The organism is Mesorhizobium sp. M1328 (assembly GCF_040318075.1).
Classification (GTDB): Bacteria; Pseudomonadota; Alphaproteobacteria; order Rhizobiales; family Rhizobiaceae; genus Mesorhizobium.
In genome coordinates this window covers 450,037-670,687 of record NZ_JAMYLO010000001.1, presented here as the reverse complement: position 1 = coordinate 670,687, position 220,651 = coordinate 450,037, and the positions used below count along the sequence as shown (strand labels likewise).

At 63.4% G+C, this 220,651-nt stretch carries 226 protein-coding genes, 2 tRNA genes and 4 pseudogenes (1 of these 232 cut by a window edge); 114 read left to right on the top strand and 118 right to left on the bottom strand.

The features are described from left to right. Positions 1-12: 12 nt before the first annotated feature. From NKH23_RS03355 to rplS, 4 genes are all read right to left on the bottom strand, one after another. Positions 13-648, bottom strand: a complete 636-nt coding sequence (locus NKH23_RS03355; RefSeq protein WP_352977048.1) for a class I SAM-dependent DNA methyltransferase — start codon at positions 646-648, stop codon at positions 13-15. 52 nt (positions 649-700) lie between these two features. Further along, on the bottom strand, positions 701-1,516 hold the full coding sequence (locus NKH23_RS03350; RefSeq protein ID WP_352977047.1) for an amino acid ABC transporter permease: 816 nt from the start codon (positions 1,514-1,516) through the stop codon (positions 701-703). 269 nt (positions 1,517-1,785) lie between these two features. Continuing rightward, entirely contained in the window at positions 1,786-2,583 is a 798-nt protein-coding gene (locus tag NKH23_RS03345) for a transporter substrate-binding domain-containing protein (RefSeq protein WP_352468079.1), read from the bottom strand. A gap of 265 nt (positions 2,584-2,848) precedes the next feature. Further along, positions 2,849-3,388, bottom strand: a complete 540-nt coding sequence (rplS, locus tag NKH23_RS03340) for a 50S ribosomal protein L19 (RefSeq protein ID WP_352977046.1) — start codon at positions 3,386-3,388, stop codon at positions 2,849-2,851. A gap of 368 nt (positions 3,389-3,756) precedes the next feature. On the opposite strand from rplS, the gene NKH23_RS03335 reads away from it, so the two are divergent. Beyond that, positions 3,757-4,509: a sulfite exporter TauE/SafE family protein gene (locus tag NKH23_RS03335; protein ID WP_352493212.1), complete on the top strand. Its 753-nt coding sequence runs from the start codon at positions 3,757-3,759 to the stop codon at positions 4,507-4,509. Positions 4,510-4,514: 5 nt separating this feature from the next. On the opposite strand, the gene NKH23_RS03330 is transcribed toward NKH23_RS03335, so the two are convergent. The 3 genes from NKH23_RS03330 to rimM are packed head-to-tail and all read right to left on the bottom strand — an operon-like array spanning position 4,515 to position 6,239. After that, positions 4,515-4,955, bottom strand: coding sequence for a DUF4279 domain-containing protein (locus tag NKH23_RS03330; RefSeq protein WP_352719345.1), 441 nt, complete (start codon positions 4,953-4,955; stop codon positions 4,515-4,517). Next, positions 4,948-5,643 (bottom strand): tRNA (guanosine(37)-N1)-methyltransferase TrmD, encoded by a 696-nt coding sequence (gene trmD, locus NKH23_RS03325; protein WP_352977045.1) that lies wholly within the window; start codon positions 5,641-5,643, stop codon positions 4,948-4,950. The genes NKH23_RS03330 and trmD overlap by 8 nt, the downstream gene beginning before the upstream one ends. Beyond that, the gene (gene rimM / locus NKH23_RS03320; protein WP_352719347.1) at positions 5,640-6,239 is read right to left on the bottom strand and encodes a ribosome maturation factor RimM; all 600 of its coding nucleotides are present in this window, start codon (positions 6,237-6,239) and stop codon (positions 5,640-5,642) included. The genes trmD and rimM overlap by 4 nt, the downstream gene beginning before the upstream one ends. A gap of 116 nt (positions 6,240-6,355) precedes the next feature. On the opposite strand from rimM, the gene NKH23_RS03315 reads away from it, so the two are divergent. Both NKH23_RS03315 and NKH23_RS03310 read left to right on the top strand, forming a co-directional pair. Then, positions 6,356-7,294 carry a tyrosine recombinase XerC gene (locus NKH23_RS03315; RefSeq protein ID WP_352719348.1) on the top strand — a complete coding sequence of 313 codons (939 nt, stop codon included), beginning with the start codon at positions 6,356-6,358 and terminating at the stop codon, positions 7,292-7,294. 85 nt (positions 7,295-7,379) lie between these two features. Next, a complete protein-coding gene (locus NKH23_RS03310) occupies positions 7,380-8,447 on the top strand; it encodes a TraB/GumN family protein (protein WP_352977044.1) in 1,068 nt (355 codons plus the stop codon). Positions 8,448-9,256: 809 nt separating this feature from the next. On the opposite strand, the gene lpdA (NKH23_RS03305) is transcribed toward NKH23_RS03310, so the two are convergent. The 10 genes from lpdA (NKH23_RS03305) to mdh all read right to left on the bottom strand — a co-directional run bounded on the left by lpdA (NKH23_RS03305) (position 9,257) and on the right by mdh (position 20,699). After that, complete coding sequence (lpdA, locus tag NKH23_RS03305) at positions 9,257-10,663, bottom strand: dihydrolipoyl dehydrogenase (protein WP_352912995.1); 1,407 nt, start codon at positions 10,661-10,663, stop codon at positions 9,257-9,259. 18 nt (positions 10,664-10,681) lie between these two features. After that, entirely contained in the window at positions 10,682-11,437 is a 756-nt protein-coding gene (locus tag NKH23_RS03300; RefSeq protein WP_352912996.1) for an SDR family oxidoreductase, read from the bottom strand. Further along, complete coding sequence (locus tag NKH23_RS03295) at positions 11,434-11,940, bottom strand: hypothetical protein (protein WP_352912997.1); 507 nt, start codon at positions 11,938-11,940, stop codon at positions 11,434-11,436. The genes NKH23_RS03300 and NKH23_RS03295 overlap by 4 nt, the downstream gene beginning before the upstream one ends. 9 nt (positions 11,941-11,949) lie before the next feature. Further along, positions 11,950-12,654, bottom strand: a complete 705-nt coding sequence (locus tag NKH23_RS03290) for a DUF4241 domain-containing protein (RefSeq protein WP_502908309.1) — start codon at positions 12,652-12,654, stop codon at positions 11,950-11,952. Between the two features lie 68 nt (positions 12,655-12,722). Then, entirely contained in the window at positions 12,723-14,024 is a 1,302-nt protein-coding gene (gene odhB / locus NKH23_RS03285; protein WP_352719354.1) for a 2-oxoglutarate dehydrogenase complex dihydrolipoyllysine-residue succinyltransferase, read from the bottom strand. Between the two features lie 30 nt (positions 14,025-14,054). Next, positions 14,055-17,042, bottom strand: coding sequence for a 2-oxoglutarate dehydrogenase E1 component (locus tag NKH23_RS03280; protein ID WP_352912998.1), 2,988 nt, complete (start codon positions 17,040-17,042; stop codon positions 14,055-14,057). A 125-nt stretch (positions 17,043-17,167) separates the two neighbouring features. Continuing rightward, entirely contained in the window at positions 17,168-18,070 is a 903-nt protein-coding gene (sucD, locus tag NKH23_RS03275) for a succinate--CoA ligase subunit alpha (protein ID WP_352719356.1), read from the bottom strand. Between the two features lie 49 nt (positions 18,071-18,119). Next, on the bottom strand, positions 18,120-18,491 hold the full coding sequence (locus NKH23_RS03270; RefSeq protein WP_352912999.1) for a cupin domain-containing protein: 372 nt from the start codon (positions 18,489-18,491) through the stop codon (positions 18,120-18,122). 4 nt (positions 18,492-18,495) lie between these two features. Beyond that, positions 18,496-19,689: an ADP-forming succinate--CoA ligase subunit beta gene (sucC, locus tag NKH23_RS03265; protein WP_352913000.1), complete on the bottom strand. Its 1,194-nt coding sequence runs from the start codon at positions 19,687-19,689 to the stop codon at positions 18,496-18,498. Positions 19,690-19,730: 41 nt separating this feature from the next. Further along, positions 19,731-20,699: a malate dehydrogenase gene (gene mdh, locus NKH23_RS03260; RefSeq protein WP_352913001.1), complete on the bottom strand. Its 969-nt coding sequence runs from the start codon at positions 20,697-20,699 to the stop codon at positions 19,731-19,733. 232 nt (positions 20,700-20,931) lie between these two features. On the opposite strand from mdh, the gene NKH23_RS03255 reads away from it, so the two are divergent. Next, on the top strand, positions 20,932-21,360 hold the full coding sequence (locus NKH23_RS03255; RefSeq protein WP_352913002.1) for a GNAT family N-acetyltransferase: 429 nt from the start codon (positions 20,932-20,934) through the stop codon (positions 21,358-21,360). A gap of 33 nt (positions 21,361-21,393) precedes the next feature. Here NKH23_RS03255 and zapE read toward each other — a convergent pair whose 3' ends face one another. Both zapE and NKH23_RS03245 read right to left on the bottom strand, forming a co-directional pair. Beyond that, positions 21,394-22,596, bottom strand: a complete 1,203-nt coding sequence (gene zapE, locus NKH23_RS03250) for a cell division protein ZapE (RefSeq protein ID WP_352913003.1) — start codon at positions 22,594-22,596, stop codon at positions 21,394-21,396. A gap of 143 nt (positions 22,597-22,739) precedes the next feature. Beyond that, entirely contained in the window at positions 22,740-23,279 is a 540-nt protein-coding gene (locus NKH23_RS03245) for a protease inhibitor Inh/omp19 family protein (RefSeq protein WP_292660650.1), read from the bottom strand. 303 nt (positions 23,280-23,582) lie between these two features. On the opposite strand from NKH23_RS03245, the gene NKH23_RS03240 reads away from it, so the two are divergent. The 8 genes from NKH23_RS03240 to NKH23_RS03205 all read left to right on the top strand — a co-directional run bounded on the left by NKH23_RS03240 (position 23,583) and on the right by NKH23_RS03205 (position 30,840). Continuing rightward, positions 23,583-24,593 (top strand): MBL fold metallo-hydrolase, encoded by a 1,011-nt coding sequence (locus NKH23_RS03240; protein WP_352913004.1) that lies wholly within the window; start codon positions 23,583-23,585, stop codon positions 24,591-24,593. A 68-nt stretch (positions 24,594-24,661) separates the two neighbouring features. Further along, entirely contained in the window at positions 24,662-24,823 is a 162-nt protein-coding gene (locus NKH23_RS03235) for a DUF1328 domain-containing protein (RefSeq protein ID WP_352719361.1), read from the top strand. Positions 24,824-24,897: 74 nt separating this feature from the next. Further along, on the top strand, positions 24,898-25,782 hold the full coding sequence (dapF, locus tag NKH23_RS03230) for a diaminopimelate epimerase (protein WP_352913005.1): 885 nt from the start codon (positions 24,898-24,900) through the stop codon (positions 25,780-25,782). Then, entirely contained in the window at positions 25,782-27,083 is a 1,302-nt protein-coding gene (mtaB, locus tag NKH23_RS03225; protein WP_352913006.1) for a tRNA (N(6)-L-threonylcarbamoyladenosine(37)-C(2))-methylthiotransferase MtaB, read from the top strand. Before dapF ends, mtaB begins: the two co-directional genes overlap by 1 nt. A gap of 11 nt (positions 27,084-27,094) precedes the next feature. Beyond that, complete coding sequence (gene ftsY / locus NKH23_RS03220; RefSeq protein WP_352977043.1) at positions 27,095-28,852, top strand: signal recognition particle-docking protein FtsY; 1,758 nt, start codon at positions 27,095-27,097, stop codon at positions 28,850-28,852. 60 nt (positions 28,853-28,912) lie between these two features. Continuing rightward, positions 28,913-29,578: a septation protein A gene (locus NKH23_RS03215; RefSeq protein ID WP_352468104.1), complete on the top strand. Its 666-nt coding sequence runs from the start codon at positions 28,913-28,915 to the stop codon at positions 29,576-29,578. Positions 29,579-29,645: 67 nt separating this feature from the next. Then, positions 29,646-30,266, top strand: coding sequence for a pyridoxamine 5'-phosphate oxidase family protein (locus NKH23_RS03210; protein WP_352719366.1), 621 nt, complete (start codon positions 29,646-29,648; stop codon positions 30,264-30,266). A gap of 40 nt (positions 30,267-30,306) precedes the next feature. Continuing rightward, complete coding sequence (locus tag NKH23_RS03205; RefSeq protein ID WP_352913181.1) at positions 30,307-30,840, top strand: NADPH-dependent FMN reductase; 534 nt, start codon at positions 30,307-30,309, stop codon at positions 30,838-30,840. Between the two features lie 263 nt (positions 30,841-31,103). On the opposite strand, the gene NKH23_RS03200 is transcribed toward NKH23_RS03205, so the two are convergent. Together NKH23_RS03200 and NKH23_RS03195 are read right to left on the bottom strand one after the other, a co-directional pair. Beyond that, positions 31,104-31,313: a tautomerase family protein gene (locus NKH23_RS03200; protein WP_352913008.1), complete on the bottom strand. Its 210-nt coding sequence runs from the start codon at positions 31,311-31,313 to the stop codon at positions 31,104-31,106. 32 nt (positions 31,314-31,345) lie between these two features. After that, on the bottom strand, positions 31,346-32,263 hold the full coding sequence (locus NKH23_RS03195) for an SMP-30/gluconolactonase/LRE family protein (RefSeq protein ID WP_352913009.1): 918 nt from the start codon (positions 32,261-32,263) through the stop codon (positions 31,346-31,348). 261 nt (positions 32,264-32,524) lie between these two features. Here NKH23_RS03195 and NKH23_RS03190 point away from each other — a divergent pair, with 261 nt between their 5' ends. Beyond that, entirely contained in the window at positions 32,525-32,692 is a 168-nt protein-coding gene (locus tag NKH23_RS03190; RefSeq protein ID WP_023721879.1) for a hypothetical protein, read from the top strand. A gap of 186 nt (positions 32,693-32,878) precedes the next feature. Here NKH23_RS03190 and NKH23_RS03185 read toward each other — a convergent pair whose 3' ends face one another. From NKH23_RS03185 to ccmA, 4 genes are all read right to left on the bottom strand, one after another. Next, positions 32,879-33,451 (bottom strand): DsbE family thiol:disulfide interchange protein, encoded by a 573-nt coding sequence (locus NKH23_RS03185; RefSeq protein WP_352913010.1) that lies wholly within the window; start codon positions 33,449-33,451, stop codon positions 32,879-32,881. Further along, on the bottom strand, positions 33,448-33,615 hold the full coding sequence (ccmD, locus tag NKH23_RS03180; RefSeq protein ID WP_352913011.1) for a heme exporter protein CcmD: 168 nt from the start codon (positions 33,613-33,615) through the stop codon (positions 33,448-33,450). Before ccmD ends, NKH23_RS03185 begins: the two co-directional genes overlap by 4 nt. 126 nt (positions 33,616-33,741) lie before the next feature. Further along, positions 33,742-34,407, bottom strand: a complete 666-nt coding sequence (gene ccmB / locus NKH23_RS03175) for a heme exporter protein CcmB (RefSeq protein ID WP_352913012.1) — start codon at positions 34,405-34,407, stop codon at positions 33,742-33,744. 70 nt (positions 34,408-34,477) lie between these two features. Beyond that, complete coding sequence (gene ccmA / locus NKH23_RS03170) at positions 34,478-35,086, bottom strand: heme ABC exporter ATP-binding protein CcmA (RefSeq protein WP_352913013.1); 609 nt, start codon at positions 35,084-35,086, stop codon at positions 34,478-34,480. Between the two features lie 281 nt (positions 35,087-35,367). Between ccmA and acnA the strand changes: the two genes are divergently transcribed. Then, positions 35,368-38,058, top strand: coding sequence for an aconitate hydratase AcnA (gene acnA, locus NKH23_RS03165; RefSeq protein ID WP_352913014.1), 2,691 nt, complete (start codon positions 35,368-35,370; stop codon positions 38,056-38,058). 66 nt (positions 38,059-38,124) lie between these two features. Here the strand turns inward: acnA and NKH23_RS03160 are convergent, their stop codons facing one another. Together NKH23_RS03160 and NKH23_RS03155 are read right to left on the bottom strand one after the other, a co-directional pair. Continuing rightward, the gene (locus tag NKH23_RS03160; RefSeq protein WP_352977042.1) at positions 38,125-38,805 is read right to left on the bottom strand and encodes a ceramidase domain-containing protein; all 681 of its coding nucleotides are present in this window, start codon (positions 38,803-38,805) and stop codon (positions 38,125-38,127) included. A gap of 45 nt (positions 38,806-38,850) precedes the next feature. Next, entirely contained in the window at positions 38,851-38,982 is a 132-nt protein-coding gene (locus NKH23_RS03155; protein WP_352913016.1) for a hypothetical protein, read from the bottom strand. Between NKH23_RS03155 and NKH23_RS03150 the strand changes: the two genes are divergently transcribed. Further along, positions 38,981-39,730: a DUF1223 domain-containing protein gene (locus NKH23_RS03150; protein WP_352913017.1), complete on the top strand. Its 750-nt coding sequence runs from the start codon at positions 38,981-38,983 to the stop codon at positions 39,728-39,730. The genes NKH23_RS03155 and NKH23_RS03150 overlap by 2 nt on opposite strands. Positions 39,731-40,384: 654 nt before the next feature. Then, entirely contained in the window at positions 40,385-40,771 is a 387-nt protein-coding gene (locus NKH23_RS03145) for a DUF2794 domain-containing protein (RefSeq protein ID WP_031212724.1), read from the top strand. 4 nt (positions 40,772-40,775) lie between these two features. Here the strand turns inward: NKH23_RS03145 and NKH23_RS03140 are convergent, their stop codons facing one another. From NKH23_RS03140 to NKH23_RS03125, 4 genes are all read right to left on the bottom strand, one after another. Continuing rightward, positions 40,776-41,345, bottom strand: coding sequence for a GNAT family N-acetyltransferase (locus NKH23_RS03140; RefSeq protein ID WP_352913018.1), 570 nt, complete (start codon positions 41,343-41,345; stop codon positions 40,776-40,778). Between the two features lie 167 nt (positions 41,346-41,512). Beyond that, positions 41,513-42,292 carry a Bax inhibitor-1/YccA family protein gene (locus NKH23_RS03135; RefSeq protein ID WP_254817871.1) on the bottom strand — a complete coding sequence of 260 codons (780 nt, stop codon included), beginning with the start codon at positions 42,290-42,292 and terminating at the stop codon, positions 41,513-41,515. Positions 42,293-42,511: 219 nt separating this feature from the next. Beyond that, positions 42,512-45,061 carry an ABC transporter permease gene (locus NKH23_RS03130; RefSeq protein ID WP_352913019.1) on the bottom strand — a complete coding sequence of 850 codons (2,550 nt, stop codon included), beginning with the start codon at positions 45,059-45,061 and terminating at the stop codon, positions 42,512-42,514. Then, positions 45,061-45,771 (bottom strand): ABC transporter ATP-binding protein, encoded by a 711-nt coding sequence (locus tag NKH23_RS03125; RefSeq protein ID WP_352913020.1) that lies wholly within the window; start codon positions 45,769-45,771, stop codon positions 45,061-45,063. Before NKH23_RS03125 ends, NKH23_RS03130 begins: the two co-directional genes overlap by 1 nt. A 107-nt stretch (positions 45,772-45,878) precedes the next feature. Between NKH23_RS03125 and NKH23_RS03120 the strand changes: the two genes are divergently transcribed. The 4 genes from NKH23_RS03120 (at position 45,879) to NKH23_RS03105 (ending at position 48,014) form a co-directional block, all read left to right on the top strand. After that, positions 45,879-46,523, top strand: a complete 645-nt coding sequence (locus NKH23_RS03120) for an arylesterase (RefSeq protein ID WP_353034210.1) — start codon at positions 45,879-45,881, stop codon at positions 46,521-46,523. Positions 46,524-46,659: 136 nt separating this feature from the next. Then, complete coding sequence (gene thpR, locus NKH23_RS03115; RefSeq protein WP_352466496.1) at positions 46,660-47,256, top strand: RNA 2',3'-cyclic phosphodiesterase; 597 nt, start codon at positions 46,660-46,662, stop codon at positions 47,254-47,256. 6 nt (positions 47,257-47,262) lie between these two features. After that, the gene (locus tag NKH23_RS03110; protein ID WP_292665165.1) at positions 47,263-47,559 is read left to right on the top strand and encodes a 4a-hydroxytetrahydrobiopterin dehydratase; all 297 of its coding nucleotides are present in this window, start codon (positions 47,263-47,265) and stop codon (positions 47,557-47,559) included. Positions 47,560-47,651: 92 nt separating this feature from the next. Beyond that, positions 47,652-48,014, top strand: a complete 363-nt coding sequence (locus NKH23_RS03105; protein ID WP_352719380.1) for a YkvA family protein — start codon at positions 47,652-47,654, stop codon at positions 48,012-48,014. A gap of 45 nt (positions 48,015-48,059) precedes the next feature. Here NKH23_RS03105 and NKH23_RS03100 read toward each other — a convergent pair whose 3' ends face one another. Next, entirely contained in the window at positions 48,060-48,668 is a 609-nt protein-coding gene (locus NKH23_RS03100) for a methyltransferase family protein (RefSeq protein ID WP_352719381.1), read from the bottom strand. Positions 48,669-49,029: 361 nt separating this feature from the next. Here NKH23_RS03100 and NKH23_RS03095 point away from each other — a divergent pair, with 361 nt between their 5' ends. The 3 genes from NKH23_RS03095 (at position 49,030) to NKH23_RS03085 (ending at position 51,437) form a co-directional block, all read left to right on the top strand. After that, on the top strand, positions 49,030-49,536 hold the full coding sequence (locus NKH23_RS03095; protein WP_352977041.1) for an invasion associated locus B family protein: 507 nt from the start codon (positions 49,030-49,032) through the stop codon (positions 49,534-49,536). A 192-nt stretch (positions 49,537-49,728) separates the two neighbouring features. Continuing rightward, entirely contained in the window at positions 49,729-50,961 is a 1,233-nt protein-coding gene (gene rlmN, locus NKH23_RS03090) for a dual-specificity RNA methyltransferase RlmN (RefSeq protein WP_352913023.1), read from the top strand. Then, positions 50,958-51,437, top strand: coding sequence for a hypothetical protein (locus tag NKH23_RS03085; RefSeq protein ID WP_352913025.1), 480 nt, complete (start codon positions 50,958-50,960; stop codon positions 51,435-51,437). The genes rlmN and NKH23_RS03085 overlap by 4 nt, the downstream gene beginning before the upstream one ends. On the opposite strand, the pseudogene NKH23_RS03080 reads toward NKH23_RS03085, so the two are convergent. After that, positions 51,409-52,051: pseudogene (locus NKH23_RS03080) on the bottom strand (LysE family translocator). The gene NKH23_RS03085 and the pseudogene NKH23_RS03080 overlap by 29 nt on opposite strands. 169 nt (positions 52,052-52,220) lie before the next feature. On the opposite strand from NKH23_RS03080, the gene NKH23_RS03075 reads away from it, so the two are divergent. Beyond that, entirely contained in the window at positions 52,221-53,444 is a 1,224-nt protein-coding gene (locus NKH23_RS03075) for an argininosuccinate synthase (RefSeq protein WP_352913027.1), read from the top strand. 799 nt (positions 53,445-54,243) lie between these two features. Next, positions 54,244-54,624, top strand: a complete 381-nt coding sequence (locus NKH23_RS03070) for a hypothetical protein (RefSeq protein ID WP_352913028.1) — start codon at positions 54,244-54,246, stop codon at positions 54,622-54,624. 105 nt (positions 54,625-54,729) lie between these two features. On the opposite strand, the gene NKH23_RS03065 is transcribed toward NKH23_RS03070, so the two are convergent. Next, positions 54,730-55,530 (bottom strand): lytic murein transglycosylase, encoded by an 801-nt coding sequence (locus NKH23_RS03065; RefSeq protein ID WP_352466610.1) that lies wholly within the window; start codon positions 55,528-55,530, stop codon positions 54,730-54,732. Between the two features lie 185 nt (positions 55,531-55,715). Here NKH23_RS03065 and NKH23_RS03060 point away from each other — a divergent pair, with 185 nt between their 5' ends. From NKH23_RS03060 to rpsP, 7 genes are all read left to right on the top strand, one after another. Next, a complete protein-coding gene (locus NKH23_RS03060; protein WP_352913030.1) occupies positions 55,716-56,963 on the top strand; it encodes a flavin monoamine oxidase family protein in 1,248 nt (415 codons plus the stop codon). 90 nt (positions 56,964-57,053) lie between these two features. After that, entirely contained in the window at positions 57,054-58,148 is a 1,095-nt protein-coding gene (locus tag NKH23_RS03055) for a zinc-binding metallopeptidase family protein (RefSeq protein WP_352977040.1), read from the top strand. A 63-nt stretch (positions 58,149-58,211) separates the two neighbouring features. Then, the gene (locus tag NKH23_RS03050) at positions 58,212-58,814 is read left to right on the top strand and encodes a DUF1236 domain-containing protein (protein WP_352913034.1); all 603 of its coding nucleotides are present in this window, start codon (positions 58,212-58,214) and stop codon (positions 58,812-58,814) included. A 147-nt stretch (positions 58,815-58,961) separates the two neighbouring features. Then, the gene (locus tag NKH23_RS03045; RefSeq protein ID WP_352913036.1) at positions 58,962-59,924 is read left to right on the top strand and encodes a CPBP family intramembrane glutamic endopeptidase; all 963 of its coding nucleotides are present in this window, start codon (positions 58,962-58,964) and stop codon (positions 59,922-59,924) included. 410 nt (positions 59,925-60,334) lie between these two features. Next, on the top strand, positions 60,335-61,936 hold the full coding sequence (gene ffh, locus NKH23_RS03040) for a signal recognition particle protein (protein ID WP_352719391.1): 1,602 nt from the start codon (positions 60,335-60,337) through the stop codon (positions 61,934-61,936). Positions 61,937-61,943: 7 nt separating this feature from the next. Then, a complete protein-coding gene (locus NKH23_RS03035) occupies positions 61,944-62,270 on the top strand; it encodes a chorismate mutase (protein WP_352913038.1) in 327 nt (108 codons plus the stop codon). A gap of 50 nt (positions 62,271-62,320) precedes the next feature. Continuing rightward, positions 62,321-62,722, top strand: coding sequence for a 30S ribosomal protein S16 (gene rpsP, locus NKH23_RS03030; RefSeq protein ID WP_352913040.1), 402 nt, complete (start codon positions 62,321-62,323; stop codon positions 62,720-62,722). Positions 62,723-62,794: 72 nt separating this feature from the next. On the opposite strand, the gene NKH23_RS03025 is transcribed toward rpsP, so the two are convergent. Continuing rightward, positions 62,795-63,058: a YMGG-like glycine zipper-containing protein gene (locus NKH23_RS03025; protein WP_352466510.1), complete on the bottom strand. Its 264-nt coding sequence runs from the start codon at positions 63,056-63,058 to the stop codon at positions 62,795-62,797. Between the two features lie 184 nt (positions 63,059-63,242). Continuing rightward, the gene (locus NKH23_RS03020; RefSeq protein WP_352913042.1) at positions 63,243-63,653 is read right to left on the bottom strand and encodes a DoxX family protein; all 411 of its coding nucleotides are present in this window, start codon (positions 63,651-63,653) and stop codon (positions 63,243-63,245) included. 257 nt (positions 63,654-63,910) lie between these two features. On the opposite strand from NKH23_RS03020, the gene NKH23_RS03015 reads away from it, so the two are divergent. Continuing rightward, entirely contained in the window at positions 63,911-64,321 is a 411-nt protein-coding gene (locus tag NKH23_RS03015; protein WP_352913044.1) for an ACT domain-containing protein, read from the top strand. 134 nt (positions 64,322-64,455) lie between these two features. Here NKH23_RS03015 and NKH23_RS03010 read toward each other — a convergent pair whose 3' ends face one another. The 3 genes from NKH23_RS03010 to NKH23_RS03000 all read right to left on the bottom strand — a co-directional run bounded on the left by NKH23_RS03010 (position 64,456) and on the right by NKH23_RS03000 (position 66,935). Further along, a complete protein-coding gene (locus NKH23_RS03010) occupies positions 64,456-65,133 on the bottom strand; it encodes a hypothetical protein (RefSeq protein WP_352913046.1) in 678 nt (225 codons plus the stop codon). Between the two features lie 517 nt (positions 65,134-65,650). Continuing rightward, positions 65,651-66,685, bottom strand: a complete 1,035-nt coding sequence (locus tag NKH23_RS03005; protein WP_023680535.1) for an aspartate-semialdehyde dehydrogenase — start codon at positions 66,683-66,685, stop codon at positions 65,651-65,653. Positions 66,686-66,791: 106 nt separating this feature from the next. Next, positions 66,792-66,935, bottom strand: a complete 144-nt coding sequence (locus NKH23_RS03000) for a hypothetical protein (RefSeq protein WP_352719394.1) — start codon at positions 66,933-66,935, stop codon at positions 66,792-66,794. A gap of 201 nt (positions 66,936-67,136) precedes the next feature. Here NKH23_RS03000 and NKH23_RS02995 point away from each other — a divergent pair, with 201 nt between their 5' ends. The 3 genes from NKH23_RS02995 to NKH23_RS02985 all read left to right on the top strand — a co-directional run bounded on the left by NKH23_RS02995 (position 67,137) and on the right by NKH23_RS02985 (position 70,499). After that, positions 67,137-68,969, top strand: a complete 1,833-nt coding sequence (locus NKH23_RS02995; RefSeq protein WP_352719395.1) for a DEAD/DEAH box helicase — start codon at positions 67,137-67,139, stop codon at positions 68,967-68,969. 83 nt (positions 68,970-69,052) lie between these two features. Then, positions 69,053-69,766 carry a DUF805 domain-containing protein gene (locus NKH23_RS02990; RefSeq protein ID WP_352719396.1) on the top strand — a complete coding sequence of 238 codons (714 nt, stop codon included), beginning with the start codon at positions 69,053-69,055 and terminating at the stop codon, positions 69,764-69,766. A 70-nt stretch (positions 69,767-69,836) separates the two neighbouring features. Beyond that, a complete protein-coding gene (locus NKH23_RS02985; protein ID WP_352913049.1) occupies positions 69,837-70,499 on the top strand; it encodes a DUF805 domain-containing protein in 663 nt (220 codons plus the stop codon). Here NKH23_RS02985 and NKH23_RS02980 read toward each other — a convergent pair. From NKH23_RS02980 to leuD, 6 genes are all read right to left on the bottom strand, one after another. Further along, on the bottom strand, positions 70,489-70,974 hold the full coding sequence (locus NKH23_RS02980) for a GNAT family N-acetyltransferase (RefSeq protein ID WP_352719398.1): 486 nt from the start codon (positions 70,972-70,974) through the stop codon (positions 70,489-70,491). The two genes, NKH23_RS02985 and NKH23_RS02980, sit on opposite strands and share 11 nt — an antisense overlap. Positions 70,975-70,978: 4 nt before the next feature. After that, positions 70,979-72,082, bottom strand: coding sequence for a 3-isopropylmalate dehydrogenase (leuB, locus tag NKH23_RS02975; protein ID WP_352719399.1), 1,104 nt, complete (start codon positions 72,080-72,082; stop codon positions 70,979-70,981). 136 nt (positions 72,083-72,218) lie between these two features. After that, positions 72,219-72,569 carry a VOC family protein gene (locus tag NKH23_RS02970; RefSeq protein WP_352977076.1) on the bottom strand — a complete coding sequence of 117 codons (351 nt, stop codon included), beginning with the start codon at positions 72,567-72,569 and terminating at the stop codon, positions 72,219-72,221. Between the two features lie 51 nt (positions 72,570-72,620). After that, the gene (locus tag NKH23_RS02965; protein WP_352719400.1) at positions 72,621-73,004 is read right to left on the bottom strand and encodes a RidA family protein; all 384 of its coding nucleotides are present in this window, start codon (positions 73,002-73,004) and stop codon (positions 72,621-72,623) included. 124 nt (positions 73,005-73,128) lie between these two features. After that, positions 73,129-74,040 carry an Ivy family c-type lysozyme inhibitor gene (locus tag NKH23_RS02960; RefSeq protein WP_352719401.1) on the bottom strand — a complete coding sequence of 304 codons (912 nt, stop codon included), beginning with the start codon at positions 74,038-74,040 and terminating at the stop codon, positions 73,129-73,131. Positions 74,041-74,095: 55 nt separating this feature from the next. Beyond that, positions 74,096-74,701: a 3-isopropylmalate dehydratase small subunit gene (leuD, locus tag NKH23_RS02955; protein ID WP_292663076.1), complete on the bottom strand. Its 606-nt coding sequence runs from the start codon at positions 74,699-74,701 to the stop codon at positions 74,096-74,098. Between the two features lie 167 nt (positions 74,702-74,868). On the opposite strand from leuD, the gene NKH23_RS02950 reads away from it, so the two are divergent. From NKH23_RS02950 to NKH23_RS02935, 4 genes are all read left to right on the top strand, one after another. Then, positions 74,869-75,294 (top strand): GNAT family N-acetyltransferase, encoded by a 426-nt coding sequence (locus NKH23_RS02950; RefSeq protein WP_352466522.1) that lies wholly within the window; start codon positions 74,869-74,871, stop codon positions 75,292-75,294. 92 nt (positions 75,295-75,386) lie between these two features. Continuing rightward, positions 75,387-75,698, top strand: a complete 312-nt coding sequence (locus NKH23_RS02945) for an ArsR/SmtB family transcription factor (RefSeq protein WP_352491684.1) — start codon at positions 75,387-75,389, stop codon at positions 75,696-75,698. Then, positions 75,698-76,144, top strand: a complete 447-nt coding sequence (locus tag NKH23_RS02940; protein ID WP_352470856.1) for an SRPBCC family protein — start codon at positions 75,698-75,700, stop codon at positions 76,142-76,144. The genes NKH23_RS02945 and NKH23_RS02940 overlap by 1 nt, the downstream gene beginning before the upstream one ends. Before the next feature lie 38 nt (positions 76,145-76,182). Beyond that, complete coding sequence (locus tag NKH23_RS02935) at positions 76,183-76,671, top strand: SRPBCC family protein (protein WP_352913054.1); 489 nt, start codon at positions 76,183-76,185, stop codon at positions 76,669-76,671. A gap of 23 nt (positions 76,672-76,694) precedes the next feature. Here NKH23_RS02935 and NKH23_RS02930 read toward each other — a convergent pair whose 3' ends face one another. Genes NKH23_RS02930 through NKH23_RS02915 form a run of 4 tightly spaced genes read right to left on the bottom strand, consistent with a single transcriptional unit; the run spans position 76,695 to position 81,693 of the window. Beyond that, positions 76,695-77,861, bottom strand: coding sequence for an NAD(P)/FAD-dependent oxidoreductase (locus tag NKH23_RS02930; protein ID WP_352913056.1), 1,167 nt, complete (start codon positions 77,859-77,861; stop codon positions 76,695-76,697). 31 nt (positions 77,862-77,892) lie between these two features. Next, a complete protein-coding gene (locus NKH23_RS02925; protein WP_352913057.1) occupies positions 77,893-79,464 on the bottom strand; it encodes an ATP-binding protein in 1,572 nt (523 codons plus the stop codon). After that, positions 79,452-80,144, bottom strand: coding sequence for a response regulator (locus tag NKH23_RS02920; RefSeq protein WP_352913059.1), 693 nt, complete (start codon positions 80,142-80,144; stop codon positions 79,452-79,454). The genes NKH23_RS02925 and NKH23_RS02920 overlap by 13 nt, the downstream gene beginning before the upstream one ends. A gap of 4 nt (positions 80,145-80,148) precedes the next feature. Then, a complete protein-coding gene (locus tag NKH23_RS02915; RefSeq protein WP_352719405.1) occupies positions 80,149-81,693 on the bottom strand; it encodes a DUF4153 domain-containing protein in 1,545 nt (514 codons plus the stop codon). Positions 81,694-81,971: 278 nt separating this feature from the next. Between NKH23_RS02915 and NKH23_RS02910 the strand changes: the two genes are divergently transcribed. Together NKH23_RS02910 and NKH23_RS02905 are read left to right on the top strand one after the other, a co-directional pair. Then, positions 81,972-82,853, top strand: a complete 882-nt coding sequence (locus NKH23_RS02910) for an HpcH/HpaI aldolase/citrate lyase family protein (RefSeq protein WP_352913063.1) — start codon at positions 81,972-81,974, stop codon at positions 82,851-82,853. A gap of 27 nt (positions 82,854-82,880) precedes the next feature. Next, a complete protein-coding gene (locus NKH23_RS02905) occupies positions 82,881-83,087 on the top strand; it encodes a DUF1737 domain-containing protein (protein ID WP_352913065.1) in 207 nt (68 codons plus the stop codon). Between the two features lie 263 nt (positions 83,088-83,350). Here the strand turns inward: NKH23_RS02905 and NKH23_RS02900 are convergent, their stop codons facing one another. After that, positions 83,351-83,773: a metallopeptidase family protein gene (locus NKH23_RS02900; RefSeq protein ID WP_023721935.1), complete on the bottom strand. Its 423-nt coding sequence runs from the start codon at positions 83,771-83,773 to the stop codon at positions 83,351-83,353. Between the two features lie 184 nt (positions 83,774-83,957). Here NKH23_RS02900 and NKH23_RS02895 point away from each other — a divergent pair, with 184 nt between their 5' ends. From NKH23_RS02895 to NKH23_RS02885, 3 genes are read left to right on the top strand one after another with little or no spacing between them, the layout of a single operon-like run. Further along, complete coding sequence (locus NKH23_RS02895) at positions 83,958-85,031, top strand: ImuA family protein (RefSeq protein WP_352913067.1); 1,074 nt, start codon at positions 83,958-83,960, stop codon at positions 85,029-85,031. Next, positions 84,973-86,451 (top strand): DUF6504 family protein, encoded by a 1,479-nt coding sequence (locus NKH23_RS02890; protein ID WP_352913068.1) that lies wholly within the window; start codon positions 84,973-84,975, stop codon positions 86,449-86,451. Before NKH23_RS02895 ends, NKH23_RS02890 begins: the two co-directional genes overlap by 59 nt. After that, positions 86,448-89,756: an error-prone DNA polymerase gene (locus NKH23_RS02885; RefSeq protein WP_352913070.1), complete on the top strand. Its 3,309-nt coding sequence runs from the start codon at positions 86,448-86,450 to the stop codon at positions 89,754-89,756. The genes NKH23_RS02890 and NKH23_RS02885 overlap by 4 nt, the downstream gene beginning before the upstream one ends. 89 nt (positions 89,757-89,845) lie before the next feature. Here the strand turns inward: NKH23_RS02885 and NKH23_RS02880 are convergent, their stop codons facing one another. The 4 genes from NKH23_RS02880 to NKH23_RS02865 form a co-directional block, all read right to left on the bottom strand. Continuing rightward, the gene (locus NKH23_RS02880; protein WP_292665009.1) at positions 89,846-90,085 is read right to left on the bottom strand and encodes a Trm112 family protein; all 240 of its coding nucleotides are present in this window, start codon (positions 90,083-90,085) and stop codon (positions 89,846-89,848) included. Positions 90,086-90,167: 82 nt separating this feature from the next. Continuing rightward, positions 90,168-90,839: an LON peptidase substrate-binding domain-containing protein gene (locus tag NKH23_RS02875; RefSeq protein ID WP_352913071.1), complete on the bottom strand. Its 672-nt coding sequence runs from the start codon at positions 90,837-90,839 to the stop codon at positions 90,168-90,170. A gap of 163 nt (positions 90,840-91,002) precedes the next feature. Further along, a complete protein-coding gene (gene trxA / locus NKH23_RS02870) occupies positions 91,003-91,995 on the bottom strand; it encodes a thioredoxin (RefSeq protein WP_352913073.1) in 993 nt (330 codons plus the stop codon). 85 nt (positions 91,996-92,080) lie between these two features. Next, complete coding sequence (locus NKH23_RS02865; RefSeq protein ID WP_352913075.1) at positions 92,081-92,578, bottom strand: prolyl-tRNA synthetase associated domain-containing protein; 498 nt, start codon at positions 92,576-92,578, stop codon at positions 92,081-92,083. A 232-nt stretch (positions 92,579-92,810) separates the two neighbouring features. On the opposite strand from NKH23_RS02865, the gene NKH23_RS02860 reads away from it, so the two are divergent. From NKH23_RS02860 to NKH23_RS02850, 3 genes are all read left to right on the top strand, one after another. Next, positions 92,811-92,885, top strand: a tRNA-Gly gene (locus tag NKH23_RS02860). Positions 92,886-93,269: 384 nt separating this feature from the next. Then, positions 93,270-93,608: a hypothetical protein gene (locus NKH23_RS02855; RefSeq protein ID WP_292665306.1), complete on the top strand. Its 339-nt coding sequence runs from the start codon at positions 93,270-93,272 to the stop codon at positions 93,606-93,608. Between the two features lie 191 nt (positions 93,609-93,799). Then, on the top strand, positions 93,800-95,038 hold the full coding sequence (locus tag NKH23_RS02850) for a M24 family metallopeptidase (RefSeq protein WP_352977034.1): 1,239 nt from the start codon (positions 93,800-93,802) through the stop codon (positions 95,036-95,038). A gap of 9 nt (positions 95,039-95,047) precedes the next feature. On the opposite strand, the gene NKH23_RS02845 is transcribed toward NKH23_RS02850, so the two are convergent. Next, positions 95,048-95,920, bottom strand: coding sequence for a helix-turn-helix domain-containing protein (locus NKH23_RS02845; protein ID WP_352913077.1), 873 nt, complete (start codon positions 95,918-95,920; stop codon positions 95,048-95,050). 106 nt (positions 95,921-96,026) lie between these two features. On the opposite strand from NKH23_RS02845, the gene NKH23_RS02840 reads away from it, so the two are divergent. The 6 genes from NKH23_RS02840 to NKH23_RS02815 all read left to right on the top strand — a co-directional run bounded on the left by NKH23_RS02840 (position 96,027) and on the right by NKH23_RS02815 (position 104,362). Further along, positions 96,027-97,298, top strand: coding sequence for an extracellular solute-binding protein (locus NKH23_RS02840; protein WP_023675947.1), 1,272 nt, complete (start codon positions 96,027-96,029; stop codon positions 97,296-97,298). A 207-nt stretch (positions 97,299-97,505) separates the two neighbouring features. Beyond that, positions 97,506-98,366 (top strand): carbohydrate ABC transporter permease, encoded by an 861-nt coding sequence (locus NKH23_RS02835; protein ID WP_023720572.1) that lies wholly within the window; start codon positions 97,506-97,508, stop codon positions 98,364-98,366. Then, entirely contained in the window at positions 98,363-99,229 is an 867-nt protein-coding gene (locus NKH23_RS02830; protein WP_352913079.1) for a carbohydrate ABC transporter permease, read from the top strand. The genes NKH23_RS02835 and NKH23_RS02830 overlap by 4 nt, the downstream gene beginning before the upstream one ends. Before the next feature lie 8 nt (positions 99,230-99,237). Then, positions 99,238-100,335, top strand: coding sequence for an ABC transporter ATP-binding protein (locus NKH23_RS02825; RefSeq protein WP_352913081.1), 1,098 nt, complete (start codon positions 99,238-99,240; stop codon positions 100,333-100,335). A 56-nt stretch (positions 100,336-100,391) separates the two neighbouring features. Further along, complete coding sequence (locus NKH23_RS02820; RefSeq protein ID WP_352977033.1) at positions 100,392-102,425, top strand: aldo/keto reductase; 2,034 nt, start codon at positions 100,392-100,394, stop codon at positions 102,423-102,425. A gap of 137 nt (positions 102,426-102,562) precedes the next feature. After that, positions 102,563-104,362 carry an NAD(P)-binding domain-containing protein gene (locus NKH23_RS02815; RefSeq protein ID WP_352977032.1) on the top strand — a complete coding sequence of 600 codons (1,800 nt, stop codon included), beginning with the start codon at positions 102,563-102,565 and terminating at the stop codon, positions 104,360-104,362. Positions 104,363-104,496: 134 nt separating this feature from the next. Here NKH23_RS02815 and NKH23_RS02810 read toward each other — a convergent pair whose 3' ends face one another. The 3 genes from NKH23_RS02810 to NKH23_RS02800 form a co-directional block, all read right to left on the bottom strand. Beyond that, positions 104,497-105,726, bottom strand: coding sequence for an amidohydrolase/deacetylase family metallohydrolase (locus NKH23_RS02810; protein ID WP_352913084.1), 1,230 nt, complete (start codon positions 105,724-105,726; stop codon positions 104,497-104,499). A 22-nt stretch (positions 105,727-105,748) separates the two neighbouring features. Beyond that, entirely contained in the window at positions 105,749-106,114 is a 366-nt protein-coding gene (locus NKH23_RS02805; protein ID WP_352466543.1) for a RidA family protein, read from the bottom strand. Between the two features lie 193 nt (positions 106,115-106,307). Next, positions 106,308-106,736 (bottom strand): Lrp/AsnC family transcriptional regulator, encoded by a 429-nt coding sequence (locus NKH23_RS02800; RefSeq protein ID WP_352913086.1) that lies wholly within the window; start codon positions 106,734-106,736, stop codon positions 106,308-106,310. Between the two features lie 123 nt (positions 106,737-106,859). On the opposite strand from NKH23_RS02800, the gene NKH23_RS02795 reads away from it, so the two are divergent. Beyond that, entirely contained in the window at positions 106,860-107,963 is a 1,104-nt protein-coding gene (locus tag NKH23_RS02795) for a saccharopine dehydrogenase family protein (protein WP_352913088.1), read from the top strand. 166 nt (positions 107,964-108,129) lie between these two features. Here NKH23_RS02795 and lpdA (NKH23_RS02790) read toward each other — a convergent pair whose 3' ends face one another. The 4 genes from lpdA (NKH23_RS02790) to NKH23_RS02775 all read right to left on the bottom strand — a co-directional run bounded on the left by lpdA (NKH23_RS02790) (position 108,130) and on the right by NKH23_RS02775 (position 113,391). Next, positions 108,130-109,524, bottom strand: a complete 1,395-nt coding sequence (gene lpdA / locus NKH23_RS02790; protein WP_352977075.1) for a dihydrolipoyl dehydrogenase — start codon at positions 109,522-109,524, stop codon at positions 108,130-108,132. Positions 109,525-109,763: 239 nt separating this feature from the next. Further along, the gene (locus tag NKH23_RS02785; RefSeq protein WP_352977030.1) at positions 109,764-111,131 is read right to left on the bottom strand and encodes a dihydrolipoamide acetyltransferase family protein; all 1,368 of its coding nucleotides are present in this window, start codon (positions 111,129-111,131) and stop codon (positions 109,764-109,766) included. Positions 111,132-111,142: 11 nt separating this feature from the next. Further along, on the bottom strand, positions 111,143-112,156 hold the full coding sequence (locus tag NKH23_RS02780) for an alpha-ketoacid dehydrogenase subunit beta (protein WP_292665092.1): 1,014 nt from the start codon (positions 112,154-112,156) through the stop codon (positions 111,143-111,145). Between the two features lie 2 nt (positions 112,157-112,158). Next, positions 112,159-113,391, bottom strand: a complete 1,233-nt coding sequence (locus tag NKH23_RS02775) for a 3-methyl-2-oxobutanoate dehydrogenase (2-methylpropanoyl-transferring) subunit alpha (protein ID WP_352466549.1) — start codon at positions 113,389-113,391, stop codon at positions 112,159-112,161. A 149-nt stretch (positions 113,392-113,540) separates the two neighbouring features. On the opposite strand from NKH23_RS02775, the gene NKH23_RS02770 reads away from it, so the two are divergent. The 3 genes from NKH23_RS02770 to holA are packed head-to-tail and all read left to right on the top strand — an operon-like array spanning position 113,541 to position 115,733. Continuing rightward, positions 113,541-114,356: a hypothetical protein gene (locus NKH23_RS02770; protein WP_353034205.1), complete on the top strand. Its 816-nt coding sequence runs from the start codon at positions 113,541-113,543 to the stop codon at positions 114,354-114,356. Beyond that, positions 114,353-114,634: a hypothetical protein gene (locus NKH23_RS02765; RefSeq protein WP_353034203.1), complete on the top strand. Its 282-nt coding sequence runs from the start codon at positions 114,353-114,355 to the stop codon at positions 114,632-114,634. The genes NKH23_RS02770 and NKH23_RS02765 overlap by 4 nt, the downstream gene beginning before the upstream one ends. Positions 114,635-114,686: 52 nt before the next feature. Next, entirely contained in the window at positions 114,687-115,733 is a 1,047-nt protein-coding gene (gene holA / locus NKH23_RS02760; protein ID WP_352913093.1) for a DNA polymerase III subunit delta, read from the top strand. A 238-nt stretch (positions 115,734-115,971) separates the two neighbouring features. Here holA and NKH23_RS02755 read toward each other — a convergent pair whose 3' ends face one another. The 5 genes from NKH23_RS02755 to mnmE all read right to left on the bottom strand — a co-directional run bounded on the left by NKH23_RS02755 (position 115,972) and on the right by mnmE (position 121,924). Continuing rightward, positions 115,972-116,853: a ParB/RepB/Spo0J family partition protein gene (locus tag NKH23_RS02755; RefSeq protein WP_352913094.1), complete on the bottom strand. Its 882-nt coding sequence runs from the start codon at positions 116,851-116,853 to the stop codon at positions 115,972-115,974. 41 nt (positions 116,854-116,894) lie between these two features. After that, positions 116,895-117,695, bottom strand: coding sequence for a ParA family protein (locus NKH23_RS02750; RefSeq protein WP_352913096.1), 801 nt, complete (start codon positions 117,693-117,695; stop codon positions 116,895-116,897). 33 nt (positions 117,696-117,728) lie between these two features. Next, positions 117,729-118,370: a 16S rRNA (guanine(527)-N(7))-methyltransferase RsmG gene (gene rsmG, locus NKH23_RS02745; RefSeq protein WP_352913098.1), complete on the bottom strand. Its 642-nt coding sequence runs from the start codon at positions 118,368-118,370 to the stop codon at positions 117,729-117,731. Further along, the gene (gene mnmG / locus NKH23_RS02740; protein ID WP_353034201.1) at positions 118,367-120,256 is read right to left on the bottom strand and encodes a tRNA uridine-5-carboxymethylaminomethyl(34) synthesis enzyme MnmG; all 1,890 of its coding nucleotides are present in this window, start codon (positions 120,254-120,256) and stop codon (positions 118,367-118,369) included. Before mnmG ends, rsmG begins: the two co-directional genes overlap by 4 nt. Positions 120,257-120,595: 339 nt before the next feature. Further along, positions 120,596-121,924, bottom strand: coding sequence for a tRNA uridine-5-carboxymethylaminomethyl(34) synthesis GTPase MnmE (gene mnmE / locus NKH23_RS02735; protein WP_353034199.1), 1,329 nt, complete (start codon positions 121,922-121,924; stop codon positions 120,596-120,598). Positions 121,925-121,984: 60 nt separating this feature from the next. Here mnmE and NKH23_RS02730 point away from each other — a divergent pair, with 60 nt between their 5' ends. Then, positions 121,985-124,003 (top strand): thioredoxin domain-containing protein, encoded by a 2,019-nt coding sequence (locus NKH23_RS02730; protein ID WP_352913103.1) that lies wholly within the window; start codon positions 121,985-121,987, stop codon positions 124,001-124,003. Positions 124,004-124,186: 183 nt separating this feature from the next. On the opposite strand, the gene rho is transcribed toward NKH23_RS02730, so the two are convergent. From rho to hemE, 3 genes are all read right to left on the bottom strand, one after another. Next, a complete protein-coding gene (rho, locus tag NKH23_RS02725) occupies positions 124,187-125,452 on the bottom strand; it encodes a transcription termination factor Rho (RefSeq protein WP_023675925.1) in 1,266 nt (421 codons plus the stop codon). A gap of 166 nt (positions 125,453-125,618) precedes the next feature. Next, positions 125,619-126,164 (bottom strand): protoporphyrinogen oxidase HemJ, encoded by a 546-nt coding sequence (gene hemJ, locus NKH23_RS02720; protein WP_502908313.1) that lies wholly within the window; start codon positions 126,162-126,164, stop codon positions 125,619-125,621. Between the two features lie 2 nt (positions 126,165-126,166). Next, positions 126,167-127,195: a uroporphyrinogen decarboxylase gene (gene hemE, locus NKH23_RS02715; protein ID WP_352913105.1), complete on the bottom strand. Its 1,029-nt coding sequence runs from the start codon at positions 127,193-127,195 to the stop codon at positions 126,167-126,169. Positions 127,196-127,596: 401 nt separating this feature from the next. Between hemE and NKH23_RS02710 the strand changes: the two genes are divergently transcribed. From NKH23_RS02710 to dnaQ, 5 genes are all read left to right on the top strand, one after another. Beyond that, positions 127,597-128,415 (top strand): pyruvate, water dikinase regulatory protein, encoded by an 819-nt coding sequence (locus tag NKH23_RS02710; RefSeq protein ID WP_292659665.1) that lies wholly within the window; start codon positions 127,597-127,599, stop codon positions 128,413-128,415. A gap of 171 nt (positions 128,416-128,586) precedes the next feature. Continuing rightward, positions 128,587-129,186: a Maf-like protein gene (locus tag NKH23_RS02705; protein ID WP_352715887.1), complete on the top strand. Its 600-nt coding sequence runs from the start codon at positions 128,587-128,589 to the stop codon at positions 129,184-129,186. Continuing rightward, a complete protein-coding gene (locus NKH23_RS02700; RefSeq protein WP_352977026.1) occupies positions 129,179-130,021 on the top strand; it encodes a shikimate dehydrogenase in 843 nt (280 codons plus the stop codon). Before NKH23_RS02705 ends, NKH23_RS02700 begins: the two co-directional genes overlap by 8 nt. Next, the gene (gene coaE, locus NKH23_RS02695) at positions 130,018-130,620 is read left to right on the top strand and encodes a dephospho-CoA kinase (RefSeq protein WP_352715893.1); all 603 of its coding nucleotides are present in this window, start codon (positions 130,018-130,020) and stop codon (positions 130,618-130,620) included. The genes NKH23_RS02700 and coaE overlap by 4 nt, the downstream gene beginning before the upstream one ends. 85 nt (positions 130,621-130,705) lie before the next feature. Then, the gene (gene dnaQ, locus NKH23_RS02690; RefSeq protein WP_352977025.1) at positions 130,706-131,425 is read left to right on the top strand and encodes a DNA polymerase III subunit epsilon; all 720 of its coding nucleotides are present in this window, start codon (positions 130,706-130,708) and stop codon (positions 131,423-131,425) included. A gap of 258 nt (positions 131,426-131,683) precedes the next feature. Here dnaQ and secB read toward each other — a convergent pair whose 3' ends face one another. Together secB and NKH23_RS02680 are read right to left on the bottom strand one after the other, a co-directional pair. Beyond that, the gene (gene secB / locus NKH23_RS02685; protein ID WP_292659655.1) at positions 131,684-132,187 is read right to left on the bottom strand and encodes a protein-export chaperone SecB; all 504 of its coding nucleotides are present in this window, start codon (positions 132,185-132,187) and stop codon (positions 131,684-131,686) included. 113 nt (positions 132,188-132,300) lie between these two features. Next, positions 132,301-132,792, bottom strand: a complete 492-nt coding sequence (locus NKH23_RS02680) for an FxsA family protein (protein ID WP_352913112.1) — start codon at positions 132,790-132,792, stop codon at positions 132,301-132,303. 197 nt (positions 132,793-132,989) lie between these two features. Here NKH23_RS02680 and NKH23_RS02675 point away from each other — a divergent pair, with 197 nt between their 5' ends. The 4 genes from NKH23_RS02675 to NKH23_RS02660 are packed head-to-tail and all read left to right on the top strand — an operon-like array spanning position 132,990 to position 135,750. Then, positions 132,990-133,697, top strand: coding sequence for a Tim44/TimA family putative adaptor protein (locus tag NKH23_RS02675; RefSeq protein ID WP_292659652.1), 708 nt, complete (start codon positions 132,990-132,992; stop codon positions 133,695-133,697). A gap of 23 nt (positions 133,698-133,720) precedes the next feature. Then, the gene (gene mltA, locus NKH23_RS02670; RefSeq protein WP_352913114.1) at positions 133,721-134,827 is read left to right on the top strand and encodes a murein transglycosylase A; all 1,107 of its coding nucleotides are present in this window, start codon (positions 133,721-133,723) and stop codon (positions 134,825-134,827) included. Then, positions 134,824-135,357: a Smr/MutS family protein gene (locus NKH23_RS02665; protein WP_352466565.1), complete on the top strand. Its 534-nt coding sequence runs from the start codon at positions 134,824-134,826 to the stop codon at positions 135,355-135,357. The genes mltA and NKH23_RS02665 overlap by 4 nt, the downstream gene beginning before the upstream one ends. A gap of 24 nt (positions 135,358-135,381) precedes the next feature. Further along, positions 135,382-135,750 carry a helix-turn-helix domain-containing protein gene (locus NKH23_RS02660; RefSeq protein WP_292659646.1) on the top strand — a complete coding sequence of 123 codons (369 nt, stop codon included), beginning with the start codon at positions 135,382-135,384 and terminating at the stop codon, positions 135,748-135,750. 9 nt (positions 135,751-135,759) lie between these two features. On the opposite strand, the gene NKH23_RS02655 is transcribed toward NKH23_RS02660, so the two are convergent. From NKH23_RS02655 to NKH23_RS02645, 3 genes are all read right to left on the bottom strand, one after another. Continuing rightward, positions 135,760-136,377 carry a transglutaminase-like cysteine peptidase gene (locus NKH23_RS02655; RefSeq protein ID WP_292659644.1) on the bottom strand — a complete coding sequence of 206 codons (618 nt, stop codon included), beginning with the start codon at positions 136,375-136,377 and terminating at the stop codon, positions 135,760-135,762. Positions 136,378-136,587: 210 nt separating this feature from the next. Beyond that, entirely contained in the window at positions 136,588-137,865 is a 1,278-nt protein-coding gene (locus tag NKH23_RS02650) for a polyhydroxyalkanoate depolymerase (protein ID WP_352913116.1), read from the bottom strand. A gap of 245 nt (positions 137,866-138,110) precedes the next feature. After that, on the bottom strand, positions 138,111-138,470 hold the full coding sequence (locus NKH23_RS02645) for a septal ring lytic transglycosylase RlpA family protein (RefSeq protein ID WP_352529976.1): 360 nt from the start codon (positions 138,468-138,470) through the stop codon (positions 138,111-138,113). A gap of 305 nt (positions 138,471-138,775) precedes the next feature. Between NKH23_RS02645 and NKH23_RS02640 the strand changes: the two genes are divergently transcribed. Continuing rightward, entirely contained in the window at positions 138,776-138,961 is a 186-nt protein-coding gene (locus NKH23_RS02640; RefSeq protein ID WP_352715913.1) for a hypothetical protein, read from the top strand. A gap of 58 nt (positions 138,962-139,019) precedes the next feature. Here the strand turns inward: NKH23_RS02640 and NKH23_RS02635 are convergent, their stop codons facing one another. The 4 genes from NKH23_RS02635 to tauA all read right to left on the bottom strand — a co-directional run bounded on the left by NKH23_RS02635 (position 139,020) and on the right by tauA (position 141,977). Continuing rightward, positions 139,020-139,208: a hypothetical protein gene (locus NKH23_RS02635; protein ID WP_352715916.1), complete on the bottom strand. Its 189-nt coding sequence runs from the start codon at positions 139,206-139,208 to the stop codon at positions 139,020-139,022. 6 nt (positions 139,209-139,214) lie between these two features. Next, on the bottom strand, positions 139,215-140,081 hold the full coding sequence (locus tag NKH23_RS02630) for an ABC transporter permease subunit (RefSeq protein ID WP_352913119.1): 867 nt from the start codon (positions 140,079-140,081) through the stop codon (positions 139,215-139,217). Further along, a complete protein-coding gene (locus NKH23_RS02625; RefSeq protein WP_352977023.1) occupies positions 140,078-140,851 on the bottom strand; it encodes a taurine ABC transporter ATP-binding protein in 774 nt (257 codons plus the stop codon). Before NKH23_RS02625 ends, NKH23_RS02630 begins: the two co-directional genes overlap by 4 nt. Before the next feature lie 112 nt (positions 140,852-140,963). Beyond that, positions 140,964-141,977: a taurine ABC transporter substrate-binding protein gene (gene tauA / locus NKH23_RS02620; protein WP_352913122.1), complete on the bottom strand. Its 1,014-nt coding sequence runs from the start codon at positions 141,975-141,977 to the stop codon at positions 140,964-140,966. A gap of 339 nt (positions 141,978-142,316) precedes the next feature. Here tauA and NKH23_RS02615 point away from each other — a divergent pair, with 339 nt between their 5' ends. From NKH23_RS02615 to NKH23_RS02600, 4 genes are all read left to right on the top strand, one after another. After that, entirely contained in the window at positions 142,317-142,508 is a 192-nt protein-coding gene (locus NKH23_RS02615) for a hypothetical protein (protein ID WP_352913124.1), read from the top strand. A gap of 147 nt (positions 142,509-142,655) precedes the next feature. Continuing rightward, entirely contained in the window at positions 142,656-143,108 is a 453-nt protein-coding gene (locus tag NKH23_RS02610) for an RrF2 family transcriptional regulator (protein ID WP_352665233.1), read from the top strand. Positions 143,109-143,157: 49 nt separating this feature from the next. Further along, positions 143,158-144,504, top strand: coding sequence for an FAD/NAD(P)-binding protein (locus NKH23_RS02605; RefSeq protein ID WP_352913126.1), 1,347 nt, complete (start codon positions 143,158-143,160; stop codon positions 144,502-144,504). 339 nt (positions 144,505-144,843) lie between these two features. Next, positions 144,844-145,197 carry a winged helix-turn-helix transcriptional regulator gene (locus tag NKH23_RS02600; protein ID WP_352869700.1) on the top strand — a complete coding sequence of 118 codons (354 nt, stop codon included), beginning with the start codon at positions 144,844-144,846 and terminating at the stop codon, positions 145,195-145,197. Positions 145,198-145,319: 122 nt separating this feature from the next. On the opposite strand, the gene NKH23_RS02595 is transcribed toward NKH23_RS02600, so the two are convergent. Together NKH23_RS02595 and NKH23_RS02590 are read right to left on the bottom strand one after the other, a co-directional pair. Then, positions 145,320-145,967 (bottom strand): cysteine hydrolase family protein, encoded by a 648-nt coding sequence (locus NKH23_RS02595; protein ID WP_352977022.1) that lies wholly within the window; start codon positions 145,965-145,967, stop codon positions 145,320-145,322. Next, entirely contained in the window at positions 145,964-146,293 is a 330-nt protein-coding gene (locus NKH23_RS02590) for a hypothetical protein (RefSeq protein WP_023675896.1), read from the bottom strand. Before NKH23_RS02590 ends, NKH23_RS02595 begins: the two co-directional genes overlap by 4 nt. A 176-nt stretch (positions 146,294-146,469) precedes the next feature. Between NKH23_RS02590 and NKH23_RS02585 the strand changes: the two genes are divergently transcribed. The 8 genes and pseudogenes from NKH23_RS02585 (at position 146,470) to NKH23_RS02550 (ending at position 156,556) form a co-directional block, all read left to right on the top strand. Continuing rightward, positions 146,470-146,868 (top strand): RidA family protein, encoded by a 399-nt coding sequence (locus NKH23_RS02585; RefSeq protein WP_352913131.1) that lies wholly within the window; start codon positions 146,470-146,472, stop codon positions 146,866-146,868. 186 nt (positions 146,869-147,054) lie between these two features. After that, positions 147,055-148,479, top strand: coding sequence for a pyridoxal-phosphate dependent enzyme (locus tag NKH23_RS02580; protein WP_352715942.1), 1,425 nt, complete (start codon positions 147,055-147,057; stop codon positions 148,477-148,479). Then, on the top strand, positions 148,476-149,657 hold the full coding sequence (locus tag NKH23_RS02575; protein WP_352913133.1) for a cystathionine gamma-synthase: 1,182 nt from the start codon (positions 148,476-148,478) through the stop codon (positions 149,655-149,657). The genes NKH23_RS02580 and NKH23_RS02575 overlap by 4 nt, the downstream gene beginning before the upstream one ends. 291 nt (positions 149,658-149,948) lie before the next feature. Beyond that, a complete protein-coding gene (locus tag NKH23_RS02570) occupies positions 149,949-150,926 on the top strand; it encodes a GlxA family transcriptional regulator (RefSeq protein WP_352913190.1) in 978 nt (325 codons plus the stop codon). A 534-nt stretch (positions 150,927-151,460) separates the two neighbouring features. Beyond that, positions 151,461-152,765 (top strand): M24 family metallopeptidase, encoded by a 1,305-nt coding sequence (locus NKH23_RS02565; RefSeq protein WP_353034196.1) that lies wholly within the window; start codon positions 151,461-151,463, stop codon positions 152,763-152,765. Between the two features lie 307 nt (positions 152,766-153,072). After that, a complete protein-coding gene (locus NKH23_RS02560) occupies positions 153,073-153,750 on the top strand; it encodes an isochorismatase family protein (RefSeq protein ID WP_352913134.1) in 678 nt (225 codons plus the stop codon). Between the two features lie 16 nt (positions 153,751-153,766). Continuing rightward, positions 153,767-154,767, top strand: a pseudogene (locus NKH23_RS02555) (alpha/beta hydrolase). Between the two features lie 148 nt (positions 154,768-154,915). Next, positions 154,916-156,556, top strand: a complete 1,641-nt coding sequence (locus NKH23_RS02550; protein ID WP_353034194.1) for an ABC transporter substrate-binding protein — start codon at positions 154,916-154,918, stop codon at positions 156,554-156,556. An 87-nt stretch (positions 156,557-156,643) separates the two neighbouring features. Here the strand turns inward: NKH23_RS02550 and NKH23_RS02545 are convergent, their stop codons facing one another. Next, the gene (locus tag NKH23_RS02545; RefSeq protein WP_352977020.1) at positions 156,644-158,131 is read right to left on the bottom strand and encodes a pyridoxal phosphate-dependent decarboxylase family protein; all 1,488 of its coding nucleotides are present in this window, start codon (positions 158,129-158,131) and stop codon (positions 156,644-156,646) included. 25 nt (positions 158,132-158,156) lie between these two features. Further along, on the bottom strand, positions 158,157-159,242 hold the full coding sequence (locus tag NKH23_RS02540; RefSeq protein WP_352913140.1) for a PLP-dependent cysteine synthase family protein: 1,086 nt from the start codon (positions 159,240-159,242) through the stop codon (positions 158,157-158,159). A 247-nt stretch (positions 159,243-159,489) separates the two neighbouring features. Between NKH23_RS02540 and NKH23_RS02535 the strand changes: the two genes are divergently transcribed. Next, complete coding sequence (locus NKH23_RS02535; RefSeq protein WP_352913191.1) at positions 159,490-161,487, top strand: transcriptional regulator; 1,998 nt, start codon at positions 159,490-159,492, stop codon at positions 161,485-161,487. A gap of 119 nt (positions 161,488-161,606) precedes the next feature. Here NKH23_RS02535 and NKH23_RS02530 read toward each other — a convergent pair whose 3' ends face one another. Together NKH23_RS02530 and NKH23_RS02525 are read right to left on the bottom strand one after the other, a co-directional pair. Continuing rightward, positions 161,607-161,825: a hypothetical protein gene (locus tag NKH23_RS02530; RefSeq protein WP_352913142.1), complete on the bottom strand. Its 219-nt coding sequence runs from the start codon at positions 161,823-161,825 to the stop codon at positions 161,607-161,609. A 135-nt stretch (positions 161,826-161,960) separates the two neighbouring features. Then, positions 161,961-162,599: pseudogene (locus NKH23_RS02525) on the bottom strand (L,D-transpeptidase). 858 nt (positions 162,600-163,457) lie between these two features. Here NKH23_RS02525 and NKH23_RS02520 point away from each other — a divergent pair. From NKH23_RS02520 to NKH23_RS02490, 7 genes are all read left to right on the top strand, one after another. Further along, a complete protein-coding gene (locus tag NKH23_RS02520; RefSeq protein ID WP_352913144.1) occupies positions 163,458-163,847 on the top strand; it encodes a hypothetical protein in 390 nt (129 codons plus the stop codon). Positions 163,848-163,926: 79 nt separating this feature from the next. After that, positions 163,927-164,316, top strand: a complete 390-nt coding sequence (locus NKH23_RS02515; protein WP_352977073.1) for a hypothetical protein — start codon at positions 163,927-163,929, stop codon at positions 164,314-164,316. A 118-nt stretch (positions 164,317-164,434) separates the two neighbouring features. After that, positions 164,435-165,433, top strand: coding sequence for a PDZ domain-containing protein (locus NKH23_RS02510; RefSeq protein WP_352913148.1), 999 nt, complete (start codon positions 164,435-164,437; stop codon positions 165,431-165,433). 90 nt (positions 165,434-165,523) lie between these two features. After that, complete coding sequence (locus NKH23_RS02505) at positions 165,524-165,937, top strand: lysozyme inhibitor LprI family protein (protein ID WP_352913150.1); 414 nt, start codon at positions 165,524-165,526, stop codon at positions 165,935-165,937. A gap of 15 nt (positions 165,938-165,952) precedes the next feature. Further along, a complete protein-coding gene (locus NKH23_RS02500; RefSeq protein WP_352913151.1) occupies positions 165,953-167,824 on the top strand; it encodes a M60 family metallopeptidase in 1,872 nt (623 codons plus the stop codon). A gap of 174 nt (positions 167,825-167,998) precedes the next feature. Further along, positions 167,999-168,412, top strand: a complete 414-nt coding sequence (locus NKH23_RS02495; RefSeq protein ID WP_352913153.1) for a hypothetical protein — start codon at positions 167,999-168,001, stop codon at positions 168,410-168,412. Between the two features lie 90 nt (positions 168,413-168,502). Beyond that, positions 168,503-168,874, top strand: coding sequence for a DUF4087 domain-containing protein (locus tag NKH23_RS02490; RefSeq protein ID WP_352913155.1), 372 nt, complete (start codon positions 168,503-168,505; stop codon positions 168,872-168,874). Between the two features lie 130 nt (positions 168,875-169,004). Here the strand turns inward: NKH23_RS02490 and NKH23_RS02485 are convergent. From NKH23_RS02485 to NKH23_RS02445, 9 genes are all read right to left on the bottom strand, one after another. Beyond that, positions 169,005-169,089, bottom strand: a tRNA-Leu gene (locus tag NKH23_RS02485). Between the two features lie 73 nt (positions 169,090-169,162). Then, positions 169,163-169,783: a 2,3-bisphosphoglycerate-dependent phosphoglycerate mutase gene (locus tag NKH23_RS02480; protein ID WP_352913157.1), complete on the bottom strand. Its 621-nt coding sequence runs from the start codon at positions 169,781-169,783 to the stop codon at positions 169,163-169,165. A gap of 59 nt (positions 169,784-169,842) precedes the next feature. Further along, positions 169,843-170,676 (bottom strand): 4-hydroxy-tetrahydrodipicolinate reductase, encoded by an 834-nt coding sequence (dapB, locus tag NKH23_RS02475; RefSeq protein ID WP_352913159.1) that lies wholly within the window; start codon positions 170,674-170,676, stop codon positions 169,843-169,845. After that, positions 170,673-172,532 (bottom strand): ABC transporter ATP-binding protein, encoded by a 1,860-nt coding sequence (locus NKH23_RS02470; RefSeq protein ID WP_352913161.1) that lies wholly within the window; start codon positions 172,530-172,532, stop codon positions 170,673-170,675. Before NKH23_RS02470 ends, dapB begins: the two co-directional genes overlap by 4 nt. 119 nt (positions 172,533-172,651) lie before the next feature. Continuing rightward, a complete protein-coding gene (locus NKH23_RS02465) occupies positions 172,652-173,677 on the bottom strand; it encodes a glucokinase (RefSeq protein ID WP_352466604.1) in 1,026 nt (341 codons plus the stop codon). Positions 173,678-173,798: 121 nt separating this feature from the next. Beyond that, positions 173,799-174,893, bottom strand: coding sequence for a penicillin-insensitive murein endopeptidase (mepA, locus tag NKH23_RS02460; RefSeq protein ID WP_352715994.1), 1,095 nt, complete (start codon positions 174,891-174,893; stop codon positions 173,799-173,801). A gap of 56 nt (positions 174,894-174,949) precedes the next feature. Beyond that, positions 174,950-175,858 (bottom strand): SDR family oxidoreductase, encoded by a 909-nt coding sequence (locus NKH23_RS02455; protein WP_352715997.1) that lies wholly within the window; start codon positions 175,856-175,858, stop codon positions 174,950-174,952. Continuing rightward, on the bottom strand, positions 175,855-177,015 hold the full coding sequence (queG, locus tag NKH23_RS02450) for a tRNA epoxyqueuosine(34) reductase QueG (RefSeq protein WP_352977017.1): 1,161 nt from the start codon (positions 177,013-177,015) through the stop codon (positions 175,855-175,857). Before queG ends, NKH23_RS02455 begins: the two co-directional genes overlap by 4 nt. After that, positions 176,996-177,688 carry a glutathione S-transferase family protein gene (locus NKH23_RS02445; RefSeq protein WP_352476844.1) on the bottom strand — a complete coding sequence of 231 codons (693 nt, stop codon included), beginning with the start codon at positions 177,686-177,688 and terminating at the stop codon, positions 176,996-176,998. The genes queG and NKH23_RS02445 overlap by 20 nt, the downstream gene beginning before the upstream one ends. 160 nt (positions 177,689-177,848) lie before the next feature. On the opposite strand from NKH23_RS02445, the gene NKH23_RS02440 reads away from it, so the two are divergent. After that, positions 177,849-178,655 carry an undecaprenyl-diphosphate phosphatase gene (locus tag NKH23_RS02440; RefSeq protein ID WP_352716003.1) on the top strand — a complete coding sequence of 269 codons (807 nt, stop codon included), beginning with the start codon at positions 177,849-177,851 and terminating at the stop codon, positions 178,653-178,655. Positions 178,656-178,749: 94 nt separating this feature from the next. Next, positions 178,750-180,000 (top strand): flavin-containing monooxygenase, encoded by a 1,251-nt coding sequence (locus NKH23_RS02435; protein ID WP_352977016.1) that lies wholly within the window; start codon positions 178,750-178,752, stop codon positions 179,998-180,000. Positions 180,001-180,067: 67 nt separating this feature from the next. Here NKH23_RS02435 and NKH23_RS34530 read toward each other — a convergent pair. The 5 genes and pseudogenes from NKH23_RS34530 to rsmI form a co-directional block, all read right to left on the bottom strand. Beyond that, positions 180,068-180,214 (bottom strand): annotated as a pseudogene (locus NKH23_RS34530) (PDDEXK family nuclease); the annotation flags it as partial. Between the two features lie 94 nt (positions 180,215-180,308). Continuing rightward, positions 180,309-180,545 (bottom strand): metallothionein, encoded by a 237-nt coding sequence (locus tag NKH23_RS02430; protein ID WP_352913167.1) that lies wholly within the window; start codon positions 180,543-180,545, stop codon positions 180,309-180,311. An 83-nt stretch (positions 180,546-180,628) separates the two neighbouring features. After that, on the bottom strand, positions 180,629-181,978 hold the full coding sequence (locus tag NKH23_RS02425; RefSeq protein WP_353024794.1) for a complex I NDUFA9 subunit family protein: 1,350 nt from the start codon (positions 181,976-181,978) through the stop codon (positions 180,629-180,631). Next, on the bottom strand, positions 181,930-182,307 hold the full coding sequence (locus NKH23_RS02420) for a YraN family protein (protein ID WP_353034191.1): 378 nt from the start codon (positions 182,305-182,307) through the stop codon (positions 181,930-181,932). Before NKH23_RS02420 ends, NKH23_RS02425 begins: the two co-directional genes overlap by 49 nt. Continuing rightward, positions 182,300-183,208 (bottom strand): 16S rRNA (cytidine(1402)-2'-O)-methyltransferase, encoded by a 909-nt coding sequence (rsmI, locus tag NKH23_RS02415; protein WP_352977014.1) that lies wholly within the window; start codon positions 183,206-183,208, stop codon positions 182,300-182,302. Before rsmI ends, NKH23_RS02420 begins: the two co-directional genes overlap by 8 nt. A 297-nt stretch (positions 183,209-183,505) precedes the next feature. Between rsmI and NKH23_RS02405 the strand changes: the two genes are divergently transcribed. Continuing rightward, a complete protein-coding gene (locus NKH23_RS02405; protein WP_352912225.1) occupies positions 183,506-183,763 on the top strand; it encodes a hypothetical protein in 258 nt (85 codons plus the stop codon). A 72-nt stretch (positions 183,764-183,835) separates the two neighbouring features. Here NKH23_RS02405 and NKH23_RS02400 read toward each other — a convergent pair whose 3' ends face one another. The 5 genes from NKH23_RS02400 to rph are packed head-to-tail and all read right to left on the bottom strand — an operon-like array spanning position 183,836 to position 187,146. After that, positions 183,836-184,159 (bottom strand): low molecular weight protein tyrosine phosphatase family protein, encoded by a 324-nt coding sequence (locus NKH23_RS02400; protein ID WP_352912196.1) that lies wholly within the window; start codon positions 184,157-184,159, stop codon positions 183,836-183,838. 4 nt (positions 184,160-184,163) lie between these two features. Further along, positions 184,164-185,327, bottom strand: coding sequence for a radical SAM family heme chaperone HemW (gene hemW, locus NKH23_RS02395; protein WP_352912194.1), 1,164 nt, complete (start codon positions 185,325-185,327; stop codon positions 184,164-184,166). Beyond that, positions 185,324-185,986: an RdgB/HAM1 family non-canonical purine NTP pyrophosphatase gene (gene rdgB, locus NKH23_RS02390; RefSeq protein ID WP_352912192.1), complete on the bottom strand. Its 663-nt coding sequence runs from the start codon at positions 185,984-185,986 to the stop codon at positions 185,324-185,326. Before rdgB ends, hemW begins: the two co-directional genes overlap by 4 nt. Beyond that, positions 185,986-186,396: a VOC family protein gene (locus NKH23_RS02385; RefSeq protein WP_352469079.1), complete on the bottom strand. Its 411-nt coding sequence runs from the start codon at positions 186,394-186,396 to the stop codon at positions 185,986-185,988. Before NKH23_RS02385 ends, rdgB begins: the two co-directional genes overlap by 1 nt. Before the next feature lie 33 nt (positions 186,397-186,429). After that, a complete protein-coding gene (gene rph, locus NKH23_RS02380) occupies positions 186,430-187,146 on the bottom strand; it encodes a ribonuclease PH (RefSeq protein ID WP_292658263.1) in 717 nt (238 codons plus the stop codon). A 132-nt stretch (positions 187,147-187,278) separates the two neighbouring features. On the opposite strand from rph, the gene hrcA reads away from it, so the two are divergent. The 6 genes from hrcA to NKH23_RS02350 all read left to right on the top strand — a co-directional run bounded on the left by hrcA (position 187,279) and on the right by NKH23_RS02350 (position 192,984). Next, the gene (gene hrcA / locus NKH23_RS02375) at positions 187,279-188,391 is read left to right on the top strand and encodes a heat-inducible transcriptional repressor HrcA (RefSeq protein WP_352469078.1); all 1,113 of its coding nucleotides are present in this window, start codon (positions 187,279-187,281) and stop codon (positions 188,389-188,391) included. Between the two features lie 33 nt (positions 188,392-188,424). Further along, the gene (locus NKH23_RS02370; protein WP_254818005.1) at positions 188,425-188,622 is read left to right on the top strand and encodes a hypothetical protein; all 198 of its coding nucleotides are present in this window, start codon (positions 188,425-188,427) and stop codon (positions 188,620-188,622) included. A gap of 99 nt (positions 188,623-188,721) precedes the next feature. Next, positions 188,722-190,077 carry a PQQ-dependent sugar dehydrogenase gene (locus NKH23_RS02365; RefSeq protein ID WP_352912190.1) on the top strand — a complete coding sequence of 452 codons (1,356 nt, stop codon included), beginning with the start codon at positions 188,722-188,724 and terminating at the stop codon, positions 190,075-190,077. A gap of 87 nt (positions 190,078-190,164) precedes the next feature. Continuing rightward, positions 190,165-190,782, top strand: a complete 618-nt coding sequence (locus NKH23_RS02360; RefSeq protein WP_352912189.1) for a LysE family translocator — start codon at positions 190,165-190,167, stop codon at positions 190,780-190,782. 151 nt (positions 190,783-190,933) lie between these two features. Next, entirely contained in the window at positions 190,934-191,914 is a 981-nt protein-coding gene (gene cysK, locus NKH23_RS02355; RefSeq protein WP_023718844.1) for a cysteine synthase A, read from the top strand. A gap of 446 nt (positions 191,915-192,360) precedes the next feature. After that, entirely contained in the window at positions 192,361-192,984 is a 624-nt protein-coding gene (locus NKH23_RS02350) for a glutathione S-transferase family protein (protein ID WP_352912187.1), read from the top strand. A 15-nt stretch (positions 192,985-192,999) separates the two neighbouring features. Here NKH23_RS02350 and NKH23_RS02345 read toward each other — a convergent pair whose 3' ends face one another. Together NKH23_RS02345 and NKH23_RS02340 are read right to left on the bottom strand one after the other, a co-directional pair. Next, positions 193,000-194,256, bottom strand: coding sequence for an RNA polymerase sigma factor (locus tag NKH23_RS02345; RefSeq protein WP_352912185.1), 1,257 nt, complete (start codon positions 194,254-194,256; stop codon positions 193,000-193,002). Next, positions 194,256-194,609 carry a YciI family protein gene (locus tag NKH23_RS02340; RefSeq protein ID WP_023718846.1) on the bottom strand — a complete coding sequence of 118 codons (354 nt, stop codon included), beginning with the start codon at positions 194,607-194,609 and terminating at the stop codon, positions 194,256-194,258. Before NKH23_RS02340 ends, NKH23_RS02345 begins: the two co-directional genes overlap by 1 nt. A gap of 255 nt (positions 194,610-194,864) precedes the next feature. Here NKH23_RS02340 and NKH23_RS02335 point away from each other — a divergent pair, with 255 nt between their 5' ends. From NKH23_RS02335 to NKH23_RS02325, 3 genes are all read left to right on the top strand, one after another. Continuing rightward, a complete protein-coding gene (locus NKH23_RS02335; protein WP_352912183.1) occupies positions 194,865-195,824 on the top strand; it encodes a TAXI family TRAP transporter solute-binding subunit in 960 nt (319 codons plus the stop codon). A gap of 181 nt (positions 195,825-196,005) precedes the next feature. Further along, entirely contained in the window at positions 196,006-198,102 is a 2,097-nt protein-coding gene (locus NKH23_RS02330) for a TRAP transporter permease (RefSeq protein WP_352977012.1), read from the top strand. Next, positions 198,099-198,482 (top strand): DUF1850 domain-containing protein, encoded by a 384-nt coding sequence (locus NKH23_RS02325; protein ID WP_352912179.1) that lies wholly within the window; start codon positions 198,099-198,101, stop codon positions 198,480-198,482. The genes NKH23_RS02330 and NKH23_RS02325 overlap by 4 nt, the downstream gene beginning before the upstream one ends. Here NKH23_RS02325 and NKH23_RS02320 read toward each other — a convergent pair. From NKH23_RS02320 to NKH23_RS02310, 3 genes are all read right to left on the bottom strand, one after another. After that, positions 198,371-200,122 (bottom strand): saccharopine dehydrogenase family protein, encoded by a 1,752-nt coding sequence (locus NKH23_RS02320; RefSeq protein WP_353016111.1) that lies wholly within the window; start codon positions 200,120-200,122, stop codon positions 198,371-198,373. The two genes, NKH23_RS02325 and NKH23_RS02320, sit on opposite strands and share 112 nt — an antisense overlap. A 49-nt stretch (positions 200,123-200,171) precedes the next feature. Next, on the bottom strand, positions 200,172-200,552 hold the full coding sequence (locus tag NKH23_RS02315; protein WP_352912221.1) for a thiol-disulfide oxidoreductase DCC family protein: 381 nt from the start codon (positions 200,550-200,552) through the stop codon (positions 200,172-200,174). Between the two features lie 257 nt (positions 200,553-200,809). Further along, positions 200,810-200,956: a hypothetical protein gene (locus tag NKH23_RS02310; protein ID WP_023718851.1), complete on the bottom strand. Its 147-nt coding sequence runs from the start codon at positions 200,954-200,956 to the stop codon at positions 200,810-200,812. A gap of 408 nt (positions 200,957-201,364) precedes the next feature. On the opposite strand from NKH23_RS02310, the gene NKH23_RS02305 reads away from it, so the two are divergent. From NKH23_RS02305 to ligD, 3 genes are all read left to right on the top strand, one after another. Then, positions 201,365-201,871, top strand: a complete 507-nt coding sequence (locus tag NKH23_RS02305) for a YciE/YciF ferroxidase family protein (RefSeq protein ID WP_352469066.1) — start codon at positions 201,365-201,367, stop codon at positions 201,869-201,871. A 126-nt stretch (positions 201,872-201,997) separates the two neighbouring features. Next, the gene (ku, locus tag NKH23_RS02300; RefSeq protein ID WP_352716044.1) at positions 201,998-202,849 is read left to right on the top strand and encodes a non-homologous end joining protein Ku; all 852 of its coding nucleotides are present in this window, start codon (positions 201,998-202,000) and stop codon (positions 202,847-202,849) included. A 9-nt stretch (positions 202,850-202,858) separates the two neighbouring features. Then, complete coding sequence (ligD, locus tag NKH23_RS02295) at positions 202,859-205,357, top strand: DNA ligase D (protein WP_352977010.1); 2,499 nt, start codon at positions 202,859-202,861, stop codon at positions 205,355-205,357. 225 nt (positions 205,358-205,582) lie between these two features. Here the strand turns inward: ligD and NKH23_RS02290 are convergent, their stop codons facing one another. Then, on the bottom strand, positions 205,583-206,257 hold the full coding sequence (locus NKH23_RS02290) for an ArsR/SmtB family transcription factor (protein ID WP_353024793.1): 675 nt from the start codon (positions 206,255-206,257) through the stop codon (positions 205,583-205,585). A gap of 68 nt (positions 206,258-206,325) precedes the next feature. Here NKH23_RS02290 and NKH23_RS02285 point away from each other — a divergent pair, with 68 nt between their 5' ends. The 3 genes from NKH23_RS02285 to NKH23_RS02275 all read left to right on the top strand — a co-directional run bounded on the left by NKH23_RS02285 (position 206,326) and on the right by NKH23_RS02275 (position 207,312). Beyond that, a complete protein-coding gene (locus tag NKH23_RS02285) occupies positions 206,326-206,541 on the top strand; it encodes a DUF1127 domain-containing protein (protein ID WP_352977008.1) in 216 nt (71 codons plus the stop codon). 97 nt (positions 206,542-206,638) lie between these two features. Next, positions 206,639-206,971 (top strand): NIPSNAP family protein, encoded by a 333-nt coding sequence (locus NKH23_RS02280; RefSeq protein ID WP_023679000.1) that lies wholly within the window; start codon positions 206,639-206,641, stop codon positions 206,969-206,971. Beyond that, complete coding sequence (locus NKH23_RS02275) at positions 206,968-207,312, top strand: antibiotic biosynthesis monooxygenase family protein (RefSeq protein WP_352716056.1); 345 nt, start codon at positions 206,968-206,970, stop codon at positions 207,310-207,312. Before NKH23_RS02280 ends, NKH23_RS02275 begins: the two co-directional genes overlap by 4 nt. Positions 207,313-207,318: 6 nt before the next feature. On the opposite strand, the gene mbfA is transcribed toward NKH23_RS02275, so the two are convergent. Continuing rightward, on the bottom strand, positions 207,319-208,302 hold the full coding sequence (gene mbfA / locus NKH23_RS02270) for an iron exporter MbfA (RefSeq protein WP_352468633.1): 984 nt from the start codon (positions 208,300-208,302) through the stop codon (positions 207,319-207,321). A gap of 181 nt (positions 208,303-208,483) precedes the next feature. Between mbfA and NKH23_RS02265 the strand changes: the two genes are divergently transcribed. The 3 genes from NKH23_RS02265 (at position 208,484) to NKH23_RS02255 (ending at position 210,714) form a co-directional block, all read left to right on the top strand. After that, positions 208,484-208,801 carry a hypothetical protein gene (locus NKH23_RS02265; protein ID WP_023718860.1) on the top strand — a complete coding sequence of 106 codons (318 nt, stop codon included), beginning with the start codon at positions 208,484-208,486 and terminating at the stop codon, positions 208,799-208,801. Between the two features lie 204 nt (positions 208,802-209,005). Then, complete coding sequence (locus NKH23_RS02260) at positions 209,006-209,983, top strand: threonine/serine dehydratase family protein (protein ID WP_353034188.1); 978 nt, start codon at positions 209,006-209,008, stop codon at positions 209,981-209,983. Positions 209,984-210,075: 92 nt separating this feature from the next. Further along, entirely contained in the window at positions 210,076-210,714 is a 639-nt protein-coding gene (locus tag NKH23_RS02255; RefSeq protein ID WP_352977006.1) for a glutathione S-transferase family protein, read from the top strand. A 32-nt stretch (positions 210,715-210,746) separates the two neighbouring features. Here NKH23_RS02255 and NKH23_RS02250 read toward each other — a convergent pair whose 3' ends face one another. Genes NKH23_RS02250 through NKH23_RS02235 form a run of 4 tightly spaced genes read right to left on the bottom strand, consistent with a single transcriptional unit; the run spans position 210,747 to position 214,475 of the window. Then, complete coding sequence (locus tag NKH23_RS02250; RefSeq protein ID WP_292656995.1) at positions 210,747-211,883, bottom strand: ABC transporter permease; 1,137 nt, start codon at positions 211,881-211,883, stop codon at positions 210,747-210,749. A gap of 8 nt (positions 211,884-211,891) precedes the next feature. Beyond that, entirely contained in the window at positions 211,892-212,812 is a 921-nt protein-coding gene (locus NKH23_RS02245; protein WP_352912169.1) for an ABC transporter ATP-binding protein, read from the bottom strand. Beyond that, a complete protein-coding gene (locus tag NKH23_RS02240; protein ID WP_292656945.1) occupies positions 212,809-213,762 on the bottom strand; it encodes an HlyD family secretion protein in 954 nt (317 codons plus the stop codon). Before NKH23_RS02240 ends, NKH23_RS02245 begins: the two co-directional genes overlap by 4 nt. Further along, entirely contained in the window at positions 213,759-214,475 is a 717-nt protein-coding gene (locus tag NKH23_RS02235; protein WP_352716070.1) for a CerR family C-terminal domain-containing protein, read from the bottom strand. Before NKH23_RS02235 ends, NKH23_RS02240 begins: the two co-directional genes overlap by 4 nt. Positions 214,476-214,563: 88 nt before the next feature. On the opposite strand from NKH23_RS02235, the gene NKH23_RS02230 reads away from it, so the two are divergent. From NKH23_RS02230 to NKH23_RS02220, 3 genes are read left to right on the top strand one after another with little or no spacing between them, the layout of a single operon-like run. Further along, positions 214,564-215,037: a CYTH domain-containing protein gene (locus NKH23_RS02230; RefSeq protein ID WP_352716072.1), complete on the top strand. Its 474-nt coding sequence runs from the start codon at positions 214,564-214,566 to the stop codon at positions 215,035-215,037. Then, positions 215,034-215,981, top strand: a complete 948-nt coding sequence (locus tag NKH23_RS02225) for a CHAD domain-containing protein (protein WP_352912166.1) — start codon at positions 215,034-215,036, stop codon at positions 215,979-215,981. Before NKH23_RS02230 ends, NKH23_RS02225 begins: the two co-directional genes overlap by 4 nt. A 41-nt stretch (positions 215,982-216,022) precedes the next feature. Then, entirely contained in the window at positions 216,023-216,823 is an 801-nt protein-coding gene (locus NKH23_RS02220; protein WP_352912164.1) for a C40 family peptidase, read from the top strand. A gap of 132 nt (positions 216,824-216,955) precedes the next feature. On the opposite strand, the gene NKH23_RS02215 is transcribed toward NKH23_RS02220, so the two are convergent. Beyond that, positions 216,956-217,759 (bottom strand): helix-turn-helix domain-containing protein, encoded by an 804-nt coding sequence (locus tag NKH23_RS02215; protein ID WP_352977005.1) that lies wholly within the window; start codon positions 217,757-217,759, stop codon positions 216,956-216,958. A 115-nt stretch (positions 217,760-217,874) separates the two neighbouring features. Between NKH23_RS02215 and NKH23_RS02210 the strand changes: the two genes are divergently transcribed. After that, the gene (locus NKH23_RS02210; RefSeq protein WP_352977004.1) at positions 217,875-218,735 is read left to right on the top strand and encodes an SMP-30/gluconolactonase/LRE family protein; all 861 of its coding nucleotides are present in this window, start codon (positions 217,875-217,877) and stop codon (positions 218,733-218,735) included. A gap of 16 nt (positions 218,736-218,751) precedes the next feature. Here NKH23_RS02210 and NKH23_RS02205 read toward each other — a convergent pair whose 3' ends face one another. Together NKH23_RS02205 and NKH23_RS02200 are read right to left on the bottom strand one after the other, a co-directional pair. Then, complete coding sequence (locus NKH23_RS02205; protein WP_352716082.1) at positions 218,752-220,464, bottom strand: SulP family inorganic anion transporter; 1,713 nt, start codon at positions 220,462-220,464, stop codon at positions 218,752-218,754. Between the two features lie 181 nt (positions 220,465-220,645). After that, positions 220,646-220,651, bottom strand: the 3' end of a protein-coding gene (locus NKH23_RS02200) for a helix-turn-helix domain-containing protein (protein WP_292656925.1). It continues 264 nt past the right edge of the window; only the last 6 of its 270 coding nucleotides appear in the window; the start codon falls outside the window, past its right edge; it ends in the stop codon at positions 220,646-220,648.

Sequence of the window (220,651 nt, the reverse complement as noted above, 5' to 3'; positions counted from 1 at the left end):
GCAACCGCCTACTCAAATCACCTCGAACACAAACGTCTTCACCAGCGCGTCGGGCTCGGCGATTGCGTAGCAGCGGAACCACGGGCTCTCCTCGATCGGCCGCCATTTTTTCGCCTGCTCCAGTTCGCCAAGCACAGCCTTGAACCCGCCGCTTTCAAAAACCTGGTCGCGAACTGTGAAGATGGCGTGGCCGCCCGTCCTGGTGATGCGTACCAGTTCATGCAGGCCCGACGCCGGCGCGTGGCTGATGGTGAACACGCCGGTCGAGAAGAAGGCGCGGAAATACCCGTCCGGCCAGGGCAATGGCCCGCCGAGCATCGCCTGTTTCAGCTCGCTGTAGGCCTGCCGGCTGCCGGCGATTTTCAGCATGTCCTGCGACAGGTCGAGCCCGGCTATATCGTGGTAGCCGAGCGCCTTGAGCGACGGCCCCGACAGGCCGGTGCCGCAGCCGGCGTCGAGTAGCGGCCCTTCGCCCGGCGGCACGTGGCGCGCCACCCAGGCGGTGATCAGGAACGGCAGGAGATAGCCGAGCGCCGCGGTTTCGCCGTCATAGGTCGCGGCCCATTCCGCATAGGCCTTGGCCAGCGCCTCAGGCGTGTCGGCCGTATAGACGGCTTCCAGCGCCGCATTGGCCTTGTCGATGATCATGGGTCCTCCCCGGTCGCGTCCGCTCGATGGTATCGCCGTTTTCGCCTGCCTTCTATTCCTCATGCTGGTGGCGCAGCCGCTTCTCCAGCGCCCGCAAGGCCAGCGACAGGCCGACGGTCAGCATGAGATAGATATAGGCGACGATCGAATAGGTTTCGAAGAAGCGGAACGAGCCGGCGGCGTAGATCTTGCCCATCTGGGTGATGTCGGCGACGCCGAGCACCGAGACCAGCGAGGAATCCTTGACCATGGCGACGAAATCATTGCCGAGCGGCGGCAGGATGGTGCGGATCGCCTGCGGAAAGACGACCAGCCGGAAGCGCTGCGTGCGCGTCAGCCCGAGCGCCTTCGCCGCCTCGATCTGGCCCTTCTCGACCGCCTGGATACCGGCGCGGAACACCTCCGAGATGAAGGCGGAATAGCCGATGGTCAGCGCCATGACGGCGCGCCATAAAAGCGAGACGTCGCGTACCAGCAGCTCACCGAAGAGGCCGGCGCTTTGCAGCGGCGCCGTCAGCGCGTTCCACGCCGCGACGAAGGCCGGTGCGCCGGCAAAGGCGATCCAGAACAACAGCACCAGCATCGGCACGCCGCGGATGATCTCGACGTAGAAGCGGCCGATCTGGCTGAGCCAGCGTGAGCCCGACAGGCCCATCAGCGCGACGCCGAGCCCGATCGCGCAAGCCAGCGCGAAGGCGACTACAGTGACGAAGATGGTGACGCCGATGCCCTTGGCGACGGTCGCGAACACCTGGGCATAGAGGTCGCTGGAAGCGATGAAGATGGCGGCGGCCAAGGCGATCGCCACGGCCACGGCAAGCCACCAGGGGAAGTCGGATTTGGCGGTGGGAGCTGGGGGCGTTGCCATCAGGCGTTGCTGGCGCCGGAAGAGTTGCGAAAGCTGCGTTCTGTCACACCCCCCTCTGTCCTGCCGGCCATCTCCCCCTCAAGGGGGGAGATCGGCAGCTTTGACCTCGCCGCCCGTTCTGCAACACTGAAAATTGGCGAAAACCGATGCGAAATCCGATCTCCCCCCTTGAGGGGGAGATGGCCGGTAGGCCAGAGGGGGGTGTACGAGCGCAGAGTCAGCGCGAGTTCCCGCGCACAATCGTCATGAAATGCGCGCAACAAGCAGGCCTACTGCCCCATCTTGTAGTCGAGGAACCACTTCTTGTTGAGCGCGTCGAGCGTGCCATCGGCCTTGAGCGCGGCGATTGCCGCGTTGACCGGCTTCACCAGGTCGGAGCCCTTGGGGAAGATGAAGCCGAAATCCTCGGTGCCGAGCGGCCCGCCGATCAGCTTAAGGCCACCATTGGACGCATCGACATAGCCCTTGCCGGCAGTGCCGTCGGTGAGCACGACGTCGACGTCGCCGGCCTTCAGCGCCTGCACCGTCGCGCCGAATGTCTCAAACAGCTTGATGCGCGGGTTCTGCTCATTGCCGTCGAGCACGCTGTAGACGGCGGTGTAGAAGGGCGTGGTGCCGGCCTGCGCGCCGATCAGCCCGTCCTTGAAGGCGGCAAACGTCTTGGCATCGCTGAAGCGCTTCTCGTCGCCGCGCACCAGCATGAACTGTTCCGAGCGCATATAGGGGTCAGAGAAGTCGACCTTCTGCTTGCGGTCGTCCTTGATGGTGATGCCGGTCATACCGATGTTGTACTGATTGTCGGAAACCGCTTGGATCATCGCGTCCCAGGAGGTATTCTGGTACTCAACCTTGAAGTTCAGCCGCTTGGCGATCTCGTTCATCGCGTCATACTCCCAGCCGATCTGCTTGCCGGTCTTGGCATCGATGAACTGCAGCGGCGGATAGGCATTTTCGGTCACCACCACCACCTTCTTGCCGCCGAGGTCGGGCAGCGCCTGCGCCAGAGCCGCGACGGGCACGAGAAGGCAAGCTAGCAGGCCGGCCAGCAGCAGTTTCGAATTGATCATGACTATGCTCCCCAGGAACTGAACCGCCTCGATCGACCGAGGCATGCAGGAAATCCGGCGCCGACTTTAGCTTTCCGCAGGCGCCTTGCAAGCCGCTCCGATGCGGCGTTCGGCACGAAAATGGATTCCAATGCTTTCAAGGAAGGGATTACGGAACGATCCGTTTCGATAGCGGACCTACGTGGCCCGGCAAAATCGACTCCACCTCGCGAAACAAAAAGGCGGCCGAAGCCGCCTTTCCGAAAACATGGGTTTTGAAGACGCCTTATTCGGCGGCAGCTGCTTCCGCGGCCTTGGCGGCCTCGTCGGCGGCCTTCTTCTCGGCGGCGTCCTGCGCCGCCTTCTCGGCGGCCAGCGCCTGGGCGGCGGCCACTTTCTCGGCCTCGATACGCGCCTTCTCGGCGTTCAGCGCATCGCGCTCTTCGTCGTTCAGCTTGCGGGCGCGCACGCCGGTGTTTTCCGAAATGCGGGCCGACTTGCCGCGACGGTCACGCAAATAGTACAGCTTGGCGCGACGCACCTTGCCGCGGCGCACGATCTCGACGCCCTCGACCATTGGCGAATAGACCGGGAACACACGCTCCACGCCTTCGCCGTAGGAGATCTTGCGGACGGTGAAGCTCTCCTGGAAACCGGCGCCGGCGCGGGCGATGACGACGCCCTCGTAGGCCTGGACGCGGGTGCGGGTGCCTTCGGTCACGCGGACCTGGACGCGCACGGTGTCGCCGGGCTGGAATTCGGGGAGCTTGCGCTTGGCTTCGATCTTGGCGGCCTGCTCGGCCTCGATCTGACGGAGGATGTCCATCTCATAGATCCACTTCTTGTTCTTCCGACAGTCAGAGCGTCCGACACTCGCCTTGCAGTCGCATCGACCGCTCGGCTATGCCCTTCGTTCGAGAACATCTGTTCGAGAACATCGGGCAGGGGCGACTACACCGTCATTGTTGACGGGCCAGAAGATCGCTCTTGGCAAATTTTCTTCCGGTTCGGCGCGCACATACAGCTATTTCGGCGCTTTGTCACGCCTTCGCTGTTTCTTTTTTGGCGCTGCTTCTTTTTGGCTGGCGCCCGCTGTGGCAATCCCATGATCGCTTGTGGTCCAGGGGGTTGCGCCCACGCGTCAAGCTTTCTAAGCCGGAAGATAAGCATTTTCCTCCAGCGACGACACCCCTCATGCCAATCTTGGACGCGGTCCTGCTCTTTCTCGCCGGCTTTCTATCAGGCGCGGTCAACGCCGTTGCCGGCGGCGGCACGTTCATTACCTTTGGCGCCATGACCCTGGCCGGCCTGCCGCCGATCGTCGCCAATGCGACATCATCGGTGACGCAATTTCCTGGCTACATCACCTCGACGCTCGCCTATTGGCACGACATCAAGCATTTCTGGCGCGGCGCACTGCTGCTCAGCCTCATTTCGGCTCTTGGTGCGCTGTCTGGCGCGCTCATCCTCCTAGGGCTCGACAACCCGGCGTTCCGCGCCTTGGTGCCCTGGCTGCTGCTGGCGGCAACCGCGTTGTTCGCTGCCGGGCCATGGCTGAAGCCGGCGCCCAAGCCGGAGCATGAGGCCGCGGTGGGTTCGCTGGTCGGGTCGCTGGCGCAGTTCGCCACCGCCGTCTATGGCGGCTTCTTCGGCGCCGGCATGGGCGTCATGATGCTGGCGACGCTCGGTCTCACCCAGTCCGGCGACTATCATCGGCTGAACGCACTGAAGAACATGCTGGCCGTGGTCATCGCTGCGGTCGCCATCCTGGTCTTCGTCTCGGGCGGCGTCATCGCCTGGCTGCAGGCGATCATCATGATCCCGGGTGGCGCGCTCGGCGGCTATGCCGGCGTCTGGATCGCCAGGCGCGTGCCGCAGAACGCGGTGCGCGGCTTCGTCATCGCCGTCGGCCTGTTCCTGGCTTTTTACTATTTCGACAAGGGCTAAGAAGGTCACTCCGACTCCGGACCATCATCGGCCTCGGGTGGTTCGTAGTAGATGTCCAGATTGAGCTCTATGCCACGATCGCCCAGCATTTGCAGTGTACCCGGAGCCAATCCCAGGCCTTGATTCTCCTCGTCAAGCCAAACGCCGCAGAACATGTCGACCTTGAACCGCCGGGCGAGATCGGCCCAGACCGCAAGGTCCAACGTGAGCGCTTTTAGGATATCGACGATCTGACGATCGAGTTGATCGCCTTTGTCGTATTCCGACGACAGCCTCCAGGAACCGGTCCGCGCAATCCGAGGTGGTCGATTTGGGGGATAGGTATGAAGATCCCCTTTCTTGATTGCATAGGTTGGTTTTCCGCCTAGCAATCTGGAGAGCTCAACGGGATCTAGGTCGTCGCCAAAGAGCCTCAGACCTGCCGAGCTTTGGGCGATCTCAGCCATTGTTGCCACTTTCCAACAAATCCGGCCTCCGCTCCTTCGTCAGCTTCTCGGACTCCCCGCGCCGCCACGCCGCGATCTTCTTGTGATTGCCCGAAATCAGCACTTCGGGAATCGGCCGGCCCTCGAACTCCTGCGGCCGCGTATAATGCGGATGCTCGAGCAGGCCGTTTTCAAAGCTCTCTTCCTCGCCCGATACCGCATTGCCCATGACGCCGGGCAGCAGGCGCACCACGGCATCGAGCAGCACGAGTGCCGCCGGCTCGCCGCCGGACAGGATGAAGTCGCCGATCGAAACTTCCTCGAGGCCGCGCGCCTCGATGACCCGCTGGTCGACGCCTTCGAAGCGGCCGCAGACGATCACCGCACCCGGCCCGGCGGCGAGCTCGCGCACACGGCGCTGCGTCAGCGGCTTGCCGCGCGGGCTCATCAGCAGGCGCGGACGTGGATCGCCTGTCGGCGAGGCACGGTCGATGGCGCTGGCCAGCACGTCTGCCCGCATCACCATGCCGGCGCCGCCGCCGGCCGGTGTGTCATCGACGGTACGGTGACGATCGCTGGCAAAGTCGCGGATCTGGATTGTTTCGAGCGACCAAATGCCGGTCTCGAGCGCGCGTCCGGCCAGCGACAGGCCGAGCGCGCCGGGAAACATCTCGGGATAGAGCGTCAGCACCGAAGCCGAAAAACTCACCGGTTGCCTCCGGCGTCCCTCGGCCCGCGCGGCCTGCCCTTCGGGTCGAAACCGTCGTCACCGGCAGGCTCGCCGTCCTCGTCCTCGACCAACCCTGCGGCGGCTGGATCAACGCGGACAAAGCCGCCGGCGATCGACACTTCCGGAACGGCGGCCTGCGTGAACGGGATGAGCACGCCTTTGCGCCCGGCAAGCGTCACGTCGAGAATGTCGCCGCCGCCGAAATTATGCACGGCGACGACCTTGCCGATGACCGCACCGGTATCGTCCTTGACCTCCAGCCCGACGAGGTCGGCATGGTAGAATTCGTCCTCTTCGCCCTCATCGGGCAACACCGAACGATCGACGAACAATTCGGTGCCGGCGAGCGCCTCGGCGGCATTGCGGTCGTTGACGCCTTTGAACCGCACCACCACCACGGTGTTGGCGGGCCTGATATCGACGATCTGGAAGGCGCGGCCATCCCCGGCGTAGAGCGGACCGTAATCGGCCAGCGCCAGCGGGTCGCCGGTAAAGCTCTTGACGCGCAATTCGCCCTTGATGCCATGCGCGGCACCGATCACGGCCATCTGGACGGGGTTTTGCGGCTTGCTCATCTGCGGAAAATCCTTTGCCTTGCTCTAACCCCAGCCCGTCGTCATTTCAATGATGCCGCTCTTCACCGCTTCCTAACCCGCGTGCCGGAAGATGGCGGGGAATTGGAAGAGCGCAAATGCAGGAATTCCTCATACCGGCAAAACCCGACCTGCAGGCGGCGCGCGAGGCCTGGCTGAAGATGCTGGCGCGCGAACGCCGGCTGTCGCCCGAAACCGTCGAGGCCTATGAGCGCGACACACGCCAGTTCCTGCATTTTCTGACCGGCCATCGCAGCGGCTCGCCCGGCATTTCCGACATCGCCGATCTGCGCCCCGCTGATTTGCGCGGCTTTCTCGCTGCCCGCCGTGCCGAGGGCGCCGGCGCCCGCACGCTCGGACGCGGGCTGGCTGGCATCCGCTCGCTGCTGCGTTTCCTGGAACGGCGCGGCCTCGCCAATGCGGCGGGTGCGGCAGCCTTGCGCGCGCCGCGACAGCCGAAATCGCTGCCCAAGCCGCTGACCGCAAGCGATGCAAAACACGTTGTCTCGGTAGAAGGCCAGCTGGCGGAGGAGCCGTGGATCGCCGCCCGCAACGCCGCCGTGCTGACCCTGCTCTATGGGTCGGGTCTGCGCATTTCCGAGGCACTCGGGCTGTCGGGCGCCGATCTGTCCTCGCCTGGTGAGACCGTGCTGCGCGTCACCGGCAAGGGCGGCAAGACGCGGCTGGTGCCGGTGCTGCCGGTGGCGCTGCGCGCGATTGCCGAATACCGCCGCTTGTGTCCCTACCATCTCGATCCCAAGGGCTTGCTGTTTCGGGGTGCCCGCGGCGGCCCGCTCAACCCGGCGATCGTCCAGCGCGACATGGCCAAGCTGCGCTCGGCGCTCAACCTGCCCGACACGGCGACGCCGCATGCACTGCGCCATTCCTTTGCCACGCATCTGCTTGGGCGCGGCGGCGACCTACGCACCATCCAGGAGTTGCTCGGCCACGCCAGCCTGTCGACAACCCAGATATACACCGGCGTCGACACCGCGAGGCTGCTCGAGATTTACGAAGCAGCTCATCCTCGCGCGTGATGGATGCTTGAATCGGTGGCCATCTCGCAACAATTTTGATGCGCCGATTAACCGTTTTGCCGCTTTTTGCGCCTAGAACCGCAGCATGAAACGCCTCATCGCCATCGCCGACCGCGCGACCCATATGTCGCTGAAGCTGCTTGTCGCGCTCAACGCCCTGTTTTTCCTCTCCTTCCTCATCATCGCGCTGCTCGCCGCGGGCAAGGCACGCGCCGAGACTTCGGCCTGCGCCGGTACCGACATGCTGAGCGCGCTGCAAAAGGACGACCCGGCTGCCTACCGCAAGATCGAGGCAGACGCGGCAGCGACGCCGAACGGCAAGGGCCTGCTGTGGAAGCTCGAAAAATCGGGCGAAAAACCGTCCTTCCTGTTCGGCACCATGCACGTTACCGACCCGCGCGTCACCACGCTGCCACCCGCCGCGCAGAAGGCATTCGATGCGGCTGGCACTGTCATCATCGAGACCACCGAAGTGCTCGACAAGCAGAAGATGATGGCAGTACTGCTGAAAGAGCCGGATCTGATGATGTTCACCGACAAGACGACGCTTTCGTCGCTGCTGTCGCCGGACGATGCGGCGGTGGTCAACAAGGCGCTCGATGCGCGTGGCATCCCGCCAGCGACCGTCGCCAAGATGAAGCCCTGGTTGCTGTCGGCGATGGTGGCGCTGCCTGCATGCGAAGTCGCCCGCCAGGCTGGCGGTGCGCCGGTGCTCGACGTCAAGCTTGCCAAGGACGCCGAGGCTGCGGGCAAATCAGTCGAGGGGCTGGAGACAATCGCCGACCAGCTGCGCGCCATGGCTTCGCTGCCGATCGCCTTTCACCTGAAGGGGCTGGTCGATACGCTGAAGCTTGGCGACAAGGTGAACGACGTCAACGAAACCATGATCGTGCTTTACCGGCGTGGCGACACTGGCATGTACGTACCGCTGTTTCGGACCGTCATTCCCGAACAGGTCGACGACCAATCGGGTTACGCCGAATTCGAGCAGACCATGATCACCAGCCGCAACAAGGTGATGGTCGATCGTGCCGCGCCGATCCTCGCCCACGGCAACGTCTTCATGGCGGTCGGCGCCATGCACCTTCCCGGAGCGCAAGGCTTGGTCGAGGGTTTCCGCAAGGCCGGCTATACTGTGACCGCCGTCAACTGAACAACACTGCGGAGTTGCACACCGAATCATTGCCAAGGCGGGGTCAGTCCTTACTCGTGGCGCGACGGCGGACCAGCTGCGCTTCGTGCCAAGAAACTGAAAAAGGTTCGGTTTGGCTCGATCGAACCCATTTTGCGGTGGAAATGCATGCCTGCAAGCGATTCCGGATCAGAATTGCCCTGTTTTCGGCGTTTTCAACGCCTAATGTGAAACCGATTCAACGATTGTACGTTGATGGCTATTACTTGATGTTTTTCATCCACGGAGGACACTTTTATGGCGAACACACCCAATCCGAACGACCCATTCACCTCACCGGGTACCGCACGGCCACGCGGCGGCGGCAGTGGCTGGCTGATTGCCCTGGTCGTCGTTATCCTGGCAATTGTCGCCTATTATGTTTTTGGAAGACGTAGCGAGGCACCTGCGCCTGCCGAACCGCCCGCAGCCAGCACACCGGCTCCGGCTCCAGCACCTGCCGAGCCGATGAAGCCAGCCGAACCGGCTCCTGCGCCAGCTCCGGCGACACCCGCTCCGGCTCCCGCACCGGCAGAACCTGCACCCGCTCCGGCCCCTGCGCCAGCCCCGGCCCCGGCCCCGGCACCAGCACCGGCCCCTCAGTGATCAGACTGCCGACTTAATATATGAACGGCCCGCTGAAAGGCGGGCCGTTTTGTTTTTGGGAGCAGCCGTCGATGGCTTCGCCATCCCAGGGTCTCCGCGACGTCGCTTCGCTCCTGCTCCGCCCTGGGATGACGAAGCGCGGATGTTTCAGCCAATCTCTAAGGTTTGCGATTCACCGCGTTTGCTCAGATATGGATCGGCTTGAAGAACGTCGCCAATGCCGCCTCCTTTACCGCCTCCGACATTGTCGGATGGGCGTGACAGGTGCGGGCTAGGTCTTCCGACGAGCCGCCAAATTCCATCAGCACGGCCGCCTCGTGGATCATCTCGCCGGCGCCGAAGCCGACGATGTGGACGCCGAGCACACGGTCGCTGGCCTTGTCGGCCAGGATTTTCACAAAGCCGTCGGTGTGCAGCATGGCGCGCGCGCGGCCATTGGCGCTGAACGGAAATTTTCCGGCCTTGTAGTCGATGCCGGCCTTCTTCAATTCTTCTTCGGTCTTGCCGACCGAGGCGATTTCCGGCGTGGTGTAGACGACGCTCGGAATCACCTCATAGTTCACATGACCGACCTGGCCGGCGATGGTTTCGGCCACCGCCACGCCCTCGTCTTCGGCCTTGTGGGCAAGCATCGGCCCGGCGATGACATCGCCGATGGCGTAGATGCCGGGCACATTGGTTCTGAGATGACCGTCGGTCTTGACCCGGCCGCGCTCATCGACGTCGACGCCGGCATCCTTCAGCCCGAGAGCGTCCGAATAGGCCCGTCGTCCCGTCGCAATCAGCACCGCGTCCGCCTCGATCGTCTCGGCCGCACCGCCTTTGACCGGTTCGAAGGTGACCGTCGCCCCCTTCTTGGCCTTGGCGACGCCGGTCACCTTGGCGCCCAGCCTGAACTCAAAGCCCTGCTTCGACAGCAGGCGCTGGAATTGCTTGGCGATCTCGCCGTCCATGCCGCCCAGGATGGTGTCGAGGAACTCGACCACGGTGACCTTGGCGCCGAGCCGCGCCCATACCGAGCCGAGCTCCAGACCGATGACACCGCCGCCGACCACCACCAGATGGCCCGGCACCTTGTCCAGCGACAGCGCGCCGGTCGACGAGATGATCACCTTCTCGTCGAAATCGACCTTGACGCCGGGAATGCCGGCGACGTCGGAGCCGGTGGCGATGACGATGTTCTTGGTCTCGATCTCCTCGACCTTGCCGTCATCGGAGGTCACCGACACCTTGCCGGCCGCAACCACCTTGCCGGTGCCACGAAAACTGTCGATCTTGTTCTTCTTGAACAGGAAGGCCACGCCATTGACGTTGGCCGTCACTGTCGCATCCTTGTGCGCCATCATCTTCCCAAGGTTGAGCTTGGGCGCGCCGATCTCGACGCCAAGCGCATCGAAGGAATGGCCGGCCTCGGCGAACACCTCGGACGCATGCAGCAGCGCCTTTGACGGGATGCAGCCGATGTTGAGGCAGGTACCGCCGAAAGTCGGGTTCTTTTCGACCACCGCCGTCTTCAGGCCGAGCTGCGCCGCCTTGATGGCGCAGACATAGCCGCCTGGTCCCGATCCGATGATAACGACATCATAGGCCATAATACTGTCCCTTTTGCTTTAGCGGCCGCCGCCGATTTCCAGATTGGCGCCTGTTGTGTAGGACGCCTCGTCCGACAGCAGCCAGAGAATTGCGGCCGCGACTTCCTCGGCGGTGCCGACGCGCTGCATGGGCACCACCTTGCGCATTCTCTCGACGCGATCCGGCTGCCCGCCGGAGGCATGAATTTCGGTGTCGATGATGCCCGGGCTGACGGCGTTGACACGAATGCCTTCGCCGGCCACTTCGCGGGCAAGCCCGATGGTGAAGGAATCGACCGCGCCCTTCGAGGCGGCGTAATCGACATATTGACCCGGCCCACCAAGCCTTGCCGCGATCGAAGAAACATTGACGATCGCGCCACCCTTGCCGCCATGCCTGGTCGACATGCGCTTCACCGCCTCGCGGGCGCAAAGCATCGGCGCGATCACATTGATGCGCATCATGCGCTCCAGCCTTGCAGCGCTCAGCTCGTCGACGCGCGCGCTCTGGTCGACCACGCCGGCATTGTTGACGAGCGCGTCGAGCCGACCGAAACGGGCATCGACAGCCTCGAACATGGCCAACACGTCGGTCTCGCTGCCGACATCGGCCTTGACTGCGAAGGCTTCTCCGCCAGCGGCCTCGATGTCGGCGACCACCGTTTCGGCTGCTTTTGCATTCGACGCGTAATTGACCGCAATGCGGTAGCCGCCCTTGGCGGCAAGCCTGCATGTAGCGGCGCCAATGCCGCGGCTGCCGCCGGTCACCAGCAGGATTTTTCCGCTCGCGCTCATTCCTGACATCCCTTCAGGGCAAAGACGTCCCAGGGCACCTTGGAAAAGCCGTTGGCGCCATAGGCCGCCGACATCTGCAACGACGCTCCCAAGTCGGGAAGGATCAGCTTCTTCGGCGCATCCTTTCCTTCGCCCGGCAGCAGCGCGATATTGCCCTGGTCGTCGGCAGTGTAGATGACGCCCTCCCACACGGTGCAAGCGGCGAGCTCGTCGCCGGTGACGTCGCCGGCCGGGCATTTATACATCAGCGAGCCATGCGGCCGCGCCACGCCCTCCGTCCACATGACGATGCCGTCGAGCACGACGCCGTTGTCGAGCACCATCTTGAAGGTGTTGGTGACGGCAGCAGACTCGCCGGTCGGCCTGAAATCGATCTCGGCGGCGTTCTCAGGATCGCCATAGACGGCGAGCTCGATGGGACAGGCGGCGTGAGAGGTAGAACTCGCAAACAAAACGGCCAATAGCCCAGCTAAAGATCCTATGATGGGCGAGATGCTTTGCATCGGGGCGGCTTACTCGCTCTCGCGGCCATCGGCGTTTTCCAGAACGCCGAAATCGGTCATCAAGAGCAGCGGTTCGCCCGCCGCGTCTAGTCCCCAGAACGATGGATAAAGCCCGTCGCCCCAGCCGCTCCAGAAAATCGCAATATTGAGCGGGTTGCCGGCAACCGGGCGATGCAACGCGAACCTGTCCTGATTGGAAGCGAACTCGGCGACCAGCACCTCACCGTAGTAGTCGCCGTATTCCAGCTTGTCCTGCCGCTCGTCCAACAGCGCCATGGCTGTCTTGTCCATGAAAGAGCCAAGGCCGGCGTCGACGGGATAACCGAATATCTCGTCATCCTTCAATGTCGCGACATCCTGGTCGGGCAAAGTGGCGAGTTCCCAACGAACCGGCATGCCGGGCCTGAAACGCAGCACAGCGACGGCCACACGGCCTCGCGCCTCGAACAGCGAAACGGGGTAGTGCCCGGGTCTGACGTTGCGGCTCAAAGCCGGCCAGTCGGTTCCGGTGGTCAGCGGATCGCAGGCGATGATCTCGCCCGTCGGCAGTTCGAGGTCACCGATCGAGGTGACGGTGATCTTCCGCTCGGCCATTTGCGCCTCGCTCAGGGCGAAAAGGCCGAGATTGCTGCTCGCCTGCGTCGGATCCCATTCAGTCGATGTCGCCGGCGAAGAGATAGCGGTCGAGGCAGTAGGCCGAGAAATTCGTAGCATGCGACCCGCTGCCCGACCCAGCTTGAATCCTAAATGCTCCAGCCAGCCGCTCACGGCGCGCTCGGCCGTCACAAATCCAGCACCAGCCGCTCAGGATCCTCCAGGCTTTCCTTGACCCGCACCAGGAACGTCACCGCTTCCTTGCCGTCGACGATGCGGTGGTCGTAGGACAGCGCCAGATACATCATCGGCCGGATGACGATCTGGCCGCCGACCACCATCGGCCGCTCCTGGATCTTGTGCATGCCCAAAATGCCCGACTGCGGCGCATTGAGGATCGGCGTCGACATCAGCGACCCGTAAACGCCACCGTTGGAAATCGTGAACGTGCCGCCTTGCATATCCGCAACCGACAGCTTGCCGTCGCGCGCCGCAAGCCCCAGCCTGCCGATGTCCTTCTCGATTTCGGCGATGGACATCTGGTCGGCATTGCGCACGACCGGCACGACGAGGCCTTTCTCTGTACCGACGGCAACGCCGATATGAGCGTAGTTCTTGAAGATGATGTCGGTGCCGTCGATCTCGGCATTGACCGACGGTATCTCCTTCAGCGCATGGGTGACCGCCTTGGTGAAGAAGCCCATGAAGCCTAGCTTCACGCCGTGCTTCTTCTCGAACACGTCCTTGTATTTGCTCCTCAGCGCCATCACCGCGCTCATGTCGACCTCGTTGAAGGTGGTCAGCATGGCGGCGGTCGATTGCGCTTCCTTGAGGCGGCGCGCGATGGTCTGGCGCAGCTTGGTCATGCGCACGCGCTCCTCGCGCGACGCATCGTCGGCCGAGGACGGCGCACGCGCTGCGGCAGGTGCCGGAACAGGCGCTGCCTTCGGCATTTCTGCCGGCTGCGACGGCGCGCCCCTGGCGATCAGGTCGAGCACGTCGCCTTTCAGCACCTGGCCGCGCTTGCCCGAGCCCGACACCTGGTCGACTGCGAGATTGTGCTCGGCCAGCAGCTTTGCTGCCGACGGTGCCGGCGGCATTGTGCGCGTCTCGATTGCGCCGGCGTCGCCGGCGATCTTGGCCGTCTCAGCCGCGGCCTGCTTGACGCTCGAGGCCGCAGTCGGAGCCGAGGCCTGCGACACCGCCTCCTGCTTCGTTGCCGGAGCGGCGGCGGCATTGGCTGCCGCGCCGGCGCCTGCCGAAATCGTGCCGAGCAGCGCGCCGACGCCGACCGTCTCGCCTTCCTTGACGGCGATCTCGGCGAGCGTGCCCGCGGCGGCGGCCGGCACTTCCACCGTCACCTTGTCGGTTTCGAGTTCGACCAGCGGCTCATCGGCGGCGATCGCGTCGCCGACCTTCTTGAACCATTTGCCGATGGTCGCCTCGGTGACGGATTCACCAAGTGTCGGGACGCGGATTTCGGTTGCCATTGTGCCTGTCCGTTTCTTTTCGGTTCTGTTCTATTCACCAAGCGCGTCGTCGAGCAAGGCTGCAAGCTGGGCGAGATGCTTCGACATCAATCCGGTCGCCGGCGAAGCGGCAGCCGGCCGGCCGGTATAGCGCACCCGCTGATGCTTGGCGTCGATATGCGCCAGCACCCATTCGAGATACGGATCGATGAACGACCAGGCGCCCATGTTCTTGGGCTCCTCCTGGCACCAGACCATCTCGGCATTGCGGAAGCGCGACAGTTCGGTGATCAGCGCCTTGGCCGGGAACGGATAGAGCTGCTCGACGCGCAGCAAATAGATGTCGTTGATGCCGCGCTTCTCGCGCTCCTCGTAGAGGTCGTAATAGACCTTGCCCGAACAGAGCACGACACGGCGGATCTTCGAATCCTTGGTGAGCTTGATGGCCTGGCCCGACAGCAGCTGGGCGTCGTCCCACAACAGCCGGTGAAAGGCGCTTTCGCCCGACATCTCCGGCAGCGTCGACACGGCCCGCTTGTGGCGCAGCAGCGACTTTGGCGTCATCAGGATCAGCGGCTTGCGGAAGTCCCGCTTCAATTGCCGGCGCAAGATATGGAAGTAGTTGGCCGGCGTCGTAACGTTGGCGACCTGCATGTTGTCTTCGGCGCAAAGCTGCAGGAAGCGCTCGAGCCGGGCCGACGAATGCTCAGGCCCCTGGCCTTCATAGCCGTGCGGCAGCAGGCAGACGAGGCCCGACATTCTGAGCCATTTGCGCTCGCCCGACGAGATGAACTGGTCGAACACCACCTGGGCGCCGTTGGCGAAGTCGCCGAACTGCGCTTCCCACAGCGTCAGCGCCTTCGGCTCGGCCAGCGAGTAGCCATATTCGAAGCCGAGCACGGCCTCTTCCGACAGCATCGAGTTGATGACCTCGAAACCGGCCTGCGCCGCCGACAGATTGTTGAGCGGGATATAGCGTGTCTCGTCGCGCTGGTCGTAGAGCACGGAATGGCGCTGCGAGAAGGTGCCGCGCTCCGAATCCTGTCCGGACAGCCGGATCGGATTGCCGTCGAGCAGAATAGCGCCAAAGGCCAGCGCCTCGGCCGTCGACCAGTCGATGCCTTCGCCGGACTCGATCGCCTGGCGGCGGTTGTCGAGGAAGCGGATGATCGTCCTGTGCGCCTCGAAATCCTTCGGCACCTCGGTCAGTTTCTTGCCGATCTCTTTCAGCGTCTTGACCGAAACGGCGGTCTTGCCGCGCCGCTGCTCGTCCTGGTTGTCGGCCGAGCGCAGGCCGGACCAGGCGCCGTCCAGCCAGTCGGCCTTGTTTGGCTTGTAATGCTGGCCGACCTCGAATTCCTGCTCGAGATGCGCCCGCCAATCGGCCTTCATCTTTTCGAACTCGGTCTGGGTGATGTGGCCTTCGGAAATCAGCCGGTCGGCATAGATCTGCACCGTCGTCTTCTGGTTGCGGATCTTGCGATACATGATCGGCTGGGTGAAGGCGGGCTCGTCGCCCTCATTGTGGCCGAATCGCCGATAGCAGAACATGTCCACCACGACAGGCTTGTGGAACTTCATGCGGAATTCGATCGCCACCTTGGTCGCATGGACCACAGCTTCCGGATCGTCGCCATTGACGTGGAAGATCGGCGCCTCGATCATCTTGGCCACATCGGACGGATAGGGCGACGAGCGCGAAAAGCGCGGGTTGGTGGTGAAGCCGATCTGGTTGTTGATGATGAAATGCAGCGTGCCGGCGACGCGGTGACCGCGCAGGCCCGACAGGCCGAGGATTTCGGCAATCACGCCCTGGCCGGCAAAGGCGGCGTCGCCATGCAACAGCAGCGGCAGCACCTTGGCGCGCTCTTCCAGCGGCACGATCTCCTCGCGGCTGCGGCCGAACAAATAGTCCTGCTTGGCGCGCGCCTTGCCCATCACCACCGGGTCGACGATTTCCAAATGCGAGGGATTGGCGGTCAGCGACAGATGCACCTTGTTGCCGTCGAACTCGCGATCCGACGAGGCACCGAGATGGTACTTCACGTCGCCCGAGCCTTCGACCTCGTCGGGCGCGGCCGAGCCGCCCTTGAACTCGTGGAAAATGGCGCGGTGCGGCTTGGCCATCACCTGCGACAGCACGTTCAGCCGGCCGCGATGCGCCATCCCGAGCACGATCTCCTTCATGCCGAGCTGGCCGCCGCGCTTGATGATCTGCTCCAGCGCCGGGATCAGCGACTCGCCGCCATCGAGGCCGAAGCGCTTGGTGCCCTTGTACTTGACGTCGATGAACTGCTCGAAGCCTTCCGCCTCGACCAGCTTCTGCAGGATCGCCTTCTTGCCGGCTGCAGTGAAGGAGATCTCCTTGTCGGTGCCCTCGATGCGCGCCTGGATCCAGGCCTTCTCCTCGGGATCGGAAATATGCATGAATTCGACGCCGAGCGTCGAGCAATAGGTCCGGGTCAGGATGTCGAGCATCTGCCGGATGGTGCCGAATTCCAGCCCGAGCACATTGTCGAGGAAGATCGGCCGGTCGTAATCGGCTTCGGTGAATCCGTAATTCTCCGGCGACAGCTCGTTATAATCCTCGAGCGGCTTGGCAATGCCGAGCGGATCGAGATTGGCGTGCAGGTGGCCGCGCATGCGGAAGGCGCGGATCATCATGATGGCGCGGACGGAATCGCGCGTCGCCTGATGTACGTCGGCGTCGGAAAGCGCTGCGCCGTTGCCGACCGCCCTGTCCTTGACCTTCTTTTCGATGTGCTTTTCGACCAGGCCCCAATTGCCGTCCAGCGCCGAGACAAGCTCGCCATTGGCCTGCATCGGCCAGGAGGGCTTGGCCCATGACGCGCCCTTGGCATTCTTGCGCACGTCGCCGGCGTCGTCCTTCAGTGCCGCGAAGAAGTCCTGCCATTCGGGATCGACCGACGCGGGATCGTCCTCATAGGCGGCATAGAGCGCGTCGATATAATCGGCATTGCCGCCATAGAGGAAAGAGGTAAGCGAAAACTGGTCGTTGGCCTGATCTTGTCTTGCCATGTCACTGTCGAAGCCTTTGCTTCGTCTCCTTTGTTGGAGGGGAGTACGGGAATAGGGGAGTAAGGGAGTAGGGCAAATGCCCTCGTCTTGTTCCCTACTCCCTATTCCCGTACTCCCTTACTCCCCTAACCTTTGATCGCTTCGACCAGGGTCGTGCCCAGCCGTGCCGGCGATGGCGAAACCTTGATGCCGGCCGATTCCATCGCCGCGATCTTGTCTTCCGCGCCGCCCTTGCCGCCGGAGATGACCGCGCCCGCATGGCCCATGGTGCGGCCCGCCGGCGCGGTGCGGCCGGCGATGAAGCCGGCCATCGGCTTGCTGCGGCCGCGCTTTGCCTCGTCCTTGAGGAACTGCGCGGCGTCTTCCTCGGCCGAACCGCCGATCTCACCGATCATGATGATCGACTTGGTCTCGTCGTCGGCGAGGAACATCTCCAGCACGTCGATGAACTCCGTGCCTTTGACCGGGTCGCCGCCGATGCCGACGGCGGTGGTCTGGCCGAGGCCGACATTGGTGGTCTGGAACACCGCCTCATAGGTAAGCGTTCCCGAGCGCGAAACAACGCCGACCGAACCCTTGCGGAAGATGTTGCCGGGCATGATGCCGATCTTGCATTGGTCGGGGGTCAGCACGCCGGGGCAGTTCGGTCCGATCAGCCGCGATTTCGAGCGGTCGAGCCTCGCCTTGACCTTGATCATGTCCATCACCGGTATGCCCTCAGTGATGCAGACGATCAGCGGGATCTCGGCCTCGATCGCTTCCAGAATCGCTTCTGCAGCACCCGCCGGCGGCACGTAGACGACCGAAGCGTTGGCGCCGGTTTTGGCCTTGCCTTCGGCTACGGTGGCGAAGATCGGCAGTGCCTCGCCCTTGGCGCCGGTCCAGGTCTCGCCGCCTTTCTTGGGGTGGATGCCGCCGACCATTTTTGTGCCGTGATAGGCCAGCGCCTGTTCGGTATGGAACGTGCCGGTCTTGCCGGTCAGGCCCTGCACCAGCACCTTGGTGTTCTTGTCGACGAGAATGGACATGATGGTCCTTTTCAAAAACCGTTGATCGGGGAAGGCCGCGCGCTCATGGTCACAACCGCTTCAGATCCGCGACGGTGAGGTCGCTGTTGGCATTGCCGGTGTTGAGCGTCGTCGCCGGCTCGAACATCAGCACCACCGGCTCCTCGCTCAGCGAGCGCGGCCGGTGTTCGACGGCGCGCGGCACGACGATGAACTCGCCGCTGGAAAGCTCCACCGTGCCGTCGCGGAAATCGATGGCGATGCGGCCGCGCAGCACAAGGAAGGCCTCGTCTTCATTGTCGTGCGCATGCCAGTCGAAGACGTCGCCGAACTTGGCGATCTTGACCTGGGAATCGTTGACGTCGCCGGCAATATGCGGATCGAAGACCTTCTTGATCTTCGTATCCGCCGCCTCGACGAGGTTTATCTTGTGCGGAGGCACAGGCTCAGCCCTTCACCGCCGCCACGATCTTCTTGGCTGCGTCATCGAGGTCATCGGCCGACACGACGTTCAGCCCGCTGTCGTTGATGATCCTCTTGCCGAGTTCGGCATTGGTGCCTTCCAGCCGCACCACCAGCGGCACTTGCAGGCCGACCTCCTTGACCGCGGCGATGACGCCCTCGGCGATGATGTCGCACTTCATGATGCCGCCGAAGATGTTGATCAGAATGCCTTTGACCGCCGGATCCTTGGTGATGATCTTGAACGCCGCCGTCACTTTTTCCTTGGACGCGCCGCCGCCGACGTCGAGGAAGTTGGCCGGTTCGGCGCCGTAGAGCTTGATGATATCCATCGTCGCCATGGCGAGGCCGGCGCCGTTGACCATGCAGCCGATATTGCCGTCGAGCGCGACATAGGCGAGGTCGTATTTCGACGCCTCGATCTCCTTCTCGTCCTCTTCGGAGGTGTCGCGCAATTCGAGCACGTCCGGGTGACGGAACAGCGCGTTGTTGTCGAACGACACTTTTGCGTCGAGCACGCGCAGCCGGCCGCTCTTCATGACGATCAGCGGATTGACCTCGAGCAGGCTCATGTCCTTCTCGACAAACGCCTTGTAGAGGATCGGAAACAGCATGGCGCCATCCTTGGCCGCGTCGCCGTCGAGCCTCAGTGCGGCGTTGAGCTTCTTCACATCGTCGGCCGTCACGCCCTTTTCCGGGTCGATGGCGACGGTGATTATCTTTTCCGGCGTGTCGTGGGCGACCGCCTCGATGTCCATGCCGCCCTCCGTCGAGACGACGAAGGCGACGCGCCCGACCGAGCGGTCGACCAGGATCGACAGATAGAGCTCGCGCTCGATGTCGGCGCCGTCCTCGATATAGAGCCGGTTGACCTGCTTGCCGGCCGGGCCGGTCTGCTTGGTGACCAGCGTGTGGCCGAGCATCTCCTTGGCGTTGGCGACGACCTCGGCCACCGACTTCGCCAGCCTGACACCGCCCTTGGCATCGGGCCCGAGTTCCCTGAACTTGCCCTTGCCGCGGCCGCCGGCATGGATCTGGCTCTTGACCACATAGAGCGGGCCGGGCAGCGCTTTGGCGGCGGCTTCCGCCTCGCTCGCCTTGAACACCGGCACGCCCTCGGCCACTGGTGCGCCAAAGCCTTTCAGCAGCGCCTTGCCCTGATATTCATGGATGTTCATGCGCTATGTCTCCAGCTTGCTTGGCGGGCTTGGTTGCCGGCTTACTTGGCCGCGAGATGCGGAGCGATCTTGACGCAGGCGTCGCACAGGCCCTGCACCGCCGCGACCGAATTATCGAACATCTTCTGCTCGCTCTTCGCGAGCTCGATCTCGATGATCCGCTCGACGCCGCCGGCGCCGATCACCACGGGAACGCCGACATAGGTGTTCTTGACGCCATATTGGCCGGAGAGGTACGCCGCACAGGGCAGCACCCGGTTCTTGTCCTTGAGATAGGCTTCGGCCATGGCGATGGCCGAGGCGGCCGGCGCATAAAAGGCAGAGCCGGTCTTGAGCAGGCCGACGATCTCGGCGCCGCCGTCGCGGGTGCGCTGCACGATCTGGTCGAGCCGCTCCTTCGAGGTCCAGCCCATCTTGATGAGGTCGGGCAACGGGATGCCGGCAACCGTCGAATAGCGGATCATCGGCACCATGGAATCACCGTGGCCGCCGAGCACGAAGGCGGTGACGTCCTCGACCGAGACCTTGAATTCCTCGGCCAGGAAATAGCGGAAGCGCGAACTGTCGAGCACGCCGGCCATGCCGACGACATGGCTCTTCGGCAGGCCGGAAAACTTCTGCAGCGCCCAGACCATGGCGTCGAGCGGATTGGTGATGCAGATGACGAAGGCTTTCGGCGCGTATTTCTTGAGGCCGGCGCCGACCTGCTCCATCACCTTCAGATTGATGCCCAGAAGATCGTCGCGGCTCATGCCGGGCTTGCGCGGCACGCCGGCGGTGACGATGCAGACGTCGGCGCCCTCGATGCCGGCATAGTCGTTGACGCCGGTCAGCCTGGAGTCGAACCCATCGACCGGCGACGACTGCGCGATGTCCAGCCCCTTGCCTTGCGGGATGCCTTCGGCGATATCGAACAGCACGACGTCGCCGAGATCCTTGAGGCCGACCATGTGGGCGAGGGTGCCGCCGATCATGCCCGAGCCGATGAGCGCTATCTTGTTGCGTGCCATGTCAGGATGTTTTCCCTTTGACTATGACGGCGCCCAAATCCTTGACGATTTGATGACGGCGTCGGAGGAAGAGGCCGGAATGCTGCGGAACCGCGAAATTCGCCGCACGCAATAGCCCCGGTCGCACAAAAATTCAAACGATTATTTTGGAGTGAGTAATTTCAATCGGTTAGAAACAATGGGAATTACGTAAACGTCAAAATTCTGAAGCCGACTTGAGGAATTCTACACAATGGCACTGGAAATCAGAAGGCTGTTTCCTGGCGATGACGCCCTTGTGATGCGGGTTGCCGACGAAGTCTTCGACGAGTCGGTCAGGCCGGATCGGCTCTCCGCCTATCTCGCGGAGCCCGGTCATTTCATGGTCGTAGCCCTCGCCGACGGCATCGTCGTTGGCCAATGCGCAGCCGTCATCCACCGCCACCCGGACAAGGTGAGCGAACTCTACATAGACGAGGTCGGCGTGGCGCCGGCCCTTCAACGCCAGGGCATTGCGACGAGGATGCTCGGCGCCATGTTCGCACTCGGTCGCGAGCATGGCTGTGAGGAGGCGTGGGTCGGCACCGAGCCGGACAATGTTGCTGCTCGCGCACTTTACGCGTCGCGAAAAGAGCCGCATGGGCCGGCGGAGGGGTTCGTCATGTATGTCTATCGGTTATAGGCGCCGGCGGCAGCGCCCCTTCTGTACTATCCTTCACGCCTGAGCCTGCCGTGCCTCCGTCGATGATCCCTGCGCCCTCTGCCTCTCCGCCCAGTCCTCCAGCCAGTCGTGGCTCTGCATCTCGATCAGCCGCGATGCGGTGCGCTCGAACTCGAAGACTTCGTTGCCGCGCTTGGCCGTATAGAGCTGCGCCGGCGGTGCCGCGGCGCTCATCACCAGCCGTACATGATGATCGTAGAGCGTATCGACCAGCAGGATGAAGCGCTTGACTTCGTTGCGCTTGCCTTCGCCGAGCACCGGCACATGGTCGATGAAGATGGTCGAGAAACGGCTGGCAATGGCAAGATAGTCGCGGGCGCCGAGCGGCCTCTCGCAGAGATCGGCGAAGGAAAACCGCGCCGCCTCGCCGGCAGCACGCGGCACTACGACGTGCCGGCCCTTAACCGTCAGCATCGTCTCGGCCGTCGGCCTGCCATGCGTCATCACAGCCCACGCGTCGTCGAGCGCATGGTCAGCGGCGGCATCGGCGGGGGTGATGTAGACCAGCATGTGGCTGAGCTTGTCGAGGCGGTAATCCTTGTCGGCGTCAAGCGCCAGCACCTGCGCGTGGCGCTCCAGCATAGCGACAAACGGCAAAAACAGCTGACGGTTCAGGCCGTCGCGGTAGAGATCCTGCGGCGCGACATTGGAGGTGGCGACCAGCACCACGCCATTGGCAAACAACGCCGAAAACAACCTGGACAGGATCATCGCATCGGCGATGTCGGTGACGGAGAACTCGTCGAAGCACAGCACCCAGGCTTGCTCGGCCAGCGCGCGCGCCACCGGCGGGATCGGGTCGTCCTCCTTGGCCGTGCCCTCTTTACGCGCCTGCCGGTGCTTCTGGATGCGGTCCTGCACGTCGGCCATGAAGTCGTTGAAATGCACCCGGCGCTTGCGCCGCGCCGGCAGCAGCTCGAAGAACATGTCCATCAGCATGGTCTTGCCGCGGCCGACGCCGCCATGGATATAGAGGCCCTTGACCGCCTCGTGCACTTCGCGCTTGCGGGCGAACAGCCACCCCAGCGCGCTTGATTTATGCGCCAGCCGCTTGGCCGATATTTCGTCGATCAGCCGGTCGAGCGCAGCGGCGATCCGCTCCTGCGCCGGGTCGCGCCCGATGGCGCCCGTCTCGACCAGATGGTCGTAGCGCTGCTTGACGGTCGCATGGGTCTGGAGGCCGTCACGCAGATGCATCGGTCACGTCGTCCGGAGCAATTCCAAGAAAAGTGTGTAGCGGTTTTCTGTCCGGAATTGCGTAAAAAACAAAAGAGAGCAATTCCAGGAAAAGTGTGTAACGGTTTTCCGTCCGGATTTGCGTAATAATGGGGGCCGTTCTCTTACCTTGTAAGCGAGATCGGCAGGCCGTTGGAAGTCTGGCCGTCGAATTTCTCGCCGCCCGAGGAATAGAGCCGTGCCAGCGTGCCGCCGTTCTCGTCAAAGAGCGTCAGCTGTTTGCCGGCGACGTTCCAAGATTTGATGCCGTCGAGCGGCGCCGGGCAATGCAGCGGTCCGGCGCGGTAGCCCGAACCGAATTTCGTCTGCGGCGTCGCCACCTGACAGCTCTGGCCGGACACGCTTGCCTTCCACACGCCGGCGACGCTGGACGCGGTAAGGTCGGCCGCACCGGCCGGAGCCGTCCCGTCCGGCGGCAGCGAGGCGACCTGGGTGTTCTGCGGTGCGGTTGGAAATTTCGACGGATCGGCCGGGCCGGGTGTTGCCGGCGGCGGCAGCTGGTTTGCGGTCACCTTGCCGGCAGGCGCAGGTTCCAGGGGCGCCGGCTGCTGGTCGTCCATTGATGTGAACCGTGAGGTTGAACAGCCGCTCGCAACGAGCGCGGCCAGCGATACGGCCAGCAGGCCGGTTTTCGAAAATTTCATTCTCAACCTCCGTCGGATCGGGCTGGGGGTGCCGTCCGCGCAATGTCCCCCTCACCAAGATGGAGAAGGTGGCGAAATTTCAACCCGATATGGTTAAAATACGGTTTGCGCCGCTAATGTTGCAAATTTGTCGCAAAATGCACATTGCCAGAATTGCGTTACGCCTTGGCCGTTTGGCCGGCACCTCCGGTTGATGCGATACGGCGCACCGGCGCCAAAACCTTGGCGTTCACCTCAAATGCTTGCGCGGGCCGGCTCCGGCATTATCTCTTGGCGATCAGCAAACTGCAGGGAGCCGATTTCTTGGCCGCGAGAAAGAGAGCCGCCAACCGCTATTACAGCGGGCCGCCCAGCGATCATTTCGACGGCACCTTGTTCTTCAATCCCGACGGCCGGCCGCCGGGTCGCTTTGCCGATCTGTTGAAATGGCAATTGAGTCGCGAGCGCTCGAAATGGCCGGCGGCGGATCCGAGCCCGTTTCCACCGGCAAGACCGGTCGAGCGCCTCGATGGTTCTGCGCTGCGCCTCACCATGGTCGGTCATTCCTCGCTGCTCGTCCAGACAGCCGGCCTGAACATCCTGACCGACCCGGTCTGGTCGCGACGCGTCTCGCCGCTCTCCTTCGCCGGTCCGAAACGCGTCAATCCACCGGGCATCGCCTTTTCGCATTTGCCGCCGATCGACCTCGTGCTGGTCAGCCACAACCATTACGACCATCTCGACCTCGCCACGTTGAAGCGCCTGAAGACAAGACACGACCCGCTGCTGCTGACGCCGCTTGGCAACGACACAATCATCGGCGCTGCCGTGCCCCGTATGCGGCTTTCGGCGCATGACTGGGGCGACCGGGTCGATATCGGCGATGGCGTCGCCGTCTATGTCGAGCCGGTGCACCACTGGTCGGCCCGCGGTACTCGCGACCGGCGCATGGCGCTGTGGGCGGGTTTCGTCGTCGAGACACCCGGCGCAAAGATCTATTTCGCCGGCGACACCGGCTTCCACGGCGGCATCAATTACCGGCTGATGGCGCAAAAGCACGGCGGCTTCCGCCTCGCCATCCTGCCGATCGGCGCCTACGAGCCGCGCTGGTTCATGGCGCCGCATCACCAGGATCCGGAAGAGGCGGTGCAAGGCATGCTTTTGTGCAACGCCGCCTATGCCGCCGGCTGTCACTGGGGCACGTTCCGGCTCACCAACGAGTCGATCGATGAGCCGCCCAGAAAGCTCGGCGAAGCGCTCGATGCTGCCGGCCTGCCGCGGCAACGTTTTCGCGCCTTGCGGCCGGGCGAAGTCTGGGACGTGCCGGAGGTCTAGCGCGGCGGAACCTAAGGCATCACATAGACGTTTGTAGGTGTTCAAACCTGTCGGCTGCGAGGTCTCTCATGATCAGGTGGATCATCATTCTTTTGATTATCGCGGCCGCGGCGAGCCTGCTCGGCATGCCGGCACTGGCCGGAGCCGCCGCAACCGGCGCGCGCATCCTCATCGGCATCGTGCTGATCATCTTCCTGCTGATCGTGCTTGGCGTCTTCGTGGTGACTTGAAAATCACGCCGCGCTGGTAATTTCTGCCGCTATCCGCCATATAGGCGCCAAACCGGCAAGAGACCTTTCGATCGATGGCAAGCGCGGCCCCTTTCGCCAAGATGAACGGCATCGGCAACGAAATCATCGTTGCCGATATGCGTGGCCGTGCCGATCGGGTGACGCCTGCGGCAGCCGTCGCGCTTAATGCCGATGCGGCGACCAGGTTCGACCAGATCATGGCGATCCACGACCCCAGGACGCCGGGCACCGCCTTTTTCATCGACATCTTGAATTCCGACGGAACCAGCGCGCAAGCCTGCGGCAACGGCATGCGTTGTGTCGTCCAGGCGCTCGCGGCTGAGACCGGCCAGAAGACATTTGCCTTTGAAACAGTCGCCGGCATCCTCAATGCCGAGGAACATGCCGACGGAATGATCTCGGTCGACATGGGCAGGCCGCGCTTTGGCTGGCAGGACATCCCGCTGGCCGAGGAATTCCGCGACACCCGCATGATCGAGCTGCAGATCGGCCCGATCGATGCCCCGGTACTGCATTCGCCTTCGGTCGTCTCGATGGGCAATCCGCACGCCATCTTCTGGGTCGACCGCGACGTCTGGTCCTACGAGCTCGAGCGCTTCGGCCCGCTGCTCGAAAACCACCCGATCTTCCCCGAGCGCGCCAACATCACCATCGCGCAGGTGACTTCGCCTGAGACCATGGTCATCCGTACCTGGGAGCGCGGCGCCGGCCTGACCAAGGCCTGCGGCTCGGCCGCTTGCGCCGCCGTGGTCGCTGCGGCCCGCACCCGGCGCACCGGCCGCAGCGTCACGCTGATGACGCCCGGCGGCGGCTCGCTGCATGTTTTGTGGCGCGACGACGACCAAGTCATCCTGACCGGTGCCGCCGAATGGGAATTTTCCGGCAGCTTCGATCCGTCGACCGGGGCGTGGGCGCGCGACACCGAAAGCGCCGCCTGATGGCTCCTCTTGGCAACAGGGGTATCGACGTCGTCACCTTCGGCTGCCGGCTGAACACCTATGAATCCGAGGTGATGCGGCGCGAGGCGGAAAGTGCCGGCCTCGGTAGCCTCGAAGGCGGCGCCATCATCTTCAATACCTGCGCCGTCACCGGTGAGGCGGTGCGCCAGGCCAAGCAGTCAATCCGCAAAGCTCGCCGCGAGAACCCACAGGCCCGCATCATCGTCACCGGCTGCGCCGCGCAGACCGGCCCGCAGGATTTCGTCGCCATGGACGAGGTCGATCTCGTCCTCGGCAATGAGGAAAAGCTCAGGGCGCATTCCTATCGCGCGCTGCCGGATTTCGGCGTCAACGACACCGAGAAGGCGCGCGTCAACGATATCTTTTCGGTGCGCGAGACGGCCGCCCACATGGTCGACGCCATCGAGGGCCGGGCACGCGCTTTTGTCCAGGTGCAGAACGGCTGCGACCACCGCTGCACCTTCTGCATCATTCCCTACGGTCGCGGCAATTCGCGCTCGGTGCCGATGGGCGCCGTGGTCGAGCAGGTCAAGCGACTCGTCGGCAATGGTTATGCCGAGATCGTGCTGACCGGCGTCGACATGACCAGTTTCGGCGCCGATCTGCCGGGCGCGCCGAAGCTTGGCAAATTGGTCAAGACCATCCTGAAGCAGGTGCCGGACGTGAAACGCCTGCGGCTTTCCTCCATCGACTCGATCGAGGCCGATGACGATCTGCTGGACGCCATCGCCACCGAGCCGAGGCTGATGCCGCATCTGCATCTGTCGCTGCAATCGGGTGACGACATGATACTGAAGCGGATGAAGCGCCGGCACAGCCGCGACCAGTCGATCCGCTTTTGCGAGGATGTGCGCAAACTGCGCCCCGGCATCGTTTTCGGCGCCGACATTATCGCTGGCTTCCCGACCGAGACGGACGCAATGTTCGAAAACTCGGAAAAGATCGTCGAGGAATGCGGCCTGACGCATCTCCATGTCTTCCCGTTTTCGCCGCGCCAGGGCACGCCCGCCGCGCGCATGCCGCAGCTCCGCCGCGACGTCGTCAAGCAGCGCGCGGCACGCCTGCGCGCCACCGGCGAGGTCGCCCATCGCCGCCATCTTGCCTCGCTCGCTGGAACGCGTCAGTCGATCCTGGTCGAGCGTGACGGCCTTGGCCGCACCGAGGGGTTTACACTGGCCGTATTGTCGGCGGGCACGCCGGGCGACATCGTCGAGGCTGATATCGCCGGCGATGACGGTATCAGACTGATCGCCGCGCCGCTTGCCGCTCGCGCCGCCTGAGAGCGCAAGACATGGCTGGGTTTTTCAAGAAGATATTTTCGTTCGGCAAGAAGGAAGTCGTCGAAGAGCGGCCCGACGAGGCCGCACCGCTGCCGCCGATCAAATGGGATGAACTGGAAGCGCTGAAGCCGGCCGCAGAGCAGGCCGTCCCGGAGTTTTTGAAACGCGAAGAGCCGCGGCTCGAAGTCGAAGCCGTACCTCCACCGCCAGTCGAACCAGAGTTGCCTCCGGCACCGCAACCGGCGCCCGCGGAAGAGCCGAAGCCCGAACCGTCGCCGACCATTCCACCCGAGCCAGACATCCAGCCGGAGCCGGAAACGCCTGCTGAAGAGCCGGAGGAGATCCGGGCCGGACCCGTCGCTCCCGAGCCAGTTCCTGAGGCGGAGCAGCCGGAGATCGTTCAGCCCGAGCCTCCGTCCACGGAAGCTGGCGCTGCCCCTCATCCGCCTGCCGGCACCTTCTCCCCGTATAGTGACGGGGAGAAGGGGGCTCATCGTAACGCAGAAGCCCCTTCCACGGACGCCGAAGAAGAAGCTGCAACGCTGACGCCCCCCTCTCCCCGTACCTCACGGGGAGAGGGTAAGGGTGAAGGGCAGCTCCAACCTGCGCAAGACGCGGCACCCGCGGCCGAAGTCACGCCACCAGCGCCCGAAGCGCCGCCGGCCGAAATCCCGCCTCCAATCCGCCAGCCCGCCCCGGTCGAAACGAAACCGGTCTTGACCGAGATCGCGCCCGAACCAGAGGCCATTTCGCAACCATCGCCGGAGCCAAAACCCGCCCCCGGTAAGGTGACCGTAACTAAGAAGGTCGAGCAGAAAGCCGAGCCCCAGAAGGCGCCCGAACCGGCTCCGAGGCGCTCCTGGTTCCAGCGAATGCGAGACGGGCTTGCCCGCTCTTCCCGAGAATTGTCGGGCAACATCGCCGGCGTCTTCACCAAACGCAAGCTGGACGACGACACGCTGCAGGACCTGGAGGATGTGCTGATCCGCGCCGATCTCGGCATGGAGACGGCGTTGCGCGTCACCGACGCGCTCTCCGCCAGCCGCTACGGAAAGGACGTCTCCGACACCGAAGTCCGCGCCATCATGGCGGCCGAAGTGGAAAAGGTGCTGACCCACGTCGCCATGCCGCTGGAGCTGGACCTCAGCCACAAGCCGCATGTCATCCTGGTCGTCGGCGTCAACGGCACGGGGAAAACAACAACCATCGGCAAGCTGGCGGCAAAGCTCACCGATGGCGGCCTCTCGGTGATGCTCGCGGCCGGCGACACCTTCCGCGCCGCCGCGATCGAGCAGCTGAAGATCTGGGGCGAGCGTACCAACTCGCCGGTCATTGCCTCGAAGCTCGGCGCCGACGCCGCCGGCCTCGCCTATGACGCATTCGAGCGGGCGAAGGAGGCCGGCTCCGACGTGCTGATCATCGACACCGCCGGGCGGCTGCAGAACAAGACCGAGCTGATGGCGGAACTGGAAAAGATCGTCCGGGTGCTGGGCAAGCTCGATCCGGAAGCGCCGCACACCGTGCTGCAGACGGTTGATGCCACCACCGGCCAGAATGCGCTCAACCAAGTCGAGATCTTCCGCAATGTCGCCGGCGTCAACGGCCTGGTGATGACCAAGCTGGACGGCACGGCGCGCGGCGGTATTCTGGTGGCGATCGCGGCAAAGCACAAATTGCCGGTCTATTTCATCGGCGTCGGCGAACAGGTCGACGACCTCGAACCCTTTTCCGCAAGCGAATTCGCCAGGGCGATCGCTGGCGTAGCTTGACGAGCATGATCCCAAAAAGCTGCAGGCTTTTTGGATTGGATCGTGCGTAAGAAGGACCCTATGAACCCACCCATCCTCGAAGGCGATCCGTCCGATCCGCGACGTAAGGCGTTGAACCCGGGCCTGAAATTCCTGCTCGAACTCGGGCCTGGCCTGGTGTTCTTTTTCACCACCATCCGCGGCGCGTGGCTTGTCGGGAAGTTTCCGATCCTCGGCCATATCGGCGAGCCTATCCTGATTGCCACGGCGTTCTTTATGGTGGCGACGGCGCTATCGCTCAGCGTTTCGTGGATTTTGACGCGCAGCTGGCCGATCATGCCGTTGGTCTCGGCCATCGTGGTGTTTGTGTTTGGCGCGCTGGCGCTGTGGCTGCAGGACAAGACCTTCGCGTTCATGAAGCCGACAATCATCAACAGCCTGTTCGGCATCACGCTGCTTGGCGGGTTGGCGTTTGGCAGATCGCTGTTGGGCTATGTCTTTGATTCCGCCTTCAATCTCGACGCCGAAGGCTGGCGCAAGCTCACTTTCCGATGGGGGCTCTTCTTCCTTTTTCTGGCTGCCCTGAACGAGGTTGTGTGGCGCAACTTTTCCGAGGAAGCCTGGCTTTATTTCAAGGTCTGGGGCACGATTCCCATTACACTTGTCTTCACGTTAAGCCAAATGCCGTTGATCCTGCGGCATTCACTAGAGGACAAGGCCGGCAAGGAAGAGAAGGCCGGCAAATAGAGCAATTCCAGGAAAAGTGTGTAGCGGTTTTCCGTCCGGAATTGCGTCAGAATAAGAGGAGAGGGGCATGGAATTCATCGCCACGCGCGACGAGTTGAGGACGATCTACAAGACGCCTCGGCCGACTGACGGCTCGATCCGCAAGGAGCTGAAGGCCCTGGATGGCCACTGCCGTTCCTTCATCGGCAAGAGCCCTTTCGTGCTGATCGGCTCGTCCGACGGTGCCGGCAATGCCGATGTGACGCCGAAGGGCGACAGGCCGGGCTTCGTAACAGTGCTCGATGAGAAGACCATCGCCATCCCCGACCGGCCCGGGAACAACCGGCTCGACACGCTGGAGAACATCCTTCTCAATCCCTCGATCGGGCTGCTCTTCCTCATTCCCGGCATGAACGAAACGCTACGTGTCAATGGCGATGCCCGCATCACCGTCGATGCGGCATTGCGTGAGCGGCTGGCGGTCGACGGCAAGGCACCGCAAAGTGTCGTCGTGGTGACGGTCAAGGCCGCCTATATGCATTGCGCCAAGGCCTTCATGCGCTCCGAACTATGGAAGCCGGAGAGCTGGTACGACCGCGCGACGCTGCCGACGCTCGGCCAGATCCTGCGCGACCAGCTGGCGCTCGCCGACTCGGCCGAGGCGACCGACCGCTGGTTGGACGGGGAATACAGGAAGACCATGTGGTAGCGTGCCCGGCAACGAATCGCCCAAGCCGGTCTCCATTCCTTTGCTCAACATCCTCGCCATCTCCGGCAGCCTGCGCGCCGCCTCGACCAATTCGGGCCTGATCGCGGCACTCGCGCAAAACGCGCCGCCGGACTGTCACGTCTCCGTCTACGACGGGCTTGGCCGGCTGCCGATTTTCAACCCCGACGACGAAGGCGAGCGGACGCCGCCGCAAGCAGCGGCGCTGATCGATGCGGTCACCGCCGCTGACGGCGTCATCGTCTCCTGCCCGGAATATGCCCACGGTGTGCCAGGCGGCCTGAAGAACGCGCTCGACTGGCTGGTGTCGCACGATGCCGCCGTCGGCAAACCGGCCATGCTGGTCCATGCCTCGCCGCGCTCGCTGTTTGCTCGCGCCGCACTGGCCGAGATCATGCGGACAATGTCTTTTGCGCTTTACGAAGACAGGGCGCTCGAAATCGGTCTGCTCGGCAAGGGACCGCCGGCGGTGGAGAAAATCCTGGCGGAACCGGAAAACCGGCTGGCGATGCGCGGCGCCGTTTCGGCTTTTGCCGAATTCATTGGCGCTCGATGAGCAGTCGGGGCCTTATAGCCTTGGCATCTGGCGAAAGCCGAGTGACGTCCAATCTCCCCCTTGCGGGGGAGATGTCCGGCAGGACAGAGGGGGTGCGACGGATCGCCAACTTTCGACTTCAGCCATTCCCAACCGGAACAGCCTGAAAGGGCGTGCCATAATTGGCAGGTAAGTCGGAGGAACAGCACCCCCCTCTGCCTTGCCAGGCATCTCCCCCGCAAGGGGGGAGATTGGCAGCTTCGCCGATGGCGCCTACTCTGGAACTAGCCCTTCCGTCTCCGCGTCTCAACGTCGGTCTCGCCGACGAACCAGTCGCGTGCAGCGACCTCCTCGAAGACCACCCAGACATCATTGTTGGTCAGGCCGGTGACGCCGGTGATGGCCGCCGTCACCTGGGCGGCGATCGCGGCCTTTTTGCCGGCCGGGTCATCGGCAATCACCTCCTTGACCAGGCGGATATTCACGAATGGCATGGTTCCCTCCCTTGGATATGCTTGGCGGCCGCTCAGTAGGTTTTGGCGCCGTTGACCATGAGCCGGACCATGTAGAGCGAGGTCGTGCCGGCGATGTAGAGGCAGTTCAGCTTGTTGCCGCCGAACACGCAATTGGCAACGACTTCCGGTACCTTGACCTTGCCGATCAGCGTCCCGTCTGGATCGTAGCAATGGATGCCGTCCGCGGCGCTGGTCCAGATGCGGCCGTCCGCATCCAGCCTGAAACCGTCGAACAGGCCGGCGGTGCAGTCGGCAAAGGCCTTTTCGCCTGAGACCGTCTTGCCGCCCTGGCCGACATTGAACACCCGGATGTGCGCCGGGTTTTGTGCACCATGCGTGCGGCCGGTATCGGCGACGTAGAGCTTGCTCTCGTCAACCGAAAAAGCGAGCCCGTTGGGCCTGACCATGTCGGTGATCACCGCCTCGGTCTCGCCGGTGCCGGGATCGATCCGGTAGACATGGCAGGCGCCGATCTCGCTTTCGGCCTTGTCGCCCTCGTAATCGGTATCGATGCCGTAGCTCGGATCGGTGAACCAGATCGAACCGTCGGACTTGACCACCGCGTCATTGGGCGAGTTCAGCCGCTTGCCGCGCCATTTGTCCGCTATGGTGATAACCGACCCGTCATGCTCGGTGCGGCTGACGCGGCGGCCGGAATGCTCGCAAGTAACCAGCCGGCCTTGCCGGTCGACGGTGTTGCCGTTGGAATTGCCGGACGGCTGACGGAACACGCTGACGCTGCCGTCGGTCTCGTCGTAGCGCAGCATGCGATTGTTCGGGATGTCGGACCAGACCAGATAGCGCCCGGCCGCAAACCAGGCCGGTCCTTCCGCCCATCGGCAGCCGGTAAACAGCCTGTCGACCTGTGCATTGCCATTGAACAGCCGCGAAAAGCGCGGATCGAGAACTTCGTAGAATTCGCTGGCCATGGTTCCTCCCGGTAGCAGTCGCTTGGCGAGGCACGATCAAGCCAGCCTGCGATCGATATGGCAAGATCGATGATGCGTCAGAAGCATTATGGAAGCGAATGCTGGCCCGGACGGCAGGTCACGTCCCGTTAACCGGCTATGCGCCCAGCGCAATGGTGCATTGCAACATCTTATTTTTGCAACGCACCATAACTATGTCATGCTTCGTATCGATCAAGGGAGGAACACTTGCCGCGAAGTGCGGCGCAAAGGAAACTCGCTATGATCATCGACAGCCTCATGAGCCGCGCTCGCGCCAGCATCGCCAAGCGCCGGCATTACAACCGCCTCGTCGCCGAAATCGACAGCTTCAGCAGCCGCGACCTCGCCGACATGCGCGCCGACCGCAGCGAAATGCTCTATCAGGTCCACAAGCAGATCTACGGCTGAATCTTCGGTCGAGTAACTCGGCCGCGCTTAGGCGCGTTGATATTCAGGTCAGGCCGAGTCGGAGTCGAAGACGAGCGCGCAGCGACCAAACAGGTGGATTCCGAGAACCGGAGCGGAGCGTACTTTGGGTACGCGAGCACCGGAAGCGCAGGAAGCCGCCGTTTGCAGGCCGGCATCACCTGAATATCAACGCGCCGTCAGCGCCTTCTCGATTTCGGGCAACAGCAGCGTCTGCGCCGAGTCCGGCGTCAGCGGCCCGACATGCTTGTAGGCGATCTTGCCATCCTTGCCGATGACGAAGGTCTCCGGCACGCCGTAGACACCCCAGTCGATCGCCGCGCGCCCGACCTGGTCGACGCCGATCGCCTGGAACGGATTGCCGAGATCGCCAAGGAACCGACGGGCGTTTTCCGGCTGGTCCTTGTAGTTCAGCGCGGCCATGACGAAGCGTCTGTCCTGCGACAGCGCCAGCAGCACTGGATGCTCTTCGCGGCACGGCGCGCACCAGGACGCGAAGACGTTGACCAGCGTCACCTGGCCGACGAACTGTTTTGAATCGAGGCCCGGCAAATTGGTGCCCTCGAGCGCCGGCAGGTTGGTCTGCGGCGCCGGCAGGCCGATCAGCGCCGACGGCACTTCCGACACGTCGCGCCCGGACAAGAGCTGCGCCAGGAACAATCCCGCCAGCCCGAGAAAGACCAGCAGCGGCACCAGCACGATCAGGCGGCGGCGCGCCGGTGTTTCCGTTTCCGTGCTCATGATTTTGCTGCCTTATCGGAGCGCCTGCGCAAGCCGGACGCCTCCAGCTCGGCGAGCTCTCGCCTGCGGCCGCGCTGGTCGAGCAGGATCCAGCCGATCAGCCCGCCCAGCACCACGGCCGTGATCGCATAGGCGGCGGTGACATAAAGCGCGTGTACGCTCATGCTTTTCGCTCCGCGGCGCTTTCCAACCGGTCCGTCTCGCCTTGTTCCGACATGTCTTCTCTTAACGCCGCGCCATCGGCTCCGCAATTGTTCGCCGCGCCGCAGGCATGAGCCGAAGCCAACACATCAATCCGTTCCGTGCCGCAGCGCCAGCGCCGCCGCCACCGGCCCGAGCACGGCAAGGAACAGGGTCAGCGCGGCAAGAATGAGGAAGGGCTGCAGGAAGGGATCGGGGTCCGCCACCGCGCCATAGCTGGCCGATACGCCGAAGATCAGCACGGGAATGGTCAGCGGCAGCACCAGCACAGAGATCAGCAGCCCGCCACGCGGCAACGCCACTGCCACCGCTGCACCGGCAGCACCGATGAAGGTGATCGCCGGCGTGCCGACCAGAAGCGTCAGCGCCGTGGCGCCGATGCCGGCCGGCTCCATGTTCATGAACAGGCCGAGCAGCGGAGCGGCGATGACCAGCGGCAGCACGCTTCCCGTCCAATGCGCCAGGCATTTCGTCAGGACGGTCAAGGCCAGCATGTGCCGATCGTTGCCAAGCACCAGAAGATCGAGCGAGCCGTCCTCGCGGTCGGCCTGGAACAGCCGGTCGAGGCCGAGCAGGCAGGCCAGCAAGGCGGCAATCCACAGGATCGCCGGGCCGACGCGGGCCAGCAGCCTCAGGTCGGGACCGACGCCGAAAGGGATGGTCGCGATCACGGCGAGAAAGAAAATCACGCCGGTCAGCGCCCCGCCGCCGGCGCGGATACTCAGGCGGATGTCGCGCAGGAAGAGTGACCACATTATTGTTTGGTCCCGATGCATGCATGAAGGCCAAGCAAAGGATGGAGTTCCATCGCGTAGAGCACCAACATCAAGCGGCCTCGCCCATCACCAGCCCTTGTGCCCCCGCGATCCCCAGCGGCAAATGCGTGGCCGCAACCACGATCCCCCCACCATTGAGGTGCTTCCCCATCAATTCGCCGAATCTCTCCTCCGAAACCTTGTCCAGCCCTGCCGTCGGCTCATCCAGCAGCCACAATGGCCGGTGGCTGACCAGCAGTTTTGCAATCGCCGCCCGCCGGCGCTGGCCGGTCGAGAGATAGCCGAACGGCAGATGGCCGATGCCGCCCAGCCCGACGGTCTCCAGCGCCTCTTCAACACCCTTGGAACCTGCGCCCGAAAAATCGCGCCAGAAGCACAGGTTCTCCTTAACGCTCAATGCCGTCTTCATCGCGTCGAGGTGGCCGAGATAGTGACAGGCCGAGGCGGCCGACGGAAAGTCTTCGCCACCACCTTCGAATCGCACACGGCCTGCCGCCACCGGCAACAGTCCGGCGATGATCCTGAGCAGCGTCGATTTGCCGGCGCCGTTGGGCCCGGTGACGACCAGCGCCTGGCCTTCCCCCAGCGCGAATTCGATGCCGGAAAATACCGTCTCGCCGCCGCGTTCGCCGCCCAGATTTTCGGCGATCAGCCGCATCGTTCCCCTTCGCCGAAAGTTCAAGCGCGGCTTCGGTGCGCCGCAGCAAAAATGGCAATTCCGTGTCTAGAACTATTCCGGAAAATTCTCTATATCCGCATCATCCGTGCCAGCGGTCGGCACGGGAACCGAATTTGCGCCGAACCAGCGCGCGTGCCGCCTTGAACGGCCCGGACGCTTGGGAACGGACAGCGGAAATGGCCGTACCCGCACCTTTGCGCGTGATTTGCATGCCCACTGGCGTCCGTTTCCTCCCGGCAACCGACAGTTAGGGATCGCACGTGTCCAAATCACTCGACAGCTTCAATTGCCGCTGCACGCTGACCGCCGGCGGCACCGAGTACATCTACTATGATCTTGTCGAGGCCGAAAAGAACGGCCTCACCGGCATTGCCCAATTGCCTTATTCGATGAAGGTGCTGCTGGAGAACCTGCTGCGCAACGAGGACGGCCGTTCCGTTACCAAGGAGAGCATCCAGGCGGTCGCCGGCTGGCTGACCGACAGGGGCGCCGCCGGCGTCGAGATCGCCTATCGCCCGGCCCGCGTGCTGATGCAGGATTTCACCGGCGTTCCAGCCGTGGTCGACCTTGCCGCCATGCGCGACGCCATGGCCTCGCTCGGCGGCGACCCGCAAAAGATCAATCCGCTGGTGCCGGTCGATCTGGTCATCGACCACTCGGTCATCGTCGATGAGTTCGGCACGCCGATGGCTTTCGCCCGCAATGTCGAGCTTGAGTATGAGCGCAATGAGGAACGCTATAAATTCCTGAAATGGGGCCAGCAGGCCTTCCGCAATTTCCGCGTCGTGCCGCCCGGCACCGGCATCTGCCATCAGGTCAACCTTGAGTACCTCGGCCAGGTCGTGTGGACCAACAGCGAAGACGGCGAGACCACCGCCTATCCCGACACCTGCGTCGGCACCGATTCGCACACCACCATGATCAACGGCCTCGGCGTTCTCGGCTGGGGCGTCGGCGGCATCGAGGCGGAGGCCGCGATGCTTGGCCAGCCGGTCTCCATGCTGCTGCCTGAAGTCATCGGCTTCCGGCTCACCGGCAGGCTGAGGGAAGGCGTCACCGCTACCGACCTGGTGCTCACCGTCACCCAGATGCTGCGCAAGAAGGGCGTCGTCGGCAAGTTCGTCGAATTCTTCGGGCCGGGCCTGTCCAACATGACGCTGGCCGACCGCGCCACCATCGGCAACATGGCGCCCGAGTATGGCGCCACCTGCGGCTTCTTCCCGGTCGACAGCGAAACCATCCGCTATCTCACCATGTCCGGCCGTGACGAAAGCCGTATTGCCCTGGTCGAGGCCTACTCGAAGGCACAGGGCTTGTGGCGCGATGCCGGCTCGGCCGATCCGGTCTTCACCGACCTGCTCGAGCTTGATCTCGGCAGTGTCGTCCCGTCGATGGCCGGCCCGAAGCGGCCGGAAGGCCGGGTCGCACTTGAAGGCATTCCGGCCGGCTTCGCCAAGGCCATGGAGACCGAATACAAGAAGGCCGCCGAAATCGACAAGCGCTATGCCGTCGAAGGCACGGACTACGATCTTGGCCATGGCGATGTCGTCATCGCCGCCATCACCTCCTGCACCAACACCTCGAACCCGAGCGTGCTGATCGGCGCTGGGCTGTTGGCGCGTAACGCCAACCGGCTCGGCCTCAAGCAGAAGCCGTGGGTCAAGACCTCCTTGGCGCCGGGCAGCCAGGTCGTCGCCGAATATCTCGAGAAATCCGGCCTGCAGAAGGAGCTCGACCAGATCGGCTTCAACCTGGTCGGCTTCGGCTGCACCACCTGCATCGGCAATTCCGGCCCGCTGCCGGCGCCGATCTCAAAGACCATCAACGATAAGGGCTTGATTGCTGCGGCAGTCTTGTCTGGCAACCGCAATTTCGAAGGCCGCGTCTCGCCCGACGTGCAGGCGAACTATCTCGCCTCGCCGCCGCTGGTCGTCGCCCACGCGCTGGTCGGGACCGTGACCAAGGATTTGACCACGGAGCCGCTCGGCGAGGATCGCAACGGCAATCCAGTCTATCTCAAGGACATCTGGCCGAGTTCGGCCGAGATCCAGGAATTCATCGAGAAGAACGTCACGCGCGAATTGTTCGCCCGCAAATATGCCGACGTCTTCAAGGGCGACGAGTACTGGCAGAACGTCAAGGCGCCGGAAGGCCAGACCTATGCCTGGGACGACAATTCGACCTATGTGCAGAACCCGCCCTATTTCGCCGGCATGACGTCAGGCTTCGGCAAGATCGGCGATATCAAGGGCGCGCGTGTGCTCGGCCTGTTCGGCGACAAGATCACCACCGACCACATTTCGCCGGCCGGTTCGATCAAGGCGGCCTCGCCGGCCGGCAAGTACCTCACCGACCACGGCGTCGGCGTCGCCGATTTCAACCAGTACGGCACGCGCCGGGGCAACCATGAGGTGATGATGCGCGGCACCTTCGCCAATATCCGCATCCGCAACCATATGCTGGGCGAGAACGGCCGCGAGGGCGGCTACACCATCCATTACCCGTCGAAGGAAGAGGAATCGATCTACGACGCAGCCATGCACTACAAGAAGGAGGGCGTGCCGCTGGTCATCTTCGCCGGCGTCGAATATGGCAACGGCTCGTCGCGCGACTGGGCGGCCAAGGGCACCAATTTGCTGGGCGTCCGCGCGGTCATCGCCCAGTCCTTCGAGCGCATCCACCGTTCCAATTTGGTCGGCATGGGCGTCATCCCCTTCGTCTTCGAGGAAGGCACCTCATGGGCCTCGCTCAACCTCAAGGGCGACGAGCTGGTCGAGATCGACGGACTGAGCAACATCAAGCCGCGGCAGAAGATGATCGCCGGGATCACCTATGGCGACGGCAGCGTCAAAGAGGTTCCGATCATCTGCCGCATCGATACGCTGGACGAGCTCGACTACTTCAAGAATGGCGGCATCCTGCAATACGTGCTGCGCGATCTTGCGGCTTAAGGGAGTAGGGCAATAAGGGAGTAGGGCAGTAGGGAGCCAGGACAAGCCACCTACTGCCCTACTGCCCTACTGCCCTACTTGCCCTGTTCTTGGCTTGCCAAACCGCGCTGTCGCCGCCAGCAGCACGCCGAGCATCAGCCCGTTGAATATGTGCCACAGGAAATGCGTGCCGAGCGGAAAGCCGCCGCAGACCAGCGGATCGATCATCCTGCAGATGACCGACACGACGAAGATCGCCGAACCCGCCAGATTGTACCAGCCGGCGCGATTGCCGCTGGCCGCCACCCAGGCGCCGAAGAAGGCGAGCGCCAGAAACGGCGGCAGATAGCCGGTCGTCCCGTTCGACGCTTGGCGCAGCCAGTCCGGCACGGCAAAGGTCACCAGCCCGGCAACGGCGTAAAAGGCGACGAAGATGGCGATCGCCTTGCCCCATTTCATGCCGAGAAAACGTCGCAGGTTGAACAGCGTGTAGGCCAGCGTGAACCCTGCAATGGGCAGCACGTCGGCCAGGATCATTGCCCTTGTGGCAAAGGTGTGGAACAGCGACGACCCAACGCCGATCGCCACCACCCACCAGGCCAGCACTTCGGCGAAGGTGCCGGTTCCGCGCGTGCGCACCTGCCAGACACCCCATAGCCCGGCGGCAAAAAAAGCCAGATTGCTCAGCGCATTGAGCGGTTCGGCCCAGAATTCCGGCCCCGTCCGTTCGCAATAAAGATCGACCGGCGCCAGGAGAGATTGCCACATGCTGATTGCCGCCCGAATCGCTTCCATGGTGAAGTGCAAGTCCACCTATTGCGCCCTTGCCAGCGGTTGCAACGGCAAAATTTCACCGCAACGTGACTTCCCGTTGACTGCCGCTTCTGCCACATATTTCGATAACCAGAACAAAGCCGGCGTCACCGGCGGGATCGGAACGGTCATGCCATCTCGAAGACCATTGCGGCTTGCGGCCCTTGCGCTGGCCCTCTCGGCGTTTGCCGGCAGGGCCCTTGCCGAGCCAACCGACAAGCCATTAGGCGTCATCGAGCTCTTCACCAGCCAGGGATGCAACTCCTGTCCGCCGGCCGACGAATTCTTCGCCGAGCTCGCCGCCAAGGAGGACATCGTCGCGCTCGCCTATCATGTCGATTATTGGGATTACCTCGGCTGGCAGGACACGCTGAGCCGCAAGGAAAATACCGAGCGGCAATATGAGTATATGCGCGCCTTCGGCAGTCGTTCCGTCTACACCCCGCAAGCCGTCATAAACGGCCGCAGCCATGTCAACGGCGCCAGCCGCAAGGAAGTCGACGGCGCGCTGGCCCGCATGGAGAGGGTCGGCGAAGGCATGCGCGTCGGCATCAAGGTCAGCCGGACCAGCGATCGCGTCATGATCGATGCCGGCGACGCCGTGACCGGCCCCACCGACGCGCATGTCGTCATCGTCTATTTCAATCCGCCGCAGACGATAAAGATCGGCAAGGGCGAAAACAGCGGCCGCAGCATGACCTACTGGAACGCCGTCTCCAGCATCCAGACCGCCGGCATGTGGCACGGCAAGGCGCAGCGCTACGAACTGCCAATGAGCGAGATCGCCAAGAAGGGCGGCTGCGCCGTGCTGCTGCAGTCGGTCGGCAAGGACGGCATGCCCGGTCCGATCCTGGGTGCAGCCTTTATCCGCAAGCCTTGAACTGAAACGTCGCGCTGCCCCTCATCCGCCTGCCGCCATCTTCTCCCCGTATAGTGACGGGGAGAACGGAACTGGCCGCGGCATCGGCGTTCTTCGTGCAACGCTGGTGATTGGCAAAACCGTGGCCGACTGCGTCTTTCTCCCCGTCGCTGTACGGGGAGAAACGCCCGGCAGGGCAATGAGGGGCTGCGCAGACCGACGATCATAACGCAATTAGGGGCCCTCGCATGGCCGTCTTAACGTGCCCCGCTTTCGGAGGCGATCCCAGCGGCCGGCCAATAAAAAACCGGCGTCAGCTTGCTTCTGACGCCGGTCATTTAGGTTTTGGGATCGTCGCACCCGATCTGTCCAAGGAAAAACCGAGGTTGGTTCGATCCGACGCAGACCCGTGGGCGGGGGGCTTGGGGTTTACGAGCCGGTGCCGGACCGAACCGTCTCAGGCAACGCCGATAAATTCGTCGGACATTGGGGCATGAGCACGGATAAAAAATGGCAGGATTGTGGCAAAGCATCACCAATTCCAACAGGCGTTTCGCAAACGTGACTGGACGCTGGAGAAACCGCGCGGTGCTGGCCTTGCCCGGCCGGGCCTTGCAATTCCGCAGCGAAAGCGCCAACTTTGGTCGGCGTACGATTCATTGCGAGGATCCAGGCATGACTGATCGCAGCAGCGGGACGGAGGATGGGGACGCATCCGCAATATTGATCCCGCTGCATGAGGCAAGACGCGAACGCCTCGACCAGCCGGTGCGGTTCGACCGGCGCGAACTGGACCAGATCCTCAGGCTCTACGGCCGTATGGTTGCCGCCAACGAGTGGCGCGACTATGCCATCGACCATCTCGCCGACCGCGCTGTTTTTTCTGTCTTCCGCCGCACCAGCGAAGTGCCGCTTTTCCAGATCGTCAAGGATCCGAAGCTGGCGCGCCGGCAAGGCGCGTTCGCCGTCATCGCCGCCGGCGGGCGCATCCTCAAGCGCGGCCAGGAGCTCGGCCGGGTACTTGGCGTGTTCGACCGAACGCTGAAGCTGGTCGAGGCGTAACCTCTTATTTTTGTTCGCGGAACTTCCGCTCGGGCAGCGATTGCGGATCGGGCGGGATGGACGCCCCGCCATTGATCGGCAACTGCATGAACACCGTATCCAGCCAGCGTCCGTGCTTATACCCTGAGCCTTCCAGGCGGCCGGAATGACGAAAGCCGAGCTTCTCGTGCAACCGTACCGAGGCGCTGTCGGGCCGGCCGTCGCCGATCACCGCGATGATCTGGCGAAAACCCGCCGCCTTGGCCGCCTCGATCAGCCCTTGCATCAAGAGCAGCCCGACGCCTTGCCCTTTGGCCTCGAGCGCGACATAGACGGAATCCTCAACGACGAAGCGGTACGCCGGGCGCGGCCGGAACGCCCCGGCATAGGCATAGCCGAGCACGCCGCCGGCCTTTTCCGCAACGAGATAGGGAAAGCCGCCCGCCATCAGGCTGTCGAAGCGCGCGCCCATCTCGGTCCGGCTTGGTGGCTCGAGTTCATAGCTCGCCGTGCCACTCGTCACCGCGTCGGCATAGATTTCCGTGATCCGGTCGAGATCGGCCGACGTTGCGGCCCGTAACGTGATGCTGCTCATAATTTATGCAAGTCGTTCATCTGCCCTATATCTCAGCAAAAGCCGGCACAAAAGAAAAGGGCGGCCATTGGGCCGCCCTTTCCAAACTCGCTGGTCCAGTCAGACCATGATCCCGAAAAGTGGAAACCGGTTTTCGGAAAAGATCATGGTCGACAAGGAACGCCGTACTAGCGACGGTCGCCCATGAACTGCAGCAGGAACATGAACAGGTTGATGAAGTCGAGATAGAGCCTCAATGCGCCCATGATCGCCTTGCGGCCGGCGACATCAGTCTCGTCGCCCTCGAAATACATCTCCTTGATGTTCTGCGTGTCGTAGGCGGTGAGGCCTGCGAAGATCAGCACGCCGATCGCCGAAACGGCGAAGGAAAGCGCCGACGACTGCAGGAAGATGTTGATCACCATCGCGATGATCAGGCCGACCAGGCCCATGACCAGGAACGAACCGAACGCCGAGAGATCGCGCTTGGTCGTGTAGCCGTAGAGCGACAGCCCGCCAAAGGCGGCGGCGGTGGCGAAGAAGGTCTGCGAGATACTGGCGGTGGTGTAGACCAGGAAGATCGACGAGAGAGATAGGCCGACGAGGCCGGCATAGACCCAGAACGTCGTCTGCGCGGCCGAAACGCTCATCGACTGGACGCGGAACGACAGGAACATCACCGCTGCCAGAGGGGCAAAGATCACCAGCCATTTCAGCGGCGAACCAAAGATTGCGTAGCCGAACGAGGTCAGCATCTCGCCGCTTGGCAACGTCGCGACCGCCGAGGCGGGATCGCTGGTGGTGGCCAGCATGATTGTGCCGACCGCGGCAAGGCCGGTGATGAGGAGGCCAAGCCCCATCAGATTGTAGACTTTGATCATGTAGGCGCGCAGGCCCTGGTCGATGGCAGCATCGACGCCGGCGCCGGGCACGGCGCGCGTCTGATAATTGCGAACGGGATCAGCCATGGAAATCCTCATATTGCTTCTGCCCCGTCCGGTGTCAGGTCCATTTGAACCCAGGCGCCGCTGGCGGGGCTCCAGCATGCCTGCGCTGAAATATGATGGTTCTTGGCGTAAAGGACAAGACCGTAACCGGACGTAATGCTCCGTGAAGTGCCGGAGATCCGGTTTTATTGGCCTTCCCGGCCGAAACATTAACGAGATTTAATCAAAACCGGCTCTGGCTCAAAGATTCCGCAGCACCGGCGCCGCCTTGTGGCCCAGCACCCGCCACGTCCCGGCAAGGCCGATGCCGACCGTGACCACCAGCGAAAAGCCGATGGTCGCCACCGCCACCTCGGGCATGAAGTGCGATGGCAGCGTCATGATGCGCGCGACGACGAACCACGCCGCCACACCGCCCGCCGCCAGCGCGAAGATCGCAGTGGCAAGGCCGATCAGCATGTATTCCAGCGAAAAAGCGGCGATCAGCGTTTTCCTGGTCGCACCCAGCGTCTTCAGCACCACCGCGTCGTGGATGCGGGCCCGGTTGCCGGCGGCGAGCGCCCCGGCCAGCACCAGCACCGAGGCGATCAGCGCCACGCCGGCCGCTGCCCTGATTGCCGTGCCGAGCTGCGCCACCAGCCGATTGACGATTTCGAGCGCGTCCTTGACCCTGACCGTCGTCACCGCTGGAAAAGCCCGGGTGACGGCGTTGAGAAGACGCGCATCGTCGGCCGCCGACGCATTCGTCTCGGTCAGCGTCGCCAACCAGCCATGCGGCGCCCCGGCGAATGTGTTGGGCGAGAACACCATGACGAAATTGATGCCCATGGTTTCCCATTCGACCTGGCGGAAATTGGCGATCTTCGCCGTGATGTTGCGGCCGAGCACGTTGACGGTGATGGTGTCGCCGAGCTTCAGCCCGATCTCTTTGCCTTCCTCGGCGGAAAACGAGACCAGCGGCTGGCCGGCATAGTTCTCCGGCCACCAGCTGCCCTCGGTCAGCGTCGCATTCTCCGGCAGCTTTGCGTCATAGGTCAGGCCGCGATCGCCGCGCAGTACCCAGGCGCCTTCGGCCGGAACCTTGACCTTGTCGACAGCGACGCCGTTGAGCGCCATCACCCGGCCGCGCAGCATCGGGACCCTGATCAGCCTGCCCTGCGGCGCCTCTTTGCCGACCAGCGCGGAGAAAGCATCGACGTCGCCGCTCTGGATATCGACGAAGAAGAAGTTCGGCGCCCGTTCGGGCAGGCTGCCCGAGATCTGCCGCCTGAGATTGCCGTCGATCAGCGCCAAGGTGACCAGGAGCGTCAGCCCGAGGCCAAGCGACAGCACCACGGACGGCGTCAAGGCGCCAGGCCGATGGATGTTGCCGATGGCGAGCCTGAGCGCGGTCGAGCGCACGCGCGGGCTTTTCTTCGCCGCCCACTGCACCAGCGTGCCGACGACACGCAGCACCAGGAACGAAAAGACCGTGGCGCCGACGAAGATCGAGGCAATACGGCGGTCGCCGGAAAACAGGATCGCCAGTACCGCCAGGAGCAGCGCGATACCCAATGCCGCGGCGATATAGAGCGGGCGGGGAAAACCCCGGCCCTCGAAACCCATTTCGCGAAACAGCGCCGTTGCCGGCACGTCGCGGGCGCGGCCGAGCGGCAGCAAGGCGAAAGCCAGCGTCACCAGCAGCCCGAACAGCGCTGCCATGCCGAGCGCGCCGGGATAGAACCCACCTTCCGCCGGCACCGGAATGACCGACTGCAGCGCGGCACTTGCAACAAACGGCATCAATGCGCCGAGCACCAGGCCCAGCGTGATGCCGAGGGCGGCGATCATCAGGATCTGCACCAGATAGACGGCAAAGACGAACCCTCCCGAAGCCCCCAGGCTCTTGAAGGTGGCGATGACGCCGCGCTTGCCGTCGAGATAGGCACGCACGGCATTGGCCACGCCGACGCCCCCGACCACCAGCGCCGTCAGCCCGACCAGCGTCAGGAATTGCGAAAACCGCTCGATGTTCGAGGACAGCGCCGGCGCTGCGTTGCTGCGCGTGCGGATCGACCAGCCGGCCTGCGGGAACTCTTTTGCCGCCTGCTCCTGGATCGCCTTGATCTGTGTCTCAGTAGTGCCGCCGGGCAGGCGGACCTTATAGGCATTCTCGACCAGGCTGCCCGGCTGGATCAGGCCGGAAGCGGCAAGCCCGTCGGTCGACACCATCAGCCGCGGCGCAAAGCCGAAGCCATCCGACACCGCATCCGGCTCGTTGACCAGCCTGGCGCGCAGCTCGAAGGTCGCGCTGCCGAGCTTCAGCCGGTCACCGATGCCAAGGTTCAGCCGCTCGAACAAAAGGTCCGGCGCCGCGGCGCCGAAGACTCCGGATTTTTGGTCGAACAGATCCTCTCGCGACAGCACCGGCTCGGTCTCCAGCGCGCCATAGAGCGGATAGGCGCCGTCGACCGCCTTGGCCTCGACCAGCGCTTGGTCGGAGCCGTCCTCGAGCCTCGCCATCGAGCGCATGTTGGCACTGTGCGAAACCGTGCCAAGCCGGTCGAGGAAGCTGCGTTCGGCTCTGGTCGGATCGCGCTGGTTGAGCTGGAAGCGGAGATCGCCGCCGAGCAGCGTCTGGCCCTGGTCGGCAACACCGGCGGAAATCGCTTGCGCCACCGAATTGACGCCGCCGATTGCCGCGACGCCGAGCGCGATGCAGGCAAGGAAGATCAGGAAGCCGGACAGCCCGCCACGCATTTCTCGCAGAGAAAACCGAAAGGCGAGCCTCAGCGTTTGCGACAGCGGCATCAGGCGGTCACCTTGCCGGCCCTGGTGGCCGGCTCAGGCGCGTCCTCGATCAGCCCCGACCGCATCGACACCTGGCGCGAGCAGCGCGCCGCGAGCACCGGGTCATGCGTGACCAGCACCAGCGTCATGCCGCGTTCGGCCGCCTTGGCAAACAGCAGGTCGGCGACGTGCCGCCCCGTCGCCTGGTCGAGATTGCCGGTCGGCTCGTCGGCGATCAGGATGCGCGGCGACGGCGCCAGCGCCCGGGCGATCGCCACGCGCTGCTGCTCGCCGCCAGACAATTCGCCGGGGTAATGGGTGACGCGATCCCTGAGACCGACCGCCGCCAGCTCGCGCGCCGCCACGCCGAACGGATCGACATGACCGGCAAGCTCCAGCGGGACGGCGACGTTTTCCAGCGCCGTCATATTGGGGATGAGATGGAAAGACTGGAACACGATACCGATGTTTCGTCCCCGAAACGATGCGATCTGATCTTCGCTTTTGCCGTTGAGCAGCTCGCCGGCAATTCGTACCGCTCCCGAATCGACCCTTTCAAGCCCGGCCAAGACCATCAGCAATGTCGACTTTCCCGAACCTGAAGGTCCAACGATGCCGGTTGCCTCGCCGGCCGCGACATCAAGGCTGACGCCCTTCAGCACATGGACCGAGGATGCACCTTCGCCGAGTGTCAGCGATACGTCTTTCAGCGAAATGACGGCTTCTTCCAAAATCAAATCGTCCTATATGGGGGAATGAGGGCAGAGCATCAGATGCTCGACAAAGATGAAAACCTGCCTTCGCAAACCGATGTTCCTCGTCATATGGGGCCTGCCGCATGGCTTTCAAACACACCTTTGCCGCGGCCTTCGCCCTTTTCCTCACAATCTGCGGCCCCATTCCGTCGGCACGCGCCGAGCCCTTCACCATTGTCGGTTTCGGCGACAGCTTGATGGCAGGCTTTGGGCTCGGGCCAGGGGAAGGCTTTACCGAAAAGCTGCAGGCGGCGCTGCGCGCCAAGGGCTACGATGTCACGGTCACCAATGCCGGCGTCTCCGGCGATACGACGAGCGGCGGCCTGTCGCGGCTCGACTGGTCGGTGCCGGACGGCACGCAACTGGTCATCCTGGAGCTCGGCGCCAACGACATGCTGCGCGGCGTTTCGCCCGCCATAGCGGAAAAGAACCTGGACGCCATGCTGGCAAAGCTGAAGCAGCGCAAGATCGCTGTGTTGCTGGCCGGGATGCGCGCGGCGCCCAATCTCGGCGCCGATTACCAGACCGCCTTCGACGCGACCTTTCCGAGACTGGCTGAAAAATACGGCGTGCCGCTCTATCCTTTCTTTCTCGAGGGCATCGCCGGCCAATCCGTCCTGCAGCTCGAAGACGGTCTTCATCCAAACGCCCGAGGCGTCGACCGCATCGTCGAAGGTATCCTGCCCAGCGTGGAGAAGACCATTGAAGCGGTCCGGGGCAATTCCTGAAGGGGAGGGTTCGCCGCCGCAACACCTTCCGCAGGGGAAGCTTTTAGGCAGGCCTGCGACCAACAAACCCCTTGCCCCGTTTGAATATCGATGATTCGCTAGGGCAAGAGTTCGATTCGAGGACAGGAGGCTTCCCATGCCGCGTCTTTTTACCGCCCTCGAAATACCGCGTGATGCCGCTCTTTCGTTGTCCCTGCTCAGGGGCGGCCTGCCTGGAGCCCGCTGGATCGACGTCGAAAACTATCATCTGACGCTGCGCTTCATCGGCGATGTCGAGGGCCATGTCGCCGACGAGATCGCCAACGCGCTCGACCGCGTTCACCGCCCGTCCTTCCCGCTGACGCTGTCCGGCGTTGGCGCCTTCGGCCAGAAAAAGCCGCATGCGGTGTGGGCCGGGGTCGCCGCTTCGCCCGATCTTTCCGCATTGCAGGCCGAGATCGAGCGCATCTGCCAGCGGCTCGGCATCCCGGCCGACCCGCGCAAGTTCATGCCGCATGTGACGCTGGCCCGCCTGCGCAATTCGAGCCCGCTCGACGTCGCCCAGTATCTGTCGGCGCGCGGCAATTTTTCGACGCTGCCGTTCCGGGTCGGCCGCTTCGTGCTGATGTCGTCGCGCGACTCGGTCGGCGGCGGGCCTTACGTCGTCGAGGAAGCTTGGCCGCTTTCGGGTGCCGACAGCCGGGCCGCCAGCCGTTTGGTCGGTGCCGCCGACGCTTCGCGGATCATGCGGTAGACGGACATGGCCAGGGAGAAACTTGCAAAGGAAGCGATTAGCGCCGAACTTGCCGGCCTCGACGGCTGGTCGCTGGCCAAGGATGGTGGCTCGATCACGCGCACCTTCACCTTCAAGAATTTCTCCGAAGCCTTTGCCTTCATGACCCGCGTCGCCCTGGCGGCGGAGAAGATGGACCACCATCCCGACTGGTCGAACGTCTACAAGACGGTAAACGTGACCCTCAACACGCACGACGCCGGCGGCCTGACGGCGCTGGATTTCGATCTGGCCAGGAAGATGAACCGCTATTTCGGCGGCTGAGCCTATCTGCACCTTGCAGCGAGGTTCAGCTTTCACCACATTTTGCCTCGCGGTCACGCGTGAAGTCACGCGACGGCGGCAAGGAGAGATTGATGGCGCAAAAATCCGGTTTTGATTTCTTCGGCCTCGGCAGCAAGCCGGGCAATGAGAGCGAAGTGCGCGAAAAGTTCTGGCGTACGGCGAAGAGGGCCGCCCGGCAGATCCCGTTCATGGAAGAGGTGGTCGCCGCCTATTACTGCGCCATGGACAAGAAGACGCCGCTGCGCGCCAAGGGCACCTTGCTGGCTGCGCTCGGCTATTTCGTGCTGCCGACGGACGTCATCCCCGATTTCATCCTTGGGCTAGGCTTCACCGACGACATCGCCGTGCTGACCGCCGCGATTACTGCCGTCAGCGCCCACATCACGCCGGCGCACCGGCTCGCCGCCAAGCAGGCCATCGCCGACAAGAGCTGAGCCGGTGCGACGCAAAAAATCGCGCGAGATCCGACTTTCCGGCCGTCAAACCCACCGCCGCACCCGCGCCTTGTAGGCGCGATAGACATCTCCGAACTTCCGCTCGAGGTAGCGCTCTTCCGGCTCGATGACGCCGGTATTGATCACCCACAGCAGGGGGATGACGAGCGCGATAGCCCAAAGACTTCCGGCCGCGACGCCGAGGCCCAGATAGATGAGGGTCGCTCCCAGATAGAACGGGTTCCTGGTCCGCCGATAGACCCCGTCGACGACCAGCGCGGTCGTTGGCAAGGTCGGTGGTATGTTGGTTCCAGCGGCCTGAAAGCGGCCCGCCGCCATAAAGATGAGCACAAAGCCGCACACCGCGAGCACAGCGCCGGCCAGATAGCGGGCGAGGGCCTGCCCGGCCATGACCGGGAGCGGCGCGAGCACCTCGAGCACGGTTGCCGCCGCCAGGAAGCCGAGGAAGATCAAAGGCGGCAGCGCAATGACCCCGGGCACGTCAGGCGCGCCCGATCCGCCTGCCATCTCTCCGCCATCCGACCGTGGCACCGCGCCGCTGGCCGCCGCGCGGACGGCGACACGAATGCCGAACACGATCGCCAGGACGACTGTGCCGCCCGCCAGGATCAGAACTGTCTCGGAAATGGCCATGACCAAATCTCCCGTAAGCCGCCAAGGAGGGCACCCTGGCCGAGTGCCGTGGCGGCGAACGCAGACATGGTACCGCCTGCAGGGAAATTCGTCACGCACCTCAAAAAAGCGAGAATCGCCGCAAGACCTAGCTGCTTGAAAAGTCAAACTCTTGCCGTTTTCGTGGCCTCCAAGTCGCGGCAGGGACATTGCGCCAGCCGCTTTTTCGAGCGGCAGCGCGAAGACGGCGGCGGTTTCCTGGCGTGAACATCCTTTTCTCAGGGGAAATTCACCGTTTGGTAACCCAGATTAAATCAAAATGAAGCGACGGGCAGGACGCCGGGCCGGCCTGCCGCCGCACCAGTGGAATACGGGAAAAGCGATGCGCGGATTGATTGCTATAGTTTCCAGCCTGGCCCTGGCGGCCTTGACGGTGCCCGCGCTGGCGCAGTCGGCAACCAAGATCGGCCAGCACAATGCCTGGGGCACCTACAGTTATCAGGCGTCGGGCGGCGGCAAGGTCTGCTATGTCCTGACGGTGCCAACCGACAAGCAGCCGCCGACGCTCGATCACGGCGATATGTTCTTCTTCGTCAGCCAGCGGCCGGGGCAGCAAGTGTCCTACGAGCCGCAATTCATCGCCGGCTATACCTTCCAGGAGGGTTCCAAGGCCACCGTCACCATCGACAAGAAGTCTTTCTCGATGTTCACGCGCGGCAAGTCGGCCTGGGTCGAGAACGCCGCCGAGGAGCCGGTGCTGATCGCCGCAATGAAGACCGGCACCGACATGAAGGTGTCGGCCAAGTCCGGCCGCGGCAACACCACCACCTACGTCTTCTCGCTGAAGGGCATCTCGGCGGCGCTGGCCTCGATCGCCAAGTGCAAGTAGAGTCCTCGTCCGGGATGTTCACTACCTAACACAGCAGCGTAAAGGACCCAGCGTTCGTGCGGTCTTTCCTTTTCCCTTGCGGGAGAAGGGAGAACCCCCAGCATGACTCCGCCATCAAGCTGTGCTATGCGCCGCGCTTCATTTCGGGCACGATGCTGTATTCGGCCGCAAATCGCTTATATTGGCGCAACAATGACCCTTTCATTCGATCTTACCGCCGGAGGCGCGCGTGACGCGTTGCGCTCCCGCACGCCGCCTGAAAAGCCGTCGCTGATCGGCTTGACGCGCGCCGAACTCGGGGCCGCCCTTGTCGCTGCCGGCATCGTGCCGGAGCGCCAGGCGAAGATGCGGGCCCAACAGCTCTGGCATTGGATCTATGTGCGCGGCGTTTCCGATTTTGCCGGCATGTTCAACATCTCCAAGGATCTGCGCGCCGCACTCGACAAGCATTTCACCGTCGCCAGGCCCGAGATTGTCGAGGAGCAGATTTCCTCCGACGGCACGCGCAAATGGCTGTTCCGCTTTCCGCCGCGCGGCGCCGGCCGGCCGGTCGAGATCGAGACCGTCTACATTCCCGAAGAAGGCCGCGGCACGCTCTGCATCTCCTCGCAGGTCGGCTGCACCCTGACCTGTTCCTTCTGCCACACCGGCACGCAGAAGCTGGTGCGCAACCTGACCGCCGAGGAAATCCTCGCCCAGCTTTTGACCGCCCGCGATCGGCTCGGCGACTTTCCCGACCGCGACACGCCCGACGGCGCCATCGTCCCGGCCGAGGGCAGGAAAGTGTCCAACGTCGTCATGATGGGCATGGGCGAGCCGCTCTATAATTTCGAGGCGGTAAAGAAGGCGCTGCTTATCGCATCCGACGGCGACGGGCTTTCCCTGTCGAAGAGGCGCATCACGCTCTCGACGTCGGGCGTCGTGCCCGAGATCTTCCGCACCGGTGAGGAGATCGGCGTCATGCTGGCGATCTCGCTGCACGCCACCAACGACGATCTGCGCGACCTTTTGGTGCCGATCAACAAGAAATATCCGCTGAGCGAGCTGATCGCTGCCTGCCGTGCCTATCCCGGCCTGTCCAACGCCAAGCGGATCACCTTCGAATATGTGATGCTGAAGGACGTCAACGATTCCATCGAAGACGCCAAGGCGCTGGTCAAGCTGCTCAAGGGCATTCCGGCCAAGATCAATCTGATCCCGTTCAATCCGTGGCCGGGCACCAACTACCAGTGCTCGGACTGGGAGACGATCGAGAAATTCGCCGACTACATCAACAATGCCGGCTATGCCTCGCCGATCCGCACGCCGCGCGGCCGCGACATCCTCGCCGCCTGCGGCCAGCTCAAGTCGGACTCCGAGCGCATGCGCAAAGTCGACCGGCTGGCGCTGGAAGCGATGATGATCGCGGGGCACGGCGAGGCGTGAATCGCCTCGTCGCCTATCTGATCCGCTTCGCCGTCATCCTTGTCGGCTATGGTGTTGCTTCGCTGGCGGCAAGCGCCTTCCTTAACATCATGTTCCTGGCGTCTCTTGGGCTGATGACGGACGAGACGCAACCGGCGGCGCAGGCCTCCCTGTGGTTTTCCGTCCCTTTCGTCGCGCTGTTCGTCGCCTATTTCGCTTTCATGCCGGCGGCGATCGCCATCCTGGTTTCCGAAATCCTCGGCCGGCGCGACTGGCTGTTCTATGCACTGGCGGGCGCGGCGGTGGCGGCGGTCTTCCTCGGCTTCGTCCACCAGACGGCCGATGCCAATTTCGAGGTTACCAACACCAGCGTCATGCTGGCGGTGATCGGCTGCGGCATGGTCGGCGGTATTTTCTACTGGCTGAGCGCCGGGCGCTCGGCCGGAAGCTGGCGTCAGATCGGACGCCCTATTTCGCCTGGGCCGTCAGGATCTTGAGCGCGAAGGCCGAAAAAAACTCCGGCAAAGAGATAGTCGACGACGCGCGTCACGCGCGGGCTGGATTTCATCGCGGCCGAGAACTTTTCCGCCGCCAGCACCATCGGCGCCGTCACCGGGATCGCCAGCACGACGAACATCGCGCCGAGGAAGAACAGTTTTCCCGGCGCGTTGGGATCATGCGCGGAGACGAATTGCGGCAGGAAGGTCATGAAGAACAGGATGATCTTCGGGTTGAGCAGATTGATCCCGAGCCCCGCCGCCCAGCTGCGGAACAGCGAGATCTGCGGCCCGCTCTTCTTCTCCGGTGAAAACGCCGAACCTTTTGTGATCGCCTGCCATGCCAGGAAGACCAGATAGCCGGCGCCGAAAATCTTCAGCACGAAGAACGCCATCGGCGAAGCGACGATCAGCGCCGAGACGCCGACCACCACTAGCGTGGTGTGGATCAGCGTGCCGCACAAGGCGCCGGCCATCGAGGCAAAGCCGGTGGCGCGGCCCTGACTCAGCGTGCGCGACACGAACAGCGTCATATCAGGCCCAGGCGTGATCGCCAGGATGAAGGTGGCGATGGAGAACTGGATAAGCGTCGTACTGTCGGGGATGAAGGACATGGCTCGTCTCGTAGCGGCAAAAAGACGGCGCAGCCATACCGCAAGAGCCGTATTCTCGCCAGCCTCTGGGAGATGCAGCATCTGGTCCAGGCATCGTTCGTCCCTTGCGCTGGCCTAAAACGCCGTGATACCTCGCCCGCGAAGAACCCCTGTCGCGGAACCGCCCACCATGTCGAAAGCAAAAGCCGTCAAGAAAGTCGTGCTCGCCTATTCCGGCGGCCTTGACACCTCGATCATCCTGAAATGGCTGCAGACCGAGCTCGGCGCCGAGGTCGTCACCTTCACCGCCGATCTAGGCCAGGGTGGCGAACTGGAGCCGGCCAGGCGCAAGGCCGAGATGATGGGCATCAAGGATATCCGCATCGTCGATGTCCGCGAGGAGTTCGTATCCGATTTCGTCTTTCCGATGTTCCGCGCCAACGCTGTCTATGAAGGCACGTATCTGCTCGGCACCTCGATCGCCCGGCCACTGATCTCGAAACATCTTGTCGAAATCGCCAGGGAGACCGGCGCCGACGCGATCGCCCATGGCGCCACCGGCAAGGGCAACGACCAGGTGCGTTTCGAGCTCTCGGCCTATGCGCTCAACCCCGACATCAAGGTCATCGCGCCCTGGCGCGACTGGTCGTTCAAGTCGCGCACCGACCTCATCAACTTCGCCGAGCAGCACCAGATCCCGGTGCCGAAGGACAAGAAGGGCGACGCACCCTTCTCGGTCGATGCCAACCTGCTGCACTCCTCCTCCGAGGGCAAGGTGCTGGAAGACCCTTGGAGCGAGCCGCCGGAATTCGTCCACCAGCGCACCATCTCGCCGATGGATGCGCCCGATGAGGTCACCGAGATCGAGATTGAATTCCTCAAGGGCGATCCGGTTGCGCTCAACGGCAAGAAGCTGTCGCCGGCGACGATGCTGGCGGCGCTGAACGATCTCGGCCGCGACAATGGCATCGGCCGGCTCGACCTGGTCGAGAACCGTTTCGTCGGCATGAAATCGCGCGGTGTCTACGAGACCCCCGGCGGCACCATCCTGATATCGGCCCACCGGGCGATCGAATCGATCACGCTCGACCGCGGAGCCGCCCATCTCAAGGACGAGTTCATGCCGCGCTACGCCGAGCTCATTTACAACGGCTTCTGGTTCGCGCCCGAGCGGCTGATGCTGCAGGCGATGATCGACAAGAGCCAGGAAGACGTCGAAGGCACGGTGCGGCTAAAACTCTACAAAGGCAACGTCATGATCATCGGCCGCAAGTCGAGGAAGACGCTCTATTCCGATGCGCTGGTCACCTTCGAGGACGACCGCGGCGCCTACGATCAGAAGGACGCCGAAGGCTTCATCCGCCTCAACGCGCTCAGGCTGCGCACGCTGGCGGCGCGCAACCGCAAGGGCTGATATTCCAACAGGCCAAATGCTTAGACGAGTTAGGAACCCGGTGAATACGCCAGGTTTTATTTGGCGTACCTAATATAATCGAGGCCGCGCTCTCAGATCGTTTCCTGTTTGACCTTTTCGATGGTTTAATCTTACTTGTCTTGCGGATCGGAGGGCTTTGACAAGTGAAAAACAGAATTTTTCTTATGCTTGCGGCGGTGGCCGTCTTTACCGGATGTCAATCGACGCAACCCCCGTCGGGGCAAACATCCAAATTCCATACCTGCAAAAGTTTTGACGGCCCCTTCCAGATTCCCGCTTCCCAGCAATGCCCGTTGAGCGGCTACGCGCAGGGTCCCCGAGTCCCGACAGTCATCGGGGGCAAGCCAAAGGCGGCTACCCCGGCCCCGCTGAACTCCAAATTCCGTACCTGCAAAAGTTTTAACGGCCCCTTCCAGATTCCCGTTTCCCAGCAATGCCCGTTGAGCGGCTACGCGCAGGATTCCGGAGTCCCGGTAGTCATCGAGGGCAAGCCAAAAGCGGCCACCCCGGCGCCATGACGCTCAAGTTTCGCACCTGCAACGGTGTTGACGGCACCTTCCAGGCTCCCGTTTCACAGAAATGCCCCTTGAGTGGCTACGCGCATTATTGAGAGTGATATGCCCAGGCGCCTGGCCACTCTTAGAACCGGTTTCCTGCCCGCGTTGGCTGTTCTCGCGAACTTGGCTGTCGCCAAAGCCAACGACTATGACCCCGCCTCGCTCGACCTCGCGTCGCTGATTGAATGCAGGGCCGACGTGCCGGCCTATAGCGGGTCGCCTTGTGGCTGAGCGGTGAGCCCGGCGCGGCGGAAAAACTTGGCTGGAAGGAAGTTCCCGCCGGCAGTCCCTTCCTCCGGCAATATCAGTTGCCTGTCCCGGTCCACGTCTTCGGGCGCGAGACGGCGTCCGTCGTCTTTGCCGCAACCGGGCCGATGGCGGTGTTTGACGGCGTTTCCGCACCGGACCTTGCCCGCGAGCTCGGCATCACACCCGAACTCGCGACACCGGACAAATTCCTTGGCGAGAAGGTGCTCGTTGAAAGCAGCGAGGAAGCCGACGGCATAACATTTTCCACGCGCATTGCGCTCAATGTCTCAACCGTTGATTCACATCCCGGCAAGGTGCTCGCCGGCTGCTCCTACGCGCTCGACGTGAAATAGAAAGCCCGGCGCGTGGCCGGGCTTTCTGCCGAAGAGCAATTCCAGGAAAAGTGTGAAACGGTTTCTGTCCGGAATTGCGTTAAAACAAAGCTCTAGAGTTTTCTGTCAGTCGGCATCGATCGCCGTGGCCATGCGGGCGATGGCCTGTTGATAGACGCTCGCCGAATTCCAGCCAGCAATTGCGCCGATATTCGCCTGCGCGCTGGCGCCCGGCCGCCAACCATGACCCTTGAGGAAGTTGGCGGTGGAAGCCAACGCAGTGCTCTTGTCGCGCAGATTTTTGTTGCCTACGCCATACGTCAACACATTTCCGGGCAGGAACTGCGTGTGGCCAATCTCGCCATGCGCGGCACCAACCGACGAGGCGCTCAGCGCTCCGCGATCAACCAGCTTCAGGGCTGCAATGGCATGCGGATAGAAGAACTCCGGACGGCGGCAATCATAGGCAAGCGTTAAAATGGCAGAGACCGTATTCTGGTTGCCCATGGCGGAACCGAAGCCCGTCTCCATACCCCAGATGGCGAGCAACACACCCGGCGACACGCCGTAGGTCCCTTCGATCTTGTCGAACAGCGCAGCATTGGCCTTCTTCAGCGCACGGCCCCTGGCAATGATCGCGGACGCGCCACGGCGCTTCATGAAAGCTTCCACCGAGCCGCTGAAAGCCTTATGGATGGCGCGGTCGACGGAGATCGTCTTTGTCGCGTAGGTTGCGCGAGCCAGAGCGGCCAGACCCTTCGAGCCGACACCGTCGGCCTTGGCCTCCGCGGCAAACTCCGGTTTCCACGCCTCGAAGCCGGCGCCGTTTTTGCCACAACTGGCCGCCGCCTGCGCGCCCGTCGCCAGCGCAAGCACCGCCACCACCGTGGCCACTACAAACATCTTCCCCTTGGCAAGAAATGCCATGCTGCTCTCCTGGTTGCCTGAATCACGTTCCCAATTGCGAATTTGCCAGCGAAACACCTGCTTGTCACTGTCCCGGCGCTGCGCCGATGCACTCAATACAGCAGGAACTTCAAATCCACCACACTGGCGGATGTCCGGGAATTTGCCTACGATCAAGTAATTATTGTGGCGGGGACAGAATAAGCATGGAAGACGTTGATGTCGTGATCATCGGTGCCGGTTCGGCCGGACTTTCAGCTGCCAAGACCCTGCGCGCCGCCGGTTTTTCCTTCAAATTGTTAGAAGCGATGAACCGCATCGGCGGCCGCGCCTGGACCAGCGACCAGCATTTCGGCGTGCCGTTCGACATCGGCTGCGCCTGGCTGCATGCCGCAGACCGCAACCCTTACTTTCCCGAGGCGAAAGCCGCCGCCTGGACACTTCATCGCCACGACATGAATGTCGATCATCTCTATTACCGTGAGCGAAAGGCAAGCGAAGCCGAAGAGGCCGCGATGAAGGTGGCCGACGCAAGGCTGTTCGAACTGGTGGCGGCACATCAGGTGAGGGAAGGCGACGATGATCGCCTTTCGGCGTTGCTCGCCAAGGGACACGCGCCGCGCGCCGCCGCAACCTTCGCCGGGCCGATGGATTTCGGCGCCGACGAGGACGAGATATCGATCCGCGACTTTCACGCCGCCGCCGATCTCGATCCGAACTATTTCACCAGGGAAGGCTTCGGTACGCTGGTTGCCCGCTTCGGTGCCGACGTGCCGGTGGAGCTGTCGACACCGGTGCGCAAGATCATCTGGGATGGGCCGGGCGTAGCCTGCGTCACCGATCGCGGCACCATCCGCGCCAAGGCTATCGTCGTCACCGCCTCGCCGGCAGTGCTCGCCTTCGAGGAGATTGCGTTCTCGCCTGCACTCCCCGATGCGCATTTCGCTGCCTTCTTCGACCTGCCGATGGGCATGCTGACCAAGCTGCCGGTCGAAATATCCGGTACAAGGCTCGGCCTGGAGCCGTTCGACGATTTGCTGATCGAGCGGCTGGCCAGGCACGACATCTACTTCCTCTGCTTTCCCTTCGACCTCGATCTGATGGTCGGTTTCGTCGGCGGCGATTTCGCCTGGGAGATGTCGGCGGCTGGCGAGGCGGCCGGCATCGACTTCGTCGTCGACCGGCTCTGCGGCATCTTCGGCGGCGACGTGCGAAAACATGTCGGACGCGCGATGATGACCAATTGGGGCGCAGAGCGGTTCGTGCGCGGCGCCTATGCGGCGGCGCGGCCCGGCCGTTCGCAAGCGCGCGCCACGCTGATGCAGCCGGTGGCGAAAAAGATCTTCTTCGCCGGCGAGCATTTGGCCGGTCCGCTGATGCAGACCTGCGGCGGCGCCAGGCTATCGGGCGAGGCAGTGGCCAAGGAGGTCGTCGCCCAGCTTGCGGCAAAATAGCATCGGCCGGCAGGAACGCGGGCAGCTGACAGGCGTTTGGCGTTCTCCTGCTCGCATCGTCCTCCGCATTTCGAATGATTTGAGACGCCAATGAAGCTTTTCGACTGCCCGCATTGTGGCCACCGTCTCTATTTCGAGAACGCGCAATGCCTGAACTGCGCCAGCCTCGTGCTCTACGATCCCGAGCATGCGCGCTTCGCGCTGTCCGGCGCCGATGCCTTTCACTGCACCAACGCCGACGAATCCGCCTGCAACTGGATGGCGGAGCCCGGCCACGCCTTCTGCCGCGCCTGTGCGCTGAACCAGTTGATCCCGGATCTGTCGGTCGACGGCAATCGCCGCCGCTGGATCCGTGTCGAGGCGGCAAAGAAGCGTGCCGTCTATTCGCTGCTCGCCTTCGGCCTGCCGGTCGCACCCAAGCAGAACCCTGGCGACGAGATCGGCCTTGCGTTCGATTTTCTTGCCGATCCGATCGGTGGCGGTCCCGGCGGCGAGCGCATCCTGACCGGCCATGACAACGGCCTGATCACGCTCAACGTCGCCGAGGCGGACTCGGCTGAGCGCGAGCGGCGGCGCGTCGAGATGGGCGAGAACTACCGCACGCTGCTCGGCCATTTCCGCCACGAGCTCGGCCATTACTATTGGGACCGCCTGATTCGCGACGATCCGCAGAAGCTTGCCGGTTTTCGCGCCTTGTTCGGCGACGAACGCGCCGACTACGAACAAGCGCTGAAAACCTATTATGCCGATGGCGCGCCGCCCGACTGGCAGCAGCGGCATATTTCGGCCTATGCGACGTCGCACCCATGGGAGGACTGGGCCGAGACATGGGCGCATCACATGCACATCACCGACACACTGGAGATGGTGCATGCCCTGAATTTCCCGCTCGGCCGGCTGGAGACCGTCGAAGCCAACGAGCTGCCGCGCGCCGACACCGGCGGCGAGCTGCAGCCGGCACCATCGGAACCCGCCGCCAGGCCAGAGCCTTTCGAAAGGATTCTCGACCGCTGGCTGGTGCTGTCGGAGGCGTCCAACTCGATCAACCGCTGCATGGGCCTGCCCGATCTCTATCCCTTCGTCATCTCGGACGTGGCGGCGCAAAAACTTGCTTTTGTTCACGAGCTTTTGACCGACCTGCCGAAAACTACTGGAACAAATCGTGAGCCGGCCGAAGCCTTTTAGCCGGAACGCATGCGGCTTTGCTTCGTTTTCGGTCCCGAGGGACTGTGAAACGGAGAGAAAACCATGAAACGCATATTGTTTCCGGTGGTGGCCGGAGCGCTCATAGCGATGTCGGGCTCTGCTTTGGCCGACACTGCGGTCTCGGCCATCACCGATCTCAATGTACGCGCCGGCCCCGGGCCGCAATATCCGGTCATCGGTGTGCTCGCCGCCGGCCAGTCGGCGACGCTCGACGGCTGCATCGCCAATAGCAAATGGTGCACCATCGCCGAGGCCAACGGCCAGGGCTGGGTCTATTCCGACTATGTGACGGCCGATTTCGGCGGCAGCCGTGTGGTCCTGACACAGCGTCCGGCCAGCGCCGACATTGCCGTCGTGACACCGCCTGCCGATAGCGCCGAATATTCCGACACCTATACCGGAGCGATCGTTGCCGGCGAGGCAATCGAGCCCATCCGGCGGCCACCGGCGGAAATCCGCACCTATGTCGAAACGAACCGGCTCGATCCGGTCTATCTCGAGGGTGAGGTGGTTACCGGCGCGACTTTGCCCGACACCGTCGAGCTGCGCGAGATACCCGATTATGATTATCGCTACGTCTATGTGAACGGCCAGCCGGCGCTGGTCGATCCGAGCAGCCGGCGTATCGTGTACGTCGTGCGCTGACGATACAAACAGGGCGGTCGCCCTGTAACGGCGGCCGCTCGCACTGCCGACATTGCCACAAGCCGGTATTGCCGCTGCAATACCGGTTTCCACATTGGGGCCGATGTCCTAGACCTTGCGAGCCGAAGCACCAGCCAGCGAGCCCGCGTGATCATCGACCCAACCGCCTTCCAACAGTTCCGGCACACCGCCAACAACAAGACCACCTTGCCGCGCCTTGTGCTTGGAACGGTGGTCGTCGTCCTGTTCTGGCTCGGAACCACTGCCGCCGTGCTGTTCGGCGGCACCTATGCCTTTGCCGTGTGGCAGGCGTCGTCAGGCACCGCGCCGCCAGGGGTGGTGCAGGATTTCATGGCCTCTCCCGCGGGCATCCTCGCGGCGCTGGCTTCATTTGCCGGAATCTGGCTCGGCCTTTGGGCTGCCATGCGCTGGATCCATCGCGAGAAGCTGACGGTCCTGATCGGCGTCAGCCGGCGCATTTCATGGTCGGGGTTCCTGAAAGGGTTGGCCGCGGTGCTGATCACCTCGCTGCTTTCCGAGATCCTGCTTTATGGTTTGCAGCCCGACATCGCGCGCGGCGCGATCGGCCTGTCCTCGTGGCTTTTGTTCCTGATCCCGATCGCCGCCCTGACCTTTCTGCAGACCTCGTCGGAGGAGATGCTGTTTCGCGGTTATCTGCTCAGGGGTCTGGCCAGCCGGTTCCAGAACCCATTCATCTGGGCGCTGCTGCCGGGATTGCTGTTCACCTCGCTACATTGGAGCCCAGGTTCGAGCCCCGCGATTAATGCCTGCGTGCTGGCCTCGATCGCCGCCTTTGCGCTGTTGCTGACGCTTCTGGTCTACGCAACCGGCAATCTCGGTGCCGGCTTTGGCGCCCATCTCGGCAACAATCTGACCGGCTTCCTGCTGATTTCGCATCAGCAAAGCTATAATTCTTTCGCCCTGTTCAACGCCAAGCCGCTCGAAGCCGCCGGTTGGACGACTTTAGATGCCGCCCTCATCGCTGCGATCGGCATCGTCAGCAGCCTGTTGACCGTTTTGCTGCTTTTGCATCCGCGCTCGCCGCTGAAGGTCGAGCCGGATATGGCCCGCGCCAGCAGCGTGCGCTGATGCGCCTTGCCTGGTCGTTCTGAGCATATCTGGCGCAAAGCTTGACCAAAGCTTGACTCTGCGGGTGATTTCCTGTCTACACGCCGCGAATTCCGCGACGAGTATTCCTCCGAGCAAACCGACCGGGACGCCGAAACCTCTTTGAGGTGAAGTGCTGTAAATCGATCCCGGAGGCCAACACCCGGCAGCGCTGTGCGCCCCCGGGTGCTTTTTGGCTTTGGGCTTTGCCCGGACCGGCTTTTGCTTGGACAGTTGGCGCGAACGCATTACCTCTCGGGCATCATCCGGGTGCCAGGGAAAAGGAAAAAGAATGTTTGAATCGCTACAGGAACGCACAAGAGGCGTGGAGGGCCATCGGCCCGACAGGGATCAAAATGAATCCAAGGCGCTGTCGCGCGGCGGGTTGACCAATGTTTGAGTCCCTACAAGAGCGCCTTGGCTCCATCCTGAACGGCCTCACCGGCCGCGGCGCCTTGTCGGAGGCTGATGTCTCGGCGGCGCTGCGCGAGGTTCGCCGTGCGTTGCTCGAGGCCGACGTGGCGCTGGAAGTGGTGCGTTCGTTCACCGACAAGGTGCGCGAGAAGGCCGTCGGCGCCGCCGTGGTCAAGTCGATCAAGCCCGGCCAGATGGTCGTCAAGATCGTCCATGACGAGCTGGTCGAGATGCTCGGCGCCGAGGGCGTCGCCATCGACCTCAATGCACCGGCTCCGGTCGTCATCATGATGGTCGGCTTGCAGGGTTCCGGCAAAACGACGACCTCGGCCAAGATCGCCAGGCGCCTCACCGACCGTCAAAACAAGAAGGTCTTGATGGCCTCGCTCGACACGCGGCGTCCCGCCGCGCAAGAGCAGCTCCGCCAGCTCGGCGAGCAGGTCAAGGTCGCCACATTGCCGATCGTCGCCGGCCAGACGCCGGTCGATATCGCCCGCCGCGCCGTGCAGGCTGCCAAGCTCGGCGGCCATGACATCGTCATCCTCGACACTGCCGGCCGCACCCATATCGACGAGCCGTTGATGGTCGAGATGGCCGACATCAAGAAGATGTCGTCGCCGCACGAGATCCTGCTGGTCGCCGATTCGCTGACCGGCCAGGACGCCGTCAATCTGGCAAAAAGCTTCGACGAGCGCGTCGGCATCACCGGCCTCGTGCTGACCCGCATGGACGGCGACGGGCGCGGTGGTGCGGCGCTCTCGATGCGTGCCGTCACCGGCAAGCCGATCAAGCTGATCGGCACCGGCGAAAAAATGGACGCGCTGGAGGAATTCCACCCCAAGCGCATCGCCGACCGCATTCTCGGCATGGGCGACATCGTCAGCCTCGTCGAAAAAGCAGCCGAGAACATCGACGCCGAACAGGCGGCGGCGATGGCCAGGAAGATGCAGTCGGGCAAGTTCGACCTGAACGACCTCGCCGGCCAGCTTCAGCAAATGTCGAAAATGGGCGGCATGGGCGGCATCATGGGCATGATGCCCGGTATGGGCAAGATGAAGGACCAGATGGCCGCCGCCGGTCTCGACGACAAGATGTTCGGCCGCCAGCTCGCCATCATCTCGTCGATGACCAAGGCCGAGCGCGCCAACCCCGATATTCTGAAGCACTCGCGCAAGAAGCGCATCGCCGCCGGCTCGGGTACCGACGCGGCCGAAATCAACAAGCTGTTGAAGATGCATCGCGGCATGGCCGACATGATGAAGGCGATGGGCGGCAAGGGCAAAGGCGGCGGCCTGATGCGCGGCATGATGGGCGGCCTCGCTTCCAAGATGGGGCTTGGCGGCATGATGCCTGGCGGCGCAGGCGGCATGATGGGCGGCGGCATGCCGGACCTCTCCAAGATGGACCCCAGGCAGCTCGAAGCCTTGCAGAAGCAGGCGCAGGCGGCCGGGCTCGGCGGCATGAAGGGCCTGCCCGGTGGTCTTCCCGCCGGCGGTGGCCTGCCTGGGCTGCCCGGTGGCATGAAACTTCCCGGCCTGCCGGGCGGTGGCGGGCTGCCTGGCCTCGGCAAGAAGAAGTGAGGGCGCCATGAACGAAGAGAAGGACATGGCGGACGCGCGTGCGGCGCTGGCCAATTATCGCGCCTCGATCGACAATATCGACGCGGCGCTGATCCACATGCTGGCCGAGCGCTTCCGCTGCACCAAGGCGGTCGGCGTGCTGAAGGCGGAACATGGCCTGCCGCCTGCCGACCCGGCGCGCGAGCAGGAGCAGATCGCCCGTCTTCGCCAACTGGCCAAGGACGCCTATCTCGACCCGGATTTCGCGGAGAAATTCCTGAACTTCGTCGTCCGCGAAGTGATCCGCCATCACGAGCAGATCGCCGCATCCAACGGCGTGACGAAAACCGGCTGAGGACCAGCCACCAACCGATCAACCAAATCAGAGCTTTTAGGAGAAAAGAAATGCCACTGAAAATCCGATTGGCCCGTGCGGGCTCGAAGAAGCGTCCCTATTACCATGTCGTCGTCGCCGACGCGCGTTCGCCGCGCGACGGTCGTTTCATCGAGTCGCTCGGCTCGTGGAATCCGCTGCTGCCCAAGGACGGCGAACGCGTCAAGGTCGACGCCGAGCGCGTCAAGCATTGGCTGTCGCATGGCGCCCAGCCGACCGACCGCGTGCTGCGCTTCCTCGATGAAGCCGGCATCGCCAAGCGCGAAGCCCGCTCCAACCCGAAGAAGGCCGAGCCCGGCAAGAAGGCGCAGGAGCGCGCAGCCTTGCTGAAGAAGGCTCAGGAAGATGCCGCCGCGGCCGTTGCCGCCGCTGCAGCCGCGCCGGCCGAGGGGGAAGCCGCCAGCGCCGAATAAATCATCTCCACAACCACGAAACGGCGGGCCTTGCCCGCCGTTTCGCTATTGCATCCATATGATGCGGCCCGATCAATAGCCTTCCGGGCAGCTCGCAACGTAGACACGACCGTTGCGATCGCGATAGCGGCATTGGCCGCTTTCGCTGGCACGGCCAATCAGCGCACCGGCCAAGGCGCCGGCCGCACCGCCGATCACCGCGCCCTGGGTCGGGTTGCCGGCCACCGCAGCGCCGACCGCCGCACCGCCCAGGCCACCAACTGCCGCGCCTTGCTCAGTACGGGAGCAGGCGCCGAGCGGCACCAGCAAGGCCATCAAAATCATCACCTTTTTCATTGTCGTTCCTCTCCAACAGGGTGCCGTCCTCGCCGCTGCACCCCCTAACTCGCAACCAGGCGATTTGATCCAAAGAAGAAGATCGGCTGCCGCCCGGCGGCGCTCAATTTGATCCAAAGAGTAGAAAGGCGGACCGCGGCCGCTCTGGCGGCGTGGCCGCCATCGAACGGCTTCGAAGCCGCTGCTATTGGCTGAACGGGAATAACGCGCGCACCCTTGGATCGCGCAGATACAGGCCGCCCCAGAGGATGGCGCCGAGATAGACGCCGAACAGTATGTGCGAGAACAAAGGGCTGCCGATACGCACATGCGTGGCGATGGCGCCGCCGAGATAGGCGGTGAGCAGGATGGCGCCGAGCACCGAGGTGCGCGGCAGCGCGTAAAGCGCTGTCGAGACCAATCCAATGATGCCGAGCATGCGCGAGATATTGGCATCGGCCGGCCAGCCGAGCTGCACCATGGTTTGGGTGACGATTTCGAGCGGCGGTAGCTTGATGACGCCGTCGAAGATCATGAACAGCACGATGACGGCGCTGAGCACGCGGCCGGCCCACAGGGCACGCGATGAGACGGGTGCTGCCTGAGACATGGTCATTGATGTTCCCTCCGGTCGTTGTGAGCACTGGCTCCTTCGCCAGCTCGAACCAAGGACGCGGCCCATGACGGCGACCCGACATGCCTCCAGTTCTTTTTCACTCCGGGGGCGAACCTTGGGTGTGTACGTTCAGTCAGCAACGAACCTGGCCAAGTCCACCTTGCGGGGTGAGGTGGAGGGCGTTATTGAAAATCCGTAGGAGTGTCTTCCGAGCGCTCGACGGCAGCAGCCGCCTAATCGCACAACGAAAGCAACCGATGGCCGGAGAGACCGACCTGAAAAAGTTGCTGGCGGCAATGACGCCGGAATTACTTGCCGGCGTTCATGTCTTCACCACGTTGCCACCCGATGCGCCCGTTCCCGACAGGCTCCACCCGGTGATGCTGTTTCGCGAGCGCGAGGGCATGACGCTGATCGTGCTTGAAGACCATGCCAAGGCCGCTGGACTGAAAACCGTGTTCCGCTGCCGGATGCTGACGCTGAACATCCATTCGTCGCTGGAAGCGGTCGGCTTCCTCGCCGCCATCACCGCGCGACTGGCCACCGCCGGCATCGGCGTCAATCCGGTCTCGGCCTTCTACCACGATCACCTGTTCGTGCCCGCCGACCGGGCGGAGGAGGCGCTGGAGTTGCTGAGGAACCTCACCGCCGACAGCCGATCAGCATGATGTCAACGCCTGCATTGGCGCAGGCGTCGCCACCAAAGCAGACTAGGTGGATACAGAGGGAGCAATTAGAAAGTCCGGCCGGACCGTTTGCGAGGCGATCTGGCCAGCCAATTTATGTTCGCATCTGGCGCATTTTAATATTCGATCTTCAAATCGAGCTTGACCGCCTCTGTCCGCACCCCTGCAAGCTGGGCCACGCGGTCTCTTGCCCATGCCATCACTTCAGCGATGGTTGACAGACCGGGCGCGACCGCCTCAGGGGAGTGCTCCGGCTCTTCGCTATCCGCCTCTTCTTGAGGATTGGCGGCTAGTAGCTCGGGAATGGAGTAGATCGCTACACTCTTGTAGTGGTCAAGAATGCCGGTCCCGACGCTGGCGGCCAGACCGCGATTGTCTCGGTCGAGCCCAACCCACATGCCAAAATTGTCTTTGATCATCTGGCCTTCCTTTGAGCGGGCGGCGTAGTGGGCATTGAACCGCCTGCGCACGTCCTCGGCGGGGAAAATATAGACCTCGACATTTTCCGGGTCGTCCTTCGAGTCCACCGTTGCAACGATGACCGTCTCGACATCATCGAGGGTCTTCCACTTGGTGCCTCCCTCCAAGGGAGGGAAAGCGATGTAACGGTCGCGTGTGGTGCGGATAGACGCCGTCGTCGTCTTGCCGTCCTTGGTGATGTTCCAAATGTTTGACAGGCCCCGTCCCGGTACCCGAGTCAGGGAGTAGCCCTGCGCCTCCGCTGCCCTCTTCGCCGCTTCCACCAGCAAACGCCACTTAACCGTTTCAGAAAATCCGCTCAACAAATTAGCCATTGTAGTCGTCTCCGTTTACGGCGTGCTCGTTATGGGCCGCTCGATTGGGCTGTATATATGGTATGCCAAATTGTTTGTCAACGGTTTGCCATACGGTTTGAATTGATGCCGCCGCCAAATAGCTGACTTGGGCAATTGGCCCAAAGACAATTCAAACGGTTCAGCCTCAGTCTATGAGCCATGTCAAGCAGGGCGACAGGCCAGTCTGGGGCGGTTATCTGCCAAAGTGCACAGCTTAAGGATTTCAGGCCTGCGAGCGGAGAACCTGACGAGGGGTCGGAGGAGGCGCTGGAGTTGCTATTGGACCTGGCGGAGGAGAACCGGCTGTGACGCCGGCGCCTTGCTGCCTATTTGAGACGCCGGTGCTGCCCCTCATCCGCCTGCCGGCACCTTCTCCCCGTGAACGGGGAGAAGGGAGCTAACGGCCGAAGGCCGAGCCCGCGACTGCGGGCCGCCGGTTATCCGGCGCCCCCGCGGGGGCCAGCCGCGTAGCGGCGATACGGCCCGTGAGCGAAACCTATGCCGCCTTCTTCTTCGGCTGGATCAGCCCGCGCTCGACCAGCAGCTCCGCGATCTGAACCGCATTCAGTGCCGCGCCCTTGCGCAGATTGTCGGAGACGATCCACATCGACAGGCCGTTGTCGATGGTCGAATCCTCGCGGATGCGCGAGATGAAGGTGGCGTCCTCGCCTGCCGATTCCAGCGGCGTGATGTAGCCGCCGTCCTCGCGCTTGTCGATGACCTGACAGCCCGGCGCCTCGCGCAGGATCTCGCGCGCCTCATCGGCGGTGATCGGCTTTTCGAACTCGATGTTGACCGCTTCTGAATGGCCGATGAACACCGGCACGCGCACGCAGGTCGCCGTCAGCTTGATCTTGGGGTCGAGCATTTTCTTGGTCTCGGCCACCATCTTCCACTCTTCCTTGGTGAAGCCGTCGTCGAGGAAGACGTCGATATGCGGGATGACGTTGAAGGCGATACGCTTGGTGAACTTCTTGACGTCGACCTGGTCGGCCACGAACACCGCGCGCGTCTGCGTGAACAATTCGTCCATGCCTTCCTTGCCGGCGCCGGAGACCGACTGGTAGGTGGCGACGACGACGCGCTTGATGGTGGCGGCGTCATGCAGCGGCTTCAGCGCCACGACCAGCTGCGCCGTCGAGCAGTTCGGGTTGGCAATGATGTTCTTGCGCGTGAACAGCGAAATCGCATCCGGGTTCACTTCCGGAACGATCAGCGGCACGTCCTGGTCGTAACGGAAGGCCGACGAATTATCGATGACGACGCAGCCCTGCTTGCCGATCTTCGGCGACCATTCCTTGGAGACGTTGCCGCCGGCCGACATGATGCAGATGTCGGTGTCGGAAAAATCATATTGGTCGAGCGCCCTGACCTTCAGCGTGCGGTCACCGAACGACACTTCCGTGCCCTGGCTGCGCCGCGAGGCCAACGCCACCACCTCGCTCACCGGAAAGCCGCGCTCTTCCAGTATGTTGAGCATTTCCCGGCCCACATTGCCCGTGGCGCCGACGATCGCAACCTTGAAACTCATCGAAATCTCCTGTCCCTCTCCGCTCGGTTTCTGGAGAAAACCCGCCGGCCGATGCGGGTTTCAACCCCCGGGCCGGACCCGGGAGAGGGTGGTTAGGCCAAGGGAATCAGACCGTTTTGGTGGTCGTTTTGCCGGTTTTTTTGAACGTGATTTTGCTGGAACGGAAAGACGCGCCGAAGCGTCCGGCCCAATGGTTCGCATTGGGGCCGGGGATGTCGAATGCAAGGGGCGCCATCAGAAGGCCGCGCATCGAAAACTATCCCGTTCGGTGCCGGCTTTTACGCGGTTTGCGTCCAGAGTCAATCGCAACCAGGCCGACCCGCCCGCCCTGTACAATGACGGCGGCACCAAGTACGAACGAGCATCGTCTGGCTCGTGGCGCCCGTCCGTGGCGCTTGCCGACATTTGACCCGTCGCCGGGTATTCAGAATCCGAATTTCGAAAGAGCAAGATGTCCAATTTCGAAGCTATTGTTCCCGCGCTGGCAAAGGCGCTGGAAAAACGCGGCTATGTCGAGCTGACGCCGGTGCAGAAGGCGGTTCTCGAGCTTGGCCAGGCCGATGCGCTGGTTTCGGCCCAGACCGGCTCCGGCAAGACCGTCGCCTTCGGTCTGGCTTTGGCGCCGACGCTGCTCGATGGCGCGGAGCGCTTTTCCCATGCCGCGGCACCTTTGGCGCTGGTCGTGGCGCCGACGCGGGAACTGGCCTTGCAGGTGACGCGCGAGCTGGAATGGCTCTATGAGCTGACCGGGGCAGCGATAGCGTCCTGCGTCGGCGGCATGGACATGCGCACCGAACGGCGCGCGCTGGAGCGTGGCGCCCATATCGTCGTCGGCACGCCCGGCCGCCTGCGCGACCACATCACCCGCAACTCGCTCGACATGTCTGAGCTCAAGGCAGTCGTACTCGACGAGGCCGATGAGATGCTCGATCTCGGCTTTCGCGAGGATCTGGAATTCATCCTCGATGCTGCCCCTGCCGAGCGCCGCACGCTTATGTTTTCCGCCACTGTGCCACGCTCTATCGCCACTCTGGCCAAGGGCTACCAGCGCGATGCCGTGCGCATCTCGGCCTCCGGCGAGGAAAAGCAGCATCTCGACATCGAATACCGGGCGCTGAGCGTCGCCCAGGCGGACCGCGAAAACGCCATCATCAACGTGCTGCGCTTTTACGAGGCCAAGAACGCGCTGGTGTTCTGCAACACGCGCGCCGCCGTCAACCATTTGACGGCGCGCTTCAACAACCGCAACTTTTCCGTCGTGGCGCTGTCCGGCGAGCTTAGCCAGAACGAGCGCAGCCACGCGCTGCAGGCGATGCGCGACGGCCGCGCCAAGGTCTGCATCGCCACCGACGTGGCGGCACGCGGCATCGACCTGCCCAATCTCGAGTTGGTGATCCATGCCGACCTGCCGACCAACCCGGAGACGCTCCTGCACCGAAGCGGGCGGACGGGACGGGCGGGCCGCAAGGGCGTCAGCGCGCTGATCGTGCCCAATAATGCCCGCAAGCGCACCGAGCGGCTGCTGCAAAGTGCCGGCCTTGCGGCGACCTGGGCGAGCCCGCCCTCCGCCGACGACGTGATACGGCGCGATGACGAGCGCATTCTCGCCGACCCGGTCTTCAGCGAGCCTATGAAGGATGAGGAGCGCGGCTTCGTCGAGGCGCTTCTCGATCAGCACGGGCCCGAACAGGTCGCCGCCGCCTTCGTACGGACGTGCCGCTCCAGCCGCTCGGCGCCGGAGGACCTTCTCGACGTGGCACCGTTCACGCCGTCGGGCGAAAAATTTGCGCGCCGGGAAGAGGCACCGAGCCGCCGCGACGATTTCGGCGACAGCGTCTGGTTTTCGCTGTCGGTTGGACGCCGGCAGAATGCCGAGCCGCGCTGGCTGATACCGATGCTGTGCCGGACAGGCGGCATCTCCAAGCGCGAGATCGGCGCCATCAAGATGCAGCCGGAAGAAACCTTCGTGCAGATCGCAGCGGACTGGGCCGAGCGTTTTCTGGCGGCGATCGGTCCCGACCGCAAGCTGCAGGGCAACATCGCGGTCAAGCGGTTGGACGGCACGCCCGATCTGTCGCGGGCCGGCTATCAGGAGCCACGGCCCGACAAGAAGCCGCACCGCGGCAAGCGGACATTCGATCAAAACGCGCCCAAATTCGAGAAGCGCGCACCGGCTGACAAGCGCCCGGCATTCGAGGCAAAGCCCTGGGCCGGCAAGCCGGCCAAGGCGAAGTTCGAAGGCGGACCGGCGAAACACAAGAAATCGAAGAAACGGCCGGGGTAAATAGCCGGCCCTTCCATTTCGTGCACGCCCCTTGCGGTCTGCCGGAACTTTGCCCAGTCTGGCAGCGGGCAAGGGAGCAGCACATGCGCGGCGAAGTGCTTCACTATGATGAAGACGAGGGCTTCGGTTTCATCACCGGAGCCGACGGCAACCGCTACACTTTGGCGCGCGAAGATTTGCGCCGCGAAGCATCGGTTGCCGGAGGCACGACCGTCGAATTCCAGCCGGCTGGCGGACGGGCACGCGATGTTTTTTTGATCCGCGCCCAACCTGCCGGCGCGCCCGCCGAAGCCCCCACTGCAACCGCCGCGCCATCTCAGGCCGGAAATGCGCCCGGGGTACGTCAGCCGCAACATTTCGGCCGGTCCGCTGAAAACCATACCGCCGAATCCACCGGCCTGTGGAGCTACTTCTTGCTGGGCCTGACCGAAAATTATTTCAACTTCGCCGGCCGTGCACGCCGCAAGGAATATTGGGGTTATTGTTTGTTCTGGACGATTGCGCTGATCGTGGTCATAGGGCTCGGCGTCTTCATCGACGACGCCATGGGCAATCTCGACAACAGTGAATTGCCGGCAGTGACGGTCGGCCTCTGCGGCCTCTTCCTGCTGGCGACAGCCCTGCCGTGGTTCGGGCTCAACGTGCGTCGCCTGCACGATATCGGCCTGACCGGCTGGCTCTTCCTGCTTTTCCTGATCCCGACCTTCGGCGGCCTGATCATCCTGATCTTTGCGCTGATCCCGACCCAGTCGCGCGAAAACCAATGGGGTTCGGTGCCGGCGGGTGTCGGGGTTTAACTTTAACGCGCATCTTGCAATTGTATGCAACTTTAAATAGCATAGCTGCGACGCAATCCAGGGGCAGGCAATGCGCGGCGCAGTGTTTCACTACGACGAGGATCAGGACTACGGCTACATCAACGGAGCGGACGGCAAGCGCTATATCTTCGCGCGTGAGGATGTGAGCCAGGGAGTGTCGCTTGCTAGGGGCGCGCTTGTCGAGTTCCGAGCGGACGACAGGACGGCGCACGATATCGTCGCCATAACGGCAGCAGCGAGCGATACCTCGCCGTCACGCGCGGCACAACCGCAACGGCCTGGCCGTGCCGCCGAAAATCAGCCGGCCCGATCCATGGGCTTATGGGCCTATTTCCGGCGCGCGCTAGTCTACGACTATCGCAATTTCACCGGCCGCGCTCGCCGCAAGGAGTTCTGGGGGTTCTATATCTGCTCGATCGTCGTGCTCGTCGCGCTGTCCGGATTCGGCATTCTCCTCAACCTGGCGATAGGCGGTTTCGGTGACGGCCCAAGGACGTCGATCGGCTACCTTCCTGCTTTGTTTTTCGTACTGGCAATGATGCTGCCGTTAATCGCGCTTATCGTGCGCCGTCTGCACGACATTGGGCTAACCGGATGGCTTGCCTTGCTTTGCTTCACTCCGGCTGGCGTGACCTTTCTCATCCTCGGATTGGTTCCGTCTCAATTTGGCGAAAATCGCTGGGGCGCGATGCCGGCCGGCGTCACGGCTTAGCGACCGCCTTCAGCGCCTCGCTCGAAAGCCTGAGGAAGACTTTCTGGCCGTGGCGCTCCGCGCCGAGCCCGTCGTAGAAGCGCAGCGCACCCTCGTTCCAGTCCTCGGTGGTCAGGTCGATGCGGCCGATGCCCTCGCGCAGGCAATGGCCGGCGAGGAATACCATCAGCGCTCGACCGACACCGCCATCGCGGGCGGTATCGCGCACGAACAGGTCCTTGAGGAACAGCAGCCGCTCGAGATCGATGCCGGGATGCGCGATCGCAACCGAGGCCAGCCCGCAAACTTCGCCATCGACGAAGGCGAGCGCAAAATGCGGATAGGCCGGGCTTTCGTCGCCAAGCCATTTCTGCGCCGCCGACAAAGTCTGGCTGGCGTCGAGTGGCGGCTGCCGGTAATGCACCGCCATTTCGCAAAGCATGGTGGCGAGTGCCGCGGCATCCCCGGTCGTCGCCCAGCGGACGTCGACCGACATGGGATCAGCCCAGGAACTTGGCGATGATCGCGTCGCCCATCTCAGCGGTGCCGACCTCGGTCATCCCCGGTGAATGAATATCCCTGGTGCGCAAGCCCTGATCGAGAATGGCGGCGATCGCGCCTTCCAGCCGGTCGGCCTGTTCAACCATGCCGAAGGAATAGCGCATGCACATGGCGAAGGAGGCGATCATGGCGATCGGATTGGCGATGCCCTTGCCGGCGATGTCGGGCGCCGAGCCGTGCACCGGCTCGTAGAGCGCCTTGCGCTTTTTTGTCTTCGCATCCGGCGCGCCGAGCGAGGCCGACGGCAGCATGCCGATCGAGCCGGTCAGCATGGCGGCGATGTCGGACAGCATGTCGCCGAACAGATTGTCGGTGACGATGACGTCGAACTGCTTCGGCCAGCGCACCAACTGCATGCCGCCGGCATCGGCCAACATGTGATCGAGCTTGACGTCGGCATACCTGGCCTTGTGCGTCTGGGTGACGACCTCGTTCCACAGCACGCCTGATTTCATCACATTGCGCTTTTCCATCGAGGTGACGTGGTTCTTGCGCGTGCGTGCCAATTCGAAGGCAACACCCGAAATGCGCTCGATCTCGAACGTATCGTAGACTTGGGTGTCGATGCCGCGCTTCTGGCCGTTGCCGAGATCGATGATCTGCTTCGGCTCGCCGAAATAGACGCCGCCGGTGAGCTCGCGCACGATGAGGATATCGAGCCCCTCGACCACCTCCTGCTTGAGCGAGGAGGACGCCGCCAGCGCCGGATAGCAAATGGCGGGTCGAAGATTGGCGAACAGTTCCATGTCCTTGCGCAGCCGCAGCAGACCCGCCTCCGGGCGCACCTCGTAAGGCACCGCATCCCATTTCGGTCCGCCGACGGCGCCGAACAGCACCGCGTCCGCCGCCATTGCCTTGGCCATGTCGGCATCGGAAATCGCCGCGCCATGTGCGTCGTAAGCGCAACCGCCGACAAGGCCCTCATCGGTGACGAAATCGCTGCCGAGCTTGTCGTTCATGGCGGCGATCAGCTTCTTCACCTCGGCCATCGCCTCGGGGCCGATGCCGTCGCCGGCAAGCAGGAGAAGATTTTTCGAAGCCATGAGAACCGTCCTGATTGTGTCGTGAGCCGCGGCCTTGCTAAACGCCAAGCGGCCGGCGCGCAAGCCTGCGGTTCAGAGCATCGGACCCAAAAGTGGAAACCGGTTTTGGGAGAATCCGATGCTCAAGCCAAAACGCCTACAGATGCGAGAGGATATTGACCAGCCTGCCGAACGGGTCGCGTACGAAGAAGCGCCGCACGCCCCAGGGTTCGTCCGCCGGACCGTATTCGATGGCAAAGCCGGCCGTCCTCATGCTTTCAAGCGCGGCATCGACGTCGTCGACCTCGATCGACAGGTCAGGCACCGGCGTTCCTGATCCCCCTTCGGCCATGAAACTGACCTGCGCGGACATCGTCTCTTGCGAGCCATAGGTAGCGATCCAGCCCATATCCATCTTGAGATGGAGACCGAGCACATCCTGATAGAAGGGTTTTGCCGCCGCGATGTCCTGCGTGTCTATGTTTGCAACGATGCGTCTGACCTTCACCATGGGCCGATCCTCGTTCTAACCGTGTCGTTGTCGCAACCGTGACAGGCATCAGGCTGTGCGCCGCAGCGCCGTCACCTCGATCTCGATCTTCATTTCCGGCTTGTTGAGCTGGCACACGATCATCGTTGCTGCCGGCCTGATCTCGCCAAATGCCTCGCCGAGGATCGGGAACACCACGTCCACGAAAGCCGCATCGGTGATATAGTGATGTGCCTGCACCACGTCAGCCATTTCGAAGCCGCCATCTCGCAACGCCTTGGTGATCGTCGCCAGGCAATTGCGCGTTTGTGCCTCGACGGTCTCCGGCATCGACATGGTCGCATAATCGTAGCCGGTCGTTCCGGACACGAAACACCAGTCGCCCTGCACCACGGCGCGCGAATAGCCGGCGGTCTTCTCGAAGGGCGAACCGGTGGAGATCAGTTTTCGCATGGTGTCCTCCTTTTTTCAGCGTAGGCCGTTTGGTGAAAGCGGCGGTGACGGCCGATCTCCCCCCAAGTGGGGGAGATGTCCGGCAGGACAGAGGGGGGCGGGAAGGATCGCGGCAGAACGATTTCTAATTCGGTGACCCCAGCGCCTTGTCCAGCGCTTCCTTGATCTCGGCCGGCCAGCTATTCACCGCCGGCCACGCGTCCGGCTCGGGCTTGTCGCCGCGCCGGGCGAAATAGAGCTTGTGGTCGACGGGGTCGACCGCCATGAAGCCGTCATTGCCGCCGCAATCATGCGGCACGCAGCCGCTGGCAAAAAAGGCGCCCGACGCGGTTTTCTCGGTGCCGCCGCCGACCAGCAGGCTGGTCGCCATGTCGGGCATGTCCTTGCCGAGCAGCGTCTCGGCTTCCTTGTAGACCGCTTCATTGTGGAAGGCGTCGATGATGTTGTCGTATTTCGACGGATCGACGTCTTTCCAGTCGGTGCCCGGCTCCGGCATGTAGGTCAGATTGCCGGACGTCGTCAGTCCGTCCGTCGGCGACCATTGCAGCGCCGGCTTGGAATCGCCCGGCAGCAGATAGGGCACGAAATAGATCGCGCTGTCGGAGATCGCAGCCGGCGGTGCGCCGCATTCGTCCTGCTCGACCGTGGTCGTCTGGATCGCGCCGCCTTCCGGCTTCCACACGATCACCTTGGCCGGGCCGCATTGATTGCCGCCGTCGCCGACATCGACCAGCGCCACCTTGACGCCGCCGACCTCGACGATCTTGTCGAAGAAGACGTCGTAATTGCGCGCCAGTTCCTTGCCGTCGAAGGCGAGCACCCGTTCCCCGTACTCTTCCTCCTGGGTGATGGTCAGCTGGCCGCCCTCGAACGGGATCGGCGCCTGCTTGTCATCGTCGGCGGCGGCTGTGTCGCTGGCGCCTTGATCTGTCGCTGGCGCTTCCGTGGCGGGCGTCTGCGTCTGGGCATAGACGCTCGCCGGGGGCAGCAGCATCAGCGGCAGTCCGCAGGCAGCGGCAACAAGCAAGCGTGTCATCACATCCCTCCCGGACACTTGGCGTAGAGGCCGACCGTCGGCGCGGCTTTAGAGCCTATGCCCAGGGCCGCAGCTCGGCGTTCTTCTTCTCGAACGAAGCGATGGCGCCGGCCTTCTCCATGGTCAGGCCGATATCGTCGAGGCCGTTCAAGAGGCAGTGGCGCTTGAATTCGTCGAGGTCGAACTTGACCACGCCGCCGTCCGGCCCGCGGATTTCCTTGGCTTCGAGATCGACCGACAGCGTCGCGTTGGAACCACGCGAGGCATCGTCCATCAGCTTCTCCAGGTCTTCCGGGCTGACGGTGATCGGCAGGATGCCGTTCTTGAAGCAGTTGTTGTAGAAAATGTCGGCGAACGAGGTCGAGATGACGCAGCGGATGCCGAAATCGAGCAGCGCCCACGGCGCATGTTCCCGGCTCGAGCCGCAGCCGAAATTGTCGCCGGCGACCAGGATCTGCGCCTTGCGGTAGGCCGGCTTGTTGAGCACGAAGTCCGGATTTTCAGAACCGTCGTCCTTGTAGCGCATTTCGGCAAACAAGCCGGTGCCGAGCCCGGTGCGCTTGATCGTCTTGAGATAATCCTTGGGGATGATCATGTCGGTGTCGACATTGACGATCGGCATCGGCGCGGCGACGCCGGTGAGCTTGGTGAATTTTTCCATGGTTCTTGCCCGTCTTCTTCTCGTTGCGGGGAATTGCTGGCGCCCGGTTTACACAAAGCCGCGGGCAAATAAAAGGCGGCTGTTTTTGGACTTCCGTCGTCGATCGAAACACAAGATCGGTACAAAACAGCTTCAAAATCACCGGCCCATGGTGCACTTTTATCGACATGACAACGCGATCCAAGGTCCTCTACGCCAGCGAACCGGGCCTCGGCACCGCCGAGTTCCGCCGCGTGTTGGTGGAATCCGGCCTCGGCGCCAACCGCCCCGTCGATGACGACACCCGATTAAAGGCGATGTTGTCAGCGGCCAATTTGGTGCTCACCGCGCGTCTCGACACAGAAGGCAAGCCGCTGGTCGGCGTTGCCCGCGGTGTCACCGATTTCTCGTGGGTCTGTTACGTTTCCGAGCTCGCCGTTTGCAAAGCGGCGCAAGGGCTCGGCATCGGCAAGGGCCTTCTCGATGAAGCGCGGCGACAACTCGGGCCGTCCGTCGCCATCAGCCTGATCTCCATGCCCGACGCGGTCGGCTTCTACGAACGGATCGGCATGGAGCGCGTGTCCGACGCGTTCTGGTTCGGCCGCAAGCGCTGAAATCCACTTCCAGCGACCTCAACCTGCGCATCCTCGGCCAAGGTTCTGCCTCTTGACATGCAACCAAATTGTTGCATATTAGAGTCATGAGCATGGATGATGTCTTTCGCGCCTTGGCCGACCCGACACGCCGGCGATTGCTGGACAGCCTTCATGCCAGGAACGGGCAGACGCTGAACGCGCTGTGCGGTGAGATGGACATGACGCGCCAGGCGGTGACCAAGCATCTGGCGATTTTGGAAGAAGCAAACCTCGTCACCACCATCCGCAAGGGACGCGAGAAGCAACACTATCTGAATCCCGTTCCCATCAACGAGATCGCCGAACGCTGGATCGGCAAATTCGAGCGGGGGCGACTGGGCGCCCTCAGCGATTTGAAGAAACGTCTCGAAAGGGAAGACTGATGAGCAACATTTTCGTTTATGTCACCTACATCCGCACCTCGCCCGAAAAACTCTGGCAAGCACTGACCGAACCGGAGTTCCAGCGGCAATATTTCCTCGGCGCCCAGATGCTGAGCGATTGGAAACAAGGTTCGGCGTGGAAGATGGTTTACACCGACGGCCGCGTCACCGACAGCGGCGAGGTCCTCGAGATCGATCCACCCAAGCGCATCGTGCTCAAATGGCGCAACGAATTCATGCCCGAGGTCAAGGCGGACGGCTACACACGCTGCACCTTCGCCATCGAGCAGGAGGGCGAGATGATGAAGCTCGCCATCACACACGAAGCCGATGGGCCGCATAAGCTGCTCGGCCATGTGGCGAACGGCTGGCCGCTCATCCTGTCCAGCCTGAAGAGCCTGCTCGAAACCGGCAAAGGGCTGTCGCGCCCGGCGTCGAAGGCTTGAGGTCGTTTCGATAGCGAAACGTTTCTGGAGGACAGGTGATGCACGGTTCCGCGGTGCACAGCATGACCAATGGCGAGACCGTCATGGCGAGCGCCGATGTTTGCGCGCCGCCCGAGCGGATCTTTGACGCGCTCGTTACACGCGAGGTCGAGCGCTGGTGGGGGTCCGCCAAGACCTACCGGATGACCGGATGGACGGCCGACCTCCACGTTGGCGGCCGCTGGAGCGTCACCGTCGAGACGGCGGCTGGCAGACACCTGCCCGCCAGCGGTGAATTCCTGGAGATCGAGGGGCCGCGCCGGATCGTGCAGACGCGCAGATACGACTGGGACCATCCGACGCTTGGCCGCCGCGAAACCAAAGTCGCCTGGCTGCTGGAGCCGATCGCCGGCGGCACGCGCGTCACCATCTGTCATGGCGGCTTTGCCGGCCTCGCTGACGCCGCAACCGAGCATGCGGAAGGCTGGGGTAGGGTTCTGAGCTGGCTTCAGGCGTATCTTGGTGCAGGCGGCTTGGTGGCGGCTTAGCCCAACGGCCCTTCGCACAAGCGTTAAATTACATTCAATTCCCGAAACGGCCGCCCGTCGGCGATACGGCTGTACCCGAACGCCGAGCAATCCACCGTGCGATAGCCGCCATGCACGATCAGTTCCGCCAGCGCCTTGCCGACCGCCGGCGCCTGCTGCAAGCCGTGACCGGAAAAACCGTTGGCGAAGAGGAAATTACCGACCTCGGGATGCGGGCCGATCACCGCGTTCTGGTCGAGCGTGTTGTAGTCGTAATGGCCGACCCAGGCGCGCGTCGGCTTGATCGCCTCGAAGGCCGGAATGCGGGTCGCCAGCACCGGCCAGATCACCTCTTCGAACAGCGGCCAGTCGGGGTCGAAGTCGGCGGGGTCGGCCGGTCCTTCGCCCTCTTCTGGCTCGGCGCCGCCGGTGATGTAGACCGAGCCTTCCGGCCGGACATAGATGCCGCTTGGGTCGACCAGCAGCGGCATGTCCTCATATTTCTCTCGCGCCTCGAAGACGAAGACGTTGCGCTTGCGCGGCTCCACGGGCAGCGCCAGCCCGGCCATCGCTGCCACCTTGCCGGCATTCGGCCCGGCGGCGTTGACGACGGTGCCAGCCTCGAGCCGCTCGCCATTGTCGAGGGTCACACCGGCGACGCGCTTCCCCTGCCGCTTGATACCGGTCACCGACGCCGTGATGAAATCGATGTTTTTGCTTCGCAGTGCCTTGCGGAACAGCATCAGCATCGCATGCGCGTCGAACCAGCCTTCGCCGCTGCGGCCATAGGCGCCGGCGGAAATGCCCTCGACCGACAGCCACGGAAAGCGGTGGACGAGCGCCTCGGCATCCTCGAGCACGATGTCGGCGCCCTCGGCCATCTGCGCCTCGTGGTTGGCCCGCAGGATAGGCAGGCCGTTCTCGCCGGCAAGGATGAGGTAGCCGCCTTCGCGAAAGCCGATATCGGCGTCCGCGCCAAACTCTTCCCTGAGCCGCCGGAACAGTTTCAGCGTGAACTGCGACAGCCGGATGTTTTCCGGGATCGAGAACTGCTGGCGGATGGAGGCGCAGGACAGCGTGGTCGCGGCGCGGGAAAATTGCGGGTCGCGCTCGACAAGCGCGATCGAGCCCGAAAACCCTTCCTCGCGCAGATAATAGGCGACAGAGGAGCCGACGATGGCTCCGCCGATGATGACGATGTCGTAATGCACCTTTTTCGCCCTTCCGATCTGAACCGCCGAGTCACGCCGCCGGCAGGATGATCTCGAAGCGCGTGCCGCTCGCCGAGTCAACCAGCCGGATCGTGCCATCATGCGCTTTCAGGAGGGCCAGCACGATGCCGAGGCCCATGCCGGTGCCACCGCAATCGCGGCGCGTGGTGAAGAACGGCTCGAAGATGCGGCCTCGGTTGCTGGGCGAAATGCCGGCGCCGTCATCGTCCACCACGATGGTGGCCTTGCCGTCCGCGCTTGCTGCCGTGACCGAAACCAGCGTCGCGCCGTGCCGCGCCGAATTGTCGATAAGGTTGGCCAGCACGATCGTGGCGTTTTCAGCCGATATGCGCAGCCCGATCTCGGCGCCCGCCTCGAGGCGTACCGCCAGCCTGTCATCGGCCGGCAGCAGCGCCAGTGCCGCACCGAGCGATGTGCTTTCGCCGCTCGGCTCGAGATTTTCGGCGCGCGCCAGATCGAGCAGGCGGCGCACCAGCAGATTGAGCCGGCCGGCATCGGTGACGATATTGTCCGAGAAGCGCCGCCGCTTGGCCTCGTCCATCGCGCTGCCCGAATCGCGCAGCAGTTCGGCCGCCCCCTGGATCGCCGTCAGCGGCGATTTGAGCTCGTGCGAGACGTGGGTGGCAAAGGTCTGGATGCCGTCGGAGCGTGCGTGCAGCTTTTCGGCCATGTCGAGGAAGGCGGCGGAAAGCGCTGCCATTTCGCGCGTGCCGTGGTGATCGAGCGGCCTGATCGCCGCGCGGTCGCCGGCGGCGATGCGTTTCGTGCGTTCCATCAGCGCATAAATCGGCCGGCTGACGGTGCGCAGGAAGACCAGCCCGATCAGCAGCGTGCCGCCGAGGATGGCGATTGCCGCCAGCGCCACCTTGCCGCGCTCGCCATAGAGATGCTTGACGATGTTGTTCGGCGTCCGCGACAGATAGACCACGCCGGCGACCTTGCCGGAGACCGCAACCGGCATGGCGACAAAGACGCGAACCTTGGTGCCGCGGCTGACCGAATAGAGCGGCGGCGACGGCTGGTCGGGAACCCGCAGCCTAAGCGCGCTGGCGTAGCGGCCGGCAAGTGCTGCGCGAACTTCTTCGACAGCGCCGAGCGACAGGCCGGCTTCCTCACGCCCGGCGATGACCACGCCTCTCGGATCGAGCAGCCGGAAGCCGGCTAGCGTGGTCTTCTGCGTCTCGGCAAGTATGCCCGACAGCCGCGCGCCGATCGCCGCGAAGGCAGGATCGACGCTGGCCGCGGTGGCTGCGGGCCGGGTCGGCAGGATCCTGTCGGACGCAAGATCGAGGCGCGGTTCGATCGGCAGGTAGCGAGAAGCCCGATCGCCGGTATCGGGCGGAGGCATGGGTGTGCCGAGCTTTTCCGGGGCAAGGCCGGCCTCACGGACCTCTTGCGCGTAGATCGCGGCAAGGGCGGCACCTTGTGCGATCAGCTCGGCCTCGGTCTGGCGGATCAGCTGGTTCTCGTAGAGCCGGAAGAAGAACAGGCCGGCCAGCGGCAGTGCCATCACCATGATCAGGATGGCAATGACGACCGTGGCAAGCCGTGGCCGCCATTTCTGCGCGGTCACGCGCCGCATTTACCCAGCCGGAAGCCGACGCCGTGCACGGTCTCGATTGCATCAAGGCAGCCGACCGCCGCCAGTTTGGCGCGGATGTTGCGGATATGGCTGTCGACGGTGCGGTCTGCGACATGGATGTTGGCCGCATAGGCATTGGCCATCACCATGTCGCGGCCAAGCACATGCGCCGGCCTTGCCAGAAATCCTTGCAGGATCGCGAATTCGATCGAGGTCAGAACCAGTGGCTTGCCGTCGAAGCTGGCTGTATGGCTTGCCGGAACCAGCAACAGTCTGCCATGCGAGAATTGCCGGTCGTCGGCTGGTTTCGGCGTGGGCCGGGCGCGGCGCAGAATGACGTTGACGCGGGCGACCAGCTCGCGCGGGCTGAACGGCTTGGTGACATAATCGTCGCCGCCCATTTCCAGCCCGAGGATGCGGTCGATCTCTTCATCCCGCGCGGACAGGAACAGCACCGGCACGTCGGATGTGTGGCGCAGCCGCCGGCACACTTCCAGCCCGTCCATTTCCGGCATGCCGATGTCGAGCACGACAAGATCGGGAGCACGGCGTTCGATCGCCTGCAAGGCAGCCGCGCCGTTCGGCACCGTCAGCGTTTTCATGCCGGCCTTTTCGAGCGCGAAGCAGATGATTTCGCGAATGTGCGGATCGTCGTCGGCGACCAGTATGTGGTGCGGCATCAAATCAGCGGCCCGGCATGAAGGGTTCGGACATCGGAGGAACCACGAACGGGCCACGCCTGTCGAGGGCGCGGTTGAGCCGCCAGTCACGAAAGCTCCAGCCGCGCCAGTTTTCCTGGCCGGCGCGGAAGCGTGCTTCGTCCTGCGCGTACCAGCCGGCGAGTTCGCGGGTGGAGGCATCCTCCGCGGAAACCGTCCTGCTCTGGTGCTGGACGAAGCGATCGAGCGCCGGCAAGGCGCCGGGCCCGAGCGAGCGCAGGTACCAGACGTCGAGCTGGGTGCCTTGGCCGGTCATTTCGAGGGAATGCTCGACATTGTAGTTGGCGATCAGCGCGGCAAAGTTGATGAACGAGCAGGCATAAAGCGTCGCCGATAGCGTCAGAAGATTGGCGGAAAGCAGCCATTCGTTGGACTTTTCGCGCGCAATGCGGGCTATGATCAGGACAAGGCCCGCCGCCACCAGCCCCATCCAGACGAAGGCGGCGACACGCCAATAGGTCAGCGCATAGATGCCGACATAGAGATCGAGCCGCAGGATCGACGAGATGACCAGGACCACGTTCTGCGCCACCCAGACATAAACCAGCCGGCGGATGAGCGGATCGCCGGAGGTCGCACTTCCCGGCCTCAGCGCCGCCAGCACGAAGCCGGCCGCCAATAGCGCCGTGACGATCAGCGGATAGGCGCCGCGATGCGCGTAGGCGGCATAGGTCAGCCCGTCGGGAAGCGCGATACCGCCCCACAGATAGGTGGCGTCGAGTGCGCTCTGCACCGCGAACAGGATGTTGAAGACGACAAGCGCGCGGAGAATAGCGGCCTTGCCGAAGATGATGTCCTCGATGGTGGTCCTGGTGGCCGGCGTCGCCGGTGCGCTTGCTGGGGACACGCTGCGGCGGCGGAGAAAGCGCGGCAGGCGCGGCCGCAGAAGGGCCCAGACGCCGGCAAGCACGAACAGCCAGAAGGCGAGACGTGGCAGCTGGATGAGGTCGAGCAGTGCCATCAGGTCGATCAGCGAGAACCAATATTCGATGACCGGATTGGCGGCGCCGAACAAGGCGAGGAACACCGCGCCGAGGCTCAGCGGCATGACCCAGACGGCGATCGCCGCAAGGCGCACGCGCCGCCGGCCAAGCCGCCGCGCCGCCTTGCGGCAGCGGAAGAAATCCAGGACCAGCCGAAATGGCGTTGCTAGCAGGAACAGCGAAAGTTGGCCGGCAATGCGGGCAAGGCCGGACCGCAACCGTCCGGCCAGTGAAAGCGCGAAGATGGCCGTCGCCGCCAGCGCGATCGAGACGGACAGTGCGCTGACATTTTCCACAAGCGGCAGCAGCGCCATAATCAGCGCAACCGGCTTGAACCAGAACCTGCCATCGTTGAAGATGCCGAGAGGATGGAGAGCCATGCTCGCCGCGGCAATCGCAACGCCGAACAGGAAAAGTGTGATGCCGGCCGGTTGGCCATAGAAGAAGAAATCAGCCAACGCGACGAGCAGGACGGCAACGCCGAAGCGGCTGCAATAGCTCGGCGCCGCCGAGAGGAATACTGTCATGATCGGGCTTTCTCGGCGGCTTTGATGCGGCCGGTGGGCAGGGATTTGCGGACGAAAGGGAGGAGGTTTGCCGAAGTCTGGGGCGGATCGACGAGCCACCAGCTTTCGCGGCGAAGCCGGTACGGCAGGGACCAACGGGAGTTCGTTTGCTCTTGCATGCCGCCCCTGTCGCATTCTGTCGGGTGGCAAGCGGGGCGGAGACGAGGAGATTTTCCGAAATTGCGTGCAGTTTTTATGCACGGCTTGCCTCGGCCGGTTGCAGGCGGCATAGATCGGAGATGACTGCCGAACCCTCCCGCCCGCGCCGCTCGGTGCTTTACGTCCCGGCTTCGAACGACAAGGCACTGGCCAAAATCCCGTCGCTGGCCTGCGATGCCGTCGTCATCGATCTTGAGGACGCCGTCGCCCCGGCCGACAAGCCTTCCGCGCGCGAAAAGCTGGCGGGGATTTTCGCCGGCCGTTCCGACCGGCGCTGCGAGATGGTCGTGCGCATCAACGCGCTGTCGAGCGAATGGGGCGCCGACGATCTGCTGGCCGCGGCAAGATGCACGCCCGGCGCCATCCTGCTGCCCAAGGTCGACACGCCGCGCGACATTCTCGAGGCAGGCGACGTGCTCGACGACAATTTTATCCCCGACGAAGTCAAGCTGTGGGCGATGATCGAGACGCCCAAGGCGCTGCTCAACATCGGGCCGATCGCCGAGCTCGGCCGCGACCCGGCCTCTCGACTGGTTTGTTTCGTTGCCGGAACGAACGACCTGGTCAAGGACACGGGCATTCTCGCCACGCCCGACCGGCGCTATCTTGTGCCGTGGCTGATGCAAATGGTGCTCGCGGCGCGTGCCGGCGGCCTCGACCTGCTCGATGGCGTCTTCAATGATTTTCGCGATATGGACGGCTTTGCGCGCCAGTGCACGGAAGCGGCCGCGATGGGTTTTGACGGCAAGTCGCTGATCCATCCGGCGCAGATCGAAGCCGCGAACCGCGCCTTTGCGCCGACGCCTGAAGCATTGGCCGAGGCGCGCACAGTCAAGGAAGCCTTCGCGCTCGCCGAAAATACCGGCAAGGCGGTAGTTGCGCTGAACGGCAAGATGGTCGAGCGGCTGCATCTGGCGCAGGCCGAAAAACTGCTGGCGAAGGCCGCCGCTGTTCGCGCATGATTATCGTAACTGACGACAGGATTGAAAATGAAACTCTACCGCTTTTTGTCCGGCCCGGACGACGCCAGCTTCTGCCACAAGGTGACGGCGGCGCTCAACACGGGCTGGCATCTGTTCGGTTCGCCGACCTATGCCTATGACAAGGAGGCCAAGACCATGCGCTGCGGCCAGGCGGTGGTGAAGGACGTCGAGGGCCAGGAATACGGCCCCGACACCAAGCTCAGCGACTGGTAGACTTAGATTCAGGTCAGGCCGCGCCGGAGTCGAAGACGGGCGCGAAGCGACCAGACTGGGTGGTTTCCGAGAACCGGAGCGGAGCGTACTTTTGGGTACGTGAGCCCGCGCATGATTCCGAAATCGAGATCGATTTCGGAAAGGTCATGCGCAAAATCAAAGTTCTACAGCGTCCTTTGCGCGCCCAATAGGGCGCGCGGCGCTGTAGGTAAGCGCAGGAAGCCGCCGTTCGCAGGCCGGCATCACCTGAATATCAGCACATCCTACTCCGCTGCCTCTTCGATCTTCTCCATATCGTCGTCCGACAGGCCGAAATGGTGGCCGATCTCGTGGATCAGCACGTGGGTGACGATGTCGCCCAGCGTTTCCTCGTTCTCGGCCCAGTAGTCGAGGATGGCGCGGCGGTAGAGCGTGATGCGGTTCGGGCCTTCGCCGGTCTGCGGATTCCAGCGCTCGGCGATGCCGCGCCCCTCGAACAGGCCGAGCAGGTCGAAGGGCGTTTCCAGAGAAAGGTCGTCCATGATCTCGTCGGTCGGGAATTCGGCGATCTGAATGACGATCTCGCCGGTCAGCTTGCGAAACTCCTCCGGCAGATGGGCATAGGCCTCCAGCGCCAGGAGCTCGATTTCCTCCATCGTTGGCGAAAGCTGGTCGTGCCAGATGCGTGTTTGGTAGATGCGAGCCATGCTTTGTCCTTTGATCCCGGCATATAGGCTTTCGGGCCGGACTCGGCAAATGGCCGGGCTGGAGTGCCCGTGTCATGCCCCCACTACAGGAATAAATTCCCCATGACTCCGCTTGACTCTTCGGGCGGCCTCTGGAATCTATAGGGAACATAACAGGAACAATTGTGAGTGGAAGCTGACCGTCATGGCGACAAGCGCCGTGGCGCGGGAGACTGTTTTTGCCCTGCGCCGCCAGATCGCGAAAATCGAAGGGACCTTGCCCGAGCGCCTGGAGGCGCCGGCCGGTTCGTCGTTTGACGCGGATGTCCCTCGTCAGAGTCTGACACCCTCTCGGCATCCGACACCCGCTCGGAATCTGACGATTGTCCGGCGCGGTCTTGCCGTGGCGCCGCCCGATGCGTTTTTGCGCACCGGCGCCGAGCGCCTCGATGCTGCGCTGAGCGGCGGCCTGCCGAAAGCGGCGCTGAGCGAGTTTCATGGCGCCGCGACCCGCGATGCCGGGGCCGTCGCCGGTTTTGTCTTGTCGCTCGTCAGCCTGATCCTCAGCCAGGGGCCGCGACTGCCGGTGCTGTGGATCGGCACATCCGAGGTTTTCCGCGAGGCCGGCTTTCCCTATGCCAGGGGGCTTCATGCCTTCTTCGGCATCGAGCCGGAGCAATTGCTGTTTTCCGAGGCGCCAAGGCTGCTCGATGCGCTGTGGGTCGCCGAGGAGGCTGCCAGGATGACGGCGCTGGCCGCCGTCATCCTCGAAATCCGCGGCAGCCCGCAGCGGCTTGACCTCACCGCGACGCGGCGGCTGCACGCCCGGGCGCAGAGTGCCGGCCGGCCGCTGTTCCTGCTGCGCCAGGCCGGCGAGCCCGAGCCGACGGCAGCGCCCGTCCGCCTCATCCTGTCGGCGGCACCGGCGGCAACGCGTAAGACGCTTGCCGGGCCGCTCGCCGGCTCGATCGGCCGGCCCGCCTTCACCGTCGCCATCGGCAAGAGCCGCACGGCCTTGCCCGGAAAATTCACACTGGAGTGGAACCCCGATGAACGCATATTCGAAGAAAGACGGGGCGAGCAAGGAAGGTCTCAGGAATGGGCCCCAGAACGGCCAAAGAATCCTATCCCTGTGGTTTCCGCATCTCGCCGCCGAGAGGATCCTGCGGCAGCGTCTGGGGCGGTCCTGGCGTTCCCGGCCGTCGGATCACCTGCCGCTGGTGATCAGCCATCGCCAAGGGAACACCCAGCGCATCGCCGCCCTCGACGAACGGGCTGAGACACTTAATCTGAAGCGCGGCATGGGCATAGCCGATGCGCGCGCCATGCATCCCTCGATCGACATCGTGGAGGCCGATCCGGAGGCCGACCGGCGCCTTCTCGAAGGCCTCGCCGACTGGTGCGACCGCTATACCCCGCTGGTGGCGCTCGACGGGACCGACGGCCTCTATCTCGACGTCACCGGCTGCACCCATCTTTTCGGCGGCGAACGCTCGATGCTGGACGATATCCTGTCGCGTTTTTTCCATCAGGGCTTCGATGTCCGCGCCGGGCTTGCCGCCACGCCTGGTGCTGCCTGGGCGGCGGCGCGGTTTGCCGGCGACCGCATCGTTCCCGATGGTGAGGAGGAAGCGCTTCTCGCGCCCTTGCCGTTGGCGGCGCTGCGCATCGGCCCGGAGGTCCGCGCCAGCCTCGAAAGCGTCGGCCTGCGCACGGCGGGCGCCGTCATGGCGGCACCGCGCGCGCCGCTGGCCCGCCGCTTCGGCGCATCGCTGCTCTTGCGCCTCGACCAGGCGCTTGGCCGCCTCGAGGAGGCCGTGTCGCCGCGCCTGCCGGTGGCACCGCTTTCGGTCGAGCGTCACCTTGCCGAGCCGATCATGCTGACCGAGGACATCGAGCGGCTGACAGGCATGCTGGCAACCACCTTGAAGAGCGACCTCGAGCGTCGCGGCGAGGGCGCGAGGCGGCTGGCGCTGCTGCTTTTCCGCGTCGATGGCGGCGTCAGCCGCATCGCCGTCGGCACCTCGCGGCCTCTGCGCGAGCCGCGGCTGATCCAGAAATTGTTCCACGAAAGGCTTGCCGCGCTCGAACAGGATATCGACGCCGGCTATGGCTTCGACCTCGTGCGCCTTTCGGTGCTGACCGCCGCCGCCTTCGACATGCAGCAGGCAGACCTTGCCGGCGAGACGAGCGACGACGGTGCCGATATCGCGCTTTTTGCCGACCGCATTCGCGCCCGGCTCGGCGAAGGCGCGGTCTTGAAGCCGGTCGCCGTCGAGAGCCATTTGCCGGAGCGCGCCGTCGCCACCCTTCCCTTCACGGAGGCGCCGCAGAGAAGCTCGCCGCCGAAGCAGCCCGACAAGGCGAAGGACGCTCCCACGACCGTCTTCCAGCCGGAACGGCCGATCCGGCTTTTCCGTTCGCCCGAGCCGATCGAGGTGCCGGCCACCGAAATGCCGGAAGGCCCGCCTTTGAACTTCCGCTGGCGGCGCGCGCTCTATCGGGTCGCGCGCGCCGAAGGGCCGGAGCGCATCGCGCCGGAATGGTGGCGAGGGGCGGCGGGACGAGAAGATGAGCCGACCCGGGATTATTTCCGCATCGAGGATGCCGATGGCCGCCGTTACTGGCTCTATCGCCAGGGCCTCTACGGCGCCTCGCAGCCTTCGCCGCGCTGGTTCATGCATGGGGTCTTCGCATGAATGCGCTGACGGCCATCCCCTATGCCGAATTCGGCATCCAGTCGAACTTCTCGTTCCTGCGCGGCGCCTCGAAACCGGAGGAGCTGGTGGTCGCGGCAAAATTCATGGGATTTTCGGCGATCGGGCTCGCCGACCGCAACACGGTGGCGGGCGTTGTGCGCGCCTGGCAGCAGGCCAAAGTGGAAGGTGTTTCCTATCATCCCGGCTGCCGCCTGGTGTTTTGCGACGGCACGCCGGACATCCTCGCCTACCCGCGGGACCGCAAGGGCTGGGGTCATCTCTGCCGCATGCTGACGCAGGCCAATCTGCGTGACGAAAACGAAAAAGGGGCAACGCTTCTCAAACAGAACGACCTTCTCGAATGGGGCGATCGCCTGTCGCTGGCCATCCTGCCGGATCTGTCGGCGGACGCGAACGATAGCCTCGCTTTGCTTAGCCGGCTCAGGGATCGCTTCGGCGAAAGGCTGCGGCTGGCTGTTTCGCCGGATTACCGCGGCAACGACCGCTTCCGGATCGAGCAGGCGGCGGCGATGGCCGAACTGGCCGGCATCCCGCTGATGGCGACCAACGATGTGCTCTACCATACGGCGGAACGGCGCCCGCTGCAGGACGTGCTGACGGCGATCCGCCTCAATGTGCCCGTCGCCGAGGTGGGGCTGGAACTGGCGGCCAATGCCGAGCGTCACTTAAAGCTGCCGCTGGAGATGGCACGGCTTTTCCGCAGGCACCCGCAAGCGCTGGCGGAAACGCTGCGTTTTGCCGGCGAGCTGACCTTCTCGCTCAGTGACCTGCAATACAACTATCCCGATGAGCCGACGGAATCGGGCCTCGGGCCGCAGGCCGAGCTGGAAAGGCTGGCCAAGGAGGGAGCCGCCATCCGCTACCCCTCGGGCGTGCCCGCTTTTGTGACGCAGCGCATCGAGGAGGAACTCGCTCTGATCGAGCGCCTGAACTACGCGCGCTATTTCCTGACCGTCTACGACATCGTCAAATTCGCCCGCAGCCAGAACATTCTCTGCCAGGGGCGCGGCTCCGCCGCCAACTCGATCGTCTGCTTCTGCATCGGCATCACCGAAGTTGGCCCGGACAAGATCGACACGCTTTTCGAGCGCTTCATTTCCGAGGAAAGAAACGAACCGCCCGACATCGACGTCGATTTCGAGCATGAAAAGCGCGAGGAGGTCATCCAGTACATCTATTCCAAATACAGCACCAAGCGCACCGCGCTGGCCGCCGCCGTCGTCAGCTACCGGAGCCGCTCGGCAATGCGCGAAGTGGCCAAGGCGATGGGCCTGTCGGACGACGTCCGGAGCGCGCTGTCCAGCTCGATCTGGGGCTGGTCGACCTCAGAGCTCGGCGAAAAGGAGACAAAGGCCGGCGGCCTCGATCAGACCGATCCATCGACAAGGCATGTGATCGAATGCGCCAACGAGATCATGGGCTTTCCCCGTCATTTGTCGCAACATGTCGGCGGTTTCGTCATCACCAGGGACCGACTCGACGAGATCGTGCCCATCGTCAAGACGGCGATGGACGAGCGCAAGATGGTCGAGTGGGACAAGGACGACCTCGACGCGGTGAAAATCCTTAAAGTGGACGTGCTGGCGCTCGGCATGCTGACCTGCCTGCAGCGCGCCTTCACCCTGCTTCAGGATCACTATCCGAACGCGCGGGACGAGTACGGCCGGCCTTATGTGCTGGCCACCCTCCCGGCCGAGGACAAACATGTCTACGACATGATCTGCCGCGCCGACACGATCGGCGTCTTCCAGATCGAATCCCGCGCGCAGATGTCGATGCTGCCGCGGCTGCGGCCGAAAAGCTTTTACGACCTCGTCATCGAGGTGGCGATCGTGCGGCCCGGCCCGATCCAGGGCGACATGGTCCACCCCTATCTGCGCCGCCGGCAAGGCAAGGAAAAACCCGAATATCCCAAGCCGGAACTGGAAAAAATACTCGGCAGGACGCTGGGCGTGCCGCTGTTCCAGGAGCAGGCGATGAAGATCGCCATCGTCGCCGGCGGCTTCAGGCCGGGCGAGGCCGATGAACTGCGCCGCGCCATGGCGACATTCAAGCGCACCGGTACGATCGGCAATTATCGCAAGAGAATGGTCGACGGCATGGTCGCCAAGGGTTACGAAAGAGACTTCGCCGAGCGCTGCTTCAAGCAGATCGAGGGTTTTGGCGAATACGGCTTTCCCGAAAGCCACGCCGCCTCCTTCGCCCTGCTGGTCTATGCCTCCTGCTGGTTCAAGACCTTCTATCCCGACGTGTTCTGCGCCGCGATCCTGAATTCCCAGCCGATGGGTTTTTACCAGCCTGCCCAGCTTGTCCGCGACGCGCGTGACCACGGCGTCGAGATCCGCGAGGTCGACGTCAATTTTTCCGGCTGGGATTGCGCCTTGGAGAAATCGCCTTTCGATCCGGATCGTATCCTTGACCGCCATGCCCAGATGCGCGGCGTCATCCGGACCAGCCATGCCGTCCTGCTTGGCTTTCGCCAGGTCAAGGGCCTGTCGAAGGAGCGCATGGAAGCGTTTGTGTCGAGGCGAGGCGCCGGCTATGCATCCGTGCGCGACGTCTGGCTGCGCTCGGGCCTCAACGTCGACGAGATCGAGAAACTGGCACAGGCCGATGCTTTCCGCTCGCTTGGGTTGAACCGTCGCGACGCTCTATGGGCGGTCCGCGCGCTCGACGGCAAGAGTGCCGCCGAAAAGCTGCCGCTGTTCGACCAGCCGGCGATCCGCTTGCGCGATCTGGAGCCCGAAACCAGGCTCCCGACAATGCCGCTCGGCGAGCACGTCGTCCACGATTACCGCTCGCTCGGCCTGTCGCTGAAGGCGCACCCGGTCGCCTTCCTGCGTGAAAGGCTGGATCGGTCCGGCGTCACGCCCAATGCGCGCCTCGGCCAGGTGCGGGACGGCCGGCGCGTTTCGGTCGCCGGCCTCGTGCTGGTGCGGCAGCGGCCGGGCAATGGCAAGGCGATTTTCCTGACGCTGGAAGACGAGAATGCGGTCGCCAACATCATTTTCTGGGAAAGGACCTTCGACCGCTTCCGCCCCATCGTCATGGGCGCGCGTCTCATCCGCGTCACCGGCAAGCTGCAATCGGAATCGGACGTCATCCATATCGTCGCCGAGAAGGTCGAGGATCTGACGCCGTGGCTGTCGGTGCTGCTGGAAGAGGCAAGACCTGCGGATGAGCCTTCGAGCAGTGCAGACGAGGTTCGGCCGGGCAGCATCGCGCAAACGGAACTATTGGGAAAGGCAGAGAAGGTCATGCCCAAGGGGCGCAATTTTCAATAGGCCTCATCCTTCGTCGGAGCGCTGCTGCGGTGCTGAACTTTGATGCCGGCGGGACAGAGGGGGGTGCGAAAGATCGCTATAGACCGGCCTTATCCCGAGCCACCCAGGCGCGGCGGCGGTGGCATGGCATCATCTATGGCGATGACACGCGCCTCCGAGGGCAGCATGATCGGAATGCCGTCCCGCACCGGATAGGCAAGCTTTGCCACCCGCGAGATAAGCTCGCCGCGCTCCGGATCCCAGGCAAGCGGCCCCTTGGTCAGCGGGCAGGCCAGCAGTTCCAGCAGCTTGGGATCGACAGTCCTGTTCCCGTCACGTCCATCCGCCATTCGATCCATCCTTCCACAAGGCAATCGGTTAAGGTTTCGAGCGCGGACGTCCTTCTCCCCTTGTGGGAGAAGGAGGGCCAACCTACTGCAAACTCGAACCGAAATCCTCATTGTCGCGCGCCAGCGCCATTTCTGTGATGGCGATCAGCGTTTCGGCGCGTGTCTTCAGATCGGCCGCTTCGAGCAGCGCCTGTTTCTCGGCCGGCCCGTAAGGCGCCATCATCGACAGCGCGTTGACCAGCATGGCGTTTTCGGCGCGGCTGACGCTTTCCCAGTCGGCCTCCAGATCGTTGGCCTGCAGATAGGCGCGAAAAGCTTTGAGCAGCGCCGGCCGATCGATCTCGGCTTCTGCCTGGTCGTCGTCGAGATCGGTGAGAAAGGGTGCCAACCGGCACTGGCGGAACGGCGTCTTGACCGTGAGTTCCTGGACAATGCGGAACCGGCACACGCCCTGCAGCGAAATCAGGTAACGGCCGTCGCCGCTCTCGGACAGCGCAATGATGCGCCCGGCACAGCCGACATTGCAGAGCTCCGGCTCGCCGCCGGGACGCAGCGCACCGTCAAGGCTGGGCTGGATCATGCCGATCAGCCGCGGCCCGGCGATCGCCTCGTCGACCATCTGCAGATAGCGCGGCTCGAAGATGTTGAGCGGCATGCGGCCTCCCGGCAGCAGCAATGCGCCTTCAAGCGGAAAGATCGGCATGGTCGACGGTAAGTCCGCAGCGAGCCGGTAATGCGCGTTTCCCGCCTGCACCTCAATCCTCCGATCGCTTTGTCAGGAAGCGCACCAAATCCGTCTCCTCCCGGCCGGCACAAGGCGCAACACCGGAAACCTGAAATCGAACGCCGTCCGAAAACCTAATCTGGCGCAGCCGCCGCCCACCGCAAGGCCGCGCGACAAAACAGTCTGCGCCGGCTCAGGAAAAGAGCAGCGACGACAGTTTGCGCCGTGCCGACAGCGTTGCTTCGTCGGTCATGCCCCATGCCTCGAAGAGCTGCAGCAACTGGGTTCTGGCGCCGTCGTCGTTCCACGAGCGGTCGGCCTTGATGATCGCCAGCAGATTGTCGGCCGCCGCCATGCGATCACCCTTGGCGTTCTGGATCATGGCAAGCTCGAACCGTGCCTGGTGATCCCCGGGATTTTCGGCCAGTCGCCGTTCCAGTTCCGCCGGATTGCCGAGTGCCGCGGCTTGCGCTGCGAGCGCCATCTTGGCCCGCAGCGCGGCGAGCTGGGGCGCATCCTTCTTCGCTTCCGGCGCCCGCGCCAGCACCGCCTCGGCACCTTCGGCATCGCCGGCCTCGAACAGCAGATCGCCCAAGCCGGCGATCGCCTCGATCGTCGCCGGCGCCTGTTCCAGGATGGCATCGTAAATGTCGGCCGCCGTCTGCACATCCCCGGCGTCGCGCGCCTCGGCAGCCGCGGCCAGCGCTTCGGCCACTTGCGGCGCGCCACCGTTCTTGCCGCCAACCTTCTGGATGAATTGCGTGATCTGGCTCTCGGGAATGGCGCCCATGAAGCCGTCGACCGGCTGGCCGTCCTTGAAGGCAATGACCGCCGGTATCGACTGGATGCCAAGCTGGCCTGCGATCGATGGATGGTCGTCGATATTCATCTTGACCAGCTTGACCTTGCCGCCGGCGGCTTTCACCGCCTTCTCCAGCAGCGGCGTCAATTGCTTGCAGGGGCCGCACCATGGCGCCCAGAAATCGACCAGCACCGGTTGGCGGCGCGATTCCTGGATCACGTCGGCGGCAAATCCAGCGGTCGTTGTGTCCTTGATGACGTCGGCCGGCGCCTCCGCAAGCGCGACCTTCTCACGCGCGGCATCGGTGCCGCCATATTGCACGGTGGTGGCATACTGGCCGCCATTGCTGCCAAATGGGCCGCCAAAGGGGTTGCTATCGCTCATCTCATCGCCTTTCAGTCGCGCCGCCGGCCAAGGGACGGGCGCAACATCCGTCTTTAGAACCCGGTTTCAGTCACCCATGTGGCGATCATGCCGAGACTTTCAAGATAACAGCATCATGTCCGGTTGCCTCGACGAATTTGACCAGGTCCGCGGCAGCGATGGACGTCGTCGCTTCGTTGGTCAGCGGGTGGGCATTGACCACCGCATGGCCCATCAGCTCCTCGTCCAAAACGACCTTGACCCTTCGCTCGGTATCGTTGATCAGCCCGAACACCGTGACCGCGCCCGGGACGACGCCGAGAAGCTCCATCAGCATCTCCGGCCGGCCGAAAGACACGCGCCCCGCAGCGCCGATCAGATGGTGGATCTGCTTGAGATCGACCACCGCCTCCTCGTCGACGCTGACCAGGAAGAAATTGTCCTTCTTGTCCTTGAGGAACAGGTTCTTGGTGTGGCCGCCGGCAATCTCGCCGCGCAGCGCCTGCGAATCGGCAACCGTGAACAGCGGCGGATGCCGCCGCGTCGATACCTCGATCCCGAGTCCGGCAAGAAAGGCGAAAAGTTCGGCTTTGGTCTTCGGCATCGGTCTTTCTTCTGATGGCCCGCTTTCAACGGCTTGTTCGGCTAACGCCGTTTACGGCCAATGATGCGGCCAAGACAAGCCCGTCGCGCAACGCGGGGGCGATTGCCTTGCGACGTCTCGCAAGCATGGCTTGTCCGCATTGCCGGCGAAGCAAAAAGCCTGCGAATTCCCTGTTGCAATCGCCGCGCTCTTCAGCCATATAGGCGCGGCTTGCGGCCCAAAAGCCGCGCGAGCGGGTGTAGCTCAGGGGTAGAGCACAACCTTGCCAAGGTTGGGGTCGAGCGTTCGAATCGCTTCACCCGCTCCATTTCTCTCAAGGGAAATCAAGCATCGAAAAGCCGCGGTCCGCCGCGGCTTTTTCGTTTCAGGCGGTTGAGGTCGCGGCGATTTCAAGCCTGCTAAAATGGCCGACATAGCCCGATCACCTCGCCCCTGTGGGATCGTACGCCAGCTTTGGCTGCTTAGGCGAAGCGAGTCTGTCGCTTTGCCACCTTTGACCAGCAGGCGTCTCCTTGCGGGAAGTAAGCTCCTGGGATTTCAGACTTTTGCGCGTCGATCCCGGACCAAGGTCCGTCTTGCAGAATGCTGTGTTTGAACAAAGCTTGTTAGATAGCGGGCTTCCACTTTGGAAAGTCCTGACGTTTTTCATCTGGAACCCATCCTGGCGGGAGGGCGACTCGAAGGAGGAACTATGAAAACGCGCACCTGTCTATTCGCGACTGTAGCCGCTCTCACCCTTGTCGCGTCTCCGGTCCTCGCTGCTCCCGGCGGCAATGGCAATGGCAACGGCAATGGCGGCAGCAACGGTAACGGCGGAAACTCGGCCGGGGCCGGCTCGCAGGGACACGGAGCCGCCACCTCCGCCGCAGCCAAGGACAAGTCGACGACCGGAGTTGCTCATGCAATGGCGGTCGTTGCAACGACACCGGCCTCACCGCGGGCTACGCTGGCCTTGCAGGCAGCGCTGGATAGGAAGGCCGCGAAAGACGCGGCAGACACTGCCGACGACACTTCCGACGAAACCGAATAAGCTTTCGAAGCCGACAATTGTCGCGTTGAAAAGCCGCGGTTCGCCGCGGCTTTTTCGTTTCCCGTCCTGGCGTCGAACTCTCAAGGTGAACAGCGCTTCCAGAAAAAAGCTGCTCCACCGCGGCACTGAAGCTACGCTAAGGCCAAATGCCGCCGCGTCGGCATCGAATTCGATCGCACTGGAGGGAACCCATGACCGGCTTTGTCGACCGCGAGCGCGCAACAGACCTGATGCAGCGCGCCGGCATCGAGGCGCTGGTGCTTTGCGAGCCCGAGGCGTTCCAGTACGCCACCGGCGCCTGGATCGGCCCGGCCGGCCTGTTCCGCCGCGCCGGCGCCGGTTTCGTGGTCATCCCCAAGCGAAACGACCTGCCGATCGGCATCGTGGTGGCGGATTTCCAGGCTGCCCAGCTCCGGGCGGCGATGGCCGGCGCCGTGGTGCGCACGCATCCGATCTGGATCGAATCGGCGTCGTTTGAGCCGGCGACGGCCGACCGGCCCGTTGCGCAGCGCATCGAGGCCGGCCTGGTTGGCCGCGCGCCCGGTTTTTCCCGCCCGGCGACCTTCGAGCTTGCCCGCTCCGTCCGCGAGCTGAAGAGGATGCTTGCCGAATTCGGGCTGGAGCGTGCAACGCTCGGCATCGAGCTGGATTTTGTCCCGGCCAGCGATTTGTCCGCAATGCAGGCGATGTTGACGGGGACTGCCCTGGTCAACGGCTCGCAGATCCTCGACAGGCTGCGGGCAGTCAAATCGCAGAGCGAGATCGACCTCCTGCAGCAAGGCATCGTCCTGTCGGAAGCCGGCCTGTCGCGGCTGCAGCAGCATGCGGCGACCGGCATGCGTCAGTCGGAGCTGATCGCGCTCTACCGGCAAGGCGTCGCCGATGCAGCCGCCGGGTCATCGCAGCAAATCTCGACGGCGGAATACGTCACGCTGGGCGCTCGCCCCAAAAGGGCCGATGCGGTCGCCGCCGCCGGCGATCCGCTCAAGGCCGACATGGTGTGCAGCGTGAACGGCTATGCCTCGGACATGTCGCGGAATTTCACCTTCGGGCCACCGTCGCCCGAACAGGCCGAATTGCATGCGATAGCCGAACGCGCCTTCGCCGACGGGCTTGCCGCGCTTATGCCCGGAAAGCCGTTCGCCGGCGTGCATCACGCCGCCAGCGAAAGCCTGGCGCGCCAGGGCCTGCATTCCTATCGCCGCGGCCATTTCGGCCACAGCGTCGGCCATTCCGTGTTTTCCGAGCAATGGCCGTTCATTTCGGCCGACAGCGATGTCGTGATCGAAGCCGGCATGGTGCTGGCATTCGAGATCCCGCTCTACATCGACGGTCTCGCCAGCTTCAATCTCGAGGACCAGTTCCTGATCACCGCCAACGGGCCGCTGCCAATGAACCGCCTGCCGAGAAGCCTGGCTACTTTCGGCTGAATCCAGCCGTCACCTGGCGCCCGCCACGCCCCTGCGGAAATCCGACGGCGACATGCCGGCAAGCTTGCGGAACGACTTGTTGAAGGCGCTGAGCGAACCGAAGCCCGATTCCATGGCGACGCGCAGCACATTGGCATCCTGATGCATCAGCAGCGCCTGCGCGTAGCTGAGGCGCAGCAAATTCACATATTCGTTGAGCGTCATGCCGGTCGATTTCTTGAAGATGCTCATGGCGTATTTGGGATGGATATCGGCCGCCGCGGCGATATCGACGCAATCGATCTCGTAGAGGAAATTCTCGGCGATGAAGTCGCACATGCGCCCGACATTGCGCAACGATTGCTGATCGAAGGGACTGCCTATCTCCTGTTCGACCAGGGTTTCGGGCACGAGCCGGTAAGGCTCGAAGCGCACCCGCTCCAGCCGCAGCAAAAGCTCGTTGACGGCATGCTCGGCCTTGACCGGGTCGCCGGAGCGGGCATAGCGGTTCCAGCGTTCGAAATTGTGGTCGTCCGACCGGTCGGTGGCGTCGGTCACCAGCGTCGCCCCCGTCATCAGCCTGTTGCGGACATCGACGGGCAAATGCAGCCGGAAGAAATGCACCAGCGGCAGATGCGCGCCGGCATAGATGGCATCGTCGGAGGCTTCGTCCATCTGGTGCGGCAGGCCGCCCCAGAACAGGCACATGTCGCCGGCAGAGAGCGAAAGCCCGTGTCCATCCATGCGGTAATGCACGGCGCCGCGCACGATGAAATTCACCTCGACCTGGGCATGCCAATGCGGCTTGAGCATCACCAGGGGCTGGGTGTGGAACATCTGCAGCAGCAGCGGCAGGCCCTCCACGCTGCTGGCGCCGGGCTGGTAAAACGGCCTTTCCGGCATCTTACTTTCCGCTCATTTCTTATTCCCTTTGTCGCGGACAAGGCGTTCCCGAGGCCTAGTCTAGCCACGCTCGCAAACAGAGAGCAACTGAAATGGGAGGATTTCAATGCGCATAAAATTGACCTGCGCCGCGCTCGCGCTTGCCTTGGGCTCCAGCCCGGCCTTTGCGCAGTCCGGTGAAATCACGATCTGGAGCTGGAATATCGCGGCTTCGTCGCTGAAGGCCACCATAGCGGGCTTCAACAAGCAGTATCCCGACATCAAGGTCACGGTCGAGGACCTCGGCAACCAGCCGACTTACGACAAATCGATCGCCGGCTGTGCCGCCGGCGGCGAGGGGCTGCCTGACATCGTTACGATCGAGAACGGGGAAGCGGAAAACTACTGGAGCCAGTTCCCGGATTGCTTCGTCGACCTGCACACGCTCGGCTACACCGCGGAAGACCAGGCAAAATTCCCCGACTTCAAGCGCACCGAGCTCGAGGTTGACGACAAGGCCTATGCGATGCCGTGGGATTCGGGCCCGGTGGCGATGTTCTACCGCCGTGATTTCTACGAGAAGGCCGGCGTCGACCCGTCCTCGATCAAGACCTGGGACGATTTCATCGCCGCCGCCAAGAAGATCCAGGCCGCCAATCCCGGCGTCACGATGACCAACGCCGATTTCAACGGCGATTCCGAATTCTTCCGCATGATCTCCAACGAGCAGGGCTGCGCCTATTTCTCGGCCGATGGTCAATCCATCACCGTCAACCAGCCCAAATGCGTCGATGCCATGACCAAGATCAAGGAGATGAAGGACGCCGGCATCATTTCCTCGGCCGACTGGAGCACCAAGATCACCAACAACACCGCCGGCAAGGTCGCCACGCAGATGTATGGCGGCTGGTATGAAGGCACCGTGCGCACCGAATCGCCCGATGGGGCAGGCAAATGGGGCGTCTATTTGATGCCGAGCCTGACCGCCGACGGTCCGCGCGCCGCCAATCTCGGCGGCTCCTCGCTCGCCATCACCTCGGTGTCGAAGAACAAGGAAGCCGCCTACGCCTATCTGAAATACACGCTTGCGACGAATGAGGGCCAGATCACCATGCTGAAAGGCTTCGGCCTGGTGCCATCGCTGATTTCGGCGCTCAACGACCCTTATGTCTCCGAAGGCCTGCCCTATTGGGGTGGCCAAGCGGTGTGGAAGGACATCCTCGGCACCTTGCCCAAGGTCGTACCCAGCCGCGGCACGCCGTTCCAGAGCGACGCCGAAATCATCATCCGCGCGGTGCAGACCAAATATCTGGCCGGCGGCTATCCCGACGCCAAGGCAGCGCTCGACGATGCCGCAAGCCAGATCGCCGCGGCGACCGGCCTGCCGGTCAAGTCGTGATCTGAACGAGGCGGCTCCGAGCGCACGGCTCCCCTTCTCCCCTTGTGGGAGAAGGTGTCGCCGAAGGCGACTGATGAGGGGCGCTCCAGCTTGGCGCCGGCGGCACTCCGGCCATCACCCCTCAACCGTCTCGGCGCTACGCGCCGATCCACCTTCTCCCACAAGGGGAGAAGGCAAGAGACTTGAAAAGCAGAAAGGAGGAAAACGATGCGCTACCAGAACGCCACGGCGTATCGCTTTCTCGCGCCTTATCTGCTGATCTTTTCGATCTTCTGGCTGTGGCCGATCATCGATTCCTTCCTGATCTCGTTCCAGGCGACGCGCACCGTGCCATGGCGTTTCGCGCCGACCTTCAACTGGGGCCGGCTGATCGGCGATCCGGCCTTCTTCAATGCCTTGAAGAACACATTGCTGATCCTTGTCATCCAGGTGCCGGTGATGATTTCGCTGGCGATTGTGATGGCGGTGCTTTTGAATTCGCCGCTGCTCAAGGCCCGTGGCCTGTTCCGCTTTGCCTTCTTCGCGCCGGTCGTGGTCGGCGAGGTCGCCTATTCGGCGGTTTTCCGGCTGATGTTCAATCTCGACTACGGCATCATCAACAAATTGCTGAACAGCATCGGCCTGCCCAGTGTCGACTGGTTTACCAACGTCACCCCGGCGATGGCGGTGATCATGATGGCGGTGACGTGGCGCTGGGCCGGCTACAACGCCATCATCCTGCTCGCCGGCCTGCAGTCGATTCCCGAGGATGTCTACGAGGCGGCGACCCTGGACCGGGTCAGCAAGGTCAAACAGTTCTTCTACATCACGCTGCCGCTGCTCAAGCCGATCATCGTGTTCTGCGCCGTGCTGTCGATCATCGGCACCATGCAGCTGTTCACCGAGCCCTTCCTGATCACCGAGCGCGGCGGGCCGGGCGGCGGCACCGAAACGCTCGGGCTGCTGCTTTACCGCCAGGGCTTCCGGTCGCTCAATTTCGGCTACGCTTCGGCCATCGCCTACACCATGGCCGGGCTGGCGATTGCCATTTCGCTGGTGCAGATATGGCTGACGAGGGAACCGAAATGACCTCGCGCTCCCCAATTGGCCATTCCCGGGTCAGCCGTTCCCAGGCCAGATTGGGCCGCAGCATCGCGCTGCATCTCTTCCTGACGCCGCTGGCGCTAGTCTGGCTGTTTCCGCTGTGGATGATGGTGGTTTTTTCGACGATGCCCGACAACGGCATCTTCAGCCCCGACATCGAGCTTTTGCCGCATGGCAATTTCCTCGACAATGTCAGCAATCTGCAGCGCGGCACCAATTTCATCGGCGCCATCGGCATCTCCGTCTCGGTGGCGGTGACCTATACCTTCCTGTCGGTGATGCTGACCTCGATGGCCGGCTGGGCGCTGGCGCGTTACAACTTCTTCGGCAAGGGCATGGTCGTCGCCATCATATTCGGCACCATCACGCTGCCCTATGCGGTCGTGCTGATCCCGCAATTCATCATGGTGGCGCGCGACTTCAAGCTCGCCAACACCTGGGTGGCGCTGATCGTACCGCCGCTGTTCAACTCGCTGGGCGTGCTGTTCATGCGGCAGAGTTTTTCGATGATGCCGCACGAGCTGTTCGACGCCGCCAAGGTCGAGGGCGTCAAGGAATGGCGGATATTCCTGTTCGTCGCCCTGCCTCTGGCACGGCCGATGCTGGCAGCGCTCGCCATCATCCTGTTCCTCGCCTCCTGGAACAACTATCTCTGGCCGCTGCTGATCAATTCCAAGCCGGGCGCAATGACCGCGCCGGTGGCGCTCGGCACACTGATCGGTCTCACCAAGGTGTCCTGGGGCGGCATCATGGCGGGCGCGGTGATGCTGACGGCGCCAATGCTCGTCGTGTTCGTGCTTCTGCAGCGCCATTTCGTCGCCGGCATCGCCGCCGGCGCCATCAAGTAAGGATCAGCATGGCGGCAGTCACACTCAAAAACGTCATCAAGCGCTTCGGCGTCTTCGAGATCGTCCACGGCGCCAACATCGACATCGACGACGGCGAATTCGTCGTCTTCGTCGGCCCTTCCGGCTGCGGCAAGTCCACGCTGCTCCGGATGATCGCCGGGCTCGAGGACATCAGCGACGGCGAGATCGCCATTGGCGGCAAGGTGGTGAACGACGTCGAGGCGGCCGATCGCGGCATCGCCATGGTGTTCCAGTCCTACGCGCTCTATCCGCATATGACGGTCGAGCAGAATCTAAGCTTCGGCCTGAGAATGACCGGCAACCCCAAGGCAGATACCGAGCGGCGGGTGAAGCGGGCTTCCGAGATCCTGCGCATTGCCGAGCTGATGAAGCGGCGGCCGCGGCAATTGTCGGGCGGCCAGCGCCAGCGCGTCGCCATCGGCCGCGCCATCGTGCGCGAGCCGCAAGTGTTCCTGTTCGACGAACCGCTCAGCAATCTCGATGCCGAGCTCCGGGTGCAGATGCGCGTCGAGATATCGCGCCTTCACAAGGAGCTTGGCGTTACCATGGTCTATGTGACGCACGACCAGACCGAGGCGATGACGCTGGCCGACAGGATCGTCGTGCTCAACGCCGGCAATATCGAGCAGATCGGCGCGCCGCTCGATCTCTACGACGACCCGGCCAACCGCTTCGTTGCCGGCTTCGTCGGCTCGCCGAAGATGAACTTTCTGGCGGCGAAAATGGTTGGCGCCGAAAACGGCGCTGCGGTCGTCGAACTGGTCAACCATCGCGGCGCGCGACTGCGCAAGCCGCTTTCGGATGCCTTGCCTGCGATAGGCGGCGATGTCGTGCTCGGCGTGCGGCCGGAGCATTTCTTCGACGCCGGCCAGGGCGATTGCGACCTTACCCTCAAGGCCGACGTCGCCGAGCACTTGGGATCGGTGAGCTATGTCTATGCCAATTCCGGGACCGGGGGCGGGCGCGAGGAACTGATCATCGAGCGCGAGGCCTCGCGGCATCGCGCGAATGGCGACGACCTGGTGGTGTCGATCAAGGCCGACCGCTCGCTTCTCTTCGACGCCACTGGCGCACGCATTCGCTAACCCATCTTTCTTTTGTCCGATCGCGATTGCTCGCGGCCACCCCACGGAGATTTGACATGACTTCCAAACCAGAAAAAGTTCGCTGGGGCATTCTCGGGCCCGGCAACATCGCCAAGGCTTTTGCCGGCGGCGTCGCCCATTCGCGCACCGGCACATTGGTCGCCTTAGGGGCGCGCAATCCGGGCAAGGCCGGGCTCACCGAGGCTTTCCCCGGCGCCCGCATTCTCGACGGCTACGAGGCTTTGCTTGGCGACCCGGATGTCGACGCGATCTATATTTCGACGCCGCATCCAAGTCATGCCGAATGGGCGATCAAGGCGGCCGAGGCCGGAAAGCATGTGCTTTGCGAAAAGCCGCTTGGCCTGACCGCCTTCGAGGCCGACGCCATGATCCATGCCGCGCGCAAGGCCGGCACCTTTCTCGGCGAAGCCTTCATGTACCGGCTGCATCCGCAGACGGCCAAGCTGGTCGAGCTGATCAGGGCCGGCGCGATCGGCGACATCAAGATGATCAAATCCAGCTTCGGCTTCGCCATGCCGGGCTTCATGCCGGAGCACCGGCTTTACGCCAAGGATCTCGCCGGCGGCGGCATTCTCGATGTCGGCGGCTATCCCGTCTCGATGGCGCGGCTGATTGCCGGCGCCGAGGCCGGAAAGCCCTTCGCCGAGCCGGACAAAGTGGTGGGCACTGCGCATCTCGGCCAATCCGGCGTCGACGAATGGGCGTCGGCGCTGTTGCATTTTCCGGGCGGCATCGTCGCGGAAGTGTCCTGCAGCATCTCCCTCGCTCAAGACAATGTGTTGCGCATTCTTGGCAGCAAAGGCCGTATCGAGGTGGCGGATTTCTGGTATGCCGGCGGCCACCAAGGCGGCACCGGCGAAATTCGCATCATCCGTCCGGGTGATACCGAGGTGGTCGAGGTCAAGGAGGACGGCTGGCTTTACGCGTTCGAGGTCGACGCCGCCGGCGAGGCCATTCTCGGCGGGAAGCAGGAGTTCGCGTGGCCCGGCATGGGCTGGGCCGACAGTCTCGGCAATCTGCGCGTGCTCGACAAATGGCGAGCCGCAATCGGGCTCGAATACGACATCGAGAAACCGGCAAAGCGCGTCAACACGATCTCCGGACGGAAGATGCGCTCCGGCGGGACCGCCATTTCCAAGCGCAGCATTCCGGGCCTGCCGCGGCCCGCCTCGTGCCTGGCGCTCGGCTTCGAGGATTTTCGCACCTTTTCGTCGGGCGCCATCCTGCTCGACGCCTATTTCGAGGCCGGCGGCAATCTGTTCGACACCGCCTTCGTCTACGGTTCCGGCTATACCGAGACGCTGCTCGGCCAGTGGCTGAAGAACCGCGGCGTGCGCGAGCAATCGGTGGTCATCGGCAAGGGTGCGCACTCGCCGCTCTGCTATCCCGACGTCATCGGCAAGCAGCTCACCCAGTCGCTCGAGCGGCTGCAAACAGACCATATCGACGTCTATTTCATGCATCGCGACAATCCGGATGTGCCGGTCGACGAATTCGTCGATGCGATGGACCGCGAGGTCAAGGCCGGCCGCATTCGCGGTCCGTTCGGCGGCTCGAACTGGACGATGGAACGCATGGACGAGGCGATTGCCTATGCCGAGCGCACCGGCAAGCAGAAGCCCGGCGCGCTTTCCAACAATTTCTCATTGGCCGAGATGCTGGAGCCGATCTGGGCAGGCTGCGTCACCTCCTCCAGCGACGCGTGGAAGGCCTGGCTCACCGCCCGGCAGATGCCGAACTTCGCCTGGTCGAGCCAGGGCCGCGGCTTCTTCACCGACCGCGCCGGCCGCGACCGGCGCGACAACGAGGAGTTGGTCCGGGTCTGGTACTCGGACAAGAATTTCGGCCGTCGCGACCGTGCCATCGAGCTCGCCAAGCGGCTGGGCAAAAGCCCGATCCACGTCGCGCTCGCCTACGTCCTGGCGCAGCCCTTCCCGTCCGTCCCGCTGATCGGGCCGCGCTCCCTCGACGAATTGGAAGACAGCCTCCAGGCGCTCGACATCTCACTTTCGCCGGACGATCTTGCATGGCTGGATAGCGGTTCGGATCAGGCCCGCGCGCGGGCCTGACAGCAGCGGCAGTCGCTTCCTTACGCTGCGCCCTTAGCTTCCGGACTGTTTGCGCTGCCCTCACCCTCTCCCGCAAAGAACCGGGAAAGGCTAAGAATGAGGGCAGCGCCACCGTCTCTGGAAGTTAGGGAAGACAGATGCTCGACATCGCACCATCGAAACAGGCTACCAGCTGGCTCGGTTCCTTTGCCAGGGCGCTCGAAGCGGGCGACGTCGAGGCCGCAACCAGCCTGTTCGTCGAGGACTGCTACTGGCGCGATCTTTTGACCTTCACCTGGAACATCAAGACGATGGAAGGCCGCGCGGCAATCCGCGACATGCTTGAGGCGACGCTGGCAAACACGAGGCCTACTCAGTGGCAGCTCAGCGGCGAAGCGACTTCGGACGAAGGCACCATCGAGGCCTGGTTTTCTTTCGAGACGTCATCGGCATGGGGGCAAGGCATCATGCGCCTCAGGGACGGCAAATGCCGGACGCTGTTTACGGCAATGACCGATCTCAAGGGGTTTGAGGAGCGCAAGGGCCCGGCGCGACCACTGGGCGTCCGCCACAAGGCGGATCCGGAACGCGAAACCTGGCTGGAGGCGAGGCGCCGCGAGGCACGTGACCTCGGCGCCAGCCAGCAGCCCTACTGCCTGGTCATCGGCGGCGGCCAGGGCGGCATCATGCTGGGGGCGCGGCTCAGGCAATTGGGCGTGCCGGCCATCGTCATCGAGAAGAACGCCCAGGCCGGCGATTCCTGGCGCAATCGCTACCGCTCGCTCGTGCTGCACGACCCGGTCTGGTACGATCACCTGCCCTACATCCCGTTTCCCGAGAACTGGCCGGTGTTCACGCCCAAGGACAAGATGGGCGACTGGCTGGAGATGTATACGCGCGTCATGGAGCTCAACTACTGGACCTCCACGACATGCGTGAGCGCCTCCTACGACGAGACCGAAAAGGTCTGGACGGTCGAGCTCGACCGCGCCGGCGAGCGCATCTCACTGAACCCGAAGCACATCGTCTTTGCAACCGGTGCTTATGGCCCGCCCAGGAGCATCGACTTGCCGGGCGCCGAGGTCTTCCAGGGCGAGATCCTGCATTCCAGCCAGTATTCCAGCGGCGAGAAATTCCGCTGCAAAAAGGTCGCCGTCATCGGCGCGGCAAGTTCCGGCCATGACGTCAGCGTCGACCTCTGGGAGAGCGGCGCCGAGGTGACCATGGTCCAGCGCTCGCCGACGACGGTGGTCAAGTCGGACACGCTGATGGAGATCGGTTTCGAGATCTTTTCGGAAAAGGCGCTGGCCCGCGGCATCACCACTGAGAAGGCCGACATGATCGTCGCCTCGACGCCGTTCGCGCTACTGCCGCAAGGCCAGCGGGCGCTTTACGACATCATCAAGGCGCGAGACGCGGCCTTCTACGACCGCTTGCGCAGCGCCGGCTTCGCCATCGATTTCGGCGACGACGAGACCGGGCTCCTGATGAAGGCCTACCGCACCGGCTCGGGCTTCTACATCGACGTCGGCGCCTGCGATCTGATCATCGACGGCGAGATCGGCATCCGTAGCGGCGTCGGGATCAAGTCGCTGACGCCGACAGGCATCCTCTTCGACGACGGCACCGAACTGGCGGCCGACGCAATCATCGCCTGCACCGGCTATCTCTCGATGAACGAAACCGTGGCGGCGATCGTTTCGCGCGAAGTCGCCGACAAGGTCGGGCCGTGCTGGGGGATTGGCTCAGGCGTGGAAGGCGACCCGGGTCCGTGGCAAGGCGAATTGCGCAACATGTGGAAGACGACGGCGCAGCAAGCGCTGTGGTTCCACGGCGGCAATCTGGCGCTGTCCCGCTTCTATTCGAAGTACGTGGCGCTGCAGATCAAGGCGCGCATGGAAGGCGTTGCGACGCCGGTCTATGGAGCGCCGGGGCGAAGCTGTGATCTCCCCCCTTGAGGGGGAGATGGCCGGCAGGCCAGAGGGGGTCGCCGCGCGTCGAGCGCCAACCTCCATCCGTTGCAGGAAGGCGAGCCCGGTCGAACCGACCCCCTCTGTCGCCTTCGGCGACATCTCCCCCTCGAGGGGGGAGATCACCCACGCCCGAAATGCCGGCTCACAACATCGACATGCGTGTCGTGCGCATGCGCTTCGAAGCGCTCGGTTTCGCCGAGATCGTCCACCGCCTCGTTCGGCCACCAGCTGCCGCCGACCACGATGCCGTCCGAGACCAACCTTTGCTCGGCGACCAGCGTGGCGCCGACCGAATCGACAAAGGTGAAGCGGCCCGGACGCAGCCGCAGCACCGCGATGTCCCCGACCGCACCAACCGCAAGCCTGCCGAGATCGGGCCTGGCGATCGCCTCGGCCGGCCGCTGTGTTGCGGCGCGCAGCACTTCGACCAGCGGCATGGCGAGCGCCAGCAGCTTCGACATGCAGACCAGAATGTCGAAGGCGGGACCATCGACACAATAGAGATGCACGTCACTGCTGATCACGTCCGGCGCCAATCCTTCGCTCAGCATCGCTTTGGCCACTTCGAAATCGAACGAGCCCATGCCGTGGCCGATATCGAAGATGACGCCGCGCTCGCGCGCCAGCCGCATGTCCGGCCGCACCGCCCCCGAGGCGAAGACCGGCGCGTTGGGAAACGGCCGGAAGCAGTGGGTGAGGATGTCGCCCTTGCGCAGCCGCGGCAGCACTTCCGAGCGGCCGGGCGGCGGCTCGTCTATATGCGCCATCAGCGGCAGGCCGGCTTTGTCGGCGGCCTCGAGCGCGAGATCGACCGGCGCGATGCCGCTGGTGCCACCGGCGTGGCGACCCGAGCGAACCTTGACGCCGACAACCACGTCCGCGTGCTCGCGCGCCGCCGCCACCGTTTCCCGCGGTTCGCAGAGCCGGAGGTCGCTACACTCGCCGACCGCCACGGTCTGCGAGAAGCCGAAAATGCCGGCAAAGGAAATGTTCACATAGGCCAGGATGCGGACCTTCGAGCGCTCGATGACGTGGCGGCGAAAGCCGAGGAAATTGCCGGCGCCGGCACTTCCGGCATCGATGAAGGTGGTGGTGCCGCTCTTTGCGGCGAGCTGGTCGGCATCGACGCCGAGCGAGGTGCCGCCCCAATAGACATGGCTGTGCAGGTCGATCAGGCCCGGCGCGACGATGGAGCCCGTGGCGTCGATGACGCGCGCGGCACGTTCGAAGGGGATTTCGGCGTCGATCGCGGCGATACGGCCGTCGGCAATCGCCAGATCGCGTTGCGCGTCGAGGCCGGACGCCGGATCGATGAGGCGGCCGCCTTTTATCAGCAGATCGAATTGCATCGCGCCTGTCTCCGCTTGCCCGTCAGGCCGGCCTGTAGGCAACGGCCTCGACCTCGATCTTGATGTCGATCATCAGCCGCGACTCCACTGTCGTGCGCGCCGGCGGGTCTTTCGGGAAATGCCTGGCATAGACGGTGTTGAAAATGCCGAAATCGCGCGCGTCCTCCAGCCAGACCGTCGTCTTGACCACGTCGTCGAGGGTACAGCCGGCCAGCGCCAGTGCCCCCTTGACGTTCGACAGCACCTGCTCGGTCTGTTCGGCGATGCCGCCCTTGACCACCAGCCCGTCGCTGCCGACCGGTACCTGGCCTGAGACATAGACGAAATCGCCGGCCCTGACCGCCGGAGACAACGGCACATGGGATTTTCCAAAACACTGCTTGGGCAAGAAGGCCTCCTGTCTAGGTTCTTTGGATGAACGCGCGATGCTGCGAGAGATAGGGGGCGGTTGCACGCCATCGATCCACATTTTGAAAGCCTATATCGCTTTGCTGCGGTAACGCCAGAACGATCACCGCCCTTGGTGATCCTTCGCGCCCCCCTCTGTCCCGCCAGCGTCTGGACCCGCGACACCAGCCGGCTCAGCGGTCGATCCGCGTCGACAGGATGATCGACGACGACGTGCGCTCGACCCCGTCCATGGCGCCGATCTGGTCGAGAAGAGTGTCGAGATCCCTGATCGACGGCGCCTCGACGATGACGATCATGTCGAAATTGCCGCTGACCGAGTGCAGCCTGCGAACCGGCGCCAGCGCCTGCAGGCTGCGCACCACCTTGTCGGCAAGCTTGGGGGTGACGGTGAGCAGGACATGCGCCCTGACCAGCCCCTGTTCGTAATCCGGCGAAAGCCTGACGCCGTAGCCGGCGATGATGCCGCGCTGTTCCAGCCGCTCGATCCGGCTTTGCACCGTCGTTCGTGAGACGCCGAGCCGCCGCGCCAGTTCGGCGGTCGAGGCGCGCGCATTGATGCGCAGCAGGGAAAGCAGCGCCTGGTCGGCATCGCTGAGCATTTCGACGAACCTTGTCGGCATATTGTGTAAAGAGAGACTGCGTTTAGTACAATCCTACGCTTCCTTTCGACAGGCAAGCTGCGATTCTAACCGTGAATTTAGCATTGGTGCGAGGGACCGGTCATGAAGGAAATCATTGTCGTCGGCGCCGGCAAGATCGGCTCGACCATTGCCGAGATGCTGGCTTCCACGGGCAACTACCATGTCACGCTCGTCGACCGCTCGGCGGCGCAGCTTGGCGCGGCCGAACTGCCTGAAACGGTCGAGACGCTGGAACTCGACATCGAGGCCGCCGGCACCCTCGAAGCGGCCTTGGCCGGCAAGTTCGCCGTGCTCAGCGCCGCGCCCTTCCATCTGACGACGCGCATCGCCGAGGCGGCGGCCAGCGCCGGGGTGCACTATCTCGATCTGACCGAGGACGTCGTCAGCACCAGGCGGGTCAAGGAGCTGGCGCGTTCCGGCAGCAGCGCCTTCATCCCGCAATGCGGGCTGGCGCCGGGCTTCATCTCGATCGTCGCCAACGATCTCGCCAGCCGCTTCGACACGCTGGAAAGCGTGCGCATGCGGGTCGGCGCTCTGCCGCAATACCCGTCGAATGCGCTGAACTACAACCTGACCTGGAGCACCGACGGCGTCATCAACGAATATTGCGAGCCTTGCGAGGCGATCGTCGAAGGCGAGCTGGTCGAAGTGCCGCCGCTCGAGGAGCGCGAGGAGTTCTCGCTCGACGGCGTCACCTACGAGGCGTTCAACACCTCGGGCGGGCTGGGCACGCTGGCCGAAACGCTGAAAGGCAAGGTGCGGACGCTGAACTACCGCACCATCCGCTATCCCGGCCATGCCGCGATCATGAAGGCGCTGCTCAACGATCTCGGCCTGCGCCACCGCCGCGACGTGCTGAAGGACATTTTCGAAAGCGCCCTGCCGGCGACGCTGCAGGACGTGGTCATCGTCTTCGTCACCGTCAGCGGCCGCAAGAACGGCCGTCTGCTGCAGGAAACCTACGCCAACAAGATCTACGCCAGGCGTGTCGGCGAAACGGTGCGCAGCGCCATCCAAATCACCACGGCGTCCGCCATCTGCGCCGTGCTCGACATGCTCGCCGACGGCACCTTGCCGGCAAAGGGCTTCATCAAGCAGGAGGACATCGCGCTCGACGCGTTTCTAGCCAACCGATTCGGCCGCGCCTATGCGCAGCACGAGATGGTTAGCCGGCTTGCGGGGTGAGCTGCGTAATCTCCCCTTGAGGGGGAGATGTCGCCGAAGGCGACAGAGGGGGTCGCCTCGCGTAAAGCGCTAACCTCCATCTGTCGCAAGGGACGTCGCATCCAGTCGAACCGACCCCCTCTGGCCTGCCGGCCATCTCCCCCTCAAGGGGGGAGATCACCTGCCCTCAGACGTGCACCGCCCGCCCCAGCGCCTTCAGCGCCGCCTCCTGAAAACCCTCGCCCTGTGTCGGATGGGCATGGATGGTGCCCGCAATGTCCTCCAGCGTCGCGCCCATCTCCAGCGCCAGCCCAAACGCCGTCGACAGTTCCGACACGCCCTGGCCGACCGCCTGGATGCCGAGCACCAGATGGTTGTCGGCGCGGGCAACGACCCGGACGAATCCGTCCTCGCCCAACTTCGTCATCGCCCGGCCATTGGCGGTGAAGGGAAACAGTCCGACCTTGATCTCGCCACTGGTCTTGGCCTCCTCCGGCGACAGGCCTGCGGTGACCAGCTCCGGATCGGTGAAGCAGACAGCCGGGATCGCTCGTCTGTCCCAGCTGCGCTTGTGGCCGGCGACGATCTCGGCGACCATTTCACCCTGCGCCATCGCCCGGTGCGCCAGCATCGGCTCGCCGGTGACGTCGCCAATGGCAAAGATGCCACGCATCGAGCTGCGGCACTGGTCATCGATGCGGATGAAGGGTCCGGCCATGTCGAGGTCGATCTGCTCCAACCCCCAGCCTTCGGTCACCGGCTTCCGACCGACCGTGACCAGGACCTTGTCGGCAGCAATCTTGCCGTTCTTGCCGCCATTCGTCTCGACCAGCAGCGCGTCGCGCTTAGTGGACAGCCCCTTGGCCTTGGCGTTCACGAGCACCTCGATGCCGAGTTCGGCCAGCCGCTTCACCACCGGCCGGGTCAGTTCCGCATCGTATTGCGCCAGCACGCGCGGCAACGCCTCGACCACGGTCACCTTGGCGCCCAGCTTGGCAAAGGCGATGCCGAGTTCCAGCCCGATATAGCCGCCGCCGACCACCGCCAGCCTCTCCGGAACTTCGCTCAGCGCCAGCGCCTCGGTCGACGAAATCACCGGCCCACCGAATGGCAGCGATGGCAGTTCGACCGGCGCCGAGCCGGTCGCGATCACCACCGTTTCGGCGCGGATCACCTGCATGCCGATCTCGGTCTCGACGGCAACGGTCTTGCCGTCGCGAAATGTCGTCCAGCCATGCACCGTCTTCACGCCCGCTTTCTTCAGCAGACCGGCGACACCGTTGTTCAGCCGGCTAACGATGCCATCTTTCCAGGCAATGGTCGCGGCGAGATCAAGCGATGGTGCTGCGACCGTTATGCCGAGTGGACTTTTGCCGCCGGCCATGTGCGAGAGCTTCTCGAACTCTTCGGCCGCATGGATCAGCGCCTTGGACGGGATGCAGCCGACATTGAGGCAAGTGCCGCCGGGCTTGCCGGCCTCGACAATCACCGTGTCGATGCCAAGTTGCCCGGCGCGGATGGCGCAGACATAGCCGCCGGGACCGGCGCCGATGACGAGCAGCTTGCAGGAGATTTCCTTCATCATGTCGCTCTAGCTCCTCGGCAAGCTGGAGGGACAGCACCCCCCTCTGCCCTGCCGGGCATCTCCCCCGCAAGGGGGGAGATCAGCAGCTTCGACGCCCCGCTTACTCCTGCGACATTGGAGATTGGCGAAGGCCGGGAAGGCAGCCAATCTCCCCCCTTGCGGGGGAGATGCCCGGTAGGGCAGAGGGGGGTGGGAAGGATCGCTACTGTTCTCATTCTGCGCTGCTGCCCATTACCTCAATCCACAAAAATCAGCGCCGGCGTCTCCAGCAACGCCTTGATCCGCTGGATGAACACCGCCGCGTCCCAGCCGTCGACGACGCGGTGGTCGAAGCTGGAGGACAGGTTCATCATCTTGCGCGGGATGAACTGGGTGCCATCCCATACCGGCCGCACCATCATCTTGTTGACGCCGACGATCGCCACTTCCGGGTGGTTGATCACGGGTGTCGTCGCCACGCCGCCCATGGCGCCGAGCGAGGTGATGGTGATGGTCGAGCCCGAGAGCTCGTCGCGCGTCGCCGTTCCGGACTTTGCCGCTTCGGCCAGCCTGACAACCTCGGCTGCGCAATCCCAGATGTCGCGCGCCTCGGCGTGCTTGACCACCGGCACCATCAGCCCCGAAGCCGTCTGCGCGGCGATGCCGATATGGACGCCGCCATGCTGGTGGACGATGCCGGCTTCGTCGTCGAACAGCGCGTTGACATTGGGCTGGTCGGCGATTGCCTTGACCATCGCCCGCATCAGGAACGGCAGCAGCGTCAGCTTCGGCCTGTCCCCGCCCGGCCGCTTCTCCTTGTTGAGCGCGGCGCGCAAATCCTCGAGCGCGGTGACGTCGATCTCCTCGACATAGGTGATGTGCGGGATGCGCGACTTGGCCAGCGTCATCTTTTCGGCGATCTTTCGCCTGAGCCCGACTATCTTGATGTCCTCGACCGCCTCGTTGCGGGCGAGGCCAAGGGCCTTCGCGAGCTGCGGTCCGCGTGCCAGGAACGCGTCGATGTCCTCGTGCTGGATACGGCCGGCCGGGCCGGTTCCCGGGACCTGCCGAAGGTCGATGCCGGCCTCTTTCGCCCTGAGGCGGACGGCCGGCGAGGCCAGTGGCTTTTCGCCCTCTGGGCGCGCCGCTCCGGACGTCGCAGTACCCCCACCCCTAACCCCTCCCCACAAGGGGGAGGGGGATTCTGTCCGCGCCACACCTGCGTTCCCGTTTCTTGGAGCAAGCTCAGGCGAGAGCGAGGGGCGCGGGGCATCGGCTTTGGCGGCCGTGACGCGTCCCCCTCCCCCTTGTGGGGTGGAGTCAGGGGTGGGGGTACGCTTGGCGCCCGCCTCAACGTCCCGTGGCGGCTTGACGTTACCCTCGCCCGCCACCTTCAACCTGACAATCGGTGAGCCGATCGCCACCGTGTCGCCGATCTCGGCGCCCAACCAGACGATTTCGCCATCGACGGGCGAAGGAATCTCGACCGTCGCCTTGTCGGTCATGACAGCGGCAAGCACGGCATCCTCGCGCACGAGATCGCCGACCTTGACCTGCCATTCGACGAGCTCGGCCTCGGCGACGCCTTCGCCGACATCGGGCAGCTTGATGACATATTCGCCCATCGTCTTCCCCCTTAGGCTTCCATCGTTTCGACGAGCGCGCGGCCTAGCCGGGCCGGACCGGGAAAATAGTCCCACTCCTGCGCATGCGGATAGGGCGTGTCCCAGCCGGTGACCCGCGCCACCGGCGCTTCCAGATGGTAGAAGCAGTTCTCCTGCACCAGCGCCGAAAGTTCGGCGCCGAAGCCGGATGTCAGCGTCGCCTCATGCACGATCACACAGCGCCCGGTCTTGTTGACCGAGGCGACGATCGTCTCGAGATCCAGCGGCAGCAGCGTCCTCAGATCGATGATCTCGGCATCGATGCCGGTCTCCTCGGCGGCCGCCTGGGCGACATAGACCATCGTGCCATAGGCAAGCACGGTGACCGCAGCGCCCGGCCGCCGGATCACGGCCTTGCCGAGCGGCACGGTGTAATGGCCATCGGCGACTTCGCCGAGCTCATGTTTCGACCATGGCGTTACCGGCCGCTCGTGATGACCATCGAAGGGGCCGTTGTAGAGCCGCTTCGGTTCCAGGAAGATCACCGGGTCGGGATCCTCGATCGCCGCGATCAGCAGGCCCTTGGCGTCGTGCGGATTGGACGGAACCACGACTTTCAGCCCAGAGACGTGGGTGAACAGCGCCTCCGGGCTCTGGCTGTGGGTCTGGCCGCCGAAGATACCGCCGCCGGTCGGCATTCTCACGACGATCGGGCAGGTGAAATCACCGTTCGACCGGTAGCGCAGCCGCGCCGCTTCCGAGACGATCTGGTCATAGGCCGGATAAACATAGTCGGCAAACTGCACCTCGACGCAAGGCTTCAGCCCGTAGGCCGCCATGCCGATCGCCGCGCCGACAATCCCGGATTCGCTGATCGGCGCATCGAAGCAGCGGCTCTTGCCGTATTTCGCCTGCAGGCCTTGCGTGCAGCGGAAAACGCCGCCGAAGAAACCGACATCCTCGCCGAACACGATGACGCGTTCGTCGCGCGCCATCGACACGTCCATGGCGTCGCGGATCGCCTCGATCATGGTCCGCCGCGGCATGGTCAGACCCCGGCCTGTTGGCGCTGGCGCCGGAGATGCGGCGGCATCTCGGCATAGACGCCCTCGAACATGTCGCGGGCCGAGGGCTTGCCGCCGGCATGCAGCGTGCCATGGCGCTCGGCCTCCCGCTGCGCCGAAATCACCGTGTCGAGGATTTCCGCCTCGGCCTGGGCGTGGCGTTCATCCGACCAGACGCCGCGCTGGATGAGATGGTTCTTCAGCCTGACGATCGGGTCGCCGAGCGGCCAGGCATCGGACTCTGCCTTCGGCCGGTAAGCGGACGGGTCGTCGGAGCTCGAATGGGCGCCGACGCGGTAGGTGACGTATTCGATCAGCGTCGGCCCGAGATTGCTGCGCGCCCGTTCCGCGGCCCATTTGGCCACCGCGTGGACGGCGAGATAGTCGTTGCCGTCGACGCGCAGCGACGGAATGCCGAAGCCGAGCCCGCGCGCGGCGAACGTGCCGGAGCCGCCGCGGGCGATGCCCTGGAACGTCGAAATCGCCCACTGGTTGTTGACGACATTGAGCACGACCGGCGCCTTGTAGGTCGAGGCGAAGACCAGCGCCGAATGGAAGTCGGACTCGGCGGTCGAGCCGTCGCCGATCCAGGCGGCGGCGATCTTTGAATCGTTGCTGATTGCCGAGGCCATCGCCCAGCCGACCGCCTGGATATACTGCGTCGCCAGATTGCCGGAGATCGAGAAGAAGCCGTGCTCCTTCGACGAATACATGATCGGCAATTGCCGCCCTTTCAGCGGATCGGCCTCGTTCGAATAGATCTGGTTCATCATCGTGACCATCGGGTAGCCGTCGGCGATGAGCAGGCCGGCCTGCCGATAGGTCGGAAAATTCATGTCGCCCCGCGACAGCGCCTTGCGGAAGGCGCAGCTCACCGCCTCTTCGCCGAGATGCTGCATGTAGAAAGAGGTCTTGCCCTGGCGCTGCGCCATCTGCATGCGCGCATCGAAGCTGCGCAGCGTCACCATATGACGTAGCCCCTCCAGCAGCTCTTCATCGGAAAGCAGGCCGGCCCATGGCCCGACGGCCTCGCCAGCGCGGTTCAGCACGCGAATGATCGAGAACGCCAGATCGCGGATGGTACGCGGATCGACGTCGATCTCGGGACGCGGCACTGAGCCGGCCTTGGGGATGGTCACGTCTGAAAAATCCGGCGTTCCGCCCGGCCGCACCTCCGGCTCCGGAACATGGAAACGCAACATTCCGGCATCGGCCATGATCTCGGTTCCTCCACTGTTGCCTGGCCAGGATATTTGCACATCCACGCCGCCAGACCAGTGCGAATTCGTCGGGGAAGCCTTCGGTCCTTCGGACCCGGCCGATGCAGCCTCCCGCGCACAAGATGAAGATATGTCTGCGAAATTTCTTGTCGATGTTGGACGGCAGCACGCAACTTAGCAGAAATTTGCCGACGATTGCCGCAACAGACGATATGTCCCGGGGTGAGCTTGCCTTTGACGAGCCCGCTTCCAGCGATTCAAGTTGCGCCCACCATCCAGGACCCTATCCTGACAGGATCGTTTTGAGAGAGGTGGGAATGCAAGGCAGATCGAGGGCCGTCGTCGCTTTGGCGATTGTAGCTTTTCTGGTTGGATCCGGTCGACCAACTTTCGCTCAGTCGGACGATTGCATCGGCACGTACCATCGCACGAGGGATGCTGCCTGCATTGACCGGCTCATCACAACCTTGGATCAAGCTCCGTCCGGCGCTGAAAACGGAACGATAACCGGTTTTTTCGCTGCATTGTTCGACGGCTCGCCGGAGATGCGACGAAAACTGCTGGATGGCGTGCCCTCCGATCGCGCGGCTGACCTTTATCTGGCCGCTCTGCACAAGGCTGGTCTCACGGACGAAGCGCGGCGTTTCGCGTCGAGCCGAAAGCTGGATGATGCAGCATCCGCCGGTGCCATCCCTTTGAAAACGTTGACACCTCTCTTTGTCCCGTTGGACAATGATCTGCTGCTTGGCGCCTATATGGCGACAGGAGACTTGTCCTACATAGATCATATTCTGGAAAATCTTCGAACCAGCCGTGACGGCATCGCGGCGGACGCAATCCGTATCGGCCTTGTTATGGGGAAATTCGGGGGTGTGGTGGCTCCAGGTCGCCCCGAGAATATCATGATTGTCGCTGCGTGCCGGAAATATGGGTGTCCCAAGAGCCAGGCATCAAAGATATGATGCGTGTGATGACGGTGGCATCGGCTGTATGGGCTATACGGTCGCTGGCGAAGAATGACGTTGCAATCAAACAGGAACTCGATCGCTTTTTCCAAAACGACTCGCGTTTGGCCGCCATTTTCGCAAGAGAGCAGAACGCCTTCACAAATTATCTGGCCTCAGTGACTTTGTGGTCAGTCGAGAAAGACAAATCGCTTGACGCGGCAATGACGGACTACGAACGCCTCGGTGATGCCGATAGCTCGTTCAAGCCTGATAGTCCCGAGAACAAGAACTAGCAGGCCGGCGCCCGTGGTTCACCTCGCGCCCGCGTCATGCTAATCAGCGCCAATGGCACAGAAGAAAGCATACGAGGTCGATTCATGGCTCGCGAAGCCGGATCCGCGCGTCTCGATCGTGTTGCTTTACGGTCCCGATCGCGGGCTGGTTGCCGAGCGGGCAAAGGCCTTTGCCGGCAAGACCGGCCTGCCGCTTGACGATCCGTTCTCGGTGGTCAGGCTGGACGGTTCGGAGGTCGAACGCGACGAGGGCCGCCTGCTCGACGAGGCCCGCACCGTGCCGATGTTTTCGGAGCGGCGCCTGCTATGGGTGCGCAATGCCGGCGCCCAGAAGGCGCTTGCTGACGACGTCAAGGCGCTGACGTCGGAGCCCGCGCGGGATGCCATCATCCTCATCGAGGCCGGCGACCTGAAGAAGGGCGTCGGCCTGCGCGCCGTGGTGGAGGCGGCGGACAATGCCATGGCATTGCCTTGCTATGCCGATGAAGCCAGGGATATCGATACGGTCATCGACGACGAATTGCGCAAGGCCGGCATGTCGATGACACTGGAGGCGCGGCAGGCGCTGCGCCGCAATCTCGGCGGCGACCGGCTGGCCTCGCGCGGCGAGATCGAAAAGCTGGTGCTTTATGCGCATGGCCAGCCCGAAATCGGCCTCGATGACGTCAAGGCGACGTCTGGCGATGTCTCCGGCCTCTCCTTCGACGCGGCGGTCGACGCCCTGCTCGAAGGCAGGATCGCCGACTTCGACAGCGCCTTCACCCGCCATTGCCAGTCTGGCGGCCAGCCCTTCCTGGTGCTTTCATCGGCGATGCGGCAGTTGCAGGCGATCCAGGCCATGCGCGGCCAGATGGACGCCGGCGGCCGCAATGCCGCTTCGGTCGTTGCCGCGGCGCGCCCGCCGGTTTTTTTCTCGCGGCGCAAGCTGGTGGAGAAAGCCCTCGAACGGTGGAGCAGCGAAGGGCTCGGCCGCGCACTCAACCGTCTGCAGACGGCGATCCTGCAGACACGCCGGCGGCCGGATCTGTCGGTCGCGCTGGCACGCCAGGCGCTGCTCGGCATTGCCGTGGAGAGCGCAAGGCTGGCGCAGCGCACCTGATCTCCCCCCTTGAGGGGGAGATGTCGCCGAAGGCGACAGAGGGGGTCGCAGCGCGTGGAACACCAGCCCCTTCCGCGACGACAGACGACGTGGGCGCTTGATGTGAGACGACCCCTTCTGGCCTGCCGGCCATCTCCCCCTCAAGGGGGGAGATTAATTACTTCGACGATTTCGCCAATGACCGGCGCCTTAGAAAAAACGTTACTTGCCGGCTAAAGACCTCGACGTTTTGGCAACCCTACTCCCGCTTCAGCCTTCGGCAAAGCTCGTCGAGCTGCTCCAGCGTCCGATAGGCGACGCTGATCACGCCGCCGCGCTGGTTGTGCTCGATCGTGACGATCATGCCGATAGTATTGGTCATCAGCTTTTCCAGCGCCAGCGTGTCGGCATCCTTTTGCGGCGGGGGCGCAGGCTGGCGCTTTGCCGTCGGCGCGCCGACCGGCATCTGCGCCAAAGCTTCGGCCTGGCGCACCGAAAGCCCCTCGTCGATGATCCGCTTGGCAAGCCCGGCCGGGTCGTCGGCCGTCACCAGGGTGCGGGCATGGCCGGCCGAGAGCGCGCCGTCGACCAGCATGTCGCGAATGACGTCGGGCAGCTTGAGCAGTCTCAGTGTATTGGCGACATGGCTGCGGCTCTTGCCGATCACCTGGCCGAGATCGGCCTGCGTATAGCCGTGGTCGTCGATCAGCTGCTGGTAGCCCAATGCTTCCTCGACCGGGTTGAGGTCGGTGCGCTGGACGTTTTCGATGATCGCAAGCTCTAGCGCCGTGCGATCGTTGACGTCGCGTACGATGATCGGGATTTCGGTCAGCCCGGCGCGTTGCGCCGCACGCCAGCGACGCTCGCCGGCGATGATCTCGTAGCGGCCTGTTTGGGTTTTCGACGGCCGCGCCACCACCGGCTGCACCACGCCATGCTCGCGGATCGACTGGGCGAGGTCGGTCAGGTCGGCGTCGCCAAAATGCCGGCGCGGGTTCTTCGGGTTGGGGCTGAGGAACTCGATCGGCACCTTGCCGTCGGCCGTCAGCCCGGGCTTTTCCGGAGCCGCCGGGCGATCGATTTCGCCGATCAGCGCCGCCAGTCCCCGTCCCAATCTTTTTCTCGAAGGGTCTTCGTTCATCGTCCGTCCAGATCGTTTCGGTATCGAATTCGGCTTATCGTTCAGGCGGCCCGCAATTTGCGCTCGCGACGGATCACTTCCGAAGCAAGCTGCAGATAGGCCTGGCTGCCCGAGCATTTGAGGTCGTAGAGAATCGCCGGCTTGCCATAGGACGGCGCCTCGGAAACACGGACATTGCGCGGGATGACGGTCTGGTAGACCTTGTCGCCCATATGCGCCCGGACATCCTGCACCACCTGGTTGGCGAGATTGTTGCGCCCGTCGAACATGGTCAGCACGATGCCCTGGATCGTCAGGTCGGGGTTGATCGAACGGCGCACCTGCTCGACCGTCTCCAAAAGCTGGCTCAGGCCCTCCAGCGCGAAAAACTCGCACTGCAGCGGCACCAGCACCGAATCGGCCGCAGCCATCGAATTCAGTGTCAACAGGTTGAGCGAGGGCGGGCAGTCGATCAGCACATAGCCGAATTTGGCCGAGCGCTCGGCCGAAGCCCGTAGCGCGTTGCGCAGCCGCAGAACCCGATCCGGCGCCGAGGCGATTTCCATCTCGATGCCGAGCAGGTCGAGCGTCGACGGCACGATCGACAGGCCTGGCACCGCCGTCGGGATCGCGGCTGCTTCGAGATCGAGCTCGCCGGTCAGCACATCATAGGAGGATACGGTGCGGTCGCGCCGGTCGATGCCAAGCCCGGTGCTGGCATTGCCCTGCGGGTCGAGATCGACGATCAGCACCTGTTCGCCTATGGCTGCCAGCGCGGTGGCCAGATTGATGGCGGTTGTCGTCTTGCCGACGCCGCCCTTCTGGTTGGCGACGGTGATGATTCGGGGGCCGTTCTTCATCATGGGTCTATGCCAGAAATTCATTTGGGTCGCCGGTCACAAGCCAGGGAGCTGTCGCAAGTCGGATACTTCGAGAATGACGCCCTGCGCGTCGGTTGCACTGGCATGTTCTACCAGATCGAAAGACCATCGTTGAGCGCTTTCTGCCACTTCGGCGCGGTAATCCCGGCCTTTGTGAAACAGGCCGCGTGCGCCCTTCGTCAGCCATGGGGCAGCCAGGTCGAGCAAGGCCGGCAGCGAAGCAAGCGCCCTGGCCGTGACGATTTGCGGTGCAGGAACAAGACGATAGCTGTCGTCTATGCGTCGCGCGATGACCTTGGCGGGCAGGCTGAACTGGCCGACGACCGCTTGCTGGAACGATGCTTTTTTGCGGTTGCTTTCAACCAGGTCGATGCCGGCGCCTTCCCGCTCGACCAGCAGAAAGGCCAGCACGAGGCCGGGAAACCCGCCGCCGGAGCCGAGATCGACCCAGCGCTTCGCCTCTGGTTTGATTCGCGCCAGCTGCGCGCTGTCGAGGATGTGGCGGCCCCAGACATCGTCCTGCGTCGATTGCGCGGCCAGATTGATCCGGCGATTCCATTTCTGGAAGACGGCCTCGAACTCGACCAGACGATCGAATGTTTCACGTGAAACCGGGCCCGCTGCCGCTTGCAGGTTTGCCCAGGACGCAGCGCTCACGCGACCTGCTTTCGCGCGGCCGCCTCGGCATTGCGCACATGCGCGACAATAATCGCCAGCGCCGCCGGCGTCATGCCTTCCATGCGTTGCGCGTCGGCAATGGAGCGAGGCTGGCGTGCCAGCATCTTCTGCTTCAACTCGTTCGACAGGCCGGGAACAGAAGCAAAGTCGAGCGACTCGGGAATAAGCCGGCTCTCCTCATGCCTGATCTGCGCTACGTCGGCCTGCTGGCGGTCGAGATAGACAGAATATTTGGCTTCCGTTTCAAGACGTTCGGCCGTTTTGACGTCGATCGCCGCGAACGCTGGTTCGATGCGGGCCAGCCAGGCGATATCGACACCGGGATGGGCCAGCAACTCATATGCCGAGCGACGGACGCCGTCCCGATTGATCTCGAGCCCATGGCGCGCCGCCTCATTGGGGGTCATCGTGATGCCGAGGGCGAGCTGTCGCACTTTCTCAAGGTCTTGCATGACATTGCTGAACCGCTGCATTCGCTCGGGCGAGGCGATCCCCAGTCTCATCGCCAGCGGCGTCAGCCGCTCATCGGCATTGTCGGCCCGCAACGACAGCCGGAACTCGGCCCGCGAGGTGAACATGCGGTACGGTTCGGCGATGCCGCGGCTGGTCAAATCGTCGACCATCACGCCGATATAGGCTTCGGTGCGGCTCAGCACGATTTCATCGCTCGCCGACGCCTTGCGCGCTGCATTCAAGCCGGCAAGCAACCCTTGCGCGCCGGCCTCCTCATAGCCGGTTGTGCCGTTGATCTGGCCGGCGAGGAAAAGCCCGCCTATCCGCCTGGTTTCCAACGTTGGCTTGAGCTCGCGCGGGTCGACATGGTCATATTCGATGGCATAGCCCGGCTGCAGCATGGTTGCCCGCTCCAGCCCCGGAATGGTCTTCAGGATGTCCAGTTGCACATCTTCCGGCAGCGAGGTCGAGATGCCGTTCGGGTAGACCGTGTCGTCGTCCAGCCCTTCCGGCTCCAGAAAAATCTGGTGGCCCTCGCGGTCGCCGAACTTGACGATCTTGTCTTCGATCGACGGGCAATAACGCGGCCCGACGCCTTCGATTGACCCCGAATACATGGCCGAGCGGCCGAGATTGGCGCGAATCAGCTCATGCGTGGCATTGGTCGTTCGGGTAATGCCGCAATCGATCTGCGGGTTTTGAATGCGCTCGGTGAGCAGCGAGAACGGCACGGGGTCTTCGTCCGCCGCCTGGCTCTCCAGTGACGCCCAATCGATCGTCCTGCCGTCCAGCCGCGGCGGCGTGCCGGTCTTCAGCCGCCCGAGCTTGAAGCCGGCGCGGCTCATCGTCGCCGACAGACCGATGCTCGCCTGCTCGTTCATGCGGCCGGCGACGATCTTCTTTTCGCCGATATGGATCAGCCCGCGCAAAAAAGTGCCGGTCGTCAGCACCACAGCGCCGCAGGCGAGCCGGCTTCCGTCCGCCAACAGCACCGCCGCGATGCGCCCATCGTCGATTTCCCCGTCATAGATTTCGAAATCCAGCACCTCGCCTTCGACAACCTCGAGACCGGTCTGTTGGCGAATCGCCGCTTGCATGGCGAGCCGATAGAGCTTTCTGTCGGCTTGCGTGCGGGGACCACGCACCGCCGGCCCTTTGCGGCGGTTGAGCAGCCGGAACTGGATGCCGGCCGCATCGGCGACGCGCCCCATCAGCCCGTCCATGGCATCGATCTCGCGAACAAGATGGCCCTTGCCGAGGCCGCCAATCGCCGGATTGCAGGACATCACACCGATCGTGTCGAAGCGCAGCGTCACCAGCGCCGTTCTGGCGCCAGCCCGCGCGGCAGCACTGGCCGCCTCGCACCCAGCATGGCCGCCGCCCACCACAACCACATCATAGTGATTGGTCATTTCAGAATCCCGAATTCAAGTGGACCGACACATGTCCCCGGAGGCACGCGCTGTCAAGGACAGGGGACTGTTCGTTTCACGTGAAACAATCCCATCTGCGTGGGTTGGGAGTTGTTTCACGTGAATCACGGCCCCGGTTCCTTCGCCAGAGGATCTGATTTTGTCCGACACTTTAGATTAGAAGAATGTCCGCGTTGGTTGCCAGCTTTACTTCACCGAAGCGAAGCGGACCACAGTCCCTGCGATCTGCAGCGCGAGGAACCTAGCAGACGTTGGAGGGGACAGCGCCAGCGTTCCGTCTCCATCGCTGTGTGCTCCTTCCCCAATGTTTCACGTGAGTCATTTCCCAATACAGAACTGCGAAAAAATCACATCGAGCATATCCTCCACATCGACCGCCCCAACGATTCGTCCGAGCCGATCCGCCGCCAGGCGCAGTTCCTCGGCCCGCAGCTCCTGCCCGCGCTCGCCCCCCGTGACAGCCGCAACCAGGAACCGTTTCGTCTCATTGAGCAGCTCGACGTGCCGCAGCCGAGACGGCAGGATATCGCCGGCCTTGCCGATCTGCGCTGCGGCACGACGCCCGATCTCGTCCAGCAGTTCGGCCAAACCCGTGCCGTCCCGCGTCGAGATAGCGAAATCATAGTGCGCCGAGGGCGAGGGCGATTTGGTCCCAAACAGGTCAATTTTTGTTCCGACCCTCAGCGCCGGCATGTCGCCCGGCAGCACACCGATCGCGACTGGCTCCGCCAGATTCTCCAGCAGCAACAGCAGATCCGCACTGTGCGCCTTGGTCCTGGCCTTCTCGATGCCGATCGCCTCGATCATGCCTGGCGCTTCGCGCAGACCGGCGGTGTCGGTTACCCTGACCCGCATCCCTTCAAGGTCCAGTACCACCTCGAGCAGGTCGCGGGTCGTGCCCGGCTCGTCGGTCACGATCGCCGCTTCGCGCCGCGCCAAGGCGTTGAACAGGCTGGATTTGCCGGCATTCGGCGCGCCGAGGATCACGACTTCGAACCCGTCGCGAATGATTTCGGCTGCGCGGAAGCCGGCGACATGGCGCTCTATTTCCTCGATCATCGCCCGGACATCCGACCAGACCGTATCGGCGACCGAGCCCGGCACGTCATCCTCGTCGGCAAAGTCGATCTCGGCCTCGATCATCGCGCGGGCGTGGATCAGCCGTCGGCGCCAGCCCAGATAGAGGTCGCTCTGCACGCCTTCGGCGTTGTGCACGGCAAAGCGCCGCTGCGCCTCTGTCTCGGCGTTGATGAGATCGGCCAGCGCCTCGGTCTCGACCAGGTCGAGCTTGCCGTTGAGAAAGGCGCGGCGGGTGAATTCGCCAGGCTCGGCATGCCTGACGCCATCGAAGGAGGCGATGGTTTCCAGCATCCTCGCCACGACGGCGCGCCCGCCATGCACATGGAACTCTGCAACGTCCTCGCCGGTAAAACTGTCGGGACCGGCAAAGAAGACGACCAGGCCGCTGTCCAGCACCGATCCGTCGGGCGCCCGGAGCTTGCGATAGGTGGCAACGCGGTTCGGCACCGTCGATCCGGCAATCGTTTCGATAGCGAATCGACTCTGCGATCCTGAAATCCGGATCACTGCAATGCCGGCCGGCAGGCGCCCGCTCGACAGCGCCACGATGGAGTCTTTTGAAATCATTTGCCCGCTCTGCCGAAGCGCCCTAGTTATGCCTGTTCAATCCGCCATCGAGTAGCGCCGTTGACATTGCCTGCACAAAACCTGCTCGCCGAAGAGGCCAGCCCCTATCTGCAGCAGCACAGCGGCAATCCGGTGCACTGGCGGCCATGGTCGCCCGCCGCTTTGGCCGAAGCAAAGGCGCTGCAGCGTCCGATCCTGCTCTCTGTCGGCTACGCCGCCTGCCACTGGTGCCACGTCATGGCGCATGAGAGCTTCGAGAACGACGACGTCGCCGCCGTCATGAACCGTCTCTTCGTCAATATCAAGGTCGACCGCGAGGAGCGCCCCGACATCGACCAGATCTACATGGCGGCGCTGTCCTCGATGGGCGAGCAGGGCGGCTGGCCGCTGACCATGTTCCTGACCCCGGACGGCAAGCCGTTCTGGGGCGGCACTTACTTTCCGCGCGAGGCCCGCTACGGCCGGCCGGGCTTCGTCCAGGTGCTGGAGGCGGTAGACAAGGCTTGGCGGGAGAAGAAAGAAAGCCTTAACCAAAGTGCCGACGGTTTGACTACGCATGTCGAGACGCGGCTGGCGGGCAGCCATGGCAAGGCCGTGCTCGACCGCGGCATGCTGGCAAAGCTCGCCAACGGCATTGACGGCATGATCGACCGCGATTTGGGCGGCCTGCGCGGCGCGCCGAAATTCCCCAACGCGCCGTTCATGCAGAGCCTCTGGCTGTCCTGGCTGCGCGACGGCGCAGCTTCCCACCGCGACGCCGTTCTCCTCAGCCTCGAAAAGATGCTGGCCGGCGGCATCTACGACCATATTGGCGGCGGTCTCAGCCGCTACTCGACCGACGCCGAATGGCTGGTGCCGCATTTCGAAAAAATGCTCTACGACAATGCCCAGCTCATCCGCTTGTGCAATTGGGCCTATGCGTCAACCGGCAAGGAATTGTTCCGGCTGCGAATCGAAGAGACGATTGCCTGGCTGTTGCGCGAAATGCGGGTCGAGGGCGGCGCTTTTGCCGCCAGCCTCGATGCCGATAGCGAGGGCGAGGAGGGGTTGTTCTACACCTGGAGCAGGGATGAGCTCGAAGCCGCCCTCCGCGACGATTCAGCCTTGTTTTTCAAATACTTCACGCTTGCCGGTCCGCATGGCTGGGAGGGCAAGCCGATCATTTGCCAGACTGATGCTCAACAGGCGCAAAGCGTCGTCGATCGTGCCCTTCTGGTTCCGCTCAAGCAAAGGCTGCTGGCGGCAAGGGAACAGCGCGTTCGGCCCGGGCGTGACGGCAAGGCCCTGACCGACTGGAACGGCTTGATGATCGCAGTCCTTGCCGAGGCCGGGCGGTCGCTTGGCCGATCCGACTGGATCGAAGTGGCGGCAGCGGCCTTTGCCGCAATTGCGGGCGCCGGACGTGATAATCGCCTGCCGCATTCGATGCTCGGCGCAAAGAGGCTGTTCCCGGCTCTATCGAGCGACTATGCCGCCATGGCCAATGCCGCCTTCTCGCTGTTCGAGGCGACAGGCAGTCCGGATTACATCGCCCAAGGCAGGAAATTCATTGAGCAACTCGATCTCTGGCACCGCGACAGCGACAAGACCGGCTACTATCTGACCGCGTCCGACAGCGGGGATGTGCCGATCCGCATCCGCGGCGATGTCGACGAAGCCATTCCTTCCGCTACCGGCCAGATCATCGAAGCCCTGGTCCGATTGTCGTCGCTTTCGGGCGATCTCGAACTCTGGGAGAAAGCCTGGACAGTCGCAGAGCACGCGGGCGGGCGGGCGGAGCACCAGGGCTACGGCCAGGCGGGAATAGTCAATGCCTGTGCCCTGGCGCTGGAGCCGCTGAAACTGGTGATCGTGGATAGACCGGAGAATCCAAGGCTTGTTCCGGTTGCGAATCGAAATCCAGACCCCCGTCGGGTGGACATCGTCGTGCCTGTTGGCTCGGCGACAAATCTGCCGGCCTTGCCAGGTGGCGTCCTGCCGCCAACGGCCGAGCCCGGCGCCTGGCTGTGCACCGGGCAGGTTTGCCTGCCGGTGATAATGGAAGCTGAAGAGCTGGAAGGGTTATTGCGGCGAAGATAGAATTCGTCATCCTATGGCGAAGCAAGGAGCGAAGCGACGCAGCGCAGACCATAGGATCCATGCCGTGACTTTCGCGCGCTGCAACGGCGCAGATTCTGCCCCGCTGCTTTCTCCGGTAGACCTCACGGCATGGATCCTCGGGTCAAGCCCGAGGATGACGAAGGCAACGGCCAGCCCGCAACCTTACGTATTCATCGAATCGAAGAAATCCGCGTTGGTCTTGGTCTGCTTGAGCTTGTCGATGAGGAACTCGATGGCGTCGGTCGTTCCCATAGGCGCCAGGATGCGGCGCAGCACGAAGATCTTCTGCAGGTCCTGGCGCGGAACCAGCAGGTCTTCCTTACGGGTGCCGGACTTGAGGATGTCCATGGCCGGATAGATGCGCTTGTCCGCCACCTTGCGGTCGAGCACGATTTCCGAATTGCCGGTGCCTTTGAACTCTTCGAAGATGACCTCGTCCATGCGGCTGCCGGTATCGATTAGCGCCGTGGCGATGATGGTCAGTGAACCGCCTTCCTCGATATTGCGGGCAGCACCGAAGAAGCGCTTCGGCCGCTGCAGCGCGTTGGCGTCGACACCACCGGTCAGCACCTTGCCGGATGACGGCACGACGGTGTTGTAGGCGCGGCCTAGGCGGGTGATCGAATCCAGCAGGATGACGACGTCGCGGCCGTGCTCGACCAGGCGCTTGGCTTTTTCGATGACCATTTCGGCAACCTGGACGTGGCGCACCGCCGGCTCGTCGAAGGTCGAGGAGACAACCTCGCCCTTCACCGAGCGCTGCATGTCGGTGACTTCCTCCGGCCGCTCGTCGATCAGAAGCACGATCAGGTAGCATTCCGGATGGTTGGTGGTAATCGAATGGGCGATGTTCTGCAGCAGCACCGTCTTGCCGGTGCGCGGCTGCGCCACGATCAGCGCGCGCTGGCCCTTGCCGAGCGGCGCCACCAGGTCGATGACGCGCGCCGAAATGTCCTTGGAGGTCGGAACCTCCATTTCCATCTTCAGCCGCGAGGTCGGATAAAGCGGCGTCAGATTGTCGAAATGGATCTTGTGGCGGATTTTTTCCGGGTCGTCGAAATTGATCGTGTTGACCTTGAGCAGCGCGAAATAGCGCTCGCCCTCTTTCGGGCTGCGGATCGGGCCTTCGACCGTATCGCCGGTCTTCAGCGAGAACCGCCGGATCTGCGAGGGTGAAATATAGATGTCGTCGGGACCTGGCAAATAGTTGGCATTGGCAGAGCGCAGGAAACCAAAACCGTCCTGCAGCACTTCGACGACGCCGTCGCCGATGATCTCGATATCCTGGGTCGCCAGCCTCTTCAGGATCGCGAACATCAGCTCCTGCTTGCGCATGACGCTGGCGTTCTCGACCTCGAGCGATTCCGCATAAGCGATCAGCTCTGGTGGCTTCTTGTTCTTGAACTCTGTGAGTTTCATTTCTTGCATCATTAGACGGACTCTGAGTAAGCTTTGGGAAAAATATCGGCGGGATGCGACAAATGCCGGGCGCGGCCGAAGCGATAAATGGGCGGCGCATGACGGGAAGGAAGACCCGTCTTTTATCGTCGGTCGGTTGAAAGAGCAAGCCGCCTTTTGCGGGCAACCGAAGACGTCAGAACGGTTTCACGATAACCAGGACGACGATGACGATCATCAGCAATGTAGGGATCTCATTGACGATCCGCCAGTGCCTTGCCGGTTTTTCATTGCGGTCTTCGGAAAATTTCCGGACGGCGCCGGCGAGATAGCCATGCACGGCCGACAGGCCAACCACCGCAGCGATCTTGGCATGCAGCCAGCCGCCCTGAAAACCAAAGCCTTTCCAGGCAAGCCACAGGCCGAACGCCCAGGTGATCACCATTGCCGGATTGATGATGCCGCGCAGCACGCGGCGCTCCATCACCTTGAAAGTCTCCGACTGGACGGAGCCTTTTTCGGCATCGGCATGATAGACCAGCAAGCGCGGCAGATAGAGCATGCCCGCCACCCAGGAGATGACGGCAATCACATGGATCGCCTTCGCCCAGGGATAGAAATCATCGGGCCCGAAGAGAAACAGCAGCCCGGCCAGCACGAGAAAAATGGCGATCGCAATTGCCGCGCGGCGCATCGCGCCCTTGCCGGTGTTGGTGCCGTTCGCATTGTCTGCGCCCATCATCGTCACGACGCGCTCCGCACCAGCTTGACCATCTGCTCGACATGCGCGAGCGGCGTCTCCGGTGTGATGCCGTGGCCGAGGTTGAAGATCAGCGGCCCGTCGCCCAGCGCCTTCAGGATCGCCGCTACGCCGTCGCCAAGTGCCTTGCCGCCGGCTACGAGCCGCAGCGGATCGAGATTGCCCTGCACGGCGCCGTCACGCTGCAATTCCTTTGCCGTCGACAAGGGCACGGTCCAGTCGAGGCCCAGCCCCGCCACGCCGGTCTTCTGGCGATAGCTTCGATAGTGATCTCCGGCACCCTTGGGAAAGCCGATGATCGGAACGTCGGGATGGGCAGCCTTCACTTGCCGGACGATCTCGGCCACCGGCTGGACACAGAACAACTCGAACGACGCTTCGTCGAGCACGCCGGACCACGAATCAAAGATCTGCACCGCGTCGGCGCCGGCATCGATCTGGCGGATCAGATAGGCAGCCGAATGATCGGCGAGCACCTTCAGCAGCCTAAGGAAGGCCGCCGGCTCGCGATAGGCGAACAGCCTGGCCGGCGCCTGGTCGGGCGTGCCGTGGCCGGCAATCATATAGGTCGCCACCGTCCAGGGCGCACCGCAGAAGCCGATCAGCGTCGTTTCATCAGGCAGTCTGGCGCGCAATCGCCGCACCGTCTCGTAGACCGGCTCGAGATTCACGTGAAACGTTTCGCCTTCGAGAGCAGCAATTTCCGCAGCCGTGATCGGCGTCAGCAGCGGGCCGCGTCCTTCCTCGAAGCGCACGTCGCGGCCGAGCGCATGCGGCACCACAAGGATATCGGAAAACAGGATCGATGCGTCGAAGCCGAAGCGTTCGATCGGCTGCAACGTCACTTCGACGGCGAGATCCGGGTCGTAGCAAAGATCGAGGAACGATCCTGCCCGTCTCCTCGTCTCCCGGTATTCCGGCAGATAGCGGCCAGCCTGGCGCATCATCCAGAGCGGCGGCGGAAACGCCGCCTTGCCTCTCAACACGTCCAGCACGATCCGGTCTTGAGGCATTGAGCGCTCGCCTTTCCAGGCTTCCCTATAATTAAATATTCTATTTTTAGGAATCTTATGATTCTAAGAGTCTGTTGGTTGTGGTGGTTGTCTCCTGTCCCGCTTTGCCCTCGAAAAGACCAGCCAGCATATTGTCGCGCGCTTCTCCAACGGGATTGCAGGACTTTGTGGAAAGTCGGGAATTTACGACTGGAGTCAATGCGTTGCCGCCAGGCCAGGGAAATTGCCCCTGTGGATGACGCGAAGGTAAAAAGCTCCGTCCCCGGACTTGTCCCCAACCGCCCTGAGAAGCCGACAGCACATCGAATTGTGGACAAACCGGCATCTGATACAGTCGCTTCGCGGTGGCCGAGTTTTCCGCCCGGCTTATCCACATCGGCCCACAGCCTGGAATGTATCCTGTGAACAAACCGCAGAGCTTCTTTCACCTTCATCTGATTTCCGACGCCACCGGCGAAACGCTGCTGGCCGCCGGCCGCGCGGCTTCCGCGCAGTACAAGGACGCGCGCGCCATCGAACATATCTACCCGCTCATCCGCACCGAAAAGCAGGTGACGAAGGTGTTCGAGGACATCGAGGAGGAGCCGGGCATCATCCTCTACACGGTGGTCGACCAGAAGCTTGCCCGTGGCATCGACGAACGCTGCGCGGCGATGGGCCTACCTTGCGTCTCGGTGCTCGAGCCGGTGCTGACGGTGTTCCAGTCCTATCTCGGCACGCCGGCCGGCCGCCGCGTCGGAGCCCAGCATGTGCTGGACGCTGAATATTTTCGCCGCATCGACGCGCTCAATTTCACCATGGAGCATGATGACGGCCAGCTGCCGGCCAATATGGACGATGCCGACATCGTGCTTGTCGGCATCTCCCGCACCTCAAAGACGCCGACCAGCATCTATCTCGCCAATCGCGGCATCAAGACCGCCAACATTCCGATCGTGCTCGGCGTGCCGGTGCCCGAAAGCCTGGTCGATGCCAGGAGGCCGCTGATCGTCGGCCTGGTCGCCACCGCCGAACGCATATCGCAAGTCCGGCAGAACCGCATTCTCGGCACCAGCGCCTATGAGCCGACCGATTATGTCGACCGCGCTGCGATCGCCGAAGAGCTCGCCTATGCCCGCCAGATATGCACGCGGCATGGCTGGCCGATGATCGACGTCAGCCGCCGTTCGATTGAGGAGACGGCGGCGGCGATCGTTGCCCTGCGCGGCAAGACGCGGTAGGGCATGTCGATATTCAGGTGATGCCGGCCTGCGAACGGCGGTTTCCTGCGCTTCCGGTACTCACGGACCCAAATGTCCGCTCCGTTCCGGTTCTCGGAACCCACCATTCTCGACTCGGCCTGACCTGAATCTCGACACACCCTAGCGAGCGCCAGGAAACGGGCGAAAAAAATGGCCGAAAAAATCATCCTTGCCTCGGGCAGTCCGTTCCGCAAGGCGCTGCTCGTCAATGCCGGCGTTACGGTCGAAGCGGTTCCGGCTTCTGTCGACGAACGCGCGCTCGAGGCGCCGCTGCAAAATAGTGGCGTGTCGCCGGAGGATGTCGCCCTGGTGCTTGCCGAAGCCAAGGCCACCGAAGTCAGCGAGCGCAAGCCCGGCGCCCTGGTGCTCGGCTGCGACCAGACGCTGTCGCTCGGCGACGAACTGTTCCACAAGCCGGCCACTATGGAAGACGCGCGCCGTCATCTGCTGGCACTGTCGGGCAAGACGCATCAGCTCAACAGCGCCGTCGTGCTGGCCCGTGACGGCCAGGTTCTGTGGCGGCATGTTGGCATCGCCAACCTGACCATGCGCAAGCTCGATCCGGCCTTCATCGGCCGCCATCTGGCGCGCGTCGGCGCCAAGGCGTCGTCCAGCGTCGGCGCCTACCAGATCGAAGGCGAGGGCATCCAGCTGTTCGAAAAAATCGAAGGCGACTATTTTACCATTGTCGGCCTGCCGCTTTTGCCGGTGCTGGCCAAGCTGCGTGAGTTCGGGGCGATCGATGGCTGAGGCCCCGAAAAAAGCCTTCGTCACCGGCCACCCGATCGCACATTCCAGGTCCCCGAAGATCCACGGCTACTGGCTGGCGAACTACGGCATCGACGGCCTCTATCAGGCCATCGACGTTGCACCGGAAGCGTTTGCGGAATTCCTGCGAACGCTGCAGGCACAAGACTATCGTGGCGGCAACGTCACCATCCCGCACAAGGAAGCCGCCTTCGCTCTGGCCAAGCGGCGGGACGCCGACGCCGAACAGATCGGTGCGGTCAACACACTGTGGTTCGAGGATCGCGAATTGTGGGGCGGCAATACCGATGCCCATGGCTTTGCCGCCAATCTGGACGAGTATGCACCGGGCTGGGCGGCCAACGGCCCCGCCGTGGTGCTCGGTGCCGGCGGCGCCGCTCGCGCGGTCATCCATGCGCTGAAGCAGCGCGGCGTCAGCGACATCCGCATCGTCAACCGGACGCTTGCGAGGGCGCAGGAGCTGCGCGACCGCTTCGGTGCCGGCGTCTCCGCCCACAACATCGCGGCAACCGGCGAATTGCTCGAGGATGCCGGCCTGCTGGTCAACACCTCAGCGCTCGGCATGCATGGCAATGAAGGCCTGTCCGCCGATCCGGGCAGACTGCCGGACCGCGCCATCGTCACCGACATCGTCTACGTGCCGCTGGAGACGCCGCTGCTTGCCGCAGCCAAGGCGCGCGGCCTGAGAACCGTCGATGGGCTCGGCATGCTGCTACACCAGGCGGTGCCCGGCTTCGAGCGCTGGTTCGGCATCAGGCCGCAGGTCTCCGCCGAGCTGCGGCAAATGATCATTGCCGATATCGGCGCGATAAAATGATTGTACTCGGCCTCACCGGATCGATCGGCATGGGCAAGTCGACCACAGCCAAGATGTTTGCCGAGGCCGGCGTGCCGGTCCATGATTCCGACGAGGCGGTGCATCGGCTTTATGCCGGCAAGGCCGCGCCCTTGGTCGAGGCGGCCTTTCCCGGGACCACCAGATCCGGTGCGGTCGACCGCGCGGCACTGGCGGAGCGGGTGCTCGGCGACGCCGCCGCGCTGAAACGGCTCGAAGCGATCATCCATCCGCTGGTCCGTGCCGATGCCGATGCGTTCCTGGCTGAAAATCGTGCCGCCGGCGCACCGCTTGCCGTGCTCGATATACCGCTGCTGTTCGAGACCGGCGGCCGGAACCGTGTCGACAAGGTCGTGGTCGTCACCGCGCCGCCTGAAGTCCAGCGCGCCCGCGTGCTGGCACGCCCGGGCATGAGCGAGGAAAAGTTTGCGTCGATCCTGGCCAGGCAGGTTCCCGACGCCGAAAAGCGCCGGCGCGCCGACTTCGTCATCGACACCGGCCAGGGCTTTGACGCCGCTCGCGCTGCCGTCAAGGCCATCATCGCCGAACTAGTCGGGGATAAGGCAGCCAGGCCTGGTTAAGAGGCTTGCAGCCCACATTACTCGTTGCCATTTTGTTCCGGGTGTGATTCGGCTAGAATGACACCGGAACCAATGGACTGATTCGATGCGTGAGATCATCTTCGATACGGAAACCACCGGGCTCGACACGCGCGAGGACCGCGTCATCGAGCTTGGCGGCGTCGAGTTGGTCAACCGCTTCCCGACCGGCCGAACCTTCCACAAATACATCAACCCGCAAGGCCGCCAGATCCATCACGAGGCGCAGGCCGTGCACGGCATCAGCGCCGCCGATCTTCAGGGCAAGCCGACTTTCATGGAGATCGCCGAGGAGTTTCTGGCCTTCATCGACGGCGCCAAGCTGGTCGCGCACAATGCCGGCTTCGACATCGGCTTCCTCAATCTCGAATTCGGCCGGCTTGGTCATCCGGCCATCGATCCTGGACGGATCGTCGACACGCTGGCGCTGGCGCGCCGCAAGCATCCGATGGGCCCCAATTCGCTCGACGCGCTTTGCCGCCGCTACGGCATCGACAACGGCCGCCGCACCAAGCACGGCGCGCTGCTCGATTCGGAATTGCTAGCCGAGGTCTATATCGAGCTTATCGGCGGCAAGCAGGCAAGCCTTATCCTCGACAGCATCCTGACTCCGGCGGGCGGGAGGCAGAATGTCGACGACATCGACATTTCGATCGGTGTGCGGCCGATCGCGTTGCCCCCGCGCCTGACCGATGCCGAGCGCACAGCACACGCAAGCATGGTTGGTACATTGGGCGAAAAGGCGCTCTGGCTGCGCGTCGCCCCGGAAGCGAGTTCCGCGGCATAGTGATTTTGAGCGGAGTGATCCGTCGCACCCCCCTCTGTCCTGCCGGACATCTCCCCCTCAAGGGGGGAGATTGGGCAGTCCCAGCGCTTGGCTCATTCCTGCGACGATGAAGGATTGGCGAAGGCTGACGTGAAGTCCGATCTCCCCACTTGAGGGGGAGATGGCTGGCAGGCCAGAGGGGGGTACTGTCCCGCCAGCGGGTATACAAAAAACCCGGCGCAAGGCCGGGTTTTTCAAACGCTAGCGAGACAGCCGCGTTCAGCTCACCTTGACCTTGGCGGCGGCAGCCTGGTCCTCGGCCAGCTTCTGCTGGAACATCTGCGCGAAATCGATCGGGTCTAGCATCAGCGGCGGGAAGCCGCCATTGCGTGTTGCCTCGGCAATGATCTGCCGGGCGAACGGGAACAGCAGCCGTGGGCATTCGATGAACAGGATCGGCAGCATGTGCTCCTGCGGGAAGCCGCTGATGGCAAAGACGCCGCCATAGACCAGCTCGACGTTGAACAGCACTTCCTGGTCGAACGACGCTTTTGCGTTCAGCGTCAAATTGACGTCGAACTGCTTGTCCGAAAGCGGGTTGGCGTTGACGTTGACATTAATGGCGATGCCGGGGGCCTTGTCGCGGCCGCGCAACGAGTTCGGTGCGCCGGGGCTTTCGAAGGAAAGGTCCTTCACATATTGCGCAAGCACGTTGAGCGAAGGCTGCGCCGCATTTCCATTACCGTTGGCTGCGCCGGTCGGCGCGTCGTCGTTGCTGGCCATAAGCTGTGGTCCTTTTGCCTGGGCAGCGTTGCTGACCGGATTGAAATTCGGGGTTCGCTATCATGGCCGGCCCGACAAGACAAGGTTTGCAAAAGACGCTGGTTGCCTTGCGGCTACTCGTCCTTGAGGCGGCGCCAGGGAGAATCCGGTCCGCGCGTATGGTCGTCGGCGCGCGAATAGTCGCCGTCGTCGAGATCGATGGTCTTGCCGCGTTGCCTTGCCCGCAAACCACTGCTGAAATCGGTTGCCAGCACGATGCGGCCTTTCAGCATCCGCCAGGCAAGATCGCGCACTGGCGGCAGGAACAGCAGAATGCCGAAAATATCCGAGATGAAGCCGGGGATGATCAAAAGGATCGCGGCCAGCACGATCATGGCGCCATGCGCAAGCTGGCCGCTCGGGTCACGCCCGGCATCCATTTCGGCACGCACCCTGGCCATGACGCCAAAACCCTGGTGCCGCAGCAGCAGGGCGCCGGCGACGCTTGAGGCCAGCACCAGCCCGACCGTCGCCAGCGCGCCGACCTGGCGGCCGACAATGACGAAACCGGCTATCTCCAGCAGCGGAAGCGCGAGAATGAACAGGGGAAGCAGCGAGATACGCAAATCTTGACCGATCGTTTCGATGTTTTGCCGGCCGGCGAGCAATCGCCGCTGGCACCAGAGCTGTTAGATAGGTATGGCTGCCTTTGATTTGAATGATTGCGCCATGCGTTCTATATGCTTTGGATACTGAACGCTATGTGATCGCGGCCCTTGCTTGGCCGCGGTCCGGCCAAAGCAGGGATTGATTGGCGCAAGATATGGGCTTCTTCGACTTCGGCACGATTTTCTTTCTGATTGCGGCGGTGGTGATCTTCTTTCAGCTGCGCAACGTGCTTGGCCGACGCACGGGCAACGAGCGCCCGCCCTTCGATCCATATACGGCAGCGCGCAAGAACGACAAGGATGCCGCCCAGAAACCCGAGAACGTGGTTTCGCTGCCGCGCAAGCGGCTGGCGGGAGAGCCGGCGGCCGACACCTATGTGGCGATTGATGCCTTTGCCAAGCCCGACACCGATCTCAACCGGGGTCTGCGGGCGATCAAGGACAATGATCCGACCTTCGACCCGAAGACCTTCGTCGACGGCGCCAAGATGGCTTATGAGATGATCGTCATGGCCTACGCCGATGGCGACCGCAAAACCTTGAAGAACCTTTTGTCGCGCGAGGTCTATGACGGCTTCGTCGCGGCCATCGGCGACCGTGAGGCGAAAGCCGAGAAGATCCAGTCCTCCTTCGTCGGCATCGACAAGGCCGACATCGTTTCGGCCGAAATGAAGGGCAGCGAGGCGCACATCACGCTGCGCATCGTCAGCGAACTGATCTCGGCGACCCGCGACAAGGCCGGCGCCGTCATCGACGGCGATCCGGAGACCGTCGCCGAGGTCAAGGACGTCTGGACCTTCGCCCGCGACGCGCGCTCGCGCGATCCGAACTGGAAGCTCGTCGCCACCGAAGAAGAAGACTGAACTGGACGGCGGCGGGGGCTGTCGTGTCGCTCTCTAGAGCCTTCAGCGAAAAATCCTTTGGCGAATTGCCGGGCTGGGGCGAGGACGACCATCTCCCTGCCTTTGACGCCTTTCGCCGCTCGGCCTTTCATATCCTGACCAAACCCTACCGCTCCGGCGCACTCGGCGTCGATTACAATGGCTTTGCCGATGCCTATACCGAAGCGCGTACCGTTTCGCCGGCGAATCGGTTGGAGGCCCGAAGCTTTTTCGAGCGCCATTTCGTTCCGGCTCGTATCGATGCCGAAGATGGTGGTCCCGGCCTGGTCACCGGCTTTTATGAACCGGAGGTCGAAGCCTCGCCCGTGCGCACGCAACGATTTTCGGTGCCGTTGCTGTCGCGCCCGGCCGACCTTGTCGACATCGACGACGGCAATCGTCCTTTCGGCTTGGATCCTTATGTCGCCTTCGCTCGTGCGGCGCCGAACGGCCCGGTCGAATATTTCGACCGCGGCGAGATCGAACGCGGCGTGCTTGCCGGAAAAGGGCTGGAAATCGCCTGGCTCGCCGACAAGGTCGATGCCTTCTTCATCCACGTGCAGGGCGCGGCACGGCTCAACATGACCGACGGCAGGCTTCGCCGCATCACCTACGCCGCCAAATCCGGCCAGCGCTTTACCGGACCGGGCACGATCCTGAGCGACGAAGGCGAGATCCCGCTGGAGAAAGTGACGATGCAGTCGATCCGTGCCTGGTTCAAGGCGCATCCGGAGCGCGTCGACGAGATCCTTTGGCGCAACCGCTCCTATATCTTCTTCCGCGAGATGGGCGTCGACGACCCAGAGCTCGGCCCGATCGCTGCCGCCAAGGTACCGCTGACACCCGGCCGCTCGATCGCCGTCGACCGGCTGCTGCACACTTTCGGCACGCCCTTCCATATCGATGCGCCGTCGCTGACCGCCTTCGACGGAAAACCGTTCCGGCGGCTGATGATCGCGCAGGACACCGGCTCGGCGATCACCGGGCCGGCCCGCGGTGATCTGTTTGCCGGGTCGGGCGATGCGGCCGGCGAGATCGCCGGCGTTATCCGCAACGCCGCCGATTTTTATGCGCTGATCCCCCGGTCGCTGGTTTCAGGAGCAGGCCGATGACCCGGCGCATCGACAGGCTGAGCGAGGACGACCGGGTGCTGTGGAACCTGGTGGCGCGCACGGCAAAGCCGCTGAAGGGCAAAATCGCCGTCGACATTCCTGACATTGGGCCGGAGATCGACCAAACCAGGCAGCCGCCGCCGGCACAGGTCGCGGGCAATCCTGCCACGGCCGCAAAGCCGAAGGCGCAGCATGTTTCCCACGCACTCGACGAACCGACGCTGGACAAGCTGTCGAAGGGCCGGCTGCCGATCGAGGGCCGTGTCGACCTGCATGGCCTGACCCAGGACGAAGCCTATTCGCTGCTGTTTTCCTTCCTGCGCCGGGCGCATGCCGGCGGCATCCGCTATGTCCTGGTGATCACCGGCAAGGGTTCCTCGTCGGGCGGCGATGGCGTCTTGCGGCGCGCCGTGCCGTCATGGCTGTCGACACCCGCCTTCCGGCCCCTCGTCTCCAGCCACGACCATGCCGCCCGCAACCATGGCGGCTCGGGCGCGCTCTATGTCCGCTTGCGGCGTGCGCGCTCATGAGGATGTGCCCATGAGGATGTGCTTGTGACTCCGTTCGGCGAAAGGCTCAGGGTGCTGCGAAACGAGCGCGGCGTCAGCCAGAAGGACATGGCCAAGGCGATCGGCGTCAGCGCAGCCTATCTCTCGGCGCTGGAGCACGGCCGCCGCGGTGCGCCGAGCTGGACGCTGATCCAGAAGATCATCGGCTATTTCAACATCATTTGGGACGACGCCGAGGAACTGGCGCGATTGGCCGAAACCTCGCATCCGCGTGTCAAGCTCGACACGTCGGGCCTTAGTCCGGCGGCGACCGAACTTGCGAATCTCCTGGCCGACAACATCGAAAAGCTCGACGAAGTGGAGCTTCGCCGCATCATTGCGTCGATCCGCGCCGCGCTGAACCGGCCGAAATGAGTTGCTTTGTTACTGGACCGAGCCGACCAGAACCTGCTGGCCGCCGCGGATCGAGACCCAGCGGCCGGTATTGTCGATCGCCTGCCGCTTGAGGAAACGATAGCCGGTCTGGTCCCAGGAACGGACCTGGTCGGTCAGATTGTCGAGGATGTAGTCGCCCTTGTCGGTGCGCACCGTCAGCACAGCGTGGCCTTCGCCATCCGGCTTGCGGACGACGGTCATCAGCAGATCGGCAAACGAGACGCCCAGCCGGTTCAGCTCACGGCGCTTTTCCAGGACATAGTCCTCGCAATCGCCGACGCCCTTGTCGGGATAGGCCCAGACCTCGTCCTTGCCGTAGATGTCGAAGTCGCTCTCCGGCTTGACGGCGGCGTTGACCTTTGTCGTGACGCTGAGCAGCTTGCGCCACAGCGAGCCGGTCAGGCTGGCGGGCGACAGATCCTTCGGGCGGATCGAGCATTCGGACGCGTAGCTCTTGCAGAAATCATAATGGCCGATCGGCTGCGAGGTCGGGCCACCTGTTATCATCGGGCTGGCTGCCGAGGCCGAACTGGCCCAACCTGCCGCCACAGTAAGTCCAGCCAGCGCGCACAGGCGCAGCGTTCTCGCCATTGGTGAGGAAATCATTGTCCCCGCTTGTCCCTTGTTATTAACGAAACGTTAAGGGGTATTTACAGTCCGTGTCAATTATGAGGATGGATTGATTTTTGCGGCATGGTTACCCGCGTGGCGCCAACGCGACTATTGTGCAACAGGTTGACCGGCCGCACGGCCGCCAACCGATGATCTTGGCATTGACCGACCTGATGCGGATTGGCGGGCATCATCACTGGTCGCCTATTTCTTGCCGGTCCTCACCAGCTTGGGCTTCACCGCAACCCGGTTCTGACGGCCGTAGCTGGTAATGAAATCGACGATGCGCGGCACGATTTCGGAGCGGAAGCGCGAGCCGTTGAACACACCATAATGGCCGACCGCCGGCTGCATGTAATGGGCGTGCCTGTCGGCCGGGATGTTGATGCAAAGGTCGTGCGCGGCCTTGGTCTGGCCGAGGCCGGAGATGTCGTCGTTCTCGCCCTCGACCGTGAACAGGGCGACATTGCTGATCGCCAAAGGGTCGACCGCCACGCCGCGGTGCGTCATCGTGCCCTTGGGCAAGGCCTGGCGGACAAACACGGTGTCGACGGTCTGCAGGTAGAATTCCGCCGTCAGATCCATCACCGCCAGATATTCGTCGTAGAACTCGCGGTGCTTCTCGGCATTGTCGCCGTCATGCTTCACCAGATGCATGAAGAAGTCCTTGTGGGCGATGATGTGGCGGTCGAGGTTCATGCTCATGAACCCCGAAAGCTGCAGGAAGCCGGGATAGACCTCGCGGCCGAAGCCCGGCACCGGCCAGGGCGCGCGCATGATGACGTTGTCGCGGAACCAGTCGATGCCCTTTTCCTGGGCCAGTAGATTGACCGCCGTCGGGCTGCGGCGGGTGTCGATCGGGCCGCCCATCAGCGTCATCGTCGAGGGCACGAACGGATCACCCTTGGCTTCCATCAGTGCCACCGCCGCCAGCACCGGCACCGAAGGCTGGCACACCGCCATCACATGGGTGTCGGGGCCTAGCGCATGCAGCATGTCGACGATGTAGTCGATATAGTCGTCGAGATCGAAGCTGCCGTCGGCCAGCGGCACCATGCGCGCGTCGACCCAGTCGGTGATATGCACGTCGGCATAGGGCAGCATCGCCTCCACCGTGCCGCGCAGCAGCGTCGCGTAGTGGCCCGACATCGGCGCGACGATCAACAGCTTCGGATCGGGCCGGCGCCCGGCCGGAACTGCGCGCTCGAAGTGAACCAGGTTGCAGAATGGCCGCGACCAGACGGTGCGTTCGCTGACCTCGACGTTTTTCCAGTCGACCACGGTCTTGGTCAGGCCGAATTGCGGCTTGCCGTAGCGGCGCGTCGTGCGCTCGAACAGTTCGGCCGTTGCCGCAACCGAGCGGCCCCAGGACGTGTGTGAGACCGGATTGAGCGGATTGGAGTAGAACAGGCGCACCGCATCGGCATAGAGGCGCGCCGGCTGCAAGGCGGCGTGGTTCAGTTCGTAGAGCTGGTAGAACATCGAGAACCCCGCTGCCGACTGCGATCGAAGGGCCGACGAGCAGCGCCGAGCCTTGAATGCCTTGCGGGAAGTTAGCAACAATCTGCTGCGATGCAATACGTCAACTTGCGTGATTTATGCTCGTTCTTTCGTCCAAGGCGTTGAGAATCCGCCTAGAACGGCAACAGCCGGCTCAATGTGCATCTGCGAAGGCTATTGGGACGATCGTTGGACGAGGTGTCCGGCCGCGGCGACGGGCCGAGCAGTTAGACCCGTGCCATGCAGACAGCGGTATGGCCCGAGCTGATGAAGCCAAGCTGGCTGGCGGCGCCCTTCGACAGATCGAGCATGCGGCCCCTGATAAACGGGCCGCGGTCATTGATGCGCACGACGACGCTGCGGCCATTGTTGCGGTTGGTCACCTTCAGCTTGGTGCCGAACGGCAGGCTGCGGTGCGCGGCGGTCAGCGCCGACGGGTTCATGCGCTCGCCGGAAGCGGTTCTGGAATGCAGTGAATACCAGGAGGCACGGCCACACTGCGCGGCGGCGCTGGCAGTCGATGCGCCGACCATCAGGCCAGCCGCGATCGTGGCCGCGACAAGCGCGGTCTGGTTGCTTTTGTTCATGTGTTGGGGACTGGCTCCGTTGACAGACCCGCAGCGGTTAGGGACGAATGAGGCAGCAAATGCGGCAATGATCTGTCGGTTCCATGGCAATGTTACACGTTTGGAGTCGGCGCGAAACAATTTGTCAGAGACTTTCCGCAGCGCAGCGCAGCTTCCTTGATGATATTTGCGCCGATCTCCGCATGTCTTGCGCAAGATCAGAGGTTAGCATCTAAGTAGAAGTTGGTGTATTCGAGCGGCTTCTTTTCGCTGTTCCATTCCGGCCGGAGCCGGGCTGATGATCGACTTGGAACGGAGTTTTAGAAATGAGATTGATCAAAAATCTGCTGGCCTTGATTGTGCTCGCCATCGGCATGCTGTGGACGTTGCAAGGCATCGGCTTCATCGGGGGCAGCTTCATGACCGGCCAGTCGCAATGGCTCTATGTCGGCATCGTGACGGTGCTGGTCGGCCTGGTCGGCTTGGCTTGGGCGAACCGTTCACGCGTTTGAGCAGGCGTTCATCGTCAAGTTCCCTCCAGAGCAGCGCACAGCGGACCGTGGCGGTCGGTCACCGCGACCAGTATTGCCAGCCCCAGTAGAAACTTTCGTCGCGCGGCGGCAGGCGGTTGCGCTCCGCGTCCAGCTGCACCGGCGTCGGCGTTTTGCGTTCGTCCCCAGGCAGCAGTTTGTCTCCGGCCTTGATCAGGCGGAGCCAATGGCCGAAATGCGCAAACAATACAGCGATGGAATGGGGCATTGTCGGTCACTCCCGCCCTGCCCACGGGACGAGCACCCGCTCGATCCTGCGGATGATGAATTCAAGCACGAAGGCAATGGCCGCGATCACCAGTATGCCCATCACCACCACGTCGGTGACGAGGAACTGGGCAGCGGACTGGATCATGAATCCGAGCCCGCGCGTCGCTGCCACCAGCTCGGCGGCAACCAGCGTCGACCAGCCGGCGCCAAGCGCGATGCGCAGACCGGTCAGGATCGAGGGCAGCGCGCTGGGCAGGATAACGTGCCTGATCACTTGGCGCTGCGTGGCGCCAAGCGAGCGCGCTGCATTGATGCGTTCCTGCGAGACGCCGCGAACACCCGATGCCGTCGACAGCGCGACCGGCGCCAGCATGGCGATGGCAATCACCAGGATCTTGGACGGCTCGCCAATGCCGAACCAGATAATGATCAGTGGCAGATAGGCGAGCGGCGGGATCGGCCGCAGGAATTCGAGCAGCGGATCGAAGATGCCCCGCCCGATCGTGCTGACGCCGATCGCCAGCCCGATGGGAACGCCGAGGACAAGGGCGACGATCAACGCCGCAAACACGCGCCACAGGCTGGCGGCAATATGCTGGAGCAGCGTCGCGTCGACAAAGCCGTCACGGGCGACGACGACAAATTTGTTCCAGACTGCCACAGGCGACGGCAGGAAAACCGGCGACACCAGTTGCAGGCGGGCCGATACCGTCCACACTGCCAGCACCATCAGAATGGTGATCGCGCTAACCACGCGGGCCGAAACGCGGCTGCGTCTCGGCCGCGGCCGCGACCATGGCACCGACAGCGCGTCGGCTCCATCGTCGACCTTGGAGCGCTGCGGCCGCTCGGTATAGGAGGTAACGGTCATGCTGCCTCCCCTTCGAAGATCGCATCGGTCAGCTCGCCGCGCGCCGCGGCGAAGGCGGGATCGGCCTTGATGCTGCGAATGGCCTCGCCGGCTGCATAGCGCCGGCTGAAGCCGGCCTCGAAACTCCGCACCACCCGCCCCGGCCCCGGAGCGAGCACAATGATACGGGTTGCCAGCACCAGCGCTTCCTCGATGCTGTGCGTGACCATCAGCACGCCGACCTGGCTTGCCGTCCACAGATCGAGCAGCGTTGTCTGCATGCGTTCGCGTGTCAGCGCATCGAGTGCGCCCAGCGGTTCGTCGAGCAGCAGGAATTGCGGCTCGGCCGCCAGCGCCCGGGCCAGGCCGACGCGCTGGCGCATGCCGCCGGAAAGCTCCCAGATGCGCTTGTCGCCGGCGCCGTCGAGCTTCACCAGCGCCAGAAGGTCGTCGGCGCGCCGCGCCCGTTCACTTGGCCCGACACCGCGCAGCCTGAGAGCAAAGGCGACATTTTCCCGCGCGGTCAGCCACGGAAACAGCGCGTCGTTCTGGAACACGACGGCGCGGTCCGAGCCTGGCGCCGAGATCGGCCTGCCGCCAATCGTGGCGCGTCCGCGCACAGGCTCGACCAGGCCCGCAGCGACATTGAGCAACGAGGTCTTGCCGCAGCCGGAGCGGCCGACCAGGACAACGAAGTCATCCTTGGCGATGTCAATCGACACGCGTTCTACGGCCGGCGCCGGCTGGCCGTCATAATGAATCGAGACTTGGTCGAGCACGAGATGCGTCATGTGGGGTCGCCGATATTCTGAATCTGCCTGCCCCGAAGTCGTTCCTCGTCAGCGGCTCCGGGGCAGGCAACGCGCGCGTCAGGGAAGGGAGGAAGCGCGCATTGAGCAGCCGCTAATTCGAGGCCAGCGCCTCGCCGACATATTTCGACGACACGTATTTCGAATAATCCGGCAACACGGCGTCAATCTTGCCCTGCTCCTTGAGGAAGGCCGATGTCGCCTCGACCGCCTTGACCGTGCCGCCACCGAGGAACTTGTCCGAGGCCTGCTCCTCGAGCGTTGGGAAGACATAGCCCCTCAGCAGTTGCGGCACGTCTTCGAGCTTGGCCCCGGTGATCCTGGCGATCTTGGCCGCTTGTGACGAGGACACCGACCATTGGTCCGGCTTGGCCAGGAAGTCGGCATAGGCAGCGCCCGTCACTTTGACGAAGTCGCGCACCGCTTCCGGGTTCCTTTCAGCGAAGTCGGTTCGCACGATCCAGGCGTCGAAGGTCGGCGCGCCCCAGGCGGCGACTTGGGAGGAATCCAGCACGACCTTGCCCGTCGTCTTGATCTGGCCGAGTGCCGGATCCCAGACATAGGCGGCGTCGATGTCGCCGCGCGCCCATGCCGCCGCGATCTCCGGTGGACGCAGATTGAGAATATCGACCGACTTCGGGTCGACACCCTCATGCTTCAGCGCCGCAAGCAGGCTGTAATGCGTCGTCGAGACGAAGGGCACCGCCACCTTCTTGCCGGCAAGGTCGGCGACCTTCTCGATGCCGGCGCCGCTGCGGGCGACAAGGGCCTCGGATTCGCCGATCAGCCCGACAATGAAGATTGTCTGGATGGGAAGCTCGCGGCTCGCCGCCGCCGCCAGCGGGCTCGAGCCGACATAACCGATGTCGACCGAACCGGAAGCGATGGCGGCGATCACGTCGGCGCCGGAATCGAATTTCCGCCAGTCGATTGCTGCCTTGGTCGCGCTCTCATAGGCGCCGTCGGCCTGCGGCACCTTCGAGGGTTCGACGACCGTCTGGTAGCCGATAGTGATCTTGAGGTCCTGCGCATCGGCTGGGCCGAGAAAGGCGGCACCAGCCAAGGCCGCCGAGGACAAGAGAACGATACGTCGCGAAATGGTGGACATGAAAGGCTCCTTGGAAACGAGAAAAACCCGGATTGCGTTTCATAGTCACCTAACTCTATCGTTCTTGTAGAGTTAAATCCTTCCAATCGATTCGGTCTTGTTAGAAAAAGTCATCTGGCTATGGCGGTTGCCCATTCGCACGCTTCTGCGATGGCCTGGGTAAGAACCATCGTCAGTGCCCCGGAACCTCTTTCACGTTCCCACGCTCAACAACAATTTCCCGTTTTCGCCCCTGCACCGGCAACCCCATGCTGTGGATAGGCAAGAAATTGGAAACAAGTTCCCTGTGTTCGCCGTTAAGTCTAGTATCCTTATCGACATGAAGGATTGGAGAGGACGATGAACGACGCCACCCTCCTTGTTGCCGCGCGCGGCATGCTTTGGCCTTCAAATTCAGGGGCAGAAGCTGCTGTCGGCATTCTCGCCGGTCGGGACATTTCTGTCCCCGGCCAGTTTGGCGGTGTGCCATTGGCGGCGGCTTCTGTGCCCCCGAGGGCACAAGCCCCGGCCAAAATGGCCATTGCGGCTTGAAAACGAAGCAAAATCAACGTTTCTCGGCTTGTATATCATGTCACTAGAATTTATCTGTAGTGACAGCTTGGACGCGGCGGGGAGGCACGCCAGGCGTTTCGCAACCGGTGGCCATGCGCCATCGCATGACAGAGAAACGTTCGGGTTATGCTCACGAAAAAAGGTAAATACGGCCTCAAGGCGCTCGTCCATCTGGCGCGCCTGCCGGTTGGACAGCTCGCCTTCGTCAACGACATCGCCACAGGAAACAATATTCCGAAGAAGTTCCTCGATGCCATTCTTGGCGAATTGCGCAATGCCGGTTTCGTCCAGAGCCGCAAGGGCAAGGAGGGCGGCTACCGGCTGGCACGCCCGGCGGACGAGATCAAGGTCGGCCACGTCGTGCGCGTGCTCGACGGGCCGCTTGCCCCCATTCCCTGCGCCAGCCGCACCCAGTATCAGCGCTGCGAAGATTGCAACGAGGCGACATGCCAAGTCCGACATCTGATGCTGGAGGTCCGGCAGGCCATCGCCGAGGTGCTGGACCAGCGCAGCCTCGCCGAAATGCGCGACATCGCCGGCGACGAGGACCTTTCGGCGGCGTTGAAAGTGCAGGCCTGAACCACGCTCCCTTGAGCCGGCGACGATCGCCAGGACAGCTGGTGTGCGCATGACCGGGCGCGCTACGCCAAGTTCCATCATCATTGTCGGTGGCGGCGCCAGCGGCGTCGTGCTTGCCGCGCATCTGCTGAAGTCGCCCAATCCCGATCTCCGCGTCAGCCTGATCGAAAAACGCCCGCATTTCGGGCAAGGCATGGCCTATTCAACGCTGCTGTCGGCGCATGTGCTGAATGTCAGCGCGGCCGGCATGAGCGCTTATGCGGACGATCCCGGCAATTTCTCGCGCTGGCTGCTTGGACGCGGCCTGGCGACGCCAGAGCAGGCGCCGGTCTACGCGCCGCGCAGCGTCTACGCCCGCTATCTCAAGGAGCTGCTCGACGAGCTCGAGGCGCGTGAGCAGCAGACGGGCCGGCTACGCCTGATCCGCGAGGAGAGCCTGTCGATCTCGCCGACCGCGTCAGGCGTCGAAGTGGCGCTGGCCAACGGCACCAGCGTGGTTGCGCACCTTGCCGTGCTCGCCACCGGCCATGACGAGGAGCCGGGCGCCGGTCAGGGCCACGCGATCAGGATGGGCTCGGAGGCCGACACCGCGCTCGACCCCGAAGCCCCAGTCCTGGTGCTGGGCACCGGTCTGAGCATGGTCGATGCCTTCCTGTCGCTCGAGCAGCGCGGTCATCGCGGCGCGATCGTCGCGGTGTCGCGGCGCGGCCTGCTGCCGTCACCGCATCGCAAGGGCAATCCGATCAAGCTCGACGTCGCCGACATTCCGCTCGGCACCCAGCTTTCCTATTTCGTCGGCTGGTTCCGCGACCTGATCCGGGAAAACCAGAAGGCCGGCATCGACTGGCGCGACGTGGTCGACGGTCTGAGACCCTTCAACCAGAAGATCTGGCAGAACTGGCCGTCCTCGGCCAAGCGCCGCTTCGTCGAACACACCAAGGCGTGGTGGGACATCCACCGCCATCGCATGGCGCCTGAAGTCTACGCCCGCGTTGCCGAGGCGGTGCAAGCGGGCCGCATCCGCCTTGTCGCCGGGCGCGTCGTTGACATCGCCGCCGGCGACGGCTTCAGCGTCCAGGTCCAGTCGCGTCACACGCAGCAGCTCGAAAGGTTCGACGTCGTGCGCATCTATGATTGCACAGGCATAGCCAGGGACATCTCGACCACCTCGAACAGCGTGGTACGGTCGCTGGTCGACCGTGGGCTGGCAAGGCCGGATCCGCTGCGGCTCGGCCTCGATGTAACCGCCAACTGCGAGGTCATCGCCAGCGACGGCACTGTATCGGCCAAGATCCTCGCCGTCGGGCCACTGACGCGCGGCACTTTCTTCGAAATCGACGCCATTCCCGATATTCGCGTACAGTGCGCACGGCTCAGCAAGCGATGGCTCGGATGAGAATCTCTTTGTCTTGACGCAATTCCGGATGCAACACCGCCGCCGTTGGGTGAAAAGATCTCGACCGCATAACCTCGCTCGGTGAAGGCGAACCAGGGATGCGTGAGCTCGCTCCACCAAAAGCCGACCGGCCAGCCTCTGGTGGTCGAGACAGCCGGGTTGGCGATGACGATCGCCACCCGTTTCGGCTGTTTCGCGTTGACCGGATTGGCGTCGCGTACGCTCATCTCCGTTCTCCTCCATGAATTTTATAGCCGGCCAGACAGCAGGCCGCGACCCTGGCCAGATGACCGGGCAAATTCTGCTTCCGTCGCCACCGTGCCTTGCCTACCATGGCGCATGACCCAACGCGGAAGACTCTACGGCTGCCCGGTCGAGTTCGCGCTCGACGCGCTCGGCGGCAAATGGAAGACAGTGATCCTGGCGCGCATCAAGGAACAGCCGATGCGCTATTCCGAACTGCGCCGGCTGATCCCCTCGCTCTCCGACAAGATGCTGACGCAACGCCTGGCCGAGCTTGTCGAGATCGGCTTCGTCACGCTCGAGACGTCGCCGGACGGCAAGGGACGCTACGCCTTGACCGGGCGCGGTGAAGATCTCGCCGCCGCGCTCCAGGCGCTCTACGACTGGGGCAGCGTGCATGGCCGCGCCGAAGGTGTGCGTTTTCGTACCGACAGCGCAGCCACCACCTAGATCAATTCCGGGAAAGCGCGAAGCGGTTTTCCGTCCGCAATTGCGTATTGCGTGAAGACAAAGCGATGGAGCGGTTCGGCGTTTCCGTGAAACGGTGGATCGCTCTGGCAAGCCGATTGTCCTCAACCCGCACCGGCAAGCGCGCTGCAGAAGCTTGCGACATCGGTGACAACGGCTTCGCCGAGGAAGCGCAGCGTCGCCGTCGAGCGGTCGCGCGCTTCGCGGTTGCCGAAGCCACAGGCATCCTCGATTACCATGGCGACAAAGCCATTGTCGGTCGCCTGGCGAACGGTCGGCTCGATGCCGATCTCCATGGCAATGCCTGCGAGCGCTATCGTGCGCACGCCGCAATCGCGCAAGGCAAAGCCGAGCGCGGTGGAATCGAAGGCCGACATCGTGAGCTTGTCGAACACCGCCTCGTCCGCGCGGGGTTCCAGCTCGGGCACGATCCGCGTCGCTTCGGCGTCGCGCGGGAACCACGGCTCAACCATGTCGGGGCTGTCGCGCCGCTGCCAGGCCATGGCGGTGCGCAGCTGCGTCGCGCCCATCCATTTGCGCGGCAGCGACAGATGGCGCGTGAACGCCACCCGCATTCCGGCCACGCGCGCCGCTTCCAGCACCGTGCCGGTGCGCTCGATGATGGTGGCGGCGCCGGCCACCTGGCGGCAGATGCCGATCTGCATGTCGTAGACCACCAGCGCGGTACGGCGCGGATCGCACCACTCAGCCAGGCTGGCCGGGATTTCGATCCCGTCGCTCGACCGGATCATGCTGCAGTCCGGTCCCACGGCTTGGCGATGTCGACGGTCGGGTCGAACAGGAATTCCAGCGGCAATGGCGCGTCGAAGGCGATGAAGTGCCATTCCAGCAGCCCGGCCTTGGACAGCGGGAAGTCCTCGGTGTAGCGCCGCGCTTCCGCAACGCTGTCGAGCTCGAAGACGATGATGACGCCGCCAATATCGCCGCGCGCATAATTCTCGCGCACGATCCCCGCCTTCCAGAGCCGCCAGACGTTCGACACTTCGTCGCGCAGATAAGGCCGCAGGTCGTCGAGCGTGACGCCGGGCCTGAAATTGTCATAGGCAAGAATCTTCATCGGCCGTTCCTTGCATTGCTGTTCGCCCAGCGCCGGGTAGCATGGCTGAATCGGCGGCGGCAACGAACGAGATGGTGCGTTGAAACGGCCGCACGATTGCCGTTCTGTGCCGCGCGATCCCTATGGGCGGCCGGGCGGCCGCGGGATAATTTTTGCTGAAGAGGAGGAAAAGCGCGGTGACCATCGAAAGGCTGAACCCCGAGGGCATGCACAGCAATCCGGCCTATTCGCAAGGCGTGTCGCTACCGGCATCCGCGCGCATCGTGCTGGTCGGCGGCCAGAATGGCGTCGACGCGCAAGGGCGGATCGTCGCCAGGGACGATCTCGCTGCACAGACCGCTCAGGCGCTTTCCAACCTGGCAAAGGTGCTCGAAGCCGGTAGGGCAAAGCCTGAAGACCTCATCAGCCTCTCGGTCTATATCGCCGGCGACCTGGACATAGGGCCGGCCTTCGGCGCCTGGATGGCCTTCTGGGCAAACCGTGGCGCGCCGCCGATCATCAAGGTGCTGCGCGTCGCTGGCCTCGGCAATCCGGATTTTCTGATCGAGATGGAAGCCCAGGCGGCGATCGCCTGAGCCCTAAACAGGTTCTGCAAATCTTTTGCCCTGCCTGGAGGCCGGCGAAGCTTTTGCGAAATTCCATTCCCCTGCTGGCGGCCGGATTGGCACGATCTATCTTCTTTCCAACTGCAAACGGCTGGAAAAGACGGTAGGTTGCCGTCTTCCAGGGCGGTTGCTCATTCTGGCAACGGAGCATCTGACATGAGCAAGCACAAGATCGTGGCACCGGACGATGCATCGTCCCGCCTGCGCCCGCCCTATGCCTCGGTTCTCGACCTGATCGGGCAGACGCCGGTCGTCGAGCTGACCAAATTCGACATCGGCAAGTGCCGGCTGTTCATCAAGCTCGAAAGCCAGAATCCCGGCGGCTCGATCAAGGACCGCATCGCGCTGTCGATGATTGCCGCCGCCGAAAAACAGGGCAGACTGAAGCCCGGCGGCACCATCGTCGAGGCGACCGCCGGCAATACCGGTCTTGGCCTCGCCCAGGTCGGTATCCCGAAGGGCTACCGCATCATCCTCGTCGTGCCCGACAAGATGTCGCGCGAAAAAATCCAGCATCTGCGCGCGCTCGGCGCGGAAGTGCGCATGACGCGTTCCGACGTCGGCAAGGGCCACGCCGAATATTACCAGGACATGGCCGAAAAGATCGCCGCCGAGCTGCCCGGCGCCTTCTATGCCAACCAGTTTGCCAACCCGGCCAATCCGCACGCCCACGAAACCACGACCGGGCCGGAAATCTTTCAACAGCTCGGAGGCGATGTCGATGCGGTGGTCGTCGGCGTCGGCTCCGGCGGCACGCTGACCGGGCTCGGCCGCTACTTTGCGAAAGTCTCGCCGAAGACCGAGATGATTTTGGCCGATCCGGTCGGCTCGGTGCTGGCGCCGCTGATCAAGACCGGCAAGATGGTAGAGGCCGGAAGCTGGACCGTCGAAGGCATCGGCGAGGATTTCGTGCCGCCCAATGCCGATCTGTCGCTGGTCAGGAAGGCCTATTCCATTCCCGACAAGCAGAGCATGCTTGCGGTACGCGACCTGCTTTCCAAGGAAGGCATTCTCGCCGGCTCGTCGTCCGGCACGCTGCTTTCGGCGGCACTCCGCTATTGCCGCGAGCAGACCGTGCCGAAGCGCGTCGTTACCTTCGTCTGCGACAGCGGCAACAAGTACCTGTCGAAAGTCTTCGACGATTTCTGGCTGGTCGAGCAGGGCCTGGCCGAGCAGGAGCAGCATGGCGATCTGCGCGACCTGGTCATGCGCACGCTTCGCACCGGCGATGTCGTGTCGGTCGGCCCCGACGAAAGCCTGCTCAACGCCTATGGCCGCATGCGCCGCTCGGATGTCTCGCAACTGCCGGTGCTGGACGACGGCAAGCTCGTCGGCATCATCGACGAAAGCGATATCCTCGCCAAGGTCGAAGGCCCCTATGACAGCCGCTGGGACCGCTTCAAGGCCCCGGTCAGGACGGCCATGACCTCTAACCTGCACACGCTGCAGGCCAGCCAGACGCTGGACGCGCTGCTGCCGGTGTTCGACCGCAACGAGGTTGCCATCGTCTTCGATGGCGACGAATTTATTGGCCTGATAACCCGCATCGACCTGATCAACCATCTGAGGCGCGCCCGATGACCGTCAAAGCCACCGTATCGGGCAAAAACCGCCTCGCCTTCTCGACCCGCACCATCCATGGCGGCCAGAGCCACGACCCGACGACGGGCGCGGTGATGGTACCGATCTATGCCACCTCGACCTACGGCCAGCAGAGCCCGGGCGTGCACAAGGGTTTTGAATATGCCCGCAGCCAGAACCCGACCCGCTTCGCCTTCGAGCGCGCGGTGGCCGACCTCGAAAGCGGCGCAGCCGCCTTCGCCTTCGCTTCGGGGCTGGCAGCGATCGCAACCATTTTCGAACTGCTCGATTCAGGCGCGCATATCGTCGCCACCGACGACATCTATGGCGGCACGTTCCGATTGCTGGAACGGGTGCGCAAGCGCTCGGCCAACCTCCAGGTCGACTTCGTCGACTTCACCGATCTTGCCGCGGTCGAGGCGGCGATCCGCCCGGAGACCAAGCTGCTTTGGGTCGAGACGCCGACCAATCCGCTGCTGCGCGTCGTCGATCTCGAAGGCGTCGCCGCACTGGCCAGACGGAAGGGCGTGATGTCGGTGGCCGACAACACTTTTTGCAGCCCCTATCTGCAGCGGCCGCTGGAGCTCGGCATCGATATCGTTGTTCACTCGACGACGAAATACCTCAACGGCCATTCCGACATGGTCGGCGGCGTCGCCGTGGTCGGCGACAATAAGGATCTCACTGAGCGGCTAAAATTCCTGCAGAACGCCATCGGCGCCATTTCAGGGCCGTTCGACAGTTTCCTGGCGCTGCGCGGACTGAAGACGCTGGCGCTGAGGATGGAGCGTCATTCGTCGAACGGCCAGAAGATTGCGCACTGGCTGGAAAGCCGCCCCGACATCCGCCGTGTTATCTATCCCGGCCTGCCCAGCCACCCGCAGCACGCCATCGCCAGGCGGCAGATGCACGCCTTCGGCGGCATGATCACGGTCGAGCTCGACCGCGACCTCGCCGGCACCAAACGCTTCCTCGAACACACGCAGCTGTTCACGCTGGCCGAAAGCCTCGGCGGCGTCGAAAGCCTGATCGAGCACCCGGCACTGATGACGCACGGCTCGATCCCGGCGAAAAAACGCGCCGAGATCGGGATATCCGATTCGCTGGTGCGGTTGTCGGCCGGGATCGAGGACGGCGACGATCTGATCGCGGATCTGGATCAGGCGTTGGCGAGTTGAGGGGGAGCAGTCGTGTCGGAGGACTCGTGCTGAGACGGACAATTGCCAATGTCGGCGCCGCCCCTCACCTGCCTGCCGGCATCCTCTCCCCGTATAGCGACGGGGAGAGGGACGCCTTTGCCTGTGGTTTCGCAAGTCTTCTGCGCAGCAGAACTAGCGCCGAGGTCGCGACGGCCCCTTTCTCCCCGTCACTATACGGGGAGAAATGCCCGGCAGGGCAATGAGGGGCGGTGCCATCCGTCCCGCAATGTAATTGACTAAGTGGCATCTGGCAGAATTGTAATGCACACCATGAACAACCGACAACGCAACCAACCGACGGCAAACGACACCCCGCTCACCTTCGCCATCCTGGTCTTCCCCGGCTTTCCGATGATGGCGTTCAGCTCGGTGATCGAGCCGCTGCGCGCCGCCAACGTGCTGGCCAAGCGGGACTGCTATCGCTGGATCATCGTCGGCGCCACCGAAGGTCCGGTGGAGGCCTCGAACGGCGTCGTCATCCAGCCCGGCTTTGCCGCCCATGACGCGCCGAAGGTCGATCGCGTCGTCGTCTGCTCGGGCGGCGATGCCGATCATCTCGTCGCGCAAGATGCCGTGAGCTGGATCCGCAAGAGCCTGCGCGGCGGCGCCCATATCGGTGCGGTGGCTGACGCGGCGTTCTTTCTCGCCCGCGCGGGCCTGCTCGACGGTCATGCCTGCACCTTGCACTGGACCAGCCAGGCGGCTTTCATCGAAGCGTTTCCGGATATCGAGCTGAGGCGCGATCTCTATGTCATCGACCGCAAGCGCTTCACTTCGGCCGGTGGCGTCGGCAGCCTCGACATGATGCTGGAGATCATCACCAGCGATTATGGCGCCGAACTTGCCGCCGGCGTCGCCGAATGGTTCGTGCACAGCCCGCTGCGCTCCAGCGTCGACCGCAAGCTGATGCCGCTGCGCCTACGCACCGGCGTGCAGAACGAATTGGTGCTGTCGGCCATCGCCATCATGGAGGATGCGGTGGAGGAGCGGCTCGGCATGGCGGAACTGGCGGGGCGGCTTGGTGTCTCCTCCGACAAGCTCGAACGCAATTTCCGCTCCGAACTCAGCATCTCGCCCAACGGCTATTACCGCCGCCTGCGGTTGAAGCGCGCCGCCGACCTCCTGGCGCATTCGACGCTGATGGTGCGCGACGTCGCGCTGGCCTGTGGCTTTGCTTCGATGTCGAGCTTTGCCCGGGCGTTCCGGGAGGAGCACGGCCACGCGCCGAAGGTGTTGCGGCGGCATTAGGGGCGTCTGCAAGGCGCAAACCTCGGAGATTAGCCGAACCACCCTTCCGCTTCGTCATCCCAGGGCGGAGCAAGGAGCGAAGCGACGCGGCGCAGACCCTGGGATCCATGCCGTTCCCTCGCGGCAGTGCTCCAGCGGGACCAGAACCGAGTTCTTCTTCGCACCGATGGGCCGAGCCTGGGATGATGCGGAGGCCAAGATCATTGGTGGCACCGATGCAGATCGGGCCGCGCTTCTGGCTTGCAGTCATGTAGGCATAGCCGATCCATGGTGGAAGGGTAGCTGGCGCCGTTGCGGATACAAGCGCCCCTTCTGAGCCGCTGCATTCCTCGGCTGATGTAACGGCATGGATCCCAGGGTCTCCGCGACGTCGCTTCGCTCCTGCTCCGCCCTGGGATGACGAAAGTGTGGTGGCTTACGGCTAATCACCGAGGCTGCCGACAAGCTCCTGCGGCATTCAGCACGACATCTGCGGGATTCCGCATAAGCTCTTGGCGCCGCGCCGCTATGTTCAGGGCCTTCCAGGAGGCACCCATGAGCATCGTCGTTTTTGACCCCGACAGCACCGAGGATGTCGACTTCAAGGACCGCATGCGCCATCCGGCTGCGGCCGATCCGGCCGGCGGCATGTGGTTGTCGGATACCGAGCCGTCCTTCATCGACGCCGACGCGCTGCGCAAGGGCCGGCTGGCCAGGCTGCGCGCCTGGATGCGCGAGGCCGGCTATGGCGGCGTGGTTTTGTTCGACCCCTACAACCAGCGCTACGCCACCGGCTCCCGCAACATGTTCGGCTATTTCCTGCGCAACTCGACCCGCTACTTCTTCATCCCGACAGAAGGGCCGATCGTGTTGTTCGAATATCCGCAGAGCTACCATGTCTCGATGGTGCTCGACACGATCGACGAGGCGCGGCCGTCCAAGCTGGTCTGGTCTTCAGTGTCGGGCCGTGACGACGAAACCGCCGGCCCGTTCGCCGATGAGATCGCCGAATTGCTCAAGGCGCATGGCGGCGGCTCGATGAAACTCGGGCTCGACCGCTGCAGCCATCTGCAGGCACTGGCGCTGGAAAAGCGCGGCTGCGACGTCCGCGATTGCCAGGGCGAGGTTTTGGCGGTGCGCGCGGTTAAGACGCCTGAGGAAGTAAAATGCCTGCAGGTGTCGATGGCTGGCGCCGAGGCTGCGGTCTATGCGGTGCGCGAGGCGATCAAGCCCGGCGTTTCCGAAAACGAGCTGTTCGCCATCATGTATGGTGAGGTGATCCGGCAAGGCGGCGAGTTCATCGAAACCCGGCTGCTGACCTCGGGCCAGCGCACCAATCCGTGGTTCAACGAGGCGAGCGGCCGCAAGATCAGGCCGGGCGAACTCTTGGCGCTCGATACCGACACGATCGGCTGCTACGGCTACTATTCGGACTTTTCGCGCACCTTCCGTTGCGGCCCGGGCAAGCCGACGGATTACCAGAAATCGCTCTACCGCATGGCGCACGACCAGGTTCAGCACAATATCTCGATCGTCAGACCCGGCATGGCGTTTCGCAAGATTGCCGAAAAGGCCTGGAAGATCCCGGACCGCTTCGTCGACCAGCGCTATACCTCGGTCATGCACGGCGTCGGCATGCATGGCGAGACGCCGTTCATCGCACATGCCATGGATTATGAAACCTATGGCCGCGACGGTGTCATCGTGCCCGGCATGGTGGTCAGCGTCGAAAGCTATATAGGCGAGAAGGGCGGCCGCGAGGGCGTCAAGCTGGAGGACGAGATCCTGATCACCGAGACCGGCACCGAGCTCCTGTCGCGCTTTCCCTATGAGGACGATTTCCTGGAGAAGCAGGTTTGACGCTCGTACTTTGGCGACTGTCGGAAACACCGTTCGCTTCGTCATCCTGGGGCGGAGCAAGGAGCGCAGCGACGCGGCGCAGACCCCAGGATCCATGCCGTGACTTCAGAGCGCTGCTGCCGTGCAGAATTCTGCTCCGCTGCACTCTTCGGCTAAGGTCACGGCATGGATCCCAGGGTCTCCGCGACGGAGCTTCGCTCCTGCTTCGCCCTGGGATGACGAAGCTGGCTAGGAGTCAGCCAATCTCCACGGCTTGCGGTAGCCCACGGAAAGGAACAGCGTTGGCCGGGAAGGCAGGCGTATCCGCATGAAAAGCCCGATCTCGATCAAGCGCGGCAAGGTGGCGGCGGTGTTCATCGATCTCCAGGAGGAGCATCGGCGGGACAAGCGCTATCTGGTCGAAGGCTATGGCGACATCCTCGCCAACGTCCAGCGGCTGCAGGAGGCGGCGCGGGCCAACAATGTGCCCCTTTACCACTGGGCCTATATCGTCGATCTCGCCACGGCGCGGCCGTTCCACCCGGTCGAGGCCAACGGCAAGTCGGCGTTTTCCGACAAGGACGATCCGCTGACTGCAATCTGCGCGGAAGTGGGCCCGGCGCCGGGCGAGACGATGCTGGTCAAGACCGACGCCAGCGCCTTCCGCGCAGGGCCTGCCGCCCAGCGGCTGAAGGCCGAGGGCATCGAGTGGCTGGTCGTTGCCGGCGTCTGGACCGAGGCCTGCATCGACGCCACCGTCAAGGATGCGGTGGCGCTCGGGTTTCGCGTGCTCTTGGTCAAGGATGCCTGCGGCAGCGGCAGCACGGCGATGCACCAGACGGCCATTCTCAATCTCGCCAACCGGCTCTATGGCGGCGCCGTCACCACCACCGACGGCGCCTGCCGGCTGCTGGCCGGCGAGACGGTCGAAGCCTGGCAGGTCGAGGGCTCGGTGCCGCTGCGCTTCAGCTATGAAAATGCTGCCCGGCTCTACGGCGAGCTCTGAGCGGGATCGCGCAGCGATGATCACCGAGGCCGATCGACCCGAAACGAGAGAGCGCGGAAAATACCAAACGCTGCTCGATTTGGAGCTGTGGGCCCATATCGACCGGGTCAACGAGTGGTATCCGCCCGAGATCGTCTACATGCCAATCGACAGGCAGCGGGCGGTCTATGATGCCATGTGCCGGGCGTTTCGCGAGCAATATCCGCCCCGTGTCAAGGCAAACGACAGCAGCGTCGGCGACCGTGCGATCCCCGTGCGGCGCTACCAGTTGGCGGGAACGGCGCCGCAGGCAGCGGTCGTCTATTATCACGGCGGCGGCTTCGTCCTTGGCGGGCTCGACAGCCATGACGACATCTGCGCCGAGATATGCGCCGGCACCGGATTTGCCGTGCTGTCCGTCGATTACCGGCTGGCGCCCGAGCATCTGCATCCGGCGGCTTTCGACGATGCGCTGGCGGTATTCGAATGGGCTGCGGCGACGACGGAACTGCCCATCGTGCTCTGCGGCGAAAGCGCCGGCGGCAACCTGGCCGCTGCGGTGGCACAGGCGACACGCCGCCATCCTCGCCATGCGATCGGCCAGGTGCTGATCTATCCCGAGCTCGGCGGTGACGAGCTAGACGGCCCAGAGCTGGATGGCAAAGCGCGCACCGGCTCCTATATCGAGCACGCCGAGGCGCCACTGCTGACATTGCGCGACGTCGAATTCTATCGCCATGTCCGCGCAGGCCCGGCGCAGTCGCCGGACGACCCGACATTTTCGCCGCTCGGCGATAGCGACTTCTCCGGCCTGCCGCCGACGGCCATCATCACTGCCGAATGCGACCCGCTGTCGTCGGACGGCCAGGGCTATCGCGACCGCATCCTTGCCGCCGGCGGCATGGCATGGTGGCGCGAAGAACCGCGCCTGGTGCACAGCTTCCTGCGCGCCCGCAAGACCGTGCCGCGCGCCGGCGAGGCCTTCGAGCGCATAATCGCGGCAATAGCCGCGCTGGGCGGGGTGACTGGCCGGAGTGACGCGGAGCGTCCTCCAAGCTCCACTGTCGCGGAACAGCGCACAACAACTGCGGAAACCCGAACACTGCTTCGGTCAGGCCAGCCCTATCATCACACCACGTAAGGAGCCCGCATCCGCGATGCGCCGGCCCGACAGGGAGGATTTACGATGAAGTTCATGCTGACCGACCGGAAATTGCATCCGCAGGCCGAGCCCGTCGCCGACGGCTTCAAGAAAGGCCAGATGAACCGGCGCGAATATCTCGCCACCATGGCCGCGTTCGGCGTCAGTGCGGCCGGCGCGCTGGCGCTTGGCGGGCTTGCGCCGTCGCCGGCCAGGGCCGAGGAGCCGAAGCGCGGCGGCGTTCTGCGCGTCGCCATGAACGTCAAGGGCTGGAAGGATCCGCGCACCTTCGACGGCGTCGAGATGTCCAACGTCGCCCGCCAGTGCAACGAATATCTGGTGCGCTGGAGCCGCGACTTCACCTTCGAGCCCTGGCTGCTCGAGAGCTGGGAGACCAGCGACGACGCCCGCGTGATCACGCTGCATGTCCGCAAGGGCATCACCTGGTCGAACGGCGACACCTTCAATGCCGACGATGTCATTCACAATCTGACGCGCTGGTGCGATGCGTCCGTCGCCGGCAATTCGGTCGCCGCGCGCATGGGCGCACTGGTCAACGCCGATACCAAGAAGGCCGTCGACGGCGGCATCGAGCGCGTCGACGATTTCACCGTCCGGCTCAATTTGCCTAAGCCCGACATTTCGCTGATCGCCGGCATGGCCGACTATCCGGCGCTGATCATGCACCGCAGCTATGAAGGCGACGGCGATCCGCTGAAGGCATTGGCGATCACTACCGGGCCTTGCGAACTCGTCGCATGGGACGCCGAGGTCGGCGCCGAAGTCCGCCGCAAGGACAAGCCATGGTGGAAGGGCGAGTTCTATCTCGACGGCATCAAATGGGTCGACTACGGCTCCGATCCCAACGCCATGCTGTCGGCATTCGAATCGGGCGAGGTCGACACCGACCACGAAACCGCCTCCGACACGGTTGCGCAGACCGACTCCATGGGCCTGAGCAATTCGGAAATCGCCACCGGCTCGACCATCGTCGCGCGTTTCAACATCGGCAACCCGCCCTATGACGACATCAAGGTGCGGCGCGCCGCACAACTGGCTGTCGACAACGCCGCGGTGCTGAAGATCGGCATGGACAACCGCGGCAAGCCTGCCGAGAACCATCCTGTCGGGCCGATGCATCCCGAATATGCCGATATCGGCCCGGCCGTCCGCAACACCGATCAAGCCAAGGCCCTGCTCGCCGAGGCCGGCAAGGCCGACCACGAATACGAACTCATCTCGGTCGACGTCGACTGGCAGAAGAGCACCGGCGACGCCATCGCCGCGCAGATGCGCGAGGCAGGGCTGAAGATCAAGCGCACAGTGCTGCCGGCCGCGACCTTCTGGAACGATTGGAGCAAATATCCCTTCTCCTGCACGGAATGGCTCGGCCGGCCGCTGGGCGTGCAGGTGCTGGCGCTCGCTTATAAGTCTGGCGCCGCCTGGAACGAGAGCGCCTATGCCGATCCGGAATTCGACAGTCTGCTCGACAAGGCGCTGGCGATGCCCGACCCCGGCGCCCGCAAAGAGCTCATGGCCAAGATCGAACAGAATTTGCGCGATTCCGGCGTCATCATCCAGCCCTACTGGCGCTCGGTCTATCGCACCTATCGCAAGGGCGTGCATGGCTGCGAGCAACACCAGTCGCTCGAGCAGCATTTCGAGAAGGTCTGGCTTGACGCGTGAGCTTTGTCGCAGGTTCGATCGGTCGGCATCGGGGCGAGGAACCCACGCTGGAATGAAGCCGCGTCGTCGATCTTCGCGCCACACGGATCAGCCGGCGACGCCAGCCTTCGAAATCTCTCCTCCGAGCCGCACTGTTTCCTGAATCAGCAGGTCCAGATCGTTGCGCCGGGTGCGGTGGTTGTTGATCGCCACCCTGAGGCAATGCTGGCCATGCACCGTCGTGTCGGAAATGGCGGCGATGCCTTCTTCCTGCAGCCTCAGCATGATCTCGGTATTGAGCGCTTTCAGGCGCTCAGCGTCCAACCCATCGGCGCGGTAGCGAAAGCAGACGATGTTGATGTTCACCGGCGCCACCAGTTCGAGCGCCGGTTCGGCCTCGATCAGCGCACCGAGATAATGCCCTTGCGCGATGTTCTGGTCGATCAGCCGGCCGAATTTTTCGATGCCGTGCTCCCGCAGTGCCATCCACACCTTCAGCGCGCGAAAACCGCGTGACGTCTGCAGGCCGTAATCGTGCAGCCATTGGCCGGAGGCCAGGCCGCGCGGCGTCGATTCCAGATATTCCGGCGTCACCGCGAACGTGCCGCGATGCGCGGAGGCATCCCGGATCAGCGCGCAGCCGACCTCGAAGGGCGCGTGCAGCCATTTATGCGGATCGAGCGCGATCGAGTGGGCGTGCTCGATGCCGGCAACGCGATGCGAATTGTCCGGCGCAATCGCAAGCAGAGCGCCGATGCAGCCGTCGACGTGAAACCACAGATCTTCTTTTGCCGCCAGGTCAGCCAGCGCTTGCAGATCGTCGATTGCGCCGGTGTTCACCGTGCCGGCCGTACCGATTACGCAGGCCGGCTTGAAGCCGGCGTCGCGATCCTCGGCGATCGCCTCCCGCAATGCAGCGATATCGATCCGCAGCCCGGCATCGCTCGGGATGCGACGCAGCGCCCGGTTGCCGAGGCCGAGCGCCTCCATCGCCTTGCGGTGACAGGAATGAAGTTGGTCGGAGCCGTAGAAGCGCAGCGGCTTGTCGATGCCGGCAACGCCATGCTCGCGTATGTCGATACCCGCTGTGGCGTTGCGCGCCACGGTCAGCCCGATGATGTTGGCCATCGAGCCGCCGCTGACCAGCGTACCGCTGGCCGATTGCGGAAAGCCCATCATTTCCTTGCACCAGTCGACGACCTGGTTGTCCATCAACGCGGCGGCATGGTTGCCGCCGCCGAGGTTGGAGCCTTGGATCGCTGCCAGGAAATCGCCGAGCGCGCCGGTGAAATTGCTCGAGCCCATATACCAGGACCAGAAGCGCGGATGGATGTTGCCCATCGCATAGGGCATCAAGCTCCTGGTGACGTCGCCATAGATTTCTGCTAGGGGCGCCGGCGAACGCGGCAGCGGCGATGTGAAGAAGGTCCTCACATCAACCGGCATCTCCTGCCACACCGGACGCTCTCTGACATCGCGCAGGTAAGCGACGGCATCGTCGACGATCCGATGCGACAAGACCTGCACGTCGGCCCAGTTCGAGGGGTCAAGCGTTTCCTCGGTGGCCGTGACGGCCAGTCCAGGCTTCGTGTCCATGCAGGCCGCTCCCGATGCGCCGCCGTCACGCCGGAAACTGGCAGCCGGGCGTCGACTGCGAAAGCGCAGTCTCCTCGGCGTCCATCTCCGCTTCGATGCCGTCGAACAGCGGCGTCGTCATGTAGCGCTCGCCGGTGTCGGGCAGCATGCACAGGATCACCGACCCGGGCGCCGCCTTTTCCGCGATCTGCCGCGCGACAGCAAATGTCGCTCCGCCGGAGATGCCGGTGAAAATGCCTTCCTTCTGCGCCAGCGCCTTGGCCCATTTCGTGCCTTCGGGCCCGGCAATAGGCACCACCTCGTCATAGAGGCCGGCGTCGATCGCCTCCTGCAGCACGTCCGGAATGAAGTCGGGCGTCCAGCCCTGGATCGGATGCGGCTCGAACGCCGGATGGCTTGCGGCAGGCGCGCCGCCGGTGCCGCGCTGCTGCGGCTTGCCGCTGCCGATCAGCTGCGCATTGGCCGGTTCGGCGAGCACGATCCGGGTCTCCGGCCGCTCGCGGCGCAGCACGCGTCCGACGCCGGCGACGGTGCCGCCCGTGCCGTACCCGGTGACGAAGCAGTCGAGCCGCGAGCCGGCGAAATCGTTGATGATCTCGCGCGCCGTCGTCGCTTCGTGAATGGCGGCATTGGCCTTGGTCTCGAACTGGCGGGCAAGGAACCAGCCATTGGCTTCGGCGAGCTCCACTGCCTTCTTGTACATGCCAAAACCCTTCTGTGCGCGCGGCGTCAGCACCACCTTGGCGCCCAGCATGCGCATCAGCCTGCGGCGTTCGATGGAAAAACTGTCGGCCATCGTCACCACCAGCGGATAGCCCTTCTGGGCGCAGACCATGGCAAGGCCGATGCCGGTGTTGCCGCTGGTCGCCTCGACGACGGTCTGGCCCGGCTTCAAGGCGCCGCTGCGCTCGCCCTCCTCGATGATGTTGAGCGCCAGCCTGTCCTTTACCGAGGCGGCGGGATTGAAGAACTCGGCCTTCACATAGATCGTGGCATGGTCCGGTCCGAGATTATTGATGCGGATCGCCGGCGTATCGCCGACCGTGTCGAGAATGCTGTCGAACAGACGGCCGCGCCCGGCGGTGGTTCTGATTTTCTGTTGATGCAACACGTCGATCTCCTCGCTTTGTCGTTGTCTCTTGTGGTCACGGGCCGGTTACAGACCGGTGGCTTGGGCGGCGAGGTTTCGAGACCTTGCCGCGCTACATTTGCCTCCCGGCAATGCCAGCATCCGGCGCGGGAATTCGCTGCCGGATGCACCGTGTCGCGTTTGGTGATAAAACAAAGGCCGACTGGCCAGCGTGGGAGCAGGCGTGGAAACGTACGTGGAATCCGCCCGATCGAGCCTCGGCGGCGAGATGGCCGGTCTTTCCGTGCGTCTGCTCGGACTGCTGACGATTATCCGCAACGGCACCTTCGTCGAGCTTCCGAAGTCGCGCAAACTGTGTGCGCTGCTCGCCTATCTGGCGCTGGCGCCGCATCCGGTCGGCCGCAGCCGCCTCTGCGAGCTTTTGTGGGATGTGCCGAACGACCCGCGCGGCGAGCTTCGCTGGTGCCTGAGCAAGCTTAGAGGCATCCTCGATGAACCGCATCATCGCAGGGTCGAGACACCAGGCGACACGATCGCGCTTGATCTGAGAGGTGCTTCCGTCGACGCTGTCGACATAGCCTCGGCCGCCGCCAAGGGCGTTGAGACGCTCGATCTAGAGCGGCTGCGGGCTCTTTCCGGAATGTTTGCCGGCGACTTTCTCGATGGGCTGGAGATCGACCGCAGCCCGCATTTCAACAGCTGGCTGAACGCTCAGCGCCGCCGCTTCAGCTCTTGGCACGCCGCCATCCTGGAACGCCTCGTCAACAAGCTTCCGGCGGATGCCGACGAAATGTCTTCGCATCTGGACAAATGGCTGGAACTCGCTCCGTTCGACGGGCGCGCACATGTGGCTCTTCTGACCAGGCTGGCGCAGCGCGGCCAGTTTGACGCGGGCGAGGAACATCTCGCTTCCGCGGCGCAGCTGTTTGCTTCGGAGGATCTGGATTTCGGAGCCGTTCGTGAGGCATGGCGGACGATCCGCGGCGAACGACCTGCAGCAACGCTCTGGGCCCGACCTTCAGTCGTACCCGCGGCACCGCACGCGTCAATTATGCTTTCCCGTTCCGATACCGCTGCGTCACAGAAGGCTTCGCTCGCGGTGATGCCGTTTGCCGAAGAGGCGGCTGTCGGCGGCCCGCGCGGTGGATTGGCCGACGGCCTCACCCACGACATCATCACCCGCCTGGCCAAGCTCAGGGATTTCTTCGTCATCGCGCGCGGTTCGGTGTTTGCGCTCGCCGAAAGAAACATTGCGCCGGAAGATGCCGGCCGGCGGCTCAACGTCGACTATGTCGCCGCCGGCACGGTGCGCGGCCAGGCGGGCCGCGTCATCGTCGCGGTCGAGCTGGTCGAAGTGCGCACGGCCAGGATCGTCTGGGCCGAGACGTTCGAGCGCAAGCCGGACGACATCTTTGCCGTGCTCGACGACATCGGCAACAGCATCGTCTCGTCGATCTCGACCGAGATCGAGACCGTCGAGCGCAATCGCGCCGTGCTGAAGGCGCCCAATTCGCTGAACGCCTGGGAAGCCTACCACCGCGGCCTCTGGCACATGTATCGCTTCACCCGCACGGAAAACGAGCAGGCCCGGCATTTCTTCGACATAGCCTTGAAGCTCGATCCGACCTTCGCCCGCGCCTATGCCGGGCTCTCCTTCACCCATTGGCAAAATGCCTTCCAGCGCTGGGGCGACCGCGACCAGGAAAGCGCCCTGGCCTTCGAGGCAGCCGGCCAGAGCCTGCTCGTCGACGATCACAATCCGGCCGCTCACTGGGCCATGGGGCGGGCGCTGTGGCTGCGCGGCGAGCAGGACGGCTCCCTCATCGAGCTGGAACGCGCCGTAGACCTCAGCCCGAATTTCGCGCTCGGCCACTATGCGCTCTCGTTCGTCCATTCGCAGTCCGGCGATCCGCAGGCCGCGATCGGCTCGTCTGACCATTCCAGGCATCTGAGTCCCTTCGATCCGCTGCTGTTCGGCATGCTGGGCGCCAGGGCGATGTCGCATGTCCGGCTCGGCCAGTTCGACGAGGCCGCCGAATGGGCGCTGAAAGCAGCCGCGCGTCCTAACGCCCATGCCATCATCCTGGCGATTGCCGCGCATTGCCTTGCGCTGGCAGGACGGCTGGAGGAGGCACGAAGTTTCGCCGCTGCGCTGCGCAAGATGCTGCCGAACTACTGCGCCGACGATTTCATCGGCACCTTCCGCTTCGAGCCGGACGCCGAGGCGCTGTTCCGGCAAGGCGCCAAGCGGATCGGGCTGGGGTGAGGCCGCGCCGTTAGCCAGGTTCTCCAAACCGCTCATCGCTGCTGGCCGCCCCAAACATCGTCATATCCGCAGCCAAGGCGCATCGTCAGATTGGTTGCGAATTCATCGACCAGAGCGGATCAGACAGGCTCAACCGATTTGACTTTGCCGTCGGTGTCCACGAGGCAGCTTGTCTTCTTGCCACTGGCATCGAGTTCGACCTGATAGGTCTTGGAATCGAGCTTGCTCGATGAAACCGGAAGTATCTTCGTGCTGTCGACGCCGCTCGCCTTGGCGACCGCATTGGCGCAAAGCAGCTGAAGGTCCGCCGGGGCCGTCTCGACCTTGGTCCTGGACATCTGGTCCTGAGGCGGCGGCGGTGGCGCGCTGACGCAAGCGCTGAGGGCTCCAGCCAGGAGTGCGATTGCTGTCGCCCGGATTGAAGTTCTCACTGCATTTTTTGCCGACATTGCTTGTCCCTCTCCGAATGCCGCTCACACACCCTTGTAAAGTGCCGCCCCTTGCATGAGAACGATGACCTTGGCCCCAACTTTGACGCGGGATGCGAGATCGACGATGTCGTCGTTCTCATACGGATGCATCCCGATGACACATCGAGCCCGATCGTCCATGGCTCCGGGGTCCCGTGTATCCGGTAGATCGTGTCCTGGTCGCGCTCATAGAGGTAGAACGCCCTCGCGCCGAGCGGGTTGTCGGGCCCTCCCTTCATGCCTCCGGCGTATTTCACCGCCTTCGGATCGCGAGCGACCATTTCGGCCGGAGGCGTCCAGGTCGGCCACTCCGCCATGCGGCCGACGCGCACGATGCCGGCCCAGCCAAACCCCTCCCGGCCCACGCCGATGCCGTAGCGCATGGCCTGCTGACCCGGCTGCACAAGGTAGAGAAAGTGCTGGTTGCCATCGATAATGATCGTGCCTGGCGCTTCCGCGGTGCGGAATTTGACCATCTGCGGACGAAATGCCTCGGGCACCTCATTATGCGCGGCGTAGTATTTGCGCCTTGGTGCGATCGTAGTCCACCCATTTGTGGGTTTTCGGGTCGAAAACCTGTGTTCCCGCAGCCAGCGCTCTTCCCCCTCGCTTCGGTGCTGAAATGAACCGGGACGGGAACAATCTGTCGCGGCAAGCACCGGGTTGTGACACCAGCCCCATCTTCCGACGGGCAACGGCTGAAGGTGCAGCAGTGCGTCCGCCAAAGAGAGCGCCTTCACGTGCCGCCCCTGCAGGCTACCCGATGACAATCCGACTGGGAAGATGCTCACAACGCGGCCGCGGCGCCCTCCACTGCGCCTCTATGCGGCACGCCGCAGCGTTGAAAGTCCGGTAAACGGGCGGCGTTTCTTTCGGCCTGCGCAACTGCTGGCTGGGTTCGAAAAAATACCACAATAGATCGCGATTAGGGCGATCATATAAGATGCAGTCTCGTCGCGCCTTTTTTGTAAAGCTGGCGCAAAATTCACAGCAACGTAGAATATTACTTGTACTAACTCGGATTAATGAGAACAGAACTAAGGGAGTATTCCGGAATCTTGCTACTGGTCACATTTCAGTATCTGCTAAGATAGCCAGTGCTGATTCCGAATTATTAAGCATTTGCAAAATTCAATCCTGCGATATTGGGATTTGTCCTTGTCATAGGCTGACTCGGACGCAATTTCTTGGAAGCACAGCCGCGTCAGCGGATTGTTGAAACATGCTTGGGCGGATGGGGCACTAAGCATGGAGAGGAATATTGACATTCGCTAATGCGGCGGCCCCCGCCGGGAGCGTTTCCTCCTACGTAAGAGATTACGGCAACCGTCGGCTAAGTCGTCGAATGCATCGCCCACAGCCCGGCTCTCGTTCGATGGCCGGCGAAGCTTTGCCGTCCTCCGATTGGCGCCAGACTTCGCGGCAAGAGCGGGGATCGCCGCCTGCAATGGCCTTCCGATATGGACGATGTCCGCCGCCAACCAGTCGGAGGAATGAGTCATGAAATTCGTAATCTGTGCGGCCTTGGCCACTGCTTTGATGGCGATCTCCGGTTGTACCATCGACGACTACGATGGTTGCCGCGGAAGGACCTGCCTGGTTGATCGGTTCCATAAAGGGAGCCGGAAGATAGACGACCGGCCGCAGTTCGACAGGAACGGCAATCCCAACTTCGATACCAGGGGCCGTTACATCGGCTGCCATGGGCTCGGATGTAAGGTCGACGATCCTGATGACGGGGATCAAAGCATCGACGACAGGCCGCAGTACGATAAGGAAGGCAATCCGAACTTCGATACGCAAGGCAACTACCAAGGCTGCCGCGGCATCGGCTGCGAGGTCGATACACCGGACGATGACAATTCATCGGACGACGACGATTCCGATTAGTGGACCCTCCAACACGAACGAAGAGAATGCCCTCATGTCTGAATCCAACGGTCTTATCCCGCGATGTGCCAAAATCGTGATGATCGGCCTCATGGGGCTGGCAACGACGCTGACCTTCGCTTTCGCCGCGAATGGTGCCTGCGACGGCGTAAAGGTCGATGTGACGAAGGCGCGCAAGCAGGAATATGCCCCCCTCGTTGCCTCGGCGTTGGACAACAAGGTCAAGCCCGCTCGGGTGAAGTTCATCACGATCATGGAGAACGGCAACTGGAGCGCTGCCTACGTCTCCACGCCGGTGAGCGACGACGGCGTGATGTTCTTCCAGACAGTCGACGGAAAAAAGCAATTTCGCGACGTGTGGGGCGGCTATGCCGACCCGTCGGAAAAACCTGAACTGGTATCCTGGGCGAAGAAGCTCGGAGCGCCGCAAGATCTGGCAAAGTGTTTTGCCGAGGAAGTTACGGAATGACGGTGATGATCGCTGGAAATTGCCGCTGACCGTTGGTGCAGGGGGAGAATGATTTGGGAGCACCCGGGGCGCCGGGCCTCTGAGATCGGTTCCAATCATCAGCTGCAGGATGTGCAAAATGCAAACTGTTCGAAAATCCAGACTGATAATTCAGTTCGCCCATGCATTGGCAACTTCAGTGAAAATGACGGCTGTTGTGAGTGTAGCCATCCCGCACACGATCAATGTTGCGTATGCCAGCAAATATGATCTGCCGAAACCCTATGTTTCCCGGGCTCTTAACGCGGTTTTGATACCCATCAACCACGCCTCTCGGCACCGCTACCAGATCCCGCCCAAGCTTCGCGGGGTGTATGTCTTGGCCGTTGCACCCCATGGCGTTGCCGCGCGGCAAGGCATCCGGCCGGGTGACGTGCTTGCCACAGTGCGGCATCAACCGATTTCGACGCCGACCGATGTCGACCGACTCGTTTGGGCCGCTCTTGCCGTGAGCGCTACCAGTTTTCTGTTTGGCGTGAACCGCGGAACAGAAGTCGCAGATGTCGTCGAGGTCAATACCAACATCACCGTCAACAACTTCAATACCAACATCTCGGTCAACAATATCTCGCAATGGACGAGCGTCGATAACCATGAGGAGTGGACGCAGATCGTCGATCAGTACGACGACGAGATGGAGACAAGCCTCGAAGACACCAGCTATCGCGAAGACGACTCGCTGCCCGGCGACGCCAGTCCAGACGCCAACGCGCCTTCTGCCGATGCTGACGACGATTCCAACGACACCAGCGCGGACACCGATGGCGATAGCTCGGACGAGAGCACCGATGACAGTTCAAATGATCAGGACGATTCAAGCGATCAGAATGACGATGAGCAGCAGTCGGACGACACTGATGACGACGACAACACCGACGACGATAGCTCGGATGACAACACCGACGACAATAGTTCCGATGATCAGGACAATTCTGGCGATCAGAACGACGATGAAGATTCAGCGGGCGGTGACGATGACCAAAACAGCACCGACACCGACGATGACAGCACGGATGGCGATGCGTCGGATGACAGTAGCGACGACAGTAATGGATCGGATGATGACGATTCCAACTAGTGGCTGGCCCTGGCGGCGACGGATATCTGAAGTGAACGGCGGGATAAACCACCGCCCGTCAATCGGTGGAATCTAAACGGAGGACAATCGATGAAAACCGCAATACTGACTGCCGTGGTTCTGGCCATGCCGACGTTCGCCTCTGCCCAGGACAAGTGCTACGACGCCGCCAAGGATCAGGCCTCGCTGAATGCGTGCGCCGATGCCGCGTTCAAGAAATCCGACAAGAAGCTCAATGAGCTTTACAAGCAGATCGAAGCCCGCCTGAAGGACGACGCGGATACCAGGAAGCTTCTTGTCCAAGCACAACGGGATTGGGACAAATTTCGCGACGCCGAGTGCAGTTTCCAGACTTCAGGAGCGGCCGGAGGAAGCGTAATGCCGATGCTCACCGCGCAGTGCATGGACAGCCTGGCGCAATCCCGTGTCAAAGCCTTCGAGGGTTACCTGAAATGCGGCAAGCAGGGCGATCCGATGAGTTGCCCCGTTCCGGCCGCGAATTGACACGTCGGTGCCGGGATGAGGACCTTCATCGTATCTGCAGTGCACTTGATAGCTGGGCTCTTGCTGGCGGCAATTGTTACGGTCGCAAGTGCCGCTGAGATCCCCGAAGGGGACTATTACATCGTCGCGAAGCATTCCTACAAAGCGCTCACCGCCTTTGAAGGCAGGCATGGCGAGATCGTGCTTGGTCAGTCCGCTCGCAAACCCAAGGATGGTCCCGCGCAGCTGTGGACCATCACCAGGGCGACCGGGGAAACGAACGGCGCAACCTATCAGATCCGGTCTCTACGATACGGAACGTATCTCGCCGGCGGCGACGAAGACGAAAACGGGGATACGAGTGTCGTCCTCGAGGATGAGCAGTCCGCTGGAGGGTGGCGCTTCAAGCCGCATCTGAACGGCTATGGCATCGAGCTGGATGACAGCGGCACGACGCTCAACGTCAGGGCCAATGAACGTGCGGACGACGCTCGGATCATCGTCTATGACGCCAGCCTGGACGACAATGCCCAGTGGTTGCTTTATCCGGCCGGCAATGGCGACCGACCGGCAGCGGCGTCGGCAGTGGTGTCGGAATTCGACAATCTGAACAAGCGCTATCGCCTTGCTCCGATGCCTGCAGCCACACCCGACGCCAATAGGCTGAGACGCACGAAGCTGATGGACGATCAGCCAAGCGGTGTGTTCGTGAAAAAGGGAGAAGCGGTATCGGTTACGGCCGAAGGCCTGCCGCCTTCCCCCGACGGCTTGATGATCATGATCGGCCCGATGAACAGCTTCTATGACGAAAGACCCCAGGATGACCCGCAATTGGTCATTGCCAAGGAAGGGCGCACCGACTTCACGGCGAAGCGCGACGGGCTGATCTATTTCCGCTACGCCGAGAGCGGCTTCAGTGCGGCTCTGCCTCCGATCGACGTGGCAATTGCGCGTGGCGGCAGTTCGATCCCCCTCTACGTCAAGGGAAAAACAAGCTTCGAAGACTGGCGTAAAATGCTCACCGACATGCCCGGTGCGCCATTCGTCGAGATGATAAGCGAGCGTGTTGCCATTACCGCGACCCGCAAAGTCTATATGAGGGCGCCTCAGGACGACCCTGCGGAAATTCTCGACACCCTCGAGCAAATTCTAGGCTGGTACGATGCACTATCTGGTCTCGACGGTTCGTCCAAACTTCATCGGGCATCCCATTTGCGCATGCACTATCAGCAGGACACGGTGACACCGGCGAAGGTCTTCGAAGACGGCATATACATGTACGCAGGCAACTATTTCATAGGTGTCCCCGGCAGCAACATGGGTGATTTGCTGAACGTGAAGAAGCTGCGGCAAGCGTGGTCGATCTGGCATGAAACCGGCCATATGTACCAGCAGCAAGATTGGACCTGGGGCGAGATTGTAGAAACTACGGTCAATATCTACTCGCTCAACGCCCAGGCACATTTTGGCCATCCGTCCCGCTTGAAAGAGCGCGATGACTCTACTGGCAAGACGCCGCTGGATCTGGCGGCGCGATATCTGGCGCGGAAGACGCGCGATTTCGACAATGAAAAACAGATGCGTGTCAGCGCGGATGACGACGATGAGCTTTGGGCGCGGCTGGTCATGTTCGATCAATTGCGCCGGGGTCTCGGCGAGGATTTCTATCCGAAGCTTCACCGATATTATCGCGAGCATCCACTGGATGATGCCAATGAGCAGGATGCGGTCAAGGTACAAACCTTCATCCTGCGTGCCAGTACGGTCGCAAATCAGGACCTGACCCAGTTCTTTTCCGATTGGGGGCTGCACATCGAGCAGGAAACCGCCGACAGATTGAAGCGTTTGAACCTGCCTCCAGCAGATTCTCAACTGTCGCGCGTTGGTCTGAATGTCGCTTCACGGTGAAGCCGGCGGCGAGCGTCATGCCGGCGCCAGACACGAAAGGATGCGGGGGCATCGGCATTGCGTGAGGGGCCTTAAAGGAGGTGGATTGTGAAACGCTATAGATCACTGCCCGCAGTGACGATTGCAGCATCTGCGCTGTTGGCATGTGTTGCGTCGGCAACAGCCCAGGGCGATATGGGCTTCGACGTCAACGTCACGCTTTCCAAAAAGGCAGCCGCCAGGCTCGTGGCTAAAAAGGAAGGGATCGTTGTCCTCGCCTCCTATTACGGTGACCCGAAGCGGAGCGCCGAGAAGCACGCCAACGAAGTCGGCCAGATCGATCTCACGCCGCAGGACGAAGAGGTCGAGATAGCGGGCACAGCGGGCCACGCTCACATCAGCGGCACAAAGGTCGACACGAAGCGTCTCGACTGGCTTGCCGGCCCTCCCGAGGTCAACGTCAACGTTGCGTCGGCGCGCAAGAGCAGTCCGGACAATCTGCTCAGCTGCGATTTCATCGACGGTCCACTAAGCGATGTTCAAAGGAAGCCTGTGACGCTTCATTGCGGATTGATCGAAGAAAATGTGGACACGAAGTTGAGGCCATAAGGCTTACAAAAATCATGCCGCCTCGTTACCGGCGCCAACGCAGATTATCGGCGGCATGACCTGCTTTGCTCAAGGGAGGTGAAGGTTCTCATGCGCCCATTGTTCGCTATCTGTTTCTGCCTGGCCATCATGTCCTTGCCTGCCGCCGCCTATGCCGAGCGTCGTTGTGGCTGGTACTCCAGCCCGACACTCGGCAACCTCGTCCTGACCGACAGTGACGGGGATTGGTGGATCCAGATGCAGGGACGGCCGGATCCCAAAGGCATCGACAATGTGCCGGCCTTTAACGAGCGACAATTCGTCGAGACCAATGTGCCTGGTTCGGGCCACGGCTACGGATGCGCGTGCATGACCGTCGTAACCAACGCCAAGCAACAGAAGATCACCAGAGTGATCTCGGGCCAAATCCTTCCGCTGCTGCGCTGTCGCAACGACAGGTCGCTGCCTAACCCGGACGGATAATTGTTAGATATCTTGTGGATGCCATGGACGACGGCGGACGCCTAGGCATCAGCTCCAGAAAAAAAGCCCGGCAAAACCGGGCTTTTTCTTGGGGTTTCTGAACCCTATCAAAAAGTTCGAAACGGGAATTTGGTGCCCAGAAGAGGACTCGAACCTCCACTCCTTGCGGAACACGGACCTGAACCGTGCGCGTCTACCAATTCCGCCATCTGGGCTGGTGCGCGCTCATTAAGCGGGCGAGGGATGAGTGTCAACGCGCTTTTTTGAAAGCCGCGTTCCTTCTCCGGCTCAATGCTCCAGCACTTCCTTCGACGCCACCGTGGAATCGGCGTTGAGCGTGTAGATGACCGGCACGCCGGTGCCGAGTTCGAGCTTGACGATCTCCTCGCCCGATTTGCCGTCCAGCGCCATGATCAGCGCGCGCAGCGAATTGCCGTGTGCCGCCACCAGCACGGTGCCGCCGCGCAGAACATGCGGCTGCAGATCGTGCAGGTAATAGGGCCAGACGCGCGCGCCGGTGTCCTTCAGGCTTTCCCCGCCGGGCGGCGGCACGTCATAGGAGCGGCGCCAGACATGCACCTGCTCCTCGCCCCATTTCTTGCGCGCATCATCCTTGTTGAGGCCGGACAGATCGCCATAGTCGCGCTCGTTCAGCGCCTGGTCGCGTACGGTTTCGAGCTCGCTCTGGCCGAGGGCATCGAGAATATGCTGGCAGGTCTTCTGCGCCCGGATCAGCGACGACGTGAACGCGATGTCGAATTTCATGCCACGCGCCCTGAGCTTGGCGCCGGCCGCCTTGGCCTCGGCATGACCCAGTTCGGTCAGGTCGACGTCGCGCCAGCCGGTAAAAAGGTTCTTCAGGTTCCATTCGCTCTGGCCATGGCGCACGAGCACGAGAGTTCTCGACATATTTGCTCCTTCAAATTTTGTGGATCGGCCAAATTTTGTGGATCAGCCAAATCTGTGGATCAGCTTGTCAGGCCGAGCACGTCCCGCATCGAATATAGGCCCGGCTTGCGGCCGCGCGCCCACAGGGCTGCCTTGACCGCGCCGCGGGCAAAGATCGCCCGGTCCTCGGCATGATGGGCGAGCGTGATGCGCTCGCCGGTACCGGCCAGCACCACACTGTGATCGCCGACCACCGAGCCGCCACGCAAGCTGGCGAAACCGATCGAGCCTGCCTTGCGCACGCCGGTATGGCCGTCGCGCACGCGAACATCGTTGCCGGCAAGTGCTACGCCGCGCCCAGCGGCGGCGGCCTCGCCGAGCAGCAGCGCCGTGCCCGACGGCGCATCGACCTTGTGCCGGTGGTGCATTTCCAGGATCTCGATGTCGAAATCGTCAGCATCGAGCGCGCGCGCCGCCTGCTCAACCAGCACCGCCAGCAGATTGACGCCGAGGCTCATATTGCCTGACTTGACCACCGTCGCGTGGCGCGCCGCCGCCGCGATCCTGGCATTGTCTTCGGCCGAGCAGCCGGTGGTGCCGATGACATGGACGATGCGCGCCTGCGCGGCATAGCCGGCGAATTCGACAGTTGCTGCCGGCGTGGTGAAATCGAGCACGCCGTCGGCCTTGGCGAAGGCCGGCAGCGGATCGTCGCCGATCGCCACCTCGAGCCTGCCGACGCCGGCCAGCTCGCCGGCATCCTTGCCGATATGGGGCGAACCGGCCCGCTCGATCGCGCCGGCAACGCGGGCGCCCGGTATCGTGTGGATGGCGCGGATCAGCGCCTGGCCCATGCGGCCGGCCGCGCCCACCACCACCAGGCCCATTTCACTAACGGTCGAAGTGTCACTCATGAATGTCTCCCGGCCGCCTTTTTCGCGTGACCATGTTGCGCCGCAGTCTGGATTGGCTTGCCGTCATCGACAAGCCCCAGCCCTTTCCTGCCCTGCACCCGGTGGAACCGCGCATAGACGCTGTGCGGGTCGGCCATCAGCGAGGCATGCGTGCCCTGTTCGACCAGCCGGCCCTGCTCCAGCACGATGATATGGTCGGCATTGACCACCGTCGACAACCGGTGCGCGATGACGATGGTGGTGCGCCCTTCCATGACATGGGTCAGCGCCTGCTGGACGCGGGCCTCGGCCTCGTTGTCGAGCGCCGAGGTGGCTTCATCGAGCAGCAGGATCGGCGCCTGCCGCACGATGGCGCGGGCAATCGATACGCGCTGGCGCTGGCCGCCCGACAGCGTCACGCCGTTCTCGCCGACGGGCGTGTCATAGCCTTGCGGCTGCTGGCGGATGAAATCGTCTGCCGCGGCCTGTTGCGCGGCGCGTTCAATCTCGGCGTCGGTGGCGCTCAGTCGCCCGTAGCGGATGTTGTCGCGGATGGTGCCTTCGAACAGATAAGGCTGCTGCGATACATAGGCAATCGAGCCGCGCAGCGAATGCTTGGTGACCTTTGAAATGTCCTGGCCGTCGATTTCGATGCTCCCCGACTCGACGTCGTAGAAGCGCTGCAGCAGCGCAACCAGCGTCGTCTTGCCGGCGCCCGAGGCGCCGACGATGGCGGTCACCTTGCCGGCGGCGGCGACAAAGCTCAGATCCTGCAGGACCGGCGCCTCCTCGACGTAGCGGAAGGACACATTGTTGAAGCGCACTTCGCCAGAGGTGAATTTCGCCTCGGCGGCTGCCGGCACGTCACCCTGCTGCGGCTCGAGGTCGAGAAGCTCGTAAATCATGCGCGCATTGACCAGCGACTTTTCCATGCCGACCTGCATGCGCGCCAGCCGCCTGGCGGGGTCATAGGCAAGCAGCAGGGCGGTGATGAAGGCAAACACCGCGCCCGGCGGCTGGCCGCCGACGGTCGCCCGGTAGCCGGAATAGGCGATGACGCCGGCGACGGCGAAGCCGGCCAGCATCTCGGAGATCGGCGTCAGCCGTTCCGAGACGCGGGCGATCTTGTTTGCCCGCTGCTCGGCGCCCGCGACGAGGCCGCCGATGCGGCGCGACAGCTCGTCTTCCAGGGTGAAGGCCTTGACGATGGCGATGCCCTGGGTTGCTTCCTGCATGGCGCCGATCAGCCGCGAGTTGATCTGCACCGATTCACGGGTGATGCGACGCACCCGGCGCATCAGATAGGTGACACTGTAGATCAAGGGCGGGCCGATCAGCAGCGACATCGCCGAGAGCATCGGGTCCTGCCAGATCATGACGCCGACCAGCGCGACAAGCGACACGGCATCGCGCGCCAGCGATGTCAGCGTCATCGACAGGAGATCGCGGATGCCGTTGACGTTCTCGTTGATCTGCGCGGCGAGCCGGCCCGAACGGGTGTCGTTGAAGAAGCTGACGCCGAGCTTCATCAGATGGTCGAAGATGCGGCGTTGATAGCGCGCCACCAGATTGTTGCCGATTTTGGCCAGCGTCACTGCCTGGCCGTAGCTGGCCAGCCCGCGAAGCATGAAGGCGGCCAGGATCGACACGCTGATCAGCGCGATAAGATCGCCGCGCTGTTGGTAGAAGATCTGATCGATGACATCCTTCATGATCCAGGCTGTGAAGGCGGTCGTCACCGCGATCGTCACCAGGCACAGCACGGCAAGAGCATAGTACCAGCGATAATCGCGGCTGTTCTCGGCGATGATGCGGCGGATCACCGCCACGATCTCGCTGGGACGGACTTTCCCTTTGGTTGGTGCTGGAAGTGTCAAGTTGGAGCGCTTTGTGGTTTCGGTTCGGCCGGGCTGCAATTCGGCAACCTCTTACCGCCCCAATGGCGGCTTGCCTATGGCTGGGGACGGCGAAACTTCGTCGCGGCGCAGCTTGTGTCCTAGACCCGCCAGCGCCGCCCCGCCGTCTGCACGCCGAACAGCGACGGATTTCTGGCATAGGCGGCCAGTCCTAAAAGCGCCGCCAGCGGATGGGTGATGACATAGACCGGCATGCTGCGCATCAGGGCGCTGTGCGGCGCCTTGTCCTCGAAGGCGGCGCGAAAATTGCCGGTGCGCAGTGCCGGCAGGATTTTTTGCGCGATGCCGCCGGTGAGAAACACGCCGCCGCGGCTCATGAACACCAGAGCTAGGTCGCCGGCGGTGCGCCCCAGGCAAGTGACGAAGATCGACAGCGCCTCTTCGGCCACCGGATCGTTCTTTGCCAGCGCCGCGGCGGTTACCTCGGCAGGCGTGGTAAAGGGCGACGGCTTGCCGTCCGCCTTGGCCACCGCCCGGTAGGCATTGACCAGGCCGCGCCCGGACAGGATCTGTTCGCCGGAGATGCGGCCCTCGAGCTTCTCGATATGCGGAAACACCTGGAAATCGCGCGGCGAGCGCGGCCCAATATCCATATGGCCCCCCTCGCCGGGCACCGGGATCCAGTGATGCAGCGCATAGACCAGCCCGGCGACGCCGAGCCCCGTTCCCGGGCCGAGCACCACCCGCCCGGAATTCGGTTCCGGCGCGTCACCGCCGATCTTTTCCATATGCTCTTCGCCGAGCGCGACGACAGCCAGCGCCTGTGCCTCGAAGTCGTTGAGCACGACGACGTCGCTGAGACCGAGACTGGCGAACATCTGTCTCGGCTTGACGATCCATGGGCAATTGGTAAGCGGGATCTCGTCGCTTTCGACAGGACCGGCTACCGCCAGCACAGCCGAATTCGGCCGGACCGACGAGCGGTCGAGCACGGCCGACTGGATCGCCTCGTCTATCGTATTGAAGTTGGCGGTCTGGACGATCGTCGGCTCGCCGGCTTCGGAATTCGCGTCAAGCACGATCGAGAAGCGCGCATTGGTGCCGCCTATGTCGCCGATCAGGATCGGAAATCGCAACAGAGTGTCGTCGTCGCTTACGCCTGGCATGCTCTCGTCCGTTCCCGACGCGTATCGCCGTTCTCTCGTTGACTAGCGCATGACCGCAAAAAGGGAAATCGGTTTTCGAAGTGGAGATGCACGGATGCAGACAGCGAGCACGCCGCCCCCATCAGTGCCCCGGTCGTGGACGCGGCAGTGGAATGCGGATCTCGGGGGTCGCCACAAAGGCGTTCGCCGAGGCCGGAAGCGCTGCCGCGCCGGCTGCGACCGTCGGCGGCGGCGAAGGCTCTGTCGCGGGAGCAGGTACGGCCGCGATCGGCACGCCGTCGCCATGGTAGGTGACTGCTTCCGCCGAGGCCGGAGCCGGCGCGTCGAGCACGAACTGGCATTGCCTGGGCAGGTTCGCCATCGTCATCACGTCGCGTGCCTTCGGCTTGTCCGGGTTCTTGTTGGGGCGCCACGGCTCCTCGGTGAACCACCACGCCAGCGCCTGGTCGCAGCCATCGCCCGGCACCGTCGCTTCCTGCGCCTTGCAGTCGGGTGATCCAGCCTGGCAGCCGATGCGAATGTGGAAGTGGTAGTCGTGGCCCCAGAACGGCCTGACCTTGCGCAACCAGCTGCGGTCGCCTTTGACCGTGTCGCAGAGCTTCTTCTTGATCCCTGGATTGACCAGGATGCGCTCTACTTCAGGATAGCTCGCAGCGCGCTTCAACAGCCGCGTATGCATCGGCGTCCACAGCCCGTCCTTCACCAGATGGGTCTTTTCATCGACCATCAAGGTAGCGCTGATGTTTTCGCGCTCTTCGGTAGAAAGCTTGCGGTCGGGCATCGGCGTCAGCCAGATGTCGGCGTCGAGGCCGATCTGGTGCGAGGCATGGCCGGTCAGCATCGGACCGCCGCGCGGTTGCGAGATGTCGCCGATCAGCAGGCCCGGCCAGCCGTCGGCCGCGGCATCGCGCGACAGTTTCTCGATCAGCGCGATCATTGCCGGATGGCCCCAGCGGCGATTGCGCGACGGCCGCATCACCTCCCAATGCCGGCCGTCCAGGGGCAGGGCGACGCCGCCGGAAAAACAGCCTTTGGAATAAAAGCCGATCGATTGCGCTGCTGCGAGTGCCGGCAGCTTTTTGGCGCCGAACAGGTCTTTTGCTCGTTCCTCGGCGCTCGTCGTCTGCGCTGCAAGCGCCGTCAAGCCGGCGACGGCCAGTGCTGCCGAAAGCAGCAGCGTTTTGCCGGGCAACGCTCGCTTTAACGTCTTCCCCAAGCTGGACCCCTCCGCGATTTGAACCGCATCATACTACGCCCCGCGCAACATATCGATCACGACCGTTTCATCGGGCTGCGCGCCTCGCCGTCGCGCCAGTCGCCGCTCGCCCACATGGCGTCGAGAGCCGAGCGGTAGTCGGGGAAGCGAAAGCCATAGCCGGCCGCCTTGATCGCTGCATTGGCGACACGCTTATTTTCGCCATAGAAGGACCGCGCCATGGGCGAAAGTTGGGCGGTCTCGAACGGAATTTCGGGTGGCGGCTCGATGCCCATCAACCTGGCGGCATAGGCGACGACGTTCTGCGGCGGCGCCGGCAGGTCGTCGGTGACGTTGAAGATGCCGCCGCGATTGCCTTCGGCGAGATGCCAGAGCGTGCCGGCAATATCGTCGCAATGGATGCGGTTGAACACCTGGCCCGGCTTGACCAACCGCCGGGCGGTGCCGTTTTCCAGATTGACCAGGGCGTTGCGGCCTGGCCCATAAATGCCGGAAAGCCGCAGGATCGCCACCGGCCGGCCGACGTCGTGGCCCAGTTTCAGCCAATCCTGCTCGGCGGCAACCCTCATCACTGATCGCTTCGATACTGGCCGGCATTCGGCGGCCTCGTCCACCCAATTGCCGCCATGGTCGCCATAGACGCCGACGGTGGAGAGATAGGCGATCCATTCGAGCTCCGGCATGTTGGCTGCGATCACCTCGCGAGCCGCGCCCAGCACCGGGTCGCCGGCCTCGTCCGGCGCGACCGAAACGACGAGATGGGTTGTCTTCCCAAGCGCATCGCCGATTTCGGAGGTCAGCGTGCCATCGAAACGCAGCGGCACGATACCGGCTTGCCGCAGCGCCGCGAATTTTTCCGGCGACCGTGTTGTACCGAAGATCGTTGTGTCGGCATCCCTGTTGGCGCGGGCGAAGGCCTTGCCCGAATAACCGGCGCCGAAGATGAAAACCTGCTTTTTGGTCATGTATGCGCCTCGATCGGCTTTGGCAGGGCCAGAAGCCATTCGCCTCTCACAGCCTCGTCATCTTCTGCTTGCAAAGCGGTTGCGGCACGTTCGGCAAACTCCCGACCCGGCACCAGCCGCGATAGCGCCCATACCGCGGCTCCGCGAACCAGGGGCGAGGCGTCGTCGAGCAGCGCGCGGACGGCGCCGGCAAGCGACAAATCCTGAGAATTGCCGGCGGCGATCAGCACGTTGCGGATGAAACGATCGCGACCGATGCGCTTGATCGGCGAGCCCGAAAAAAGCGCGCGGAAGGCAGCGTCGTCGAGGCGCAGCAACTCGGCGAGCGACGGTTCGCGCAAGTCCGCGCGGGCGGCAAGCTTTGCCTCCGAAGCAGCTTGGGCGAACTTGTTCCACGGACAGGCGGCCAGGCAGTCGTCGCAGCCATAGATGCGATTGCCGATCTTTTCCCGGAACTCATGTGGGATCGGCCCTTTGTTCTCGATGGTGAGGTAGGAAATGCAGCGCCGCGCATCGAGCCGATAGGGCGCCGGAAAGGCATCGGTCGGGCAGGCGTCGAGGCAGGCCCGGCAGGAGCCGCAATGATCGTCCTCCGCCGCGTCCGGCACCAGTTCGGCCGTCGTGAAGATGGTGCCGAGGAACAGCCAGGAGCCATGCGCGCGGCTGACCAGGTTGGTGTGCTTGCCTTGCCAGCCGAGGCCGGCCGCCTCGGCCAGCGGCTTTTCCATCACCGGCGCGGTGTCGACAAACACTTTCACGTCACCGCCGGCGCGCGCCACGATCTTGCCGGCGATCTCCTTCAGTCGGCCTTTCATCACGTCATGGTAGTCGCGGTTCTGCGCATAGGCCGAGATCGCGCCGCGGTCGCGCTTCGCCAGCACCTCGCGTGGATCGTGGTCGGGGCCGTAATTCATCGCCAGCACGATGATCGAGCGGACCTCCGGCCAAAGCGTCGTCGGTTTGCCTCGCCGCTCGAGTGTTTCGGCAATCCAGCCCATCGAGCCGTGAAAGCCGTCGGCAACGAATTCGGCCAGCCGTTTCGGCGCCTGCGGAATCGCATCGGGCGTTGTGACGGCAACGGCGTCAAAGCCGGCGTTCCGCGCCTCGCGGTCGATCAGCGCGCGCAGCTTTGCCGTATCAGAAATCGAGGTCCGCATAGTGTGACACCGGCGACAGGCCACGCACCCGGTCGGACAGAAGCGGCCGGAACGAAGGCCGTGATTTCACCCTTGTATACCATTCGCGCGCGGCGCTGTGTTCGCGCCAGTCGATCTCGCCGAGATAGTCGAGCACCGACAGTGCTGCTGCCGCCGCGAGATCGGCATAGGTGACCTTGTTGCCGGCCAGCCAATGACGGGTTCCGGCCAGCCAGTTGGTGTATTTCATGTGCTGGCGGATATTGGCGCGGGCGGCGCGGATCGCCGCCGAATCGGGCGAGCCGCCGCCTGCCGTTTCCGGCATGACCGGCTTCAGAACGCGCTCGCGCACCAGATGCCGGGTAACCTCGCTTTCCGCCTTGTTGAGGTACCAGTCGGTCAGCCGGCGGATTTCGGCGCGCTCCATCGGATCCTCGGCGAACAGCCGCTTGTCGCGCTTGAGTACGCCGCGCGTCTCGTCGAGATATTCGGCAATGACCATCGCGCCGACGATCGGCACGTCGCCTTCGGCGAGCAGGATCGGCAGCGTGCCGGCCGGGTTCAGTGCCAGGAACTCCTTGCGCCGCGTCCACGGCTTCTCTTCGATCAGCGCCAGTTCCTCGCCATACTCGCCAAAGGCGAGGCGGACGAAGCGGCAGCTGGCGAACATCGGATGGTGGAAAAGCGTCAGCATGGTCCCGCGATAATAAAGCGCACTGGCAAATCGCCGGCTGCGCCGGTAAGTCTTGGCCGCCCGATTCAGGGGCTGTCAGGGTGCTGGGACCTATAGGGGGAGTTCCGCGCCGTGACAAGCAAGCCGTTTCTCAAGACCTCACTCCAACGCCGAGGTAGCCATGGAAAGCCAGACCGTCGTCGAAGCGCTGCTGCTCGGCATGCTCGAGGGCCTGACCGAGTTTATTCCGGTGTCTTCGACCGGTCATATCCTGCTCGCCGGCCATTTCCTCGGCTTTCATTCGACCGGAAAGGCCTTCGAAATCCTGATCCAGCTCGGCGCCATATTGGCGATCCTCAGCGTCTACTTCCGCCGTCTCTGGAAGATGCTGCTCGAGCTGCCCTACGACCGGCTGACGCGGCATTTCGTCCTTGGCATCCTCATCGCATTCCTGCCGGCGGCAATCATAGGCGCGCTGGCGCATGATTTCATCAAGACGGTGCTGTTCGAATCGCCGCGGCTGATCTGCATCATGCTGATCATCGGCGGTGTCATCCTGTTGCTGGTCGATCGCATGAAGCCGAAGCCGTATTACCACGATGTCGAGCGGTTTCCGACCAGGCTTTATCTGCAGATCGGGCTGTTTCAGTGCTTGTCGCTGATCCCCGGCACGTCGCGCTCGGGCTCGACGATCGTCGGCGCGCTGCTGCTCGGCGTCGACAAACGGGCGGCGGCGGAATTCTCCTTCTTCCTTGCCATCCCGACGATGGTCGGCGCTTTCGCCTTCGACCTGTTCAAGAACCGCAATGTACTGAGCAGCGCCGACCTGCCCATAATCGCCGTCGGCTTCGTCGCCGCCTTCGTCACCGCGCTAATCGTCGTGCGCTTCCTGCTCGACTACGTCTCGCGCCACGGCTATGCGCTGTTCGGCTGGTGGCGGCTGGTCGTCGGCATCGTCGGCCTGACGGGGCTGGCCATCTGGGGGTGAGCCGGCGCGGATAGCGCAATCCCAGCCGGAACTCTATTCTTGCCCCACGCCGAGCCATACGATCTTGTGGACGTATGGTTGGCAGGGGGAATGCATGAGCGAAGTTCTTGACGCCCTCGTTATTGGCGCCGGGCCGGCGGGGCTCGGCGTCAGCTATTTCTTGAAACGGCGGGGCCGCAACCACCGTGTGCTCGATCGAGGCCGGATCGGCGAAACGTGGCGAACGCAGCGATGGAACTCGTTTCGACTGAATTCGCCGACCATTCGCTCCATCTTACCCGGTGATTCCTACGAGGGGCCCGAGCCGTGGGGCGCGATAACCCACCACGAGTTTGTCGCGTATCTCGAAGGCTATGCCGAGCGGCACCGTCTGCCGGTAAGCACCCAAAATCCAGTACATGAGCTGACGAGAGACGATGGGATCTTTCGTATCACCACGACGGACGGGGCGTTTCTGGCGCGCAATGTGGTGATCGCCACTGGCGACCAAAATCGGCAGGTTCGGCCACCAGGATCGACTGACTTGCCAACCGCAATTCGCCAAGTCGATTCCTCGGCTTATCGCAACCCGGCCGAGTTCGAGAGTGGCGCGGTGCTGGTGGTCGGCAGCGGCCAGTCGGGCGGCCAGATCGCCGAGGATCTGGCGCTGGCCGGACGTGTGGTCTTTTTGGCGACCAGCCGCAACGGCCGTTGGGTGCGGCGATACCGCGGGGGCAACATACTTAAATGGCTGACGCTATCCGGGTTTCTCGACGTCCCGCGCAAGGAACTCGTCCTTCCCTCCGGCAAGCTGCAGGCCCGCGCGCTGGTCGGCGCGACCCACACGATCAGCCTGCAATCGCTGAGCGCGCAGGGCGTGGTGCTGCTAGGCCGCTTCAGGGGTGTGGAGAATGGCAACCTCGTCTTCGGCGACGAGCTCGACGACCATATGCGATTTGCCGACGAGGTTTCGGCGGATGCCAAGCGCCTGGTTGACGAGTACATAGAGCGCGCCGGCCTCGATGCGCCACTGGCCGAGGACGATCAGGATGAGACGATCGAACCGCGCCTGCCCGATCCGCCGATCCGCTCCCTCGACTGGACGGCGAGCGGCATCAGATCGGTGGTCTGGTGCACGGGCTTCACCGGCGATTTCTCATGGGTTCGGCTTCCCGGCGCGCTCGATGCAGCCGGCCAGCCCGTCCACGAGGATGGCGTCAGCGCTGTTAAAGGCCTCTTTTTCGCCGGCCTCGATTTCGGATCGACGCGGAAGTCGGGCACCATACCAGCCATTCCAGAGGAGGCGGCCGCCGTTGTGGAGCGACTTGTCCAAGGTGGAGCCGACTTGCCACGGAACGACGTCTAACCGATCCGTCGAGCGCGGGTTGTTGAACGTGCAAGAACATGACAGCTCTGGCGCGATCAAGACGACGCACGCTGCCTTTGTCGAAGCGCACCGATAATTTTCCGCAATCGGATTGGCGCGACAGCCAGAAATCGGCGGCGCCTTCGATGCGGCGCTCCGATTCGCGGCCGACTGCATCCATTGCCTCCATCAGCGTGCGGTGCGCCTTGACCTCGGCTGGTCGTCTTCGGGCTGACAGCACTGGCCATCTGGGGTGAGCCGGCGCAGTCATTCGGAATGGTCGCCCTGGAGACGCCAAAGGAGGTGCATCAAGGCGCGCGATCGGTCAGCGCGCTCGCACCTTCCTCCGCGGCGCAATGTGCGCAGCAGTAGATGATGTCATCCTGTTCGACGCCATGTCCGATGATCCGGCATCCGCAATGCGGACACGTCGGAGCAAGTTTCTGGACCGCGCATTCGAAGCTGTCGAACGTGTAGGTCTCGTCGGCCATCGTCACTTTGAAAGCCTTGTCGTAGTCATTCCCGCATTGATCGCATCTGGCCATAGTTCTTTTCCTTCTTTCATTGGCTTCAAGCTCGACCAACCTGTCGCGCGGCGATAGGTTCCCGCCGGGATCAGGGGGCCGTCCTAAGGCGGAGACGAGCGCGAGCCTACGCCACGGCGCTGTTCGATCACGCGGATCACCTCGTCGATATCCCGCGGCTCGATGTCGAGTTCCTTCAGGCCCGGCGCGTCATTTGCTGCCACATTATCCTGACGCATAAGATCGATCTGGTTGCGCGTTATGGGGGCAGCCGGGAGGAGTTCCGCGACGCCAGCCAAGGCGTTCCATACCGCAAACGGCACCGGCATCAGCTTGACGTGCGTATCGAGCTGTCGGGCGATCTCCCGAAGCAGTTCCTTATAGGTATAGATACGCGGGCCACCGAATTCGAATATGGATGAACCCATGTGGCTCCGCCCGTCGATCAGCCGGCTCACTGCTTCCGCGACGTCTGCCACATAGACCGGCTGAAGCCGTGTGCCACCATCGCCGAACAGCGGATAAACCGGCAGGAGGCGTATCATCCTCACAATGGTCGTGAGGAAAGCGTCGTCAGGTCCTGTCATGACGGCGGGACGCACAATGAAAGCGCCGGGAAATGCGCTTTCCACGGCAACTTCTCCGCGTCCACGTGCCCTTATATAATTCGAATCCGATTGAGGATCGGAGCCGATCCCTGAAATCTGGACGAACTGATCGATCTCGCCGTTGCGCGACGCGGCAGCGAGATCGGCCGCGGCTTTCACATGGACGCGTTCAAAGGTCTGGACGCCCTGCTCGACGTAAAGACTGACAGCATTCACGATCACCTGTGATCCGGTAATGGCCGACCCGATCGAGGACGCATCCAATATATCCGCCTCGACTGCTTCGGGCATCCTTGTACTCGAGGAAAAGACCAGGGCCACGCGAGCCGGATGGCGAGATGCGGCACGGACCGTGAAACCCCTTTCCAGGAGCCGCTTCACGATCCTGCGCCCGAGAAAGCCGGTTCCGCCGAACACGGTGACGATCCGTTCCGGGTTGAGATCGTCAGGATCCATTTGCCTCGCCATCCCTAGTCCTCGCGTAGCTGCGACGAGGACTGCCCTGGCTGGCATTTGAACCAGCCCGTCGAACATCAGGACGATTGGAGAACAACGCAGGAACGCTTTTGTTCCAGTCAGATAGACAAACCGAACGATTGAGCGAACGCAGGTGAGCGCCGGCACATGATCGAGGCTGCCGACGAAAAACCCCGAATGCCTCCTACCGGACGTCCGCTTTTGCGCGGCGCATCGAAGGTCAGCAAATGGCGCGACTTCCTTGTTCCCATCGACGAGACGACAGGCAACATAATCTGAACCGGAGATCGCAGCAAAACCGACCCCACTTCGGGAATAGCCTAGCTCCGCCCGTAGAAAACGTTCTCGACATGCACCGGCCAGCGCCACGGCAGTACCGCCACCATGTCGAAGCGCACCGATAATTTTCCGTAGTCGGATTGGCGCGACAGCCAGAAATCGGCGGCGCCTTCGATGCGGCGCTCCGATTCGCGGCCGACTGCTTCCATTGCCTCCATCAGGGTGCGGCGCGCCTTGACCTCGACGATCAGCACCAGATCGCCGCGCCGCGCGATCAGGTCGATCTCGCCGCACCTGGTACGGTGTCGGCGAGCCAAAATCCGGTAACCCTTCAGCATCAGCGCCGCCGCCGCCAGCCATTCGCCGTGATGGCCGCGCCGGTAGGCCTTTTGCCGGCTGGCGCTCGGCCGTTCAGCCATCGCCGTCTCCGCCGGCCCTGAGGTCAAGCAGCCGCCGGTAGAGCGCCTGTTTCTGGCCACCCGTCATCTTGGCGGCTTCCGCCGCTGCCTTGGAGGCCGGCATCTCGGCGGCGAGCGAAAGCAGAAGCCGGTCGATGTCTTCAGGCTCATCAGCGACCACATCCGCCGGGCCGACGCAGATGACGATTTCGCCTTTCGGCGTATCGGCTGCGGCGTAATGGCTGGCGAGCGACTGGAGGGTGCCGGTCCGCATCTCCTCGAAAGTCTTGGTCAGCTCGCGGCCGATCGCCGCCTTGCGGTCACCGCCCAGTGCCTCGACCATGGCATTGAGCGTCTCGGCCAGCCGGCGCGGCGATTCGAAGAAGATCAACGTTGCCGGCACCGCCTTCAAAGCTTCCAGCCGCGTCAGCCGCTGCCCGGTCTTCACCGGCAGGAAGCCGGCAAACAGAAAGGCGTCCGAGGGCAGGCCGGATGCCGTCAGAGCGGCAAGTGGCGCCGACGGTCCGGGGATCGGCACGACACGAATGCCGCGTTCCAGCGCCTCACCGACCAGCCGGTATCCGGGGTCGGAGATGAGCGGCGTGCCGGCATCCGAGATCAGCGCGACGCTCTGCCCGGCCTCGAGTGCCGCGATCAGCTTCGGCCCGGCCTCGCCGGCATTGTGTTCGTGGTAGGCGGTGGTGCGGCGGCGGATGCCGTAGCGGTCGAGCAGCACGCGGCTGACACGTGTGTCCTCGCAGGCGACGATATCGGCGGCGGCGAGCGTTTCCAGCGCGCGCAGCGTGATGTCGGCGAGATTGCCGATAGGCGTCGCCACCAGATAGAGCGCCGGCTCGAGCGGCCGGGCGGCAATCTCGGTCTGCCCGACCACATAACTGCGTTTGGCCGATTCGCCGGTCACCTGCACAACTCCGTTCGACCCTGTTTGGCACGGCTCACGCTTGGTTGCAAAAGCCTGGGTTGCAACGGCCCGGGTTCCAGAAGGGATGCCGACGTGAACCAGCCGCCATGCCTTCGCCATAGTAGGGAACGAAACCGTTGCCGGCGAATTTTACACCTGATCTCGGGAGGAGCAGGATGGACAGCCTGACGATACAGGACGTTTTCGAACCCTATTATGCCGGCCGCAAACGCTTCGCTGCGCCATGCGACAAAGGCCTGCCTGCCGAAGCCGCAGATGGCAGAGCCAAGAAGCCGCTTGCACGCCAGCGATCGGCAGAGAGTAAGCCCGCAAACGAAACCGACCGCACGATGGAGCACTGACCGGACGATGCCCAATCGCTTCGACATTTTCATCACCCGCCTCGAAACAAAAAGCGCCCGCGATGGCGCAGCATCACATCCCACAGCCGACCAGCACCGTGCCTCGCGCGACAAAAGCGAGATCAAGCCGGCGCGCTCCGGAGAGACCAGCGAAAAAGATCGCGCCAAACACCGCCACAAGCACGAGGCTTGACCACCGCAGACCTTCGCGATTGGTCGAGACAGCTCTCGAAAGCGCGGTTGCGCATGCTCCGCGATGTATCATTCAACCCAGATACTTCGAGACGCGCGCCTCCAGCAGGCCCACCAGAGCCGGGTCCATGAATTCATAGTCGTCGGGAATATCGAGGCAGATTACTCGAGCCTTTTTCAGGCTTGTCTTGAATTTCTGCTGCAGTTTGGCGCGGTGCGGTTTTTCCATCACGAAGATGATGTCGGCCCAGGCAACGAGTTCATGCGTCAACGGAGTGTCGGCATCGTGATTGGTGCCCGCTGATGCGACCTCGATGTCCCGCCGCTTGGAAAACAGCTGCTCCGCCGTCGGGCTGCGCAAGCGATTCTGGCTGCAGACGAAGAGAACGTTCTTCAACGTGCTATCTGGCCAGATCCGCCACGACCGCATCGAGCACGATCATGCCGGCCGGCGTGGCGCGCAGGCGGGCATTGCCGATCGGCGCCACCAGGCCTTCGTCCTGCAGCACCGACAGCCGTGCCGTCGACAGGCCGCGCCCTGAAAATGCCTCGTAGCGGGAAAGGTCGATGCCTTCCGCCAGCCTCAGCCCCATCAGCAGGAACTCGTCGGCCTCTTCCGACCGCGTGAGGATCTCGCCGCCGGTAACGCCATGGCCCTTGGCCTCGACCAGATTGGCCCAGGTCTCCGGCATTTTCTCGGCGATCGTCACCACGCGCCGCCCGCTCTCGACGAAGCGGCCATGCGCACCGGGACCGACGCCGACATATTCGCCATAGCGCCAATAGGTGAGATTGTGCCGGCTTTCGGCGCCGGGCCTGGCGTGGTTAGAAATTTCGTAGGCCGGCAGTCCGCGTGCGGCGGTGATCTCTTGCGTCAACGCGTAGAGATCGGCGGCAACCTCATTGTCTGGAATGATGAATTTCCTTGCCGCATGCAGTGCATGGAACGGCGTGCCTTCCTCGATGGTCAGCTGATAGAGAGACAGATGGTCTGCGGCGTGGCCGATCGCCTGCTCGAGTTCCGTCTGCCACGCTTCAGGCGTCTGGTCCGGCCGCGCGTAGATCAGGTCGAAGGACAACCGTGGGAAAATCTCGCGCGCCAGGCCGATCGCATGCAGGGCCTCATCGACATTGTGCAAACGGCCGAGAAAGCGCAGATCCTTGTCGTTCAGCGCCTGCACGCCAAGCGACACCCGGTTGACGCCCGCCGCGCGATAGCCGCGAAAGCGCTCGGCCTCGACGGAGGAAGGATTGGCCTCCAGCGTCACCTCGATGCCACCAGGCACCGTCCAGTTCTTCGCCACTGCATCCAGCACCGCCGCCACGGTCTGCGGCTTCATCAGCGACGGCGTGCCGCCGCCAAGAAAGATGCTTGTCACCTCGCGCGGTCCCGTGCGGCCGCGCATGGTCGCCAGCTCGGTCTCGAAGGCGCGGGCAAAACGCTCCTGGTCGACCGGCTGGTGGCGGACATGGCTGTTGAAGTCGCAATAGGGGCATTTGGCCGCGCAGAACGGCCAGTGGACGTAGACGCCGAAACCAGGGCTGCGGTCGAGCAGCATGGTCATGCGGCGGCCAATCGGGCTTGGGCGAATTTCTGAAAGGCGCGGGCACGGTGTGACAATGCGGTTGGCTGGCCGGGCTTCCAGCCATGCTTTTCCTCCGCGCTCATCTCGCCGAAGGTCTTTTCGAATCCGTTGGGCAAGAACACCGGATCGTAGCCGAAGCCGAGCTCGCCGCGCGGCGGCCATACCAGCATGCCCTCGACCTCGCCGCGAAAATATTCCGCCTGGCCGTCGGGAAAGGCCAGGCAGATCACCGCGACAAAGCGGCCCTTGCGCTGGGCAGGCGTGATCGCGCCAACTTCCTGCAAAGCCACTTCCGTGCGCTGCATGGCCATGCCGAAGTCGCGGGAGCCGTCCGGCGTCTCGGCCCAGTTGGCGGTGTAGACGCCGGGTGCGCCGTCAAGCGCATCGACACATAGGCCGGAATCGTCCGACAGCGCCGGCAATCCAGTGGCCTTGGCGGCGGCCAAGGCTTTTATGAGGGCGTTCTCCTCGAAAGTGCTGCCGGTCTCGTCCGGTTCCGGCAAGCCGTATTCCTTGGCGGACTTCGCTTCTATGCCGAACGGCGCCATCAGATCGGCGAATTCCCGCAATTTGCCGGCGTTATGGCTGGCGACGACGATCTTATGCCCGTCAAGCGAGTGAACAGTTGGCGAATGCATCAGATGCCCCAGATTCTTGGCTCGGCGAATTCGATCGAATTGCCCGAGGGGTCGCGAATATAGATCGAGCGGCCGCCCTGCGGCCATTCGAACTCGCTTTCGATGGCGATTTTCTTCGCCTCAAGATGGGCTTTCCAGCGCGGGATTTCATCCGCGCTTGCGGCGAAGCAAAGATGCCCCTCGCCGACGGCGCCATGCGGCGGCACTTTGAGCTTGGCATCGGACGCCGGCGGCACCTTGGTCGCCTCGGCATTGAAGATGAGCAGCACGCCGTCGCCGCAGCGGAAGAAGAGATGCCTGCCGTCGACTTTGCCGAGCGGATCGAGCCCGAGCACGCCCGAATAGAACCGTTCCGCGGCAGCAAGATCCGTCACGTAGAGTGCTGATTCCAGGATTGCGGAAGGGGTCACAGGATCGTCAACCTCATCGTCATAAACTGAAGATCAGTCCACGGCCATCTGCTGCAGGCTGACCAGGCGCTGAATGCCCTTCTTGGCCAATACCATCAGCGCCGCGAACTGCTCTTCCGAGAACGGCTCGCCCTCGGCCGTGCCCTGGATCTCGACGATACCGCCCTTGCCGGTCATGACGAAATTGGCGTCGGTGCCGGCCGAGGAATCCTCGATGTAGTCGAGATCGATGACCGGCTGGCCATCATGGATGCCGCAGGAGATCGCCGCAACGTGATCCTTCAGCACCTTGCCAAGGCTCGCCATCTGGCGGACTTCCATCCAGCGCAGGCAATCGTAAAGCGCCACCCAGCCGCCGGTGATCGAAGCGGTGCGCGTGCCGCCGTCGGCCTGGATCACGTCGCAGTCGACGGTGATCTGCTGCTCGCCGAGCGCCTGCAGATCGACCACGGCGCGCAGGGAGCGGCCGATCAGCCGCTGGATTTCCAGCGTGCGGCCGCCTTGTTTGCCGGCCGAAGCCTCGCGGCGCATGCGCTCGCCGGTCGAGCGCGGCAGCATGCCATATTCCGCCGTCACCCAGCCCTTGCCGGAATTGCGCATCCAGCCCGGCACCTTTTCCTCCAGGCTGGCCGTACACAGCACATGCGTGTCGCCAAACTTCACCAGGCACGAGCCTTCCGCATGCTTGGAGACGCCGCGCTCGAAGGAGATGGGGCGCATTTCGTCGAATTGGCGTTTGGAAGGGCGCATTCAGGCTTCTTTCTTTCTTCGGAATCTTGGCCGGGCTTGTAGCCGCACGGGGCGCTAGGCGCAAAGGAAAATGGACCGGTTGCGCCGCCGCCGCGGAAGTCTATATCTTCGGGCCGGAGGTTTTTGGCTCGAATGACCAAGGCAGTCGATCCCGGTTCGCAATCGCACGTGCTTCCGTCGCACGCGCTGCAATCGCCCGCGCTTCAATCGCTCGACATGCGTTCGCGCGACATCTTTCGGCGCATCGTCGATTCCTATTTGAAGGATGGCGAGCCGGTCGGTTCGCGCAGCCTGTCGCGCATCCTGCCGTCGTCGCTGTCGCCGGCCACCATCCGCAACGTGATGAGCGACCTTGAGCATCTCGGCCTGATCTATGCGCCGCACATTTCGGCTGGCCGGCTGCCGACCCAGGCAGGCCTGCGTTTCTTCGTCGATGCTTTCATGGAACTCGGTGACCTCTCCGACGAGGAGCGCCGCACCATCGAGGCGCAGGTGCGCGCCTCCGGCTCGGGCGCGACGCTGGAGCATATGCTGACCGAGGCCAGCCAGATGCTGTCCGGCATGTCGCGCGGCGCCGGCCTCGTGCTCGCCGCCAAGAACGAGGTGGCGCTGAAGCACATCGAATTCATCCAGCTCGAGCCGACCAAGGCGCTGGCCGTGCTCGTCTCGCAGAACGGCGACGTCGAAAATCGCGTCATCGATCTGCCCGCCGGCATCACCGTCTCGCAATTGCACGAAGCCTCCAACTTCCTCAACGCCCATATCCGCGGCCGCACCCTGGCCGAGGCGCGGGTCGAGATCGCACGCATCAAGGAAGAGACCAGGGCAGCCCTCGACACGCTGTCGCAGGATCTGGTCGAGAAGGGCCTGGCGGTCTGGGCAGGCGCCGAAAGCGGCGTGCCTGGGCGGCTTATCGTGCGCGGCCGCGCCAATCTCCTGGAAAACGTCACTGCCCAGGCCGACATAGAATTGCTGCGGCATCTGTTCGAGGATCTGGAGACGCAGGATGGGCTGATCCAGCTCCTCGACCTCGCCGAGGAAGGTCCGGGGGTGCGCATCTTCATCGGTTCGGAAAACAAGCTGTTTTCGCTGTCTGGCTCCTCGCTGGTGGTGGCACCCTATCGCGACAAGGACGCGCGCGTCGTCGGTGCGCTCGGCGTCATCGGGCCGACGCGGCTGAACTATGCCCGCATAGTACCGATGGTCGACTATACCGCGCAGCTGATTTCGCGCATGCTGCGCTAGGAGCCGCCGCGGCCTGCCGCAAGGAGAAAAAGAATGGCGCTGGAATCGTTCAAGGCCCAGATTAGCCTGCTGCTCGAGGAAATGGTCAATCAGCCTGAGGATCAGCACGAGGTGCAAGAGCAGTTGCGTGAGAAGCTGCAAGAGATGCGGGCCATGGGCCTGCCGCTGCCGGCCGATCTGGTCGCGCTGGAAAAGCGCCTTGATGACGATTTCTACGCCTCTGGCAACTGAAGGGGTTCGGCTTCAAATCCTCGTGTTCCGGACGACCGCTTGGAACGACCAATGCCTGATCCCGTTTGTCCTCTTCGAGGCGAATCCCGGAGGACGTTGATGACCCGATCTGGCGGCTTTGCGGCCATTGCCGCGGCTCTCCTTGTCGCGACACCGGCATCCGCCCGGCAGTCGGATCAGAAGGTGCTCAAAGGCGAAGCCGCTTTTGGCGATTGGCACGCCGACAGGCCTGGCGTCCGCCGCCTGATCGGGCCGCAAGACATGCCGCCAGCCGATCCCGCCCAATCCGCTTCGAACGGCGCCGGCGTGACGGAGCGGCCCGAAAGCGCCAAGCCAGAATTGCCGCCGGGCTTTTCGGCCGAAATAATCGCCTCCGGACTCTATAATCCGCGCGTCGTTCGCGTCGCTCCGAACGGCGACCTGTTCATCGCCAACGGCCATGCCGACCAAATACGTGTCTACCGTCTGGCCGAGGGCCGCGCCAAACCCATCGAGAAAGCGATTTTCGCCAAGGGCCTCAACTATCCATATGGCATCGCCTTCTATCCGCCAGGCGACAAGCCGCAATGGGTCTATGTCGCAAGCAGCGACAGCATCGTCCGCTTCCCCTATCGCGACGGTGACCTAAAGGCGTCCGCTAAACCAGAAACCATTGTCGCCAAAATCCCGTCGGGCGGTCACTCGACCCGTGACATCGCCTTCTCGCCTGACGGCAAGACGCTTTTTTTATCGGTTGGCTCGGACTCGAATGTCGCCGAGGACATGGACAAGCAACCCGATGGCGGCGTCGACGCGTGGGCGAAATCAAAGCCGCTCGGCGCAACGTGGGGCTCCGAGGAAGGCCGTGCAGATGTGCTCGCCTTTGACCCGGATGGGAAAAATCCCCGAACTGTCGCCACCGGCCTGCGCAACTGCACGGGCATGACGGTGCAGCCCGCCACCGGCGCATTGTGGTGCGTCGTCAACGAGCGGGACGAACTCGGCGACAACGTGCCGTTCGAATTTGCAACTGCGGTCAAGGACGGCGGATTCTATGGTTGGCCTTGGTACTACATCGGCAATAACGAGGATCCGCGCCATCAGGGCGAGCGGGCAGACCTGGCCGGCAAGGCCACTGTCCCCGATGTATTGATGCAGGCGCATTCGGCGCCGATGAACATAGCCTTCTACGACGGCAAGAACTTCCCGGCGGATTATCAGGGTGACGCCTTCGTCACCATGCATGGTTCGTGGAACCGTGGCGCCAGGACCGGCTACAAGGTGGTGAGGCTCAAATTCAGGGATGGCAAGCCGACCGGCGAGTATGAGGACTTCATGACCGGCTTCGTCATCTCGAACGACGCCGTCTGGGGCCGCCCGGTCGGTGTCGCGATGGCCAAGGACGGCTCGCTGATCGTCACAGAGGACGGTAACGGCACCATCTGGCGCGTTACCTACGAAGACGGCCGCTCCTGAACGGCGGTGTCGCCTGCTGCGCTGGCGCAATCGAATCCGGCCCGAGGGAATTCACCCAACTTCAACATTGTGCGACAAGCGCGAATCATGACGCTCACCGGGTTCCTCGCCTACAGCGCCGCCCTCGGCATCGCCGCAGCCATCCCCGGCCCAGGCGTCACCGCGCTCGTTGCGCGTGCACTGGGCTCCGGCTTCCGCTCGTCGCTGGCCATGTCGTTCGGGCTGATGCTCGGCGACCTGACCTATTTGACTGCCGTGGTGCTCGGCCTCGCTTTCGTCGCACAAACTTTCGGCATGGTCTTCCTGGCCATCAAATGGCTGGGCGTCGCTTACCTCGCTTTTCTTGGCTGGCGTTTCTGGACGAGCGGCATCACGCCCGAAACGGTGGAGGCAAAGAAAGGCAAGGGCGGCTTGGCATCCAGCTTTGTAGCCGGCCTTGCCGTCACGCTCGGCAATCCGAAGACGATGATCTTCTATCTCGCCATCACCCCGACCATCGTCGATCTGAAGGCGATCACGCTGGTCGACTACGGGATCCTTGTCGCGCTCACCATCGTCGTCCTGCTCGTGGTGCTGGTGCCCTATCTGGCGCTGGCGGCCAAGGCGCGCTGGTTCCTGAAGTCGCCGCGGGCGCTGAGGGCACTCAACCGCACCGCCGCCGGATTCATGGTCGGTGCGGCGGCGGCAATTGCCGCCCGCCAATAGACCTCTTTCGCCAATCCGCCCAGGGATTGTCACGCCTTGCAAGGGCGGGGGTATTCAGCACGAACTTCACTCGGATATTTTTCGATCGACAGCCTATCTTGCGCGGTGGATGGCTCTATCCTATGCCGCTTGACCTCTGGGAGGAAAATCAATGAACAAGCCCGCCACCCCCACACACGTGCCCGGCCGCGGCCGCATCTACAATTCGATCACCGAGACGATCGGCGACACGCCGCTGGTGCGGCTTGATAAATTCGCCAGGGAGAAGGGTGTCGTCGCCAATCTGCTGGCCAAACTCGAATTCTTCAACCCGATCGCCTCGGTCAAGGACCGCATCGGCGTGTCGATGATCGAGGCATTGGAGGCTTCGGGCAGGATTACGCCCGGCAAGACCACGCTGATCGAGCCGACCTCGGGCAATACCGGCATCGCGCTCGCCTTTGCCGCCGCCGCCAAGGGCTACAAGCTGATCCTGACCATGCCGGAAACCATGTCCGTCGAACGCCGCAAGATGCTGGCGCTGCTCGGTGCCGAACTGGTGCTGACCGAAGGGCCGAAAGGCATGAAGGGCGCCATCGCCAAGGCGGACGAGCTGGCGGCAACGCTGCCCGACGCCGTCATTCCGCAGCAATTCGAGAATCCGGCCAATCCGGAAATCCATCGCCGCACTACGGCCGAGGAAATCTGGAACGACACCCATGGCGAAGTCGATATCTTCGTTGCCGGCATCGGAACCGGCGGCACCATCACCGGCGTCGGCCAGGTGCTGAAGAAGCGCAAGCCCTCGGTGCATGTCGTCGCCGTCGAACCGGAAGCCTCGCCGGTGCTGTCGGGCGGCCAGCCAGGCCCGCACAAGATCCAGGGCATTGGCGCCGGCTTCGCGCCAAAAATCCTCGACACGACGATCTATGACGAGATCGTCAAGGTCTCGAACGAGGATTCGGTTGCCAATGCACGGCTCGTCGCTCGGCTCGAAGGTGTGCCGGTCGGCATCTCGTCGGGTGCCGCCCTGCAAGCGGCAATCGTCGTCGGCTCGCGGCCCGAGAACAAGGGCAAGAACCTCGTCGTCGTCATCCCCTCCTTCGCCGAGCGCTATCTCTCGACGATCCTGTTCGAGGGATTGGGCGCGTAGAGTCTGGACACCTCGTCATCCCAGGGCGGAGCGAACGCGAAGCGGAGCGCAGACCCTGGGATCCATTCCGTGAGCGTGGCCAACGAATACCGCGGTGCAGATGTGAAAGCCGTTGCAACATCGGCAGCATGCACGCTGTCCTCCGACATCTAAAGGCTCTGCACCGTCGCGACGCTCAGAAGTTACGGCATGGACCAGGGTCTCGGCGACGTCGCTTCGCTCCTGCTCCGCCCCATACATGACGAAGGTAGGTGGGCTTCAGCCAATCTCGAAGGTTTGCGCTAGACTAGTTCACCTAGGGCAACAGGCTCCAACCCGTGCGCCGAGGACCCAGATAACAGCACTGGCCCGCTGAAAAAACACCTGTGGCGGCTCCCGCTCGCTTGAGTAAAGCGGCGCTTCGGTTCAGATCGTCGCCGGCCTTGCACCGGCTGGCGGAGGACTTCATGTACAAGCTCTATACGCGTGCCAATACCGGCGGCTTTGTCGTCGAGGCGGCGCTCGCTTTGGTGGGTGTGCCTTTCGACCAGATCGACGTTCCGAAGGGCCGACTCGATCAGGCCTTTTTAGACATCAGCCCCTTGAACCAGGTGCCGGTCCTGATCATGCCGGACGGACGCTCGATGACCGAATCGGCGGCGATCTGCATCCTGCTGGCCGAGCGCCACCCGGAAGCAGGACTGGCGCCCGCAGCAAGTTCGCCGGACCGTGCCGACTTCCTGCGCTGGATGTTTTTCATGTCCTCCGTCATCTATTCGGCTGACCTGCGGTTCTTCTACGCGCATCGCTACACGACCGATCCCCGCGGCGTGGACGCTGTCAAACAGGCGGCGGTCTCGGAAATGGATCGCAGCTTCGCCATTCTCGATGCCGCCCTCGAAGGCCGTGACTGGCTGGCCGGCGACCGGCTCTCGCTGGCCGACGTCTATCTCGTCATGTTGGTGGCCTGGCATCCGGAGGTCGCGAAGGTTCCAACCGCTTGGCCGAACATCGAACGCCTGTGGGCCAATTTGCGGGAACATCGGGTGATGAAGAGGCTGAATGCTGCCCACGACATGTGGCCGGCCTAAGCACTCCGCCTTGTCTCAGTGTCTTTCCGCGCGGCCGAGCCCTGCCCGTCGTTCCTGCAGGAACCGGCGCACGGCCGGATCGCGTTCGAGGCCGATAGCCCGGTCATAGGCCTCGCTCGCCTCCCGAATGTTGCCGAGTCTGGCCAGCAGGCCCGCGCGGGCGGCCCAGTAAGGTTGATAGTCGTACAGCCGTTTGTCGCCGCTGAATTGATCAAGCGCGCTCAATCCTGCCGAAGCACCTTCGGCCTCGGCAATGGCCACCGCGCGATTGATCGACACCACCGGCGAGCCGGCGATTACCGACAGCGCGTCATAGAGCTCCTTGATCGCGACCCAGTCGGTAGAACCGGTCAGCCGCCGTGTCGTATGGGCGGACTGCACCGCGGCCTCGAGCTGGTAGCGGCCGACAACGCCTTCGGCTGCGGCGCGCCTGAGCAGCGTCTCCGCTTCATCGATCATTGCGTCGTCCCATAGTGCAAGATCCTGCTCGGCCAGCGGTACGTAATCACCCGCCGCATTGCGCCGGGCTGCACGCCGCGCCTCGGCGAACAGCATCAGCGCCAGCAGGCCGAGCGCCTCCGGCTCGTCCGGCATCAGCGTGGCCATCAGACGGCCTAGCCAGATGGCTTCGGTCGCGAGATTGCGGCGCCGCGTTTCGGTGCCGGCCGGGTCGGACCAGCCTTCGGCAAACGCCGCGTAGATTGCTTCCAGAACGGTGCCCAGCCGCTCACCGAGCTCGGCCCGCTCCGGCACGCGGAACGGAATGCCTGTCTCGCGAATTCGCGTCTTGGCGCGCACCAGGCGCTGGCTCATCGTGGCTGGCGATATAAGAAAAGCCGAGGCGATCGTCGCTGCGTCGAAGCCCAGGACCGTCTGCAGGATCAGTGGCGCGCGGACGCCGGCCTCGATCGCCGGATGGGCGCAGGCAAACATCAGCCTGAGCCGCTCGTCCGGCAGGTCTTCCTCGGCCATGCGTGCCTCCATCTCCTCGGCGATCAGCCTGAGGTGGTCGCGGCCCGCCTCGCTTGTCAGCCGCCGTCTGACCGCATCGACGCGGCGCCTGCGCGCCACCGCCAGCAGCCAGGCTTCCGGCTTGTCGGGCACCCCCGCCTTTGGCCAACGCTCGAGCGCCGCTGCAAAGGCATCAGCCAATGCGTCCTCGGCAGCGGCCACGTCGCGCGTGCGTGCGGCGAGATAGGCGACCAGCTTGCCGTAGCTTTGCCGGGCGGCCGCTTCCGCCGCCGCCCGCGCGGTATCGGGCAGTTCCGGCATCACATGGTGAGTTCCCAGATCGGCCGCACCTCTACGGTGCCGGTGCTGGCGCCCGGGCAGCGCGCCGCCCAGGCAATGGCCGCGTCGACGTCCTCCGCTTCGATCATATAGAAGCCGGCAAGCTGCTCCTTGGTGTCGGCATAGGGGCCGTCGAGCACGTTGGTCTTGCCATTGGCCATCCGCACCGAGGTAGCGGATTGCGTCGGCTTCAGCCGGTCGCCGGCGAGCCAGGCGCCAGATTTCTTCAACGCTTCGGTATAGGCGACATAGGCGCTCGACATCTGTGTCACCGCGTCTGCCGGCGCGGCTGCCATCCCCGCTTCGTTTCCGTAGATCAAAAGCATATATCGCATGGTCTTCTCCCGTTTCTAAGGCCGCATCGTTGCGAGCCGGACGTATGTCGCGCGGCCCTGCCCGATTTCGACAGGCGCTGGAAAAATCTTTCGGCCGCGATGCGACCTCGCGCAAGCGCCGATGTGCTGGGGCACTGCTTAGCCGTTCGTCTAATCGCTGCTATTGCGGGTTGGCATTTCCCGCCCGCTGTCTAAACTCGCCTCGCTTCGTGCCGCAGAGGAGGGCACGGGCCGAATTTTCAGGGAGGAAATCGCATGCCCAATTTCAGGACGAAATTTATTGCGGCGGGCGTGCTGGCGCTGTCGCTTGGCCTTGGCGCGGTATCAGTCAAGGCACAGGAATTCATCAACGTGCTGACCGGCGGCACGTCCGGCGTCTACTATCCGCTCGGCGTCGCGCTGTCGGAAATCTACGGCAAGGGCATCGAAGGCGCGCGCACCCAGGTGCAGGCGACGAAGGCCTCGGTCGAAAACCTCAATCTCTTGCAGCAGGGCAAGGGCGAGATCGCTTTCGCGCTGGGCGATTCTGTCAAGCTGGCCGCCGAAGGCAATACCGAAGCCGGCTTCCCAGGCAAGCTCGATAAGCTGCGCGGCATCGCCGCCATCTATCCCAACTACATCCAGATCGTCGTCAGCAAGGAATCCGGCATCAAGACGCTCGCCGATCTCAAGGGCAAGAGCTTATCTGTCGGCGCGCCGGCCTCGGGCACCGAGCTCAACGCCCGCACGATATTTGCCGCTGCCGGGCTGAAATACGAAGACCTCGGGCGGATCGAATATCTGCCCTTCGCCGAATCGGTGGAACTGATCAAGAACCGCCAGCTCGACGCCACGCTGCAATCGGCTGGCCTTGGGGTCGCGTCGATCCGTGACCTCGCCACCTCAGTGCCGGTAAACATCGTTGCCGTGCCGGCGGAGGACGTCGCCAAGATCGGCTCGCCCTATCTTTCCGTGGTCATCCCCAAGGGCACCTATGAGGGCCAGACCGAGGATGTCGCGACCGCCGCCGTCGGCAATTTCCTGATCACCAGCGCCGATGTCTCCGACGAGACCGCCTACCAGATGACCAAACTGCTGTTCGAGCATCTCGACCAGCTCACCGCTGCCCACGCCGCCGCCAAGGCGATCGACCCGGCCAAGGCGCTCGACGGCATGCCGGTGCCGCTGCATCCAGGCGCCGAGAGGTATTACAAGGAAAAGGGGCTCATCAAGTAAAGCGTCCCCTCCCCCTTGAGGGGAGGGTGGCCCGCAGGGCCGGGAGGGGTCCTCGGCGACGCGCTCCCTCGTTCAGGCAAAGGTCGAGGCAGTTGAGGTTATCCCACACGTCCATCCGCCTTCGGCGGCTGTCCACCCTCCCCCCAAGGGGGAGGGGAGCGCCCCGCCAGGAACCCCGCTAATGACCGAAACCCCGACGATTCTTTCCCCCACCGCCGAAATCCCTGTCGAAGGATTGCCGCCTGGCTTCGGCGAAGGCATCGCCGGCAAGGCGGCGTTTTTTATCGCCATCGCGTTCTCTATCTTCCAGATCTACATCGCCGCCTATGGCAGCCTGCCGAGCCAGGTCGTACGCGCCATGCATGTCGGCTTCCTGCTGCTGCTCGGCTTTGCCCTAATCGCCAATCTGCGCGCCAAAGGCGTCCCGGCGAAAGCAGTGTTCTGGACGCTCGGCCTGCTTGGCTTCGCCACCGGTCTGTACAATTGGGTGTTCTATGCCGACCTCATCCGCCGCTCCGGCTTTCTCACCACGCCTGACCTGATCGTCGGCGCGGTGCTGGTCGTGCTGGTCTTCGAGGCGGCGCGGCGATTGATGGGGCTGCCGCTCGCCGTCATTGCCTTCATCTTTCTCGCCTACGCATTTGCCGGCAATCATCTGCCGCCGCCTTTCATCCATCGCGGCTATGATTTCGCCCAGCTCGTCGACACCTTCGCCTATGGCACCGAAGGCATCTACGGCACCCCGATCTATGTCTCGGCCGCCTACATCTTCATCTTCGTCGTCTTCGCCGCCTTTCTTGAGCGCGCCGGCATGATCGCGCTGTTCAACGATTTTGCGCTTGGCCTGGTCGGCTCATGGCGCGGCGGCCCGGCGCAGGTCTGCGTGCTGTCCTCGGCGCTGATGGGCACCATTTCGGGTTCCGGCGTCGCCAATGTGGTGGCCAGCGGCCAGTTCACCATCCCGCTGATGAAGCGCTTCGGCTTCCGCTCGGCCTTCGCCGGAGCTGTCGAGGCGACCTCGTCGATGGGCGGCCAGATCATGCCGCCGGTGATGGGAGCGGTTGCCTTCATCATGGCCGAGACCCTGAACATCCCCTATGCCGCGGTGGTCAAGGCGGCGATCATTCCGGCGCTGCTCTATTTCGGCGCGTGTTTCTGGCAGGTGCACCTGGAAGCCGGCAAGGCCGGGCTGCACGGCATGGCCAAGGCCGACCTGCCGAATCCGTGGGATGCAGTGAGACAACATTGGCCGCTGGTACTGCCTCTCGCCGCACTGATCTACCTGCTGTTTGCCGGCTACACACCGGTCTTCGCCGGCACCATGGGCCTGGCGTTGACCATTGTGCTCATCCTCGGCACGCCGCTGGCAGCATCGATCGGGCCGCTCGCCTTCCGCGTCGTCTTCTGGCTGGCGCTCGGGCTTGCCGCCGCCTCCTTCATGAAGTTTGGCGTCAACATCCTCAGCGTGGTCATCGCCGTGCTGGTCGCAGCCTGCCTCACCTTCAAGGGCGGGCGCGAGACGCTGCGCATATGCGTGGATTCCCTTGCCGAGGGAGCAAAGAACGCGCTGCCGGTCGGCATTGCCTGCGCCATCGTCGGCATCGTCATTGGCACGTTGACGCTTACCGGCATCGCCTCGACCTTCATCGGCTGGATCATCTCGATCGGCGAGAACAATCTGTTCCTGTCGCTGCTTTTGACCATGCTCACCTGCCTGGTGCTCGGCATGGGCATACCGACCATTCCCAACTACATCATCACTTCGTCGCTGGCCGGGCCAGCGCTGCTGTCGCTCGGCGTGCCGTTGGTGGTCAGCCATATGTTCGTCTTCTATTTCGGCATCATGGCCGATCTCACCCCGCCTGTGGCGCTGGCCGCCTTCGCCGCCGCACCCATGGCCAAGGAAAGCGGCCTCAAGATCGGCATCCAGGCAACCAAGCTTGCCATTGCCGGCTTCGTGGTGCCGTTCATGGCGGTCTATACCCCGGCGCTGATGCTGCAGGATCCCGGCCCGATCGCCGCCCAGTTCGGCTATCCCGTCGAGGTCGCTTATATCGTCATCAAAGCCTGCATGGGTATCGTCCTGTGGGGCGCCGCGGCCGTCGGATTTCTCGCCCGGCGCATGGCCTGGTGGGAACGCCTCGTCGCGTTCGCCGCCGGCGTGCTGCTGGTTGCGGCGCTGCCGCTCACCGACGAGGCGGGCTGGGCGCTGTCCGTTGCCTGGATCGGCTGGCACTGCTGGCGCGCGCGGCAGGCTTCGCTGGCCAATTCAGCATGAGCCTCTGCATCGTCGCGGCCGGCAAGACGGTGACGCTCGCGGTCGCTGCCTTCACGCTCTCCTGGGTGCATTCGGTGGAGAAGACCCAGTGGCAGGAAGACTGGAAGGTGCTGCCGTTCGGCCTGGAGCTGGTCGAGGCCCGCATCAAGGGATCGGGCGCCGGGATGGAGCCGCCGCAGGGCTCGGCGCTGCGCGACGGCTGGTGGGTCTATGCGCCCAAGGTCGGGCCAAAGCGGCGCCTCGTGCTCGCCGCCTCGGGCGCTACGGGTCAGGGCTGGACACTGTGCACGGCGCAGGACTGCCGCGAATTGGCCAAGGTGGCAGGCGACACGATCTCGCTGGAGCCGTGCGCACCGGAGGGCTCCAGCCAACCGCGGTAGCGAGCGATCATGCCGGCAAGCGGATGCGAGATATCGACATGGAAGCGGAAGCGGCCATCCTCCACCGTTTCGTGGGAAGTCGAGCGTGGACCGAGCCACATCGGCAGCGGCAGGCCAAAAAAGCTCCAGCGGCGCAAGACCAGTGCCAGCCGGCCGTCCTCGGCAACCAGTGCCATCGCGAAGGTCAGCGGGCCGAAGCGTTCGCACAGCAGGCGTTGCGATCGACCCCGGCCTGCGAACTGTAGGCTCGAAAAACTGTGCTTGCCGAATGTCCGCGTCCAGGTCTCGCCGTCCTTGTCGGTGTCGAAGCGGACATGAACCGGGATGTCCTCGCTTGCCCCGGGGAAGCCGACCATCCAGGCCATTAGCCGGCCAAGAACATTGCGCCCGCGTTCGACGCGCGCGCGGCCTGCGGCGGTGATCGTACGGTCATGCATTGACCGAATTGCCTCGGGAAGGCCTTGCCAGGCGGCACCGAGCAGCTCGGCATAAAGCGGCTTGTCCTCGTCCGCGGCCCCGTTCCCGAAGCCGGTGTAGATCGTCCGCCCGGCGAACAGGGCCTCATAATCCCGGAGCTCCAAATCGCGCACCGCCGCCCGTGCGCCCGGCGCCGGCTGATGTCCGGCCAGCACTTTGCGGACCAGCGCTTCGACCGCCATAGACGGGATCAGCGGCCCATCATTGCCCTCGGCCAAGAGATGCCACGAGCGCTTGACGATGGCGCCCGTGCGGTCCGATCCCTCCACCTCGACGAACATGCCGCCGCGATGCTCGCCCCAGCGCAGCCGGTTCGTTGCCTGATGCATCAGCGGCGCCAGTGGCGAAAGCGAACTGATCAATCCGGCGCGCACCAGCCAGGCGAGGCAGATCAGGGCGCGGTGCAGCACCTCGGGTACCGGCCCGGCTCCCATCCAGATGGTCCTCGCCTCCGGCCAAAGCGCGGCCAAGGCGCGCAGGTCTGGAACGTCGACCAGCGAAAACAGCGTGTTTCGAAGCGGCAGCCGGCCCGGCGGCGCGATCGTGTAGCGCAGCTGCTCGATAAACAGACGGCCTTGTTCGGGACGGCCATTACGAACAAGGCGCACCGGCTGACCGGCGTAACCGGCGATGGCGCGAATGACGTTTCCGCCGACACCGGCGAAGGGCGACGGCGCGATGCCGTCGCGAATGCCGTCAACCCGCGTCAGGTCCGAAGACAGGCGACGCACCACCGCCGCCGTCAGCACCGGAAAGCTCGAGACGCCGGACAGCACGAAGACGCCGGCGTTTCGCGCCGCCTCGTCGAACGCAGAGACACCGGCGACGAAATCCGAGCCGTCGGCAAGATCGAGATAGTTGACGCGCCGGGCGATGCATGCCTCGATCAGGCGATAGCGTCCCTCGCCATAGGCCTGGAACGGACCGCTCGCGTCGACCACAATATCAGGCTCAAATGCAGCGAGTTGCGCGGCGAGATCGCCGTCACGGTCGAACAGTGCCGGCACCAGCCGGGCTGCTGTCGGGGCGCGCCTCTTGCAATACGCGTCAGCCTTGGCGAGCGAGCGCCCGGCGACGAACAGGATCAGACGCGGCTCGCCCTCCAAAAGCTCGACGGTGCGACCGCCAAAGGTGCCATAGCCGCCGACGACAAGAACCTTCATCCGCAGTTCCCCCAAAATGCCCAGCGCCGCTCCGGCCACGGCAATGAGCCTAGCCGATCAATCTTGTCCTCACCTCGGCGGAAGGGATTTCACAATTGTCCTTCTTGCCGAACAGGGCGTAGCGGTTCTTTGCGATGCGGTCGTAGAGCCAGTCGCGAAGCGGGCGCGGCAACAGCAGCAGGATCTGCGCCGCCCGCCACGGCCAGCCGAGTTCGGCCATGACGGCAACGAAACTGTCCAGGCGGGTGAAAGCGGCGCCATCGACGATGACGAGATTGGTCTCGTAGCGATCCGTCCGCAGCCCGTATTTCTTGAACAGCATCTCGCCGAAGGGCGACTGCGCCGTTACGAAATGGAAGCGGCCCTTGCGGTCGAGCTTCACCACCATGCGCACAAAGCCCGAGCACAATACGCAAATACCGTCGAACACGATCAACGGGCGACTCGATTCGAATTCTGGCGGCTCAGGAGAATGGTTCGGCTTGACGATCACGTGGCGCCCGGCAGCTGGTGTCAGGCGACACTAAGCCTGCCGGCGGCTGGATCAAAGCCCGGAATGTTAGAAGCTTGGCGGTGTCGCACGCCGTCTGTCGGTCAGCGCAGGGCGCTCGGCGCGATAGGTCGTTGACCGATTGTCGGCGTCGGGCCGGCAGATACGGCTGTCGTGACGGCTCTCCATGCTCATCATCAGTGCACGCTGATCCCAAGCGTGTTGCCACGGCGCGCGCAGGCGGGGCCTGGGCCGCGCATGTAATAGCGCTCGGGTCGATAGGTCGGCGCGACGAATTCGCGGATGGCGGCGGCATAGCCGGCGATTTGATTCCAGAAGCTCATTTTACTCGGTCCCTGTCCCGTTTCGGATGTCCCTTCCGAATTGCGGGGATCATAGCGTCCAGGCGTGAATAGTCGGTGAACGCGATGTTAATCTCTGGTCGAAAATGCCTTTGTTCATGGCTGGAATGCGGCTGATTCGCGGTGTTTCCATGCAGTCCGTCGGCATTTCGTCCAGTGTGACTTTTGCATCACATATGTTTCGCCTGAATGTCGCAGAAGCGCGGTTTTGTTTCAGGTTCTTGCTGGACCGCGAAATTTCCGTGCACGTGGTCGAAAAACCAGGAACCGGCCCGTCAGCCGCACGTTGATTTCCCAGTGCCGGGACGAACCGGTTCCGCAAGCTGTGGTGCTCGGTTGAGCCGCAGCCAAAAATCTGAAAACCGCAAGAGCAATGGAAAGGCAAAGGCCATGGGCTTCTTTTCGAAGGATATCAAAACACTCGACGACCTCTTCGTGCACACGCTGCGCGACATTTACTACGCGGAAAAACAGATCGAGAAATCGCTGCCGAAGATGATCGACAAGGCGAGTGATCCGCAGCTGAAAGCCGGCTTTGAGAAACATCTCGCCCAGACCAAGGGTCATATCCAGCGTGTCGAGCAGGTGTTCGAACTGCACGGCGTGAAGGCCAAGCAGGTCGACTGCCCGGCCATCGACGGCATTCTCGAAGAGGCCGACGACGTCAGCGGCGACATCGCCGACAAGGAGGTCCTCGACGCTGCGCTGATCGCGTCCGCCCAGGCGGTCGAGCATTATGAGATGACCCGTTACGGCACCTTGATTGCCTGGGCCAAGCAACTGGGCCGCAGTGACTGCGCCAATGTGTTGGCCAACAATCTCAAGGAGGAGCAGGCAACCGACCGCAAGCTTACCGAGATGGCGGAAAGCAAGATCAACCTGCAAGCCGCCGAGTAGGGCAGCGATAGAGAATTGAGTTCAAGGCAAGGCTGGGCCGAAACCCCGGACTTGCCTTTTGCGCCGCCGGAACCGGAACGGGCTTTGCCCGTTCTCGGTTGAACATTGTCGCGCAGGGAGTTTGTCATGGCGCCGCGCCCCGCCTGGAGAGGGTATCTCAAGCTTTCGCTGGTCACTTGCGCCGTCGAACTGACCAATGTCGTCACCCAGGCCGAGAAAGTCTCGTTCCGCGTGCTCAACCGCAAGACCGGCAATACCGTCAAGCGCGTCTATGTCGATTCGGCAAGCGGCAAGCCGCTCGATGAAGGCGACGAGATCAAAGGCTACGAGATCGGCGACGGCGACTTCGTCCAAATCGAGGAGGAGGAGATCGAAGCCGTGCAGATCGAATCCTCGCATACGATGAGCCTCGATGGTTTCATCGAAAAATCCTCGATTCAGCAGATCTATCTCGATACCCCCTATTATTTGACGCCTGCGGACGAGGTCTCGGAAGAGGCCTTCGCAGTCATCCGCGAGGCCATGGCCGCCAAGAAGACGGCGGGGCTAGCCCGCATCGTGCTCTATCGCCGCGAACGTCCGGTGGTCATCGAGCCGTTGGGCAAGGGTCTGCTGCTGACGACCCTACGCTATGGCGATACGGTTCGCAGGCCCGAGATGGTGTTCGGCGACATCAAGCCGGTGAAGACCGACGCCGAGATGATCAGGCTGGCCGAACACATCGTCAATGAGAAACAGGCGAAGTTCGATCCTTCCGAATTCGAGGACAAATACGAAAACGCGCTGATCGAGCTGGTCCGCGCCAAGAAGGCCGGCAAGAAGGCACCGAAGACAAAGGCAGAACCACGGCCCTCCAACGTCGTCAATCTCTTCGATGCACTGAAGAAGAGCCTTTCGTCGGAAGCCGGTGCGCCGACAAAGACCGGACGCCCGGCAAAAGGCGCCAAGCCCAAAGCCGCTCGGCGCAAATCTGCTTAGGATCAGACCATGGCCAGCCTCGAGCAGTATCACGCCAAGCGCAATTTCAAGAAGACCGCCGAACCGGCCGGCAAGCTCTCGCGCGGCAAGAAAGCCGAGCCGGGTGGCATTTTCGTCATCCACAAGCATGCCGCCACCCGGCTCCACTACGACCTGCGCCTTGAGCATGGCGGTGTGCTGTGGAGCTGGGCGGTGACGCGAGGCCCGAGCCTCGACCCGCACGAAAAGCGGCTCGCCGTCCACGTCGAGGACCACCCGATCGACTATGCGCCGTTTGAAGGCACTATCCCCAAGGGCCAATATGGCGGCGGCTCGGTCATCGTCTGGGACGAGGGAACTTGGGTCCCCGATGGCGACCCGGCAAAGGCAATGAAGAAAGGCCACATCAACTTCGAATTGCACGGCCACAAATTGCATGGCGCCTGGCATCTGGTGCGGCTGAAGCCGCGTCCGGGCGAAAAGCGTGACAACTGGTTGCTGATCAAATCCGACGATGCCGCCGCGCGTCCGGGCGAGGACATTTTGCAGGAGGCGCCGCAATCGGTGAAATCCGGCCTGACCATCGAGGAGGTCGGCGAAGGCAAGACCGCCGACGGCAAGAAGCCAAGGGTCTGGCAGTCCGACAGGCCGGCTACCGGCAAGAAGGCAGTCGCGGCAAGGCGGCTCGAATTCATCGAACCGGCGCTCGCAACGCTGGAGCGGGACGCTCCGCCCGGCAAGGACTGGCTGCATGAGGTGAAGTTCGACGGCTATCGCATGCAGGCGCAGCTTGCCGGCACCGAGGTGCGGCTTTTGACACGCACCGGCCTCGACTGGACCGACAAATTCGGTGGCGCAATTGTCGCGGCACTTGGCGGCCTGAAATGCACCGATGCGATCATCGACGGCGAAATCGTCGTGCTGGCGGATAACGGTGTCTCGTCATTCTCGCTGCTGCAGCAAGATCTGTCGGCGGGCCGTACGGACCGTTTCATCTACTATGTCTTCGACCTGTTGCGTCTCAACGGTGAGGATATCCGTTCCGAGCCGCTGGTCGAGCGCAAGGAAAGGCTGCGCACCTTGCTCGCCGGACAGGCCGAGGATCAGGCCGTGCGCTTCAGCGACCACTTTGCCGAGCCCGGCAAGATCATGCTGGAGCACGCTTGCCGCCTGGGCCTCGAAGGCGTCGTCTCCAAGCGCGCCGATGCGCCCTACCGCAGCGGCCGTGTTCCCTCGTGGGTGAAGTCGAAATGCACGGCACGCCAGGAATTCGTCATCGGCGGCTACATGCCGTCGGACAAGACCGGGCGCGGCCTGCGCTCGCTGCTGGTCGGCTATCACGAGGGCGGCAAGCTGCGCTATGCCGGCCGCGTCGGCACCGGCTTCACGGCCAAAAGCACCAACGAACTGAAGAAGAGGCTTGATGCGCTGAAGACGACAACCTCGCCCTTCGACAGGGCGGTGCCAAGGGGCAAGGGGCTGGTCTGGGTCAAGCCCGAACTTGTCGGCGAAGTGGAGTTTCGCAGTTGGACGTCGGACCGTATAATACGCCACGCCTCGTTCCAGGGATTGCGCGAGGACAAGCCGGCGGAGGAAGTCGTGCAGGAGAAACCGAAAGCACGCTCAGCCGCGGCAGAGCCGAAGCCAAAGCCCGCCAAACCCGCAGGCGCGGCGAAAACCTCGGTTACACTGTCCCGCCCCGACAAGCTTCTGTGGCCCGAGGAGAACGTCTCGAAGCAGCATCTGGTCGATCACTACGCGCTGGTCTGGCCGCGCATGAAGCAATTCGTCATCAACCGGCCGCTCAGCCTCGTGCGGGCGCCGGACGGGGTCGGCGGCCAACGGTTCTTCCAAAAACATGCCTCGGCCGGCATGCACGACAAGATCGCCGTGATGAAGGATCCCACCGACGGCGAGGAGATATTGTTCATCCGCGATTTCGACGGTGTCGTGGCCCTGGTGCAGCTCGGCGTCGTCGAGATCCACATCTGGGGCTCGACCACGGACGAGCTGGAAAAACCCGACCAGATCATCTTCGATCTCGATCCCGACGAGGGTGTCGACGTGAAGGCGGTGCGTGCCGCGGCGCTCGATATCCGCAGCCGGCTCGACGAACTGTCCCTGCCTAATTTCGTCAAGACCTCGGGCGGCAAGGGCTATCATGTCCTCGTGCCGCTGAAGCCGTCGGCGGACTGGGACGAGGTCAAAGGCTTCGCCCATGAGTTCGCCCGAGCGCTCGAACAGGGCGCACCCGACCGCTACACGGCGACGCTGTCGAAGAAGGCGCGCACGGGCAAGATTTTCGTCGATTATCTACGCAATGGCCGCGGCGCCACCACGGTTGCGCCTTATTCGTCGCGCGCCAAGAAAGGCGCCACGGTTTCGATGCCGGTGACGTGGGCGGAAATCGAGGCTGGATTGCCGCCGAACGCCTTTCCGATCGGCGACAAGACGACGCTGAAGCGGCTCGGGCAAGCCGATCCCTGGGCTGATTTTTTCAGGCAGGCCAAGCCGCTCAAGCGCGGCTAATGCATGTCGCGCAAAAGTGTGCAGCGGTTTTGCGATAACGACATGCATCAAAACAAGAACCTAAAGCGCATCGCATGAGGCCGGTCGAACGCGACGCGCTTTAGAGCAATTCCAGGAAAAGTGTGAAACGGTTTTCCGTCCGGAATTGCGCCAAAACAAAAAAGCTAGAGCGGTTCGGCGTTTCCTTGAAACGACGAACGCGTTCTAGCGCATCGAAGGGCGCCGTCAGGCGAGAAACGTCTTCTCGAAGGCCTGCTTGCCTACCGGTGAAAAGATCACAGCACGGCTGTCCTTCTCGCGCCGCGCCCATTTCTCGGCGAGGATCTTGTCTAGAATGGCGGCGCCCAGCGTGCCGGCAAGGTGCGAACGCCGCACGCTCCAGTCGAGGCAGGCCCGGCACACCGGTCGCCGCGCTTTGGTATGGACGTCGATGCCGATCGCGGCGAAATGCGAGTCGGCCGACGGCCCAAGCTGAATCTCCTCGTCGTCGCGCAGGAGCACTTGTCGAGCGACAAGACGGTCCAGCATCGCCACCGCCTGCTCGCCGGCGAGGTGGTCGTAGCAGACCCGCGCCACGCGCATGGCTGCGTCGCGAGGGCCGGGTCGCACCCTCTGTGGCCCGACAGCAGCAGCGACGCCGGTGATCGCCTCGATCATTCCAGCCACCTGCGGGCCGGCGAGGCCGTAATAGCGGTGCCGTCCCTGGCTCGCCAGCGTCAGCAGCCCGCCTTCCATCAGCTTCGACAGATGCGAGCTCGCTGTCGGCAGCGACACGCCGGCTTCGAGTGCCAATTCGCTCGCCGTCAGTGCCGTGCCGCCCATCAGTGCGGACAGCATGTTTGCCCGCGCCGGATCGCCCACCAGGCTGGCAATGCGGGCTATGTCAGGTCCTTCGCGCATAGTTCGTTCCTCATCGAAGCATCCTCGTCAGATAAGCATTAATCTCGATGCAAATCAAGGAGACGACGATGCCTGCAAGGACCATTCTCAGCGCCGTGCCTGCTCGCCGGCCGTTCCCGTTCTTTGTCTTGCGCCGCTTGCGGCTGCGGCTCCTGAAGCGGTGGTACGACCGCTATTCGCAGCGTCTCGACCTCGCCGAGATCGACGATCATCTGCTGCGTGACCTTGGTCTGACACTCGAAGACGTCCACCGCGAATGCGCGAAATCGTTCTGGCAGGCATGATCAGCGAGGGATTTGCCTAGCATATCGATCTTCGGAACGTTTCGACCTGGCTCGAACTGTGACCGCAAGAAAACATCTACCGCCAAGGAGGCGAAAAATGACCATCACCTGCTTCATCCGCTACGAGATCGATCCGTTCGGCAAGGCTGCGTTCGAGGAATATGCCCGCAATTGGGGGCAGGCGATCCCGCGCTGCGGCGCCGATCTGATCGGCTATTTCGCGCCGCACGAAGGCTCGGCCACCACAGCTTATGCCGCCTACAACATCGACAGTCTTGCGGCCTACGAAGCCTACCGCGCCCGGCTCGCCGCCGATCCCGCCGGCAAGGCGAATTACGAGTTCGCCCGGCGGGAAAAATTCATCCTGAAGGAGGACCGCATCTTCCTCAAGCTAGCCTCTGGGCCGCATGCTCCTTTGGTGAAGCCATGATCGCCGTCATCTTCGAGGTTGAGCCGGCGGCGGGCATGCGCGATGCCTATCTCAGCATCGCCGCCGACCTGCGGCCGCTGCTCGACGGCATCGACGGTTTCCTGTCGATCGAGCGCTTCCAGAGCCTTGCCGATCCGAACCGCATCCTGTCGCTGTCCTTCTGGCGCGACGAGGACGCGGTGAAGGCCTGGCGCAACACGCAGGAACATCGGCAGGCGCAGAAGGCCGGGCGCGGCGGTATCTTTGCGGACTATCGTTTGCGCATCGCCCATGTCGTGCGCGATTACGGCCTGACCGAACGCGCCGAGGCGCCAGCAGATAGCCGGGTAGTGATCGGATAGGGACTGCTATGCATTCCCGATCAGCACCCCTGCCGCAAACACCAGTGCGCCACCCAGCACCACCTGGAAGGCGGCGCGCCAGAACGGCGTCTGCATATAGCGGTTCTGCACGAAGGCGATCGCCCACAGCTCGAAGAAAACCACCACGGCGGCGACAATGGTCGCCGTCCAGAAAAGCGGGATGAGATAGGGCAGCGCATGGCCGAGCCCGCCCAGCGTCGTCATGACGCCGACGGTCAGCCCGCGTTTTGCCGGCGAGCCGCGGCCAGATAATTTGCCGTCGTCGGAAGCCACCTCGGTGAAACCCATCGAGATGCCAGCGCCAATCGAGGCGGCAAGCCCGACCAGAAAGGTCTGGAACGTATCATGCGTGGCAAAGGCGGCGGCAAAGATCGGCGCCAGCGTCGACACCGACCCATCCATCAGCCCGGCCAGCCCCGGTTGCACATAGGTCAGGATGAACTGGCGCTGCTCGGCTGCCGCCTCTTCGTCCTTGACCGCGCCCGGCACATGCTTTTGCTCCAGCCGCTGCGCCAGTGTCTCGTGGCCCTGTTCTGCGATCGCCAGGTCGTCGAGCAGCTTTCGCGTCGACGCATCGCCTGTGCGTTTGGCCGCCTCGATATAGAACAGGTAGGCCTGCCGCTCCATGGCCTCGGCTTGGCTGCGCACATGATCGACGCCGAGCGGCCTCACCAGCCAGTCCGGCTTGCGCTCGTAATAGCCCTTCACATGTTCGCGCCGGATCAGCGGTATGCGCTCGCCGAAACGCTTGCGGTAAAGCTCGATCAGCGAATCGCGATGGCCGTCCTCCTCCTCCGCCATCTCCTCGAACACCTTGGCCGATTGCGGAAAGCTCTCCGCCAGCCCGTCGGCATAGGCGCGATAGATGCGCCCGTCATCCTCCTCGGACGAGATGGCGAGCGCCAGGATCTCCTGTTCCGAGAGGGATTCAAAGGGACGGCGGCCGATGCCGAAAACGCGGGAAAGCATGAGAAATTCACCCTAGTTTAGAATAGTTCTAAACTATGACCTCGCACGTCGCCGGTCAATCGTGTGCGCTCCACTCATGCTCAAAAGGTACGGGCTTCAAAATCCCGAACAGGTTGCCGTTTGCTATCGGCAAACGTTCACTTATATAACCGAATCTCAACCAAGAGAAAGGAACCCGCAGATGCCGGAAAAACAGCAGCCGTTTGATCCCAAACCGGTTCTCGACCTGATCGCTAATATTGAGGCGGATCTGCAGCGCCTGAAAGGACTGGTCGAGCAGCAGGTCGAAAAATTCGATCCCGCCAATCCGCACAACAAGGCTCCGGACGGCAAGTTGACCGAGGAGGGCGTCGAGTGCTGCTACCGGCTGTTCGACGAGGGCAAGTCGCGCTATTCGGTCGCCCAGCAGATGAAGATCTCCTTCGCCGCCGCCACCCACCGCTTCAACACCTGGCGCAAGATGGGCGGCCCCAAACGGCAAAAGACGCTGTTGGGGTGAGGAGCGGCCGGCCAAGCCGGTCAATCGGCAACGATTTGTCGATTGAAGCGACGAATGCATGGCGGAGGGTCGAGGACGCGGCAGATGACAGGCACGCCCTACCCCCTGCCTCCAGGACGAATTGTAACGGTCACATTTTTTCATTGGTGCGCGGCCTTCCTTTCCGTGCACCATAGGCGGTCTCATCTCTTGCAGGACCCAGCCATGACCACCCCTCCCGGCATCGCCGATATTCACAGCGCAGCAGTGCGATTGTCCGGGCTGATCGTCGAAACGCCGCTGATCGAATCGCCGGAGTTGAACAAGCGCTTCGGCGCCAGGATCCTGTTCAAGCCGGAGACGTTGCAGCGCACCGGCTCGTTCAAGTTCCGCGGTGCTTACAACAAGCTCTCCTCGCTCTCGGCGGAAGAACGCGCCCGCGGCGTCGTCGCCTTCTCGTCGGGTAATCACGCGCAAGGCGTCGCCGCCGCCGCGGCAATGTTCGGCGTCAAGGCCGTCATCGCCATGCCCACCGATGCGCCGGCGATGAAGGTCGGCAATGTCAGGAAGATGGGCGCAGAAGTGATCACCTTCGACCGGGTCCGCGACGATCGCACTGCCGTCGTCCGTTTTTACGTGGAAAAGGGCATGGTCCTGGTGCCGCCCTACGACCATCCGGCCATCATCGCCGGCCAAGGCACGATCGGCCTCGAATTGATGCGCCAAGCAAGCGCGCTTGGCGTCAGCCTCGATGCGGTAGTGGTTCCCTGTGGCGGCGGCGGGTTGAGCAGCGGCATTTCGATCGCGGTCAAGGACGCCTCGCCGGGCACCGCCGTCTGGGCCGTGGAACCCGAGCATTTCGACGACACACGCCGCTCGCTGATCAAAGGCGCCAGGGTGTCGAACGCGCCCGGCCACACCTCGATCTGCGATGCCCTTCTCGTCGCCGAGCCTGGCGCGATCACTTTCGAGATCAACCGCAAGAATCTCGCCGGCGCCATCGCCGTTTCCGACAAGGCGGTGGCACAGGCGATGCGCGATGCGATGGCTTGCCTGAAGCTGGTGGTCGAACCTGGCGGTTGCGTCGGCTTGGCCGCGCTGTCGTCAGGCGAGATCGACCTTGCCGGGAAATCCATTGCCGTGGTGCTCTCCGGCGGCAATGTCGATCTTAGCACCTATGCCGAGATCATTGCTGCGAGCTAAGATAGCAACCAATTCCAGGTCATGTGCCGGTTCGAGGTGCTTGAGCGTCCGTTGCGCCCGGTCGAACCGGTATCCTCCAAAGACTGAGATCGATGAAACTGTTCTTCAGCCGCAATCCCAATCCTCGCCTCGCGGTCGCGGTGGCACGGTATCTCAAAGCCAAGGTAGAGTTCGAATTCGCCTCTCCCTTCGCTCCGGGGCAGGCCAAGCGCTTTCGGCCGCTCAATCCAAATCTTTCATTGCCCATCCTTGTAGGCCTGGGAAAAAGCCTCTGGGAGGCCGACGCCATAGCCTGCCGGCTTTCACGCGACACGCATTCGCATTTCTGGCGCGCTGGCGACGACGAGCCCGAGATGATCAGATGGCTGAGTTGGGGGAAAGAGAACTTCGCAAGAGCCTGCGATGTCGTGCATTTCGAGCGCGGGACCAAACAGCGCTATGGGCTCGGCCCGATCGATCAGGCGCGGGTTGAGGAGGGCCTGAGGGACTTCAGTACCGCCGCTGTAATACTTGATGCCGAGCTTTCCCAGCGAGAATGGCTGGTCGGAAATTCGGTCTCCTACGCCGACTTTCGAATGGCGACGTTTCTGCCCTTCAACGACGTCGCCCGATTGCCTCTCGATGATTATCCTTCTGTCGGCCGCTGGTATCGGCAGCTTGAAGAAATCGACGCCTGGCGCGATCCATTCGAAGGGCTCAATGCACCTGAATTGACACCGGTCCCGGGCTAGGCCAAGGCCGTGTGAATCTCGATCATTTGACCCTAATCCAGCGTCCGGCGGAATCGCACCAGCGCAATGCCGGCGAACAGCGCCACGAACACCACCAGCCAGCCGATTTCCGTTGCCACCGCCGGCAGCTCGGCGCCCTTCAGCATCACTGCGCGGATGATGCGCAGGAAATGCGTCAGCGGCAGCACCTCGCCGAAGACCTGCGCCCAGTCCGGCATGCCGCGATAGGGGAACATGAAGCCGGACAGCATGATCGACGGCAGGAAGAAGAAGAAGGTGAGCTGCAGGGCCTGCATTTGCGTGCGGGCGATCGTCGAGATCGTGTAGCCGAGCAGCACCAGCGCCAAGACGAAGATCAGGACCGCCGTCAATAGCAGCGACATCGACCCGGTGAAGGGGATGGCAAACAGAAGCTTCGAGGCCGCCAGCACCACCAGCACCTGCACGGCGCCGACCGCCAGATAGGGCAGCACCTTGCCCAGCATGATCTCGAGCGGGCTGGACGGCATCGCCAGAAGGTTCTCCATTGTGCCGCGCTCGGTCTCGCGCGTCAGCGCGATCGAGGTCATCATCACCATCGTCATTTGCAGGATGACGCCCAGCAGGCCGGGCACGATGTTGTATTGCGAGACGGCTTCCGGATTATAGCGCCGGTGCACCACCACCTGGAGCTGGCCCCGGGCAGCTTCGGCCGCCGTCTCCTGCATGCCGCGTGCCCTGAGCAGCGCCTGGTTGGCAACTGTGCCGAGCGTCGAGATGGCGCCGCTGGCGACGGCCGGGTCGGTCGCATCCGCCTCGATCAGGATCTGCGGACTATCGCCGCGCTCGACCCGTCGGGCAAAATCGGCGGGAATGGTGACGACGAAGGCGACGTCGCCGCGCGCCATCAGGAATTCGGCTTCGGCGGCACTTTGCGCGACATGGTCGAAGCGGTAATAGCCGGTGGTCTGCAGCGCCGAAACCATGGCCCGCGTGTAAGGATCGCTGCTCATCACCACCAGCGCTGCCGGCAGGCTCTTCGGGTCGTTGTTGATGGCATAGCCGAACAGCACCAGCTGCATCAGCGGCACCCCCAGCATCATGGCGAAGGTGATGCGGTCGCGCCGCATCTGGATGAACTCCTTGATCAGCAGCGCGCCGAGCCTGGCAAAGGAAAAGACGCTGTTTATCCCATTTTTCATCCCATGTTGTCCTTCGAACCGGACATGAACTGGATGAACACATCCTCCAGGCTGGTCTCGCCAGGCGATACCGTGACGCCCTTGTGCTCTTTCTCGACATCGGCGAGCGCTGCCTGAAGCGCCTTCCTGTCGGAGCCGACGACATGCAGCGTCGCGCCGAACGGCGCCACTTGATCGACGCCGGGGCGGCCACTGAGTGCGGTCGCGACCTGGTCGAGGCGCGGCCCTTGCAGGACGAAGGTGGTCAGGCCAGCGTTCCTCACCACGTCCTCGACCGTGCCGGTAGCCAGCATCTTGCCATAGGAGATGTAGCTGATGCGATGGCAGCGCTCGGCCTCGTCCATGTAATGGGTGGAGACCAGCACGGTCAGCCCGCCGCTCGCCAGCCGGTGGATCTCGTCCCAGAATTCGCGCCTGGCCTTCGGATCGACGCCAGCCGTCGGTTCGTCGAGCAGCAGCAGTTTCGGCTTGTGCATGATGCAGGCGGCCAGCGCCAGCCGCTGCTTCCAGCCGCCGGACAAGGTGCCGGCCAGCTGGTTCCTGCGCGATGTCAGGCCGAGCTCCTCAAGCGTCTTAGCCACATGCTCGTCGAGCGGCTTCAGCCGGTAGAGCCGCGCCACGAATTCGAGATTCTCGCCGATCGTCAGGTCTTCGTAGAACGAGAATCTCTGCGTCATGTAGCCGACTTCGCGCTTGATCCGCAGGCTGTCGGTGCGGATGTCGAAGCCCAGGACCGTGCCTTCACCCTCATCCGGCGTCAGCAAGCCGCACATGATGCGGATGGTCGTCGTCTTGCCTGAGCCGTTCGGCCCGAGGAAGCCGACGATCTCGCCCTCGGCCACCGTCATCGTCACATGGTCGACAACGGTCTTGTCGCCGAAGCGTTTGACCAGGCCGTGCACGTCGATGACGTTCATTTTCCGATGTCCGCCAGATCGACGTCGACGATCTGCCCGGGCTGCAATGCGCTGGCGTCGCCCTCCGGCCGCGCTTCGACCAGATAGACCAGCTTTTGCCGGGTCTCGAGCGAGTAGATCACCGGCGGCGTGAATTCCGGATCCGGCGACACATAGCTGACGCGAGCCTTCACGCCCGATCCGCAACCGTCGCAATGGACGTTGAGTAGCGTGCCGACCTCGACCGACGAGAACGCGCTTTCCGGCACATAGACGCTAAGCTTCACCGCGCCGTCCGGCAGCATGGAGATGACCGGCGCGGTCGGACCGGCCGTGTCGCCTGGATAGCGGATGACATCGTTGACCCGGCCGGGCGAGGGCGCCGTCAGCACACGCTTCGACAGCCGCCATTGCGCTTGCTCCAGGGCCGATTGCGCCTGCCTGACCTGATTGTCGGCGGCCTTGATCGTCTCCGGCCGTGCCGGCAGGCCGCCGACGGCGAGATTGGCCTCCGCCTGACCGACCTGTGCGTTGGCCGTCTCCAGCGTCGCGGAAGCCGTATCATAGTCGGCCTGTGTGCCGGTGCCGCGTTTGAACAGATCGCTGGCGCGGATGTATCGGCGTTTGGCATCGGCGGCTTGCGCCTTGGCCATGTCGACCTGCGCCTTGAGCACCGCGATCTCTTCCGGCCGTTTGCCGACCTGCAGGTCGGCAAGTTGCGCCTGGGCCTGCGCAAGGGCCGCCTCGGCTTGTGCGATGGCGATCTTGGCGTCGGCGTTTTCCAGCGTCACCACCGGCGTGCCGGGCGCGACGCGGTCGCCGCGCTTGACCGCAATCGTCTCGACCTGCGCCACCTCGATCGGCGCCAGCAGCACATAATCGCCCTCGACGTAGCCGACGGCGAGCGGTGCTGCCGGCGCGCAGGCGCTGAAAAGCTGGGCGGCAAGCGGCAAAGAACAGAGCAGGCTCATGATCCACGATCCTTCCGTACAACCAAATCGCGCCGAGCTAAAATCGCGCTGAGATTGTCGGTTACTGTCGCCGCGATCTTGCCGGCCTCGTCATCGCCGATCTCGCGCCAGCCCATCCGGCGCATAACCGCCTCGCGACCGATGCGGAAGTAGACGACCTGGCCGATCAGCGTGAATACGGTGAGTTTTGTGCGCTCGCTCTCGGCCGGCTCGCCCGTCGCCTGTTCCCAGATCAGGCAGAGCCGGTGATGCGCCGGTTCGAACACGCCATCATAGATACGGTCGAGCGCGGCGGTTGGATGCGACAGCTCACGCAGGACGAACTGCACAATCTCGCCGGCTTCCGGCCTTGCCGCGATGAAGGCGACCATCCGCTCCAGCGCGACGGCTAAATGTGCCCGCGCGGCCTCGGTATCCGCCAATGCCGCGGGCGGCGCCTGCAGATTGCCGATCGCCTGGCCGGCAACGGTCTGGATGGTGTCGACGATGTAGTCGGCCGCCGCGTTGCGGAGCCCTTCCTTGCCGCCGAAATGATAGGCGATCGAGCCGATATTGGCCTTGGCCTCAGCCGCGATCTGGCGCGTCGACGTGCCGTCGAAACCCTGGCGTCCGAACAGCTTCAGCGCCGCGCGCACGAGTGCCGTCCGCGTCATATCTGCGGCGGTCTTGGGCGCCTCATGAGGAAGGCCGCTGGCGTTGGGCGATTTGATCATGGCCGGCAATTTAATCAATCGAATGATTAAAGTCAAGTGCGGTCAAGCGGCTTGCCAACTCTGGCCGTGCGCGCTTTAGTGCCTGACCATGGGCAAGGAAATCGAGCGTAAATTCCTGGTCTCAGGTGAGGAATGGCGGGCAATCGTCGAGGCGGACATTCATATCCGTCAATTCTATCTTGTCGCCGAACCCAGCCGTACGGTGCGTGTGCGCATCAGCAATGATGCCGCCGCCAAGCTGACGCTCAAGTTCGGCAGCCAGGCACGCGAGCGCGATGAATTCGAATATCCGGTGCCTTTGGCGGAGGCGCAGGAGATGCAAGCCTTTGCCATCGGACGTGTCATCGAGAAGACACGCCACCATGTTAGACACCGCGGCTATCTCTACGAAGTCGATGTCTTCGGCGGGACGCTTGCGGGGTTGGTGATCGCCGAGCTCGAGACGCCGGAGGATGTACCGGACGAAATGCTGCCAGATTGGCTCGGCCGTGAAGTCACCGGCGAGCCGAGATATTACAACGCGTCGCTCGCCCTTGGGGGGATTCCGGAGATCGTCGCATGAGCTTTCGTATCGATCCGCGCACGTCGCTGACCGGCGAGGTCAGGCGCATCCTCGCCGATGAGATCGGCAAGGCGATCGACCATCTGAACGCGGCGCGTGACAGGCCCGAACAGGGGCTGCACAAATGCCGCAAACGGCTGAAGAACGTCCGCGCGTTGCTGCGCCTTGTCCGTTCCGGAGACGAAACATTCTGCGTGACCGAGAATCAGTGCTACCGCCAGGTGGCGGCCCTGCTTGCTGGTCCGCGCGAGGCGACCGCGCTGGTCGAAACAATTGACCGGCTGGCGGCAAGCTTTCCCGAGCAAATTGCCGGCGGTGGCCTCGATGCCGTGCGTGACAGGCTCGTCGCGCGCCAGCATGAACTGCATGGCGGAGCAGGCCTCGATGCCGCGATAGGCGCGGCGATCGCCGCATGCGAGGAAGGTGTCGCAAGGATCGACAAGCTCGCTCTGCCCGACCAGCCGGAGCAGGCTGCCGACGTGCTCGCCGAAGGCGCGCGCACCACTTTGCGCCGCGCCAGGAAAGCGCTGGACAAGGCGGCTTCGCGCGGCGAAGCCGATGACTTTCACGATCTGCGCAAGGCGGCCAAGACGCATGGCATGCACCTGTCGCTGCTCGGCCGGCTGTGGCCGACGCCGATCAAAGCCCGGCGCAAGGCCGTCGACGAATTGGGCGAGCGGCTCGGCGAACTGCACGATGTGTTCGTCATGCGCGCGCTTCTCGATGCCGAGGACCAGCCGCTTGGCCCCCCTGAGGAGACGCGGTTGCTTGCCAAGCTGCTGAAGCGCTCGGAAAAGAGCCTGAAAAAGACCTGCCTCGCCGAGGCGGCCGGGCTTTTCGGCGACAGTCCGAAGCGCTCGACGAGGAAGCTTGCCCGCAAGGTGCGCGACGATCTCACAGCGGTACCGCAGCACGAAGACGCCGGCGCGCCTGGCGTGGGCTGATCATGGTCTAATTTGCCGCCCTGTGGTAATCGCCGTCTGGCATGACCGAGCCCGGCGACACGCTTCTGGACCGACTTGGCCGCTGGCTTGCCGGCCGGCTGCAGGAGGAATCGTCCGGCTACGAGCCTTACACGCCGTCGGACGCCGAAACGCTGCGCCGCACGCTCGAGCCCGGCGACATCCTGCTCATCGAAGGCAACCAGAAGATCTCGGCGGCGATCAAATACCTCACCCAGTCGACCTGGTCGCATGCCGCCTTCTATGTCGGCGATGCATTACCTGAGCCGGAGGACGGATCGGAACGGCGGCGCCTGATCGAGGTCACGCTCGGCGATGGCTGCATCGCCGTGCCGTTGTCGCGCTACCGCAGCTACAACACTCGCATCTGCCGGGCGAGCGGCCTGGCTCCCGAAGATCGCGAAGCGGTCGTCGCCTTCATGATCGGCAGGCTCGGTCTCAGATACGATCTCAAGAACATATTCGACATGCTGCGCTACTTCTTGCCGACGCCGCCGGTACCGGTACGTTGGCGCCGCCGCATGCTGGCTTTCGGTTCCGGCGACCCGACGCGCGCCATCTGCTCGTCGCTGATCGCGGAGGCTTACGGCCAGATCCGCTACCCGATCCTACCCGAGATTACCCGGGCGCCCGGCCGTGCTTCGGCCCAATCGAGCTATTCGCGCAAGGAAATCCTGCACATCCGCCACCACTCGCTCTACACGCCGCGCGACTTCGACCTGTCGCCCTATTTCCGCATCGTCAAGCCGACGCTGGAATACGGCTTCGACTACCGGCAGATGGTCTGGGATGACAAGGTGGCGGCGAACAAGACCGCCGAATAGCCGCTCGATCTTGTGTTTGGGCAAGGGACGCTCTGAGAACCGGTTTCCGGCCGATACTCAGGGGTAAGAAGCTCAGTCAGACTGGCTGCCGCCAAGAGTCCGAACTCGGTCGTTCAGTGATTGTGTTTTGACCTAGGCCGGCAGACGCCGTCCGTTTGCGGCGGCCGCAACTCGATCGTCCGTCTGCGCGCCTGCGTCGCGCGGATGTGGCCCGATTGGCATGATCACCGGGAACGGCGTTGCGCCGAACGCAAACGTCCATTTGTAGCCGACCAGTCCGTCTTCGGGCGTCGTGTGCTGGTCGTGATGAGCAAGCAATTTGGCGCGCTCCGCCAATTCCTCCGCCTCGCGCCTGACCATTTCCGCCGTTTCCGGCCGCATTCGCCTGGAGAAGCTGACGAATGTCGCCTCGCGCTCAAAATGGGTGATGGCCCAGCCGACGAAATTCTTGTTGGTCATCTCGAACAGCGGCCGCAATGGCCCGTCGAAATTCCACTGGATCGGCGCCTCGACCAGCAGCCTTGCCGACAGGCCGCGACCGAGCGCGATCAGGCCGAGTTCCTCGAGGTCGCGCAGATAGAGGAACATCGAAGCCTCGCTCAGTCCTTGTGAGCGCATGATGCCTTCGGGCGTAAATTTCTCGGAAAGCATGACGAAGACGAACAGCAGTGCCGGCCGCCCGGCGAGCTTGCGCTCGATCTCCGGCGCGATCTGGTTGGCGGGTCCTGGTCCTCTGTTCATAGAGCCGAGCACGTTCTCCAACTCCACGCCGGCGGCAGTGCAGATCTCCATCAGCCGGTCGAGCTTGCAGTTGCGCTCATGAAAGATGCGTTTCACCGTCGGCTCGGAAACACCCATGCGCTCGGCAAGGACGCGGTAGGTGATGCCCTTTGCCTTAAGCGTCCGCTTCAGCGCTTCGAAGATCAGGCCGTTCATGGGATGCACCTCTTTTGCACGATTTGGTATCAGCCTTCGGTACTAGTCCAGATAGATCTTCCCGAAAAGTATCGAAATGCCTAGCTCTCCGCCAGTCCATTACAGGAGACTAGCCATGAAAAGCCTCTTCACACCGATACTTCTCGCCATCGTCGGCATCGCGACTGCGCCGGCAGTTCAGGCCGCTGAACTCTGGCGCGCCGGCGGCCTCGAGCAACCTGAATCGGCGCTGTTCGACGCCGCCGGCCAGCGCGTTATCGTCTCGAATATCGTCGGTAATCCCAGCGAAGCCGACGGCAACGGCTATCTGTCGATCCTGTCGATGGACGGCAAGCTACTCACGCAACACTGGACCGACGGCATGGACGCGCCCAAGGGCATGTCGATTGCCGGCGGCAAACTCTACGTCGCCGACCTCACCCATGTGCGCGTCGTCGATCTCGCTAGCGGCAAGCTAGCGTCGACGATCGACGTGCCGAACGCCGTCTTCCTCAACGACATGACCGCTGATGCATCCGGCAAGATCTACGTCACCGATATGCTTGCGGATACGATCTATCGCATCGACGGCGACCGGCCGGAACTGTTCGTCAAGGATGCTTCGCTCGCTTCGCCGAATGGCATCTTCGCCGATGGCGGTCGGCTGATCGTCGCTTCCTGGGGCAAGGGCATCAAGCCCGACTTCAGCACCGCGGAGCCGGGCGGCCTGCTCTCGGTCGATCTTGCTACCAAGGCCGTTTCGCCACTGCCCGGCGCGGAAAAGTTTGCCAACCTCGATGGCGTCGTTGCCATCGGCGGCAGCATCTACGCCACCGCGTATATGACCGGCACGCTCTACCGCTACAAAGCCGGCGGCACGCCGCAAGTGGTTGCGACGTTCAAGCCGGGCAGCGCCGACATCGGCACCGACGGCAGGTCGACAATCTTCGTGCCGCTGATGAATGACGGCGAAGTCGCAGCGTTGGGCCTCGACTAAGCCGGCAACTGCCAGCTCAGACGGCGGGCGCGGCTTTCTTCAGCTGCGCCCGCGCATCCGTGATCGAGGCGGCATAAGTCACCAGCGGCCGCTTGACGCCGTGGTTGATCAGCATGCGGCGTGTCTGCGGTGAAGCGCCTGATATAATGAAGCGAACGCCGGCGCGGCTCGCCTTGTGGGCCGCGCCCTCGATGACATTGGCCGCCGTCGAATCGAAGAACGGCACCGCCGAACAGTCGAGGATGAAGTTCTTGCGCTGGTCGGCGATGCGGTCCAGCACGGTGCCGACGGTCGAGGCGGCGCCGAAGAAAAAGGCGCCCGATATCCGGTAGACAACGGTGTCGGCATCGCTCGCCTCGCTGGAATCATAGGCGCTGGCGCGGTCGGCGACGTCTTCCTGCACCAAGGATTGATGGTCCGCCTCCACCGCGATGCTTTTGGCCATGCGGTCGATGAACAGGATCGAGCCCAGCGCAAAACCGACGACGATGCCTTCGGTCAGGTCGCGGAAGATGACGATCAGGAACGTCGCCATCAGCACCAGCGCATCGCCGCGCGAGGCGCGCAGCAACGTGGCGAAGGCCTGTTTCTCGAACATGTTCCAGCACACCACCGCCAGCACGCCGGCAAGTGCTGCAAGCGGGATATAGCTGGCCAGCGGTGCTGCCACCAGCATCAGGGCAAGCAGGATGGCCGAGTGCATCATGCCTGAAACCGGTCCATGCGCGCCGGCCCGCACATTGGTCGCGGTGCGGGCAATGGTTCCGGTAGTGCAGATGCCGCCGAACAGAGCGGAGGCGACATTGGCGAAGCCTTGCGCCACCAACTCGCAATTGGAGCGATGCCGCCTTCCGGTCATGCCGTCGGCGACGACGGCCGACAGCAGCGATTCGATCGCCCCGAGCAGCGCAAAGGCGATGGCGTCCGGCAGCACGTCGATTATCCTGTCGAGGCTAAGCGGCGGGAAGGCCGGCCATTGCAGGCTGCGCGGGATGCCGCCGAAACGCGTGCCGATCGTCTCGGCCGGCATGGCGAGCAATGCAACGACGAGGGATGCCAGTCCGATGGCAATCAGCATGGCCGGCCACTTCGGCCGAAACCGCTTCAACATCGCAATGGTGATGATGGTCAGTGCCGCCACCGCGGTTGCGGCGAGGTTGATCGTTCCGGCCGCCTCGCCGATGGCCATCAGCTTCGGCACCAGCGGCCCCGGTTCCTTGCCGGCGAGCTTCAGCCCGAACAGTTCGACGATCTGGCCGGAGAAGATGATGACGGCGATGCCGGCGGTGAAGCCGACGGTCACTGGATAGGGGATGAACTTGATGTAGGTGCCAAGCCTGAGATAGCCGATGGCAAGCAGGAACAGGCCGGCCATCATCGTCGCCAGCAGCAAGCCGTCGACGCCAACCCGCGCCACTGTCGCAGCCACCAGCACAATGAAGGCGCCGGCCGGGCCGCCGATCTGGAAACGGCTGCCGCCAAGCGCCGAGACCAGGAAGCCGCCGATGATCGAGGTGTAGAGCCCGCGTTCCGGCGTCACGCCTGAAGCAATGGCAATTGCCATCGACAGCGGCAGCGCTACGATGGCGACAGTCAGCCCGGCAATGGCATCGGCCTTGAAGTGCGCGAGCGTATAGCCCTCGCGCAGCACCGTCACCAGCTTCGGCGTGAACAGTTCGGAAAATGTCGGGCGTGCCGGTTGATGCGCTGCCCGCCGGGTCTGATCCATCGAGTGCCTTCCCCATGAAACCAAGGAGGCGGCGGGATCGTCGGCAGGACTGTCGGCGGTCGCCGTCGCGACTTGGAGCGGCGTGCGTCCAAATGGGCGCACAGATACGCTCCAACACTTTTGAACGGCGCATCGGACTATCCGAAAATCGAATTTGATTTTCGGCGATGCGGCAGTACCATCAGCC

What these genes read in the sequence shown, in the direction of transcription:
- NKH23_RS03355 (WP_352977048.1), bottom strand. Translation starts at nt 648, where the DNA reads ATGATCATCGACAAGGCCAATGCGGCGCTGGAAGCCGTCTATACGGCC.
- NKH23_RS03350 (WP_352977047.1), bottom strand. Translation starts at nt 1,516, where the DNA reads ATGGCAACGCCCCCAGCTCCCACCGCCAAATCCGACTTCCCCTGGTGG.
- NKH23_RS03345 (WP_352468079.1), bottom strand. Translation starts at nt 2,583, where the DNA reads ATGATCAATTCGAAACTGCTGCTGGCCGGCCTGCTAGCTTGCCTTCTC.
- rplS (WP_352977046.1), bottom strand. Translation starts at nt 3,388, where the DNA reads ATGGACATCCTCCGTCAGATCGAGGCCGAGCAGGCCGCCAAGATCGAA.
- NKH23_RS03335 (WP_352493212.1), top strand. Translation starts at nt 3,757, where the DNA reads ATGCCAATCTTGGACGCGGTCCTGCTCTTTCTCGCCGGCTTTCTATCA.
- NKH23_RS03330 (WP_352719345.1), bottom strand. Translation starts at nt 4,955, where the DNA reads ATGGCTGAGATCGCCCAAAGCTCGGCAGGTCTGAGGCTCTTTGGCGAC.
- rimM (WP_352719347.1), bottom strand. Translation starts at nt 6,239, where the DNA reads ATGAGCAAGCCGCAAAACCCCGTCCAGATGGCCGTGATCGGTGCCGCG.
- NKH23_RS03315 (WP_352719348.1), top strand. Translation starts at nt 6,356, where the DNA reads ATGCAGGAATTCCTCATACCGGCAAAACCCGACCTGCAGGCGGCGCGC.
- NKH23_RS03310 (WP_352977044.1), top strand. Translation starts at nt 7,380, where the DNA reads ATGAAACGCCTCATCGCCATCGCCGACCGCGCGACCCATATGTCGCTG.
- lpdA (WP_352912995.1), bottom strand. Translation starts at nt 10,663, where the DNA reads ATGGCCTATGATGTCGTTATCATCGGATCGGGACCAGGCGGCTATGTC.
- NKH23_RS03300 (WP_352912996.1), bottom strand. Translation starts at nt 11,437, where the DNA reads ATGAGCGCGAGCGGAAAAATCCTGCTGGTGACCGGCGGCAGCCGCGGC.
- NKH23_RS03295 (WP_352912997.1), bottom strand. Translation starts at nt 11,940, where the DNA reads ATGCAAAGCATCTCGCCCATCATAGGATCTTTAGCTGGGCTATTGGCC.
- NKH23_RS03290 (WP_502908309.1), bottom strand. Translation starts at nt 12,654, where the DNA reads ATGCTACGAATTTCTCGGCCTACTGCCTCGACCGCTATCTCTTCGCCG.
- odhB (WP_352719354.1), bottom strand. Translation starts at nt 14,024, where the DNA reads ATGGCAACCGAAATCCGCGTCCCGACACTTGGTGAATCCGTCACCGAG.
- NKH23_RS03280 (WP_352912998.1), bottom strand. Translation starts at nt 17,042, where the DNA reads ATGGCAAGACAAGATCAGGCCAACGACCAGTTTTCGCTTACCTCTTTC.
- sucD (WP_352719356.1), bottom strand. Translation starts at nt 18,070, where the DNA reads ATGTCCATTCTCGTCGACAAGAACACCAAGGTGCTGGTGCAGGGCCTG.
- sucC (WP_352913000.1), bottom strand. Translation starts at nt 19,689, where the DNA reads ATGAACATCCATGAATATCAGGGCAAGGCGCTGCTGAAAGGCTTTGGC.
- mdh (WP_352913001.1), bottom strand. Translation starts at nt 20,699, where the DNA reads ATGGCACGCAACAAGATAGCGCTCATCGGCTCGGGCATGATCGGCGGC.
- NKH23_RS03255 (WP_352913002.1), top strand. Translation starts at nt 20,932, where the DNA reads ATGGCACTGGAAATCAGAAGGCTGTTTCCTGGCGATGACGCCCTTGTG.
- zapE (WP_352913003.1), bottom strand. Translation starts at nt 22,596, where the DNA reads ATGCATCTGCGTGACGGCCTCCAGACCCATGCGACCGTCAAGCAGCGC.
- NKH23_RS03245 (WP_292660650.1), bottom strand. Translation starts at nt 23,279, where the DNA reads ATGAAATTTTCGAAAACCGGCCTGCTGGCCGTATCGCTGGCCGCGCTC.
- NKH23_RS03235 (WP_352719361.1), top strand. Translation starts at nt 24,662, where the DNA reads ATGATCAGGTGGATCATCATTCTTTTGATTATCGCGGCCGCGGCGAGC.
- dapF (WP_352913005.1), top strand. Translation starts at nt 24,898, where the DNA reads ATGGCAAGCGCGGCCCCTTTCGCCAAGATGAACGGCATCGGCAACGAA.
- mtaB (WP_352913006.1), top strand. Translation starts at nt 25,782, where the DNA reads ATGGCTCCTCTTGGCAACAGGGGTATCGACGTCGTCACCTTCGGCTGC.
- ftsY (WP_352977043.1), top strand. Translation starts at nt 27,095, where the DNA reads ATGGCTGGGTTTTTCAAGAAGATATTTTCGTTCGGCAAGAAGGAAGTC.
- NKH23_RS03215 (WP_352468104.1), top strand. Translation starts at nt 28,913, where the DNA reads ATGAACCCACCCATCCTCGAAGGCGATCCGTCCGATCCGCGACGTAAG.
- NKH23_RS03210 (WP_352719366.1), top strand. Translation starts at nt 29,646, where the DNA reads ATGGAATTCATCGCCACGCGCGACGAGTTGAGGACGATCTACAAGACG.
- NKH23_RS03200 (WP_352913008.1), bottom strand. Translation starts at nt 31,313, where the DNA reads ATGCCATTCGTGAATATCCGCCTGGTCAAGGAGGTGATTGCCGATGAC.
- NKH23_RS03195 (WP_352913009.1), bottom strand. Translation starts at nt 32,263, where the DNA reads ATGGCCAGCGAATTCTACGAAGTTCTCGATCCGCGCTTTTCGCGGCTG.
- NKH23_RS03190 (WP_023721879.1), top strand. Translation starts at nt 32,525, where the DNA reads ATGATCATCGACAGCCTCATGAGCCGCGCTCGCGCCAGCATCGCCAAG.
- NKH23_RS03185 (WP_352913010.1), bottom strand. Translation starts at nt 33,451, where the DNA reads ATGAGCACGGAAACGGAAACACCGGCGCGCCGCCGCCTGATCGTGCTG.
- ccmD (WP_352913011.1), bottom strand. Translation starts at nt 33,615, where the DNA reads ATGAGCGTACACGCGCTTTATGTCACCGCCGCCTATGCGATCACGGCC.
- ccmB (WP_352913012.1), bottom strand. Translation starts at nt 34,407, where the DNA reads ATGTGGTCACTCTTCCTGCGCGACATCCGCCTGAGTATCCGCGCCGGC.
- ccmA (WP_352913013.1), bottom strand. Translation starts at nt 35,086, where the DNA reads ATGCGGCTGATCGCCGAAAATCTGGGCGGCGAACGCGGCGGCGAGACG.
- NKH23_RS03160 (WP_352977042.1), bottom strand. Translation starts at nt 38,805, where the DNA reads ATGTGGCAATCTCTCCTGGCGCCGGTCGATCTTTATTGCGAACGGACG.
- NKH23_RS03150 (WP_352913017.1), top strand. Translation starts at nt 38,981, where the DNA reads ATGCCATCTCGAAGACCATTGCGGCTTGCGGCCCTTGCGCTGGCCCTC.
- NKH23_RS03155 (WP_352913016.1), bottom strand. Translation starts at nt 38,982, where the DNA reads ATGACCGTTCCGATCCCGCCGGTGACGCCGGCTTTGTTCTGGTTATCG.
- NKH23_RS03145 (WP_031212724.1), top strand. Translation starts at nt 40,385, where the DNA reads ATGACTGATCGCAGCAGCGGGACGGAGGATGGGGACGCATCCGCAATA.
- NKH23_RS03140 (WP_352913018.1), bottom strand. Translation starts at nt 41,345, where the DNA reads ATGAGCAGCATCACGTTACGGGCCGCAACGTCGGCCGATCTCGACCGG.
- NKH23_RS03135 (WP_254817871.1), bottom strand. Translation starts at nt 42,292, where the DNA reads ATGGCTGATCCCGTTCGCAATTATCAGACGCGCGCCGTGCCCGGCGCC.
- NKH23_RS03130 (WP_352913019.1), bottom strand. Translation starts at nt 45,061, where the DNA reads ATGCCGCTGTCGCAAACGCTGAGGCTCGCCTTTCGGTTTTCTCTGCGA.
- NKH23_RS03120 (WP_353034210.1), top strand. Translation starts at nt 45,879, where the DNA reads ATGGCTTTCAAACACACCTTTGCCGCGGCCTTCGCCCTTTTCCTCACA.
- thpR (WP_352466496.1), top strand. Translation starts at nt 46,660, where the DNA reads ATGCCGCGTCTTTTTACCGCCCTCGAAATACCGCGTGATGCCGCTCTT.
- NKH23_RS03110 (WP_292665165.1), top strand. Translation starts at nt 47,263, where the DNA reads ATGGCCAGGGAGAAACTTGCAAAGGAAGCGATTAGCGCCGAACTTGCC.
- NKH23_RS03105 (WP_352719380.1), top strand. Translation starts at nt 47,652, where the DNA reads ATGGCGCAAAAATCCGGTTTTGATTTCTTCGGCCTCGGCAGCAAGCCG.
- NKH23_RS03100 (WP_352719381.1), bottom strand. Translation starts at nt 48,668, where the DNA reads ATGGCCATTTCCGAGACAGTTCTGATCCTGGCGGGCGGCACAGTCGTC.
- NKH23_RS03095 (WP_352977041.1), top strand. Translation starts at nt 49,030, where the DNA reads ATGCGCGGATTGATTGCTATAGTTTCCAGCCTGGCCCTGGCGGCCTTG.
- rlmN (WP_352913023.1), top strand. Translation starts at nt 49,729, where the DNA reads ATGACCCTTTCATTCGATCTTACCGCCGGAGGCGCGCGTGACGCGTTG.
- NKH23_RS03075 (WP_352913027.1), top strand. Translation starts at nt 52,221, where the DNA reads ATGTCGAAAGCAAAAGCCGTCAAGAAAGTCGTGCTCGCCTATTCCGGC.
- NKH23_RS03065 (WP_352466610.1), bottom strand. Translation starts at nt 55,530, where the DNA reads ATGGCATTTCTTGCCAAGGGGAAGATGTTTGTAGTGGCCACGGTGGTG.
- NKH23_RS03060 (WP_352913030.1), top strand. Translation starts at nt 55,716, where the DNA reads ATGGAAGACGTTGATGTCGTGATCATCGGTGCCGGTTCGGCCGGACTT.
- NKH23_RS03055 (WP_352977040.1), top strand. Translation starts at nt 57,054, where the DNA reads ATGAAGCTTTTCGACTGCCCGCATTGTGGCCACCGTCTCTATTTCGAG.
- NKH23_RS03050 (WP_352913034.1), top strand. Translation starts at nt 58,212, where the DNA reads ATGAAACGCATATTGTTTCCGGTGGTGGCCGGAGCGCTCATAGCGATG.
- ffh (WP_352719391.1), top strand. Translation starts at nt 60,335, where the DNA reads ATGTTTGAGTCCCTACAAGAGCGCCTTGGCTCCATCCTGAACGGCCTC.
- NKH23_RS03035 (WP_352913038.1), top strand. Translation starts at nt 61,944, where the DNA reads ATGAACGAAGAGAAGGACATGGCGGACGCGCGTGCGGCGCTGGCCAAT.
- rpsP (WP_352913040.1), top strand. Translation starts at nt 62,321, where the DNA reads ATGCCACTGAAAATCCGATTGGCCCGTGCGGGCTCGAAGAAGCGTCCC.
- NKH23_RS03025 (WP_352466510.1), bottom strand. Translation starts at nt 63,058, where the DNA reads ATGAAAAAGGTGATGATTTTGATGGCCTTGCTGGTGCCGCTCGGCGCC.
- NKH23_RS03020 (WP_352913042.1), bottom strand. Translation starts at nt 63,653, where the DNA reads ATGACCATGTCTCAGGCAGCACCCGTCTCATCGCGTGCCCTGTGGGCC.
- NKH23_RS03015 (WP_352913044.1), top strand. Translation starts at nt 63,911, where the DNA reads ATGGCCGGAGAGACCGACCTGAAAAAGTTGCTGGCGGCAATGACGCCG.
- NKH23_RS03010 (WP_352913046.1), bottom strand. Translation starts at nt 65,133, where the DNA reads ATGGCTAATTTGTTGAGCGGATTTTCTGAAACGGTTAAGTGGCGTTTG.
- NKH23_RS03005 (WP_023680535.1), bottom strand. Translation starts at nt 66,685, where the DNA reads ATGAGTTTCAAGGTTGCGATCGTCGGCGCCACGGGCAATGTGGGCCGG.
- NKH23_RS03000 (WP_352719394.1), bottom strand. Translation starts at nt 66,935, where the DNA reads ATGCGCGGCCTTCTGATGGCGCCCCTTGCATTCGACATCCCCGGCCCC.
- NKH23_RS02995 (WP_352719395.1), top strand. Translation starts at nt 67,137, where the DNA reads ATGTCCAATTTCGAAGCTATTGTTCCCGCGCTGGCAAAGGCGCTGGAA.
- NKH23_RS02990 (WP_352719396.1), top strand. Translation starts at nt 69,053, where the DNA reads ATGCGCGGCGAAGTGCTTCACTATGATGAAGACGAGGGCTTCGGTTTC.
- NKH23_RS02985 (WP_352913049.1), top strand. Translation starts at nt 69,837, where the DNA reads ATGCGCGGCGCAGTGTTTCACTACGACGAGGATCAGGACTACGGCTAC.
- NKH23_RS02980 (WP_352719398.1), bottom strand. Translation starts at nt 70,974, where the DNA reads ATGTCGGTCGACGTCCGCTGGGCGACGACCGGGGATGCCGCGGCACTC.
- leuB (WP_352719399.1), bottom strand. Translation starts at nt 72,082, where the DNA reads ATGGCTTCGAAAAATCTTCTCCTGCTTGCCGGCGACGGCATCGGCCCC.
- NKH23_RS02965 (WP_352719400.1), bottom strand. Translation starts at nt 73,004, where the DNA reads ATGCGAAAACTGATCTCCACCGGTTCGCCCTTCGAGAAGACCGCCGGC.
- NKH23_RS02960 (WP_352719401.1), bottom strand. Translation starts at nt 74,040, where the DNA reads ATGACACGCTTGCTTGTTGCCGCTGCCTGCGGACTGCCGCTGATGCTG.
- leuD (WP_292663076.1), bottom strand. Translation starts at nt 74,701, where the DNA reads ATGGAAAAATTCACCAAGCTCACCGGCGTCGCCGCGCCGATGCCGATC.
- NKH23_RS02950 (WP_352466522.1), top strand. Translation starts at nt 74,869, where the DNA reads ATGACAACGCGATCCAAGGTCCTCTACGCCAGCGAACCGGGCCTCGGC.
- NKH23_RS02945 (WP_352491684.1), top strand. Translation starts at nt 75,387, where the DNA reads ATGGATGATGTCTTTCGCGCCTTGGCCGACCCGACACGCCGGCGATTG.
- NKH23_RS02940 (WP_352470856.1), top strand. Translation starts at nt 75,698, where the DNA reads ATGAGCAACATTTTCGTTTATGTCACCTACATCCGCACCTCGCCCGAA.
- NKH23_RS02935 (WP_352913054.1), top strand. Translation starts at nt 76,183, where the DNA reads ATGCACGGTTCCGCGGTGCACAGCATGACCAATGGCGAGACCGTCATG.
- NKH23_RS02925 (WP_352913057.1), bottom strand. Translation starts at nt 79,464, where the DNA reads ATGCGGCGCGTGACCGCGCAGAAATGGCGGCCACGGCTTGCCACGGTC.
- NKH23_RS02920 (WP_352913059.1), bottom strand. Translation starts at nt 80,144, where the DNA reads ATGCCGCACCACATACTGGTCGCCGACGACGATCCGCACATTCGCGAA.
- NKH23_RS02915 (WP_352719405.1), bottom strand. Translation starts at nt 81,693, where the DNA reads ATGACAGTATTCCTCTCGGCGGCGCCGAGCTATTGCAGCCGCTTCGGC.
- NKH23_RS02910 (WP_352913063.1), top strand. Translation starts at nt 81,972, where the DNA reads ATGACTGCCGAACCCTCCCGCCCGCGCCGCTCGGTGCTTTACGTCCCG.
- NKH23_RS02905 (WP_352913065.1), top strand. Translation starts at nt 82,881, where the DNA reads ATGAAACTCTACCGCTTTTTGTCCGGCCCGGACGACGCCAGCTTCTGC.
- NKH23_RS02900 (WP_023721935.1), bottom strand. Translation starts at nt 83,773, where the DNA reads ATGGCTCGCATCTACCAAACACGCATCTGGCACGACCAGCTTTCGCCA.
- NKH23_RS02895 (WP_352913067.1), top strand. Translation starts at nt 83,958, where the DNA reads ATGGCGACAAGCGCCGTGGCGCGGGAGACTGTTTTTGCCCTGCGCCGC.
- NKH23_RS02885 (WP_352913070.1), top strand. Translation starts at nt 86,448, where the DNA reads ATGAATGCGCTGACGGCCATCCCCTATGCCGAATTCGGCATCCAGTCG.
- NKH23_RS02880 (WP_292665009.1), bottom strand. Translation starts at nt 90,085, where the DNA reads ATGGCGGATGGACGTGACGGGAACAGGACTGTCGATCCCAAGCTGCTG.
- trxA (WP_352913073.1), bottom strand. Translation starts at nt 91,995, where the DNA reads ATGAGCGATAGCAACCCCTTTGGCGGCCCATTTGGCAGCAATGGCGGC.
- NKH23_RS02865 (WP_352913075.1), bottom strand. Translation starts at nt 92,578, where the DNA reads ATGCCGAAGACCAAAGCCGAACTTTTCGCCTTTCTTGCCGGACTCGGG.
- NKH23_RS02855 (WP_292665306.1), top strand. Translation starts at nt 93,270, where the DNA reads ATGAAAACGCGCACCTGTCTATTCGCGACTGTAGCCGCTCTCACCCTT.
- NKH23_RS02850 (WP_352977034.1), top strand. Translation starts at nt 93,800, where the DNA reads ATGACCGGCTTTGTCGACCGCGAGCGCGCAACAGACCTGATGCAGCGC.
- NKH23_RS02845 (WP_352913077.1), bottom strand. Translation starts at nt 95,920, where the DNA reads ATGCCGGAAAGGCCGTTTTACCAGCCCGGCGCCAGCAGCGTGGAGGGC.
- NKH23_RS02840 (WP_023675947.1), top strand. Translation starts at nt 96,027, where the DNA reads ATGCGCATAAAATTGACCTGCGCCGCGCTCGCGCTTGCCTTGGGCTCC.
- NKH23_RS02835 (WP_023720572.1), top strand. Translation starts at nt 97,506, where the DNA reads ATGCGCTACCAGAACGCCACGGCGTATCGCTTTCTCGCGCCTTATCTG.
- NKH23_RS02830 (WP_352913079.1), top strand. Translation starts at nt 98,363, where the DNA reads ATGACCTCGCGCTCCCCAATTGGCCATTCCCGGGTCAGCCGTTCCCAG.
- NKH23_RS02825 (WP_352913081.1), top strand. Translation starts at nt 99,238, where the DNA reads ATGGCGGCAGTCACACTCAAAAACGTCATCAAGCGCTTCGGCGTCTTC.
- NKH23_RS02820 (WP_352977033.1), top strand. Translation starts at nt 100,392, where the DNA reads ATGACTTCCAAACCAGAAAAAGTTCGCTGGGGCATTCTCGGGCCCGGC.
- NKH23_RS02815 (WP_352977032.1), top strand. Translation starts at nt 102,563, where the DNA reads ATGCTCGACATCGCACCATCGAAACAGGCTACCAGCTGGCTCGGTTCC.
- NKH23_RS02810 (WP_352913084.1), bottom strand. Translation starts at nt 105,726, where the DNA reads ATGCAATTCGATCTGCTGATAAAAGGCGGCCGCCTCATCGATCCGGCG.
- NKH23_RS02800 (WP_352913086.1), bottom strand. Translation starts at nt 106,736, where the DNA reads ATGCTCAGCGATGCCGACCAGGCGCTGCTTTCCCTGCTGCGCATCAAT.
- NKH23_RS02795 (WP_352913088.1), top strand. Translation starts at nt 106,860, where the DNA reads ATGAAGGAAATCATTGTCGTCGGCGCCGGCAAGATCGGCTCGACCATT.
- lpdA (WP_352977075.1), bottom strand. Translation starts at nt 109,524, where the DNA reads ATGAAGGAAATCTCCTGCAAGCTGCTCGTCATCGGCGCCGGTCCCGGC.
- NKH23_RS02785 (WP_352977030.1), bottom strand. Translation starts at nt 111,131, where the DNA reads ATGGGCGAATATGTCATCAAGCTGCCCGATGTCGGCGAAGGCGTCGCC.
- NKH23_RS02780 (WP_292665092.1), bottom strand. Translation starts at nt 112,156, where the DNA reads ATGCCGCGGCGGACCATGATCGAGGCGATCCGCGACGCCATGGACGTG.
- NKH23_RS02775 (WP_352466549.1), bottom strand. Translation starts at nt 113,391, where the DNA reads ATGGCCGATGCCGGAATGTTGCGTTTCCATGTTCCGGAGCCGGAGGTG.
- NKH23_RS02765 (WP_353034203.1), top strand. Translation starts at nt 114,353, where the DNA reads ATGATGCGTGTGATGACGGTGGCATCGGCTGTATGGGCTATACGGTCG.
- holA (WP_352913093.1), top strand. Translation starts at nt 114,687, where the DNA reads ATGGCACAGAAGAAAGCATACGAGGTCGATTCATGGCTCGCGAAGCCG.
- NKH23_RS02755 (WP_352913094.1), bottom strand. Translation starts at nt 116,853, where the DNA reads ATGAACGAAGACCCTTCGAGAAAAAGATTGGGACGGGGACTGGCGGCG.
- NKH23_RS02750 (WP_352913096.1), bottom strand. Translation starts at nt 117,695, where the DNA reads ATGATGAAGAACGGCCCCCGAATCATCACCGTCGCCAACCAGAAGGGC.
- mnmG (WP_353034201.1), bottom strand. Translation starts at nt 120,256, where the DNA reads ATGACCAATCACTATGATGTGGTTGTGGTGGGCGGCGGCCATGCTGGG.
- mnmE (WP_353034199.1), bottom strand. Translation starts at nt 121,924, where the DNA reads ATGATTTCAAAAGACTCCATCGTGGCGCTGTCGAGCGGGCGCCTGCCG.
- rho (WP_023675925.1), bottom strand. Translation starts at nt 125,452, where the DNA reads ATGCAAGAAATGAAACTCACAGAGTTCAAGAACAAGAAGCCACCAGAG.
- hemJ (WP_502908313.1), bottom strand. Translation starts at nt 126,164, where the DNA reads ATGATGGGCGCAGACAATGCGAACGGCACCAACACCGGCAAGGGCGCG.
- hemE (WP_352913105.1), bottom strand. Translation starts at nt 127,195, where the DNA reads ATGCCTCAAGACCGGATCGTGCTGGACGTGTTGAGAGGCAAGGCGGCG.
- NKH23_RS02705 (WP_352715887.1), top strand. Translation starts at nt 128,587, where the DNA reads ATGGCCGAAAAAATCATCCTTGCCTCGGGCAGTCCGTTCCGCAAGGCG.
- NKH23_RS02700 (WP_352977026.1), top strand. Translation starts at nt 129,179, where the DNA reads ATGGCTGAGGCCCCGAAAAAAGCCTTCGTCACCGGCCACCCGATCGCA.
- coaE (WP_352715893.1), top strand. Translation starts at nt 130,018, where the DNA reads ATGATTGTACTCGGCCTCACCGGATCGATCGGCATGGGCAAGTCGACC.
- dnaQ (WP_352977025.1), top strand. Translation starts at nt 130,706, where the DNA reads ATGCGTGAGATCATCTTCGATACGGAAACCACCGGGCTCGACACGCGC.
- secB (WP_292659655.1), bottom strand. Translation starts at nt 132,187, where the DNA reads ATGGCCAGCAACGACGACGCGCCGACCGGCGCAGCCAACGGTAATGGA.
- NKH23_RS02675 (WP_292659652.1), top strand. Translation starts at nt 132,990, where the DNA reads ATGGGCTTCTTCGACTTCGGCACGATTTTCTTTCTGATTGCGGCGGTG.
- NKH23_RS02665 (WP_352466565.1), top strand. Translation starts at nt 134,824, where the DNA reads ATGACCCGGCGCATCGACAGGCTGAGCGAGGACGACCGGGTGCTGTGG.
- NKH23_RS02655 (WP_292659644.1), bottom strand. Translation starts at nt 136,377, where the DNA reads ATGATTTCCTCACCAATGGCGAGAACGCTGCGCCTGTGCGCGCTGGCT.
- NKH23_RS02650 (WP_352913116.1), bottom strand. Translation starts at nt 137,865, where the DNA reads ATGTTCTACCAGCTCTACGAACTGAACCACGCCGCCTTGCAGCCGGCG.
- NKH23_RS02645 (WP_352529976.1), bottom strand. Translation starts at nt 138,470, where the DNA reads ATGAACAAAAGCAACCAGACCGCGCTTGTCGCGGCCACGATCGCGGCT.
- NKH23_RS02640 (WP_352715913.1), top strand. Translation starts at nt 138,776, where the DNA reads ATGAGATTGATCAAAAATCTGCTGGCCTTGATTGTGCTCGCCATCGGC.
- NKH23_RS02635 (WP_352715916.1), bottom strand. Translation starts at nt 139,208, where the DNA reads ATGCCCCATTCCATCGCTGTATTGTTTGCGCATTTCGGCCATTGGCTC.
- NKH23_RS02630 (WP_352913119.1), bottom strand. Translation starts at nt 140,081, where the DNA reads ATGACCGTTACCTCCTATACCGAGCGGCCGCAGCGCTCCAAGGTCGAC.
- NKH23_RS02625 (WP_352977023.1), bottom strand. Translation starts at nt 140,851, where the DNA reads ATGACGCATCTCGTGCTCGACCAAGTCTCGATTCATTATGACGGCCAG.
- tauA (WP_352913122.1), bottom strand. Translation starts at nt 141,977, where the DNA reads ATGTCCACCATTTCGCGACGTATCGTTCTCTTGTCCTCGGCGGCCTTG.
- NKH23_RS02615 (WP_352913124.1), top strand. Translation starts at nt 142,317, where the DNA reads ATGAACGACGCCACCCTCCTTGTTGCCGCGCGCGGCATGCTTTGGCCT.
- NKH23_RS02610 (WP_352665233.1), top strand. Translation starts at nt 142,656, where the DNA reads ATGCTCACGAAAAAAGGTAAATACGGCCTCAAGGCGCTCGTCCATCTG.
- NKH23_RS02605 (WP_352913126.1), top strand. Translation starts at nt 143,158, where the DNA reads ATGACCGGGCGCGCTACGCCAAGTTCCATCATCATTGTCGGTGGCGGC.
- NKH23_RS02600 (WP_352869700.1), top strand. Translation starts at nt 144,844, where the DNA reads ATGACCCAACGCGGAAGACTCTACGGCTGCCCGGTCGAGTTCGCGCTC.
- NKH23_RS02595 (WP_352977022.1), bottom strand. Translation starts at nt 145,967, where the DNA reads ATGATCCGGTCGAGCGACGGGATCGAAATCCCGGCCAGCCTGGCTGAG.
- NKH23_RS02590 (WP_023675896.1), bottom strand. Translation starts at nt 146,293, where the DNA reads ATGAAGATTCTTGCCTATGACAATTTCAGGCCCGGCGTCACGCTCGAC.
- NKH23_RS02580 (WP_352715942.1), top strand. Translation starts at nt 147,055, where the DNA reads ATGAGCAAGCACAAGATCGTGGCACCGGACGATGCATCGTCCCGCCTG.
- NKH23_RS02575 (WP_352913133.1), top strand. Translation starts at nt 148,476, where the DNA reads ATGACCGTCAAAGCCACCGTATCGGGCAAAAACCGCCTCGCCTTCTCG.
- NKH23_RS02570 (WP_352913190.1), top strand. Translation starts at nt 149,949, where the DNA reads ATGAACAACCGACAACGCAACCAACCGACGGCAAACGACACCCCGCTC.
- NKH23_RS02565 (WP_353034196.1), top strand. Translation starts at nt 151,461, where the DNA reads ATGAGCATCGTCGTTTTTGACCCCGACAGCACCGAGGATGTCGACTTC.
- NKH23_RS02560 (WP_352913134.1), top strand. Translation starts at nt 153,073, where the DNA reads ATGAAAAGCCCGATCTCGATCAAGCGCGGCAAGGTGGCGGCGGTGTTC.
- NKH23_RS02550 (WP_353034194.1), top strand. Translation starts at nt 154,916, where the DNA reads ATGAAGTTCATGCTGACCGACCGGAAATTGCATCCGCAGGCCGAGCCC.
- NKH23_RS02545 (WP_352977020.1), bottom strand. Translation starts at nt 158,131, where the DNA reads ATGGACACGAAGCCTGGACTGGCCGTCACGGCCACCGAGGAAACGCTT.
- NKH23_RS02535 (WP_352913191.1), top strand. Translation starts at nt 159,490, where the DNA reads ATGGCCGGTCTTTCCGTGCGTCTGCTCGGACTGCTGACGATTATCCGC.
- NKH23_RS02530 (WP_352913142.1), bottom strand. Translation starts at nt 161,825, where the DNA reads ATGTCCAGGACCAAGGTCGAGACGGCCCCGGCGGACCTTCAGCTGCTT.
- NKH23_RS02520 (WP_352913144.1), top strand. Translation starts at nt 163,458, where the DNA reads ATGAAATTCGTAATCTGTGCGGCCTTGGCCACTGCTTTGATGGCGATC.
- NKH23_RS02515 (WP_352977073.1), top strand. Translation starts at nt 163,927, where the DNA reads ATGATCGGCCTCATGGGGCTGGCAACGACGCTGACCTTCGCTTTCGCC.
- NKH23_RS02510 (WP_352913148.1), top strand. Translation starts at nt 164,435, where the DNA reads ATGCAAACTGTTCGAAAATCCAGACTGATAATTCAGTTCGCCCATGCA.
- NKH23_RS02505 (WP_352913150.1), top strand. Translation starts at nt 165,524, where the DNA reads ATGAAAACCGCAATACTGACTGCCGTGGTTCTGGCCATGCCGACGTTC.
- NKH23_RS02500 (WP_352913151.1), top strand. Translation starts at nt 165,953, where the DNA reads ATGAGGACCTTCATCGTATCTGCAGTGCACTTGATAGCTGGGCTCTTG.
- NKH23_RS02495 (WP_352913153.1), top strand. Translation starts at nt 167,999, where the DNA reads ATGGGCTTCGACGTCAACGTCACGCTTTCCAAAAAGGCAGCCGCCAGG.
- NKH23_RS02490 (WP_352913155.1), top strand. Translation starts at nt 168,503, where the DNA reads ATGCGCCCATTGTTCGCTATCTGTTTCTGCCTGGCCATCATGTCCTTG.
- NKH23_RS02480 (WP_352913157.1), bottom strand. Translation starts at nt 169,783, where the DNA reads ATGTCGAGAACTCTCGTGCTCGTGCGCCATGGCCAGAGCGAATGGAAC.
- dapB (WP_352913159.1), bottom strand. Translation starts at nt 170,676, where the DNA reads ATGAGTGACACTTCGACCGTTAGTGAAATGGGCCTGGTGGTGGTGGGC.
- NKH23_RS02465 (WP_352466604.1), bottom strand. Translation starts at nt 173,677, where the DNA reads ATGCCAGGCGTAAGCGACGACGACACTCTGTTGCGATTTCCGATCCTG.
- NKH23_RS02455 (WP_352715997.1), bottom strand. Translation starts at nt 175,858, where the DNA reads ATGACCAAAAAGCAGGTTTTCATCTTCGGCGCCGGTTATTCGGGCAAG.
- queG (WP_352977017.1), bottom strand. Translation starts at nt 177,015, where the DNA reads ATGCGGACCTCGATTTCTGATACGGCAAAGCTGCGCGCGCTGATCGAC.
- NKH23_RS02445 (WP_352476844.1), bottom strand. Translation starts at nt 177,688, where the DNA reads ATGCTGACGCTTTTCCACCATCCGATGTTCGCCAGCTGCCGCTTCGTC.
- NKH23_RS02440 (WP_352716003.1), top strand. Translation starts at nt 177,849, where the DNA reads ATGGAAAGCCAGACCGTCGTCGAAGCGCTGCTGCTCGGCATGCTCGAG.
- NKH23_RS02435 (WP_352977016.1), top strand. Translation starts at nt 178,750, where the DNA reads ATGAGCGAAGTTCTTGACGCCCTCGTTATTGGCGCCGGGCCGGCGGGG.
- NKH23_RS02430 (WP_352913167.1), bottom strand. Translation starts at nt 180,545, where the DNA reads ATGGCCAGATGCGATCAATGCGGGAATGACTACGACAAGGCTTTCAAA.
- NKH23_RS02420 (WP_353034191.1), bottom strand. Translation starts at nt 182,307, where the DNA reads ATGGCTGAACGGCCGAGCGCCAGCCGGCAAAAGGCCTACCGGCGCGGC.
- hemW (WP_352912194.1), bottom strand. Translation starts at nt 185,327, where the DNA reads ATGACCATGCTGCTCGACCGCAGCCCTGGTTTCGGCGTCTACGTCCAC.
- rdgB (WP_352912192.1), bottom strand. Translation starts at nt 185,986, where the DNA reads ATGCATTCGCCAACTGTTCACTCGCTTGACGGGCATAAGATCGTCGTC.
- rph (WP_292658263.1), bottom strand. Translation starts at nt 187,146, where the DNA reads ATGCGCCCTTCCAAACGCCAATTCGACGAAATGCGCCCCATCTCCTTC.
- hrcA (WP_352469078.1), top strand. Translation starts at nt 187,279, where the DNA reads ATGACCAAGGCAGTCGATCCCGGTTCGCAATCGCACGTGCTTCCGTCG.
- NKH23_RS02370 (WP_254818005.1), top strand. Translation starts at nt 188,425, where the DNA reads ATGGCGCTGGAATCGTTCAAGGCCCAGATTAGCCTGCTGCTCGAGGAA.
- NKH23_RS02365 (WP_352912190.1), top strand. Translation starts at nt 188,722, where the DNA reads ATGACCCGATCTGGCGGCTTTGCGGCCATTGCCGCGGCTCTCCTTGTC.
- NKH23_RS02360 (WP_352912189.1), top strand. Translation starts at nt 190,165, where the DNA reads ATGACGCTCACCGGGTTCCTCGCCTACAGCGCCGCCCTCGGCATCGCC.
- cysK (WP_023718844.1), top strand. Translation starts at nt 190,934, where the DNA reads ATGAACAAGCCCGCCACCCCCACACACGTGCCCGGCCGCGGCCGCATC.
- NKH23_RS02350 (WP_352912187.1), top strand. Translation starts at nt 192,361, where the DNA reads ATGTACAAGCTCTATACGCGTGCCAATACCGGCGGCTTTGTCGTCGAG.
- NKH23_RS02345 (WP_352912185.1), bottom strand. Translation starts at nt 194,256, where the DNA reads ATGCCGGAACTGCCCGATACCGCGCGGGCGGCGGCGGAAGCGGCCGCC.
- NKH23_RS02340 (WP_023718846.1), bottom strand. Translation starts at nt 194,609, where the DNA reads ATGCGATATATGCTTTTGATCTACGGAAACGAAGCGGGGATGGCAGCC.
- NKH23_RS02335 (WP_352912183.1), top strand. Translation starts at nt 194,865, where the DNA reads ATGCCCAATTTCAGGACGAAATTTATTGCGGCGGGCGTGCTGGCGCTG.
- NKH23_RS02330 (WP_352977012.1), top strand. Translation starts at nt 196,006, where the DNA reads ATGACCGAAACCCCGACGATTCTTTCCCCCACCGCCGAAATCCCTGTC.
- NKH23_RS02325 (WP_352912179.1), top strand. Translation starts at nt 198,099, where the DNA reads ATGAGCCTCTGCATCGTCGCGGCCGGCAAGACGGTGACGCTCGCGGTC.
- NKH23_RS02320 (WP_353016111.1), bottom strand. Translation starts at nt 200,122, where the DNA reads ATGAAGGTTCTTGTCGTCGGCGGCTATGGCACCTTTGGCGGTCGCACC.
- NKH23_RS02310 (WP_023718851.1), bottom strand. Translation starts at nt 200,956, where the DNA reads ATGAGCTTCTGGAATCAAATCGCCGGCTATGCCGCCGCCATCCGCGAA.
- NKH23_RS02305 (WP_352469066.1), top strand. Translation starts at nt 201,365, where the DNA reads ATGGGCTTCTTTTCGAAGGATATCAAAACACTCGACGACCTCTTCGTG.
- ku (WP_352716044.1), top strand. Translation starts at nt 201,998, where the DNA reads ATGGCGCCGCGCCCCGCCTGGAGAGGGTATCTCAAGCTTTCGCTGGTC.
- ligD (WP_352977010.1), top strand. Translation starts at nt 202,859, where the DNA reads ATGGCCAGCCTCGAGCAGTATCACGCCAAGCGCAATTTCAAGAAGACC.
- NKH23_RS02290 (WP_353024793.1), bottom strand. Translation starts at nt 206,257, where the DNA reads ATGCGCGAAGGACCTGACATAGCCCGCATTGCCAGCCTGGTGGGCGAT.
- NKH23_RS02285 (WP_352977008.1), top strand. Translation starts at nt 206,326, where the DNA reads ATGCCTGCAAGGACCATTCTCAGCGCCGTGCCTGCTCGCCGGCCGTTC.
- NKH23_RS02280 (WP_023679000.1), top strand. Translation starts at nt 206,639, where the DNA reads ATGACCATCACCTGCTTCATCCGCTACGAGATCGATCCGTTCGGCAAG.
- NKH23_RS02275 (WP_352716056.1), top strand. Translation starts at nt 206,968, where the DNA reads ATGATCGCCGTCATCTTCGAGGTTGAGCCGGCGGCGGGCATGCGCGAT.
- mbfA (WP_352468633.1), bottom strand. Translation starts at nt 208,302, where the DNA reads ATGCTTTCCCGCGTTTTCGGCATCGGCCGCCGTCCCTTTGAATCCCTC.
- NKH23_RS02265 (WP_023718860.1), top strand. Translation starts at nt 208,484, where the DNA reads ATGCCGGAAAAACAGCAGCCGTTTGATCCCAAACCGGTTCTCGACCTG.
- NKH23_RS02260 (WP_353034188.1), top strand. Translation starts at nt 209,006, where the DNA reads ATGACCACCCCTCCCGGCATCGCCGATATTCACAGCGCAGCAGTGCGA.
- NKH23_RS02255 (WP_352977006.1), top strand. Translation starts at nt 210,076, where the DNA reads ATGAAACTGTTCTTCAGCCGCAATCCCAATCCTCGCCTCGCGGTCGCG.
- NKH23_RS02245 (WP_352912169.1), bottom strand. Translation starts at nt 212,812, where the DNA reads ATGAACGTCATCGACGTGCACGGCCTGGTCAAACGCTTCGGCGACAAG.
- NKH23_RS02240 (WP_292656945.1), bottom strand. Translation starts at nt 213,762, where the DNA reads ATGAGCCTGCTCTGTTCTTTGCCGCTTGCCGCCCAGCTTTTCAGCGCC.
- NKH23_RS02235 (WP_352716070.1), bottom strand. Translation starts at nt 214,475, where the DNA reads ATGATCAAATCGCCCAACGCCAGCGGCCTTCCTCATGAGGCGCCCAAG.
- NKH23_RS02230 (WP_352716072.1), top strand. Translation starts at nt 214,564, where the DNA reads ATGGGCAAGGAAATCGAGCGTAAATTCCTGGTCTCAGGTGAGGAATGG.
- NKH23_RS02225 (WP_352912166.1), top strand. Translation starts at nt 215,034, where the DNA reads ATGAGCTTTCGTATCGATCCGCGCACGTCGCTGACCGGCGAGGTCAGG.
- NKH23_RS02220 (WP_352912164.1), top strand. Translation starts at nt 216,023, where the DNA reads ATGACCGAGCCCGGCGACACGCTTCTGGACCGACTTGGCCGCTGGCTT.
- NKH23_RS02215 (WP_352977005.1), bottom strand. Translation starts at nt 217,759, where the DNA reads ATGAACGGCCTGATCTTCGAAGCGCTGAAGCGGACGCTTAAGGCAAAG.
- NKH23_RS02210 (WP_352977004.1), top strand. Translation starts at nt 217,875, where the DNA reads ATGAAAAGCCTCTTCACACCGATACTTCTCGCCATCGTCGGCATCGCG.
- NKH23_RS02205 (WP_352716082.1), bottom strand. Translation starts at nt 220,464, where the DNA reads ATGGATCAGACCCGGCGGGCAGCGCATCAACCGGCACGCCCGACATTT.